The following is a 169,465-nucleotide window of genomic DNA, read 5'->3' as shown; positions in this document are numbered from 1 at the left end:
AAGTCGAGGGCGATTGCTGCCCGCTCGGCAGCCACCCACCTGCTCCGCTCCGACCCAAGGCCCGCCTCCCGGAAGAGGCGGGCCGCACCCGGCCGGTCCGGTTCCTCAGCGGACGTCGGCGGGACGTTCGCCCGGCGGGTAGCCCGTGGGCAGGTCCACGGGCACGCCGTACACGCGCATCTCGGCGGCGGCCGCGTAGGGCTGGCCGTTGAGGGCGTTGAGCGCGGTGAACCGCACGTAGGAGGCACGGACCCGGTCGAAGGAGACGCGCTGGGTCTGCGGGACGTCCTTCAGGGTGCCGCGGGCCACCGTGGTCCAGGCCTCGCCGTCGTCCGACACGGCCACCTCGTAGCCGGCGACGCGCCCGTTCTGGCCCCCGCTCTGCCGGCCCAGGTAGCCGAACCCGTCGATGTCGGCGGCGCCGCCGAGCTTCAGCGTCACCCAGTGCGGATACGGCGCCTGGGAGGCGGTGTAGTCGGTGTGCCAGATGGTGCCGGGGTCACCGTCGAGGACGTTGGCCACCGGTCCCTCGGCGGCACCCGAGGAGGCGTTCTCCGAGTCGGCGGTCGCGGTCGTCGAACCGGGGGCGATGACGGGCTCCGCGGTCACCGCGGCGCGGGCGTCGGAGGTGACGGTCCTGGTGGCCCCCGCATGCGCGTACGTGGCGGTCACCTGCCAGGCGGGGGAGGTGTCGGTCGTGCCCGCCGGCGGGGTGAGCAGCCAGGTGGTGCGCACGGTCGCGCCCGGCGCCACGCTCTCGAAGAGGTTGCCGTCCTTCTCCTTCACCTCGGCCTTCCAGCCCTCGGGCAGCCCGTGGAACGCGATGCCCACGTTGCCGGCGTCGGCCGACTCGTGGTTGGTGAACGTCGTGACGTACTCGCCGGGCACCCCGGGGCTCAGCTCGGCGCCGGACGGGGCGGTGACGGCGGCGCAGGCGGCACCGCCATCCGCCTTGCCCAGGTCGGTCACGGTGAAGTCGTCGAGGACGAGGTCGCTGCCCCGGGCGCTGCCGAGCTTGCGCAGTCCGACCCAGGTGTCCCCGCAGCCGGCGACGAACTCCCGGGAGTGGACCGCCGTGTCCAGGGCCGGTGCCAGCACCTCGCGGGTGATGTCCCGGGAGGTGGTCTTCCCGTCGGCGACCCGGTCCGCGCCGGTGACCCAGGCCCACTGGCCCTCGATGTTGGTCTGGTAGGAGAAGGAGACCCGGTACCTGTGGCCCTCTTCGAAGGGCACCGTCGCGGGCGTCGTGCGGTGGACCAGCCCGGTGTTCTCGGCGTGGGACTTCAGCGAGTGCCGGCCGGCGAGCACGTCGTCGACGGCCTTGCCCCGCAACGTGCCCGAGTCGTACGGGGAGTAGGTGTTCTTCCACTCCTTCTGGCTGTAGGGCGCGTGCAGGTCGCTGATGCTGGTGCGCGGGTCGGTGACGCCGCCGGCGTCACCTTTGACGAAGGGTCCCCAGCCGGGCTGGTTGCCCTCGAAGCCGTCGTGGGCGACGACGGTGCCGTCCTCGGCGCGGGGGAGCGGGCCGGTGGTGTCCGCCATGACGCGCACGTCGTCCAGGACGACCGCGGCGCGGCCGGGGACGGCCCCGAGTTCCACGGTGACCGTGCCCTCGCGCGGCGCGGTGAAGGAGACCGCGGCCCGCTGGGAGTAGGTGTCCCGCTTCTCGTCGGACGCCATCTGGTTCCGGGCCGGTGTGATGTCGAAGGTCTTGGCCCGCGTGTCCTGGCCGCCGCGCACCCGCAGCGTCGTGGCCCGGCGTGCCCCGGGGCCGATCTCGACGTCCGCGGCGAGCGTGTACCGCCGGCCCGGGGTCAGACCGCGCACCCGCTGCGAGATGCCCGAGGCGCCGTCGCCCAGGCGGACCACGTTGTCGCCGTTGCCGGCCCGGACGATCTCCGCGCCGCCCCGCGCGTTCCAGTCGTCGAGGTCCCCGCCGTTGAAGCCGGGGTCGGACAGTCCGGTGTACTGGCCGTAGTGGGCGTCGCGGTGCGGTGCCTTGCCGCCGTTCGGCACCAGGACGTAGGGCTGCCCCTTCTCGGCGGTGAGCGTCACCCGCCCGTCGCGGGCCTTCACCCCGGCCTTCCTCACCCGTCCCTGGTCGGTGAGTTCGTAGAGGGTGAAGTTCTTGTTGCCCGCGAACTGTTCGGTCAGCGCGAAGGTGTGCTCGCCGCCGGAGGCGCTGTAGAAGTACATCTTGTCGGCGTCACCGGGCGAGGAGGTGCCGTCGCCCTTCCTGGTGCTGCCCCAGGGCAGCAGGTAGGTGTCGCCCCGCAGGACCTCGGCGCCGCCCATGGTGATCCGCCGCTCGCCGTCGACGGACCTCACGCCCACCCCGCCGGTGAGCCTCGCGGACCTGCCGCGGTCCCAGTCCAGCACCTGGAAGTGCTGGAGGAACTTGGTCGGCAGGTTGTCGGTCCAGATGTTGCGGTAGAAGGCGTTCCAGTCGTCCTGGCCGGTCCAGCCCTCGAACTCGACGACGCTGGCGCCGCCGAGCAGCGGGTCGACGTTCCACACGTCGCGGTCGGAGTTGGCGAGGAACCGGACGATGTCCGAGTTGATGCCCTTGTTGGTGGCGCCGCCGTAGTTCTTGTCGGCCGCCCAGTGCGACCACAGCGAGGTGCCCTCGAACTTGTACGCCCACTCGGTGGCGACCTCGAATCCCATCCTGCGCAGCCCGGCGGCCAGGCCGTCGGCCAGCCAGCCGCTGGAGTAGTAGGCGTCGACGTAGACGGTCTTGATGCCCGGCGCGTTCCTCCGGAGCTGCTCGAACCGGTCGAGGACGGCGCCGGTGCCCAGGTCCTTGCGCTGGTCGATGTGGTACGCCTGGTTGAGCCAGTCCCAGCCGTTCGGCTGCCCCTCGACCATGTCCTGGCTGAAGGTCTTCGCCTGTGCGTAGGCCTCGGTGGCGTTGACGTGGACGGCGAAGTCCGCGTTGTAGTCGGCGCCGGTCCGGGTGAGGCGGTCCAGGTCCTGCCAGCCGCCCGCGCGGACGTTCTCGTTGCCGCCGTAGTCGGGGTGCGCGGAGTCGTGGCCCTCGCTCGCGTACCCCTTCTCCAGCACCCACTGGCCGAGGTCGTCGGTGGCCATGGAGATGCGCTTGGTGTTGTCCAGCGTCTTCAGGAACGGGTTGGTGGCCTGGCTCGCGAAGTTGAACGGGATGCGCTGGACCACGCGTTCGGGCACCCGGTCCGCGCCGAACGGCCGGGGCATGTGCTCCCGTTGGGCGATGGCGCCGTCCTGCCAGTCGACCGTGCCGTCCCGGTTGGCGTCGGCGGCGAGGACCACGGTCGTCCGGGGCAGCGCGTAGGTGTCGACCCGCGGATCGGTCGCGCCGCCGGGGTGGTAGGTGTACGTGCCGACCGACAGCTCCGCCCGGCGCCGCCCTTGACCCGCGTCGACGATGCGGGACTGCAGACGCGTGTTCCCGTTGGTGTTGTCGTCCTGCGGCGAGTCCTCGGTCGCGTTGGTGATGACGCCCGCGGACAACTGGGCGTTGCCGACGAACGCGTAGGGCGTGCCCACGGGCTCCTTGTCCAGGGCGGTGTCGCCGGTGACGGGGATGAAGCGGTCGGCGGTCGTGGTCGAGTCGGTGGAGATCCTGGTGCGGGCGAGGTTGGCGCCCGGGTCGGCGGAGTCGACCGAGACCAGGGACTGGCCGGGGATCGCGAGGGTGCGCACGCTCGACGCGGCCTCGCCGGAGATCTTCTCGACGGCGAAGACCACCGTCGTGTCCTCGGTGACCGTGATGGTCGAGGTGATGGTGAGACCGGGCAGGTCCGCGAAGGTGGAGGTGTAGGCCGCCCTGCCGCCCTCCGCCTTCATGCTGGTGGTGGCGCGGTGGGCCTCGCCGTTGACGGTGAAGCTGTCCAGGGCCGTGGCCTGCCCGTCGAGGGTGCGCCGACCCAGCCGGTAGGAGATGACCTGGGGGAACTCCTTCGCCACGGTGACGGTCAGTCCGCCCCGGCTCAGTTCCACCGGTGTCGCCGTCGCGGCCGCCGGGGCCGCGGCGGCCGCCCGGGGCGGGGCCGCCGCGCCCGCGGGCACGGCGCCGGTCGACAGCAGTCCGGCCGTCAGGCCCAGCGCCGCGACGACGGCACCGGGGCGCGGCAGTCGTCCGCGTCCGGGTGGGGAGGACGACGAGGATGTCGGGGTGGGTGCTCCGGCCGCTCGCTTCGGTGTGATCGCTGCCATCTCGTTGCCGCTCGCCCTTCTCGGTGCCGACAGAGGCGTCTTCGGAGAAACCTGATCCACGCGAGGTCCGCGCTGGCGGGAACTATGGCAGAGGATGTTATCGATGCCAATGGGTCGCGCCTGGCTAGACTCCGGTGCGGGACCATTACCTGCGACGGCGGCCCGGGCCGCGGTTCTTCTCGTGGAGAGGCGAGCGATGTCATCGGAAACACCGGCGGCCGACCGGACGCCCGTGAGCAGGCGGACGCCCGACGACGGTGCCGCCCGCCAGCCCGGCATGGCCGACGTGGCACGGCTCGCCGGGGTCTCCGCCCAGACGGTGTCCCGTACCCTGGCCGGTCACCCCAACGTCCAGCAGGGGACCCGCGCCAAGGTGCTCGCCGCGGTCGAGGAACTCGGCTACCGCAAGAACAACGCGGCGCGGATGCTGTCGTCGGGGCGCAGCCGGACGATCGGCGTCGTGACGCTGCGGACCACCTTCTACTCCCGCGCGAACCTGCTCTTCGGCATCGAGGCCGCGGCGCGCGAGGCCGGGTACGCGGTCAGCACCGCCGCCACGGCGTCCTTGGACACCGCGGCCATCGAGGGCGCGCTGTCCCGGCTCGCGGAGCAGGACGTGGAGGGGGTCATCCTGTCGGTGCCGCTGGTGCACGTGAGCCCGAGGATCGAGCGGCTCACCCGCTCGGTGCCGACCGTCACCGTCGACGGATCGAGGACACCGGCCACCGAGGTCGTCGCCGTCGACCAGACCCTGGCGGCCCGCCTGGCGACCCGGCACCTGATCGAGCTGGGCCACGAGGCCGTCTGGCACGTCTCCGGGCCCCGGGAATGGCTGGACGCGGCCAGTCGCTGCGCCGGCTGGCGCGACACCCTGGAGGAGGCGGGGCTGCCGGTGCCGCCGGTGCTCGAAGGGGACTGGACACCCGCCTCCGGGTACCGCAACGGGCTGGTGCTGGGCAAGATCCCCGACGTCACTGCGGTGTTCGTGGCCAGTGACGAGATGGCCTTCGGGGTGATCAGGGCCCTGCACGAGGCAGGCCGCAGGGTGCCGCGGGACATCTCCGTCGTCGGGGTGGACGACATCGCGCTCGCCGAGTACTGCTCGCCCTCGCTGACCACGGTGGCCCAGCCGTTCGCCGAGATGGGTGCCCTCGCGGTCGCCCACCTGCTGCGGCACATCGCGGATCCGGACGCGGCGCCGGAACCGGCCTCCGTCGAGCCCGTGCTGGTCGTGCGCGCCAGTACGGCGCCGGTCGGCGGCGGGGCGGGACGCCGGTCCTGACCGTCTCCCCCCGCCCCCGGCCCCGGCCTGCCGCACCCGTAAGGGCCCGCTGGTCAGGCCCGGTGGCGTCGGTCCGCGGTCGCGGGAGTCTCGGTGACGAGGGCGAGTGCCGTGAGGAAGTCGTCGAAGGCCCGGTCGGCCCGTGAGACGTCACCCGTGGTCTCGATGTCCATGATGAGACCGCGCACGACCGCCAGGACGAGGGTGGCGAGTTCAGGACGGCCCATGCTGCGCATGCCGTCCTCGAACGGCTCCAGCCAGTCCGTGGTCGACTCGCGGCGGAAGCCCGGCCACAACCGCTGCCCGGCATTCTCCCGGAGCCTGCCGAACATGGTGAGGTACGGCCGCCCGGCCGGGCCGGTCATGACCTGCCAGGCGCGCCGCAGCGTGACCGGATAGGGCTCGTCGGGCCGCGGGCAGATCAGGTCGCCGAAGAAGTCGCGCTGGCGTCGCCGTGCCCGTCGCAGCGTCTCCCGCAGCAAGGCGTCCCGCGTCCCGAAGTGGTAGATCAGCATCCGGGCCGACGTGCCGGAGGCCGTCGCGAAGGGTTCGAGGCGGTCGGGAAGCCCGTGCACGAGGGCATGGTCGACGCAGGCGTCGAGGATTCGCTCGCGGATCTCGGGCTGTTTGTGTCGACCCATCGCCGCACTTTTTCACGTAACCGGAGCTACGTCTACCGTTGATCGAGGGGCTTGGCACCCGGATTCCAGGAGGAAGAGATGCGTGTGGTGTTCGTGCACGGAGCCTGCGTCCGTGACGGAGCGTGGTGGTGGCACCCGGCGGCCGCGGAGCTGCGGAAGCACGGTGTCGACAGCGCCGCACCGGCCCTGCCGAGCTGCGGCGAGGGCGACCGGTCGGCCGGGCCGGAAGGCCCCGGGCTGGCCGAGGACGTCGCCGCGGTGCGCGCGGTCCTGACCGAGGGGGACGAGCCGGTCGTGGTCGTGGCGCACAGCTACGGCGGGATCGTCGCCGCCGAGGCGGCGGCGGGCGTCGAAGCGGTGCGCCACCTGGTGCTGGTGTCGAGCTACCTGCCCGAGCCCGGCGAGTCCCTGTCGTCGTTCGCGGCCGACGCACCCCCGCCGTTCCTGGACTTCGACCCCGACGGCGGCACGTTCGGGGTACAGCCCGAGCTGTTCGCCGAGACGTTCGTCCAGGACTGCCCGCCGGACCTCGCCCGCGACGCGGCCGCCCGCCTGGTCCGGCAGACGCTGGCCGTGACCCAGCAGCCCGTCCGGGCGGCGGCATGGCACGACGTCTCCACGACCTACGTGGTGTGCACCGAGGACCGTGGCACTCCAGCGGCCGCGCAGCGTGAGTTCTCTCGCCGTGCGGGCACGGTGGTCGAAGTGACGGCGGGCCACCATCCGTTCCTGTCGCGCCCGCAGACCGTCGCCGACCTCGTCCGGCACCTGCCGTGAACGCGACCGCGGGCACCGGACGGGGCCCGCGCCGTCTGTCAGGGAGAAGAAGCAGGTGGAGACGTTCACGGCGCTGCGGGCGAGTGACCCGCAGCAGGTCGGACCGTACCGGTTGGCGGCCAGGCTCGGTTCGGGCGGGATGGGCAGCGTGTACCTCGGGCAGTCGCCCGGTGGCCGGACGGTCGCGGTCAAGGTGGTCCGGCCGGATCTCGCCGAGGAGATCGGCTTCCAGCGCCGTTTCGCCCGCGAGGTGGCCGCCGCCCGCAGGGTGAACGGGGCCTTCACCGCCGGGGTGGTCGACGCCGACCCGACGGGAACGCCGCCGTGGCTGGCGACGGAGTTCGTGCAGGGCATGGCGCTCGGCGCGGCCGTCGAGGTCCACGGTCCGTGGCCGGTGAGCCATGTGCTGCGGCTGGGGGCGGGCCTGGCCGAGGCGCTGACGCAGATTCACGCGGCCGGTGTGGTGCACCGGGACCTGAAGCCGTCGAACATCCTCCTCGCGCAGAACGGGCCCCGCGTCATCGACTTCGGGATCTCGGCCGTCAGCGAGGCCACCGCGCTCACGCAGACCGGCACGATGGTCGGCACCCCCGGCTACACGGCCCCCGAACAGCTCACGGGCACGCGGACGGGTCCCGCCGCCGACGTGTTCGCCCTGGGGGCCGTACTGGTGTACACGGCCACCGGCACGGGACCGTTCGGGGCCGGTGCGTCGCACGCCGTCGCCTACCGGACGGTGCACGAGCCGCCCGTCCTGGAACACCTGCACCCGGTGCTGCGCGCGGTGGTGGAGTCCTGTCTGGCGAAGGACCCCGGGCGGCGCCCCACCGTGGCCCGTCTCATGACGGAACTGCTGGCCGCGGCCGCCGGGAGCGACGGCACCGCGCGGCCGTTCCGCCCCGACGGCGACTGGCTGCCGCCGGCGGTCGCCCGGGCGGTGTCAAGGGCGGCCGGTCTGCGACCCGTCGGGCCGACGGGCCAACTCCCGCCGCAGGGACCACCGACGGAGGGCACCACCGGCCCCCTGACCCCCCGTCCGGCGAGCACGGCGGAGGTCGCGCCGCTCCCGGCGCGGGCGCGGGGAACCACCCGGCGGCGCGCCCTGCTCGGCGTCGCGGGCGCCGCGGCCGTGGCGGGGATCGGGGCGGGCGGCTGGCTGTCCGGCATCGGACGGGGCGGTACCGGCACCGCCCCCGCCTCCGCCCTGTCGCGTCCGGCAGGCACCCTGCGGTGGAAGTCGTACGCCATCGCCGACGCGGACGACGAGGTGTCCGACGACGTGGCGAACCTCACCTTCGTCGACGGACTGGTCCACGCGGCCGGTCGCACCGCCCTGTACGCACTGTCCGCCGAGCGCGGCGACAAGAAGTGGACCTACGCCCCGGGCAGCAAGTGGGAGCGGGTCAACCCGGCCGTGGCCGCGGCGGGCGGCACCCTCTACCTCGGCGTCGACGGGACCGTGCACGCGCTGCGCGCCGCCACCGGCACCAAGCTGTGGGTCCAGTCAACGGCCGGCGACTTCGCCCATCCGACGGTGCACGGCGAGGCTCTCTACACCGTCAGCGTCGACGCCGAGGGCAGCGAGTTCCAGACCCGGTCCTGGCTGTACGCGGCATCCGCGAGGACCGGCACAGAGACCTGGAGCAAGGAGAGCGACCGGGACCAGACCCCCGTGACCGTGGCGGGCGACAGCCTGTACAGCGGTGTCGGCGGCGTGCTCTTCGCCCGGCACCCCGACACCGGCGGTACGCGCTGGCGGTACGACACCGGCGGCTACTCCCTGTACGCCCCGGCGGTCAGCGGCGGCACGGTCTACGTCAGCGGCCTCGGCCCCGGTCCGGACGAAAGCGCCGTGTACGCCGTGTCCGCGGCCACCGGGGAGAAGCTGTGGGAGGTGCGCGAGAGCGGCCTCTTCTTCGTCCCTCCGACGGCCAGCGGCGAAACGGTCCTGGTCGGCAACCTGCTGGGTTCGGAACAGAACATCCTGCGGGCGCTGGACGCGAGGACCGGCAGGGTGATCTGGAAACGCCACCTCGCCGACGACTCCCTCACCCGGCCCGTCACGGCGGACGGCACCGTCTACGTCGTCGGCGACGGCGTGCTGTACGCGCTGCGTGCCGACACCGGCACGACGCTGTGGCGGTACGCCACCAAGACCTCCGTCCGCGCGGCCCCGCTGGTCGTCGGTGACACCGTCTACCTCTCCACCGCCACCGGCAAGGTCTGCGCAATAGGGGCTTGACGGCCGTGTTCAGGCCCGGGGGGAGGTGCGGGAGGCCGGTGCCGGGGTCGGCAGGGGGCTGGTCGCGGCCCGGGTGACGTCGCCGACCAGTTCGACCACGTCCGGGCCGTACGCCTGCGAGTTGACGACCTTGAGCAGCAGCACGAAGAAGTTGTTGCCGTGCTTGCGGGCCAGTTTCTCGTGGTGCCGGGCGAGGTAGCGGGTGGCCTCGTGCCCTGGTGCTCTGTGGGTCGTTACGGCTGTGCAGGGTGTACCGCGCGGCGGGCAGGCGGCCAGAGCGCCGTGTGGAAGACACGACCGGCAGGTGGCGGTCGGAAGGCGACGGGCTTGGTTCAAGCGGGGTACTGGAGACATGGGTGACCTTTTGCCGCTATCAGGCAATGCCTTGACGCTTTCCATGGCTGCGCATGTAACTTCATCTCCACAGTTTGGTCACAGGTGCTTCAGAAGTGACCCTTGGGGCGGGGGCTTTCTATGCGTGTGCGGTGGCTCAGTGCTGCCCTGATCTCGGTGCTGGTGGCCGGTTCCGGGCTGACCGGCTCGACGGCGCCAGCAGAAGCGGCGGCTGCCTGCCCCTCCGGGGTGGAGTCCGATTTCAACGGCGACGGTGTGCGGGACATGGTCATCGCCGACCCCGAAGCCACGGTGGGGGCTTACGAGCGAGCCGGCGAGGTCCATGTCGTCTACGGGGGCGGCAAGGGAACGTTGAGCCTGCACCAGAACACGACCGGAGTTCCCGGCGCAGTGGAGAGCGGCGACCAGTTCGGGGCTGCGCTGGCGGTCTACGACGCCAACCTCGACGGCTGCAGCGACCTGGCGGTCGGAATCCCCTACGAGGACCTCGCGGTGACGTCGGAAACGTCGTCGAAGACGTACTCAGACGCCGGCCTCGTGCAGGTGATATACGGCTCCACGGATGGTCTGGCCGGGGCTTCGTCGCCGGTCGCGAACGAATACCTCCAAGGTGAGGGCAAGCCCTTGGGCGGTGCCCCCGAACACGAGGACTGGATCGGCTTCGCGCTGGCGGCCGGGAAGTCGTCGGGCGGAGTTCCGTTCCTGCTGATCGGCGGCCCCGGAGAGGATCTGGGGACCGTGGCCGATGCCGGGATGGCCTTCTATGTCCACGGGACGGCACGGACCGTCGCGGCCTTCCACCAGGACACGGCTGCGGGCGGTGACGTGCCGGGCATCGTGGAGCCGGATGACCGGTTCGGCGCCTCCGTCGTTGCCACGCCCACTCACTTCGCGGTCGGCGAACCAGGCGAGGCACTGGGGACGAAGACGTTTGCCGGCGGGGCGGCCGTGTTCAGCCACACGCTGGTCAGCACCCATCCGAAGCCGCTGTTCGGTCTGGCCCAGGATCAGGAGCCCATCAGCAGCGACGGCGAGGTCGGCGACGGGTTCGCCACGTCGATGGCGATGGTTCCCTACCGGCCGTCCGGGGCGACGGCCACGTCCGAATCGCTGCTGGCGGTCGGTGTGCCGGGTGAGGACCTGGAGGCCACCGTGGACGCCGGTGCGGTCCACATCTTCCGCATCACGGCTTCAGGGACGTTCACGGAGACCGCGTGGATCACCCAGGACTCTCCCGACGTGTACGGGGGCACGCAACCGGGCGACTTCTTCGGCCAGAGCCTGGCCGCAGTGAACACCGCGCCCAGCACCACCAGTTCAGCGACCACGGTGCGGCTGGCGATCGGGGTTCCCGGTGATGAGTACTCCCAGGAGTACGTCGACCGGGGCGGGGTCCACACCGTGCCCATGGTGGGTGCTCCGGGGGCCTCGGACAGCTGGGTCAACCCCGGCTATGGCATCCCGCCCGGCCCTGCCCCGCACGTTCTGGCGGGCACCAGTCTTGCGGCAACGCCGGGTGCGCTGCTGATCGGCCTGCCGTACGGCCCCCCTGAAGGCCACGCCGTGCACGGATACAAGTGGAACGGGACGACGGGCGAAGAGCCGACGGTGACGTACAAGCCGGGCGAGGGCGGACTCCCCGCGGACGGCAAGGCGTTCGGGGCGGTGGTGCGCTGATGAGCACCCGGCCGAAACGCAGCGCACCGAGAGACACCACCAACGACACAGGCCGTGCAGAAAGCTCACAGGTGACCAGGCGTATGAAACGAGCTACGGCCGGGCGCACTGTACTGGCGGCCGCGCTGACTGCTGTGGTGCTTTCCGTGGTCCTGCCCGGACAGCAACAGCACGTGCCGGCCTCTGGTGACAGCCGGGTGCCCGTGGCCTCCGACCGTCCCGCGGTAACGGAGGAGAGCGCTGTGCAGGCGGCCAAGTCCGCCGGTGAGCCGGTCGAGGTGACGTCTCAGCGATCGGAACGCCGTGAGGTGTTCGCACAGCCCGACGGTTCGTTCGTCGCGCGAGAGTACGCCGAGCCGATCCACACCGTGCGAGACGGCCGGTGGGTCGAGGTCGACGAGACGCTGGTCAAGCGCGCGGACGGCAGTTGGGGCCCCAAGGCTGCAACGGTCGACCTGTCGTTTCGGGCTGCCGAGGCAGGCGAGCCGTTCGTGACCTTGCGCCGCGCTGGGCGGGAGCTGTCGCTGTCGTGGCCGTACAGCGACCTGCAGGCCCCGACCGTCGAGGGTGACGCGGCGACGTTTCCCGAGGTGCTTCCCGGTGTCGACCTCACAGTCCGGGCAGAGGCGGACGGCTTCGGCCACCTCTTGGTGGTCAAGACGCCCGAGGCAGCAGCCAACCCGCAGCTCAAGATGATCGACCTCGGTCTGAGCACCAAGGGTCTGAACCTCGCCGAGAATGCGGCCGGGGCCCTGGTGGCCGAGGACGCTGCGGTGGGCGGAGCGGTGTTCGAGGCCGGCCGGCCAGCCATGTGGGACTCGTCTGCGCAGACGGAACTCGCGGCGAAGGGCGGGGGAGCAGCCGGCGTTGCCAGCTCCCTGGACGCCGCGGCGCGCTCCGGGGAACCGGTGGCCGAGCCCCGGCTGGAAGGGCCCGGCGGCGGTGGACGCACGGCTCCGCTGGGCGTCGAGGTCGGTGGCGACAAGCTCACCCTGACCCCGGACATGGCCTTGCTGACCGGCAAGGAAACCGTCTTCCCCGTAGTGATCGACCCGATCCAGCGCACCACCTCTCGCACCGCCTGGACGGGTGTCATGTCCGGCATCCCAGGGGAACAGGATTGGAAGTATTCGGGGAGTGCCGGTGTGGGGAAGTGCCCTACCGACTACAGCCCGGTCTCCTGTAACGGCGTCGGCGTGCGCCGGCTGCTGTTCACGATGCCGGTGTCGTTCTACCGCGGCAAGCAGATCCTGGGTGCGACGTTCTCTGCCCGGGTGGAACACATCTACAGTGCCAAGCCGACCGCTGAACCGATCCAGCTGTACAGGATCGGGGGCAAGAACTACTCGATCACCTCCTCCAGCGACTGGAACTCGACGAAGGACGACTGGTCGGACTACCTCCAGACCGTCGACAAGGCGATCTCTCCGACGTCCTGCACCAGCCAGGCCAACCTCCACTTCGAGGGCGGGGCGAGCGGTGAGCTGACCAGTGAGGTGAAGACGGCGGCAGCCGAGGGCTGGTCATCGATGACGCTGGGGCTGCGGGCGGGCGACGAGTCGCAGTTCGCCGGATGGAAGCGGATCTGCGGCAACGCGTATCTTTCGGTGAGCTACAACAACCTGCCCCGGCAGATGTCGACGAAGACGATGTCCTCCGACCCGGGAGGCTCGTGCAAGTGGGGCAGTTCGCGCCCGTACGCCGAGAAGCCTCCGAAGCTGAGCGCGGTGGCCTCGGACCCGGACCACGGAGACGGCCGCACGGACAAGGTGAAGGTCCAGTTCAAGGTGGCCTGGACCGCACCGGGTGCGTCCAGCGAAACCTCGTACACCTATGACACCTCGTACATGGCACCCGCCTCCAACACCAGATTCACCCACCAGGTGCGGGAATCCATCCCGCAGAACGTGGTCATCTACTGGAGCACTCGTGCCTACGACGGAGACGGCTGGGGACCGTGGAGCACGGACGGCGACCCGCAGCGCTGCGAATTCATCTACGACAAGACCAAACCGGGCAAGCCGAACGTGATCTCTGCCCAGTACCCGGCCGACACGGTCTGGCATGACGGCGTCGGAACGGCAGGAACCTTCACCTTTTCACCGAACCCGAATGACTCAGTCCCCGACACCGACGTCGTGAAGTACCGCTACGGCTTCAACAGCGACGCCTCACCCGCTACGACGATCGTGGCCTCGAAGGCCGGCGGACCGGCATCGGTGACCTTCACCCCGACCAGAGCCGGGCGCAACTGGGTCGACGTGGTCGCAGTGGACAAGGCGGAAAACCCCAGCACGCTGGCCCGCTACGAGTTCCTGGTCACCGAGGGCAGACCCGCCGTGGCGCAGTGGAACCTGGCGGACGAGGTGGGCGACTCCGACGCACACGACGAGAGCGGTACCTTCTCGGCCGGCACCGGGCCAGGAGTGACCTTCGGAGTGGAGGGGCCCGGAGGCAAGGCAGACGCGGCAGCTCGACTGGACGGCACTTCAGGCGCCTACCTCGACGCGGGTGAAACCGTCATCGACACGTCCCAGAGCTTCAGCGTCAGTGCCTGGGTACGGCCCACCGCGCTCGACAAGGACATGACAGTGGTCAGCCAGGACGGCACGGGAGAACCGGGCTTCACACTCGGCTACGACGCCGCCGCCGGTACCTGGGCGTTCTCCCTCCCCTCCACTGACGTCCAGGCACTGGGGAAGTGGAAGGCGGTCGCCACCGGCGTCACCCCGGTCAAGGACCAATGGATGCTGCTGACCGGCGTGTACGACGCCTATGCCAGCGGCGGCCCGCAAGCCCGCATCTACATCAACAAGGACTCCAAGGGCACCGCTCAACGCCGTTCGGTGTGGCGCTCCTACGGACCCCTGCAGATCGGACGTGCCACGGCGAAGAGCGGCTACCGGGACCACTTCACCGGTGACCTCGCCGAGGTCCGGGTCTTCGACCGCGTACTCCCGGCCTCGCAGGTAGCAGAGCTGATGACCGTCAAGCCCCAGCGCAACGGCTACTGGCAGTTGGACTCGGCCACGGGCACGGCCTCGGCGGAGACCGGCGGTGGGCAAGCGCTCAACCTGGTCGGCGACGCCTCCATCTACCGGCCGGCGGATCCGCTGTTCGACACCGCAGCCCTCGTCGGGGACGGTCATCTTGTGCTGGACGGAGCCGGCGACTACGCCTCGACATCCTCGGCGACCGTATACGGCAACAGCAGCTTCACCATCAGCGCACGGGCCCAGCTCACCTCGCTGAACCCGGAGAAGACCCAGACGGTGTTCTCGATCCCCGGCTACACCACGAACCGGCTGGCCGTGCGGTATCGGCCTGCGGCCGACGCGAGCACCCCGGCGATGTGGGAACTGGTGGTCCCGGAAACCGACTCGTCCACCGCCACGGTCCAGACGTACGTCGATGACCAGGAACTGCCCAGTGGCGAGGGATCGGGTCAGCACCTGGCCGTGGTGTACGACGCCTTCGCCAACGAGATCCGCCTCTACGTCGAAGGCCAGTTGGCGTCCACCGCACACGGGGCGAACGACACGCTGTGGGCCACCAGCAGCGGCCTTCAGGTAGGCCGATCGGTATTCAACAGCAGCCAGAACTTCGCCGGCGCCATCGACGAAGTCCGCGTCTACAACGGTGCTCTGGACCCGGCGGCGGTCAGGAAAGCAGCCCAGCTCACGGCCCTGCCCGACATGTAGACCTCCAGAACAACGGTGCCCCGGCACGCAGCCGGGGCACCTCAGGCTCTGCCAGCTCTCCTCCCGACAACGCCGACGTGTGTCGCCGCCACCTGGTCGACGCATGCCTTCCTCACCCTTGTGGAGACCGTGATGCCGTTGCATGGCCGGTTGCTCGACCGCCGCTTGCCCAGACGTGCGCTGACGGCCGTCGGCCTCGGACTGGTGATGGCGCTGTCGGCGTCGTCGGTACAGCCGGTCGCCTTTGCCGAAGACAGCCGCGTAAACCGGCCCGGCATTCACGACGCGGACGATCTCGTCAAGGGATGGGACGCCAAGGCCGCCAAACTGCGGAAGGACACCTCGCGCAGCAGCGAGGTGAACAGACTTCAAGCCAGTTCCTGGCCCAGGCAGGGGAGGGTGGAACTCGCCGTTGCCAAGGCAGGCTCCACCACCGTGGCCCAGGAGGCGGGGCGTATTCCGCTGTCCGCGGCGGCGCCGTCGGACAAGGCGCTCAAGTCCCGGCAGCCCACCAGGATTGCTGTGGACGTGCTGGCACCGGAACGGGCACGGGCCTTGGGTGCGGCCGCCGTGCTGGGTGTAGCTCGGGCTGATGGTCAGAGCACGTCCGCCAAGGTGCGCCTGAACGTCAACTACGCGGACTTCGCAGAAGGTTACGGGGGCAGCTATGCCTCGCGCCTGCGGCTGGTCCAACTGCCGGGCTGCGCGATCGTGGCCACCCCCGGCAGCAAAAGCTGCCCTGAACAGCCCAAGGAACTCCCCACACGAAACGATGTGCAGTCCGCCACCCTCTCGGCGGACGTCACCGCAGCACCGGACTCTCCCGGCACCTCCACGATGACGGCGACGGACGAGGGCCTGTCGCTGCTGGCGGTGGCAGCCGGCCCGGCCTCGGCTCAGGGCACGTACAAGGCCACCGCCCTCACCCCGTCGGCGAGCTGGACCGTCTCGCCGTCCTCGGGCGGCTTCTCCTGGAGCTATCCGCTGCGCAGTGCCCCCACTCCCGGCGGACTGTCCCCGTCCCTCGGGCTGGGCTACTCCTCGCAGGCAGCGGACGGTCGCACCTCGGCCACCAACAACCAGGGCTCGTGGATCGGCGATGGCTTCTCCTACGACCCCGGCTACGTCGAGCGTCGCTACAAGCCGTGCTCCGACGACGGCCATGAGGGTTCCGGAGAGCAGTGCTGGGCGTACGACAACGCCACCTTGATGCTCAACGGCAGCGCGAGTGAGCTGGTGAAGGACGACACCACCGGCACATGGCACCTGAACAGCGACAACGGGACAAAGGTCGAGAAGCTGACCGGCGCCCCGAACGACGACAACAACGGGGAATACTGGAAGGTCACCACCCCGGAGGGCACCGAGTACTACTTCGGCCAGAACCGCCCCCTCGACTCGGCCGCCGGAAGTGAGGAGACCAAGTCCGCCTGGACCGTCCCCGTCTTCGGCGACGACTCCGGAGAACCCTGCTACAACGCGACCTTCACCAGCGCGCACTGCAAGCAGGCATGGCGCTGGAGCCTCGACTACGTGAAGGACACCCACGGCAACGTGATGTCCTACTACTACGAGCCGGAGACCAACCACTACGCGCTCAACGGCAAGACCGACGTGAACGGAACCGCCTACCACCGAGGCGGCTACCTCAAGCGCATCGACTACGGTCAGCGCGACGGCCAGGTCTACGCTGAGAAAGCTCCGGCCCGTGTCGTCTTCACGGTCGCCGAGCGCTGTCTGCCGACCACCAGCTTCGACTGCTCCACCGGCAAGCGAACCAAGGCCAACGCCTCCTACTGGCCCGACGTCCCCGTCGACCAGGAATGCGCCTCGGGCGCCAAGTGCACGGTGGGCCAGACCTTCTTCACCACCAAGCGACTGACCGGCATCACCACCCAGATACGCAAGGACGCGACCGCCTACCAGGACGTCGATCACTGGGCATTGGAGCACCGCTTCAACGACAACGGCGACGACTCCAAGACGCTGTGGCTGGAAAGGATCAGCCACGAGGGCCGGGCCGGCACGAACACCGAACTTCCGAGCGTCGAACTGTTCGGTGAGCAGTTGGTCAACCGAGTGGACGCGGTCGGAGACAACATCGCGCCCTTCCACCGCGACCGCCTCGCCACCGTCATCAGCGAGACGGGCGCCCAGCTCGACATCAACTACGCTCCCACCGACTGCGTGAAGAGTGCCCTGCCCACTCCCGGGTCGTCGACCAAGCGCTGCTATCCGGTGAAGTGGGCGCCGCCCGGCCACATCGAGCCGATCACTGACTGGTTCCACAAGTACGCCGTCGCCGAGGTCATCGAGACCGACACGACCGGCGGCAGCGAACAGCAGGTCACCCGCTACGACTACTCCGGCGGAAAGGGCGCCTGGCGCAAGGCCGAACCTGACGGCATCACCGACACCAAGTACCTGACCTGGGGCTCCTGGCAGGGCTACGACAAGGTCAAGGTCACCAGCGGCACCGCGGACAAGCAGACCACACGCCTCGACTACACCTTCCTCCAGGGTATGAACGGCGACAAGGACGCTGCCGGCGCCGCACGCTCGGTCAAGGTGAAGGACTCCACCGGAGTCGAATACACCGACCACAAGGAGTTCACCGGCCACGAACTCGAAACCGTCACCTACGACGGAGCCAAGATCGTGGCCCGGACGATCAACGAGCCGTGGAAGCACACCACCGCCACCGAGACCCACAGCTGGAACACCACCACGGCCAGCATCGTCAAACCGCTGACCACGCGTGGCTACGAGCAGCTCTCGGGCGGCGGCTGGCGTGAGACGAAGACCAAGATCAGCGTCGACACCGCTACCGGCACCGGCCGTACCACGGCCGTCCACGAGTACGGCGACCTCGCGAACAGCAGCGACGACAAGTGCACCCGCACCTGGTACGCCGACAACACGGCCGAGAACATCCTGAGCCTGCCCAGCCGCAGCCAGTCCTTGTCCGTCGGCTGCAGCACCACCCCCGACTACAAGACACAGATCCTGGCCGACGAACGCACCTCCTACGACGGCGGCTCCTACGGCACCCAGCCGACCAAGGGCGACACCACGAAGACCGAACGCGTCACCGCCCACGACGGCACCACGGCCACCATGCAGGTCACCGGCACCACCACCTACGACACCTACGGCCGTCCGCTCACCCAGAAGGACGCCGCCAACAACGAGACCAAGACCCAGTACACCCAGACCAACGGCCTGCTCACCCAAGCCAAGGTCACCAATGCCCTCGGCCACGTCACCACCACCGACTACGCCCCGGCCTGGGGCCTGTCCACCGGCCAGACCGACCCCAACGGCAAGCGCACCGACCTGGCCCACGACGCTCTGGGCCGACTGACCTCGGTGTGGCTGCCCGACCGGCAGAAGACCCAGACACCGAGCATCAGATACGGCTACACCCTCCGCAAGGACAAACCGACGGTCATCCTGACCGAGAAGATCGAGCCGAGCGGCTCCTACGGCACCGAGTACCAACTGCTGGACAGCCTGCTGCGTCCCCGCCAGATGCAGACCGAGGGACCCGACGGCACCCGCATGGTCGGCGACACCTGGTACAACGGCACAGGCAAGATCCACAAAACCAACGCCACCTACAACGCCGCCGGAACACCCTCCACGGAACTGCTCCTGGTCCGTGAGGGCGAAACCGGCGCCCAGACCCGGCACGAGTACGACGGCCTGGGCCGCACCACCGCGGAAATCTTCGCCGTGGGCAACGTGGAGCAGTGGCGCACCACCACCACCTACGACGGGGAACGCACCCACGTCGACCCGCCCGCAGGCGGCATCGCCAGCACCTCGATCACCGATGCCGCCGGCCGCACCACCGCCCTGTGGCACTACCACGGGGACAAGCCCGACCCCGCGGCCGGCTACGACATCACCAAATACACCCACACCCCGGGCGGTCAGCTCAAGACGGTCACGGACACCAACGGCAACACCTGGTCCTACGAGTACGACCAGCTTGGCCGCAAGACCAAGGCCGTCGACCCGGACACCGGCACCTCCACCTTCGCCTACGACAGCCTCGACCGATTGGCCGCCGTCACCGACAGCCGCGGCAAGAAGGTCTCCACGCAGTACGACGCGCTCTACCGCCCGACCTTCACATGGGAGGGCGAACCGAACACCGGCGTCAAACTCACCGAAACCCGCTACGACAAGGCCGGCTGGCTCGGCCGGCCCTACGCCACCCTGCGCTACACCTCCCCGACCGAGTACTTCGCCACGGTCACCCAGTCCATGGACGAGTACTACCGTCCGCTCAAGACGGCCTACTCCGTGCCCGCATCCCAGGGCGCGCTGGCCGGCATGTACGTCTTCACCGCCAGCTACAACCGCGACGGCACCGTCCAGGGCAATGGTCTGCCCGCAGCAGGCGGTCTCCCGGCCGAGAACCTTGAATACGGCTACGACGCCTTGCAGCGGCCGGTCACCATGTCCGGCACCACTCCGTACGTCACCCACACCAACTACTCGAAGCGCAGCCTCGTGCTCGGCCTAGAGCTGTACGCGGGCAGCGGGAAGAAGGTCCAGCAGACCTTCGAGTACGAGCAGGGCACCGACCGGCTCAAGACCGCCACCGTCGACATCGTCGGCAACACCGCCCTGGCGAAGCGGACCGGCTACACCTACGACCAACAGGGCAACGTCCTGTCCACGGCCGACATACCCGGCAACGGCTCCACCGACGTCCAGTGCTTCCGCTACGACGACCGCCAGCGCCTCGCCGACGCCTGGACCCCCGCCGCCACGGCCACCGCCGCAGCCGGCACCGGAACGGTCGGCAGCACGGAGTTGGACGCAGGAAAGCCCGCTGCCTGCACGGCAGCGCCTGGCGCCGCCCCGCTGGGCGGACCGGCACCGTACTGGAAGTCCTACACGACCGACGCCATCGGCAACCGCACGTCCGACACCGTTCACGACACCACCCTCAACGCGGCGAAGGACATCACCCGCACCTACACCTACGGCGGCGCCGGAACGCTGGGTGACGGCCCCCACCAGGTCACCAAGGTCCTGGAGAAGACCCCGACCGGAGACCGCCAGTCCACCTACGAGTACGACGCCTCGGGCAACACCACCAAACGCACCATCGGCGGCAACGCCCAGAACCTGACCTGGGACGCCACCGGGAAGCCGACCAGCGTCAAGGACAGCGCCGGAGAGACCACCTTCCTCTACGACGCCGACGGCAACCGCGTCCTGCGCAAGGACCCCAAAGCCACCACCGTCTACCTGCCGGGCATGGAACTCTCCCTCGCCGCAGGCTCCTCCACGGTCAAGGCCACCCGCTACTACTCCCACGCCGGGCAGACCGTCGCCGTCCGCACCAGCGACAACAAGCTCTCGTTCCTCGCCGCCGACCACCACGGCACCGGTGAACTCGCGATCGACGCCGCAACCGGAGCCATCACCCAGCGCCGATTCGACCCCTACGGAAACGAGCGGGGCAAGGCCACCGGCACGTGGCCCGGTGAGAAGGGCTTCATCGGAGGCACCACAGACGCCTCCACCGGCCTGACCCACCTGGGCGCCCGCGAATACGACCCCCAACTGGGCCGGTTCATCTCGGTCGACCCGATCATCGAGTTCACCCGTCCCCAGCAGATCAACGGCTACGCCTACGCCAGCAACAACCCGGTCACCCTGTCCGACCCCAGCGGCATGCGCGAAGCCGAATGCGACATGGGGCTCATCGACTGCGACAGCAACGGACCCACCGGCAAACCGAAGGGGGATGAGGGCCCGCCGCTCACCAAGGAGGAGAAGGAGTACTACCAGGCCCAGGGCAGGCAATTGGCCGCCGAGGCCGAATACAGCGATGCCAAGCAGCGAACCAAGCAAGCTGCCAAACAACTCGTCAAGATCGTCCGTGACATCCTCGGCGTCGACGCGGCTCTGGACTGCCTCTCCACAGGCGACATCGGGGCCTGCGGCGAAACACTCCTCAACGTCGCCGGCAGCTTCGCCGGCGGCCTCGCGGGCAAGGTGCTGGCCAAATACGGGGCACCCTGGAACTGGGCCAAGGGCTACCGCCTCGCCAAAAAAGTCACTGGTCTCGTCGACGACCTGATCAGCGGCGCGAAGAGTATGTGGCGCGCCTCCAAAGCCCGGGAGAAGGCAAACAACGCAGTCTCCGCCGCGTACCAAAAGGCCGCCGACTTCATACGGAAGCGAAAGAACGCCAAACCGAAGTGTCACAGCTTCCTGCCCGGCACCAAGGTCCTGACCAAGGACGGCAAGACCAAACCGATCGAGGACGTCGCCCCCGGCGACAAACTGATCGTCACCGACCCTGAGTCCGGCAAGACCGTCATCCGTGACGTCGCCGGGACGATAGTCACCGAGGACGACAAGCACTTCGTCGACCTCACCATCACGACCGCGGACGGCGCCGAGCCCACCTCCCTGGTATCCACCACGACCCACCCTTTCTGGTCCCCCTCCGAGAGCGCATGGGTCGAAGCCGGCGACCTCCAGCCCGGCATGACCCTGCAAACCGCCGACGGCGACCAGGTAACCCTCACAGCCACCCGGTACTTCGAGAAGCGCCAGCGCACCCACGACCTGACGCTGACGGAGATCCACACGTACTATGTGCTGGCGGGTGCTACACCGGTTCTCGTTCACAATTGCGGCGAGGTGGCGGTCGACACGAATGCAGTGACGGATGCCCTCTCGGGCGCAAAGACCGCTGAAGTAGATGCCGCCTTGGCGGGCCGTGCCCCGGTGCTGTCGCCGACTGCTCATCGTGAACTACTCGAGGGTGGACACTCGGCAGATGCCATTGGTAGCTGGTTGTCGGAGCGGGGAGGACGCATGGGACCGGCTTCCACCAGTGAAGGCGTTTCTTCACTCCAGGGTCGCCTCAGGGGCATGTGGAAGGGCAAGTCCTTCAATCCGATGATTGCCGACGACGACGCTTCGGTCTTGCATTCGGCGATACAGGATGGATTGTCGATCATCACAAACGACAAGAGATTCTATAAAAATATCGAAAGACTCGGATATTCGAGTGAGCGATATTAGTTGATAATACTGTCCGGGGTGCCCCGTGCTTGCTGGCTTGCGGGGCACCCCAGGCCGGGTAAACAGGCTGGTAGAGGGGGCTACATGCGTGAAGATGAACTCGAGGAGATCGAGGAGCTGTGCTCTGCGGCCACTCCGGCGCCTTGGTTCGTTAGGACCTTGGACGATGACTCCGCCATGAATCTTGTGGCGGTGAGTACGGCTCCCGACACTGGTGCTGCCGAGAGGTGGCCGAACTTTGATCACCGAGACATGATTGCCGCGACTTTGGTTCAGCATCCGCGATACGTCGATTCTGGCGACGAACGCTGGGACGAGAACGCGGCCTTCATCGCAATGGCGCGGGAGGCTGTGCCGCGCCTTGTGGAAGAGGTCAGGCGTCTCCGGGCCCTGCTTGCAGGTGAGGGGGGTGGTCAATGATGGGCCCGCTTCCCCTTCTTTGTGTGCAATCAGGATAATCTTCAAGGCGGCGGACGGGCGGCCGAGTCGCTGCACCGGCTCCAGTAGTTGCCAGCGATTGCAAAAAGCAGCCCCGCCAGGTGTGTCCTGGCGGGGCTGCTGCATTGGAATGACGGCAGTAGTTGACAGCAACATCAGTGGGCGAGGGCGGCACAGGGTGGCGGTTCGGCGCCGTCGGAGCCCGCCGTCTCAGTGTTCTCTGTGCTGCCGAGCGCGGTGCTGAGGGTGTCGATGGCATCGCGCTGGAGGCGGAGTCGGACGTGGGCGTAGATGGTAGCGGTGACACCCGGCGGTCGGGGAGACGCCGACCGCCGCCGGCCTCGTCCGGCACCTGCCGTGGACGCGACCGCGGGCACGTGGCGGGGTCCGCGCCGTCTGGGGAGAAGAAAGCAGGTGGAGACGTTCACGCCGCCGCGAGCGACCGACCCGCAGCAGGTCGGGGCGTAGCAGTCGGCGGCCAGGACGGCGGCTTGGCGGCCTTTCTCGCCACTCGCGCCAGCGCGGCCCGCTGTGCGGCTCGGTATCCGCGGCCGGGCGGTCAGGCCCGGTGGGAATTTCGGGGCGCCGGTGCGGGGGTCGGCAGGGGGCTGGTCGCGGCCCGGGTGACGTCGCCGACCAGTTCGACCACGTCCGGGCCGTACGCCTGTGAGTTGACGACCTTGAGCAGCAGCACGAAGGAGTTGTTGCCGTGCTTGCGGGCCAGTTTCTCGTGGTGCCGGGCGAGGTAGCGGGTGGCGGCCTGGTTGGTGATCGCGCGCTGGCCGCAGAACAGGAAGGCGGGCCGGGCCTCGCGCCGGTCCCCGGCGGTGAGGCGGGCCAGCAGCACGTACTCCGTGACCCCCGCCTCCAGCCGGTAGCGCTCGCTGCCGATCTGGAAGGCGCCCCGGTCCGGACCGGGCTCCGGGTCGACGTTCATCCGCACCCCGGGCAGCATCGCCGCCATGTGGGCGACCATCCGCCGGTTCGAACCGGGGCCGCCCACGCAGAACTCCGTGCGCTCGCCGAAGCCCTGGCCGACCATGTCCTGCGTGACCACCTGGATGTGCGCGCCGCAGTCCTTGACCAGCGCGGCGAGCTCCAGCAGTGCGAAGACGTCGAAGCGGTGGACCGCCGGTTCGGAGGCGGCGGGGTCCCGGTTGACGACGAGCAGCGACTCGGAGCCGTCCGGCAGCCCGAAGAACGCCTGCTTCCGCCGGAGTCTGCGCCGCCACAGGTAGGTGCGGGCCAGCCACCCCAGCGTGGCGCTGATGCCCGCCGCGACCACACCCAGGACGATGTTGCGTACGTCGTCAGTCATGGGCGCGCATGCTAGCGGGCGTTCGCGTACCCGTGTTCGACGGGCGGCCCGGTGCGGGCGCACCATGCGCCCGACACGCGCTTCCCCGGCGGTCCTGACGCGGCCATGACGATCAACTAAGCTGCCCGAACGGCCTTTCCCTGGAGGTGCGGATGCGTCGCCCTGTCGCTCGGAATCTGACGGTCCTGGCGGTCTCGGCCGCCGTGGTGGTGTCGGTGGGGGCGGCCGCGCCACCCACGCCCCAGCACACGCCCACGGCCCCCAAGACCCCGGTCGCGGTCGGGTACGGCGGCGCCGTCGCCAGCGTCGACCAGGACGCCTCCGCCGCCGGTATCGAGGTGCTCCGCAAGGGCGGCAACGCCGTCGACGCCGCCGTGGCCACCGCCGCCGCGCTCGGCGTCACCGAGCCGTATTCGGCCGGAGTGGGAGGCGGCGGCTACTTCGTCTACTACGACGCCAAGTCCCGCACCGTGCGCACCATCGACGGCCGCGAGACCGCCCCGCTCACCGCCGACGAGAAGCTCTTCACCGAGGACGGCAAGCCGCTCGCCTTCGCCGACGCCGTCACCAGCGGCCTGGCCGTGGGCACCCCGGGCACCCCCGCGACCTGGCAGACCGCCCTGGACCGGTGGGGCAGCCGGAAGCTCTCGTCCGTGCTGAAGCCCGCCGAGCGGCTGGCCCGGCACGGCTTCACCGTGGACGAGACCTTCCGCTCGCAGACCGCGTCCAACGAGCAGCGCTTCCGCTACTTCCCGGACACCGCCGAACTGTTCCTGCCGGGCGGCGAACTCCCGGTCGTGGGCTCGACCTTCAAGAACCCGGACCTGGCGCGCACGTACCAGGAGCTGGCCCGCGAGGGCGTCGGCGCGATCTACCACGGCGAACTCGGCGAGGACATCGTCGACACCGTGAACAAGCCGCCCGTCGACCCGGACTCCGGCTGGAACGCCCGCCCCGGCGACCTGTCCGCCAAGGACCTCGCGGCCTACGAGGCCAAGCTCCAGGCGCCCACGAAGACCTCCTACCGCGGCCTGGACGTCTACTCCATCGCGCCCTCCTCCTCCGGCGGCACCACGGTCGGCGAGGCCCTCAACATCCTGGAGCGCACCGACCTGTCCAGCGCGGACAAGGCCGACTACCTGCACCGCTACATCGAGGCCAGCCGGATCGCGTTCGCCGACCGCGGCCGCTGGGTCGGCGACCCCGCCTTCGAGGACGTACCGACGAAAGAGCTGCTGTCGCAGCGGTACGCCGACTCGCGCGCGTGCCTGATCAAGGACGACGCGGTGCTCACCAGCCCGCTGGCGCCCGGCGACCCGAGGCACCCGGCCGACTGCGCGGGCGGCGGCACGGCGGCGCCGACGACGTACGAGGGCGAGAACACCACGCACCTCACGGTGGCCGACAAGTGGGGCAACGTCGTCGCCTACACGCTCACCATCGAGCAGACCGGCGGCAGCGGCATCACCGTGCCGGGGCGCGGCTTCCTGCTCAACAACGAGCTGACGGACTTCTCCTTCGCCCCGGCCAACCCGGCCGTCCACGACCCCAACCTGCCCGGGCCCGGCAAGCGCCCGCGCTCCTCGATCGCCCCGACGATCGTCCTGGACCGGCACCACAAGCCGGTGGTGGCCCTCGGCTCGCCCGGCGGCGCCACCATCATCACCACCGTGCTGCAGACCCTCACCGGCTTCCTCGACCGCGGACTCCCGCTCGTCGACGCGATCGCCGCCCCGCGCGCCAGCCAGCGCAACGCCGCCCAGACCGAGCTGGAGCCCGGCCTCTACGACAGCGGCGTACGGGCGGAGCTGGAGGCCCTCGGGCACTCCTTCAAGCCCAACCCCGAGATCGGCGCCGCGACCGCGGTGCAGCGGCTCGCGAACGGGAAGTGGCTGGCCGCCGCCGAGAAGGAACGGCGCGGCGGCGGCTCGGCGATGGTGGTTCGGCCGGTGCGGCAGAAGTAGTCAGAGTTCGGGGACGGGCCGCTCCGGCGTGCGGAACGCCAGCCGCCCGTCCTCGACGTCGACCGTCACCCGGCCGCCCTCCGCGACCCGCCCGTCCAGCAGCAGCCGGGACAGCTCGTTGTCCACCTCACGCTGGATGGTGCGGCGCAGCGGGCGGGCGCCGTACTCGGGCTGGTAGCCGCGCTCGGCCAGCCAGTCCACGGCCGCGTCGGTGAAGTCGACGGTGATGCCCTGCGCGTGCACCATGCGGCGGGTCTGCTCCAGGAGCAGGCTGGTGATCTGCCGCAGCTGCTCGCCGCTGAGCTGGCGGAAGACCACGATCTCGTCGACGCGGTTGAGGAACTCGGGCCGGAAGTGCTCGCGCAGCGGGCGCAGCACCTGCTCGCGCCGGGCCTCCTCGTCCGCCTCCGCGCCGCCCGCGCCGAAACCGATCCCGGCGCCGCGCCGGGTGATCACGTCGGAGCCCAGGTTGCTGGTCATCACGACGACCGTGTTGGAGAAGTCCACCGTCCGGCCCTGCGAGTCGGTCAGCCGCCCGTCGTCCAGGACCTGGAGCAGGATGTTGAAGACGTCCGGGTGGGCCTTCTCCACCTCGTCGAGCAGCAGCAGCGAGTACGGGTGCCGGCGCACCACCTCGGTGAGCTGGCCGGCCTCCTCGTGCCCGACGTAGCCGGGCGGGGCGCCGACCAGGCGGCTGACGGTGTGGCGCTCCTGGTACTCGCTCATGTCGAGGCGGACCATCCGGTCCTCGCTGCCGAACAGCGCCTCGGCCAGTGCCCGGGCCAGCTCGGTCTTGCCGACGCCGGTCGGGCCGAGGAAGAGGAAGCTGCCGATGGGGCGGTCCGGGCTGGACAGCCCGGCGCGGGAGCGCAGCACGGCGTCGGAGACGACCCGGACCGCCTCGTCCTGGCCGACCACCCGCTCGTGCAGGTGGGACTCCAGGCCGAGCAGGCGGTCCTTCTCCTCCTGGGTGAGGCTGCTGACCGGGATGCCGGTCTGCCGGGACACCACCTCGGCGATGGACTCGGTGTCCACCACCAGGTCGAGCCCCTCGTCGGCCTGCCCGTCGCCGGTGGCCTCGGCGATCCGCTGCTTCAGCTCGACGATCCGGTCCCGCAGCTGCGTGGCCTGCTCGTACTGCTCGTCCGCGACCGCCTGGTCCTTGTCCCGGACCAGCTGGTCGACCTCGCGCTCCAGGGCCCGTACGTCGGTGCCCTTGGTGCGCGACCGCAGCCGCACCCGGGCGCCCGCCTGGTCGATCAGGTCGATGGCCTTGTCGGGCAGCCGCCGGTCGGTGAGGTAGCGGTCGGACATCTCCACGGCCGCGACCAGCGCCTCGTCGGTGTAGCGGACCTGGTGGTGGGCCTCGTAGCGGTCGCGCAGGCCGCGCAGGATCTCGATCGCGTCCGCTGTGGTGGGCTCCGGCACCAGGATGGGCTGGAAGCGGCGGGCGAGGGCCGCGTCCTTCTCGATCCTGCGGTACTCCTCCAGCGTGGTGGCGCCCACGATGTGCAGCTCGCCGCGGGCCAGGGCGGGCTTGAGGATGTTCCCGGCGTCCATCGACCCGCTCTCGCCGCCCCCGCCGGCGCCGACGACGGTGTGCAGCTCGTCGATGAAGATGATCAGCTCGTCGGAGTGGGCGCGGATCTCGCCCACGATGTTGTTCATCCGCTCCTCGAAGTCGCCCCGGTAGCGGGTGCCCGCGACCACGCCGGTCAGGTCGAGCGCGACCACCCGGCGCCCGATCAGCACGTCGGGCACGTCGCCGTCGGTGATGCGCTGGGCGAGGCCTTCCACGATCGCGGTCTTGCCGACACCGGCGTCCCCGATCAGGACCGGGTTGTTCTTGCCGCGCCGGGAGAGCACCTCGACGGTCTGCTCGATCTCCTCCTCGCGCCCGATCACCGGGTCGATCCGGCCCTGCTGGGCCAGGTCGGTGAGGTCGCGGCCGTACTTGTCGAGGGTCGGCGTGTTCGTGGTCCGCGCGCTCTCGGTACGGCCCTTGGCGGCCTCCGGCGTCTCCGTGGGCAGGTTCGAGGGCGCGAAGCGGGCCGCGTTCAGGATGTGCCCGGCGGCCGAGTCCGGGTTGGCGGCCAGGGCGCTGAGCACGTGTTCCGGGCCGATGTACCCGGTGCCGGTGGAGCGGGCCAGCTCGTGCGCGTCCAGCAGGGCGCGCTTGACGGCCGGGGTGAGCGAGAGCGAGGTGGGCGGCGGGACCTCGCCCGGCGGGTGCTGCACCGGGCCGGTCCGCTCGTCGATCTGCGAGGCCAGCGAGTCGGGGTCGGCACCGGCCCGGCTGAGCAGTCCCCGGGTGGGCTCGGTGGCCAGCGCGGCCCGCAGCAGGTGCTCGGTGTCCAGGTCCCGGCTGCCGTGCTCGGCGGCGTACTGGGCGGCCCCGCGCACCAGCTCCCGGGCGGGCTGGCTGAGCAGTCGGCCGATGTCGATCTGCCGGGGCCTGGGCCCGCCGAAGAAGCGTGCCAGGAACTCCGCGAACGGATCGCCCTCCGGGCCCATGTAGCCGCTGGTCATCGTGTACGACCTCCGCTGCATCGCTGATCGACGTGCCGGGGCCGGGTAACCCGGCAGGCATGCGGTCATGCCCAACATGACACGTTCTGTTCCAGCGGGCATGCCGGGAACCCGCCCGGGCGGAGGGTCCTCCCGGTACCCGTGGCCGACCACCGGCCCACGTCACGGCCCGGACCGGCGGCCGGTCACCGGCCCGCCTCACGGCCCGGACCGGCGGCCGGTCACCGGCCCACCTCACGGCCCGGACCCGCGGCCGGTCACCGGCCCGCCTCAAGTCCCGGACCTGCGGCTGGCCACCGGCTAGCCTCACGTCCCGGGCCCGTGGTCGGGTCTCGTGGCTCGCTCCCGGGCGGGCTCACGGCCCGGACCAGCGGCTGGCCACTGGCTAGCCGCACGGCCCGGACGCGCGGCCGGGTCTCGCGACTCGAACCCGGGCGGGCTCACGGCACGATCCCCTCTCTCGAGACCGGGCGTCTGCTTGTCTCCGGGTCGGTCTCGGTACGGGGCCGACGACCGGGCCCCCGCTTGTCCCCGGGTCGGTCTCGTGACCCCGACTCCCGCTTGTCCCCGAGTCCGGGCCGGGCTCGTGACCCGGACTCCCGTTTGCCCCGGGCCCGGGCCGGCCCGCGGCTCGGGCTTCCGGGCGGGCTCATGGCCCGGACGCGCACGGTCCCCGTGACCGGCCCCGGCCGGGCTCGCGATCCGGGCCGGGGCCGGGCTCCGGTGCGGCGCGGCCGGACCCGGTCCGGGCCCGGCTCCGGTCGCGCCGTCGCTCAGAGGCCGTCCCGCGACGTCAGGACGCGCGGTCCGCCCTCCGTGATGGCCACCGTGTGCTCCACGTGCGCCGCCCGGGAGCCGTCGTTGGTGCGCAGGGTCCAGCCGTCGGGAGCCGCGTGGTAGTCGTCGCGGCCGCCGGCGGTCAGCATGGGCTCGATGGCGAGGACCATGCCGTGCCGCAGCGGGAGCCCGCGCCCCGGACGGCCCTCGTTGGGCACGCCCGGGTCCTCGTGCATGTGCCGGCCGATGCCGTGGCCGCCGAAGTCCTCCATGATCCCGTAGCCGCCCGCCCGGCACACCGTGCCGATGGCGTGGGCGATGTCGCCGATGCGGTTGCCGACGACGGCCGCCGCGATGCCCGCCTCCAGGGACCGCTCGGCGGTCTCGATCAGCGTGACGTCGGCCGGGCGCGGGGTGCCCACCACGAAGCTCAGCGCCGAGTCGCCCGCCCAGCCGTCCAGGAGGGCGCCGCAGTCGATGGAGACCAGGTCCCCGTCGCGCAGCCGGTAGCCGTCCGGGATGCCGTGCACGATCGCGTCGTTCACCGAAGCGCAGATGACGCCCGGGAAGGGGGTCGGCGCGAAGGAGGGCCGGTAGCCGAGGAAGGGCGAGCCCGCGCCCGCCGCCCGCAGCACCTCGTGCGCCACCGCGTCCAGCTCCAGCAGCGACACGCCCACGTCCGCGGCCTGCCGTACGGCGGTCAGGGCGCGCGCGACGACCTGCCCGGCCGCGTGCATGGCGTCGATCGATGAGTCCGTCTTCAGTTCCACCATGCCAATTACTATAACGGTATTTGAATTGGGGTCGTCGACTCGGAGGCGCGGCGTGCGGTACGCCCGGGGCCGGTACGGGAAACCGGTATTAGAATGACGTCATGGTACGCACCCCTCTGACCCCCGAAGAGCGCGAGCGCGGCGAGCAGCTCGGACGCCTGCTCCGCGCGGCCCGCGGCGAGCGGAGCATGACGGCGGTCGCCGCCCAGGCCGGGATCTCCGCCGAGACCCTGCGCAAGATCGAGACCGGCCGGGCGCCCACCCCGGCGTTCTTCACGGTGGCCGCGCTGGCCGGTGCGCTGGGGCTGTCCATGGACGAGCTGGTGGGCAGGTGCGCGCCCGTGCCGGCCTGAGGCACCCGCACTCACCCACCGGAGTGCGAAACACGATCGACACCGCGCCTTGACGACGATGGTCTTGGCAAGCCCCTCCGGCCAGGCTTACGTTCGTCCCTCTACGGCCTGTTCTACGGGCGTAGAGGCTCTGACGTCGTGTCGAAGGAGCAGCTCATGGCCAACGTCGTACGTGCCGCTCTGGTCCAGGCCACCTGGACCGGCGACACCGAGTCCATGGTGGCGAAGCACGAGGAGCACGCCCGCGCGGCCGCCCGGCAGGGTGCGAAGGTCATCGGGTTCCAGGAAGTCTTCAACGCCCCCTACTTCTGCCAGGTCCAGGACCCCGAGCACTACCGCTGGGCCGAGCCCGTGCCCGACGGCCCCACCGTCCGCCGCATGCAGGCGCTGGCCCGCGAGACCGGCATGGTGCTCGTCGTCCCCGTCTTCGAGGTCGAGCAGTCCGGCTTCTACTACAACACCGCGGCCGTGATCGACGCCGACGGCACCGTCCTCGGCACCTACCGCAAGCACCACATCCCGCAGGTCAAGGGCTTCTGGGAGAAGTTCTACTTCCGCCCCGGCAATCTCGGCTGGCCGGTCTTCGACACCGCCGTCGGCAAGGTCGGCGTCTACATCTGCTACGACCGGCACTTCCCCGAGGGCTGGCGCCAACTGGGCCTCGGCGGTGCCCAGCTGGTCTACAACCCGTCCGCCACCCACCGCGGCCTCTCCGCCCACCTGTGGCGGCTCGAACAGCCCGCCGCGGCCGTCGCCAACGAGTACTTCGTCGCCGCCATCAACCGGGTCGGCGTCGAGGAGTATGGGGACAACGACTTCTACGGCACCTCGTACTTCGTGGACCCGCGCGGGCAGTTCGTCGGCGACGTGGCCAGCGACAGCAAGGAGGAACTCGTCGTCCGCGACCTGGACCTCGACCTCATCGACGAGGTCCGGCAGCAGTGGGCCTTCTACCGCGACCGCCGCCCCGACGCCTACGAGGGGCTGGTGCGCCCGTGACCCGTGACCTCTTCGCCCGCCACCGCGCCGTCCTGCCCGACTGGCTCGCCCTCTACTACGAGGACCCGCTGGAGATCACCCACGGCGAGGGCCGGCACGTCTGGGACGCCGCGGGCCACAAGTACCTCGACTTCTTCGGCGGCATCCTCACCACGATGACCGCGCACGCCCTGCCCGAGGTCACCAAGGCCGTCGCCGAGCAGGCCGGGCGGATCATCCACTCCTCGACCCTCTACCTCAACCGCCCCATGGTGGAACTCGCCGAACGCGTCGCCCAGCTCTCCGGCATCCCCGACGCCCGCGTCTTCTTCACCACCTCCGGCACCGAGGCCAACGACACCGCCCTGCTGCTCGCCACCGCCCACCGGCGCAGCAACACGATCCTGGCGATGCGCAACAGCTACCACGGCCGCTCCTTCAGCTCCGTCGGCATCACCGGCAACCGCAGCTGGTCCCCGACCTCGCTCTCCCCGCTCCAGACCCTCTACGTGCACGGCGGCGTCCGCACCCGCGGCCCCTACGCGGACCTGGACGACCGGGACTTCATCGACGCCTGCGTCGCCGACCTCAAGGACCTGCTCGGCCACACCCGCGCCCCCGCCGCCCTGATCGCCGAACCGGTCCAGGGCGTCGGCGGCTTCACCTCCCCGCCGGACGGTCTGTACGCCGCCTTCCGCGAGGTGCTGCACGAGCGGGGCATCCTGTGGATCGCCGACGAGGTGCAGACCGGCTGGGGCCGCACCGGCGAGCACTTCTGGGGCTGGCAGGCGCACGGCAGGAACGGCCCGCCGGACATCGTCACCTTCGCCAAGGGCATCGGCAACGGCATGTCGATCGGCGGTGTCGTCGCCCGCGCCGAGATCATGAACTGCCTGGACGCCAACAGCATCTCCACCTTCGGCGGCACCCAGGTCACCATGGCCGCCGGCCTCGCCAACCTCTCCTACCTGCTGGAGCACGACCTCCAGGGCAACGCCCGGCGCGTCGGCGGCCTGCTCATCGAACGGTTGCGCGCCGTCGCCGCCCAGGTGCCGCACGTACGGGAGGTGCGCGGACGCGGGCTGATGATCGGCGTCGAGCTGACCCGGCCCGGCACCGACGAGGCCGCCCCCGAGGCGGCGTCCGCCGTCCTGGAGGAGGCCCGCGCCGGCGGACTGCTGGTCGGCAAGGGCGGCGGCCACAGCACCAGCGTCCTGCGCATCGCCCCGCCGATGTCCCTCACCGTCGCGGAGGCCGAGGAGGGCGCCGCGATCCTCGAACGCGCCCTGCGGAGCATCTGAGAACGCGCGCCGTGCCGCGCACCCGACCGCCGCGTCCCGCGTCCCGAGCCCAGGAGGCGCCGCCATGACCACCACCCCGGAGACCTCGGCCCAGCAGCCCCGGGAGCCCTGGGAACCGGCCCTGTCGGTCCGTCAGGTCCTCGGCCTCGAACGGGTGCGGGCCGGACAGCCCGAGGTGGTGGCCGGCGCCCACCGGCTCGACCGGCCGGTGCGCTGGGTGCACGTCGCCGAGGCCGCCGACGTCGGCGTGATGCTCAGCGGCGGCGAGATGGTCCTCACCACCGGCGTGCTGCTCGCCGGGGACGAGGACCGGCAGAGCGAGTACATCCGCTCCCTGGACCGCGCCGAGGCCGCCGCCGTCGTGCTCGGCCTGGGCCGTGCCTTCCCCGCCCCGCCCGAGGTGATGCGCAGGGCGGCCGAGCGCTGCGGGCTGCCCATGGTCGTCCTGCACCGGCCCTTCCCGTTCGCCGAACTGACCGAGGAGGTGCAGTCCCGGCTGCTGCGGCGCAAGTTCGCCGCCGTCAGCCTCTCCGAGGCGGTGCGCACCGAACTGACCGGCCTGATCACGGCCGGCGCCCCGGTGCAGCGCCTGCTCGACGAGGTGGCCCGGCACGCCGGCTGCCCGGTCGTCGTCACCAACCTCGCCCACCGGGTCCTGGCCACGGCGGGGGAGCGGGCGGCCGTCGACGACGTGCTGCGGGACTGGGAACGCATCGCCCGCCAGGCCGGTGCCGGGACCGCCGACGGCTGGATCCGCGCCGAACTGAGCTGCCGCGGGGAGCGCTGGGGCCGGCTGCTGCTGTGCGGCTACGGCGGTGACCGCGCCGCCGGACGGCTGCTCGCCGACCGCGCGGCCGAGGCCCTCGTCCTGCACCGCATGCTCGTCGGTGACGGGACCCGCACGGGCGCTTCCCCCGGCTCCCGGGACTCCTGGGACTCCTGGGAGGAACAGTCCGCGCTGAGCCTGCTCACCGACCTGGTCAGCGGCGCCGTCCCCGCACGGCAGTTGCTGCCCCGGGCGCGCGCCGCCGGGCTGCCCGTCAACCGGCGAGTCTTCGTCCCCCTCGTGGTCCGCGACCGCGAGCCGTCCCGACCGGCCCGGGTACTGCGGCGCCTCGGCCTGCCCGGCATCGCCGCCCGGCTCGCCGGCGACCGCGTCGCCGTCCTGCTCAGCCTCGCCCCCGACCAGGACGCCCGGGCGCTGACCGCCCACTTCGCGACCCGGCTGCGTGCGGAACCGGACGCCCCCCACACCGTGGTCGCGGCGGCCGACGCCCGCGCCGACTGGGCCGACGTACCCGCCGGACTGCGCGAGGCCCAGCACGTGGCCGACGCCGTCGCCGACTCCCCGGCCGCCGCCCTGGACCTGCCGCCCGTCGTACGGCTGCGCGACATCCACCTGCGCGGACTCGTGCGGCTGCTGCGCGACGACCCGCACGTGCAGTCCTTCGCCGAACGCGAGCTGGACGGACTGCTGCGCGGGCCCGACGCCGACCTGCTGCCCGTCCTGCGCACCTACCTCGCCACCGGCCGCAACAAGTCCCGCACCGCCCAGCTCCACCACGTCTCCCGGCCCGCGCTCTACCGCCGCCTGGAAGCGATACAGGGCCGCCTCGGCGTCGACCTCGACGACTTCGAGCAGGCCGCCTCCGTCCACATCGCGCTCCTCGCCCACGACGCCCAACAGGGGTGACACCGTGCAATGCCCGACCCCCGCAGACGTGACACCGTGCCACTCAAACCGGCCGGCCGCCGTCCCTAGTCTCGCCGTACACCGAGCGAGTGGAGGCCGAAGATGAGCCGTGTGATCCGAGCCGCGCTCTTCCAGACCGCCTGGACGGGCGACAAGGAATCGATGATCCAGGTCCACGAGCAGGCGGTGCGCGACGCCGCCGCCCAGGGCGCACAGGTCCTGTGCTTCCAGGAGCTGTTCTACGGACCGTACTTCTGCCAGGTCCAGGACCCCGAGTTCTACGCCTACGCCGAGAGCATCCCGGACGGCCCGATCGTGGAGCGCTTCCAGCGCCTGGCCCGCGAGCACGGCATCGTCCTGGTGCTCCCCATGTACGAGGAGGAGCAGCCCGGCGTCCTCTACAACACCGCCGCCGTCATCGACGCCGACGGCTCCTACCTCGGCAAGTACCGCAAGACGCACATCCCGCAGGTGCGCGGCTTCTGGGAGAAGTTCTACTTCCGCCCCGGCAACTCCGGCTGGCCGGTCTTCGACACCGCTGTCGGCAAGGTCGGCGTCTACATCTGCTACGACCGGCACTTCCCGGAAGGCTGGCGGGCGCTGGGCCTCGCGGGCGCCGAGATCGTCTTCAACCCGTCCGCCACCTCGCGCGGCCTGTCCGGCTACCTGTGGCAGCTGGAGCAGCCCGCGGCGGCCGTGGCCAACGAGTACTTCGTGGGGGCCATCAACCGGGTGGGCGTCGAGGAGTACGGGGACAACGACTTCTACGGCACCTCCTACTTCGTCGACCCCGAGGCGCAGTTCGTCGGCGAGGTGGCGAGCGACAAGGAGACCGAACTGGTCGTCCGGGACCTGGACATGGCCAAGCTGCGCGAGGTCCGCGACCGCTGGCAGTTCTACCGCGACCGCGCGCCGGGCGCGTACTCCCCGCTGACCGCGCCCTGACCGGCCCGCCGGGGCCCCTGACAGGAGGGAACAGCAGCATGAGCAGCCGTACCGTCATCCGCGGCGGTCTCGTCGTCACCGCGTCCGACGAACTCCACGCCGACGTCCTGATCGAGGACGGCCGCGTCGCCGCCCTCGCCGCGACCGGCACCCCGGCGGCCGAGGCGTTCACCGCCGAGCGAGTGATAGACGCGAGCGGCAAGTACGTCATCCCGGGCGGCGTCGACGGGCACACCCACATGGAGATGCCCTTCGGCGGCACCTACGCCGCCGACACCTTCGAGACCGGCACCCGCGCCGCCGCCTGGGGCGGCACCACCACCATCGTCGACTTCGCCATCCAGAGCGTCGGCCACTCCCTGCGCTCCGGCCTGGACGCCTGGCACGCCAAGGCCGAGGGCAACTGCGCGATCGACTACGCCTTCCACATGATCGTCTCCGACGTCAACGAGAAGACGCTCAAGGAGATGGATCTGCTGGTGGAGGAGGGGGTGACCTCCTTCAAGCAGTTCATGGCCTACCCCGGCGTCTTCTACTCCGACGACGGACAGATCCTGCGCGCCATGCAGCGCGCCGCCGAGAACGGCGGCCTGATCATGATGCACGCCGAGAACGGCATCGCCATCGACGTCCTGGTCGAGCAGGCCCTCGCCCGCGGCGAGACGGACCCCCGCTTCCACGGCGAGGTCCGCAAGGCCCTCCTGGAGGCCGAGGCCACCCACCGCGCCATCCGGCTCGCCCAGGTCGCCGGAGCGCCCCTGTACGTCGTGCACGTCTCCGCGACGGAGGCGGTCGCCGAGCTGACCCGCGCCCGCGACGAAGGACTCCCCGTCTTCGGCGAGACCTGCCCCCAGTACCTGTTCCTGTCCACCGACAACCTCGCCGAGCCCGGCTTCGAGGGCGCCAAGTACGTGTGCAGCACCCCGCTGCGCCCGCGCGAGCACCAGGCGTCCCTCTGGCGGGGCCTGCGCACCAACGACCTCCAGGTGGTCTCCACCGACCACTGCCCCTTCTGCTTCAGCGGACAGAAGGAGCTGGGCCGGGGCGACTTCTCCAAGATCCCCAACGGGATGCCGGGCGTCGAGAACCGCATGGACCTGCTCCACCAGGCCGTCGTCGACGGCCACATCAGCCGGCGCCGCTGGATCGAGATCGCCTGCGCCACCCCGGCCCGGATGTTCGGCCTGTACCCGAAGAAGGGCACCATCGCGCCCGGCGCGGACGCCGACATCGTCGTCTACGACCCGCACGCCGAGCAGGTCATCTCCGCCGAGACCCACCACATGAACGTCGACTACTCGGCCTACGAGGGCCGGCGAATCACCGGCCGGGTGGAGACCGTGCTCTCGCGCGGCGAACCGGTCGTCACCGAGCGGGAGTACACCGGACGCACGGGCCACGGCGTCTACACCCCGCGCGCCACCTGTCAGTACCTGAACTAGGAGTGGTGCCCATGGACTTCGGACTCGTCCTGCAGACCGACCCGCCGGCCTCCCGCGTCGTGGACCTGATGAAACGGGCCGAGCACAACGGCTTCAGCCACGGCTGGACCTTCGACTCCGCCGTGCTCTGGCAGGAACCGTTCGTGATCTACAGCCAGGTGCTGGCCAACACCAGCACCCTGAAGATCGGCCCGATGGTCACCAACCCGGGCACCCGCACCTGGGAGGTGACCGCCTCCACCTTCGCCACCCTCAACGACATGTTCGGCAACCGCACCGTCTGCGGCATCGGCCGCGGCGACTCCGCGATGCGGGTCGCGGGCCGCACCCCCAACACCCTCGCCCGGATAAGCGCAGCCATCAAGGTCATCCGCGCACTCGGCAGGGGAGAGGAGGCCGACCTCGGCGGCGGCACCGTCGTGCGCTTCCCGTGGATCAGACCCGGCGCCGAAGTCCCCGTGTGGATGGCCGCATACGGCCCCAAGGCCCTGAAGATGACCGGCGAGGAGGCCGACGGCTTCATCCTCCAGCTCGCCGACCTCTACCTGACCGAGTACATGGTCAAGGCGGTCCGGGACGCCGCCGAGGCCGCCGGACGCGACCCGTCCGAGGTGACCATCTGCGTCGCGGCACCCGCCTACGTCACCGCCGACGACTCGCCCGCCGCCCTCGCCCACGCCCGCGAGCAGTGCCGCTGGTTCGGCGGCATGGTCGGCAACCACGTCGCCGACCTGGTCGCCAAGTACGGCGCCCACACCGGGGCCGTGCCCGAGGAACTCACCGACTACATCAAGGCCCGCGAGGGCTACGACTACGCCCACCACGGACGCAGCGGCAACCCCGACACCCAGTTCGTGCCGGACGAGATCGTCGACCGGTTCTGCCTGATCGGCCCGGTCGAGAAGCACATCGAGAAGCTGACCGCCCTGCGCGCCCTCGGCGTGGACCAGTTCGCGCTGTACGACATGCACGACGCGCAGGAAGCCGTGATCGACGCCTACGGCACCAAGGTCATCCCGGCCGTCAACGCCTGAGCCACCCCCCGCCCGCCCCGCGCTCCGGGGCGGGCGGGCCCCAGGGCGCACCCGCGCACCCCCCTCGGCACCGCCCGCACGGCCTTTCCCGTCCCACCGCATGATTGGCCTGCCCATGACCGACACCGCGCCCACGGCCATACCGCCGTCCGCCCAAGTCACCCTCCCCGACGGGCGCGTGGAGCTCGCCCCGGGCTCCCCGCCGCCGAGCGGCCCCTACGCCAACGAGGACCTGCTGCCCGTCCCCGTCGAGGGGCGCACCTGGACCACGTACAACTTCTCCGCCCTGTGGGTCGGCATGGCCCACAACACGGCCTCCTGGACCCTCGCCTCCGGTCTCATCGCGGTCGGCATGGACTGGAAGCAGGCGGTGTTCACCATCGCCCTGGCCAACCTGATCGTCCTCGCCCCGATGCTGCTCACCGGGCACGCCGGACCGAAGTACGGCATCCCCTTCCCCGTCTTCGCCCGCGCCTCCTTCGGCATCCGGGGCGCCAACCTGCCCGCCGTCGTACGGGCGTTGGTGGCCTGCGGCTGGTTCGGCATCCAGACCTGGATCGGCGGCGAGGCGATCTACTTCCTGGCCGGCAAACTTATCGGCGACGGCTGGACGGACGCGGGAACGGTCGGCGGCTACGCCTGGACCATGTGGCTGTCCTTCGCCCTCTTCTGGGCGCTCCAGGTCGCCATCATCTACCGCGGCATGGAGACCATCCGCCGCTTCGAGAACTGGGCGGCGCCGTTCGTCCTGGTCGGCGCCTTCGTGATGCTGTGGTGGATGGCCGACAAGGCCGGCGGCCTCGGCCCGCTCTTCGACCAGCCCTCGAAGCTCGGCTGGGGCGGCGACTTCTGGAAGCTCTTCTGGCCGTCCCTGATGGGCATGATCGGCTTCTGGTCCACGCTGTCCCTCAACATCCCCGACTTCACCCGCTACGGGAAGAGCCAGAAGGCCCAGACCCGGGGCCAGGCCCTCGGCTTGCCGACCACGATGACCCTGTTCGCCTTCCTCTCCGTGATGGTCACCTCCGGCAGCCAGGCGGTCTACGGGGAGCCGATCTGGGACCCGGTGAAGCTCGCCGCGAAGACGGACAACGTGGTGGGGCTGCTCTTCGCCCTCGTCACCGTCCTGGTGGCGACCCTGTCCGTCAACATCGCGGCCAACCTGGTCTCACCGGCCTTCGACTTCTCCAACGTCGCGCCGCGGAAGGTGAGTTTCCGGGCGGGCGCGCTCATCACGTCCGTCCTGGCCGTGCTGATCTTCCCCTGGAAGCTGTACTCCGACCCGCAGGGCTACATCTTCACCTGGCTCGGCCTGGTCGGCGGACTGCTCGGCACGGTGGCCGGCATCCTCATCGCCGACTACTGGATCCTGCGCCGCGCCCGCCTGCACCTCGTCGACCTGTACCGCAGGGGCGGACGCTACTGGTACGGCGGCGGCTGGAACTGGCGCGCGGTGCTCGCCTTCGCCGTCGGCGGCGTCCTGGCCATCGGCGGCGCCGACTTCCACCCCCTGATCGACGGCCGCCCCGTCCCCTTCCTCGAACCCCTGGCCGACTACGGCTGGGCGGTGGGCCTGGGCACGTCCCTCGTCCTCTACCTGGCGCTGATGCTGCTGCCGGCGACGCGGCCGGGGGCCGAGCCGACCGGCCCCGCCGCTCAGCCCTGACCGTCCTGCAAGGCGGCCACCGCTTCCTTGGCCGCCTTGATGGCGCCCTTGTTGATCTCGGTCGTGCCGGGGGCCTTCTTGGACTCGAAGTCGCTGCCGTTGTACGTGATCATCACCAGGGCGTTGGCGGCGCGGACCAGTACGGTGCCCTCACGGGTCTGCTGCTTGTCCTCGGTGGTGAGGTTGACGACGGAGTAGGCGCTGTCGCCGAGGCCCGGGACGTCGCCGCCGCCGCTGCGGTCGGCGACCCGCTCCCTGTACGACTTCTGCGCGGCCTCTTCCGTCTCCATCACCTCGAAGGAGACGTCGAGCCAGCGGTAGTCGTAGCCCTTGAGCGCGTTCCACGAACAGGTGCGGCGCACCTTGGTGTCGGTGGACGGGATCTCCTTGCCGGCCGCCTTGGCGCCCGGCACCAGCGAGGTGACCGTCTTGTCGGCCAGGCTCTCGCACGGTGCCGGTGCGGTGGCGTACTTCTTCGTCGCCGACGGGCTCGCCGGTGCGGACGCCGATCTTTCGGTGGTGCCGGGCGACGGCGTTCTCTCCTTGGCGGCCGGTGACGTGTCCGGCCCGGACGACATCGCCCAGCCCGCGGTGGCGAGCACGGCGACCGGCGCCAGACGGGCGGTCAGGGCGAGCGGCAGAGGAAGAGAACGCAAGGCGCACTTCTCGTGGGGGACGGTGCGGAGGGTGCCCGCACGGCGGACGGGACGCCAGTGTCACACGACTCCCCGTGGGGCGGAAGGGCGAACTCGGTGCGTGGCCGCGCGGTGACGCAGACGTGCGGCCGAGGCCCTCTTCTTCCTCGGCCGCCCGGGCTGCTCAGGGCACCCGGGCGGTCCACTCGGCGGAGGAGAACTTCTCGCGCGCCAGCTCGGTGGCCCGGGTCAGCTCCTCGTCCGTCACCTTCCCCTGGGTCAGCCCGTACCGTCCGGCGAAGGAGGAGATCATCCGCTCGATCACGGCCCCGCGCGCCAGGCCGGTCTGCCGGCGCAGCGGGTCCACCCGCTTCTTCGCGGACTTCGTGCCCTTGTCGGACATCTTCTCCCGCCCGATCCGCAGCACCTGGAGCATCTTGTCCGCGTCGATGTCGTACGACATGGTCACGTGGTGCAGTACGGCGCCGGGGCCGCCCCCGGGGCCCACGACGCGCTTCTGCGCCGCGCCCGCGATCTTGCCCTGGTCGGTGGCGATGTCGTTCAGCGGCTGGTACCAGGCGCGGATGCCCATCTCGCCGAGCGCGCCGAGCACCCAGTCGTCGAGATAGGCGTAGCTGTCCTGGAAGGAGAGCCCCTGCACCAGGGCCTCCGGCACGGACAGGGAGTAGGTGATCGTGTTGCCGGGCTCCACGAACATCGCGCCGCCGCCGGAGATCCGGCGCACCACCTCGATGCCGTGCCGGGCGGCGCCCTCGGGGTCCACCTCGTTGCGCAGTGACTGGAAACTGCCGATGATCACCGCCGGGGCGCCCCACTCCCACACCCTGAGCGTCGGCGGACGCCGGCCCGCGGCGACCTCGGCGGTCAGCACCTCGTCCAGGGCCATGTGCAGCGCCGGGGCCTGCGGTCCCTCGTGGATGAGCTGCCAGTCGTAGTCCGTCCAGTCGGTGGCGTGCGCGAGGGCACGGCGCACGGCGATGCCGACACCCTCCGAGGTCAGCCCGTACATGACGGTGCCCTCGGGCACGGCCGCGTCGATCCGCGCGGCTAGTCCCGCCGCGTCGGTGTCCGCCGGGGCGCCCTCCAGCGCGCGGTTCACGGCGTCCAGCGCCTCGTCCGGTTCCAGGAAGAAGTCGCCCGCCACGCGCACGTGCCGCAGCACGCCCTGCTCCGCCTCCACGTCCACGACGACCAGCTTGCCGCCGGGGATCTTGTACTCACCGTGCACCGTTCCGCCTCCGTTCCGCATCCGGCGACAACAGCGCGCCCGACCGGTGTGTTCCCGTCCCGCTCCGCCCCCTGGCCCGTGCGGAAGGTCACCCGGTGCGGGCGGCCGCCCGGTCGCCGACGGGCACGGTCAGCCGCACCTCGGTGCCGCCCCCGCGCGCCGGGCCGACGACGAGGTCGGCCCCGATCAGCAGGGCGCGCTCGCGCATACCGCGGATCCCGGCGCCCTCGGCGCCCTCGTCCGAGCCGTCGAAGCCCCGGCCGTCGTCCCGCACCCGGAGCCGGACGGCGTCACCGGCCCGCTCCAGGCTGAGCCGCACCAGGCGGGCGCCGGAGTGCCGGGCCGCGTTGGTCAGGCCCTCCTGGGCGACCCGGTAGAGCACCAGGTCGGCGTTGTCGCCGAGGGCGGGCAGGCCGGGGGCGATGTCGTGGCGCACGGTCAGCGAAGGGCCGGTGAACTCGTCCGACAGCGATCTCAGGGCGCTGGCCAGACCCAGCTCCTCCAGGACCCCGGGGAGCAGGCGGCGGGCGATGCGACGGATCTCGTCCAGGCCGGCCCGGGTGGTCTCCTGCACCTGCGTCAGCTGCTCACGCACCTCGTCGGGCGCCTGGTCCGCGACCCGCCTGAGGTCCAGCAGCACGGCGGCGAGGGTCTGCCCCACCTCGTCGTACAGCTCCTGGGCGACCCGGTGCCGTTCCGACTCCTGCGCGCTCAGCGTGCGGGCGGCGCTCAGCGCGCGCTCGGCCTCCAGCCGGTCGAGCATGGTGTTGAAAGTGGTGATCAGCGCGGCGATCTCGCCGTCGCCGTCGGCCTTCGGACGGACCCGCGGCCGCAGCAGGTCGGTCGTGGTCATGGCGTGCGCGAGCCGGCGCAGCGGCCCGAGCCCGATCCGCAGCAGCAGGACGTTGGCGACCAGGATCACCACCAGGCCCGCCGTGAGGATCGCTGCCTCGGTGAGCAGGACGGGTGTCGACACGGTGACCGGTCCCAGCAGCAACGCGGTCGCGGCGATCAGCACCACCGAGTTGAACAGCGAGATTCTCCAGAACAGGGGCACCGCAGCAGCGTCCGGGACGTGCGCCGCGGGCGTCCATCGGTTCGCACACCCATTTCCGGTCCGCACCGGCACCTACCCGGCCGGAGGGCCGCCCGCGCCGGTTAGCCTGAGCCGCATGCGTGTCACCAGGGAGCTGCCGGCGCTCGCCGCCGGTGAGGTGGACGTCTCCTTCGTGATCAAGGCGTACGAGGAGGTCGTCGCCGCCGACACGGCCTGGACCGAGCACTCCCACCCGTGGCACGAGCTGCTCTGGAACGCGCACGGCGCGTCGACCGCCGTGGTCGGGTCCCAGGTCTGGTGCATCACACCGACGCTCGGCCTGTGGATGCCCGCCGGGCAACTGCACTCGGCCTCCGCCGTCGCCGGGACCTCCTACCGCGCCCACTTCTTCCGGCACGGCACGGTCTCGGCCCTGCCCGACGAGCCGGTGGCCGTGGACATCACCCCTCTGCTCAGGCTGCTCCTGGACCGGCTGGGGGAGCCGGACCTGCCGCCGCGCTCCCGGGACGTCACCGAGGCCATGGTGCTCGACGTCCTGCGGCCCTCGCCCAGGGCGCTGCTGGTCCAGCTGCCCACCTCCGCGCTGCTGCGGCCGATCGTGGACGCGGTCCGGGCCGACCCCTCCGACCAGCGCACCCTGACCGGCTGGGCCACCGCCCTCGGCTGCAGCGCGCGCACCCTGACCCGCGCCTTCCGGACCGAGACGGGCACGACCTTCGCCCGCTGGGTCGCCTCGGTACGGGCCCAGCACGCCGTGCACCTGCTGGCGCGCGGGTTCGAGGTCGACGTGGTGGCCGACGCGGTGGGCTACCGCTCGGCGAGCGCCTTCGGCGCGGCCTTCCGGCGGACGACGGGGACCACTCCCGGCCGGTTCAGGGCGCGCTGAGGTCACGGGCGCGCCGAGGGCGGGGCGCGCCGACCGCGCCGTGTCCCGATCGCTACAAGACCTGTCGAAAAGGCTCGATTGCTAGGGGTGCGCGGGCTGCCTAGTCTGGGCACGCGATTTCAGGTAAGCCTTACCTAACTGGCTCCTGTCCTGACTTCCTGTGCCCAACTCCCCGAAAGTGAATACCGGGTCGATGAGAACACCCCGCCTTCGCGTACTCGCCCTCGCGGCGGCCCTCCTGCTCGGCCTCACCGCGTGCGGTGGCCAGGACGACGACACCAAGACCGACGCCGGTGCCGCCGGTGCCGACGCCGGGCAGTTCCCCGTGACGATCGAGCACGCGCTCGGCACCACCGTCGTCCCGGACAAGCCGAAGCGCGTCGCCACCGTCAACTGGGCCAACGACGAGGTGCCGCTCGCCCTCGGCGTCGTCCCCGTCGGCATGGCCAAGGCCAACTTCGGCGACGACGACGGCGACGGCGTACTGCCCTGGACCGAGGACCGGCTGAAGGAACTCGGCGCCAAGACACCGGTGCTGTTCGACGAGACCGACGGGATCGACTTCGAGGCCGTCGCCGACACCCGGCCCGACGTCATCCTCGCCGCCTACTCCGGGCTGACCGCACAGGACTACGAGACCCTCAGCGAGATCGCCCCCGTGGTGGCCTACCCCGAGGCCGCCTGGGCGACCCCGTGGCGCGACATCATCCGGCTGAACAGCAAGGCCATCGGCCTGGCCGACGAGGGCGACGAGCTGATCGGCGACCTGGAGGGGCAGATCACCAAGACCGTCGCCAAGTACCCCCAGATCAAGGGCAAGTCGGCGATGTTCATGACCCACGTGTCCTCCAAGGACGTCAGCGAGGTCGGCTTCTACACCACCCACGACACCCGCACCCAGTTCTTCACCGACCTGGGCATGAAGATCCCCGCCAGCGTCTCGGGGCCGTCGAAGGACACCAAGAAGTTCGTGCTCACCAAGAGCGCCGAGCGCATCGACGACTTCAACGACGTCGACGTCGTCACCGGCTACGGCGACGACAAGGGCGAACTCCTGGGCGCCCTCAAGAGCGACCCGCTCACCTCCAAGCTGACCGCGGTCGAGCAGGGCTCGATCTACCTGCTGCCCGGCAGCACCCCGCTGGCGACCGCCGCCAACCCCACCCCGTTGTCCATCCCGTACGTCCTCGACGACTACGTGAAGGCGCTCGCCGCGGCCGCGGACAAGGCCGCGTGAGCGCGACCGGGACCCTGCGCGCGCCGAACGCCCTCCCGATGCGGCGTTCGGCGCGCGTGCGTGTCGTCTGGCTCCTCGTCCTCGCGGCGGTGCTGCTCGTCGTCATGACCGCCTCCCTCGCCCTCGGCTCCCGCGACGTCGCCTGGTCCGACGTGTGGGCGGCGCTCGGCGGGGCCGACCACACCCTGGAACAGGCGTCGGTCGCCAAGCGGATCCCGCGCACCCTCCTGGCCGTCGTCGTGGGCGCCGCCCTGGGACTGTCCGGCACCGTCATGCAGGGCGTCACCCGCAACCCGCTCGCCGACCCCGGCATCCTCGGCGTCAACATGGGCGCCTCGCTGGCCGTGGTCACCGGCATCGCCCACTTCCACCTCGCGTCGGCGTCCGGGTACATCTGGGTCGCGATGGGCGGGGCCGCCCTGACCGCCGGGTTCGTGTACGCGGTCGGCTCACTGGGCCGCGGCGGCGCCACCCCGCTGAAGCTGGCCCTGGCCGGCGCCGCCATCTCGGCCGCGCTCGCCTCGCTGGTCAGCGCGGTCGTGCTGCCGCGCAACGACATCTCCGACACCTTCCGGCTGTGGCAGATCGGCGGCGTCGGCGGTGCCTCCTACGGGCAGCTCGGCAGCGTGCTGCCCTTCCTCGCCGCCGGGTTCGTGCTCTGCCTCGCCAGCGCCCGTGCCCTCAACTCCCTGGCCCTGGGCGACGACCTCGCGGCCGGGCTCGGCGAACGGGTGGCCCTGGCACGGGCCGTCGCGGCGCTCGGTGCGGTCGTGCTGTGCGGCGCGTCCACCGCCGTCGCCGGACCGATCGCCTTCGTCGGCCTCCTGGTGCCGCACACCTGCCGTCTCCTGGCCGGCGTCGACCACCGCTGGCTGCTGCCGCTGTCCGCCCTGGGCGGTGCCGTGCTGCTGACCGCCGCGGACGTGGTGGGGCGGATCGTGGCACGGCCCTCCGAGATCGACGTCGGCATCCTGACCGCGATCCTCGGCGCCCCCTTCTTCATCCACATCGTCCGCCGACAGAAGGTCAGATCCCTGTGAGCGCCCCCGCCGTCGACGCCCCGTCCACGCTGCGGACCGTCACCCGCACCCGCGTCCGCGGCGCCCGGCGGCGACGGCTGATCGTGCTGACCCTGCTGGTCCTCGTCGCCGCCGCCTTCGCCACCTCCCTCATGGCCGGACACACCTTCTACCCGGCCCACGACGTGCTGCGCGTGATCCTGGGGGAGGACGTGCCGGGCGCCTCCTTCACCGTGGGCAGGCTGCGGCTGCCGCGCGCGGTACTCGCGCTGAGCGCCGGATTCGGCTTCGGCCTCGCCGGCGTCACCTTCCAGACGATGCTCCGCAACCCGCTCGCCAGCCCGGACATCATCGGCATCAGCGCGGGCGCCAGCACCGCGGCGGCCATCGCCATCGTGATCTTCTCGCTGGGCGGGACCGAGGTGTCGGCCGTGGCGATCGCCGCCGCGCTCGGGGTGGCGCTGCTGGTGTACACCCTCGCCTTCCGCGACGGGGTGGCCGGCACCCGGCTCATCCTCATCGGCATCGGCGTCTCCGCCCTGCTCGACAGCGTCACCTCCTACGTCCTGTCGCAGGCCGGCCAGTGGGACCTCCAGGAGGCGATGCGCTGGCTCACCGGCAGCCTCAACGGCACCACCTGGGAGGAGACCGTGCCCACCGTCCTCGCGGTGCTCGTGCTCGGCCCGGTACTGCTGTCCCAGGCCCGCAACCTGAGCGCCCTGAGCCTCGGCGACGACACGGCCTCCGCACTCGGCGTCCGCGTCGAACGCACCCGCGTCGTCGTGATCGTCGCCGCCGTCGGGCTGATCGCGTTCGCGACGGCCGCCGCCGGACCGATCGCCTTCGTGGCCTTCCTCTCCGGCCCGATCGCCGCCCGGCTGGTGGGCACCGGCGGATCCCTGCTGGTCCCCGCGTCACTCGTCGGCGCCCTGCTCGTCCTCGTCGCCGACTTCACCGGCCAGTACGCCTTCGACACCCGCTACCCCGTGGGCGTCGTCACCGGCGTCCTCGGCGCGCCCTACCTCGTCTACCTGATCGTCCGCACCAACCGGGCCGGAGGCTCACTGTGACCGCGTCCCACACCCTGTCCACCGAGGACCTCACCCTCGGCTACGGCGACCGCGTCGTCATCGAGGGGCTCGACCTGACCCTCGCCGCCGGGCGGATCACGGTCATCGTCGGCGCCAACGCCTGCGGCAAGTCGACACTGCTGCGCTCCATGTCCCGGCTGCTCGTCCCGCGGGCCGGCCGCGTCGTCCTGGACGGCAAGGAGGTCCACCGCACCCCGGCCAAGGAACTCGCCCGCACCCTGGGCCTGTTGCCCCAGTCGCCGGTCACCCCCGAGGGCATCACCGTCCTCGACCTGGTCGGCCGGGGCCGCCACCCGCACCAGCGCGCCTTCTCCCGCTGGACGGCGCAGGACGACGCGGCCGTCGCCGCCGCACTGGAGGCCACCCACACCACCGACCTGATGGACCGCGCCGTCGACGAACTCTCCGGCGGCCAGCGCCAGCGGGTGTGGATCGCCATGGCACTGGCTCAGCAGACCGACCTGCTGCTGCTCGACGAACCCACCACGTTCCTCGACATCAGCCACCAGATCGAGGTCCTCGACCTGCTCACCGACCTCAACCGGACCCGCGGCACCACCATCGTCATGGTCCTGCACGACCTCAACCTCGCCGCCCGCTACGCGGACCGGCTCATCGCGCTGGCGGCCGGAGGACTGCACGCCGCCGGAGACACCGAGGAGGTGATGACCGAGGACACGGTGCGGTCCGTGTACGGCATGGAGAGCCGCGTCATCGAGGACCCGGTCTCCGGCCGGCCCCTCGTCCTGCCCATCGGACGCCATCACACGACGGCCGCGGCGACCGTCCTCTCGGACAGCGAAGCAACGCCATGACGTCGAGGCTCACCGCGCTGCTGCCCGACCTCGCGCCCTGGCGGTCCTCCCGCGACTTCCGCCTGCTGTGGGTGCAGGGGCTGGTCACCTACCTCGGCAGCGTGATGGCGCTGATCGCGCTGCCGCTGCAGATCAAGGAGCTGACCGGCTCCCCGCTCGCCGTCGGCGTCATGGGCGCCGTCGAACTCGTCCCCCTGGTGGTCTTCGGGCTCTACGGCGGGGCACTCGCCGACGCCGTGGACCGGCGCAGGGTCATCGTGCTCACCGAGGCGGGCCTCGGACTCCTGGCCGCCGTCCTGCTCGTGAACGCGCTGCTGCCCCGCCCCCTGCTCTGGCCGCTGTACGTGGTCGCGGGCGGGGTGGCCGCACTCGCCGGACTGCAACGCCCCGCGCTGGACTCGCTGCTGGCCCGGATCGTGCCGCACGGGCAACTGGCCGCCGCCGCGGCGCTGAACGCCCTGCGCTGGCAGGCCGGCGCCATCGCCGGACCCGCCCTGGCCGGCCTCGTGGTCGCCTACGCGGGCAACGTCCCCGCGTACACCACCACCGTGGCCTGCTTCTGCGCCTCGGTCCTGATGTGCCGCCGGCTCTCCCCGGTGCCGCCCGTCGCGCACGCGGCCAAGCCGTCCCTGCGCGGCATCGCCGAGGGCGCCCGGTACGCCTGGTCGAGACCGGTGCTGCTGGGCACCTACGCGATCGACCTGGCGGCGATGCTCTTCGCCTTCCCGAACACCATCTTCCCCTTCCTCGCCGACGAACTCGACGCCGACTGGGCGCTGGGCCTGATGTACTCGGCGGGGGCCGTCGGCTCGCTGCTGCTCAGCCTGACCAGCGGCTGGGTGTCCCGGACCCGGCGGCACGGCCTGCTGGTGGTGTTCGGCGCCACCGGCTGGGGACTGGCCATCGCGGCGGCCGGCTGGACCGCGAACATCTGGCTGGTGCTGGCCTGTCTCGCGCTGGCCGGAGCCGGGGACATGCTCAGCGGCCTGGGCCGCTCCACCATCTGGAACCAGACCATCCCCGACCGGCTGCGCGGCCGGCTCGCGGGGATCGAGGTCCTCTCCTACAGCATCGGACCGCAGCTCGGCCAGGTCCGGGCCGGCGCGATGGCCGGCTGGACCGGCGCCCGCCCGGCGGTCTGGACCGGCGGCGTGGCCTGTGTCGCGGCCGTGGGACTGCTCACCGCCGCGCTGCCCGGGCTCGTCGGCTACGACGCCCGCACCGACGAGGACGCCCTGCGCCGCGCCGAGGAAGGCAACGGAGCCCGGGCCGAGGAAGGCACGGAGCCCCGCGCCGAAGAAGACGACGGCCCCCGCGCCGAGGCGCCGAGCCCGACGTGAGAACGGCGACCGCCGCCGTCACGGAGCATGTCGTGACGGCGGCGGTCCACTTCGCCCGGTGTCCGGGCGGCCGGGCTCACTTCAGGGCGTGCTCCCACTCCCGTGCCGGCGACCAGAGGCCGCCACCGCCGGATGCCGACCCACCGCCGGATGCCGACCCACGGCCGGCGTCCCAGCCCCAGTCCGGCCCGTGCGGATGCCGCTGCTCCGTCGGCCGGAACCCGACCGTGTAGGTGCGGGTGAACGCGCCGTTGGCCGAGGTCACCGTGATGGTGCGGGCGGAGAACCCGCGCTGGGACGACGAGACCGTGGAACTGCCCGCCGTCACCTTCACCCGCGCGCCCGGCGCGGCCGTCACCGCACCGACGGACGGGACCCGCCTGTTCTTCGGCCAGTCCACGACGTACGTGGACACCTCGGGGTCGAACCCGTCGAGCGCGACACCTCCCACGGTGATCGCGGACGCGTCCGCGACGCTCTCCTTCGTCGCGTCGGGGGAGTTGGTCACCGTGACCGACCCGTCGGCGTTCACGACCACGTCCGCCGCCATCGCCGCCGCCAGGTTGATCCGCTGCCAGGCCGGCCCGCCGGACGCGGTGAGGTCGAGCGGGTACCCGGAGTCCGTGGCGGTCTGCTCCAGGACCTGGGTGCGCTGCTCGGCGGTGAGGTCCGGGAAGGCGGTGATCAGCAGAGCCGCCGCGTCGGACGGCGCGTCGAGGGTCTGCCCCGCCTCGCCGGTCTGCGAGAACCCGTAGGTCAGGCGCCGCGTGTACAGGTCCACGTCCTGCGCGGTGCTCAGCCCGGCGTAGGGATCACCCGCGCAGGCCGTGAGGGTGTCGCCGTAGCCCTCCTGCGCGCACCGCGCGAGCAGCACGTTCTCGATCTCGGTGTGGGCCTGCCCCAGCAGCTTCGCGAACTCGGGGTCCGCCCAGCGGTGCGCCACGGTGGCCTGTGCGGTGATCCGGCCGCCCATGACGTCGAGCGGGTAGTGGAACCCGAGGACGATGCGGTTGTCCCCGTACTCCGAGGTGCGCGCGAGGATCGACGGCGCCAGGTCCGGCAGCAGCGTGGCGAGGATGGTCCCGGCCTCGTAGCCGCCGTAGGTGTGGCCGCTCGGGTACGAGCCCTGGCCCGCGAGACCGCTGTACGAGCTGTCCTGCGACTCGTAGATCGCGCCGCCGTCCCCGGCGAAGCCGAGCCGCACGTACGGGCGCAGGTACTGGTAGTGGTTCTTCGCCGCGTCGTGGGTGTCGAGCTTCTCGGTGACGCGGGAGAACAGCGCGCTGGTCTTGGGCAGCTGACCCGCCTTCAGCGCCTCGCTGTACAGCGGGCCGAGCCGGGAGCCGAGGCCGTCGGCCATGGTGACGGTGGCGCTGTTGGACGCGTCCACCTCGGCCCGGTCGACCTGCTGCTGCGTCGCCGCGTTGTTGATGCCGACGGTGATCGTGTCGTTCTCGGCCGTGGGCGCGGTGCCGTCGGTCAGCTTCTCGTTGGCGCCGAGGGTGGCGGGGCCAAGGTCGTCGAAGCCGCCGAGGAGCCGGTTGAAGTAGTCGCCGCCGTCGCCGGTCGCGGGCCACGCGTCCGACGAGTAGGCGGCGTCGAGCACGTCGGCCGGGAAGGGCGACGGTTCGTAGTCCGCCGGGTCGGCGGCAGCGGTGGCAGCGGTGGCGGACTCGGCCGTGGGCTCGGGGTCGGCCGAGCTGCCGGCCAGGGTCACCGCGGTCACGGTGGCGGTGTGGGCCTTCGCTCCGCCGTCCGAGGTGAGCAGCGCGGTGTCGGTGGTGCCGGACACGTGCGCGGTGGTTCCGTCGTCGAGGGCCACGGTGTAGCCGACGACCGGGAAGCCGCCGTCGCCGGCGGGCCGCCAGCTCACCCTGACCCGCTCGCCGTCGGTGACCACACCCGTGACGGTCGGCGCCTGGGGCTTGCCGCCGCCCGCGACGACGGGCTGCGTCGGTGCGCCCCAGGGGGAGTCGCCGAGGGCGTTCACCGCCCGGACCCGCGCCGTGTACGACGTGCCGTCCGGCAGCCGGGTGAACACCGTGCTCCGGCTGTCCGGATCGGTGATCTCGACCTGGTGGCCGCCGCTCAGGGTGATCTCGTAACCGGTGACGGGCGAACCGCCGTCGTCCTCGGGTGCGGACCAGGTGACCTTCACACTGGTGCCGGACGGGGTCGCGGACACCGCGTCGGGCGCGGCCGGCACCGTCCTGCGCTTCGTGGTGAGTGCGGACCTGGCGCGGTCGAGGGCCGTGTACCGCTCGGTGAGGGTGCGGTCCGTGGCCGCGTCGTCCGCCAGGGCCGTCTTCGCCGCGGCGAGCGCCGTGGTGAAGGCACTCCACGAGGCCTCCGTGTAGCGCTCGTCGGCGAGTGCGGAGGCGGCGTCGACCAGGTTCTCCAGCTTCAGCCTCGGCAGCGGAACCAGCTGGTTCGCGGCCAGCGTCAGGCTCCGGGTCCGCAGGTCGGCCTCGAGCTGGGTGGCGTCCTCGGCGCCGAGGAGGTCGCGGGCGGCGGCCAGTTCGCGCCGGAACACCCCGAAGTCGATCGTGCCGTACCGGTCCGCGTCCTCGACGAGGCCCTCGTACTGGTCGATCGCCGTCCGCAGGGCGGACAGGTCGGTCTCCGCGGGAGCCTCGACGTGGGAGAAGGTGACCTGGCCCAGGTTGGCGACGTAGGGGTGCGCGGAGTCCGCGTTCGTGGTCAGCCGCAGGTGCACGGAGTGCGTGCCGGTGATCCCCTTCGGCAGGGTCACACTGGTCGTCCCGCCCGACGACCAGGAGCTGCCGGTGACCGGCAGGGGCACGGTCGCCTGCGGCGTGCCGGGGGCGTCCGCGTCGAAGGAGTCCAGGTAGAGCTGGACTGCGGAACCGGTGCCGCAGCGGGCGGAGTTGTTGACGTAGGTGAGGGTGACGGTGTTCTTGGGCGAGTCGCCGAAGTCGATGTCGCCGTAGTCGAGCCAGGCGCCGTCGTAGGTGCCGCCGAGGCTGGTGGCGGAGCCCGCGTCGCTCCAGGTGGCCGGCTCGCTCTTGAGCCCGCCGCCGCTGTTGCCCTTGAACGCCGTGGCGTCGAACACCACCGGGGCGTCCGCCTGGCGCGTCAGGGCGAGCGAGTACACGTTGGCGACGTAGGGCTGCGCGTCGGTCTGGGTGCTGGAGACGAAGACGGCGAACACGTCCTGGGCCCCGCCGAAGGTGTCCGGGTCGAGCCGTACGCTCGTGCCGGCCACCGTTCCCCAGCCCGAGCCGGTGTAGTCGAGGGGGATCTCGGCGGCCGTCGGGCCGTCCTTCGCACCCAGGCGCAGTTCGATGTGCGAGTCCGACGCCGCGCGGGAGCGGGGCTTGTCGTAGGTGACGGTGACCGTGTCGGCGCCGTCACCGAGGGCGGTGTCCCGCCACTCGGCCCAGGCGCCGTTCGTCACGTTCTCGAAGAGGCCGCCGGAGAGCTTCAGCGGCAGCGAACCGTCGCCGGTCGCGGTGGTGTTCGCCGCGGTCAGCGTGGCGAGCGTGGTGGTCGGCGAGGACGACGGGGCGTCCTGCGGCGAGAACTGGTACCAGTCGAAGTTCGACACCCACTGCTGCCCCGAGGGGGCGTGGAAGACGAAGGTCGCGCTCGACGCGTCCAGCAGCGCCTTGGGGTTGGTGACGGCCGCCTGGACGGTGGTGTAGTACTGCCAGCCGCCGGTCCCCGGCAGGGAGACGGTGGCGACGACGGGTCCGTCGGCGTCCCCGGCGTGGATGTCCACACTGCTCGGCGCGGCGGTGGTGGCCTGCGAGTTGGCGTAGCGCACCGAGACGCTGCGCGGGGCGACCCCGCCGAAGTCCAGGTCCGCGTACTGTTCCCAGGCGCCCTCGGTGACGCCGCCGAGGTCGCCGTCCGAGTAGTACGCCTCCTTCACGAGGCTGGGGCCCTCCATCCGGTCGGGGTCCTCGGCCTGGAGGACGGCGTAACCGCCCTCGTCCAGGGTGAGCGCGTCGATCGCGGTCCGCAGCGCGTCGTGCGCGGCCATCAGCGTCCCGGTCGGCGAGGCGGGGTCCGCGAGGACGGTCCGCGCGCGTTCCAGGGCGGTACGGAAGATGCCGTAGGAGCCGTCGGAGTAGTTGCCCTCGCGCACCAGGGACGCCTCGTCGGCCAGGGCGGCCAGGCTCTTCCGGTGCACCGCGGCGGCCGAGACGACCAGCGGGTCGGTCACGGACACGCCGGTGCCGGTCACGGTGGAGGCCGGAATGCCGTGCGGGAAGGCCCGGTCGCGGAAGGTGATGCCGAACCGCGCGTCGGTCCTGGTGCTGCCGGTGAGCTTCAGCGAGGCCGTGCGCTTGCCGGTGACCCTGAGGTCGGCCTCGATGCCGTCCGGGAGGCCGGTCACGCTCGCCGCGCCGCTCCGGGTGAGACTGGTCCCCTTGCGCGCGGTGAACGACGCCCGGCCGGACAGCCGAAGCTCGATGCTGTCCTCGACGGTGCCGTCGGCGGCGGTGCCGACGGTCTCGGGGCGGGCGGAGACGACGGTCGTGCCCTTGCCCGGCCCGCTGCCGTCACCGTCGTCGCCCGAGTCGGTGTTCAGCGAGTACGCCGGCTCGGTGCGCGAACCCCAGGCCGACGGCTTGGAACCCATGGCGAACTTCAGGGTGCCGCCGGCGACGATCTGCGAGTAGTCGAGCCATGTGTTGGAGAACCGCTTGCCGTTGAGCGTGGCGCCCTGGACGTAGTAGCGGCTCGGCGAGACTCCGTCGGCCTCGACGGTGAACTCGGCGCCGCTCGGGTAGCGGATCGTCGTCGAGTCGAAGAACGGGCTGCCGATCTGGAACTGGCTGGAGCCCGCGGTCACCGGGAACACCCCGAGGGCGGCGGCGACGAACATGGTCGACATGGTGCCGGCGTCGTTGTCCATGGTCGGCAGGAAGCCGTCCGGGGCCAGTTCGTAGACCTTGGTCTTCACCGGCGGCCGGAACTCGCCGCCGGAGCTGGGGGCTTCGTTGGTGGAGCCGGTCGCGATGTACCGGTTCCAGGTCTCGCCGGTGTAGATGGCGCGCACCCACTTCTGCGTCAGGCTCGGCTCACCGACGTAGTTGAAGAGGTAGGGGGCCTGGAGGTCGATCTCGTTGGCGTTGGAGTGCAGCATGGTCGAGCCGTCGTCGGCGTCGGAGTCCTCGCCGAACAGGTGCCGGATCGCGGCCCGGCCGGCCTTCTGGCCGCCCATGGCCTCGATGAGGCCGCCCATGTCGTACGCGTCGTACCAGTGGTACTGCCAGAGGGTGCCCTGGTAGAGCTTGGCCTCCTCGAACTTCTCGTAGTCGACGCCCTGCCAGTCGCCCTCGCCGTCGCGCGGGGTGAGCAGGCCGACCTCGGTGCCGTCGGGCGCGGTCCAGGCGCCGGGCTTGACCAGGTTGTCGATCGCCATGGTCGCCTGCTCGCGCAGCTTCTCCGCGTCCGCGTCCTCGCCGAGCGCGTCGGCGATGACGGACAGCGCCCACTGGTCGTAGCCGCGCTGCACCGTCGTACCGGGGTCACCGGCGACATAGCCCTGCCGCAGCTGCGTCCCGGTGTAGTAGCCGGTGTACGACTTCAGCGCCGGGTACGCCTCGTCGAGCCGGTCGAAGTCCTTGAACCCCTTCGAGAGCGCGTCGGCGATCACCACCGCCGAGCGCTCCCAGCGCACCGTCGGCACCGAGTGGGTGAGGCTGCCCAGGCTCTTGCCCGAGGCGTGCGCGTCGGCGAAGAGGATGACGGCGGACTGCACCATGTCCCGGTAGGTCGCCGGGTCGATGTACGCCTCCACGGAGTACTTGCGGAAGTCGTCCCAGGTGGACCAGCCGTCGTAGTACGTGAAGCCGTTCGCCCGGTGCACCGCGCCGTCCACGCCGCGGTAGGTGCCGCTGGTGCTGGTGGCGTTCACCGGCAGCGCGTACATGCGGTACAGGTGCGTGTAGAACTGCTTGGTGAGCGTCGAGTCGGGGTCGGCCTGCTTCGAGGCCTTCACCGCGACGGCGCCGAGCGTGCTGTTCCAGTCGGCCTTCGTCCGCGCGCGCACGTCGTCGAAGCTGCGGCCCGCCACCTCGTTGTGCTGGTCGGTGGCGGCCTGCTCGGCGCTGATCGGCGACAGCGTGACGCGCAGCTCGACGTCGTCGCCGTCGGCCTCGTCGAAGCCGAGCACGGCGCCCGTGTCGGTGCCGTCCTGCGCGGTCGCGTCGCTCAGCGTGCCGTCGTCGCCCCAACTGCGCAGCGAGGTCACGGGGACGTTCGTGGTGGCGTAGTAGTACAGCCGGTACGAGGCGCCGTTGAAGGACCCGGCGACGAGCCCGCTGATCGCGGTGGTGCCGTCCTTGAGTGTGGTCGCGTCCAGGGTCGCGCGGGTACGGCTGGTGAAGTTGTTGGCCAGGTCGAGGACGAGCTGGGGCCGCGAACCGGCGGGGAAGCGGTACCGTTCGAGCGCCGTGCGGGTCGTCGCGGTCATCTCGGCGTCGATGGTCCCGGCGGGGGAGCCGAGTCCCACCCGGTAGGAGCCGGGCGACGCCGACTCGTCGTCGTGGCTGTAGGGGTGTGCGTAGGTGCTCGTGGCCGGACGCTTGTCGTACTGCTGCGAGGTCGGGACCACCAGCAGGTCGCCGCCGCCGCCCGAACCGCCCACGCCGTCCAGGTTCGTGGCGGTGAACCCGGCGATGTGGTCCTCGTTGTAGTCGTACCCCGAGTGGTTGCGGCCCGGGGTCGTCATCGGGTTGACCTTGGCCAGGCTGTGCGGTGCCTGGGCGCCGGGGAGGTCGTTGCCGTCGTCGCCCGCGGTGGAGACGAACGGGTCGACGAGCTTGGTGTAGTCCGTCCCGCCGGACGCCGCGTCGGCCGCGGCGGAGGGCTTCGCGACGGGTACGGCGACGGCGGTGCCGCCGCCCGTCAGCGCGGCCAGGCCGAGCGCCCCGGCGAGCACCGCGGCGACCGTGGTCCGCAGGGCTCGGGGGCGGGACGACGACCGTATCGGCGGTCTCTTGGATCTGTCAGGCATGACGAGCACGGACCCTCTCCCTGTGGACAACGTTGTCAATCGACATCCGGGGCACGCGCCCCGGAAAACGCCTCCCCCATCACATAGGGAGAAGTCATACAACGGGGAAACGGAGTTCGTACAGAGACTGCGCGTGTGCGGTGCGGTCAGCCGACCGGCTGGGGGCCGATGACGGACAGCAGACGCAGCTTTTCGTGGCTCTCGGACCCGGGGGTGGCGGTGTAGACGAGCAGCAGGTGCGACTGGTCGGGGTCCAGGAGGGTCTGGCAGTCCAGTTCGAGGAGTCCGACCTCGGGGTGGCACAAGCGCTTGACCCGGGCGGGGCGCACGCCCACCTCGTGCGTGTCCCACAGGGCGCGGAACTCCTCGCTGCGCTCCAGGAGGAGGTCGGCGTAGCGGGCGGCGCGGGAGCCGGGCCCGCGCAGCGTGACGACCTGGCGCAGCCCGGAGGCGAACATGCGGGAGAGCAGGGCGTGGTCCTCCGGTGCGTACAGGGCGCGGGTGGCCGGCAGGGTGAACCAGCGGAAGCCGATGCTGCGTTCCGGTCCGGTGAACGCGGTGGTGTCGCCGGTCAGGGCCACGCCCAGCGGCGTCTGGCGCAGGGTCTCGCCGAGTTCGGTGACGATCTCGGCGGGGGTGTCGGCCAGGCGGTCGAGGATGCGCAGCAGACCCGGGCCGACGTGCTCGCCGGCCGGGCCGCGCACCGGCGGGTTGTGCCCGGCCAGGCGGAACAGGTGGTCGCGCTCGTCCAGCGACAGGTGCAGGCCCTGGGCGATCGAGGCGGCCATCTGGGCCGAGGGCTGCGGGCCGCGCTCCCGCTCCAGGCGCGCGTAGTAGTCGGTCGACATGTGGCACAGCGCCGCGACCTCCTCGCGGCGCAGGCCGCTGGTCCGGCGGCGCTGTCCGCGCGGGAGCCCGACGTCCTCGGGCTGCAGCAGCTCCCGCCGGCGCCGCAGGAAGGCGGCGAGCCCGCTCCGGTCGATCTCCATGAGGCCCTCTCCTCCTGCACCGCTTTCCCCACCCCCTTTCTATCGCCGCCGCGGCGGCGCAGCCACGGATCGCCGATCCCCCTCTGCGGCCTCCCAGGCGCCCGCGGTCCGCGCCGAAACCGGCTCCGACCTGCGTGAAGGGCGGAAGGGGCCGGACCCTCGGACGCGCGATCAGGGGATCGGCAGACCCTGCATCCCGCCGCCGGATCCGGTCAAGGTGGTAACGACGACATCACGAGGAAAGCAACGACACCCCCCCCCAGGAGCGACCTCATGCCCCGCACCGACTTCGACATCACGGTCCCCGATCTGACCGGCCGGCGCGCGCTCGTCACCGGCGCGAGCGACGGCATCGGGCTCGGCATCGCCACCCGCCTGGCGGCCGCCGGGGCGGAGGTGCTCCTGCCGGTCCGCAACCCGCGCAAGGGCGAGGCCGCGCTGGACGCGATCCGGGCGCGGGTGCCCGGCGCCGAGGTGTCCCTGCGCACGCTCGACCTGTCCTCGCTCACCTCCGTGGCGGAACTGGGCGAGACCCTGCTGGCGGAGGACCGCCCGATCCACCTGCTGGTCAACAACGCCGGGGTCATGACGCCGCCCGCGCGGCAGACGACCGCGGACGGGTTCGAGCTGCAGTTCGGCACCAACCACCTCGGCCACTTCGCCCTCGTCGCCCGCCTGCTGCCGCTGCTGCGGGCCGGCCGGGCCCGCGTGACCTCGCAGATCAGCGTCGCGGCCAACCGGAACGCCATCAACTGGGACGACCTGAACTGGGAACGCTCCTACGACGGGATGCGCGCCTACAGCCAGTCCAAGATCGCGTTCGGCCTCTTCGGCCTGGAACTCGACCGCCGCAGCGCGGCCGGTGACTGGGGCATCACCAGCAACCTGTCCCACCCGGGCGTCGCCCCCACCAACCTGCTCGCCGCCCGCCCCGAGGTGGGCCGCGCCCGGGACACCCTGGGCGTACGTGTCATCCGCGTCCTGTCCGCCCGCGGCATCCTCCTGGGCACGGTCCGCACCGCGCAGCTCCCCGCGCTGTACGCCGCCACGTCGCCGCAGGCCGAACGCGGGGCGTTCTACGGCCCCGGCGGCCCGGGCCGGCTGGGGGGACCGCCCGCGCCGCAGAAGCTCTACAGCCGCCTGCGGAGCACGGACGAGGCCCGCCGGATCTGGGCACGCTCCGAGGAACTGACCGGCCTGCGCTGCGCGTGACGGCGGCGGGCGGCGCCCTGGAACGGGGCATTCCCCCGCGGCCGTCTGTGATGTTGGATGGACCGCGGCCGGAGTACCCGAACACCGAGGTCGCACATGCGGTTCACGACTCGCCCCACCCTCCAGGGCACCTTCGGCATGGTGTCCTCCACCCACTGGCTGGCCTCGCAGTCGGCCATGGCGGTGCTGGAGGAGGGGGGCAACGCCTACGACGCCGCCGTGGCCGGGGCCTTCGTGCTGCACGTCGTCGAGCCGCACCTCAACGGGCCCGCCGGGGAGGTGCCGATCCTGCTCGCGCCGGCGGGCGGTGAGGTGCGGGTGCTGTGCGGACAGGGCGTGGCACCGGCCGGGGCCACGGTCGCGCACTACAAGGGGCTCGGGCTCGACCTGGTGCCCGGCACCGGACCGCTCGCCGCGGCCGTGCCCGGGGCCTTCGACGCCTGGCTGCTCCTGCTGCGCGACCACGGCACCAGGTCACTGGCCGACGTGCTGAAGTACGCCGTCGGCTACGCCGAGCACGGGCACGCCCCGGTGGAGCGGGTCGCGGAGACCGTCGAGACCGTCCGGGAGCTGTTCGAGACCGAGTGGACCTCCTCCGCCGAGGTCTACCTGCCGGGCGGGCGCCCGCCCCGCCCCGGCGAGTTGCTGCGCAACCCGGCGCTCGCCGCCACCTGGAAGCGGCTGCTGGCCGAGGCGTCCGGCGCGGTGGGCCCGAACCCGGGCCAGGAGGGGAGCCGCGAGGCGGAGATCGACGCGGCGCGGGAGATCTGGCGCTCCGGTTTCATCGCCGAGGCCCTCGTCCGGCAGGCCGGGCGGCCCACCCTGGACACCAGCGGCGAACGCCACACCGGCACCCTGACCGCCGCCGACCTCGCCGGCTGGTCCGCCCACTACGAGGCCCCGGCGACGTACGACTGGAACGGCTGGACCCTGTGCAAGGCCGGACCCTGGAGTCAGGGCCCCGTCCTGCTCCAGCAGTTGGCGCTGCTCCCGCCCGAGCTGCCCGCCCTCGGCTCCGCCGACTACGTCCACCTGCTGGTCGAGGGCTGCAAGCTGGCCATGGCCGACCGGGAGGCCTGGTACGGCGATGCGGACGGCGCGGACCAAGTGCCGCTCGACGACCTGCTGTCGCCCGAGTACAACGCGGCCCGGCGGCAACTGGTCGGCGACAAGGCGTCCTTCGAACTGCGCCCCGGCGCCCCGGGCGGGCGCGTCCCGCGGCTCAGCGCGCACGCGCTCGTCGCGGCCGTGGAGGGGGAGGGCCTGGACGCCCTCGGGGTCGGCGAGCCGACGGTCGCCAAGAGCCCGGCCTCCCCGGTGCCGGGGGAGCCGGACGTCGCCGCCGACGGGGGCACCCGCGGCGACACCTGCCACCTCGACATCGTGGACCGCTGGGGAAACATGGTCTCGGCCACGCCCAGCGGCGGCTGGCTCCAGTCCAACCCCGTCGTGCCCGAACTGGGCTTCCCGCTCGGCACCCGGCTCCAGATGACCTGGCTGGAGGAGGGCCTGCCCAACTCGCTCACACCGGGCCGCCGCCCGCGCACCACGCTCACGCCGTCCATCGCCCTGCGCGACGGGGTGCCGGTGATGGCCTTCGGCACCCCCGGCGGCGACCAGCAGGACCAGTGGCAGACGCACTTCTTCCTCGCCGTCGCGCTGCGGGAACGGGTGCGCGGGGGCCTCGACCTCCAGGGCGCGATCGACGCCCCGAACTGGCACACCGACAGCTTCCCCGGGTCCTTCTTCCCGCGCGGCATGCGGGCGGGCTCCGTCACCGTGGAGTCCCGGATGCCGGCGGCGGTGGTCGAGGAACTGCGGCGGCGCGGGCACGACGTGACGGTGGGCGAGGCGTGGTCGGAGGGCCGGCTGTGCGCCGTCGCGCGGGACCCGGAGACGGGCGTGCTGTCGGCGGCGGCGAACCCGCGCGGCATGCAGGGGTACGCGGTCGGCCGCTGACCGGCGCGCGCCGGTGCACCTGATGTTCGTACCGTTTCCACCCGGAGTACACCGCCCGGGTGGGGGTTGTCAGTGGCGCGTGGTCTCATGGAGTCATGATCGAGAACAACGAAACCATCGACGAGTTTCTCGCCCGGCACACCGAAGACGTGACGGAGGCGGTCCGCAAGGCGGCCGCGCAGGAGATCATGCCGCGCTGGCGCCGGCTCGCGGCACACGAGGTCGACCAGAAGGCCGGCCCGCACGACCTGGTGACCGACGCCGACCGCAAGGCCGAGCTGTATCTCACCGACGCCCTGGCCGGCCTGCTGCCGGGCTCCGTGGTGGTCGGCGAGGAGGCGGTCCACGCGAACCCCGCGTCCTACGGGGCGATACGCGGCCAGGCGCCGGTGTGGATCGTCGACCCGGTCGACGGGACCCGGCAGTTCGTGCGCGGCGAGGAGGGCTTCTGCACGCTGGTCGCGCTGGCCCACCACGGCGTCGTGCACGCCTCCTGGACCTACGCCCCCGCCGACGACCGGCTCGCCACGGCGGTACGGGGCCGGGGCGCCTTCCTGGACGGCGAGCGGCTGTACGCGGGGCCGCCCGAGCCCGGCCGCGAGCTGCGGGTGGCCACGTCCCACCCGGACTACACGACGGACGAGCAGAAGCGCGACCTGCTCGCCCTGCGCACCGCGGGCGTGGCCCCGCGCCCCTGCGGCTCGGCCGGCCTGGAGTACCTGGCCGTGGCCCGGGGCGAGTCCGACGCCACCGCCTTCTCCTGGGAGGCGGCGTGGGACCACGCGGCCGGTCTCCTGCTGGTCGAGGAGGCGGGCGGCACCCACCTGACCCGCACGGGCGAGCCCTTCCGCATCACGGGGGGCAATGAACTGCCGTTCACCGCCGCCCGCGACGCGGCCACGGCCCGCCGGGTGGTGGCCCTGCTGGCGGGCGAGGCCTGATGCCCCGGCGCCGTCAGGCAGCCACCCCCTCGTCGGCCAGGAACTTCTCCACGAACTCCCGCGCCCGGCGGTCGAAGTCCGCGTACTGCGCCTCCCGCTCGGCGCCCGTGACCGCGTCCCCGACCAGCAGGTTGCCCGCGGCGTCGACGCGTTGCGGGCGGTCCTCGGCGTCGGTGAGCAGGCCGACGGTCGAGTGCGCGAAGCCGCAGTAGTAGGCGATGCCCTCGCTGAGGTTGGCCTCCAGCAGGGAGTGCATCCCCTCGGTGACGGCGTCGTCGGCGGTGGCACCGGCCAGGCCCAGCCACAGCATGCGCTTGCCCGCGAGGCGCGGCTTGCTGCGGCCGTAGGCGAAGCCGTAGTTCCACACCCGGTCGATCCAGCCCTTGAGGAGGGCGGGCACACTCTGCCAGTACACCGGGAAGACGGCGACCACCACATCGGCGTCCAGGACGCGCCCCATATGGGCGTGCACCTCGTCCGAGTACGCCTTCTCCCTGTTGCCCCAGTCCGGCTGATCCGCCGTGTTCATCCGCGGGTCGAAGCCCTCGGCGTGCAGGTCGAGCAGGTCGACGCGGTATCCGGCGGCCCGCAGCCGGTCGGCGGTGCGGCGGGCGGTGTGCGCGGTGAGGGAGTCGGCGCGGTGGTGCGCGACGACGACGAGGGCGGTCCTGGCCTTGCTGCTGTGCTGCGTCACGGGGTCTCCCGGCTGGTCTCGGTCCGTTGCGACGAGTCCAGTACAGCCATGCCCGAGTGGATGATCCATGGGAGAAACTCTGGGAAACATGCGTGATCGTCTACGATGGCGGCGTGGATCCCCTGAGTTGCCTGCTGAGCGGCATCCGGGCCGAGGGCTCGGTCGTCAGTCATGCCGTGCTCACGGCTCCCTGGTCGGTCCGCTTCTCCGACGGGGCGCCCCTCACCATGGTCAGTGTGCTGCGCGGCGGCGGCACCCTGCTGCTGCCCGACGGCACCCGCCGGACGGTCGGCGCGGGCGACACGGCCGTCGTGCGCGGCCCCGAGCCGTTCCTCCTGGTGGACCGGCCCGGCACCGTCGACCGCCCGCACGCCGAGTACGAGATCGCGTGCTTCCCGGATGCCGAGTGCACCGCCGAGGACCTCGGCGGCATCCGCTGGGGCAGCGATCCGGACGGGGCGACCGCGCTGATCGTGGGCGCCTACCGCGCCTCGGGCCACCGCCCCGAGCGCCTCCTGCGCGCCCTGCCGCACCTCCTGGTCGTCAGCGAGGACGCCGAGGTCTGCGCCTGGCTGGAGACGGCCGCCGCCGACGCCGCCCGGCTCACGGCGGGTTCCCAGGCGCTCATGGACCGGCTCCTGGACTGGGCCCTGGTGTGCACGCTGCGCACCTGGTTCGAGCGGGCGGGCGCCGACGCGCCCAGCTGGTACCGCGGACTGGCCGACCCGGTCCTCGGGCCCGCGCTGCACGCCTTCCACAGCCGGCCCGCCCAGTCCTGGACGGTGGCGTCGCTGGCCGGTCAGGCGGGCGTCTCGCGGGCGCTGTTCGCCAAACGCTTCACCGAGCTGATGGGCCGCCCGCCCCTCGCCTACCTCACCGAATGCCGGATGGCCGACGCCGAGGCGCTGCTGACCGACACCGACCTCAGCATCGCGCAGATCGCCAGGTCCGTCGGCTATGCCGACGCGTTCGGCTTCAGCGCCGCGTTCAAACGCCACAGGGGCCTCAGCCCCAGCACGTACCGCACCACGACGGCCGCCTGAACCTGCCGGTACCCCGCGCCGGGGGGCGGGTGCCGTCCCGCACCGGAGGCCGCGGGACCGCCTCGCGCCGGGGGCGAGAACCGGGTGCCGTCCCGCGCAGGGGGCCGGGGTGCCTCGCCAGGCCTCAGGCCGGGGGTTTCCCCCGAGGCGAGGGCCGGGGGACTCCCTGTGCCGTGGGCCGAGATCGGGTGCTGTTCCGTGTCGGGGGTCGGGTGCCCCCGCGCCGGGGGTTGGGTGTTGCGTCAAGGGTCGGGGACCGGGTGTTTCCCCGGGGCGAGGGCCGGGGGACTCCCTGTGCCGTGGGCCGAGGCCGGGTGCCGTCCTGTGCCGGGGGGCGGGGTGCCGCCTCCGAGCTGAGGACCGGGGCCCCGCGCCGGGGGCGAGAACCGGGTGCCGTCCCGCGCCGGGGGCCGGGGTGCCTCGCCAGGCCTCCGGCCGGGGGTTTCCCCCGAGGCGAGGGCCGGGGGACTCCCTGTGCCGTGGGCCGAGCTCGGGTGCTGTTCCGTGTCGGGGGCCGGGGTGCCCCCGCGCCCGGGGTTGGGTGCTGCGTCAAGGGTCGGGGGCCGGGGGTTTCCCCGGGGCGAGGGCCCGGGGTCTCCGTGCGCCGTGGGCCGAGGCCGGGTGCCGTCCCGCGCAGGGGGCCGGGTCGCTCCCCGCGCCGGGGGAGCGGGGGCCTGCGTCGCGGGCCGACGGGCGGCTGTCTGCCCGCGTCGCCGCGCCGCGTGCGGTGCGGCGACCGGTGCCGTCCACCCGCGGCCGCGCGCTGTCGGACCCCGGGCATATCCTGATCCCCTGTGGCCATCGGCAGACGAAGGGGTCCGAAGGTGCCGTCGATGCTCGATGCGGTCGTAGTGGGTGCGGGGCCGAACGGACTGACCGCGGCCGTGGAGCTGGCCCGCCGCGGCTTCTCGGTCGCCGTGTTCGAGGCGCGGGACACCGTGGGCGGCGGCGCGCGCACGGAGGAGCTGACCCTGCCCGGCTTCCGGCACGACCCGTGCTCGGCCGCGCACCCGCTCGGCATCAACTCCCCGGCCTTCCGCCACCTCCCCCTGGAGCGGTACGGCCTGGAGTGGCTGCATCCCCGGCTGCCCATGGCGCACCCCTTCCCCGACGGCTCGGCCGCCGTGCTGTCCCGCTCGGTCGGTGAGACGGCCGCCTCCTTCGGAGCCCGTGACGCCGGTGCGTACCGCAGGCTGGTCGAGCGATTCCTGCCCAAGTGGGACACCCTGGCCCGGGACTTCATGTCCCTGCCGCTCACCGCGCTGCCCCGCGACCCGGTCACCCTCGCCCGTTTCGGACTGGTCGGGCTGCCCCCGTCGACGTGGCTGATGCGCCGCTTCCGCGACGAGAAGGCCAAGACCCTCTTCGCCGGGCTCGTCGCGCACGTCATGGCCCCGCTCGGCGGCTTCGCGACCGGCGCCATAGGCCTGGTCTTCGCGCTGGCCGCGCACGCCCGCGGCTGGCCCGTGGCCCGCGGCGGCTCCCAGTCCATCTCCGACGCCCTGGCCGCGTACCTGAAGGACCTCGGCGGCACCGTCCACACCGACTACGAGGTCAAGCGCCTGGACGACCTGCCGCCCGCCCGGGCCTACGTCTTCGACACCTCGCCCACGGCGCTGGCCCGCATCGCGGGGCTCGGCAACCACTACGCCAACTACCGGTACGGCCCCGGCGTGTTCAAGATCGACTACGCGCTGGACGGCCCCGTCCCGTGGACGGCCGAGGCACCCCGCGACGCGGGCACCGTGCAGATCGGCGCCGACAGCGCGGAGATCGGCGCCGCCCTGGACGCCGCCTCCGGCACGGACCGCGCGCCCGAGCGGCCGTTCCTCATCACCGTGCAGCCCAGCGTCGCCGACCCCGGTCGCGCCCCGGCCGGCAAGCACGTCTTCTGGGCGTACGGGCACGTTCCCAACGGCTGGACCGGCGACCTCACCGACGCCGTCGAACGCCAACTGGAGCGCTTCGCCCCGGGTTTCCGCGACCGCGTGCTGGCCCGCGCCACCGCCGGCCCGCCCGAACTCGCCGCCCGCAACGCCAACTACGTCGGCGGCGACATCGCCTCCGGCGCCGTCTCCGGCCTGCAACTCCTGCTGCGCCCCAAACTCTCCCTGTTCCCGTACTCGACCCCGCACCCGGCGGTGTTCATCTGCTCGTCGGCCACCCCGCCCGGCCCCGGCGTCCACGGCATGTCGGGACACAACGCGGCGAAGGCCGTCTGGCGGAGACTGAGGCAGACATGACCGGCATCACCCTGGTCCAGGGCGACATCACCCGCGAGAGCGCCGACGCGATCGTCAACGCCGCCAACTCCTCCCTGCTCGGCGGAGGCGGCGTCGACGGCGCCATCCACCGGCGCGGCGGCCCCGCGATCCTGGCGGAGTGCCGCAGACTGCGCGCGGGTCACCTCGGCAAGGGCCTGCCCACCGGCCGCGCGGTCGCCACCACCGCGGGCGACCTGGACGCGCGCTGGGTGATCCACACGGTCGGCCCCGTGCACAGCAGCACCGAGGACCGCTCCGGCCTCCTCGCCTCCTGCTACCGCGAATCCCTGCGCGTGGCGGACGAGTTGGGCGCCAGCACGGTCGCCTTCCCCGCCATCTCCACCGGTGTCTACCGCTGGCCGATGGACGACGCCGCCCGCATCGCCGTCGAGACGGTACGGGCCACACCGACGTCGGTCACCGAGGTCCGGTTCGTCCTCTTCGACGCCCGGGCGTACGAGGCGTTCGCGGCGCGGGCGGGCTGACCGCCCGGCATTGTTCAGCAGGCCGCTGACTCACGCTGAACAATCCGCACCGGGGGTAGCTTCGCGGTGACCGAGAGGGGTGGCACCGTGGGGTGGATCAAGGACAGACTGCTGCGTCGCAAGCCCGGCGGTGCCGGTGCCGGCGGGCTCTGCGACTGCTGCAACGACCCGCTGAAGCGCACGCGCGCCTACTACCTCCCGACGCGCGAGATCGTCCTGTCCCAGGCCTACTGGGAATCGGCGTACTCCCTGACCAAGGGCATGATCGACGTGCTCGGCGAGCAGGAACGACAGTGGTACTTCAGCGAGAACCTGCGCCTCACCGCGAGCCAGCGCAATCCGTGGAGCATCTGCGAGAACTGCGGCGAGTACTTCGTCTTCGACCGCGACACGGCCCGGGACCACGCGGTTCACGGCTCCACGCCCGCCGGGAACGGCGAGGTGGACCCGTCCGGCTGTGTGCTGTTCGCCGCCGCGGCCTGGGAACGCGTCTTCGGGCGCTGGCCGGCCAACGTCGTGCCGCATGCCGTCGTCGGCACCTGCGACCTGTGCCGGAGGAACGTACATTCCCAGGCCCCCTCCTACACCGTGTCCCGCTCGCGCATGGCGGAATTCCTCGCCGCGGGGGTCGTCGACGGCGGTTCGCTGCCCCCGGCCGGTCCCGCCGAGGACGACTGGGAGATGTGCCAGCCCTGCACGGCCCTGCTCGCCGCCCGTTGCCACCGGACGGGCCTCGGCCAAGCGTGAAGCCCGCTCGGGCCGCGGGTCCGTGTGACGCCGCGTCGGCATGCTCTCCCACCTGGGCTTGACGCTTTATTGCGAGTGATGTGCAATAGCCACGCATCGACAACAAGCGTGGGGGAGACATGACAGCCCGTCGGACCCGTTGGACCCGTCGGACCGATCGGAGGCTTCCGATACGCAGGGGGCTCCCGCTCCGGAGTGCCGCCGCCGCGGTGGCCTTCGCCGCCGGTGCGACCGCCTGTTCCGCGCCCTCGGACGGAGGAAAGGACGGCGACGCCGAGGCGGCCGAGTCCGTCGTGATCGGGGTCGCCTCGGAGCCGGACACCCTCAGCCCGCTGCTCGGCTACGGCAAGGACGGAAACTCCAAGATCTTCGACGGGCTGCTCGCCCGCGACACCGACCTGAAGCTGAAGCCCGCGCTCGCCACCGCGCTGCCCAAGATCACCGACGGCGGCCGGACGTACACCTACACCCTGCGCGACGGCGTGAAGTTCAGCGACGGCGAACCGCTCACGGCCCAGGACGTGGTGTACACGTACCGCACCGTCCTCGACGAGAAGACCAACAACACGGCCCGCAGCGAACTCGACGCCGTCGACAGCGTCCGCGCGAGCGGCGACGACACCGTGGTCTTCACCCTCAAGTACCCCTACGCGCCCTTCGCCGCCCGCACCGTCCTGCCCGTGGTCCCCGAGCACGTCGCGGGCAAGCAGGACCCGAACACCGGCGACTTCAACACCGAGCCGGTCGGCACCGGGCCGTACGTGCTCACCAACTGGAGCAAGGGCGAGAAGCTCACCTTCAAGGCCAACCCCCACTACTGGGGCGGCAAGCCCGCGGTGAAGTCCTTCACCATGGCGATCATCGCCGACGACAACGTCCGCGCCACCCGGCTGCGCTCCGGCGACCTCGACGGCGCCGTCCTGCCGCCCAACCTCGCCGCCACCTTCGAGAAGGACGACGGCAGGCGGAGCTACCGGGCCAGGTCCTACGACTTCCGGGCCGTCACCCTGCCCACCTCCGGCAAGGTCACCGGGGACCGGGCGATCCGCCGGGCCCTGGACGCCGCCGTGGACCGGCAGGCCATGGTCGACAAGATCCTCGACGGCGCGGGCCGGCCCGCGTACGGCCCGCTGCCCGTGGACGACTCCTGGTACGAACGCGGCATCGAGCGCCCGTACGACCTCGCCGGGGCCAAGCGCATCCTGGACGAGGCCGGCTGGAAGACCGGCGCCGGCGGCGTCCGTGCCAAGGACGGCCGGCGCGCCTCCTTCACCCTCTGCTACCCCTCCGGCGACAAGGTCCGCCAGGACCACGCGCTCGCCTACGCCTCCGACGCCAAGAAGGCCGGCATCGAGGTCAAGGTGGAGGGCGCCACCTGGGAGGTCATCGAGCCGCGGATGAAGTCCGACGCGGTCCTCGCGGGCTTCGGCAGCGTCGGCGACCCCGACTTCGGTCTCTACACCCTGCTGCACTCCTCACTCGCCGGCGACGGCTTCAACAACATGGCCCACTACGACAACCCGGCCGTGGACGAGGCGCTCGACGCCGGGCGCCGCAGCCGGGACCCGAAGGCGCGCGCCGCCGCCTACCAGAAGATCCAGCAGGCCCTGGTGGCGGACCCCGGGTACACCTTCCTCACCCACATCGACCACCTATACGTCCTCGCCGACCGCTGGGAAGGGCTGACCACCCAACTGGAGCCGCATGAGCACGGCTTCGCCAGCGGGCCCTGGTGGAACATCCAGGACTGGCGGCCGAAGAAGTGATCCGATCGGCCCGACGGCTGCCGTGGGGCGCGATGGCACGGCTGGCGGGACGGCGCGCGCTGTTCGCCGTCCCCGTCGTCCTCGTCGTCACCTTCGGCGTGTTCGCGATCGCCGCCGCCTCGCCCTTCGACCCGGTCAAGGCGTACGCCGGCACCGCCGCACTCGGCGCCGACCAGGAGACCCTGGACCGGCTGCGCGAGAACCTCGGGGTGGACGAGCCCTTCGTGGTGCGCTGGTGGCACTGGCTGACCTCCGCGCTCACCGGCGACCTCGGCCACTCCAGCGTGCTGCGGCAGCCGGTGACGCAGGTGATCGGGGAACGGCTGGTGTGGTCCGCGCTGCTGTGCGCCGTCGCCTTCGCCGTCGCCGTGACCCTCGGCACGCTCCTCGGCGTGCTGGCCGCCCGCCGGCCCGGCTCGATGCTCGACCGGGCGGTCACCTCCCTGGCGTACACCCTGGAGGCGGCGCCGGTCTTCTGGATCGCTCTGCTCGCCGTGTGGCTGTTCGCCCTCCAGTGGGACGTGCTGCCGGCCGGCGGTCTGACCGACACCGCCAGCGAACAGGTCACCCCGGGGCAGGTCGCGTCCCACATCGTGCTGCCCGCCGGGGTGCTCGCCGTCTCCCAACTGCCCTGGTTCACCCTCTACGTGCGCCAGGGCGTCGCCGACGCCCTCGCCGAGGACCCGGTGCGCGGAGCCCGGGCCCGGGGACTGGCGGAGCGGACGGTGCTGGTCGGACACGCCCTGCGGGCGGGGCTGCTGCCCGTGCTCACCCTGATCGGTTCCCGCGTTCCCGAACTCATCACCGGTGCCCTGCTGGTGGAGAGCGTCTTCAGCTGGCCGGGCATCGCCGCCGCCACCGTCGAGGCCGCCACCGCCGTCGACTTCCCGCTGCTCGCCGCCCTGACCGTCCTCGCGACCGCCGCCGTACTGGCCGGCAACCTGCTGGCCGACCTGCTCTACGGACTCTTCGACCCGAGGGTGAAGCTCAGTGAGATGTGATGTCCATGGCTGACGTCGCCACCGACAAGACAGGGACGGTCTGGCGCTCCCGCGGCGGCGACCGCCGCTCCACCCGCACCCTGCGGCTGCGCACCTCCGCCGTGCTGCTGGCCGCCACCGTGCTCGCCGTGCTGCTGGTGCCACCGCTGGTGCAGCTCGACCAGCAGGCCGTCGACCTGGCCGCCAAACTGGAGCCGCCGAGCCCCGCCCACCCGTTCGGCACCGACGACGTCGGCCGCGACCTGCTGCTGCGCTGCGTGTACGGCCTGCGCGTCTCGCTGCTCGTCGGGGTGGCGGCCGCGCTGACCGCGACGGTCGTCGGCACCGCCGTGGGCGCCGCCGCCGGGGCGCTCGGCGGCTGGGTCGACCGGGGCGTGATGCGGGTCGTCGACACCATCTCCTCCGTGCCCCACCTGCTGCTGGGCATCTTCATCGTCGCGATGTTCCGGCCGGGCGTGTGGCCGGTGGTCGCCTCCGTCGCGCTCACCCACTGGCTGTCCACCGCGCGCATCGTCCGCGCCGAGGTGCTGTCGCTGCGCGCCCGTCCGCACATCGACGCGGCCGTCTCCGGCGGCGCGTCCCGGTGGCGGGTGACCGTGCGGCACCTGCTGCCGGGCGTGCTGCCGCAGGCCGCGCTGGCCGCCGTACTGATGGTGCCGCACGCCATGTGGCACGAGTCGGCCCTGTCGTTCCTCGGCCTCGGGCTGCCCACCCACACCGCGAGCCTGGGCAACCTGATCCAGGAGGCCCGGGGTTCGCTGCTGGCCGGGCAGTGGTGGCCCACGCTCTTCCCCGGCCTGTTCATCATCGTGCCCACCCTCGCCGTCGCCGGACTCGCGGGCGCCTGGCGGGAGCGGATCAACCCCCGCCGCCGATCGGAGCTGATGCTGTGACCGAGCGAGCCCCCGTGCTGTCGGTACGCGGTCTGTCGGTGCGCTTCCTGATGCCGGGCGGGCGCCGGGTCGCCGCCGTCACCGACGCCCACTTCGACGTGGCGGCCGGCGAGTGCCTGGCCCTGATCGGCGAGAGCGGCTGCGGCAAGTCCGTCCTCGCCTCCGCCCTGCTCGGGCTGCTGCCCGGCAACGCGCAGACCGCGGGCCGCGCGCTCCTGGGCGACCTGGACCTGCTCGCCGCCGACGAGCGGACCTTCGCGCGCACGGTGCGGGGCCGCCTGATCGGCCTCGTGCCGCAGAGCCCGGCGGCCCACCTCACCCCGGTCCGCACCATCCGCTCGCAACTGGAGGAGACGGTCGCCGAACTCACCGGCGTCCGCGGCGGCCGTACGGCGCTGCGCGAGGCCGCCGAGGCCGCCGCCGAGCGCGCCGCCTTCCCGGTGGACCACCTCGACCGCCACCCGCACGAACTCTCCGGCGGCCTCGCCCAGCGTGCCGCCACCGCCCTCGCCCTGGTCGGCGACGCCCCGCTGCTGCTGGCCGACGAACCGACCACCGGGCTCGACCGGGACCTGGTGGACCACACCGTCGACGAACTGCGGAGACATGTCGACAACGCCGACGGCGGGGGCGCCCGGCCCGGCGACGGCCGCGCCCTGCTGATGATCACCCACGACCTGGCCGCCGCCGAGCGCATCGCCGACCGCGTCGCCGTGATGTACGCCGGGCGCCTCGTCGAACTCGCCGACGCCACCGCGTTCTTCGGCACCCCCGGCCCGCGCCACCCCTACAGCCGCGGCCTGCTCGACGCGCTGCCCGACCGTGCCTTCGCCCCCATCCCCGGGCTGCCGCCCGAACTCGGCGCCCTCCCCGACGGCTGTGCGTTCGCCGCCCGCTGCGACCGGGCCACCGACGCCTGTGCCGCCCTGCCCCCGCTGCGCGGCCAGGTGGCCTGCCACCACCCGCACGCCGTACTCACGAAGGCCGCCGACCGTGCTTGAACTGCGCACCGTCACCGCCGGATACGGCGGCAACACGCCCGTGTTCCGGGACGTCTCCCTGTCCGTCGCGCCGGGGGAGGCCGTGGGCCTGCTCGGTCCCAGCGGCTGCGGCAAGTCCACCCTCGCCCGCGTCGCGGCCCTGCTGCACCGGCCCGACGCCGGGACACTCCTCCTGGACGGCACCCCCGTACGGCACTGGCGGCACCGCGCCCCGCGGGAACAGCGCACCGCCTTCGGCGTCGTCTTCCAGCAGGCCCGCCTCTCCGCGGACCCCCGGCTGGCGCTCGCCGACGTGATCGCCGAACCGCTGCGCGCCACCGGCCGCAGGGAAGGCGCCGCTGACCGGGTCGCCGAGCTGGCCGCCACCGTGGGACTGACCGCCGACCTGCTGAGCAGGCGCCCGCACGAGGTCAGCGACGGCCAGTTGCAGCGCGCCTGCCTCGCCCGCGCCCTGGTGCTGCGCCCGCGCTGGCTGGTGTGCGACGAGATGACGGCGATGCTCGACGCCTCGACCACGGCCGCCCTGGTCCGGGTCGTGGAGGACTACCGGGCCGAGACCGGAGCGGGGCTGCTCGCCGTCGGCCACGACCGTGTCCTGCTGGACCGCTGGTGCGAGCGCACCGTCGACTGGGCGACCCTGACGACCCCGGCACCGACCCCTCCACCAGGAACGAACAAAGTCCGACGGGGTAATTGATTCGGTTGTGTTCGGGTTCTAGGGTGACCCGTGACTCAGTAGTCGCCGCGTCACCGGCAGTTGTGATCCACCCCCACGGCAACTGCCCTCACAGCACCGTGCGTTGAGCCGCCCCCGAAGCCCACGGAAGGCCACGGTCATGCCGCACTCGCCCGTGTCACCCGCCCAGCCCCCGGCCGGTCCGGCCGGCCGCCCCCGCCCGGTGGTCAGCCGCCGCCGTCTCCTGGAGGGCGGCGCCGCCGTCTTCGGCGCCTTCGCCCTGTCCGCCTCGCCCGTCACCGCGCGGGCCGCCGGACACCGGGCGGCCGCCGACGGGACCCCGGAGTGGAACGACTTCGGAGTCTTCCGGCTCGGCACCGAACCGCCGCACGCCACGCTCACGCCCTACGCGGACGTCAAGCAGGCCCTCGCCGGCGACCGGTCCCGCTCGCCCTACCGGCTGAGCCTGGACGGCACCTGGAAGTTCGCCTACGCCGACCGCCCCGAGGACCGGGACGCCGACTTCCACCGCACCGACGTGGACGACGGCGACTGGGGGACCATCCCGGTGCCCTCCGTGTGGCAGCTGCACGGCCACGACTTCCCCATCTACCTGAACATCACCTACCCGTACTGGGGTCCCAACGGCCTCGGCGAGGAGCCCCAGCCGCCCGCCGCGCCGACCCGCTACAACCCGGTCGGCCAGTACCGGCGCACCTTCACGGTCCCGCGCGACTGGCAGGGCCGCCGCACCTTCCTGCACTTCGAGGGCGTCAAGTCGGCGCACTACGTGTGGATCAACGGCGAACCGGTCGGCTACGACGAGGACTCCTACACGCCCTCCGAGTACGACATCACCGACCACCTCAAGCCGGGCACCAACCAGATCGCCGTCGAGGTCTACCGCTACTCCGACGGCGACTGGATGGAAGACCAGGACATGATCCGGGTGAGCGGCATCTTCCGCTCGGTCCACCTCTACTCCACCCCGGCCGTGCACCTGCGCGACTTCAAGCTGGACACCCCGCTCGACGCCACCTACACCGGCGCCGAGCTGGCCGTCACCGCGAGCGTGCGCGCCTACGGCGAGGGCGGCACCGGGCGCTACACCGTCGAGACCCAGCTCTACGACGCGCGCGGCCACGCCGTCTGGTCCCGGCCGCTGGAGCAGCCCGTCGACGTGGGCACCGCCCGCGCCGGTGAGGACGTCACCGTACGGGCCGCGAAGGCCGTGCCGAAGCCCCGGCTCTGGTCGGCCGAACACCCGAACCTCTACACGGCCGTCCTGCGCCTGCGGGATCCCGCGGGCAAGGTGACCGAGACCCTGTCCCACCGGGTCGGCTTCCGTGAGTTCGCGCTCAAGGACGGCCTGATGCGGATCAACGGCGAGCCGGTGTCCCTCCGCGGCACCAACCGCCACGAGATGCACCCCTCCCGCGGCACCGCGCTCACCCGCGAGGACATGGTCGAGGACATCAGGATCATCAAGCGGATGAACATGAACAGCGTCCGCACCTCGCACTACCCCAACAACCCGTACTGGCTGGAACTGGCGGACGAGTACGGCCTCTACCTCGTCGACGAGACCAACCTGGAGACCCACGGCATCCGCGACGAGTACCCCGGCGACCATCCCGACTGGACCGCCGCCTGCGTGGCCCGCGCGCAGAACATGGTGCACCGGGACAAGAACCACGCCTCGGTCGTCATCTGGTCACTGGGCAACGAGGCGGGCGGCGGCTCCACCTTCACCGCCATGCACGACTGGATCCGCTCCTACGACGCCACCCGCGTCATCCAGTACGAGGGCGACGACCGACCCGGCGTCAGCGACATCCGCTCGGAGATGTACGACACCCCGCAGCGCGTCGAGCAGCGCGCGAAGGACACCGCCGACACCCGGCCGTACGTGATGATCGAGTACGCCCACTCGATGGGGAACTCCACCGGCAACTTCAAGAAGTACTGGGACCTAGTCCGCCGCTACGACGTCCTCCAGGGCGGCTGGATCTGGGACTTCGTCGACCAGTCCCTCTACACGCCCGTCCCCGCCCGCACCCTGCTCACCGAGGCCGGGCCGGCCGGGCTGCGCGGCGAGATCCTCGCCACCCGCGGCACCCTCGACCGCGACAAGGGCCTGTCCGGCATCACCGTCTTCGAGCGTGACGACCGCCTCGACCTCACCGGTTCACTGACCCTGGAGGCCTGGGTCACCCCGCACGTGACGGGCTACCACCAGCCGATCATCGCCAAGGGCGACACCCAGTACGCGCTGAAGCAGAACGGCCGGACCCTTGAGTTCTTCATCCACTCCGAAGGCCAGTGGATCACCGCCAACTGGACCGTGCCGGACGACTGGACCGGCCGCGAGCACCACCTCGCGGGCGTCTTCGACGCGGACGCCGGGACCCTGACCCTCTACGTCGACGGCGTCGAACGGGCCACCCGCACCACCGACCGGCGCCCCAGCAGCAACACCGCGCCGCTCGCGCTCGCCTCCGACGCCGACAACCAGGTACGGGAGTTCAGCGGCACCATCCGCCGCGCCCGCGTCTACGCCCGCGCCCTGGGCGCCGCCGAACTTGCCTCCGAGGGCCGCGGCCCCGGCGACGACGGCGTGCGGTTCTGGTTCGACGCCGCCACCGTGAAGAGCGAGCAGAAGCGCCCCGGGGACAAGACGTTCCTCGCCTACGGCGGCGACTGGGGCGACAACCCCAACGACGGCGCCTTCGTCGCGGACGGCATCGTCACCGCCGACCGCGGCCACACCGGCAAGGCCGCCGAGGTCAAGCGCATCTACCAGGCGATCAACGCCGCCCGCACCCCCGGCGGCGGCCCCGGCGCCGTCACCCTCACCAACGAGTACCTCTTCACCCGCCTGCACGAGTTCGACGGCCGCTGGGAACTCGTCGCCGACGGCGAGGTGGTACGGAGCGGGAAGCTGACCCGGGACCAGCTGGACGTGGCACCGCGCTCCAGCAAGGACATCACCGTCCCCGTACGCCTGCCGGACCGTCCCGCCCCGGGCACCGAGTACTTCCTCCACCTCTCCTTCACCACCAAGGAGCCCACCCCCTGGGCGAAGGCCGGCTTCGAGGTGGCCCGGCAGCAGCTCCCCGTCGAGGCCGGCGCCCCCGCCCCTGTCCCGGTACGCCTGGCGAGCGTCCCGGCCCTGCGCCAAGCGGACCGCGACCGGGACGTCAGGATCACCGGCAAGGACTTCTCGGTCACCGTCGACAAGCGCACCGGCACCATCACCTCCTACGAGGCGAAGGGCACCCGGCTGCTCACCTCCGGGCCGGTGCCCAACTTCTGGCGCGCGCCCACCGACAACGACAAGGGCAACGGCCAGCACACCCGCAACCAGACCTGGCGCGACGCGGGCGCCCGCCGGAAGGTCACCGGCGTCGCCGTGCGCGCGCTCGGCGACCGGGCCGTCGAGATCAAGGTCACCGGCACCTTGCCCACCTCGGTGGAGTCCGCCTACAGCACCACCTACACGGTGTTCGGCAACGGCGAGGTCAAGGTCGACAACACCCTGCACCCGGGCGCCGCGAACCTGCCCTACATCCCCGAGGTCGGCACGATGCTGTTCCTGCCGCGCCGGCTGGACCGCGTGCACTGGTACGGCCGCGGCCCCGAGGAGAACCACTGGGACCGCAACGACGGCACGGACGTCGGCCTCTACTCCGGGACCGTCGCCGAGCAGTGGACGCCGTACATCCGCCCGCAGGAGAACGGCAACAAGACCGACGTCCGCTGGATCGCCCTCACCGACCGCCACGGCATGGGTCTGCTCGCCTCCGGCGAACCCCTGCTGGAGGCCAACGCCTCCTTCTTCACCCCCGAGGACCTGTCGACCGGCGTGCGGCACGACTACCAGCTCACCCCGAGGGACGAGGTCGTCCTGCGCCTCAACCACCGGCAGATGGGCGTCGGCGGCGACAACAGCTGGGGCGCGCACACCCACGACGAGTACAAGCTCTTCGCCGACCGCGACTACGCCTACACCTACCGGCTGCGCCCGCTCACCGACGTGCGGGACGCGATGCGCGCCTCACGACGGCCGACGGCTACGGAGTAGCCGGGGGATGAACGGGGGAGCCCGGGGTACTCCGGGCTCCCATGGGTGAGGTTCTGGTCGGCGCCTGTTCGTGGACGGACCGGCAGCTCCTGGCGAGCGGCTGGTACCCGCGCGGGCGCCGGGACGCGGAGGGGCGGCTGCGGCACTACGCCTCGCGGCTGCCCGTCGTCGAAGCGGACGCCGGGTACTACGCGTTGCCGAGCCGGCGCAACAGCGAGCTGTGGGTGGAGCGCACACCGGACGGCTTCCGCTTCGACGTCAAGGCGTTCTCCCTGCTGACCGGCCACCCCACGCGCGCGGAGGCCCTCCCCGCGGACCTGCGCGGAACCGATACCGGCCCGCTCAGGCGCGGGCGGGCGAGCGAGGGCCTGCTGGACGAGGTGTGGGGGCGCTTCGCCGAGGCGGTCGAGCCGCTGCGCAAGGCCGGGCGGCTCGGCACCGTGCTGTTCCAGTTCCCGCCGTGGTTCGCGCCGGGCGACCCGGCCGACGCGACGCTCGAAGCGTGCGCCCTGCGTACCGAGGGGTGGCCGGTCGCCGTGGAGTTCCGCCATCCGGGGTGGTGGGAACCGGAGCGTGCGGAGTCCACCCACGCGCTGCTGTCCGCTCTGGGCGTGTCGGCCGTCGGCACCGACATGGCCCAGCGGCTGCCCGGTTCCCTGCCGCCCATCGCGCCGGTCACCCGGCCCGCCCTCGCCGTCGTACGGTTCCACGGCCGCAGCGCGGCCTGGGGGAGGGGCGGCAAGGAGGACCGCTTCCGGTACGACTACGACGTGACCGAACTCGCCGCCTGGGTGCCCCGGTTGCGGCGCGCCGCCCGGCAGGCGGACGAGCTGCACGTACTGTTCAACAACTGCTGTGCGGACGCCGCCGTACGCGCGGCCGAGACCATGCGGCGGCTGCTCACTCAGCCGTGTCGCTGATCCCCAGCCGCAGGTGCTCCACGTGGAAGACGGCCTGGTCGAGCAGCTCGGCGACATGGTCGTCGTGCAGGGCGTACACCACCGAACGGCCCCGGCGCTCGCCGACCACCAGACCGAGGTTGCGCAGCAGCCGCAGCTGGTGCGAGCAGGCCGACTGCTCCATGCCGACCTCGGTCGCCAGCTCGGTGGCGGGCAGCGGGCCCTCGCGCAGCCGGGCCAGGATCAGCAGCCGGGACGGGGTGGACAGGGCCTGGAGGGTCGTGGCCACCTTCGCGACGTTGTCCGCGTCCAGGCGCACCCGCTCGGCGGCGTCCTGCGCGGTGTCGGCGGCTCCGTGACCCATGCGGTCATCTTACGCACCCCCCGGAGGACTCCCAGGAGGCACATGAACAGATGAACGAATGAATGAGTCTTCATGTGTTCCTGTATGGTGTGGCGCGTGTCCACCACCGTCGCTCCCGCTCCGCAGGCCGCGCCCGCCACCGCCGCGCCGCCCCGCCGCCGCACCCGCGTCCTCGCCCTGCCCGAGGCCCGCTGGGCGCTGGTCTCCCTCGTCGCCTTCCTCCTCGCCCTGCCGCTCGACCTCGGCTCCGCCCCCGCCTGGACGTACGGCCCGCTGTACGCCGTCGCCTACGCGGCCGGCGGCTGGGAGCCCGCCCTCGAAGGGCTGCGGGCGCTGCGCGAGAAGACCCTGGACGTCGACCTGCTGATGATCGTCGCGGCGCTCGGCGCGGCTGCCATCGGGCAGGTGCTCGACGGCGCCCTGCTGATCGTCATCTTCGCCACCTCCGGCGCCCTGGAGGCCCTGGCCACCGCCCGCACCGCCGACTCCGTGCGCGGCCTGCTCGACCTCGCGCCCACCACCGCGACCCGGGTCCGCGACGGCGCCGAGGAGACCGTCCCGACCGCCGACCTCGCCGTCGGCGACCTGGTCCTGGTCCGGCCGGGGGAGCGGATCGGCGCCGACGGCGCGGTCGTCGAGGGCAGCGGGGAGGTCGACCAGGCCACCATCACCGGCGAGTCCCTGCCCGTCCTCAAGCGCCCCGGCGACGACGTCTTCGCCGGCACCCTCAACGGCACCGGCGCCCTGCGCGTCCGCGTCGGTCGCGACCCGGCCGACTCGGTCATCGCCCGGATCGTCACCCTGGTCGAGGAGGCGTCCCGCACCAAGGCGCCGACCCAGCTGTTCATCGAGAAGATCGAGCAGCGCTACTCGGTCGGCGTGGTCGCGGCCACCCTCGCGGTCTTCGGCATCCCGCTCGCCTTCGGCGCCGACCTCACGGACGCCCTGCTGCGCGCCATGACCTTCATGATCGTCGCCTCGCCGTGCGCGGTCGTGCTGGCGACCATGCCGCCGCTGCTCTCGGCCATCGCCAACGCCGGGCGGCACGGCGTCCTGGTCAAGTCGGCGGTCGCCATGGAACGCCTCGGCGAGATCGACACCGCCGCCCTCGACAAGACCGGCACCCTCACCGAGGGCACCCCCGAGGTGACCGCCGTGACCCCCGTGGCCGGCGCCGGGGCCGACGAGGACGCCCTCCTCGCCCTCGCCGCGGCCGCCGAGCATCCCAGCGAACACCCGCTGGCCCGTGCGATCGTGGCCGCCGCCCGGGCCCGGGGGCTGCGCACCGCGCCCGCGGACGACTTCACGGCGGCTCCCGGCCGCGGGGTGACGGCCGTGATCGACGGCCGCACGGTGCACGTCGGCCGCGCGGACACCCCCGAGGGCGCCGAGACCACCGTCCGCGTCACCCGCGACGGCACCCTCCTGGGCACCCTCGCCCTCACCGACCGCCTGCGCGCCGACGCCGCCGAGGCCACCACCCGGCTCACCGCCCTCACCGGCACCGCCCCCGCCCTGCTCACCGGCGACCACGCGGCGGCCGCCGCCCGCGTGGCCGACGCGACCGGCATCACCGACGTCCGGGCCGGGCTGCTGCCCGAGGACAAGGTCGAGGCCGTACGGGAGCGGGAGCGGGCCGGTCGCAAGGTGCTCTTCGTCGGCGACGGCGTCAACGACGCCCCCGCGCTGGCCGCCGCGCACGCCGGGGTCGCCATGGGCCGGGCCGGCTCCGACCTCGCCCTGGAGACCGCCGACGCGGTCGTCGTGCGCGACGAGCTGACCGCCGTACCCGCCGTCGTACGGCTCTCCCGGCGCGCGCGCCGCCTGGTCGTCCAGAACCTGGTCGTCGCCGGTGTCTTCATCACCGTCCTCGTCCTGTGGGACCTGATCGGCCACCTGCCGCTGCCGCTCGGCGTCGCGGGCCACGAGGGCTCGACCGTGCTGGTCGGTCTGAACGGCCTGCGGCTGCTGCGCGAGTCGGCCTGGCGGGCGGAGTGATCCGCAGGGCGCCCGCACGCGCCGTGATCCGCGGGATCCCAGTACGCGGCACGTCCATGTCGGATTCCCGCCAGCCCAGGCCCGGCCGATGGACCATCCTGGAGGCATGCAGACGGGAATGCACACCGACACCGAGCGCTGCGTGCGCGCCGTGCAGTCGAAGGACGCGCGGTTCGACGGCTGGTTCTTCACGGCCGTCCTGACGACCCGCATCTACTGCCGGCCCAGCTGCCCGGTGGTGCCGCCCAAGCCCGCGAACATGACCTTCTACCCGAGCGCGGCCGCCTGCCAGCAGGCCGGGTTCCGGGCGTGCAAGCGGTGCCGCCCGGACACCAGCCCCGGCTCGCCCGAGTGGAACCGGCGCGCCGATCTCACGGCCCGCGCCATGCGCCTGATCGCCGACGGCATCGTGGACCGCGAGGGCGTACCCGGCCTCGCCGGCCGCCTCGGTTACAGCACCCGCCAGGTCGAACGCCAGCTCCTGGCCGAACTCGGCGCCGGCCCCCTCGCGCTCGCCCGGGCCCAGCGCGCCCAGACCGCCCGGCTGCTGATCGAGACCACCCCGCTGCCCATGGCGGACATCGCCTTCGCGGCCGGATTCTCCTCCATCCGCACCTTCAACGACACGGTCCGCGAGGTCTACGCCCTCTCGCCGAGCGAACTGCGCACCCGCGCCCCCAGGAACCGCCCGGTCCCCACCGCCCCCGGCGCCCTGTCCCTCCGCCTCCCGTTCCGCGCCCCGCTCAACCCCGACAACCTCTTCGGCCATCTCGCCGCCACCGCCGTACCCGGCGTGGAGGAGTGGCGGGAGGGCGCGTACCGCCGCACCCTGCGCCTGCCCTACGGTCACGGGATCGTGGCCCTCACCCCGAACCCCGACCACATCGCCTGCCGCCTCACCCTCAGCGACCTGCGTGACCTGACCGTCGCCATCAGCCGCTGCCGGCGCCTGCTCGACCTGGACGCCGACCCGACGGCGATCGACGACCAGCTGCGCGCCGACCCGCTGCTCGCGCCCCTCGTCGACAAGGCCCCCGGCCGACGGGTGCCCCGCACCGTGGACGAGGCGGAGTTCGCCGTCCGGGCCGTGCTCGGCCAGCAGGTCTCCACCGCCGCCGCCCGCACCCACGCCGCCCGCCTGGTCACCGCGCACGGCGACCCGGTGGACGACCCCGAGGGCGGCCTGACCCACCTCTTCCCGTCCACCGGGGCCCTGGCGGCCGTGGACCCGGAGACCCTGGCGATGCCCAGGACCCGCCGCACCACCTTCACCACCCTGGTCTCCCACCTGGCCGACGGCTCGGTCAACCTGGGCGTCGAGAGCGACTGGGCCGAGACCCGCGCCCGGCTCCTCGACCTCCCCGGCTTCGGCCCCTGGACGGCCGACGTCATCGCCATGCGCGCCCTCGGCGACCCCGACGCCTTCCTCCCCACCGACCTCGGCATCCGCCGCGCCGCCGCCGAACTCGGCCTGCCCTCCACCCCGGCCGCGCTCACCGCCCGCGCGACGGCCTGGCGGCCCTGGCGGGCGTACGCCGTCCAGTACCTGTGGGCGACCGACGACCACCCGATCAACTTCCTGCCCGTATAGCCGGTAGGGCCCGCACAGCCCGCACAGCCCGTTCGAGCCCGTTTCAGGAACCGGAGCGAAACCCGTGAAACAGCACACCGTGATCGACAGCCCCTACGGCGCCCTCACCCTCGTCGCCGAGGACGGCACCCTGTGCGGCCTCTACATGACCGACCAGCGCCACCGCCCGCCGGAGGAGACCTTCGGCGAGCGCGACGAACGCCCCTTCGCCGAGACCGAGGAACAGCTGGAGGCCTACTTCACCGGCGAACTGAAGGACTTCACCGTCGGCCTGCGGCTGAACGGCACCCCGTTCCAGCGCACCGTCTGGGCCCAGCTCCAGCAGATCCCCTACGGCGAGACCCGCACCTACGGCGAACTCGCCGCGGCCCTCGGCAACCCGGCCGCCTCCCGCGCGGTGGGCCTCGCCAACGGCCGCAACCCGATCGGCATCATCGTCCCCTGCCACCGCGTCATCGGCGCGAGCGGCGGCCTCACCGGCTACGGCGGCGGCCTGGCGCGCAAGCAGCGGCTGCTGGACTTCGAACGGGGTGCGGCGGGACCGGAGCCGCTCTTCTAGACGCGGGCCGCAGCTCCCGGCCGCGGGTCCGGGCCGGAAACGCGTTGCCCGCCCGCCGCCGGGCCCGTTACGCTCACCGGACTTCGACGACCACGCTCTCCCGAACGATGCCGCAGATGGGGAGCAGGCCCGCGCACGGCAGCCCGGAGCCACGGAGGGGCGGCGCAGTATTCGCCATGCCCTCCGGAGGACTGCACCCATGCATCCCACGCACCCCCTGCCCGTCGGTCTCGGCCTCCCCGTCGACGACCCCGCGCTGCTGCTGAGCTGGGCCCGGCGCGCCGACGCGCTCCCCTTCAGCACACTCGGCCTGCTCGACCGGCTCGTCTACGACAACCCCGAACCACTGATCACCCTCGCGACCCTGGCGGGCGCCACCTCCCGCATCCGCCTGCAGACCGAGGTACTGATCGCCCCCGTCCACAACACCGCACTGCTCGCCAAGCAGACCGCCACCCTGGACCGGCTGTCGGGCGGCCGCTTCACCCTCGGCATCGGAGTCGGCGGGCGGGCCGACGACTGCCTCGCCGCCGGCATCGACCTGCACCGCCGGGGCCGCCGCCTCGACGAGCAGATGACCCTCCTGCGCCGTACCTGGGACGGCGAGCCCTACGGCCGCGACGTCGGCCCCATCGGGCCCCGCCCCGCGACGCCCGGCGGCCCGCGGGTGCTGTTCGGCGGCTTCGCCCCGGCCGCGCTGGAGCGGGTCGGCCGCTTCGGCGACGGGTTCCTCGGCGCTGCGCTGCCCGCCGCGCACATGAGCGGCCTGTTCCGCCAGGCCGAGGCGGTCTGGCAGCGGTACGACCGGCCCGGGCGGCCGCACCTGGTCGCCCAGGCCAGCGTGGCCCTCGGCCCCGACGCCACCGTGGAGCGGGCCCGCCGGGCGCTCGGCGACTACTACGCCTTCACCGGGCGCGCCGAGTACATGACCAAGGGCCTGCTCACCACCGCGCGGGAGATCCGCTCGGCCGTCGACGCCTTCCGCGGCATCGGCGCCGACGAGGTCGTGCTCTACTGCTGGTCCTCGGACCCCGACCAGGTCGAGCGCCTCGCCGACACCCTGTTCTGACTTCCGACCGTCCTCGTGACGACGCGGCTCAGCCCAGCCCGCGCAGCAGCTCGGGCAGGGCTGAGCCGATCGGCTCCCGGACCACCTCGTCGGCCAGCTCGTCGTAAGGCGTCGGCTCCGCGTTGACCACGACCAGCCGGGCCCCGTGCTCGACGGCGACACCGGCCAGCCCGGCGGCGGGGTGCACCTGGAGGCTGGTGCCGACGGCGACGAAGACCTGGCACGCCTCGCTGATGGCGACCGCCTCGCCCAGCACCACCGGGTCGAGGCGCTCGCCGAACATCACGGTCGCCGGCTTCAGGATGCCGCCGCAGTCCGGACACGGCGGGTCGTCCTCCCCGGCCTCGACCCGGGCGAGGACGTCCGCCATCGGTCCCCGGGCCCCGCAACCGGTGCACACGCAGGCGCGGGCGGTGCCGTGCAGTTCGAGCACCTTGCGGGCGGAGAGCCCGGCGAGCTGGTGCAGACCGTCCACGTTCTGTGTGATCACCCGGACCGGCACCCCGCGCCGCTCCAGCTCGGCCACCGCACGGTGCGCCGCGTTCGGCTCGGCGTGCAGCGCCGCACTGTCGCGGCGCATCAGCCAGGAGCGCCGCCTGATCTCCGGATCGGCCATGTAGTACTCGTAGGTGACGAGCTTCTCGGCCTCCGGGTCGCGCCGCCACAGCCCGTTCGGGCCGCGGTAGTCGGGGATGCCGGAGTCGGTCGAGACGCCGGCACCGCTGAGGATGGCGACGAGGGGCTTGCCGGTCATGCGGTCGAGGGTAGGGCGCCGGTAGGTGTCCGGCGAACGTTTTACCGGTCGACCCGTACGCCGTCCTCCAGCTCGGCCGTGCCGGAGCCGTCCGCCAGCACGTCCAGCGCGGCCAGCACCCGGCCGTGCAGGGAACCGAGCAGGTGGTCGCCGAGTTCCTCGCGCGGCACCAGCCGCCAGGACAGCAGCTCCTCCTCCTGCAGCCGGATCGCCTTGAGGTCGTCCTCCGACAGCACCCCGCCGTCGTACAGGTACGCCACGATCGGCGGCCGGCCCGCACCGCTGGACCAGTCCACCGCGAGCAGCCGGCCGATCCGCGCGTCGAGGCCGATCTCCTCCAGCGTCTCCCGCCACGCGCCCCGCCGCGGGGTCTCCCCGGCGTCGGACTCGATGGTCCCGCCCGGCAGCGTCCACCCCTCGCGGTAGTTGGGTTCGACGAGCAGCACCCGGCCCCCGGCGTCCCGGAAGACCGCGGCGGCGCCGGCCAGGACGCGGGGCAGACCGGCGATGTAGGTGGCGTAGTCAGCAGTGCTCATCCCGGAAGCCTAACGAGCCCGGCGCCGGGTCCGGCGCACTCCGCGGCCGGGCACACGGCGGGTTCCACGGTGTGGGCAGGGCATGACGGCGCGGGTGTCCTCCGGTTAGGGTCGCAGCGGCGCGACTGCCTTGACGTGCGCAAGGCTCGGAGAGCAAGGGGAGATCAAGGTGGCTGACGCTGCAGTGGACGGGGCCCGCCGGGTGCTCGTCGCCGCGGACAAGTTCAAGGGTTCGCTGACGGCCGTCGAGGTCGCCCGGCGGGTGACGGCCGGACTGCGCCGGGTCGTGCCGGACCTCGCCGTGGCGGCGCTGCCCGTCGCCGACGGCGGCGACGGCACGGTGGCCGCCGCGGTGGCGGCCGGGTTCGAGCGCCGGGAGGTGCGGGTCGCCGGGCCGCTCGGTGACGAGGTGACGGCGGCGTACGCGCTGCGCGAGGGCACCGCGGTGGTCGAGATGGCCGAGGCCAGCGGCCTCCAGCGGCTCCCGGAGGGCGTCCTCGCACCGCTGACGTCGTCGACGTACGGTTCCGGCGAGCTGCTGCGGGCCGCGCTGGACGCGGGGGCGCGCACGATCGTGTTCGGGGTCGGCGGCAGCGCCACCACGGACGGCGGCGCCGGGATGCTGGCCGCGCTGGGCGCCCGGTTCCTGGACGGGGACGGGGAGCCGGTCGCGCCGGGCGGGGGCGGTCTCGCCGGCCTGGCCTCGGCCGATCTGTCGGGCCTCGACCCCCGGCTGTCCGAGGTGGAGCTGGTGCTCGCCAGCGACGTCGACAATCCGCTGACGGGACCGAAGGGCGCCCCGGCGGTCTACGGCCCCCAGAAGGGCGCCACGCCGGACGACGTGACGGCCCTGGACGCGGCCCTCGCGCACTTCGCGAAGGTGCTGGAGGGGACGGAGGGCGTGGGCGCGCGGGCCGCCGAGTACGCCGCGTCCCCGGGCGCGGGCGCGGCGGGCGGCATCGGCTTCGGCGCGATGCTGCTGGGGGCCCGGTTCCGGCCCGGCATCGAGGTGATGCTGGACGTGCTGGGCTTCGCGCCGGCGCTGGAGCGGGCGGACCTGGTGATCACCGGGGAGGGCTCGCTGGACGAGCAGACCCTGCACGGCAAGGCACCGGCGGGGGTCGCGGCGGCGGCGCGGGCCGCGGGCAAGGAGGTCGTCGCGGTGTGCGGGCGGCTCGCGCTGGCGCCGGAGGTGCTGGGGCGGGCCGGGATCCGGCGGGCGTATCCGCTGACGGATGCGGAGCCGGATGTAGCGAAGTGCATCGCGGATGCCGGGCCCATTCTGGAGCGGGTGGCGGAGTCGATCGCGCGGGACTTCGTCGCGTAGGGGAGTTTCGCCCCCGCCGCCCCTTCCCGTTCCCGACCCTGGGGGCTCTGCCCCCAGACCCCCGTTTCGGCCCTGAACGGGCCTCGTCCTCAAACGCCGGACGGGCTGGAGAACCCCGCCGAGTCGGTGGTGGGTGGGCATAGGCCCGGGGGTCTGGGGGCGGAGCCCCCAGGGACGCCCGCACCGACACCGGGCGCCGAAAAAGCGGAGGGCCCCGAACCCAACCCGGGTCCGGGGCCCACCGACAGTCAGACGTCACGGAAGCTGCGCGGCCCGCGCCTCCCGCCGGTTGTCACGGAAATTGTTCACCCGGCGAGCCGTGGCGAACAGGGGGATCACCGCCCCCATCACCAACTGCAACGCACACCCCGTCTGCAGCAGCAGCTGCCCGCTCGGCGCGTCGAACGCCCAGCCGGCCAGCAGCCCCATCGACAGGACGATCCACGACAGCATCGCCACGGCGAGGCGCCCCCGCGGCTTCGGGTACTCGACCCGGCTCACCATCAGCCAGGCGGTGCCGAGGATCGCCAGCAGCGTCGCCACGAACGGCAGCTCCAGCAGCACGATGGAGACCACCGTCAGCGCGCCGAACGGCGACGGCATGCCCTGGAACGTGCCGTCCTTGACCGTGACGCAGGAGAACCGCGCGAGCCGCAGCACCACCGCCAGCAGCACCACGATCGCCCCCACCGCCGCCACCCGCTGGTAGGCGTCGTCCGCGACCATGCCGTAGACGAGGACGAAGTACGCGGGCGCGAGGCCGAAGCTGATCAGGTCGGAGAGGTTGTCCAGCTCCGCGCCCATGGGCGACGACCGCAGCTTGCGGGCGACCAGACCGTCGAACAGGTCGAAGATCGCCGCGCACAGCATCAGGATGACCGCGGTGGCCGCGCTGTGCCGGGCCATGCCCGACTCGTCGCTGCCCATGAGGTGCGGGATGAGGATGCCGGTGGTGGTGAAGTACACCGCCATGAAGCCGCACGTGGCGTTGCCGAGCGTGAGCGTGTCGGCTATCGACAGGCGGAGCGAGAGCGGCATCTCCTCCTCGTCGTCCACCTCGTCGGCCTCCGGCACCCATCCGGCCTGGGTCTGCGGATCAACCACGGTCAATTCGAGTCACCCCAGCCACCGTCTTCTGACCCACCTCGACATCCACCTCGACGCCCTCCGGCAGGTACAGGTCGACGCGCGAGCCGAAGCGGATCAGACCGACCCGCTCGCCCTGCTCGACCTTGGTGCCCTGCGGCACGTAGGGGACGATGCGGCGGGCCACCGCGCCGGCGATCTGGATCATCTCGATGTCGCCCAGCTCGGTGTCGAAGTGCCACACGACGCGCTCGTTGTTCTCGCTCTCCTTGTTGAAAGCGGGAACGAAGCCGCCCGGCACGTGCTCGACCGACGTCACCGTGCCCGCCAGCGGGGCGCGGTTGACGTGGACGTTGAGCGGGCTCATGAAGATCGCGACGCGGGTGCGGCCGTCCTTCCACGGCATGATGCTCTGCACCACACCGTCGGCGGGCGAGACGACCCGGCCCTGGGTGATCTCGCGCTCGGGGTCGCGGAAGAACCACAGCATCCCCGCCGCGAGCGCGGTGGCGGGGACGGCGACGGCCTTGGCGGCGCCGGAACGGCGGGCGCGCAGGAGGCTGACGGCTGCGGTGGCGACGGTCGGCAGAAGCCACGGCGATGCTCCGCGCGCGAGGCGTACGCCGGCCAGGCTGTCGCGAGGTGCAGAGGTTTGGCTGTGGGGCATGGATGACCTTCGTAGCGGATGATGCCGCGCTCTGACGGGGGACGGCGGCTTTCCGGCGATCGTAGCGGCTCCGCGCCGCAACTGGGTAAGCCAGGAAGCCGAGTCGGCGGCCGAACACTGCCTACGGGGTGTGACCTTCTTCTCCAAGAAAACACCCCGTATCCGGACATCTAACCCTGGAATCGATACTCTTCGAGCAGTCGGCGGCCGATGATCATTTTCTGGATCTCGGCGGTGCCTTCACCGATGAGCAGCATCGGCGCCTCGCGGTAGAGGCGCTCGATCTCGTACTCCTTGGAGAAGCCGTACCCGCCGTGGATCCGGAAGGCGTCCTCCACGACCTCCTTGCAGTACTCGGAGGCGAGGTACTTGGCCATCCCCGCTTCCAGGTCGTTTCGTTCGCCCGAGTCCTTTTTGCGTGCAGCGTTCACCATCATCGCATGCGCCGCCTCCACCTTGGTAGCCATCTCCGCGAGCTTGAACTGGATGGCCTGGTGCCGGGCGATCTGCTTGCCGAAAGTATGACGCTGCTGGGCGTACTGGACACCCAGCTCGAAGGCACGCTGAGCGACGCCGCAGCCACGCGCCGCCACATTGACGCGGCCGACCTCGACGCCGTCCATCATTTGGTAAAAACCTCGGCCGGTGACGCCGCCGAGCACCCGGTCGGCCGGAACGCGCAGGCCGTCCATGATCAGCTCGGTGGTGTCGACGCCCTTGTAGCCCATCTTGTCGATCTTGCCGGGGATGGTCAGACCCGGGCGGACCTCGCCGAAGCCCGGCTCCTTCTCCACCAGGAAGGTCGTCATCGACTTGTGCGGCGCGGTGCCCTCGGGGTGACCCTCGTCACTGCGGACCAGGACGGCGACCAGCGACGACGTCCCGCCGTTCGTCAGCCACATCTTCTGGCCGTTCAGGACGTACTCCTCGCCGTCCTTCACCGCCTTGGAGGAGATCGCCGAGACGTCGGAGCCCAGCGCCGGCTCGGACATCGAGAAGGCGCCCCGGACGTCGCCGGCGGCCATGCGGGGCAGGAAGTGGTCCTTCTGCTCCTGCGTGCCGTGCTGCTTGAGCATGTACGCCACGATGAAGTGCGTGTTGATGATGCCGGACACCGACATCCAGCCCCGGGCGATCTCCTCCACGCACAGGGCGTAGGTCAGCAGCGACTCGCCCAGGCCCCCGTACTCCTCGGGGATCATCAGCCCGAACAGGCCGAGTTCCTTCAGTCCGTCGACGATGTCCTGCGGGTACTCGTCGCGGTGTTCCAGCTCGGTGGCGACCGGGATGATCTCCTTGTCCACGAAGTCCCGGACGGTGGAGAGGATCTCCCGCTGGACGTCCGTGAGACCGTGGGTCTGGGCGAGACGGCTCATCTACTTCCCCTGTTCCTTCAGCTCGGGGCGGCCCGGCTGCTCGCCGCCGCGCTCCTTGACGTACGTCTCGGTCGGCACCATCACCTTGCGGCGGAAGACGCAGACCAGCGTGCCGTCCTGCTTGTAGCCCTTGGTCTCGACGTGGACGATGCCGCGGTCGTCCTTCGACTTGGACGGCCACTTGTCGAGCACGGTGGTCTGGCCGTAGATCGTGTCGCCGTGGAAGGTCGGGGCCACGTGCTTGAGCGACTCGATCTCCAGGTTGGCGATCGCCTTGCCGGAGACGTCCGGGACGGACATGCCGAGCAGGAGCGAGTAGATGTAGTTGCCGACCACCACGTTCTTGCCGAAGTCCGTCGTCCCCTCGGCGTAGTTGGCGTCCATGTGGAGCGGGTGGTGGTTCATGGTGAGGAGACAGAACAGGTGGTCGTCGTACTCCGTGACCGTCTTGCCCGGCCAGTGCTTGTACGTCGCCCCGACCTCGAACTCCTCGTAGGTGCGTCCGAACTGCATGGCGCTCAGCCCTCCGGGGTCTCGAACTTCGACGTGCGCCGCATGCCGGCCGCCCGTCCCTTGCCGGAGATGACCAGCGCCATCTTGCGGCTGGCCTCGTCGATCATCTCGTCGCCGAGCATCGCGGAGCCCTTCTTGCCGCCCGCCTCGGAGGTGTAGTAGTCGTACGCGTCCAGGATCAGCTCGGCGTGGTCGTAGTCCTCCTGGGAGGGCGAGAAGATCTCGTTGGACGCCTCGACCTGGCCCGGGTGCAGCACCCACTTGCCGTCGAAGCCGAGGGCGGCGGCGCGCCGGGCGACCTCGCGGTAGCCGTCGACGTTGCGGATCTGCAGGTAGGGGCCGTCGATCGCCTGGAGGTCGTTGGCGCGGGCGGCCATAAGGATCTTCATCAGGATGTAGTGGTAGGCGTCCGCCGGGTAGCCGGGCGGCTGCTCGCCCACGACCAGGGACTTCATGTTGATGGACGCCATGAAGTCGGCCGGGCCGAAGATGATGGTCTCCACGCGCGGGCTGGCCTGGGCGATCTCGTTGACGTTGTTCAGGCCCCGCGCGTTCTCGATCTGCGCCTCGATGCCGATCCGGCCGACCTCGAAGCCCATCGTCTTCTCGATCTGGGTGAGGAGGAGGTCGAGCGCCACGACCTGCTGGGCGTCCTGGACCTTCGGGAGCATGATGCAGTCCAGGTTCGGGCCGGCGCCCTCCACCACCGTCACGACGTCCCGGTACGTCCACTCGGTCGTCCAGTCGTTGACGCGCACGACGCGGGTCTTGCCGGTCCAGTCGCCCTCGTTGAGGAACTTGACGATGGTGTGCCGCGCCTCGGGCTTGGCGAGCGGCGCGCAGGCGTCCTCCAGGTCCAGGAAGACCTGGTCGGCGGGGAGGCCCTGGGCCTTCTCCAGGAAGCGCGGGTTGGAACCCGGTACCGCCAGGCAGGAGCGCCGGGGGCGCAGGCGGTTGACCTGGGGAGCGGGGCTGGTCATGCGGGGACCTCCAGGGGGTCGAGCTTGTTCGCGTTCCGGATCTCGTCGACGATCCGGCCGATGATGCCGGTGATGTCGAAGTCCTTCGGGGTGAAGACCGCGGCCACTCCCGCGGCCCGCAGTTCCTCGGCGTCACCGTTCGGGATGATGCCACCGGCGATCACCGGTATATCTGTGGCACCGGCCACACGGAGCCGTTCGAGCACGTCCGGCACCAGTTGGGCGTGCGAGCCGGACAGGATGGACAGGCCCACCGCGTGCACGTCCTCGGCGAGGGCGGCGTCCACGATCTGCTCCGGGGTGAGCCGGATGCCCTGGTAGACCACCTCGAACCCGGCGTCGCGGGCCCGGACGGCGATCTGCTCGGCCCCGTTGGAGTGGCCGTCCAGGCCGGGCTTGCCGACCAGGAAGCGGAGCTTGCCGACGCCCATCTCCTTGGCCGTCAGTTCCACCTTGCGGCGCACCTCGGACAGGGCCGAGCCCTCCTCGGCGGTGACCGCGACCGGCGCCGAGGACACCCCGGTCGGCGCCCGGAACTCGCCGAACACCTCGCGCAGCGCCCCGGCCCACTCGCCGGTGGTGGCGCCGGCGCGGGCGCACTCCAGGGTGGCCTCCATGAGGTTGCCGGTGCCGCGCGCCGCCTCCTTCAGCTTCTCCAGGGCCTTGCAGGGGCGCGGGTGGTTGAAGGGCGGCTGGTAGCGGGTGTCCCGCCAGTTCTGCAGCGAGGCGATGACGCGGGCCTCCACCGCCGGGTCGACCGTCTGGATCGCGGTGTCCAGGTCGGCGGTGAGCGGGTTGGGCTCGGTGCCCTCGAAGGCGTTGACACCGATGATCTTCTCCTCGCCCGATTCGATCCGGGCCCGGCGCTCGGCGTGCGAGGCGACCAGCTGGGACTTGAGGTAGCCGGACTCGACGGCGGCCATCACGCCGCCCATCTCCTGGATGCGCTCCATCTCCGCGCAGGCCGCCCCGGCCAGCTCGTCGACCTTCGCCTCGACCACCTTGGAGCCCTCGAAGAGGTCCTCGTACTCCAGCAGGTCGCTCTCGTGCGCCAGCACCTGCTGGATGCGCAGCGACCACTGCTGGTCCCAGGGGCGGGGCAGGCCCAGCGCCTCGTTCCAGGCCGGCAACTGCACGGCACGCGCGCGTGCGTCCTTGGAGAGTGTCACGGCCAGCATCTCCAGGACGATCCGCTGGACGTTGTTCTCCGGCTGCGCCTCGGTCAGACCGAGGGAGTTGACCTGGACGCCGTAGCGGAAGCGGCGGTGCTTGGGGTTCTCGATGCCGTACCGCTCGCGGGTGACGCGGTCCCAGATGAGGCCGAAGGCGCGCATCTTGCACATCTCCTCGACGAAGCGGACGCCCGCGTTGACGAAGAAGGAGATGCGGCCGACCACGTCGCCCATCCGCTCCTGCGGCACCTGACCGCTGTCGCGCACCGCGTCGAGCACGGCGATCGCGGTGGACATCGCGTACGCGATCTCCTGCACCGGCGTGGCGCCCGCCTCCTGCAGGTGGTAGCTGCAGATGTTGATCGGGTTCCACTTGGGCAGGTGGGAGACCGTGTACGCGATCATGTCGGTCGTCAGGCGGAGCGAGGGCCCCGGCGGGAAGACGTGCGTCCCCCGGGACAGGTACTCCTTGACGATGTCGTTCTGGGTCGTGCCCTGGAGCTTGGTGATATCGGCGCCCTGCTCCTCGGCGACGACCTGGTAGAGCGCCAGCAGCCACATGGCCGTGGCGTTGATGGTCATCGAGGTGTTCATCTGCTCCAGGGGGATGTCCTGGAACAGCCTGCGCATGTCACCGAGGTGCGCGACCGGCACCCCGACCCGGCCGACCTCGCCGCGGGCGAGGACGTGGTCGGAGTCGTAGCCGGTCTGGGTCGGCAGGTCGAAGGCGACCGACAGACCCGTCTGGCCCTTGGCCAGGTTGCGCCGGTACAGCTCGTTGGACGCCTCGGCCGTGGAGTGGCCGGCGTAGGTGCGCATGAGCCACGGCCGGTCCTTCTGACGCTCAGTCATGTGTGGCCTCCGTCGCCGTCAGATGTTCCGGAAGCGGTTGATGGCGTCGAGGTGCTTCGCGCGCTTGTCCTGGTCGCGCACGCCCAGGCCCTCCTCGGGGGCCAGGCACAGCACGCCGACCTTGCCCTGGTGGAGGTTGCGGTGGACGTCGTACGCCGCCTGGCCGGTGTCCTCCAGGGCGTACACCTTGGACAGCGTGGGGTGGATCTTGCCCTTGGCGATGAGGCGGTTGGCCTCCCAGGCCTCGCGGTAGTTGGCGAAGTGGGAGCCGATGATGCGCTTCAGGGACATCCACAGGTAGCGGTTGTCGTACTCGTGCATGTAGCCCGAGGTCGAGGCGCAGGTGGTGATGGTGCCGCCCTTGCGGGTGACGAAGACGGAGGCGCCGAAGGTCTCGCGGCCGGGGTGCTCGAAGACGATGTCGATGTCCTCGCCGCCGGTGAGTTCGCGGATGCGCTTGCCGAAGCGCTTCCACTCCTTCGGGTCCTGGGTCTGCTCGTCCTTCCAGAACCGGTAGCCCTCGGCGTTGCGGTCGATGATCGCGTCGGCGCCCATCGAGCGGCAGATCTCCGCCTTCTGCGGCGAGGAGACGACGCAGATCGGGTTGGCGCCGCCGGCGAGGGCGAACTGGGTGGCGTAGGAGCCGAGTCCGCCGCTGGCGCCCCAGATGAGGACGTTGTCGCCCTGCTTCATGCCGGCGCCGTTGCGGGAGACCAGCTGCCGGTACGCGGTGGAGTTGACCAGGCCGGGGGCGGCGGCCTCCTCCCAGCTGAGGTGGTCCGGCTTCGGCATCAGCTGGTTGGACTTGACCAGCGCGATCTCGGCGAGGCCGCCGAAGTTGGTCTCGAAGCCCCAGATCCGCTGCTCGGGGTCGAGCATCGTGTCGTTGTGGCCGTCGGACGACTCCAGCTCGACGGAGAGGCAGTGCGCGACGACCTCGTCGCCGGGCTGCCAGGCGTTGACGCCCGGGCCGGTGCGCAGGACGACGCCCGCGAGGTCGGAGCCGATGACGTGGTACGGCAGGTCGTGGCGCTTGGCGAGGTCGCTGACCCTGCCGTAGCGCTCCAGGAACCCGAAGGTGGACAGCGGCTCGAAGATCGAGGTCCACACCGAGTTGTAGTTGACCGAGGAGGCCATGACGGCCACCAGGGCCTCGCCCGGGCCCAGCTCGGGCACCGGCACGTCGTCCAGGTGGATCGACTTGCGGGGGTCCTTGTCGCGGGTCTCCAGGCCCGCGAACATCTCCGTCTCGTCCTTGTGCACGGTGATCGCGCGGTACGACTCGGGGAGCGGCAGTGCGGCGATGTCGGCCGGCGTGGAGTCGGGCGACTGGATCGCGTCCAGGATGTCCTTCACGGTCACGGTGTTGCCTCCGGCGGTGAGCGCCCTGAGGGAGGGGCGCTGAGGGGTACGTCGGTGCTGTTGAGGTGAGGGTGTGTGCCTGTGACGCAGGCGTTCGGACGCGCAGGGGATGAGGTGCGGGGACAGCCCGAACACCTTCAACGTATGGCACCGCGTGTCACCCCGCAAGGCACTGAGTGTCAGAAATTGATCTCAGATGAATTCTTTACCCGACAGATGAGCGATGATCGATCGAATCGCCCCCAACCGGAGGCGGAAAAGGGGCGCCGACATGCAAAAACGGCCACCCGGCGGGTGGCCGTCGTCACAGCGCGGTACGCGGGCGGAGGGGCCGGTCAGCGCTCCTTGAGGGCTTGTTCGATGGTGCGCATGACCTCGTGCAGCGGTGCGTCGGTGCGCGCCACCGTCACGAGCACCTCGCCCTGCACGGAGGCCGAGGAGGCGGCCGGGCGCCCGGTGGAGGCCGTGCCGCGCCCCGCCCCGATGCCGGTGCCGAAGGTCTTGCGCACGATCGCGAAGGCGTGGTCCAGCTCGGCCTCCACGTCGCCCTGCCCGTCGGCCCGCAGCCAGCGCCGCAGCACGTGGTTGTGCGCGGTCACCACGGCGGACGCCGCGACCTCCGCGAGCAGCGGGTCGTCGTTGGCGTCGTCGTCGTGCGCGTGCTCGTCGAAGTGGCCGAGGAGATAGCGGGTGAACAGCCGCTCGTAACGGGCCACCGACGCGATCTCCGCCTCGCGCAGGGTGGGCACCTCGCGCGTCAGCTTGTAGCGGGCGACCGAGATCTCCGGCCGGGCCGCGTACATCTTCATGACTTCCTTGATGCCCCGGCACACCGTGTCGAGCGGATGCTCGTGCGCGGGCGCCGCGTTGAGCACCGCCTCGGCGCGCACCAGGGTGTCGTCGTGGTCCGGGAAGATCGCCTCCTCCTTGGAACGGAAGTGGCGGAAGAAGGTGCGGCGGGCGACCCCGGCCTGGGCCGCGATCTCGTCGACGGTGGTCGCCTCGTACCCCTTGGTCGCGAACAGCTCCATCGCCGCCGCCGCCAGTTCCCGGCGCATTTTGAGCCGCTGGGCGGCGGCTCGGCTGCCGGCCGCGCTCTCCGGCGCGTCGGACGTGGCTGAGGTACGTGAGGACTTGGCGGGCTGGGACATGACCCGAACGTACTGCATGCGGGCGCAATCATGCGCGTGACCGGGGATTCCCCCGCCCGCCGGGGGCGGGGGAGACCCGGCCGGACCGAGCAGCCCGCCCCAGTCCTCCTCGGGCCCGAACCAGTCGCCCGGCCGGTCAGCGGCGGGCATGCTCGCGGAAACCGCGGCCCGTCTTGCGGCCGAGGCAGCCCGCGGCCACCAGGTGCTCGAGCAGCGGCGCCGGGGCGAGGCCCGGGTCGCGGAACTCCCGGTGCAGGACCTTCTCGATGGCCAGCGACACGTCGAGTCCGACCACGTCGAGCAGTTCGAACGGACCCATCGGGTAGCCGCCGCCCAGCTTCATCGCCGCGTCGATGTCGTCCAGGGTCGCGTAGTGCTCCTGCACCATCTTGACCGCGTTGTTGAGGTACGGGAACAGCAGCGCGTTCACGATGAACCCGGCCCGGTCACCGCAGTCCACGGCGTGCTTGCGCACGGTGGCGCAGACCTCGTGGACGGTGGCGTGCACGTCGTCGGCGGTCAGCACCGTGCGGACCACCTCGACCAGCTTCATCGCCGGGGCCGGGTTGAAGAAGTGCATGCCGATCACGTCCTGCGGACGCGAGGTGGCGCGGGCGCAGGCCACGACCGGCAGCGAGGACGTGGTGGTGGCCAGTACCGCGCCGGGCTTGCAGACCTTGTCCAGCGTGCCGAACAGCTGCCGCTTGACCTCCAGGTCCTCGGCGACGGCCTCCACCGCCAGGTCGACGTCGGCGAAGTCGTCGTACGTGCCCGTCGGCGTGATCAGCTCCAGGGCGTGCGCGGCGGCCTCGGCACTCATGCGCCCCTTGTCCACCGACCGGGACAGGGACTTCCCGATCCGCGCCTTGGCCGTCTGCGCCTTCTCCGCGCTGCGGGCGGCCAGCACCACCTCGTATCCGGCCTTGGCGAACACCTCCGCGATGCCGGACGCCATGGTGCCCGAACCGGCCACGCCCACCGCGCGCACCGGACGCCCGGCGACCGCGGTGCCGCCCTCGCGCGGGGTCAGCGCGTCCGGCACGGCCACCGCGCTGCCGGGCGCCTCGTAGGTGTAGAAGCCGCGCCCCGCCTTGCGTCCCGTCAGGCCCGCCTCGCTGAGCTGTCTGAGGATCGGCGCGGGGGCGTGCAGCCGGTCGTGGGAGGCGGCGTACATGGCCTCCAGGACCGTGCGCGCGGTGTCCACGCCCACCAGGTCCAGCAGGGCCAGCGGCCCCATCGGCAGTCCGCAGCCCAGCCGCATCGCGGCGTCGATGTCCTCACGGGAGGCGTAGTTCGCCTCGTACATCGCGGCCGCCTGATTGAGGTAGCCGAACAGCAGCCCGTCCGCGACGAAACCGGGCCGGTCCCCGACCGCGACCGGCTCCTTGCCGAGGTCCAGGGCGAGGTCGGTGACGGCCGCGACGGCGGCGGGCGCGGTCAGCACCGAGGAGACGACCTCCACCAGCTTCATCGCCGGCGCCGGGTTGAAGAAGTGCAGGCCGAGCACCCGCTCCGGGCGGGCCGAGTCCGCCGCGAGGCGCGTGACGGACAGCGCGTTGGTGCCGGTCGCCAGGATCGCCTCCGGGCGCACGATCCCGTCCAGCTCCCGGAAGACCCGCTGCTTGATCTCGTACGACTCCGGGGTCACCTCGATCACCAGGTCGGCGTCGGCGGCCGCGCTCAGGTCGGTGGAGGTGCGGACGCGGCCCAGGGCGGCGGTGCGCTCCTGCTCGGTCAGGCGCCCGCGCTCGACGGCACGGGCGGTGGAGGACTCCAGCGCGGCGACCGCCCTGGCGGCCTGCGCCTCGCTGACGTCGATGCCGACGACCGCGCGGCCGGCCCCGGCCAGGACCTCGGCGATGCCGGTGCCCATCGTGCCGAGGCCGACCACGGCGACCGTCTGGAGCGGGGACAGAGGAGTGTCGGACAGGGGAGTGGCCATCGCGGGACTCCAGGAATGAGGGTGACGACGGAACACGCCCGGGTGCGCCGACGCGGCGCACCGGGTGCGTGGGAAGGAAGGAAAGGAGTGCGGGTGTTGCCGGGCTCGAACGGCGCACACGCCCGGTGCCGTCGCGGAGGGCGCACACGCCCGCCCGGCGGCCGGTGACCGGCCCTGTCCCGAGGCCGGGTCCTGGTGCGGTACCCGAGGTACCGGACCGACTGCCCTCCCGGTGGTTGCGTCACCAGACCACCGTGAGGAGTTGCTGCGGGTGGGTGACCCGCTCGTCTGAGGTTAACCCGCGGGTAACGAGCGCGCCAGCCCCCGGTGTTCGTGATGTAGGTCCCACGCCCGGTGTGACGCCCCTAACCTCGGTGTCATGGACGAAGCGTTGCGAGCGCTCACGGAGCGCACACGGGCCGAGGCGGTGGCGTCCGGCGCTCCGGGGGCGCGGGCGGTGTACGACCGGCTCGTGGCGACCGGCGACCTCGACGAGCTGGCCGCCGTGCTCACCGAGCCGGGACACCCGCTGTGGGCCCGGGAGCTGGCCGCCTTCCGGCTGGGCGTGGCGGGCGACCGGCGCGCCTTCGAATCGCTCGTGCTCCTGCTCAACCACCGCGACCCGCCGCGCTGCGCCTCGGCCGCCCACGCCCTGGCCCGCCTCGGCGACCCGCGCACCGCCCGCGCCGCCGCGGCCCTCGCCACCAATGAACTGCGGGTCGCCTACGCCCTGCACCCGGTGCGGCTGCTGGCCGAGCTGCGGGCCCCGGAGTCGGTGCCCGCGCTGATCACCACCCTGGAGCGGCGGCTGCGCCCGCACGACCCGTACCGGCGGGTCGCGCTCGCCTGCGTCGAGGGCCTGGGCACCCTCGGCGACGAGCGTGCCGCTCCCGTCCTGAACGACGCCCTCGCCCACCCGGCGCTGGCCGAGGCGGCGGTGCGGGCGCTGGCGCGCATCCCGGGGCAGCGGTGAGCGGCCGGCCGGCGCCGCGGCGGTGACGGGCAGTCAGCCGCTCAGCGGCCGGGCGTAGCGCACCTCGGGCACCGGGACGCCGTCCACCTCGTACGGTTCCTCGGCGCCGTCGGGGCAAAAGCCCGCCCGCTCGTAGAAGCGCCGGGCGCGGGTGTTGCCCTTGAGCACCCACAGGAGCATGCGGGGGTGTCCCGCGGTCTCGCACCGGCGCACCGACTCGGCGAGCAGAGCCCGCCCGACGCCCGCGCCGAGCCGCGCGGGGTCGACGTAGACGGCGTACAACTCGGCGTCGGCGGTGCGCTGCTCGCCGTCCCGGTAGGGACCGTGGCAGGCCCAGCCGACTACCTCGCCGCCCTCGTCCTCGGCGACCAGGTTCACCACGCCCTCCGGGGCGCGGGCGAACAGGGCGCGACGCCGCTCGGCGTCGGCGGCGGGGTCCATCGCGTCGAGGTGCGGCTGCGGCATCAGGCCCCGGTAGGCGCTCTGCCAGCCCCGGACCCGGATCAGGGACACGCGGTCGCAGTCCGCGAGGACCATCTCCCGCACCCGCACGCCCGCCTGCGGTCCGCTCACGGCGCCACCACCGCGAGCGCCTCGATCTCCATCAGGAACTCCGGCCGGACCAGGGCACCCACCTGCACCGCCGAGGCGGCCGGCAGCCGGTCGTCCGGTATGTGCTCGGCGCGGGCCGCGCGGATCGCGTCCATGTGGGCCATGTCCGTCACGAAGAAGGTCAGCTTCACCACGTCGTCGAAGGTCGCCCCGGCCGAGGCCAGGCACCGGCGCAGGTTCTCGAAGACCTGGCGGGCCTGGGCCGCGGCGTCGCCCTCGCCGACCACCCTGCCGTCCTCGTCCAGGGCGAGCTGCCCCGAGACGGCCACGAACCGCCCGGTGCCGAGGACGACATGGGTGTACTGCGCGGCGGGCGCGACGCCCTCGGGCGCGGGGATCCTGGTCAGCTCACTCATGGGTCCATCGTGGACCACGGCACTGACAACGCCCCCGAGGGGGTGGCCGGCCCGGCTAGCCGCGGTGGCCGAGCAGCGCGTGCAGGGTGGAGCCGCGCGAGGAGGTGGACGCGGCCTTGGACTCCAGCGGCTCGGGGTCCGGCAGCGCCGGGCACACCGCGTCCGCCTCGCCGCCGTCGCCGTGCGGCACGGTGCCGTCGGTCAGATAGGCGGCCAGGTGCTCGTCCAGGCAGTCGTTCCCGCTCAGCGTGATGCCGTGGTTCCCGCCGCCCTCCTCGACGACGAGGGCGGAGCCGCGCAGCAGCCGGTGCGCGCTGACGCCGCCCTCGTACGGCGTGGCCGCGTCGCCGGTGGCCTGGAACAGCAGGACCGGGGGCAGTTCGCCGTTGGCGACGTCCACCGGCTTGCGGGGCCCGGTGGGCCAGAACGCGCACGGTGCGTTGTACCAGGCGTTGTTCCACACCATGAAGGGTGCCTTCTCGTACAGGTCCCAGCTGTCGTCGCGCCACTCGTCCCAGTCCCGCGGCCAGCCGGCGTCCCGGCACTGCACCGCGGTGTAGACGCTGTAGCCGTTGTCCCCGGCGGCGTCCGTGGCCCCGAAGTTCTCGTACGCCTCGACCAGCGGGCCGCTGTCCGCGTCGTTCACGTACGCGGCGAACGCCTCGGCCAGGTAGGGCCAGTAGCCGTTGTAGTACCCGCCGGGCAGGTAGGTGTCCTCCAGCTCGGAGGCGCCGACCTTCCCTCCGGCGGGCCGCTTCGCCAGCGCCGCACGCATGGCGTACCAGGCGGTCTCGACCCGCTCGGGGTCGGTGCCCAGGCCGTAGGCGGCGTCGTGCCCGGCGATCCAGGCCAGGAACGCCCGGTGCCGGTCGTTGAAGGCGAGGTCCTGGTTGAGGTTGGCGTCGTACCAGACGTCGTCCGGCCCGACGACGGAGTCCAGGACCAGCCGCCGCACGTGCTGCGGGTAGAGCCTGGCGTACACGGCGCCCAGGTAGGTGCCGTACGAGTAGCCGAAGTAGCTGAGCCGCTCGGCACCGAGCGCGGCGCGGATGGCGTCCACGTCCCGCGCGGCGTCGACCGTGTCGATGTACGGCAGTACGTCCGCGTACTTGTCTCCGCAGGCGTCGGCGAAGGACTCGGCCCGCGCCAGGTTGGCCCGCTCCACGTCCGGCGTGTGGGGCACCGAGTCGGGACGCACCGGGTCGAAGTGGCCCGGCCGGCAGTCCAGCGCGGGGCTGCTCCTGCCCACCCCGCGCGGGTCGAAGCCGACGACGTCGTACTGGGCGGCCACCTTCGCGGGCAGCGACGACGCCACGAACCCGGCCAGGGTCAGCCCGCTGCCGCCGGGGCCGCCGGGATTCACCAGCAGGGGGCCCTGGTACGTCTTCGCGGTGTGCGGGACGCGGGACAGCGCCAGCGTGATCCGCCGCCCGTGCGGACGCGCGTGGTCGAGCGGCACCTCCAGGGACGCGCACTGGAGCGTCGGGTAGTCCTCCGTGGCGCACTCCTCCCAGTGCAGGCCCGCCGCGGGCGCCGCGGAGGCGGGGTGCGCGGGCCGGGGTGCGCTTGCGTCGGCGGGGACGGCCGTGACGGTCCCGGCGGCGATGACGGCGGCGCCGCACAGCACGGCTGCGCGTTGTCTCATGGCGTTCTCCCAGGAGTCCCAGGACGGAGGGGCTGCGGTCCGCGCGGGTCGCGGTCCTCGCCGGATCGTCCCGGGGCGCGCCTTCGGAAGAACGAGACCGGTCCCTACTTGACCCGATCGGGTCGGAAGATGCCCTCCAATGCGCCTACTCGGACTTCTTCGAGCAGGGCGCGTAACCCCCGAATCCGGAGGCCCTCACAGGAGCGAGAGCTGCACCGGCTCGGTGGCCGCGGGCCCGGCCGGCTGCGCGGGCGCCGGTTCCGCGATCCGCCGGGGCATCCCCGCGCGCGTGGGCCCGATGCCGTACTCGCGGGCCAGGTCGTGCACCTGGCGGGTGATCCGGCGCTGGTACCACTTCGGGGCGTAGGCGCCGTCCGCGTACAGCCGCTCGTAGCGGCGGACCAGATGCGGGTGGTGACGGCCGAGCCAGTCCATGAACCACTCGCGGGCACCCGGGCGCAGATGCAGCACCAGGGGAGTCACCGAGGTGGCGCCGGCGGCGGCGATGGCCCGCACGGTGGCCCTCAGCTGGGCCGGCTCGTCGCCGAGGAAGGGGATGACCGGGGCCATCAGCACCCCGCAGCCGATGCCGCGCTCGCCGAGCGCCCTGACGACCTCCAGTCGGCGCTCCGGCGCCGGGGTGCCCGGCTCCACGGTGCGCCACAGCTCCGCGTCGGTGAAGCCGACCGAGACCGATATCCCGACGTCCGTCACCCGCGCCGCCCGGGTCAGCAGGTCCAGGTCGCGCAGGATCAGCGTGCCCTTGGTGAGGATCGAGAAGGGGTTCGCCCGCTCGGTGAGGGCCTCGATGATGCCCGGCATCAGCCGGTAGCGGCCCTCCGCGCGCTGGTAGCAGTCGACGTTGGTGCCCATCGCGACGTGCTCGCCCCGCCAGCGGCGCGAGGCCAGCTGGCGGCGCAGCAGCTCGGGCGCGTTCACCTTGACGACGATCTGGGAGTCGAAGCCGAGCCCCGTGTCGAGGTCCAGGTAGCTGTGCGTCTTGCGGGCGAAGCAGTACACGCACGCGTGCGTGCAGCCCCGGTAGGGGTTGACCGTCCACTCGAACGGCATGCGGGAGGCCCCCGGCACCCGGTTCAGGACCGAGCGGGCCCGCACCTCGTGGAAGGTGATGCCGCGGAACTCGGGCGTGTCGAAGGTACGGGTGGTGACGGCGTCCGCGCCGAACAGCGCGGGGTCCGCCGCCCGGGCGTGGTCGGAGTCCGTGAGGTTCTCCCAGCGCATTGCGGCCTCCTCGGTAGCACTGTTCGACACAATAGAACACATGTTCCCTTGATCGTGCGGCCCAGTAGCGCGGGGCTGCTTCGCGCCCCCGATTTGGTGGCCGGGCGGCGGGGTGGTTGGCTTGCCCCGACCCCGAGAACCAGGCCCTGGAGGAACCCGATGGCGCAGGTCGAGGCGACGACGGAGCGGATCGTCGCAGCCGACGCGGAGACGGTGTTCGACACCCTCGCCGACTACAGCGGCACCCGCGAGAAGCTGCTGCCCGAGCACTTCAGCGAGTACGAGGTCCGGGAGGGCGGCGACGGCGAGGGCACCCTCGTGCACTGGAAGCTCCAGGCCACCAGCAAGCGCGTCCGCGACTGCCTGCTGGAGGTCACCGAGCCGACCGACGGCGAACTGGTCGAGAAGGACCGCAACTCCTCCATGGTCACCACCTGGCGGGTCACCCCGGCGGGCGAGGGCAAGTCCCGGGTCGTCGTGGTCACCACCTGGCAGGGCGCGGGCGGCGTCGGCGGCTTCTTCGAGAAGACCTTCGCGCCCAAGGGCCTCGCCCGGATCTACGACGCGCTGCTCGCCAAGCTCGCCGCCGAGGTCGAGAAGTAGCCAAAGCGCAGACACGGGGCGGCCGTTGGCCGCCTCACCGGTTCGAGTGATCTCCGCGGGAACCCGCCGTGCGTCCGTAACTCGTCGCACTTGTTCGCAGTTGTCGCCTCAGGCGGCAAATGTGAGCAGGTGTGACGAGGGGAGCGGTACGTGGGCGGGATCACTCTGGTGCAGGACCCGGTAAGGGATTCCGCACAGGACGAACCGGTCGTCGCGGACCGGGTGCCCCCGGAGGCACCCGTCCCCGGGCCGGAGGGGGAGCAGACTGCCGGGCTGAGCCCGCGCCGGGTGCGGCTGGTCTTCGTCGGCCTGATGCTGGCGCTGCTGCTCGCCGCCCTGGAGCAGATGATCGTCGCCACGGCGCTGCCGAAGATCGTCGGTGAGCTGCACGGCCTGGACAAGATGTCCTGGGCGATCACCGCGTACCTGCTCACCTCGACCGTCGGGCTGCCCATCTACGGCAAGCTCGGCGACCTCTTCGGCCGCAAGGGCGTCTTCCAGTTCGCCATCCTGGTCTTCGTCGTCGGCTCCGCGCTCGCCGGACGGGCGCAGACCATGGACCAGCTGATCGCCTTCCGCGCGGTGCAGGGCATCGGCGCGGGCGGCCTGATGATCGGCGTGCAGGCGATCATCGCGGACATCGTGCCGCCCCGCGAACGCGGCCGGTACATGGGCCTGATCGGCGCCGCCTTCGGACTCGCCTCGGTCGCGGGCCCGCTGCTCGGCGGCTACTTCACCGACCACCTCTCCTGGCGCTGGTGCTTCTACATCAACGTGCCCTTCGGCCTGGTCACCATGGCCGTGGTCGCCGTCGTCCTCAAGCTGCCCAGGCCGCGGGTCAAGCCCCGCCTGGACATCCTCGGCGCCCTGCTGCTCGCCGCCGCCTCCACCTGCCTGGTGCTGCTCACCAGCTGGGGCGGCACCGAGTACGAGTGGGGCTCACAGGTCATCCTCGGCCTCGGCGCCGGAGCGGTCGCGGCCACCCTGCTCTTCCTGGTCGCCGAGCACTTCGCGCCCGAACCGCTGATCCCGCTGCGCCTGTTCCGGGACTCGATCTTCAACGTCACCGCCCTGGTCGGCCTCGTCATCGGCGTCGCCCTGTTCGGCGCCGCCAGCTACCTGCCGACCTTCCTGCAGATGGTCGACGGCGCCAGCGCCACCGAGTCCGGACTGCTGATGCTGCCGATGATGGGCGGCGTCGTCGGCGCCTCGATCCTCTCCGGACAGCTCATCAGCCGCACCGGTCACTACCGGAGCCACCCGATCCTCGGCAGCGCGCTGTCCGTCGTCGGCATGTGGCTGCTCTCCCGCCTCGGCACCGACACGTCCCGGCTGCACTACAGCATCTGGATGGCCGTCCTCGGCGCCGGCATCGGCATGGTGATGCCGGTCCTGGTCCTCGCCGTGCAGAACTCCGTGCGCCCCACCGACCTCGGCACCGCCACCAGCGCCAACAACTACTTCCGGCAGATCGGCGGGAGCGTCGGCGCGGCCGTCTTCGGCACCCTCTTCGCGGGCCGGCTCACCGACGCCCTGGCCGACCGGGTCCCCGCCGAGGCGGGAGTCGAGCTCCCGGACGCCGAGGCCATCACCCCCCAGCTCGTCCACTCCCTGCCCCCGGCGCTGCGCGACGCCTACATCGATGCGTACGCCGACGCCATGCCCCGGATCTTCCTCTATCTGGTGCCGGTGCTCGTCCTCGGGCTCCTCATCGCCCTCTTCCTCAAGGAGAAACCCCTGGTGTCCCACAACGCCCCCGTCACCGAGCCGGAGACCGCCCCGCACGCCCCGAAGGCACCGCAGGCGGCCCAGGTGCCGCCGGCCCGGTCGCCCTACGCCGGCGGCATCCCCGTCTGCGGCACGGTGCAGCACCCCGACGGCACCGTCGTGCCCCGCGCGGCACTCACCCTCATCGACGTCGGCGGGCAGCAGATCGGCCGGGGCGCCAGCGGCGACGACGGCCGGTACGCGCTGGCCACGCCCGGCGCCGGGGCCTACGTCCTGATCGCCGCGGCCGGCGGCCACCAGCCGCAGGCGGTCTCGGTGACCGTCGGTGAACGCCCGGTGGAGCTGGACGTGGTGCTCGGCGGCGCCGGACGCCTGGCCGGCAGCGTCATGACCGCCGACGGCAGCCCGGTGCGCGACGCGACCGTCACCCTCACCAACGTCCACGGCGAGGTCGTCGCCACCACCCGCAGCGGCCGCGAGGGCGGCTACGTCATCACGGAACTGGTGGCGGGCGAGTACACCCTCGCCGCCAGCGCCCCCGCCTTCCGTCCGGCCGCCCTGCCGGTCAGCGTCCAGGCGGCCCGGGAGACCCGGCAGGACGTGGAGCTGGCGGGCGGCGCCGTGCTGCGCGGCACGGTGCGGGCCAGTGGCGGACGGGTGGTGGAGGACGCGCGCGTGACGCTCCTCGACGCGGCGGGCAACGTGGTGGACACCCTGACCACCGGGCCCGACGGCACCTTCCGCTTCGTGGACCTCTCGTCCGGCGAGTACACCGTCATCGCGGCCGGGTATCCGCCGGTCGCGACCGTGCTCCAGGTGGCCGGTGGCGGCCGCACCGAGCGCGACCTTCAGCTCGGGCACGAGGACTGAGACCGGCTCACCGGCGCGCGGGCGCGCGCCGGTGTGTTCGCGCGCCACCAATTCCCCCGTTGCCGCACATGGTCACCGGCCACCACCGTACGGTGGTGACGGCGACACAGATCTTGCGGAGCCGTGGGCAGAGAGGGCCTGACGCCATGGACCATGGCACCGAGCGGGACGCACCTCCCGGCCACCGTGCCGGACCCGACGCCGTGCCCGGGGACCCCGTGCCGGGCGACCCCGTGGCGGGCCGGGTCCCGCTGGCCGTCGTCGTGGTGGACCGCGAGGGGCTGGTCTCCCACTGGAGCCGCGGCGCGCGGCGGTTGTTCGGCCTGCCCAAGGAAGAGGCGATCGGGCGCCCCGCCCCCGACCTGCTCCCCGTCTCGGGCGTGCTGCCCGGGGACGGGACGGGGGACGACGAGGCGGCCCACGGCCCGTACGCGGACCACGACGGCCTCGGTCCCGGCCTGGAGTCCTCCCTCGACGGGCGGCTCTCCTACCCGGCGGCGGGCCGCGCCCGGCTGACCGTGCCGGCCGACGACCGGGTGGACGTGCTCTGGTGGGCCTACCCCCTGGTCGGGCCCGGACCGGAGCGGCTGCTCGTGCTGGCCGCCGACGCGGACGCGCTGCGGCGGGACTACGCCGACGCGGGCGCCGGGGCGGGGGTCGTCGAGCGGATCGCGCCCGGATTCGCCCTGCACACCGACTTCCCCGGCGCCGACGAACTCGCCCGCCGGCTCCCCGAGATCCTGCCCAGCATGAGCGTGGGCGAGAGCGCCCGCATCGTCTCCCAGGTCCTCGAACTGGGCTATCCGGTGCTGGAGTTCAGCCAGAACGACCGGGTGCCCGTCACCCCCGACTGGGGCGTGCCCCGGCGGGCCGAGCGCCGGGCGCGGCGCGAGCGGGCCGCGCGGGCACTGGCGGCCGGTGATCCGGTGCCCCAGGAGCTGCGCGACGAGGCCGAGGACCTGGAGTACGCGGCGGTCCGCGAACGCCTGGAGTTCCTCAACGAGGTCAGCGGCGCGATCGGCACCTCGCTCGACCTCGCCCAGACCATCGTCGAGGTCAGCCGGGCGGTCGTCCCCCGCTTCACCGACGTCGCCGGCACCTATCTGCGCGAACAGGTCGTCGCGGGCGAGGGATTCCCGGACGGCGTGCCGGACACCACCACCATGTGGCACCGGGTCGCCCTGGAGCACACCGACGAACCCGGCCGCTGGGACGACGTGGTACCCGTCGGCGAGGCCATGCCCTTCCCGGCGCACACCCCCTTCTTCCAGTGCATGACCAGCGGTGAGCCGGTCCTGGTGCCCCGCATCACCGAGGAGATGGGACACGCCATCGCCTCCCAGTTCGAGAAGCGGGACATCCGGCCGCTCATCACGGCCCGCTCGATGCTGCTGGTGCCGCTGAAGGCCCGCAACGTCGTGCTCGGCTTCATGATCCTGCTCCGGCACCCGGAGCGGCCCGTCTTCAACGACATGGACCGCGTCACCGGCGCCGAACTCGCCGCCCGCGCAGGCCTCGTCCTCGACAACGCGCGCATGTACACCCACCAGGAGAACGTCGCCGAGACGCTCCAGGACAGCATGCTCCCGCACATCCCCGCGCGCATGGCCGGTTGCGACATCGCCACCCGCTACCTGCCGGGCACGCTGCTCGGGCGGGTCGGCGGCGACTGGTTCGACTCGGTCAAGCTGCCCGGCGCCCGCACCGCCCTCGTGGTCGGCGACGTCATGGGCCACGGACTCAATTCCGCCGCGATGATGGGCCAGTTGCGCACCGCCGTGCAGACCATGGCCGGCCTCGACCTGCCGCCCGCGCAGCTGCTGCGCAACCTCGACGACCTCGCCCAGCGGCTCGGCGACACCCACCTCGCGACCTGCCTGTACGCCGTGTACGACCCGGTCGCCAGGGAGCTGCAGCTCGCCAACGCCGGCCACATCCCGCCCGTGCTGGTCCGTGCCGAGGACGGCGCCAGCGAGCTGATCGACCTGCCGACCGGAGCGCCGATCGGCGTCGGAGGGGTGCCGTTCGAGTCGGTGCGCGTGCCGGTGGCACCCGGCGACCGGCTGGTGATGTGCACCGACGGCCTGGTGGAGGTGCGCGGCGAGGACATCGGCGTCGGGCTCGCCACCCTCTGCGAGTCCGCCGCCCACCCGGCCGCGTCCATGGACGACGCCTGCGACACCATCATCCGCGCCCTGGGCACCCGTGGCGGCCGCAAGGACGACGTCGCCCTGCTGATGGCCCGGCTGACCGGCATCGAGCCCGACTCCGTCGCCGAATGGAGCCTCGCCCGCGACCCGGCCGAGGTGGGCCGCGCCCGCGCGGTGGTCCGCGAGCAACTCCACGACTGGGGGCTGCCGAAGCTGGCGGCCCCCGCGGAGCTGATGGTCAGCGAGCTGGTCACCAACGCCGTACGGCACTCCCACGCCCGCCCCGTGGAGCTGCGCCTGGTGCGCGCCGACACGCTGCTGTGCGAGGTGGACGACGACGACCACGACCTGCCGGCGTTGCGGAGCGCGGGTCCCGAGGACGAGACCGGTCGCGGCCTGCGCGTGGTCAGCACCCTCGCCCGGGCATGGGGCGCCAGCCGCACCGGCGCGGGCAAGACGGTGTGGTTCGAGCTGACGCTGCCCGCGCGGCACGGGCAGGCGTCGCGGTACTAGCCGGCGTCGCGGCGGCGCTCCGCCTGGCGTTGCAGACGGGCGCGCCGGTCGCGCAGTTCCTGCTGCCGACGCCGGCTCTTCTTGCGCCGCGCCGCCCGCGCCCGCGCCCGGGGATCCCTCAGCTTCGTGTGGTCCAGCCTGGTCAGATACCAGATGAGGCCGCAGAACAGGCCCAGCAGGAGCACCCCCAGTACGGCGGCGAGCACCGGGGGCATGTCCCCGACCTCGATGTCCCGGTACCGTCCGACCCCCATGCGTTCCCCCGCCCCGTCGCCGTTCGCGTCGCCCCGCGCCCGGGGACCGCAGCAATCTACCGGAACCGGCCCGCGGACCGAATCCGCCCGGCGCGAACGGCCGGTGAAGGAATGCGCCGGGCGCTTGTGGCCGTGCCCGGAGCGCGGTACACCGTACGGACCCGTCGCAGCCGGCGGGCCGTACGTCGTCGCACCTGGGGAGACGGGCATGAGCGTGACGAGCCGGTACCGGGACGCCTGGGAGGGCTTCTGGAACGAGGCCTCCGGGGACCGGGGGGCGGTGTTCTGGGACGCGGAGCCGACGCTGACCGCCGGTCGCCACCTGGCCCACTTCGAACCGCACCTGACCGACCCCGCCCTGCCGCTGATCGACCTGGGGTGCGGCAACGGCACCCAGACCCGTTACTTCGCCGAACGCTTCCCGCACGTGGTCGGCGCCGACCTCTCCGCCGCCGCCCTCGGCCACGCCCGGCACGCCGACCCGGCGGGGCTGGCCGCCTACCGGCAGCTGGACGCCGCCGACAAGGCCGAGGCGGAGGCGCTGCACGCGGAGCTGGGCGACGCGAACGTCTACGTCCGGGGCGTCCTGCACCAGTGCGAGCCCGACGACCGGCAGCCCCTGGCCGACGCCCTCGCCGTGCTCCTCGGCGCACGCGGCCGCGCCTTCCTGGTCGAGCCCTCCCAGGCGGCGAAGACCGTCCTGATGGGCCTGGCCCAGGGGCCGGCCGGCCCGCCCGCCAAACTCGCCCCCGTCCTCCGCCATGGCCTGACGCCCGGCGCCGTCCCCGACGACGCGGTGCCGGAGCACCTCCGTGCGGCCGGACTGACCGTGCTGGCCGGCGGTGAACTCCCCCTGGTCACCACGGAGTACACGGCAGACGGCACCCGCATCGAGCTGCCGTCGGCATGGGTGGTGGCGGGCGTCGCGTAGCATCGGGCGATGGACTCGACGCACCGGCCCGCGTCCCGGGTCATCTGTCTGGACGCCTCCCGTCGCCTGCTGCTCCTGCGCTGGCGGGACCCGTCCGACGGGGCGTACCTCTGGGAGCCGCCCGGCGGGGGCATCGAGCCGGGCGAGACGCCCTTGGCCGCGGCACGACGCGAACTGGCCGAGGAGACCGGACTCGACCCGGCCGCGGTGCTCGACCGGTCGGTACCGGTCGACCGTGACCTGTGGTGGAACGGCAGGCGGTTCACCGGAACGGAGCACTTCTTCCTCGCCGAGTTCGCCGACGAGCGACCCCCGCTGGTGCGGACCGGCCTGCTCCCCGACGAGCAGGCCAGCCTGGACACGTACGCATGGACGGCGTGGCCGGACCTGGGCACGCTGACGGACCCGGTCGAGCCGCCGCGGTTGTCGGCCGTCCTCGACGCCCTGGTGCCGGGCGGCCCGTGGAGCGACCGTCACGGGGCCTGACCGCACGACCGGGTTTGTGACCGGCCGGTTTCGCGGAAAGCGCTGTTCGTAGGCCGTACGGGGGCCCTTCAGTGGTCCAGACCACCGGTGGTTATCCACAGCCCTGGCAGAGGTGGCACGGCACCGCGTACGGTTCGGGCCATGAAGATCCTCATCAGTGCCGACATGGAAGGCGCCACCGGTGTCACCTGGCCGGCCGACGTGCTGCCGGGGACGCCGCAGTGGGAGCGGTGCCGGTCGATGTTCACCTCGGACGTGAACGCGGCCGTGCTCGGCTTCTTCGACGGCGGAGCCGACGAGGTGCTGGTCAACGAGGCGCACTGGAGCATGCGCAACCTCCTCCTGGAGCGGCTCGACGAGCGCACCGAGATGCTCACCGGGCGGCACAAGGCGCTGTCCATGGTGGAGGGCGTCCAGCACGGCGACGTGGACGGCATAGCGTTCATCGGGTACCACGCGGGCGCCGGCATGGAGGGCGTCCTCGCGCACACCTACCTCGCCAACCAGCTCACCGGCGTCTGGCTGAACGACGTACGGGCCAGTGAGGGTCTGCTCAACGCACACGTGGTCGCCGAGTACGGAGTGCCCGTGGTGCTGGTCACCGGGGACGACGTGGCCTGCGAGGACGCCCTCGGGTATGCGCCCGAGGCACGCAAGGTCGCGGTCAAGGACCACGTGTCGCGGTACGCGGCCGTGTGCCGCACACCGGCCAGGACCGCCGCCGACATCCGGGCCGCGGCCAAGGAGGCCACCGCGCTCGCCGTGCGGCACGAGCCGGTGAGCGGCGGGCCCTTCACCCTCGCCCTGGAGTTCGACGCCGAGCACCTGGCGGCGGCGTCGACCGTGGTGCCCGGGGTGGCGCAGGTCGGGGAGCGGAAGGTCGCGTACACCCACGACACGATGTTCGAGGCGATCCGGACGTTCAAGGCGGTCACGACGATCGTCTCGGCGGCGGTGGAGGAGCAGTATGGCTGAGCACACGGGGACCGGGCCGGACACCGGCGAGCAGGCGCTGGACGAGGTCGTCCGGTTCACCTCCGAGCTGATCCGGATCGACACCACCAACCGGGGCGGCGGCGACTGCCAGGAGCGTCCGGCCGCCGAGTACGCCGCCGCGCGGCTCGCCGAGGCCGGGATCGAGCCCACGCTGCTGGAGCGCACCCCGGGCCGCACCAACGTGGTGGCCCGCATCGAGGGCACCGACCCGTCGGCCGACGCGCTGCTGGTCCACGGTCACCTGGACGTCGTGCCCGCCGAGGCCGCCGACTGGAGCGTGCACCCGTTCTCCGGGGAGATCCGCGACGGCGTCGTCTGGGGGCGCGGCGCCGTCGACATGAAGAACATGGACGCGATGATCCTCGCGGTCGTCCGCGACTGGGCCCGGCAGGGGGTGCGGCCCCGGCGGGACGTGGTGATCGCGTTCACCGCGGACGAGGAGGCCAGCGCCGAGGACGGCTCCGGCTTCCTCGCCGACCGGCACGCCGCGCTGTTCGAGGGCTGCACCGAGGGCGTCAGCGAGTCCGGGGCGTTCACCTTCCACGACGGGGCCGGGCGCCAGTTCTACCCCATCGCCGCCGGTGAGCGCGGCACGGGCTGGCTCAAGCTGACCGCACGCGGACGGGCCGGACACGGCTCCAAGGTGAACCGGGAGAACGCGGTCACCCGGCTCGCCGCCGCGATCACCCGCATCGGCGCCCACGAGTGGCCGCTGCGGCTGACCCCGACCGTGCGCGCGGCCCTGACCGAGATCGCCGCCGTCTACGGCATCGAGACGGACCTGAGCGACGTCGACGCCCTGCTGGACAAGCTCGGCGAGGCCGGGAAACTGGTCGAGGCCACCGTCCGCAACAGCAGCAACCCGACCATGCTGGACGCCGGGTACAAGGTCAACGTCATCCCGGGAGAGGCCGTCGCCCACGTCGACGGGCGCTTCCTGTACGGCGGCGAGGACGAGTTCCGCAGCACCCTCGACCGCCTCACCGGGCCGGACGTGGACTGGGAGTTCGCCCACCACGAGGTGGCCCTGCAGGCACCGGTGGACTCGCCGACCTACGCCCGGATGCGCGCCGCGGTGGAGGAGTTCGCGCCCGAGGGACACGTCGTGCCGTACTGCATGTCCGGCGGCACGGACGCCAAGCAGTTCTCCCGGCTCGGCATCACCGGATACGGCTTCGCGCCGCTGAAGCTGCCCGAGGGCTTCGACTACCAGGCCCTCTTCCACGGCGTGGACGAACGGGTCCCGGTCGAGGCGCTGCACTTCGGCGTCCGCGTCCTGGACCGTTTCCTGCGCACGGCGTAAAGACCCGGGCACCGCCCGGACGAGCAAGCAGCTGGAGGAGAAGTGGGGGAGTCAGTGCGGACTCTTTCGTACGGATCGTGGCCCTCGCCCGTCGACGCGGCCCTCGCCGCCGCGCACGACGGACGGCCCGACGACGTCGCCTTCGTCGGTGACGAGGTGTGGTGGACCGCGCCCCGGCCCACCGAGGGCGGGCGGCGCACCCTGGTGCGGCGGCACGCCGACGGCACCGAGGAGCCGGTGCTGCCCGCACCGTGGAACGTGCGCAGCCGCGTCATCGAGTACGGCGGCCGGCCGTGGGGCGCGGTCACCACCGACGCCGGTCCGCTGCTGGTCTTCGTGAACTTCGCCGACCAGCGGCTGTACGCCTGCACCCCCGGCGGCGGCGAGCCGCGCCCGCTGACCCCGCTCTCCCCGGTGGGCGGCGGGCTGCGCTGGATCGAGCCGGACCCGCACCCCGAGCGCGGCGAGGTGTGGTGCGTCCTGGAGGAGTTCACCGGCGAGGGGCCCACCGACGTGCGCCGCGTCCCGGTGGCGGTGCCGCTGGACGGCTCCGCGGCCGACGACCGGGGCGCGGTCCGCGAACTCACCCCCGAGCGGCACCGCTTCGTCACCGGACCCCGTCTCTCGCCCGACGGACGCCGCGCCGCCTGGCTCGCCTGGGACCACCCGCGGATGCCCTGGGACGGCACCGAGCTGATCGTCGCCGAGGTCGGCCCCGAGGGCACCTTCCGGGACGCCCGGACCGTCGCCGGAGGACCCGAGGAGTCGATCGCCCAGGCGGACTGGGCCCCCGACGGCAGCCTGCTGTACGCCTCCGACCGCACCGGCTGGTGGAACCTCTACCGCGACGGACAGCCGCTGTGCGCCCGCGAGGAGGAGTTCGGCGGACCGCTGTGGAAGCTCGGGCAGCGCTGGTTCGCGCCCCTGGACAGCGGCCTCGTCGCGGTCCTGCACGGCCGCGGCGCCGCCGTCCTCGGCATACTCGACCCCGAGACCGGCGACCTCGTCGACGCCGCGGGCCCCTGGACCGAGTTCGCGCCCGCCCTCGCCGCGCACGGCGAACGGGTCGTCGGCGTCGGCGCGAGCCCGCACAGCGGCTACGAGGTCGTCGAGCTGGACGCCCGCACCGGCCGCGCCCGGGTGATCGGCGCGCCGCACGAGGACGCCACGGACCCGGCGTACTACCCGCGGCCGCGGATCCGCACCTTCACCGGCCCGGGCGGACGCGAGATCCACGCCCACGTCTACCCGCCGCACCACCCGGACTGCCGCGCCCCGGAGGGCGAGCTGCCGCCGTACGTCATCTGGGCGCACGGCGGCCCCACCAGCCGGTCCCCGCTCGTCCTCGACCTGGAGATCGCCTACTTCACCTCCCGCGGCATCGGCGTCGCCGAGGTCAACTACGGCGGTTCCAGCGGGCACGGCCGGGAGTACCGCAACCGGCTGCGCGAACAGTGGGGCGTCGTCGACGTCGAGGACTGCGCGGCCGTCGCCCTGGCGCTGGCCGAGGAGGGCACCGCCGACCGGGAGCGGCTCGCCGTGCGCGGCGGCAGCGCGGGCGGCTGGACGTCCGCCGCGTCGCTGGCCGGCACCGACGTCTACGCCTGCGGCACGATCATCTACCCGATCCTGGACCTGACCGGCTGGGGCACCGGTGAGACCCACGACTTCGAGTCCCAGTACCTGGAGAGCCTCATCGGCCCGTACGCCGAGGTCCCGGACCGCTACACCGAGCGGTCGCCCGCCGAGCACGCCGAGCACGTCACCGTCCCGTTCCTGCTGCTCCAGGGACTGGACGACGTGATCTGCCCGCCCGTGCAGTGCGAGCGGTTCCTCGACCGCATGGCGGGCCGCGGCGTGCCGCACGCCTACCTCGCCTTCGAGGGCGAGGGACACGGGTTCCGTCGCGCGGAGACCATGGTGCGCGCCCTGGAGGCCGAGCTGTCCCTCTACGCCCAGGTCTTCGGGCTGACCCCGCCCGGCATCCCCACCCTGGAGCTGAAGCGATGAGCCGGGTGGCAGAGCTGACCCGCCCGGCCCGGCTCGCCCCGGGCGCCCGGGTGGCCGTCGTCGCCCCCAGCGGACCCGTGCCCGAGGAGCGGCTCCAGGCGGGCCTGGACGTGCTGCGCGGCTGGGACCTCGACCCGGTCGTGGCGCCCCACGTCCTGGACCGGCACGGCACCTTCGACTACCTCGCCGGCACCGACACCGACCGGGCCGCCGACCTCCAGGCCGCCTGGTGCGACCCGGCCGTGGACGCGGTGCTGTGCGCCCGCGGCGGGTACGGCGTCCAGCGCATGACCGACCTGCTCGACTGGGAGGCGATGCGCGCGGCCGGCCCCAAGGTGTTCGTCGGCTTCAGCGACATCACCGCACTGCACGAGGCGTTCGCCACCCGCCTCGGCCTGGTCACCCTGCACGGGCCGATGGCGGCCGGGATCGACTTCATCAAGAACGCCCGCGCCCAGGAGCACCTGAGGGCCACCCTGTTCGAGCCGGAGACGGTCCGGGTGATCACCGGCGGCACACCGCTGGTGCCCGGCCGGGCCCGGGGCGTCACCCTGGGCGGCTGTCTGGCCCTGCTCGCCGCCGACCTGGGCACGCCGCACGCCCGGCCCTCCGCGCGCGGCGGGCTGCTGTGCCTGGAGGACGTGGGGGAGGAGACGTATCGCATCGACCGCTACCTCACGCAGCTGCTCCGGGCCGGCTGGCTCGACGGGGTCGGCGGCGTGCTGCTCGGCTCCTGGGCGGAGTGCGATCCCTACGAGCGGCTGCGGCCCCTGCTGGCCGACCGGCTCGGCGGGCTCGGCGTGCCGGTCGTCGAGAACGCCGGATTCGGACACTGCGAGGGGGCGCTGACCGTGCCGTTCGGCATACCTGCGGAACTCGACGCGGAGGCGGGCACCCTGACGCTGGACCGGCCGGCGCTGCGCCCGCCGTCGTAGGCTGCCCCCATGCCGCACACCCCCTCCCGCCACCTCGCCGAGGGCCCGCGCGTGGGCATCCGGTACTTCACCCTCGCGGACGGCGCCGAGTTCACCGCCCGGGCCCGGCAGAGCAAGGACCTGCACCACCCCTGGCTCTTCCCGCCGGACAGCGCCCAGGCGTACGAGGCCTACGCGGGCCGGCTCATCGAGGACCCCACCAAGGCCGGGTTCCTGGTGTGCGAGAAGGACACCGAGGAGGCGGACGGGGCGGGAGGCGCGGCGTCCGGCGGCGGCTCCATCGCCGGGTTCGTCAACATCAACAACATCGTCGAGGGCGGCTTCCGCAGCGGCGCGCTCGGCTACGGCGCCTTCGCGCACGCGGCGGGCCGCGGGCTGATGCGCGAGGGGCTCGGCCTGGTGGTGCGCCACGCGTTCGGGCCGATGCGACTGCACCGGCTGGAGATCAACGTCCAGCCGGGCAACGCCGCCTCGATCGCGCTGGCCCGCGCCTGCGGCTTCCACCTGGAGGGCTTCTCGCCGCGGATGCTCTACATCGACGGCGCCTGGCGCGACCACCAGCGCTGGGCGATCACCGCCGAGACCGTGACTTCCGGTTGATCTTCATCGTGTCCAGGTCCGTCACCGTGGACCTGAGCTCGCCGAACCCGTAGCCGAGCCCGCGCAGCGTGTCCTGGGCCCGGTCCTCCGCGATCGCCCCCGCCATCTCCTCGCCGTCCGCCGCGTCCGAGACCACCACGTAGCGCATCGAGAAGTGCTTCAGCGGTGCGGGCTCGTACGACAGCGAGCCCTCCTCGGTGAACCGCATGCTCGCCATCCCGTGCTCGCCCGCCTCGGCGAGCAGCCGGGCCCGCGCCTGCTCGGTCAGCCCCTCCCAGGTGCCCCGGACGATCACCCGGTAGGTGTGCTGCTCACTCACGGCCGCTCTCCTTCGTCTTCTCCGTCTTCGTACGCGCGTCGCCGTATCGGTACCCGTACCCGTGCCCGCGCCGACCGCCCGACCCTATGCCCGCGCCCCTCCCGCGTCCCAGCGGATTAAACGTGAGGCACGTCGCTCCGGCCCGGCAGGCGGAGCCCCTGTTCACCGCGCCGGAGAGCGGCTTCCATGGGGAACCGTGACGACGATCCGACGCGAGGTACTGACCCTGCCCGCCGCGCCGCTGGGGCCGGACAACCCCCTGCCGCCGCTGCGCCCCCTGGACGAGGCCCACCGCATCGACGAGCGCGACCGGGCCGGCCTGCCGCGCGACATGGCCCGCCAGGTGGGCTACGAGCCACTGCGCAGCCTGCTGCCCGTCCAGGTCCGCGACGGCTACGACCGGGAGCGCGCACCGCGCGGGCTGGACGCGCTCGTCATCGAGAACGACCGGCTGCGGGCCACCGTCCTGCCAGCCCTCGGCGGCCGCATCGCCTCCCTCCACCACAAACCGACCGACCGCGAACTCCTCTACGTCAACCCGGTCCTGCAGCCCGCCAACTTCGCCCTCAACGGCGCCTGGTTCTCCGGCGGCATCGAATGGAACATCGGCGCCACCGGCCACACCACCCTGTCCTGCTCACCCGTGCACGCCGCCCGCGTCCCCGCCCCGGACGGCGGGGAGATGCTGCGGCTGTGGGAGTGGGAGCGGCTGCGCGACCTGCCCTTCCAGGTCGACCTGTGGCTGCCGGAGGGCTCGGACTTCCTCTACGTCGGCGCCCGCATCCGCAACCCGCACGAGCGCCCGGTGCCCACCTACTGGTGGTCCAACATCGCCGTCCCCGAGGACCGCCGCGTCCTCGCCCCGGCCGACGAGGCCTGGCACTTCGGATATGAGCGCAGGCTCCGCCTGGTCCCGGTGCCCGAGTACGACGGCGTCGACCGGACCTACCCGCTGAACAGCACCTACGCCGCCGACTACTTCTACGAGGTGCCCGAGGACCGCCGCCGCTGGATCGCCGCGCTCGACGCGGACGGCCACGGGCTGGTGCAGACCTCGACCGACACCCTGCGGGGCCGCAAGCTCTTCGTGTGGGGCACCGGGCCCGGCGGACGCCGCTGGCAGGAGTGGCTCACCGAGCCCGGCACCGGCGGCTACTGCGAGATCCAGGCGGGACTCGTCCGCACCCAGCTCGAACACGTCAGGCTGGAGGCGGAGAGCGAGGTGTCCTGGCTGGAGGCGTACGGACCGCTCGACACCCTGCCGGAGGGCGACTGGCACACCGCGCTGCGCCGTGCCGAGGACCGGCTGGCGGCCGCCCTGCCGCGGGCCGACGTCGACGCCGCGTACGACGCCTGGCTGCCGTACGCCGACACCGAGCCCGGCGAGCGCCTGGCCACCGGGTCGGGCTGGGGCGCGCTCGAGGTGCTGCGGACCGGCTGGAAGCTGCCCGGCACCCCCTTCGACGAGGACACCCTCGGCGCGCCGCAGCGGCCCTGGCTGCACCTGCTGCGCGCCGGGTCGCTGCCCGGACCGGAACACCACGAGCCGCCCGGCGGGACGCTGGTGGCCCGGCCCTGGCGGGACATGCTGGAGACCACGGCCGCCACCCCCCTCGCCGAGTACCACCTCGGGGTCGCGCAGTGGCACGGCGACGACCGGGCGCAGGCGGTGCGCAGTTGGGAGCGCGGCCTCAAGTCCGCCACGGACCGCTGGCCGTTGCTGCGCTGCCTCGCCGTCGCCGACCAGGAGGACGGCCACCGCGAGCGTGCCGCCGACCGGTACGCGGAGGCCTTCGACGACCTGTGCGCATGCCGGGCCGACGCGGCGGAAGGGGACGACGCAGCGTGGGCGGCGGCCGCCGCCGCGCTCGGCCGGGAGGCGATCGGGGCGCTGCTCGCGGTGGACCGCACCGCGGACGCCCGGGCCGTGTGGGAGCGGCTGGACCCCGCGACCCGGGCCCGCGGCCGGTTCCGCCTGACCGAGGGCGAGCTGCTGGCCGCGGAGGGCCGGACCGCGGACGCGCGGGCCGTGTTCGACGAGGGCTTCGAGGTCGCCGACCTGCGGGAGGGCGCCGACAGCATCGGCCTGCTCTGGGCGAGGCTGGACGAGTCGCCGCTCCCGGCCCGCTACGACTTCCGGATGTGGCCGGACGAGGAGTGACCCCCGCCCCGCCCGGGAGCTACTGCCGCCGGTCCACGTACTCGTAGATCGCCCCGTCCGGGTGCCGGGCGATCAGGTTGCGGCCGGCGGGAGTGGCGACCGGGCCCGCGATGATGTCCGCGCCCAGCGCGCCGAGGACGCGGTGGGTCTCCTCGACGTCCGACACGGCGATCGTCGCCGCCACCTTGCGCAGCACCTCGAGTTGGGACTCGGGCCCGCTCATCAGCAGGAAGCAGCCGATGGCGGCGACCTGGACACCGCCGCGTTCGAATCGGAGGGCCTCGCCGCCGGCCAGACCCTCGTAGAAGGGGATCGCCTTGTCCAGGTCGTCGACGTAGATGCGCAGTGTGGCTCCCAGAATGTCCATGCGGACGAGCCTAGTTGGAACGGCCGGCCGCCCACGCCCGGTCCGGCCATGGAAGCGGAGCCCGCGGGTACCCGCAACGCATGGACCGCATGGATCACTTGGAACACCTGGACAGGCAACTGGTCGACGAACTGGCGCAGGTGGCACGCGAGACCGTGCGCGACGAACTGCGCGAACAGACCCGCAGGCAGCGCCGCAAGGCCACGCTGTACGCCGCGTCCGGCACCGCCGCCCTGTACGCGGGCGCCGCCGTCGCGCTCGCCGTGGGGCTGGCGCTTGCCGTCGCCCTCCCGGGCTGGGCCGCCGCGCTGATCACGGCCGTCCTGCTGGGCGTCGTGGCGTATCTGCTGCGGGGCGCGGCCCGGCCGCATCCCTCGCGCCCGGGTACGGCACCCGGCACCGGGCACGACCACGTCCCCGGCGGCGGTGCCCCCGCCGCGCCGCCGGGCGGACTCGGCGTGCCCTACCCGCCGATGCCGCCCGTCGCGCCCGGTGGCGTCGGCGGCGCGACCGGCGCCCCCGGCGCGGGCACACCCGCACCCGGCGGCACCGGGCCCGCCGCACCGCGCCAGGACGACGTCGACCCCGAGAGCAAGCGCGGGCGCGGCTGACCCGGCCCCGCCCGTACAGGGGTGCGCCCGCCCGGACGGCATCCGGGCGGGCGCACCCCTGTACGCCGCGGACCTCAGGCGCTCTGCTGGAGCTGCGGCAGCACCTTGGTGCGGTAGAGGTCGAAGAAGCCGCGCAGGTCCGGGCCGATCTGGTTGACGTAGACCCGGTCGAAACCGGCGTCGGCGAACTGCTTCAGCTCCGCCACGTGCTCGTCCACGTCGTCGCCGCACACCCGGTTGTCGCGGACCATGTCCTCGGTGACCAGGGTCTGCGCCTGCTCGAAGTGTTTCGGCGAGGGCAGCACCTGACCCAGCTCGCCGGGCAGCTGCTCGTTGGCCCACAGCCGGTGCACGGTGCGCACCGCAGCGTCCTTGTCGGTGTCGTAGCAGACCTTGGTGCCGCCGCTGACCAGGTGGCCGCCGCCCCCGCCCTTGCGGTACTGCTCCACCATCGAGGCGTCCGGCATCATCGTGATGTAGCCGTCGCCGACCCGGGCCGCCAGCTTCGTCGCCGCCGGACCGAAGCCCGAGATGTCGATCGGGACCGGCTCGTCGGGCACCGTGTACAGGCGGGCGTTCTCCACCGTGTAGTGGGTGCCGTGGTGGTTGACCTCCTCGCCGGTGAGCAGCCGGCGGATGATCAGGATGGCCTCCTCCAGCATCTCCAGGCGTACGTGCGCGGCCGGCCAGGCGTCGCCGAAGATGTGCTCGTTCAGCGCCTCGCCGGTGCCGACGCCCAGCCGGAAGCGGCCGTCCGTCATCACCGCGCTGGTCGCCGCGGCCTGTGCCACCACCGCCGGGTGGATGCGCACGGTCGGGCAGGTGACCGCCGTCTCGATCGGCAGGGACACGGCGTCGGACAGGGCGCCGATCACCGACCACACGAACGGGCTCTGGCCCTGCTCGCCGTTCCAGGGGTGGTAGTGGTCGGAGATCCACAGTGCCTGGAAACCGGCCTGCTCGGCCATCCGGGCCTGCTCGATCAGCTCCGCGGGACCGTACTGCTCGCACGAGAGGAAATAGCCGTATTCGGGCATGAGGGGTTGCCTCCGGACAGGAGCGGGTGGGTCCGGGGCCGGGTACCCGGGCGCGGGGCCGGAAACCGGCGGCCCGGTGGCTTCCTCGCCGGTGTGCCGCGGCCCGCGCGCGGACGTTTGGGCGCCCCGGCCCAGGGGACGCGGAAGGCTCACGAGGTACGCGACAGCCCGGAGGCGAACCGTGAGCCGACCCCGCATCGTGATCGTCGGTGCCGGCTTCGCCGGGTACCGGACGGCCCGCACCCTGTCCCGGCTCACCCGGCACCAGGCCGACATCACCCTGCTCAACCCGACCGACTACTTCCTCTACCTGCCGCTGCTGCCCCAGGTCGCCGCCGGAATCCTGGAACCGCGCCGGGTCAGCGTCTCCCTGTCGGGCACCCTCCCCCGGGTACGGCTGGTGCTCGGCGAGGCCGACGGCATCGACCTCGACGGGCACACCGTGCACTACACCGGCCCCGAGGGCGAGCAGGGCACCCTGCCCTTCGACCGGCTGGTGCTCGCCGCGGGCAGCGTCAACAAGCTGCTGCCCATCCCCGGCGTCGCCGAGCACGCCCACGGCTTCCGCGGGCTGCCGGAGGCGCTCTACCTGCGCGACCACGTGACCCGGCAGGTGGAGCTGGCGGCGGCGGCCGACGGCCGGGCGGAGTGCGCCGCGCGGTGCACCTTCGTCGTGGTGGGGGCCGGATACACCGGCACCGAGGTCGCCGCGCACGGCGCGATGTACACCGACGCGCAGGTCCGCAAGCACCCGATGCGCGCCGGGATGCGGCCCCGCTGGATGCTGCTCGACGTGGCGCCCCGGGTCATGCCCGAGATGGACGAACGGCTCTCCCGCACCGCCGAGCGGGTCCTGCGGCAGCGGGGCGTCGACGTGCGGATGGGGACCTCCGTGAAGGAGGCCACGCATGACGGGGTCGTACTGACCGACGGGTCCACCGTCGACACCCGCACCCTCGTGTGGTGCGTCGGCGTGCGGCCCGACCCGCTGGTCGAGTCCCTGGGGCTGCCCATGGAGCGCGGCCGGCTGCTGGTCGATCCGCACCTCCAGGTGCCGGGGCGGCCCGAGCTGTTCGCCTGCGGTGACGTGGCCGCCGTCCCCGACCTGAACCAGCCGGGCCAGTACACGCCGATGACCGCCCAGCACGCCTGGCGGCACGGCAAGGTCTGCGCGCAGAACGTCGCCGCCTCGCTCGGCATCGGGGAGCGGCGGGCCTACCGCCACCGCGACATGGGGTTCGTCGTGGACCTCGGCGGTGCCAAGGCCGCCGCCAATCCGCTGGGCGTGCCGATGTCCGGCCCGGCGGCGGGTGCGGTCACCCGCGGCTACCACCTCGCGGCGATGCCGGGCAACCGCGTGCGGGTCGCCGCCGACTGGCTGCTCGACGCGGTGCTGCCCCGGCAGGCCGTGCAGCTGGGTCTCGTACGGTCCTGGTCCGTACCGCTGGAGTCGTCGTCCCCCGAGGTCGCGCGGGTACCGGGGGGCCCGGAACGGACCGGGAAGGACACCGGCCCCGCCGGGCGGCGCCCCGACCGCGAGGAGACGAAGAGCCACCCGGACACCGAGCCCGCGAAGGCCCGGCCGGACACCGAGCCCGCGAAGGGCCAGCCGGGCGGCGAGCCTGCGAAGGGGCAGCCGGGTGGCGAGCCCGCCAGGAATCAGCCGGGCGGTGAACCCGCGAAGGGCCAGCCGGGCGGCGCGCCCGCGAAGGGCCAGCCGGGTGGGGGGTCCGGTGGGGCGCAGGGGCACGGTGGGCGGGGGAGGACGGGGCCGTCCGGCTCGCCCCGTGCCTCCGGCAAGCCGCGCCGCGCCGTCGAGGCCGCCGGACCGCGCCCCGACCGGGGAGGTACCGGCAAGCCGGGCAGAGCACCCCGGGCCTCCGGCGCGGGCTCCGGCGGCCGACGGCCCACCGCCCCGTCCGGCCCCAGCCGGTCCGCGGGCCCGCCTGCCGACCCCGGTCCCGAACCCCCGGCGAACCAGCCGCCCCCCGGACCCGACATCGCCCCCGGCCCGGTCAAGCGCACCGACGGCCGTGCCGCGGAAGGAGACTCATGAACACCGGTGAACTCGTCGACCTCGGACAGCAGTTGCGCGTCGACAGCGTACGGGCGTCCGCCGCCGCCGGCTCCGGGCACCCGACCTCGTCGATGTCCGCCGCGGACCTGATGGCCGTACTCCTGGCCAACCACCTCCGCTACGACTTCGAACGCCCCGCCCACCCCGGCAACGACCGCTTCGTGCTCTCCAAGGGGCACGCCTCGCCCCTGCTCTACTCCGCCTTCAAGGCGGCCGGTGCCATCGACGACGAGGAACTGCTCACCTTCCGCAAGCTGGGCAGCCGCCTGGAAGGGCACCCCACGCCGCAGCGGCTGCCGTGGGTCGAGACGGCCACCGGTTCGCTCGGCCAGGGACTGCCCGTGGGCGTCGGCATCGCGCTGTCCGGCAAGCGGCTCGACCACAACGACTACCGCGTGTGGGTGCTGTGCGGCGACAGCGAGCTGGCCGAGGGATCGGTGTGGGAGGCCGCCGAGCACGCCGGGCACGAGCACCTGGACAACCTCACCGTGATCGTCGACGTCAACCGGCTCGGCCAGCGCGGCCCCACCCGGCACGGCCACGACCTCGACGCGTACGCGCGCCGTTTCCGCGCCTTCGAGTGGCACACCATCGAGATCGACGGCCACGACGTCGACGCCGTCGACCGCGCCTATGGCGAGGCCCTGTCCACCAAGGGCCAGCCCACCGCGATCATCGCCCGCACCCTCAAGGGCAAGGGCGTCGAGGCCGTGGAGGACCGCGAGGGCCAGCACGGCAAGCCGCTGCCCGAGGCCGAGGAGGCGATCGCCGAACTCGGCGGCCCCCGTGACCTCACGGTGCGGGTGCACGCGCCCGAGGACGCCCGGGCCCTGCACTCGACGGGCACCGGACAGACCGAGCTGCCCCGCTACGACAAGGGCGACGAGATCGCCACCCGCAACGCCTTCGGCGAGGCGCTCGCCGCGGTCGGCACCGCGCGCGGCGACGTCGTCGCCCTGGACGGCGAGGTCGGCGACTCCACCCGGGCCGAGTTCTTCGCCAAGGAACACCCCGAGCGGTACTTCGAGTGCTACATCGCCGAGCAGCAGATGGTCGCCGCCGCGGTGGGGATGGCGGCCCGCGGCTGGGTGCCGTTCGCCACCACCTTCGCCGCTTTCCTGACCCGCGCCTACGACTTCGTGCGGATGGCCTCGATCAGCGGCTCCGGCATCAACCTCGTCGGCTCCCACGCGGGCGTCGCCATCGGCCAGGACGGGCCCAGCCAGATGGGCCTGGAGGACCTCGCGATGATGCGGGCCATCCACGGCTCGACCGTGCTGTACCCGTGCGACGCCAACCAGGCCGCGCGCCTGGTCGCCGAGATGGCGGGGCTCGAGGGCATCCGTTACCTGCGCACCTCGCGCGGCGAGAGCAAGGTGATCTACGGTCCCGACGAGGAGTTCCCCGTCGGCGGCAGCAAGGTGCTGCGCTCCTCCGACGCCGACCGGCTCACCGTCGTCGCGGCAGGCGTCACCCTGCACGAGGCGCTCGCCGCGGCCGACGCCCTCGCGGCCGACGGCATCCCGGTCCGGGTGATCGACCTGTACTCGGTCAAGCCGGTCGACCGGGCCACCCTGCGCGCGGCCGCCGAGGAGACCGGCTGCCTGGTGACCGTGGAGGACCACCGCCGGGAGGGCGGCATCGGCGACGCCGTCCTGGACGCGTTCACGGACGGACGGCCGGTGCCCCGGCTGGTGCGGCTCGCGGTCACGACGATGCCGGGCTCCGCGACCCCGGCGGAGGAACTGCACGCCGCGGGGATCGACGCCGAGTCCATCGAGGCGACCGCGCGGATGCTCGTGGAGCAGGCGATCGTGCCGTGAGCGGGAGCAGGGGCGGGAGCGGGAACGGCGGCAGCGGGAGCGACCGCGCCCGGACCGTACGGGCCGGACGGCACACCGTGGAGGTCCACCGGCCGGGCAAGGTGCTGTTCCCGGCCGGGGACGGCGGTGCCGGGGAGTACACCAAGGGCGATCTCGTCGACTACCACCGTGCCGTCGCCCCGTTCATGCTGCCCCACCTGCGGGGCCGCCCGCTGATGCTGGAACGGCACCCGGACGGGATCGACGGACCGCGGTTCATGCAGAAGAACACCCCGGAGCACTACCCGGGGTGGATCGAACGCGTCGAGGTCGGCAAGGAGGGCGGCACCGTCTGCCACACCGTGTGCGACGACTCCGCCACCCTGGTGTACCTCGCCGACCAGGCCGCCCTCACCCTGCACCGCTGGCTGTCCCGGACGGGGCGGCTGGAGCGGCCGGACCGCCTGGTCTTCGACCTGGACCCGGCCGGCGACGACTTCGAGACGGTGCGGACGGCGGCCCGGCTGCTGGGCGAGCTGCTCGACGAGCTGCGGCTGCCCTCCGCACCGATGACCACCGGATCCCGCGGGCTGCACATCGTCGTCCCGCTCGACGGCCGCCAGGACTTCGACGAGGTACGGGAGTTCGCCCGAGCCGTGGCCGAGGTCCTGGCCGCGGCCCACCCCGACCGGCTCACCACCGCCGCACGCAAGAAGGACCGCGGCGACCGGCTCTACCTCGACATCCAGCGCAACGCCTACGCGCAGACCGCCGTCGCCCCCTTCACCGTCCGCGCCCGCCCCGGCGCCCCCGTGGCCACGCCCATCTCCTGGGACCAACTGGACGACCCCGCCCTGCACGCCCGCCGCTGGACCGTCGCGGACGCCGTGGAACAGGCCCGCACCCGGCCCTGGGCCGGGCTCACGGACCGCGTACGGGCGCTGGGCCCGGCCCGGCGGCGCCTGAACGCCTTGCACGGCTGAGCGGACTGCGCAACCCGGCGAGGTTTGGCGAACACACATGCGGCCACACGGAGGGGGAGGTGGCCATGTCGAACACGAGAAGCACATCCGACTCGCAAGACTCACAACAGAGTTCACGAAAGCCACATACATCTCGGAAATCACAAGCTTCACAGGAATCACAAGCTTCACAGCGATCGCGCCCCAAGCCGATGGAGGTCCTGCGCGAGGCGCGCGCCCAGCTCGCGGAGCTGACCGGGATGACCGCCGAGTCCGTGTCCTCCTTCGAGCAGACCGAGGAGGGATGGGCCCTGGAGGTCGAGGTCCTGGAGCTGGAGCGGGTGCCCGACACCATGAGCCTGATGGCGAGCTACCAGGTGGAGCTGGACGCCGAGGGGCAGCTCACGGGCTACCGGCGGGTACGGCGCTACGAGCGCGGCCGGGCCGACGCCCGCGGCAGCCGCTAGCCCGGCGCCCGGCACTCCCGCGGCGGCACTCGCACCGGCACCCGCGAACACACCCCACACCACCGACAAGATGGAGGAACAGCAGGCATGACTGTCGTACCGGCACAACAGACCGGCGGCGGAGGCGGCAGCAGCGGCCTTTACGACGTGCTTGAGCTTGTTCTGGACAGGGGGCTCGTCATCGACGCATTCGTGCGCGTCTCCCTGGTCGGCATCGAGATCCTGAAGATCGACGTCCGAGTCGTCGTCGCCAGCGTGGACACCTATCTGCGCTTCGCGGAGGCGTGCAACCGGCTCGACCTGGAGGCCGGGCCGCGCAAGGACCCGGGGCTGCCCGACCTGGTCGGCGAGATGACCGAGTCCGGCGCCCGCGGCAAGTCCAAGGGCGCGCTGTCCGGCGCCGCCGAGACCATCTCCGACGCGTTCAAGCAGGCCCGTGACGAGGGCGGCTCCGAGCGCGAGACGTCGTCGCGTCCGCGCGCCCGCAAGGCCGCGCCCTCGCGCCGGAAGGAGGAGCAGGAGTGAGTACGTACGTCTACGGCATCACCGCCGCCACGCATCCCTCGCTCCCCGAGGGCACGGGCGGGGTCGGTGACCCGCCGCGCGAGGTGCGGATCCTCAAGGAGGGCGAGCTGGCGGCCGTCGTCAGCGACGCGCCCGAGGGGCTGCGCCCCAAGCGCAGGGAACTGCTCGCCCACCAGAACGTGCTGAGCGAGATCGGCGCGGACGGCTGTGTGCTGCCGATGCGGTTCGGCAGCGTCGCCCCCGACGACAAGGCGGTCACCGGAGTCCTCGCCGAGCGCGCCGAGCACTACGCCGAACGCCTGGCGGCGCTGGACGGCCGGGTCGAGTACAACATCAAGGCCAACCACGTCGAAGAGGCCGTCCTGCACCACGTGATGGCCGAGAACCCCGAGATCCGCGCCCTCGCCGAGTCCAACAGGCAGGCGGGTGGCGGGACCTACGAGGCGAAGATCCGGCTCGGTGAGATGGTGGCGGCCGCGGTCAAGGGCAAGGAGGCCGAGGACGCCACCGTGCTGGAACGCACCCTGGAGGGCGCCGCCGACGCCGTGAGCGTGGGCCCGGAGTCCACCGGGTGGCTGGCCAACGTCTCGTTCCTGGTGAAGCGGGAGGCGGTCGAGGAGTTCCTCGCCGCCGTCGAGCGGGCCCGCGGCGAGATGCCGCACCTGGAGGTCCGCGTGAACGGCCCGCTGCCGCCGTACAGCTTCGTCGAGCCCGGCCCGGCCGAGCCCGCGGGCACGGCGGCCGGCGGTGCGGACGCCGGAGCGGGGTGACGACATGGGACTGATCTCGGAGGTCCTGCTGCTGCCGTTCGCACCGGTGCGCGGCAGCGCCTGGGCCATCAGACAGGTGCTGGACGAGGCCGAGCGGATCTACTACGACCCCGCCACGGTACGAGCCGAACTTGCCCGCCTGGAAGAGCAGTTGGGGGCCGGCGAGATCACGGAGGAGGAGTTCGACCGACAGGAGGACGAGCTTCTGGACCGGCTGGAGATCGCTACGCGCACGAGCGCGGGATTGGGCAACGGGACGGCACCATGAATCGAGTGGGACTGGGCCTCGCGGTAGGGGCCGGATACCTGCTGGGACGCACGAAGAAGCTGAAACTCGCCGTCGCCGTGGGCACCATGGTGGCCGGCAAGAAGATGAACCTGACCCCGAAGGGCATCGCCGAACTGGTCTCCGGGCAACTGCAGAACAACCCGCAGTTCAAGGAGATCGGGGACCAGCTGCGCACCGACCTCAGGGGCGTGGGCAAGGCGGCCTCCGGTGCCATGGTGGAGCGGCAGATCGACGCGCTCGCCGACCGGCTGCACGGGCGCACCGCCGAGGTGCGCGACCAGCTCTCCGGTGTCGCCTCCCGGGCGTCCGGCGCCGGATCCGACGACTCCCGCGACTCCGAGGCCTCGGAGGACTCGGAGTACGAGGAGCCTGCGGAGCGCGAGGAGCCGGAGGAGCGCGGGGAGCGCGAGGAGGCCGAGGAGCGGCGCGCGCCCCGGCGTGAGCGGCCCGCGAAGAAGGCACCGTCCGAAGCGCGCAAGACAGCGCGCAAGACGGCCCGGAAGGCACCCGCCAAGAAGGCCGCCGCCAAGGCCCCCGCGAAGAAGGCGGCGGCGAAGCGTGCCCAGCCCGCCGAGAAGGCGGCCGGAAAGAAGACGGCAGGGACCAGGAGCGCCGCCCGCGGTGCCGCTGCCCGGCAGCCGAAGGGCGGTGGTGAGCGATGAGCGACACCCTGGGGTCCGCGGCCTCCTCGGCGGGCAAGGCCGCCAAGAACAACCCGCTGGCCGACGTGGCGCACAGCGAGGCGGCCGACCGGCTCAAGGCCGAGGTGCAGGACTACCTCGCCGCCCAGGCCACCCGGCTGCTGACCGGCGTCGGCACCAAGCTCGGCGAGACCACCGGCAAGCTCAACGACATCGCCGAGGGCAACAGCCCCGGGTTCGCCAAGCTCGCCCTCGACGGCGGACGCAAGCTCGCCGAGGGCAAGGGCCCGGTGCGGGCCGCCTTCGAGGTCGGCGCAGGCAAGGTCAAGGACAGCGTGGTCGGCGCCTTCAAGAACCTCGCCGGGGGAAAGGGCCGCAAGAAGGGCGGCGGCGGTCAGAAACCGACCGTCATCATCGAGTACGTCGACGTCGGCGTACCGCTGCGCACCGCCTACGACCAGTGGACCCAGTACCAGGACTTCAGCACCTTCGCCAAGGGCGTCAAGAGCGCGAACCGCGCCGATGACACCACCTCGGACTGGCAGCTGAAGGTCTTCTGGTCCAACCGCAGCTGGAAGGCGACGACCACCGAGCAGGTGCCCGACGACCGGATCTCGTGGACGTCGGAAGGGGCCAAGGGCTCGACCAAGGGCGTCGTCAGCTTCCATCGGCTCGCCGACAGCCTGACCCGCGTGGTCCTGGTCATCGAGTACTACCCCAAGGGCCTGTTCGAGAAGACCGGCAACATCTGGCGCGCCCAGGGCCGCCGGGCCCGGCTCGACCTCAAGAACTACGTCCGTCACATCACCTTCAAGGGCGAGGCGGACGACGGCTGGCGCGGCGAGATCCGCGACGGCGAGGTCGTCCGCAGCCACGAGGACGCGGTCGCCGAGGAGGAAGAGGAGCGCCGGGACGAGGACCGGGAGCAGGAGCCCGAGGACGCCTACGAGGACCGGGACGAGGAGGAGCCCGGCGACGAGTACGAGGAGGAGGAAGCGGACGAGCCCGAGGCCGGGTACGAGGAGCCGGAGGGCGAGTACGAGGAGGCCGAGGCGGACAAGGAGGCCGGGGAGGACGAGTACGCGCCCGATGACGCGTACGACTACGAGTACGAGGACGCCGAGGGCGGGAGCCGTCGATGACCACCCCCAGCCGGCTGCCCGATCCCTACGGCCAGGGACAGAGCGCCAACCTCGCCGACATCCTGGAGCGGGTGCTCGACAAGGGAGTCGTGATCGCGGGCGACATCAAGATCAACCTGCTCGACATCGAGCTGCTGACCATCAAACTGCGGCTCGTCGTCGCCTCCGTCGACAAGGCAAAGGAGATGGGCATCGACTGGTGGGAGAGCGACCCCGCCCTGTCCTCGCGCGCCCGGCACGACGAACTGACCCGGGAGAACGCGGCGCTGCGTGAACGCCTGCGCGAGCTGGACCCGGGCCGCGTACCGAGGGAGGCGCCGTGACCGGACTGCGCTACGTCTACGCCGTCTGCCGGCCCTTCGACGCGGCCCTGCAGGCCCAGCTCACGGGGGTGTCGGGCGACCCGCCCCGGCTGCTGCCGCACGGCGGCCTGGTCGCCGTGGTCAGCCATGTGCCCGAGGCCGAGTTCAGCGAGGGGGCGCTGCGCGACCACCTGGAGGACCTGGACTGGCTCACCGCCACCGCCCGCGCCCACCAGCAGGTGGTCGACGCGCTCACCGCCGTCACCACCCCGCTGCCGCTCCGGCTCGCCACCGTCTTCCGCGACGACAGCGGCGTACGCGTGATGCTGCAGGAGCGCGAGGCGGACTTCCGGCGCACGCTCGACCGGCTGGAGGGCCGGGTGGAGTGGGGCGTGAAGGTGTACGTCGAGGCGGAGCCGGCCGAGCAGGCGCGCCCCGAGCGGTCCGCCGCCTCGGCACAGTCCGCGCCGAAGCCGGTCTCGGGCCGGGACTACCTGCGGCAGCGGCGCCGGCAGACCCGGGCGACCGAGGACCTGTGGAGCAGGGCCGAGGAGTTCGCCACGGGGCTGCACGCGCGGCTGTCCGGCCGGGCCGACGACGCACGGCTGCACGCGCCGCAGAACCCCCGGCTTTCCGGTGCCGCCGGACGGAACGTTCTCAATGCCGCTTATCTCGTCGCCCGCGACGCATCCGAGGAATTCGTGGAAATGGTGGACCGAACGAAGGACGACGCCCCCGGAATCCGTGTGGAACTCACCGGACCCTGGGCGGCCTATTCCTTCGCCGGAGAAGCAGAGGGGGACCGGTCGTGACCGTCGTGGAGCGCCGTGAGATCGCCCTGGTGGACCTGCTCGACCGATTGCTGGCCGGCGGGGTCGTCATCACCGGCGACCTCACACTGCGCATCGCGGACGTCGACCTGGTCCGCATCGACCTGAACGCGCTGATCAGTTCGGTCAACCGTAACGTTCCCTCACCGTTCGGGGACTGACGTGAGCGAACACCCCGAGACCCCCAGGCGCCGTATCGAACTCGAACCCGACACCGTCGAGCGCGACCTGGTCAAGCTGGTGCTCACGGTCGTCGAACTGCTGCGCCAGCTCATGGAACGCCAGGCGCTGCGCCGTGTCGACGAGGGCGATCTGAGCGAGGACCAGGAGGAGCGGATCGGGCTCACCCTGATGCTCCTCGACGACCGCATGACCGAACTGCGGGACCGTTACGGACTGCGGCCCGAGGACCTGAACCTGGACCTCGGGCCGCTGGGACCGCTGCTGCCCCGGGAGTGAGGCTCCCGGGGCAGCGGCGGTCTCATCACTCGTTCACTCGTTCACCACCGGTACCAGCGACCCCTGCCGCCACCGGCCGTCGTCCCGCGGGCCAGGAAACCGATCAGCCACAGGACCAGAACCGCCAGAGCGATCCACCAGAGAACCTTCACCGCGAATCCGACACCGAAAAGGACGATCGCGAGAAGCAGTACGAGCAGAAGCGGAACCATAATGTAGAACCTCCTGCCGTACTGGTTTCCCGGATTCCACCGAACAGGCGTCGGTCATGCTTCCTTTCGGCACAGAATTTCTCCGTGCAGGACGCTGAACCAGCCTTCCGGGCTCTTTCCCCAATCCCGCCAGGCCGCCGAGACGGCGCGCAGTCCCTCCGGTGTCGCGTGGCCGCCGCCGGTGGCGCGCTCCGCGTACGCCGACGCCACGGTGCGGTCCGCCCACAGACCGCTCCACCACTCCCGCTCCTCGGGCGTGGTGAAGGTCCAGGTGGCCGAGGTCGCCGTGATGTCGGTGAACCCGGCCTGGAGCGCCCAGGCCTTCAGCCGGCGTCCGGCGTCCGGCTCGCCCCCGTTGGCGCGGGCCACCCGGTGGTACAGGTCCAGCCAGTCGTCCATGCCCGGGGACGCGGGGTACCAGGTCATGGCGCCGTAGTCGGAATCCCGGACGGCGATGATGCCGTTGGGCTTCGCCACCCGCTTCATCTCGCGCAGCGCCCGCACCGGGTCGCCCACGTGCTGGAGCACCTGGTGGGCGTGGACCACGCAGAAGGTGTCGTCCGGGTAGTCCAGCGCGTGCACGTCCGCGACCGCGAAGTCGGTGTTGCCGAGCCCGCGCGCGGCGGCCGTGGCCCGGGCCCGCTCCACGATCTCCGGCGACCGGTCCACGCCGGTGACGTGGCCGTCGGGCACCAGCTCCGCCAGGTCGGCGGTGATGGTGCCCGGCCCGCAGCCGATGTCCAGGATCCGCATGTGCGGCAGCAGGGAGCCGAGCAGATAGGCGGCGGAGTTCTCGGCGGTGCGCCAGGTGTGCGAGCGCAGCACGGACTCGTGGTGCCCGTGCGTGTAGACGGCGGTCTCATGCGGCTTCGGCATGGTGGATCCCCTCTCCCGACAGTGTGATCACGGTACGCCCGCCAGCCGCATGGTGAGATATCCGTCTTAGGATGCGGACTGACGGGGTGTCAGGAGGGGGGAGGGTGTCAGGCCGGGGCGTTGGTCAGGAGAGCAGCCCGCCGCCGGGCAGCGGCCGGTACACCGTGAGCGCCTCGGGCAGCTTCTCCAGCGTCAGGTCGCCCTCCGTCTCGGTCAGCTCACCGTCGTACGCCATCAGCGTGCCGGGCGCGACGCCCGACAGGCGCAGCCGGGGCACCTGCACCGCCGCGTGCGCGGGCGAGCGGGTGAGCGGTCCCGCGAGGGCCGCGGACAGCAGCCGCAGGGCGGGCCGGCGCCCGCCGTGCACCACCCGCACGTCCAGCTGCCCGTCCGCCAGGTCGAGCCGGCGCCCGGAGGCGATGCCCCGGCGGTGGTACGTGCCGTTGCCCGCGAAGAGCATCCACAGCGGGCGCCTGCGGCCGCGCACCTCGGCCTCCAGCGGATGCCGGTCGGCGCGCAGCACCCGCACCGCCGCGAGCACCCCGGCCGGCCAGCCGCCGATCCGCGGCGACCAGCGCTCCCGCTCGTTGACCAGCTCCGGGTACACGCCGAGGCTGAAGGTGTTCAGGAAGACGCCGCGCCGCCCGCCCGAGGCGAACCGGCCCACGTCCACCCGCACCCCCTCGCCCCGCTCCAGCGCCCCGCACAGGTCCCGTACGTCCTCCACGCCCAGGTCGTAGGCGAAGTGGTTGAGCGTGCCGCCCGGCAGCACCGCGAGCGGCAGCCCGTGGCGCAGCGCGATCTCGGCCGCCGCGTTCACGGTGCCGTCGCCGCCGCACACGCCGAGCACCCGGGCGTGCCCGGCCGCCTTCTCCAGCTCCGCCCGCACGTCCCCCGGCTCGCACTCCACCACCTCCGCGTCGGGCAGCGCGTCGCACAGCGCCCGCACCCGCTCCGAGGTGCCCGAGCCGACGTTGGCCACCATGACCAGTCCCTCGCCCCCGGGCAGCGCGGGCACCTCGGCCCGCGGCCGGGCCGGCGGGACGTGCTGGGCGCGGGTGGGCACCATGCCCCGCACGGCGAACGCGGCCCCCACGCCGAGGGCGGCACCGGCCAGTACGTCGCTCGGGAAGTGGACGCCGGTGTAGACCCGGGACAGGGCGACCGCGGCGGCCACCGGGGCCACCGCCGCGCCCCATGCCGGGGACTCCAGCGCGACGCCGGTCGCGAAGGCGGCGGCCGAGGCCGCGTGTCCCGACGGGAAGGACGTGGTGATCGGCTGCCGCTTCAGCTGCCGGACCAGCGGCACCGGGTCCAGCACCGGGCGGGGCCGGCGCACCGAGCGCTTGCCGAGGGTGTTGATCGTCAGCGAGGCCAGGCCCAGCGAGGCGATCCCCCGGGCGGCCGCGCGACGCGCCCTCGGGGTGCGCGACGCGGCCAGGGCGGCGGCCGCGGCGAACCACAGCACCCCGTGGTTGGCGCTGCGGCTCAACCGGGGGAGCAGCGGGTCGGCGCCGGGCCAGGTGCGGGCGGCGACGGCCTCGAAGGCCCGCTGGTCCAACCGCAGGAAGCCGTCACGGAGGGGATGCGGGCCGGGCGTCGGGGCGGTGAGGTCTACGTCGGGACTCATGGATCCCGCCTACCCTGCGGACGGCGTTTCCTGCCGTGGCCCGCGCCACGTGCGCCCGGCCCGGGCGCCGGGGCGGAAATGGGTTTGCCCGGGGCGCTGCCCGAGCCGCAGAATCCGGTCCCATGGGTCACCTCGAAGCCGCGCACCTGGAGTACTACCTCCCCGACGGGAGGGCGCTCCTCGGCGACGTCTCCTTCCGCGTGGGGGAGGGGGCCGTCGTGGCCCTCGTCGGTCCCAACGGCGCGGGCAAGACCACCCTGCTGCGCCTGCTCGCCGGCGAGCTGAAGCCGCACGGCGGCTCCGTCACCGTCACCGGCGGCCTCGGCGTCATGCGCCAGTTCGTCGGCTCCGTACGGGACGAGACGACCGTGCGCGACCTGCTGGTGTCCGTGGCGCAGCCCAGGATCCGCGAGGCGGCGCGCGCCGTCGACGCCGCCGAGCACGCGATCATGACGGTGGACGACGAGGCCGCCCAGCTGGCGTACGCGCAGGCCCTCGCCGACTGGGCCGAGGCGCGCGGGTACGAGGCGGAGACCCTGTGGGACATCTGCACCACCGCCGCGCTGGGGGTGCCGTACGAGAAGGCCCAGTGGCGGCAGGTGAGCACGCTCTCCGGCGGGGAGCAGAAACGCCTGGTGCTGGAGGCGCTGCTGCGCGGCACCGACGAGGTGCTGCTGCTCGACGAGCCGGACAACTACCTGGACGTGCCCGGCAAGCGCTGGCTGGAGGAGCGGCTCGCCGAGACCCGCAAGACCGTGCTGTTCGTCTCCCACGACCGGGAGCTGCTCGCCCGCGCCGCACAGAAGATCGTCTCCGTCGAGCCGGGACCCGCGGGCGCCGACGCCTGGGTGCACGGCGGCGGCTTCACCACCTTCCACGAGGCCCGCCGGGAGCGCTTCGCCCGCTTCGAGGAGCTGCGCCGCCGCTGGGACGAGAAGCACGCCCAGCTGAAGAAGCTGGTCCTGACGCTGCGTCAGGCCGCGGAGAACAGCGCGGACCTGGCGTCCCGCTACCGCGCCGCCCAGACCAGGCTGCGCAAGTTCGAGGAGGCCGGGCCGCCGCCCGAGCCGCCGCGCGAGCAGGACATCAGGATGCGCCTGAAGGGCGGCCGCACCGGCGTGCGCGCCGTCACCTGCGAACACCTCGAACTCACCGGCCTCATGAAACCCTTCGACCTGGAGGTCTTCTACGGCGAACGGGTCGCCGTCCTCGGCTCCAACGGCTCCGGCAAGTCGCACTTCCTGCGGCTGCTGGCCGGCGACGACGTGGCCCACACCGGGGACTGGAAGCTCGGGGCGCGCGTGGTGCCGGGACACTTCGCGCAGACCCACGCCCATCCCGAGCTGCTGGGCCGCACCCTGCTGGACATCCTGTGGACCGAGCACGCCCAGGACCGGGGCGCCGCCATGTCCCGGCTGCGCCGCTACGAGCTGACCCAGCAGGCCGAACGGTCCTTCGACCGGCTCTCCGGCGGCCAGCAGGCCCGCTTCCAGATCCTGCTGCTGGAACTCCAGGGCGTCACCGCGCTGCTGCTCGACGAGCCCACCGACAACCTCGACCTGGAATCGGCCGAAGCCCTCCAGGAGGGCCTGGAGGGCTTCGAGGGCACGGTCCTCGCGGTCACCCACGACCGCTGGTTCGCCCGCTCCTTCGACCGGTACCTGGTCTTCGGCAGCGACGGACGGGTGCGCGAGACGACGGAGCCGGTCTGGGACGAACGACGGGTGGAGCGGGCCCGCTAGCGCCGCTGCCGCGGTGCCGGGGCCCGTCGTCCGGTCACTTCCAGCGCAGCAGCGCCCCCAGGCCGCCCACCGGCGCCTTCTCGGAGGTCTCCGGCGGCAGCACCGGCGTCACCGAGATCGCGGGGGCGCCGGTCATCACCGCCGAGCGCAGCAGGGCGTCGTCCGCACGGGCCGACCAGGAGTTCTGCTCGCCCAGCGTCTTCAGCTCGGTGCGGCGCACCGCCACCTGGTCGGCGTCCTCGCCGATCCACACCTCGCGGTGCGTGTCGGGGGCGTCCGGGATGACCAGCAGCTCGTCGATGCGGTGCTCCCGGGCGGCCTCGACCAGCGCGGGCACGCCCTCCGCCGCGCCGGCCCGGCCCTCGTCGTCCGGCGACCGGGCGGCCAGGAACCGGTCCAGGTCCTCCCGGGCCCGGGCCCGGACGTGGTCCTCGCGCAGCCCTTCCACCTCGTCGTCCAGCAGCCTGCTGCCGGCGCCGCGCGAGGCCTCGGCGACGCGCTCCTGCAGCCGCGAGGGCAGCCGCTCGTGCACCGAACGCCGCTCCCGGTCGTCACCCACCAGGATCAGCAGGTCGGCGCCGGTCTCCTCCTGGCACACGGCCAGCGCGTCCGCGATCTCCGCCGCGTTGTGCTCCCAGGTGTTCTCCACCCGCAGCTGGAAGTGCCGCTCCGACCAGTCCGCGCTGCTCGTGCGGTGCACCGGCCACTGCCTGCCGGTCACCCCGCCCGCGTCCGAGCTGCCCAGCGCGCTGCGCAGCTCGAAGTCGGCGCCCTTGCGGTCGATGTACGCCACCACGCACACCGGGTCCTCGCCCGCCAGGTCGAGCAGCGGCGTGACGTGCGGCAGCGGGGCCCAGTCGGCGGTCGTCCCGCCGTACGGGGGCCGGGCCAGCTGCGGATCGAGGATCACCTGTCCGGCACACGCGAACAGGGCCCGACCGTGCGGATCGGTGGCGTGCCGCAGCTCGTCCACCGCCTCCCGCACCGCCCGGCAGGTGGCGTCGTCCGCGCCCTGCTCCGCCAGCTCCCGGGCCACCGCGGCGGCCGTCAGCTCACGCTCGTGGGCGGTGTCCTCCGCGTTCCGGGAGAGGTCGACGTAGACGGAGGCCCAGGGTCCCTGGTGTTCGTAGAGGGGGTGCAGAAACGCGAGATCCATGTGGCTGCCCTCCCGGGTGCCGCTCGGGGGTGGTAGTGCTCCGGGGCGGGTACCCGGGACGCATGAACGAACACGACACGCGGGACGGCACCATGACCGGAGTGGACCCGGGCCGTCTGGACGACCAGCAGCTGATGAAAGAACTGGAGACCATCCACCGCACGCGCCACGACACCCTGCTGTACGGGTCGAACGACGCGCTGCGGGCCCACAACGACCGCATGGCGCGGCTGGAGGGCGAGTGGCTGCGCCGCAACCCCCGGCGCCCGGTGGCCGCGGGCCGCACCCGCGAGGGCGCCCGGGAACGCGGCTGCGGCCAGGCCGCCGCCCCCGGTGGCTGACCGGTGACGGCGGTGGCCGGGCACCGGCGGTGGCCGAGCGTGACGACGGGCCACCGGTGATCCGCCACCGGTGGCCCGTCTCGCGTGTGCCCGGCCTCGCGTGGGCCTAGCCGCCCACTGTGCCTAGCCGCCCGCCTTGGCGAACTCCGCGAGGTAGGTCTCGCAGAATGCCTTGAGGTCGTCCGGCTTGCGGCTGGTGATCAGGACGTTGTCGCCGCCCTCGCAGACCTTGACCTGTTCGTCCACCCAGGTGGCACCCGCGTTGCGCAGGTCCGTCCGCAGACTGGGCCACGAGGTCATGGTGCGGCCGCGCACGACGTCCGCCTCGACGAGCGTCCACGGCGCGTGGCAGATGGCGGCCACCGGCCGGCCCTGCTCGAAGAAGTCCCGGACGAAAGCCACGGCCTTCTCGTCGGTCCGCAGGAAGTCCGGGTTGGCCACCCCGCCCGGCAGCACGAGACCGCCGAACGCGTCGGCGGAGGTGTCGCCCACCACCTCGTCGACCGGGAACGTGTCCGCCTTGTCGAGGTGGTTGAAGCCCTGGATCTCGCCGGACTGCGTGGAGACGAGCACCGGCTCGTGTCCCGCGTCCTTCGCCGCCTGCCACGGCTCGGTCAGTTCCACCTGCTCCACGCCCTCGGGCGCGGTCAGAAATGCGATGCGCATGGAGTCTTGGATCCCTTCCGGGCGCCTACGCGCCCTGCGGTCCGGACCGGCCACTCTCGGTGAGGGCCACCGCCAGTTCCTGGACGTTGTCGTAGCGCGCCTTGTGCGGCAGCCGGTCCAGGCCCTCGACGAGGGCGTCCGGCGCGTTGCCGCGGCGCAGTGCCCGGGTCAGTTCCCGCGGCCCCGCGGGGAAGCTGCCCCGGGTCAGGTTCCGGGCCAGTTCGAGCCGCAGGGCCTCCAGGTACGTCGGTCCGCGGCCCGGTGTCACGGGTCCGTAGGCGACGTCCGGATCGTCCTCGGCGGCCGGTTCCGGGTCGTTCCACTCCTCACTGCGGGTGGGGTGCCCGGACCTGAGCAGGCCCTGCAGTTCGTGCTTCATCTCGTCGTCGCGGTGGACGCTCATCCGGTCGCTGCCTCGCTGCATGTCTCCCTCCAGATCCTTAAGGGGGTGCCGACCGCGTACCCGGACACCGCGGGCCGACACGGATTCGACCGGACGGGTCCGCTCCGATTTCCGCGGCCCGGGAGAGGGATCAGTAATCGAGAAGCGCGGGCGGCGGTGCCCGCTCTAGCGTGTGACCACCGAGGCACTGAGGGCGTCACCTTCACCGAGCCCCCGACAGATGGAGACACGATGAGCAGCGCCAAGAGGCCGGGCACGCGGCAACCCGGGTCGCACGTCGCCGACAGCCACGACCTGATCCGTGTGCACGGCGCCCGCGAGAACAACCTCAAGGACGTCAGCATCGACATCCCCAAGCGCCGGCTGACGGTCTTCACCGGCGTCTCCGGCTCGGGCAAGAGCTCACTGGTGTTCAACACCATCGCCGCCGAGTCCCAGCGGCTGATCAACGAGACCTACAGCGCGTTCGTCCAGGGCTTCATGCCCACGCTTGCCCGGCCCGAGGTGGACGTCCTGGACGGCCTGACCACCGCGATCATCGTGGACCAGCAGCGGATGGGCGCCGACCCCCGCTCCACCGTCGGCACCGCCACGGACGTCAACGCGATGCTGCGCATCCTCTTCAGCCGCCTCGGCGAGCCGCACATCGGCCCGCCCAGCGCCTACTCCTTCAACACCGCCTCGGTGCGGGCCAGCGGCGCGATCACCGTCGAGCGGGGCAGCAAGAAGGCGGTGAAGGCGACCTTCCAGCGCACCGGCGGCATGTGCACGCACTGCGAGGGCCGCGGCACCGTCTCCGACATCGACCTCACCCAGCTCTACGACGACTCCAAGTCGCTGGCCGAGGGCGCCTTCACGATCCCCGGCTGGAAGTCGGACAGCCAGTGGACCGTGCAGGTGTACGCCCAGTCCGGCTTCGTCGACCCGGACAAGCCGATCCGCGACTACACCGAGCAGGAGCTGCGGGACTTCCTGTACGGCGAGCCGGTCAAGGTGAAGGTCAACGGCGTCAACCTCACCTACGAAGGGCTCATCCCGAAGATCCAGAAGTCCTTCCTGGCCAAGGACAAGGAGGCGATGCAGCCGCACATCAGGGCCTTCGTGGAGCGGGCCGTCACCTTCACCACCTGTCCCGAGTGCGAGGGCACCCGGCTCAGCGAGGGCGCCCGCTCGTCGAAGATCGGCAAGATCTCCATCGCCGACGCCTGCGCGATGGAGATCCGGGACCTGGCCGACTGGGTCCGGAAGCTGGCCGAGCCCTCGGTGGCGCCGCTGCTCACCGCGCTGCGGGACACCCTCGACTCCTTCGTCGAGATCGGCCTCGGCTACCTCTCCCTCGACCGGCCCGCGGGCACCCTGTCCGGCGGCGAGGCGCAGCGCGTCAAGATGATCCGCCACCTCGGCTCCTCGCTCACCGACACCACGTACGTCTTCGACGAGCCCACCGTCGGACTGCACCCGCACGACATCCAGCGCATGAACGACCTGCTGCTGCGCCTGCGGGACAAGGGCAACACGGTCCTCGTCGTCGAGCACAAGCCGGAGGCGATCGCGATCGCCGACCACGTGGTCGACCTCGGCCCCGGCGCCGGCACCGCGGGCGGCACCGTCTGCTTCGAGGGCACCGTGGCCCAGCTGCGCGGCTCCGACACCGTCACCGGCCGCCACCTCGACGACCGGGCCGCGCTCAAGGAGTCGGTCCGCAAGCCCACCGGGGCCCTGGAGATCCGCGACGCGCGCACGCACAACCTCCAGGGCGTCGACGTCGACGTCCCGCTCGGCGTGCTCTGCGTGGTCACCGGCGTGGCGGGCTCCGGCAAGAGCTCCCTGATCCACGGCTCGGTCCCGGCCGGCGCCGACGTCGTCTCCGTCGACCAGAGCCCCATCAAGGGCTCCCGGCGCAGCAACCCGGCGACCTACACCGGACTGCTCGACCCGATCCGCAAGGCCTTCGCCAAGGCCAACGGCGTGAAGCCGGCCCTGTTCAGCGCCAACTCCGAGGGCGCCTGCCCCACCTGCAACGGTGCCGGTGTCATCTACACCGACCTGGCGATGATGGCCGGCGTCGCCACCCCCTGCGAGGACTGCGAGGGCAAGCGGTTCCAGCCCGCCGTGCTGGAGTACCGCTTCGGCGGCCGGGACATCAGCGAGGTGCTCGCGATGTCGGTGGACCGGGCCGAGGAGTTCTTCGGCGCCGGCGAGGCGCGCACCCCGGCCGCGCACAAGATCCTCCAGCGGCTCTCCGACGTCGGCCTCGGCTACCTCACCCTCGGCCAGCCGCTGACCACCCTGTCCGGCGGCGAGCGGCAGCGGCTCAAGCTGGCCACCCACATGGGGGACAAGGGCGGCGTGTACGTCCTCGACGAGCCCACCACGGGGCTCCACCTCGCCGACGTCGAGCAGCTGCTCGGTCTGCTCGACCGCCTCGTCGACGCCGGCAAGTCGGTCATCGTCATCGAGCACCACCAGGCCGTCATGGCGCACGCCGACTGGATCATCGACCTCGGCCCCGGCGCCGGGCACGACGGCGGCCGGATCGTCTTCGAGGGCACCCCCGCCGACCTCGTCGCCGACCGCTCCACCCTCACCGGCGAGCACCTCGCCGCCTACGTCGGCGCCTGACGGTGGCGGCGGCCCACGGCGCCGGAACCGCTACCGGCGGGGTCCGGCGCTGTGGGATCGTGGTCAGGTGACGACGCTGGAGGACCTGGCCCGGCTGCGCCGGGCCCGCGACCTGATGGACCGCGAGTACGCCGAGCCGCTCGACGTGCCGGCACTGGCCCGCGTCGCCCTGATGTCGGCGGGCCACTTCTCCCGCAGCTTCCGCGCCGCCTACGGGGAGACGCCCTACAGCTACCTGATGACCCGCCGCATCGAGCGTGCCATGGCGCTGCTGCGGCGCGGCGACCTGAGCGTCACCGAGGTCTGCTTCGCCGTCGGCTGTACCTCGCTGGGGTCCTTCAGCTCGCGGTTCACCGAACTGGTCGGCGAGAGCCCGAGCGCCTACCGCGAGCGCGACCACACCGACGGCGCCGCCCTCCCGGCCTGCGTCGCCAAGGTCTACACCCGGCCGGTCAGGAACGGCGAGCAGCCGAGGAGCGCCGAAGCGGTCGGGCGCGGCGAGCCGGTCAGGAACGGAGAAGCGACGCCCGCGCCGCCGCCCGTAGCGTGACGCGCATGGACATCAACCTCTCGCAGTGCTTCATCGCCGTCGACGACCACGACCGGGCACTCGCCTTCTACCGGGACCTGCTCGGCATGGAGGTCCGCGGCGACGTCGGGTACGCGGACATGCGCTGGGTGACCGTCGGCTCTCCGGCCCAGCCCGACGTGGACATCGTCCTCGAACCCCCGCTCGCGGACCCCAACGCCCCGGCCGCCGACCGGCAGGCGATGGCCGACCTGCTGGCCAAGGGGCACCTGCGCGGCGTCATCCTCGCCACCGACGACGTCGACACCGTCTTCGAGCGCCTCCGCGCCGCCGGCGCCGAGGTCCTCCAGGAACCGGTCGACCAGCCCTACGGCGTCCGCGACTGCGCCTTCCGCGACCCGGCCGGCAACATGGTGCGTTTCAAGCAGCCGCGCAAGGGCTGAGTTCCGGGTGTTTGCCACGGGGGACAGGGGGCAGGCGCAAGGTCAGTGCTTCGGACAGGAGGCACGTCCGTGGGAGCGGCGCCAGGCCGCGACGGACGCGTCCGTACGGGGCCCGGACGTCCTCCCACGGTGACCGCCCGACCCAAGGGCCGTGTCGTCGCACCGGCTGCGTCCGCCCCCGTCGGCCGGAGGTTGCCCCAACCCCGGCCGCGCCCGGCGGGCCGCGCCGACCGGACTGCCGTCCGGCGCGACGACGGGACCCCGCGCTCCGAGGGAGTTGCGACGCACCATGCCGATCCACGCCAGTGTGAAGCACCCGCACGACGACGCCCCCGACACCGCCGACGCCTTCCGCCGACTCGTCACCCTTCCCGACGGTCCCGAGCGCGACGCGCTCCGCGACCGCATCGTCGAGGCATGGCTGCCCATGGCCGAACGGCTGGCGGGACGCTTCCGCAGCCGCGGCGAGAGCTTCGAGGACCTGCGCCAGGTCGCCGCCCTCGGCCTGGTCAAGGCCGTCGACCGCTACGACCCCGAGCGCGGCAACGCCTTCGAGAGCTACGCCGTGCCGACCATCACCGGCGAGATCAAGCGCCACTTCCGCGACCACATGTGGACCCTGCACGTGCCGCGCCGGGTCCAGGAACTGCGCAACCGCGTGCGCTTCGCCGGCCAGGACCTGTCCCAGACCATCCCCGGCCGCAGGCCCACCGTCGCCGAGATCGCCGAGCGCGCCGACCTGAGCGAGGAGGACGTCCGGGTGGGCCTCGAGGCCCTGGAGAGCTTCACGGCCCTGTCCCTGGACGCCGAACTCCCCGGCAGCGAGGACGGCTACTCGCTGGGCGACGCGCTCGGCGCCCCCGACCCGGCGCTCGACACGGTCGTCGACCGCGAGGCGGTCAAGGACCGGCTGGCCGCCCTGCCGCCGCGCGAACGCGCCATCCTCTACATGCGCTTCTTCGACGACATGACGCAGAGCCGCATCGCCGAACAGCTCGGCATCTCCCAGATGCACGTCTCCCGGCTCATCACCCGCTGCTGCGACCGGGTGCGGGAGCAGGTGCTGCGGGATCCGGGGCCCGGAGCGTGAAACCCCGGGCTCACCCGGCCGGACGCCCCGTTCGCGCGAACGGAGCACGGTGACGGGCGTCCCCCCGGTGGGCGGGCTGTGATGGCCGAGGGGCGCGAGTGCAGTGCCCCCGCAAGCCGTCGCTCGAAGGAGCCCGCCCCATGCGCCGCACCGCCCGCGCCCTGTCCGTCGCCGTGCTGGCCAGTGCCGCCCTCGGCCTCCCCGCGGCCGCCGGCGCGGCCGACCCGGGTGTCCCGCCGCCCGCCACCGACGTGGGGGAGCCCGTCGTCCCGCCGCCCGGCGACGACCCGGCAGCGGTGCCGGTGCCTCCGCCTTCCGCGGGGGAGTCCGCGGGGGAGGCCGTCCCGCCGCCCGCCGGGCGGGTCGCCGCCCAGGTCAGCCCGGCGGAGGCCGCCCCCGGGGACACGGTCACCGTCTCGGTCTCGTGCGGCCCGACCGGCGGGGCCGCCGCGCCCCCGAGCCTCGACGCCACCTCCGCGGCCTTCGAGGAGGGCACCGTCGAGCTGCGCAAGGTGGCGGACGACGGCGGGACGGCCACCGGACCGGCCTACCGGGGCACCGCGCGCATAGCCGCCGCCGGGGACCTGGCAGCCGAGCCGGGCGCGGAGAGTCCGCAGGACGCGACGGGCACCGGGGGCGCCGCGGCGGCCGAGGGTTCGGCGGAGACCGAGGACTGGGCGGGGGCGGAGGGCACCGCCGGGGAGGCGGAGGACTGGACCGTGGACGGCGCCTGCCCGGACGCCTCCGGCGGCGAGGGCGGCGACCCCTGGAGCGCGACCATGAGCGTGCCGGAGGAGAGCGGGGCCGGTGCTGGTGCCGGTGCCGCCCAGCCGGCGTGCCGGGAAACCGCCGCACCGCGCGCGGGGACCTCGACGCACGGCACCCCCTGCGCCCCGACCAAGCCCGCGTGCCCCGAGACCACCGCCCCGCGCGGTGAGGCCGCCACGCGGTCCGCGCCCTGCACCGGTGCCACGGCGGAACACGGGGTCCAGGCCGGTGCCGGCGGAAGCTTCGGCGACTCGGTGCCCGCACTGGTCGCCGGTGGCGTCCTGATCGCGGGCGCGTGCGGCGCGGCGGCGCACCGGCTGCGGTTGCGCCTGCGCGGGGAGGACGGCGAGCGCTGACCGCGCGCGGGCGCAGGTCCATCTGTGACACGCGCAACCGGAGTCACAGCCATGACGGGGCGGCACGGTGGGTACTGGGATCAACGAACGGCGAGCGAACACGGCAGGGACGAACCGGAGGACGAGAAACCGGGCCCCCGACGGCCCGGGCCCACGAACGAAGCACACCCGGCTCAGGCCCGACGCGCCGAGGCCCGACGGACCGGGTCGGCGGACCGGTCCCCTCACGGGACGAACACGAGAGGGGCCCAGACCCCGCCGGGACCGGGCCCCACTGGCGGGACCCCGGCGGGACCGAGGCCGGGGCGGGACGGAGGTGCGACGGGACCGTGGCCGGTGGGACCGAGGGGCTGCGGATCGGCGCCCTCACGGGCGAAGGCGAGAGAGGGCCAGGCTCCGCCGGGACCGGGTCCTACGGACGGAGGCCGGTGGGACCGGGGCCTGGCGGGACGGAGGTGCGGCGGGACGGAGGGCCCGGCTGGGCCGTGGTCCGGTGGGACCGAGGTCCGGTGGGACCGAGGGTCTGCGGGTCGGGGCCCTCACGGGGCCAGGGCGAGACGGGGCCAGGTTTCTGCCGGGGCCGATTCCTGCGGACGGAGCCCCGGTGGGGCCGAGGTCCCATGGAGATGGAGGCGCGACGGATCGAGGCGCGACGGGATCGAGGTGCGACGGGGATGTAGTCCGACGGGGACCGGGCGCCGATGGGCCGGAGCCCCTTCGGGACGGAGCCCCTTCGGGACGGAGCCCCTTCGGGACGGAGCGCGGCGGGACCGCGGCCCGGCGGGGTCCCGGGCCGACGGAGTGGGGCCCGGGGCGCCGGGGGCAGGGCCGGCCCCGCCCGGCGGAGGCACGGAACGGTACGGACAGGGAACGGCACGGAGCGCGCGGAGGTACGGATGCGGCGTACGGACCCGGAGGGCCCGGCCACGGGACCCGCAGGACAGGCCGCTGTGGGCCGTACCGGCGCGGGTCACGACCCCGTGGGCCACGGCCCCGTCCGTTACGGTCCGCCCTTCCCCGACGACGGGCTGCCGGTGCTGCCCGAACTGTCCGCCGTACTCGCCGCCGCCGCGGGACGCCCGCGCGGGGAACCGGCCGGTGGCGGCCCCGCCCTCCTGGACTCCGCGAGCGGGTACTGGGACCGGCGCGGCCTGGCCACCGAGCCCGCTCACCTGGCCGCGGCCCCGGGCGCGGGTGCCCTCCTGCTCGCGCTGACCGCCGCGCTCGACGGCGACGTGCTGGTGCCCCGGCCCTGCGCCGCCTGGTGGGCACCGTACGCCCGGCTGCTGGGCCGCCCCGTCTTCCACGTCCCGACGCCGGCCGAGTCCGGCGGCGTGCCCGACCCGTACGCCCTGCTGGAGACCGTTCGCCGGGTCCGCGCCGAGGGCGGCGATCCCCGCCTGCTCGTCCTGTCGGTCGCCGACGACCCGACCGGCACCGTCGCGCCGCCCGAGCTGCTGCACGAGACCGTCGAGGCGGCCGCGGGCGAGGGGCTGCACCTGGTCAGCGACGAGACCTGGCGCGACACCCTGCACGACCCGCACGCGACCGTGCTCCTCAGCCCCGCCGAGATGCTGCCCGAGCGGGTCACCGTCGTCACCGACCTGGCGGGCGCGCTGCTGCCGCCGGCCTGGCCGGCCGCCGTCGCCCGCTTCCCCGCCTCCGCCGCCGGGAACGGCCTGCACGCGCGCGTGCTCGACGTGCTCACCGCGCTGGGCGCCCGCGTCGCGGCCCCGGTGGCCGCCGCGGCCGGGTACGCGCTGGACGAACCCGAGCCGGTCACCGCCCGCCGGGAGGCGGCCGTACGCCTGCACGCGCGCGTGGCCGCCGCCGCGCACGCGGCCGTCGTCGCCGCGGGCGCCACCGCCCGGCCCCCGCAGGCCGGCCGCCACCTGTACGCCGACCTCGGCCCACTGCGCGACGCGCTCGGCGCCGAGGGCTTCGGCGACGCCCAGGAGCTGGAGGACTTCCTCACCGCCCGGCTCGGCATGCCCGCTCCCGGCGGGCACCGCTTCGGCGACGAGCTGTCCGCCCTGCGCGTGCGGCTCGCCACCGGCCCCCTGCTCGACGCGGGCACCGACGAGCGGCGGGCGGAATGCCTCACCTCACCGGACCCGTTGGAACTGGCACACGTGCAACGCGCGTTGACCGGTCTGAAGTCGGTCTTCGACGGTCTCCGCGACGCTCAGCGATGGGAGCCCCCTCGATGACGCAGCAGCCCCGGTCGACCACGAGCACCGCCGCCTCCGCCAAGGACACCGCCGCGGCCCACCCGCCGCTCGCCGGGCCCCGGCCACCGGCCGAGCACCGGGTGTGGCCGCGGACCTTCCACGACCGGCTGACCGCGCCGCTGCCCGGTCTCAAGGCCCTCGCCAGATTCGCCCGCGAAGGGGCGGTCAGACCCGGCCCCGCCGGACTCGCCGACATCCCCCGGCTGCCCTACGCGCCCGGCCCGCTGCCCCGCGTGGACGCGCGCACCGTCGCCGTCACCTGGGCCGGACACGCCAGCTGGGTGGTGCGGATCGGCGGCCTCACCGTGCTCACCGACCCGGTCTGGTCCCGCCGGATCCTCGGCACCCCGCCCCGGATCACCCCCGTCGGAGTCGCCTGGAGCGCCCTGCCCCGCGTCGACGCCGTCGTCATCAGCCACAACCACTACGACCACCTGGACGCGCCCACGCTGCGCAGGCTCCCGCGCGACACCCCCGTCCTGGTGCCCGCCGGGCTCGGCCGCTGGTTCCACCGCCGCCGCTTCACCCGGGTCACCGAACTGGACTGGTGGGAGGCGACCGAGGTGGGCGGGGTCCGCTTCGACTTCGTCCCGGCCCACCACTGGTCCAAGCGCACGCTGACCGACACCTGCCGCACCCTGTGGGGCGGCTGGGTCCTCACCGACCCCGACGGCCGGCGCGTCTACTTCGCCGGCGACACGGGGTACGGCCACTGGTTCGCCCGGATCGGCCGCCGCTACCCCGGCATCGACCTCGCCCTGCTCCCCATCGGCGCCTACGACCCCCGCTGGTGGCTCAGCGACGTGCACTGCGACCCGGAGGAGGCGGTGCAGGCGGCCCAGGACGTCGGCGCGCGCCACATGGCGCCGATGCACTGGGGGACGTTCGTCCTGTCCGCGGAACCGGTACTGGAACCCCTCACCCGCGTGCGTGCCGCCTGGCAGCGGGCGGGCCTGCCCCGCGAACGCCTGTGGGACCTGCCGGTCGGCGCCTCCCGCGTACTGAAGTGACCCCACCCCCCACCGGACACGCCCCCGACCGGGCCCGGGGCCGTGTCCCCGCCCGGCCGCCGGAGGCCTACGCCTTCGCCGGTCCCCGGAAGCGGCGCCACACGCCCGGGGCGACGCTGACCAGTACGGTGAGGACGATCGCCGCGACCACGCCCTCCCAGGGCTTGCTGAACAGGGCGCCGCTGAGGATGCCGATCAGCTGGTACGTCACCGCCCAGGCCAGACAGGCCGGCAGATTGCCCCGGGCGAAGCGGCGCAGCGGCCACTTCGCCAGCAGACAGGCCAGCATCACCGGGATCCGGCCGGCCGGCACCAGCCGGGAGAGCACCAGCACCGCGACGTCGTGCTCGGCGAGTTTCTCCTGCGCCTGCTCCAGCCGGTCCTCGGGCGCCCGGGACCGGATCGCCTCCAGCCAGCGCGAGCCGTTCTTCGAGCCCACCCCGCGCCGCCCCAGCCAGTACAGCGCCATGTCCCCGCAGAACGCGGCCAGCGACGCCGTCGCGAACACCATCAGCATCGCGAACGGCAGCGTCTGGTGCATCGCCACCACCGCCGCCGAACTCACCAGCGCACCCGTCGGCACCACCGGCACCAGCGCCCCGATCAGCACCAGCAGGAACAGCGACGGGTAGCCGAGCGCCTGCTGCGTCGGCTCCGTCGGTATGTCCAGCGTCGCGGCCCCCAGCCAGCTCACCGCGCGACCTCCACCCGCACACTCTCGCCGTGCCCCAGCCGGTGCACCGCCACGCCCGGCGCGCGCAGCGCCGACAGGCGCACGAACTCCTCACCCGGCGTGTGGAACTCGTGGGGGCGCACGGCGTCCATCCCGATCGGCCAGTACGTGCCGTAGTGCACCGGTACCGCCGTGCGCGGCGCCAGCCGGGCCAGCGCCTCGGCCGCCCGGCCCGCGTCCAGGTGCTCCGCCCCCAGGTAGGGCCCCCAGCCGCCCACCGGCAGCAGCGCCACGTCGACCGGCCCGACCTCCTCCTCCATGCCGTCGAACAGACCGGTGTCCCCGGCGAAGTACGTCCGCGCCTCGCCCTCGACGACGTAGCCGAGCGCGGGGGCGCGGTGCCGTCCGACCGGCAGCCGCCGCCCGTCGTGCCGCGCGGGGACCGCCCGTATGCGCAGGTCGCCGACGGTCGCCTCGTCGCCCGGCGCCACCTCGGTCAGCGCCAGGTGCCCGAGCCGGCGCAGCCCCGGCACGGCCCGGCGTGCGCCCCGGGGCACGAGCAGGCGCGTGCCCGGCGCGAGCCGCGCGAGCGACGGCACATGCAGGTGGTCGGCGTGCAGATGGGAGACGAGCGCCACGTCCGCGCGCCACGCCTCGGGCGGCGGCACCGCGCCCCGCCTGCGGCGCAGGTGGGCCAGCCGGCGGACGAACAAGGGGTCGGTGAGCACGCGGATGCCCGAATCCTCGACCGTGCAGGTGGCGTGACCCCACCACGTGAGCTCCACCGGCACCTCTTTGCCTCCTTCGCGCGACTCCCCGAAGCCTACGTCCAGGAGTAGGGTCGGCGGCGAAAACGGGAGGTGACGGGAGGTGAGGGGGGACACCATGGGGCCGGTGCGGGTGACGGCGATCGCGAGTCTGACGCCACTGGAGCAGCTGGACGACGACCCCTTCCTGGTCGACTCCCGCAGCCAGCACGCCATGTGCGCCCGCTGGGCCGCGGAGCACGGCTACGTCGTCGCCAGGCAGCTGCTGGTGCGCGGTCTGCGGCCCGACCACGACGCCCTGTGGGACGGAGTGCGCCCCGGCCAGGACCTGTTCGTCGCGCCCAGCCGCCGGGTGCTGGAGAGCGCGCTGTCCTCCGTCGACGACTTCACCGCGGAGTGCGCGCGGCGCGGCGTCCGGGTCGAGACCGTCGGCCATGCCGAACCGTCCTACGACGCCCGGATGAAGGCCTGCGTGCACCGCAGACTGTCGATGCCGACCGCCGGTTACGACGGCCGCTGACCGCCACCGCGGGGTGTGAACCGGACCCGGGGGGACAAACGGGCTCTCCGGAGCGTTGTGGCAGGGTGGGGAAGGCCCGCACGGACGACGGGCCGGGACGTGAGGTGTGCGGAGCGTGGGTGGAGGGCGTTGGCGCCGGGTCGCCAGTCAGATCGGGCGGAGTGTCACGGTGTGGGCCGTCTCCACCGTCACCATGCTCGTGCTCGCCGGGATCCTGCCCGACTTCCGGCTCCAGTCGCCCGACGGGGACAGCGCGACCGACATCGCCATGACCGCCGCGGTCGGCGCCGGTGCCTTCGGCCTGCTCTCCGCGCTGGTCTGGCCGCTCCTGGTGCGCCTGCTGCTCCTGGTGCCGGCCCTCGTCCTCGGCCTGCTGGTCTTCTTCCTCAACGGTGGGCTGCTGCTCCTCGCCATCGACGTCAACCCGGCCGGACGCGGCGGCGTCGCCCCGGAGACGGCGGTCGTGGTGGCCGCCGTCATGTCCGCCGTCGCCTCCGCCACCGGCGGTGCCCTGGCCGTGCGCGACGACGACGCCTACCGCCGCCGCCTCTACCGCCTCGCCGACCGCCGCCGCAGATCGGGGCCGCCCTGCCCGGCCGGTCCCGGCACCGTCTTCCTGCAGCTGGACGGCGTCGGTCACGACGTCCTGCTCGACGCCGTCGACCGCGGCACCATGCCCACCGTCGCCCGCTGGCTCGGCCGCGACGGCGGCTCCGCGACCCACCGGCTCGCCGAGTGGCGCACCGACTGGTCCAGCCAGACCGGCGCCAGCCAGCTCGGCATCCTGCACGGCAGCAACCACGACGTCCCCGCCTTCCGCTGGTACGAGAAGGACAGCGGCGAGGTCATGGTCTGCAACCGCCCGACCAGCGCCGCCGAACTGCAGTACCGCGCCGTCAAGCGCACCGGCGACGGCGGACTGCTCAGCCTCGACGGCGCCAGCCGGGGCAACCTGTTCGGCGGCGGCGCCGACGAACAGGCCCTCGTGCTGTCCATAGCCACCCGCCGCCGCAGCCGCGAGACCCGCTCCAGATCCGGGTACTTCGCCTACTTCTCCGACCCCGCCAACGCCGTGCGCACCGCGATGTCCTTCGTCGCCGAGGTGTGCCGGGAGATCGGCCAGTCCACCCGCGCCCGGGTCCACAAGGTCCGCCCGCGGGTCTCCCGCGGCGGTCTCTACCCCTTCGTGCGCGCCTTCGCGACCGTCGTCGAACGCGACGTCGTCGTTGCCGCGGTCATGGGCGACATGCTGGCCGGCCGCACCGCCGTCTACGCCGACCTGGTCGCCTACGACGAGGTCGCCCACCACTCCGGGCCGCACGGCCGGGACGCCGCCAAGGTCCTCGCACGGCTCGACCGGGCCCTCGCGCTGATCGAGAAGGTCGCCGAGCACGCCCCACGCTCGTACCGGATCGTGCTCCTGTCCGACCACGGCCAGAGCCCCGGCGAGACCTTCCGCGCCCGCTACGGCCTGACCCTCGGCGACCTGGTGCGGGCCGGCTGCGGGCTGCCCGTGCCGCGCAGCGCCCGGCGCACCCGCAGCGGCGCCGAGGCGCGCAACACGGTACGGGCCGCCCTGCACCGGCCGGTGGAGGAGGGCGCCGAGCAGCAGCGGCCCGCCGACACCCCCGCCGGGCGCCGCTCCGAGCCGATCGTGCTGGCCTCCGGCAACCTGGGCCTGGTCTCGTTCCCGGACGTGCCGCACCGGATGACCCGGGAGGAGATCGACGCCCGCCACCCCGCCCTGCTGCCGACCCTCGCCAACCACCCCGGCATCGGCTTCCTGCTGGTGCGCAGCGAGGCACACGGCGGTGTCGTGCTCGGCGCGCGCGGCGCCGAGGTGCCCCTGGACCGGCTCGACGCGGACCCCGGACCGCTCGCCCCCTTCGGTCCCGGCGCCGCCGACGCCGTACGCCGTACGCACTCCTTCCCGCACACCGCCGACATCATGGTCAACTCCTTCCACGAACCGGCCGACGGCGAGGTCCTCGCGTTCGAGGAGCAGATCGGCTCGCACGGCGGGCTCGGCGGCGCCCAGTCGCGCGCCTTCCTGCTGTCGCCCGTCGTCCTGTCCGCGCCGGTCGAGGAGGGCGCGCAGATCGTCGGCGCCGAACAGGTCCACCGGGTGCTGCGCCGCTGGCTGCGCGAGTCGAACGGCCCGCAGGTGCCCGTGGAGCCCGTGGACGATTCACGGCCGAACGCCGCGGACGGCGCACCATTTCCCGTCGCGGACGGGTTCGTACAGGACAAAAGCGCCTGATTTGGAGCGGTGCCGGGCCGTGCCCGACCATGGGCGCGTCCGGCGATCCCGGGCCCCGTTCCATGAGAGGCGCACCACCCCATGCACGTCACCGGGACCGTCCCCCCACCGGCTCCGGAACCGCAGGCGACCCCCGCGGCCCCCGACCACACCGCCCCCACCGACCCCGCACCCGGCAACGGCCGGCACGCCCGCCGCTTCGGGCTCCCCGTCGCCACCGCCCTGGTCATGGGCAACATCATCGGCGGCGGCATCTTCCTGCTCCCGGCCTCCGTCGCCCCCTTCGGCACCGTCAGCCTGCTCGCCTTCGGCGTCCTGACCGTCGGCGCCATCGCGCTCGCCCTGGTCTTCGGCCGCCTCGCCGCCCGCGACCCGCGCACCGGCGGCCCCTACGTCTACGCCCGCGGCGCCTTCGGCGACTTCGCCGGGTTCCTCGCCGCCTGGGCGTACTGGATCACCACCTGGGTGTCCAACGCGGCCCTCGCCGTCGCCGCCGTCGGGTACCTCGACGTCCTGGTCCCGGTGAACGACCACCGCTGGACCGCCTGCCTGGCCGCCCTCGTCATCCAGTGGCTGCCCGCGCTCGCCAACCTCGCCGGGACCCGCTACGTGGGCGCCGTCCAGCTGGTCTCCACCGTGCTGAAGTTCGCGCCGCTGCTGCTCGTCGCCGTCGGCGGCCTGTTCTTCTTCGACCCCGGCAACCTGGGCCCCTTCAACGCCACCGGCTCCAGCGGCATCGGCGCGGTCTCCGCCGCCGCCGCGATCCTGCTCTTCTCCTACCTCGGCGTGGAGTCCGCGGCCGTCAGCGCCGGCGAGGTCAAGGACCCCCGCCGCACGGTCGGCCGGGCCACGGTCATCGGCACCGCGGGCGCCGCCCTCGTCTACCTGCTGGGCACCCTCTCCGTCTTCGGCACCGTCGCCCACGACCGCCTGGTCACCTCGGACGCCCCCTTCTCGGACGCCGTGAACGCCATGTTCGGCGGCTCCTGGGGCGGCTGGGCCGTCGCGCTGGCCGCCCTGGTCTCGATGACCGGCTGCCTCAACGGCTGGACCCTGCTCAGCGCCCAGACCCCGTACGCGGCGGCCAAGGACGGCCTCTTCCCGGCCGCCTTCGCCCGCAAGCGGCGCGGGGTGCCCACCGTCGGCGTCGGCGTCACCGTGGTCCTCGCCTCGCTGCTCACCGTCTACAACTACACGTCCGGCTCGGCCAAGGTCTTCGAGGTCCTGGTCCTCGTCACCACCTTCACCGCCACCGTGCCCTACCTGCTGGCCACCGCCGCCCAGCTCTTCCACCTGGTCTCCGGGCAGGGCGAGCAGGTCGACCGGGCGCGCCTGGTCCGGGACGGAGTGATCGCGGCGGTCGCGGCGGCCTTCTCCCTGTGGCTCGTCGCGGGCGCCGGCTACGCGGCCGTCTACCAGGGCGTGCTGTTCCTCTTCGCGGGCGTGCTCGTGTACGCGGTGATGGCGGCCCGCAGGCGCCGCGCCGAGGGGACCACCGCTCCGTAATTCGGCTGCACGAGGGCACCGCGGGCACGCACACTGGGCCGGTCATCTCCCGACCCCCTCTCCCGCCAAGGAGCCCCTGCGTGCAGGCAGCCGTCACCGTCACTCCCGCCCGCCTCCCGGAACTGCTGCTCGGCCTCGCCACCGTGCGGCCGGTCTTCCTGTGGGGCGCACCCGGCATCGGCAAGTCCTCCCTGGTGCGGAACTTCGCCGACTCGCTGGGCCTGGAGTGTGTGAGCCTGCTCGGCACCCAGCTCGCGCCGGAAGACCTGATCGGCGTCCCGCAGATCCGGGACGGCCGGTCGGTGTTCTGCCCGCCCGAGTCCATCGCCCGCGACGAGCCGTACTGCCTCTTCCTGGACGAGCTGAACGCGGCCACCCCGGACGTGCAGAAGGCGTTCTACTCGCTGATCCTCGACCGCCGCATCGGGAACTACGAACTCCCCAAGGGCTCCATCGTCATCGGCGCCGGGAACCGGGCCACCGACAACGCGCTCGCCCGCCCCATCGCCTCCGCGCTGGTCAACCGCCTCACCCACGTCCACCTGGACGCCTCCGCCAAGGACTGGCTGGTCTGGGCCGGCGAGCACGGCATCCACCCGTGGATCACCGACCACCTCACCGACCGCCCCGACCACCTGTGGTCCAAGCCGCCCAAGACCGAGGAGCCGTTCTCCACCCCGCGCTCCTGGCACATGCTCTCCGACGCCCTGCACTCCTTCGGCCAGGATCTCGACGAGGAGACCCTGAAGGTCCTCGCCCACGGCACCCTCACCCCGGCCCACGCGACCGCCTTCTGCGGCTACGTCAAGATCGTCCGCAGCCGGTTCGGCATCGAGGCGATCCTCAAGGGCGAGGCCCGCTGGCCCAGCCGCCTCCAGGACCGCGACCTGCTCTACTACCTCGCCGAGTCCTTCCGCGGCCGCCTGGTCAAGGAACTGCCCGCGAGCAAGGAGCACATGTCGGCCAACGGCCGCCAGACCGCCTACCGCGCCAAGTCGCTGCTGGTGCAGCTCGCCGAGATCTCCGTCGAGGTCGCCCAGAGCGTCATCGCCTCCGACGCCGACGGCAACCCGGTGCTGCCCGCCTGGTTCCTGGTCGAGGCCGCCCGCGACATGCCCCGGCTGGTGGAGGCCCGCCGGTGAGCCGCACCCGCAAGCAGAAGCAGCAGAAGAAGAAGGACCCGGCCGCCGAGGACTGCGCCAAGGGCGTACAGCTGGTGTGGGCCAACCCGGCGCTCGCGGCCATGGAGGTCAAGCTGTGCCGGGAGGAGGAGTGCGGGGTGGCGCCCCGGCAGGGCCTGGCCCGGGTCGACTCCGACGGCCGGGTCCATCTGCACCCCACCCGCCACGCCGAACCCGCCGACTGGGCCTGGGCCATCGCCCACGCCCTGATCCACCTCGGCTTCGGCCACGTACCCGCCGCAGGCGGCGAGCGCGTCCAGCCCGACCGCTACGACCTGGCCGCCCGCTGCACCGTCGTCAACCGCTTCCTGCTGACCTTCCCGATCGGCCGCACCCCGGACCACCTGCCGCCGACGTACCCCGACGGCGACGAGGAGCGCATCGCCGCCGCCTGGCGCCGCGCGGGCGGCATCCCCGCCGCCTACGAGCGCTGCGGCACCGCGGGCGGCGACCCCGACCAGCTGCTCGTCCCCTGGGACGGCTGGAACCTCCAGGTCCCCGACTGGCAACTGGCCTTCGCCCACGCCCTGACCCGCACCATGTCCACCGCCCTGGACCTCGCGGGCGGCCGGCGCGACGACATGCTCGGCGGCCCCACCCGGCTGCGGCCCTGGCAGCAGGCCCTGAGCTGGTTCGTCTCCTCCTACCCGCTGCTCGGCGGCATCGCCTCCGGCATCACCCTGGTCGCCGACGCAGAACTGGCCCGCGCCCACGGCATCTCCGTCGCCGCCGTCAACGCCGAGGCGGGGGAGATCTACGTCAACCCGCTGCGCCGGTACGACGACGAGGAATGGCGCTTCATCCTCGCCCACGAGATGCTGCACGCCGCCCTGCGCCACGGCGACCGCTGCGGCACCCGCGACCCGTACCTGTTCAACGTGGCCTGCGACTACGTCATCAACGGCTGGCTCGTCGAGATGCAGGTCGGCACCATGCCCGAGGGCCTGCTGCACGACCCGGAGCTGGCCGGGCTGTCCGCCGAGGAGGTGTACGACCGCATCGCCGTCGACCTGCGCCGCATGCGCCGCCTGTCCACCCCGCGCGGCAAGGGCGTCGGCGACGTGCTCGGCGGCCCGCTCGGCCCGCCCCGCGACCACGTCGACCTCGACGGCTTCTACCGCCGCGGCCTGGCCCAGGGGCTCGACCTGCACCAGCAGCAGGGGCGCGGCTTCCTGCCCGGCGGCCTGGTCCAGGAGATCCGCGCCCTCAGCCACCCGCCGCTGCCCTGGGACGCCCGGCTCGCCCGCTGGTTCGACGAGTACGTGCCCCGCCCCGAGCCGGTCCGGTCGTACGCCCGTCCCTCCCGGCGGCAGGCCGCCACCCCCGACATCCCGCGCGCCGGACGGTACTTCCCGCCCGAGGAGATCGCCCGGTGCACCTTCGGCGTCGTCCTGGACACCTCCGGCTCCATGGACCGCACCCTGCTCGGCAAGGCGCTCGGCGCCATCGCCTCCTACGCCGAGGCACGCGACGTGCCCGCCGCCCGCGTCGTGTTCTGCGACGCCGCGCCGCACGACGCCGGGTACCTGCCCGTGACGGACATCGCCGGCCGGGTCCGGGTGCACGGCCGCGGCGGCACCGTCCTGCAGCCCGGCGTGGACCTGCTGCTGCGCGCCGACGACTTCCCGCCCACCGCACCGGTCCTCGTCATCACCGACGGCTGGTGCGACGTCCTGCGGGTGCGGCGCGAGCACGCCTACCTGATTCCGCAGGGTGCGCGGCTGCCGTTCACCGCCCGAGGGCCGGTCTTCCGGGTGAGCTGAGCCGGAGTGTGATCGGATGGGGGGTGGGAGCCCGGCCGCCGGGCTCCCACCGCCCAGGTACAGCAAGAGAATTCGAGAGGAACCGCCGTGGCAACCACGCGCTCCGCACACACCGTCTGGGAAGGCAACCTGCTCGAGGGCAACGGTGTCGTCACCTTCGACTCGTCCGGCATCGGCGAGCAGCCGGTGTCGTGGCCGTCGCGCGCCGAGCAGGCGAACGGCAAGACCAGCCCGGAGGAGCTGATCGCCGCCGCCCACTCCAGCTGCTTCTCCATGGCGCTGTCGCACGGCCTGGCCGGCGCCGGCACCCCGCCCACCAAGCTCACCACCTCCGCCGACGTCACCTTCCAGCCCGGCGAGGGCATCAAGGGCATCCACCTCACCGTGGAGGGCACCGTCCCCGGCCTCGACAACGACGCGTTCGTCGCCGCCGCCGAGGACGCCAAGAAGAACTGCCCGGTCAGCCAGGCACTGACCGGCACGACCATCACCCTGTCGGCCAAGCTGGCCTGACTCGGCGCCCTGCGCCCTCCAGCACGGTCACGTCCCGTGCCGGAGGGTGCGGGCGGCCCGGCGCGGCCGGGAGTCAGCGTCCGCCGGTCAGCAGCGACGGGCTGGGCAGGCCCGTCGCCCCCTCCTCGTAGCCGACGGCGGTGACGCCCCGCGGGGTCCAGGCCACCGAGGTCAGGTACCGGCTGCCGTCCGTACCGCCCGGCGGCACCGACGGCCGTGACCACCCGCCGTGGCGCAGCCGCATCACGTACGGTGTGCCGTCCGGCTGTTCCCCGGCGACCACCACACCGGCGGGTGCCAGGGTCAGGTCGTTCACGCGGCCGGCGTCGGCGGGCGTCGGCACCTGCCTCCAGGTACGGCCGTCCCAGTGCGCGAGCAGCGCGTGCCCCGGGTCCTCGTCGTCCACCAGCTTCCGGCCCGCCGCCCACACGTCGTTCGGCCCGCGGGCCTCCAGGTCCGTCAGTTCGCCGTTGACCCCGTCGTAGGGGACCGGTACCCGGGACCAGGAAGAGCCGTCGTAGTGCAGCATCGCGGGCCGGTCGTCCAAGGTGTAGCCGGAGACCCACACGTCGTCGTCGGCGAGGGCGGTGACGGAGTACGTCCACAGCGAGGCGGCGTCCGGTACGGGCACGAGGTGCCACGCCTCGCCGTCCCAGTGCTGGAGCATCGCCTCCGCGTGCGTCTCCTGGATCGTCCCCCCGGGCTTGTCCGGGTTGGGCACCTCGCTGTCGACGACGATGAGCCAGCCGACCGCCCACACGTCGTCGGCGGTCCGTGCCGACACGTCCAGCAGTCCCGCACCGGCGAGTTCGATCCCGTCCGGCGCCGGCGCGTCGACCACCCGCCACTGAGTGCCGTCCCAGTGCTGGGTCAGGAAGGCCCCGCGCGACTCCTCGTACAGACCGACCGCCCAGGCGTCCTGCTGGGACACGGCGTCGATCGCGCTGATCTGGTTGGAGCGGTCGGCGAACGCCGGCATCGGGATCTCCCGCCAGGACCGCTCGTCGTCGTCGCGGGCCAGCAGCAGCGGTGTCCTGGGCTGGACCTTGCCCTCCTGGCGGACCTTGACCCCGTAGGCCCAGGTGGTGTCGCCGTCCACCCTGGTGACGCCGGTCAGCGCCGCGTGGCCCACGCCCGTCAGGTCCGCGGCGGACCACCGGGCACCGGCGTGCGCGGTGGCGGCCGGTACGGTGACCGCGGCCAGGGCCAGGACCGTGACGGCGGTTCTCGTGCGTACGCGTATTGCACTCATGGTGGGCTCTCCCGCTGTGTTCTCGTGTCGGACGTCCGTACTCCTTCTCAATGCGGTGGACGGAGCAGGACGTTGCGGCGGCCGCCGTCTTTTCCGACCCCGGATTCGGCCGGGCGGGCCGCAACCGGGAGGGCGGGCCACCGCACTTGAACGGTGAGACCGTCCGCGCGGGCGGGTGGGGAAAGGGGGGTGGGGTGGATCACGGTGAGGACGCGCTGCACGACTTCGTCCGGGACAGACGCCTGGCGCTCTTCAGGAGCGCCTACCTGATGTGCGGCAACCGCCACGAGGCGGAGGACCTGGTGCAGACGACCTTGGTCAAGGTGGTGCTCGGCTGGCGGCGCCTGCAGAAGCTGGACAACGTCGAGGCGTACGCCCGCAAGACGCTGTTCAACACCTTCATCGAGGGCAGACGCCGGTTCTGGCGGCGTGAGCACGCGTACGGGGAGATGCCCGAACGGGCCGCTCCCGAGAACGACTCGGAGACCGGGATGGTGGTGCGGGAGGCACTGGCCCGCATCACACCGCGGCAGCGGGCCGTGCTGGTGCTGCGCTACTGGGAGGACCAGAGCGTCGAGGCGACCGCCGCGGTGCTCGGAATGCGGGCGAACACGGTGAAGAGCCACACGGCCCGCGGGCTGGCCGCTCTCCGCGCCCAGGTGGGGAAGGAGTTCGTATGAGCGACGCCAGGGACGACGAGGTGCGCGACCTGCTCGCCCGGGCCGCCGAGGGGGTCGCAGGCCCCTCGTTCGACGCGGCGGCGGTGTTCGCCGCGGCGGCCAGGGTGCGCCGCAGGCGCCGCGCGGTGGTGGCCGGCGGGGCGCTGGCCGTCATGGCCGGCGCGCTGTTCACCGTGTCCGCCGTGCCCTCGGGCGGGGCGGACCGGGCGTCCGCCCCCGCATCCCCTTCCGCCGCCGCTCCGGCGCACCCCGAGCTGACCGGCGGCTCGGGGCGGGAGCAGCGGCTCGCGGGGCTGCTGCCGGCCGGTGCCGGGGAGGCCGAGGAGATCTCCCTGGCCGTGCTGCTGAAGGACGCGGACCTGGACGCCGCCACCAGCGCGGAGTCCCACGGCGCTCTGGACGGCTGGTACGCCGTCCGCCGGGGAGACGGCGTCGGTTACCTCGGGGTCGCCCTGCACGACCGGAAGTACCTGGAGGCCAAGTTCCCCGACGGGTTGGACCCCGCCCACGACCTCTGCGCGCCGAAGGGGAACGAGCCCCCGCGCACCGACTGCGTGCGCGAGGAACTGACCGGCGGCCGGGTGCTCACCATCTGGCGGCAGCCGCGGGAGCGGAGCGAGGGCGGCCCGGAGTGGGGCGAGGAACTCACCGGCCGGCTCGTACTCCCCGACGGCCGGGCCCTGTTCGTCCGCGACAGCGCCGGTTACCGCGGCCACGGACAGCTCGGTCCCCTGCTGCGGACCCCGCCCCTGAGCCGTGCCCAGCTCCGCGCCCTGATGCTGCGACCGGAACTGGTGGCGGAACGGCAACCGTCGGCGGGCGGGTAGCCGGGCGGGGTCAGGAGCCCGCGCGCTCCCAGCCCCGCCGGTCCGGGCGCGGCCCCAGCTGCCTGGGGTCGCGCGACCGGTAGACCACGTACGGGCGGGTCAGGTACTGCAGGGGCGCGCTGAACATGTGCACCAGGCGGGTGTAGGGCACCAGGGCGATCAGCACCATCCCGACCACCGCGTGCACGTGGTACAGCACCGGCACGCCCTCCATCAGCTCCGTCTTCGGGTTCAGCGTGAACAGGCTGCGCGCCCACGGGGCGATGGTGCTCCGGTAGTCGTAGCCGTTGCCGGAGGTGTCGGACAGCTTGGCGATCATGCCCAGGAGCAGGGCGCCGAGCAGGAAGACGTACATGACCTTGTCGTTGGCCGTGGTGGCCCGGAACACCGGCGCGTTGGTGCGGCGCCGGTAGATCAGGATGCCGATCCCGGCGACCGCGAGGACCCCGGCGAGGGTGCCGCCGTAGAGCGAGAACAGGTGGTAGGCGTGCTCGCTGACGCCGATCGCCTGCGTCCACGACGCCGGGACGAACAGGCCGATCAGATGGCCGGCCAGCACGAACAGGATGCCGTAGTGGAAGACCGGCGAGGCGATGTTCAGCAGCTTGGACTCGTAGACCTGCGAGGAGCGGGTCGTCCAGCCGAAGCGGTCGTAGCGGTGCCGCCAGATGAGGCCCGCGATCAGCAGCGCGAAGGCGGCGTAGGGCAGCACGCCCCACAGGAAGACGTTCATCGGCGGGCTCCGGTGGGTGCGGGCGGCAGGGTGGCGCACACCGCGTCCAGGACGCAGGCGTAGGGCGTGCCGAAGGCGGTGAGCCGGGAGCGCAGCTGGTCGAGGGCGTCGCGGTGCTCGGTGAGCATGGTCATGTCCCCGGTGCGGGAGACGAACTCCAGGACCGCCGGCAGGAAGTCCGGCAGCTCCTCGCCGGTGAACTCCAGGCCGTGCGCGCGGTACAGCTCCTTGAAGCGGACCAGGGACATGCCGCGGTTGCGGGTGTCGCCGTCGGTCCACCAGCTCAGGTACAGGCTGTGCCGGTTCCTGAAGTCGAAGACCTCGACGTAGTGCGCCTGGAGAGCGCACTGCTCGGTCGCGGCCGCGTGGTCGGTGAACGCGCGCAGCTGCGGGGCCGCCTCGCGCAGCAGCGGCAGCCGGGCGCGGAAGTCGTCGTCGGGATACGTCAGACAGAGCGCCGCCGCCTGGTACAGCACCTCGAAGCCGGGCATCGGATCAGACCTCCCTCTCGTCGTCCGCGGTCTGCCGCCTGCGCAGGATGTGGAAGTTCTCCACCGGCACCAGCGGCAGCCGCCTGCGCCCCGAGTCCTGGCCGAAGGGCCCGTCGCCGCCCATGCCCGGGCCGCCGTCGGTGTCCAGGCTGCACGTGTCCGGCAGGGCCGACGCCTCCAGCCGGTGCGCGTCCCCGACGGCCGCCGTCGGGATCACGTACCGCTCCTCGTACTTGGCGATCGCCAGCAGCCGGTACATCTCCTCGACCTCCTCGGGGCGCATGCCGACGCCCGCGCACACGGCCGGGTCCGGGTCCTCGCCGAGGTTCACCGACCGCATGTGGGCGCGCATCGCCGCCAGCTTCTCCAGCGACGCCCGCACCGGGCCGGTGTCACCGGCCGTGAACAGCTCGGCCAGGTACTCCAGCGGGATGCGCAGCGTGTCGATCGCGCCGAACAGGTTGTCCGCGTCCTCGCCGTCGTGCCCGGTCTCGGTCAGCGCGTCCACGACCGGCGACAGCGGCGGGATGTACCAGACCATCGGCATCGTGCGGTACTCCGGGTGCAGGGGCAGCGCCACCCGGTACTTGCTGACCAGGGCGTGCACGGGGGAGCGCCGGGCCGCCTCGATCCAGTCGAACGGGATCCCGGCCTCCTCGGCGGCCCGCCGCACCTCCGCGTCCTCCGGGTCGAGGAAGACACCCAACTGCGCCTCGTACAGGTCGCGTTCGTCCGGCGTCTCGGCGGCCTCGGTCACCTTGTCGGCGTCGTAGAGGACGACCCCCAGGTACCTGAGCCGCCCGACGCAGGTCTCCGAGCAGACGGTGGGCTGGCCCACCTCGATGCGCGGGTAGCAGAAGGTGCACTTCTCGGCCTTGCCGGTGCGGTGGTTGAAGTACACCTTCTTGTACGGGCAGCCGGTCACGCACATCCGCCAGCCCCGGCAGCGGTCCTGGTCGACCAGGACGATGCCGTCCTCCGCGCGCTTGTACATCGCCCCCGACGGGCACGAGGCCACGCACGACGGGTTCAGGCAGTGCTCGCAGATGCGCGGCAGGTAGAACATGAACGTTTCCTCGTAGGCGAACCGCACCTTCTCCGAGGCCTGTTGCCGGGTGCGTTCCACCATCGGGTCCAGGTCGCCGTAGGCGGGGGCGCCGCCGAGGCTGTCGTCCCAGTTGGAGGACCAGCCGATCTTCATCGGTTTGCCGTCGAGCTGCGAGACCGGGCGTGCGACGGGGTAGTCGGTGCCGAGCGGGGCGTCGGTGAGGTTCTTGTAGTCGTACGTCCAGGGCTCGTAGTAGTCCTTGATCTCCGGGAGCCGCGGGTTGGAGAAGATCCCGGCGAGCTTCCTGAACCGGCCGCCGGCCTTCAGCTTCAGTGCGCCGCGCCGGTTCAGCTCCCAGCCGCCCCGCCACCTCTCCTGGTCCTCGTAGCGGCGGGGGTAGCCCTGTCCGGGGCGGGTCTCGACGTTGTTGAACCAGACGTACTCCATGCCCCGCCGGTTGGTCCACGCCTGCTTGCAGGTGACCGAACAGGTGTGGCAGCCGATGCACTTGTCGAGGTTCATGACCATCGCGACCTGGGCCATCGGGCGCATCAGTACTCGACCTCCTGGGAGCGGCGCCGGATCACCGTCACCTCGTCGCGCTGGTTGCCCGTCGGGCCCAGGTAGTTGAACGCCCAGGACAACTGGGCGTAGCCGCCGATGAGATGGGTCGGTTTGAGCAGCAGACGGGTGAGCGAGTTGTGGACGCCGCCGCGTTTTCCGGTGGTCTCGGTGAGCGGGACGTTGACCGTGCGTTCCTGGGCGTGGTGCATGTAGACCGTGCCGGGCGGCATGCGGTGCGAGACGATCGCGCGGGCCACCACCACGCCGTTGCGGTTGACCGCCTCGATCCAGTCGTCGTCCGCGACCCCGATCGCCGCCGCGTCCTCGGCCGACATCCAGATGGTCTGGCCGCCCCGGGACAGCGCCAGCATGAACAGGTTGTCCTGGTACTCGGAGTGAATGGACCACTTGTTGTGCGGGGTCAGGTAGCGGACCGTCACCTCGCGGTGCCCGTCGGGGCCGAGCCGCGGCTCGCCGAACAGCCGGTGCATGTCCAGCGGCGGCCGGTACACGGGCAGCGCCTCGCCCAGCTCGTGCATCCAGTCGTGGTCGACGAAGAAGTGCTGCCGGCCGGTGAGGGTGTGCCAGGGCTTGAGGTGCTCGGTGTTGAGCGTGAACGCCGTGTAGCGCCGCCCGCCCGCCTCGCTGCCCGACCACTCCGGCGAGGTGATCACCGGCACGGGCGCCGCCTGGGTGTCGGCGTAGGTGATCCGCTTGCCCTCGTGCTCGGCGGCCAGGTGGGCCATCTCCTGCCCGGTCTTCGCCTCCAGGGTGTGGAAACCCTGGGTGGCCAGGCGGCCGTTGGTGGTGCCGGACAGCGCCAGGACGGTGTTGGCCGCCTTCACCGCCGTGTCCAGCGCCGGACGCCCGTCGGCCGGGCCGCCCCGCACCGTGCCGTTGAGGTCCCGCAGCCGCGCCACCTCCTCGTCCGGCTTCAGGGTGATGCCCTTGGCGGGCAGGCCCTTGGCCTCCACCAGCGGTCCCAGCGCCGCGAACTTCGCCCCGATCGCCGTGTAGTCGCGCTCCACGACCACCAGGTTCGGCATGGTCTTCCCTGGCTCCGGATCGCACTCACCGCGCCGCCAGTCCCGTACGACACCGCCGGGCTGGGCGATCTCGCCCGGGGTGTCGTGCTGGAGCGGTGCCGCCACCAGGTCCCTGCGGACCCCGAGGTGGTCCTCGGCCAGCTCGCTCAGCTTCTCCGCGAGGAGCTTGAAGGTGTCGAAGTCGGTGCGCGCCTGCCACGGCGGGTTCACGGCCGGGGAGAAGGCGTGCACGTAGGGGTGCATGTCCGTGCTGGACAGGTCGTGCTTCTCGTACCAGGTCGCGGCGGGCAGCACCACGTCGGACAGCAGCGTGGACGAGGTGTGCCGGAAGTCCAGCGAGAGCAGCAGGTCGAGCTTTCCCTCCGGAGCCTGCTCGTGCCAGACCACGTCCCGGGGCCGCTCGCCGGGCGCCGCCTCCTCGGCGCGCAGCGAGGACTGGGTGCCCAGCAGATGCTTGGTGAAGTACTCGGCGCCCTTGCCCGACGAGCCGAGCAGGTTGGCCCGCCACAGGGTCACGATCCGCGGCCAGTTCCGCGGCGCGTCCGGGTCCTCGCCCGCGAACTTCAGGGTGCCCGCGCGCAGTTCGGCCACCGCGTTCGCCACCGGGTCGCCGAAGGTCTCGCCCAGCTCCAGCGGGTTGCGGTCGAAGGTCGGGTACGAGGGCATCCAGCCGGTGCGCGCCGACAGGGCGAGGCAGTCCGCGCCCGCCATCCCGGCCAGCCGCCCCTCGCCCAGCGGCGAGGCGAGCACGTCGGCGCGGAACCGGTCGTAGCGCCACTGGTCGGTGTGCAGGTACCAGTACCCGGTGCCGATCGCCTGGCGCGGCGGGCGCGACCAGTCCGAGGCGGCGGCCAGCGACGCCCAGCCGGTCACCGGACGGCACTTCTCCTGGCCCACGTAGTGCGCCCAGCCGCCGCCGTTGCGGCCCTGGCAGCCGGTGAGCTGGAGCAGGGCCAGGAAGCCGCGGTAGATGGTCTCGGAGTGGAACCAGTGGTTGGTGCCCGCGCCCATCAGGATCATGCAGCGGCCCTTGGAGCGTTCGGCGGTCCGCGCGAACTCGCGGGCGATGCGGACACAGGCCGCCGCCGGGACCGAGGTGTGCGTCTCCTGCCAGGCCGGGGTGGCGGGCGCGTCGGCGTCCTCGTACGACTCCGGCCAGTCGCCCGGCAGGTCCGGCCGGGCCACTCCGTACTGGGCCAGCAGCAGGTCGAAGACCGTCGTCACCAGCGGACCGGTCGCCCCGCCGAGCCGCGTCGCCGGCACCCCGCGGCGCAGCACGTCCCCGCGCCCCTGCCCGTGCGGGCCGCCCTCGGTGTCGAAGCGGGGCAGCAGCACCTCCACGCCCGAGGCCATCTCGTGTCCGTGCAGGCTGAGCCGGGGCCGCACGTCGCCCAGGTCCAGGTTCCACTTGCCCTGGTCGGCCTCGTTCCAGCGGAAGCCCAGCGAGCCGTTCGGGACCACCGCGCGGCCCGTGGCCTCGTCCAGGACCACCGTCTTCCAGCGGGCGTCGTCGCCGCCCTGCCCCAGGTCGGCGGCGCGCAGGAACTTGTCCGGGACGTACGCCCCGTCCCGTTCGGTCAGCGTCACCAGGAACGGCAGGTCGGTGAAGCGGCGCACGTAGTCGTCGAAGAAGGGGGTCGTCCGGTCGACGAAGAACTCCTTGAGCACCACGTGCCCCATCGCCAGCGCCAGCGCGGCGTCCGTGCCGGGGTGCGGGTGCAGCCACTGGTCGGCGAACTTGGTGTTGTCGGCGTAGTCGGGCGAGACCACGACGACCTTCTGGCCCCGGTAGCGGGCCTCCGCCATCCAGTGCGCGTCGGGCGTGCGGGTCACCGGCACGTTGGTGCCCCACATGATCAGGTACGCGGCGTCCCACCAGTCGCCCGACTCCGGCACGTCCGTCTGGTCGCCGAAGACCTGCGGGGAGGCCACCGGCAGGTCGGCGTACCAGTCGTAGAACGACAGCATCGGGGCGCCGATCAGCGAGTGGAAGCGGGCGCCCGCCGCGTGCGACACCATCGACATGGCGGGGATGGGGGAGAAGCCCGCGATGCGGTCGGGGCCGTGGGTGCGGATGGTGTGCACATGCGCGGCGGCGACCAGCTCGACCGCCTCGTCCCAGCTCGCCCGGACCAGGCCGCCCTTGCCGCGCGCCCGCTGGTAGCGCCCGCGCCGCTCCGGGTCGCCCTGGATGTCGGCCCACGCCAGCACCGGGTCCTTCAGCCGTGCCTTCGCCTCCCGGTACATCTCCAGGAGCACGCCGCGCACATAGGGGTAGCGCACGCGGGTGGGCGAGTAGGTGTACCAGGAGAAGGCCGCGCCCCGGGGGCAGCCGCGCGGCTCGTACTCGGGGCGGTCCGGGCCGACCGACGGATAGTCCGTGGCCTGGGTCTCCCAGGTGATGATGCCGTCCTTGACGAACACGTTCCACCGGCACGAACCCGTGCAGTTCACGCCGTGCGTCGACGTCACGACCTTGTCGTGGCTCCAGCGGTCCCGGTAGAAGGCGTCCGACTCCCGCCCGCCGACCAGGCCGATGCTGTGCAGGTCGGGTGCGGCGGTGCCCGGCCGGAAGAACCGTCCCGCGCGCAGCAGCGCCGCGCCCGGCTCGGTGGGCGGTGTCCGCGTGTCGGTCACGTGCGCTCCCTTGCTCGCCCTGGTTCCCGAACCTAGGGCCGGGCACGGGAGCGCACCCGTTCGCGGCGCCCGTACGGGTCAGGACGGGGGCCTCGGACCTCCTCGTCAGGGCTTGCGGGCCACCCCCGCGTACACCGGCACGATGCCCTCGGTCTGGGCCGCCACGTCCTCCGGTTCGGGCCGCCAGCCGGTGACCGGGATGATGCCGGGGCCCAGCAGCTCCAGGCCGTCGAAGAAGCGCGCGAAGTCGGGGAGGGAGCGCGGGTGGAACGGTGTGCCGCCGCGGGCGAACAGCTCCGCGGCCTTGCCCACCGCCTCCGGGTTCAGGTCGGGGGTGACCTGCGTCAGGACCAGGAAGCTGCCGGGTGCGAGCACGTCGGCGTACCGCTTGAGCAGGCCGTACACGTCGTCGCCGTCGGCCGCGTCGTCGAGGTAGTGGGTCAGGGCCACCAGCGACAGGGCGACCGGCCGGCCGAAGTCCAGGGACTCGCCCGCCAGCCGCAGGATCCGGTCCGGGTCCCGGACGTCGGCGTCGACGTAGGCGGTGGTGCCCTCCGCCGAGCCGTGCAGCAGCGCCTCGGCGTGCCTGAGGACGATCGGGTCGTTGTCGGCGTAGACGATCCGCGAATCGGGCGCCACCGCCTGGGCCACCTGGTGCAGGTTCGGCTCGGTGGGGATGCCGGTGCCGATGTCCAGGAACTGGCGGATCCCGGCCTCGGCGAGGGTGCGGACCGCCCGGTGCATGAACCGCCGGTTCGCGCGCGCCCCGCGCACCGCCGTGCTGTCCGCCGCGAGGATCTTGCGGGCCAGCTCCTCGTCCACCGGGTAGTTGTCCTTGCCGCCCAGCCACCAGTCGTAGACCCGGGCCGGGTGCGGCCGGCTGGTGTCGAGGGGCGCGGTCTCGGATCCGGTCATGCGGTGTCGTCTCCTCGGTGCTCCGTGGGCTGCTGCCTGGACTGCGTGAACTGCGTGGAGTGCGTGAACTGCCTGGGCTGCGTGCGGGTCGTCGCCGGTCAGAAGGTCTCGCGGTACTCGCGCAGGATCTTCTCGGTGCGCTGGGTCGAGGCGGCGCGCGCCGTCATGTGGTCCAGGACCTCCAGGTGCGCCGAGACCTCGGCACGGGAGTCCAGGTACAGGGCGCCCGTCAGGTACTCGGTGAAGACCATGTCGGGCAGCTCCGGCTCCGCGAACCGGAACAGGGTGAACGGCGCGTACGTCCCGGGGTGCGGCCCGTCCTCGAACTCGGCGACCTGGAGCGTCACCCGGTCCCGGCCGGCGAACTCCAGCAGCTTGTCGAGCTGCTCGCGCATCACCCGGCCGTGGATGCTCACCGGCCGCTTCAGCACCGTCTCGTCCATCACCACCCACAGGTGGGGCGGGTCCTGGCGGTCGAGGAGGCGCTGCCGCTCCATGCGCAGGGACACGTGCCGCTCCACCGCGTCCGAGCCCGCGCTGCCGATGGTCCCGGCCTCCAGGACCGAGCGCGCGTAGTCCTCGGTCTGCAGCAGCCCCGGGACGAAGTGCGGCTCGTAGGAGCGGACGATCCGCGCCGCGCCCTCCAGGCTCACGTACAGGCTGAACCAGTCCGGCAGCACGTCGTGGTACCGCTGCCACCAGCCCGGCTGGTTCGCCTCCTCGGCGAGCGCGACGAACGCCGCGACCTCGTCGCCGGCGACCCCGTACGCCGTCAGCAGTATCTGGACGTACGGTATTTTCAGCGCGACCTCGGCCATCTCCATGCGCCGTACCGTCGCCGGGGCCACCCGGAGCACCTTGGCGGCCTCCTCGCGCTTGAGGCCCGCCGTCTCCCGCAGTTCCTGCAGCCGCCTGCCCAGGACCACCTGGCCCACGGTGGGTGCGGCCCGCCGCTCACTCACGCCACGCCTCCCCAACGCGCCCAAGTCTCACCGCAGTCTGTCATGTTCCTCTGTCAGTCTCACAGGGGTGTTCGTGGATCATTCATGTACCGGACGCATTACCCGCCGGGTAATCGACCCCGCCCGTGCGGGGCGGGATCGTGGAGCCACCGGGCCCCGGACCGGCGCACCCCGGCCCGGGGCCCGGCCCACCCCAGCATCTCCGATCCGACGGAGGGTGACTCGTCATGTCCACGCACCAGCTCGCCGCACTCGCCCGTACGGCCGAACCGCGGCTGATGCTCCGCCGCTTCCTCGCCCTCGACGCGGTGGTGACCGGCACCAACGCGTTCGCCTACCTCGTGCTCTCCGGCCCGCTCGGCCGCTGGTTCGGCGCCGGCTCCGGGCTGCTCCTCGTCCTCGGCGCCTTCCTCGCGGTCTACGCCGGGTGCGTGGGCCTGCTGGCCGCCCGCCCCCGGCCCCCGGCGCTCGCCGTCCGGGCCGTCGTCGAGGCCAACCTGGCCTGGGCGGCCGTCAGCTTCGTCGCGCTCGCCCTCTGGCTCACGCCCACCACGGCCGGAGCGGTGTGGACGGTGCTCCAGGCACTCGTCGTCGCCGGCTTCGCCCTGCTCCAGTACGGCGCCCTGCGCCAGGGTCAGGGCAGCAGCGAGTGAAGGTACTTGACCGTCGCCGGGTCGGCCGGGAGCAGCGTCTCGACGGCCAGCTCGGCGACCGTCACGTCCATCGGGGTGTTGAAGGTGGAGATGGACGAGATGAACGACAGCACCTGGCCCTCGTGCTCGATCCGCATCGGCAGCGCGAAGTACGGCACCGGCTCCTCCGGCTCACGGCCCGGCCCGGTGTCCGGCACCGGGTACGCCACCACCTCGTCGTACAGCTGCCGCAGCGGCTGCGAGCGGTGCAGGGCGATCTGCCGCTCCATCTGCGCCAGCAGGTGCCCGCGCCACTCGCGCAGATTGCGGATGCGCGGCGCCAGGCCCTGCGGGTGCAGCGTCAGCCGGATCGCGTTCACCGGCGGTGCGAGCAGGTGCTCGGCGACGCCGTCCGTGAGCATCGCGATCCCCCGGTTGGCCGCCAGCACCCGGTACGTCGCGTCGACGACCAGCGCGGGATACGGCTCGTAGCCCCGGATCAGCCGCTCCACGCCCTCGCGCAGGGCGCCGAGCGCGGGGTCGTCCAGGGGGGTCTCCGGGTAGTGCGGGGCGTAACCGGCGGCGAGCAGCAGCGCGTTGCGCTCACGCACGGGCACGTCCAGGTGCTCGGCGAGGCGCAGCACCATCTCCTCGCTCGGCCGGGAACGGCCCGTCTCGACGAAGGAGATGTGCCGGGCCGAGGAGCCGGCCCGCAGCGCCAGCTCCAGCTGGCTGACCCGCCGCCGCTCCCGCCAGGCACGCAGCATCGGTCCCACACCCCGGTCGGTGGCGGGGGTACCGGGCACGAGTGCGGTCATACCCGGAACGGTAGTCGACGCCGGGCCGCGCCGGTGGGGTCGCGGTGTGGCACGCTGAAACGGATCCGTCCCTCCAGCACCACCAGCGAAGGAGCGCAGCACATGCCCGTCGAACCGCTGTCGCCGCAGGAGATCGAGGAGCGGCTGGCCGCTCTGCCCGGCTGGTCCCTCGACGCCGGCCGGCTCACCCGCTCCTACCGGCTCGGCTCCCACTTCGCGGCGACCGCGATGGTCGTCCACATCGCCCAGGTGCAGGAGGAGCTGGACCACCACTCCGACCTGACGCTCGGCTACAACACGGTGGCCCTGGCCGTGCACACCCACAGCGCGGGCGGCGCCGTCACCGAGAAGGACGTCGAGCTCGCCCGCAGGGTGGAGGACCTGGCCGCCGGTCACGGGGCACACTGACGGTGTGCTCGACTATGACAAGGAAGCGGAGCGGTACGACGCCTCCCGCGGCGGCGAGCCCCGGGCCGCGGCGGCCGCGCAGGCCGTACTGAACCTGGTGCCGCGCCAGGCCCGCCGGCTGCTCGACGTGGCCTGCGGCACCGGCATCGTCACCCGCCGGATCGCCGCCGGACGCGACGGCCTGCGGGTGGTGGGCGCCGACCTCGCCCCCGCCATGGCCCACCGCGCCGCCGCCCGGCTGCCCGGGGCCGTCCTGCTCGCCGACAGCCGCCGACTGCCCTTCGGCGCGGGGGCGTTCGACGCCGTGACCAGCGTGTGGCTGCTGCACCTGGCGGGCGGCGCCGAGAACGTGCGGGCCATCGTCGGTGAGTGCGCCCGCGTGCTGCGGCCCGGCGGAACGTACGTGACCACGGTCGACAAGGGCGCCTCGCACAACGTGGGCAGCGACATCGACGCCGTGCTCGCCGACCGCCCGCCCAGCACCGCGCACGACGCCGCCCACCTGGTCGAGGGGTACGCCCGCGAGCACGGCCTGGTCCCGGCGGGCAGCGCCCGCTTCACCGGCCACGGCCAGGGCCGCAGCCCCCGCCGGACGGTGGCCGACCTGCGGCGCGGCTGGTTCGTCACGCTGCCCCCCGGCGAACCGCTCGCGGAGGACTTCGCCGCGCGGCTGGCCGCCCTCCCGGACCAGGACCGGCCCCGGCCCGACCCCGTCTTCACGCTCGCGGCGTTCACCAAGTCGTGAGGGAGGGGCGGCAACCCGGCCGCCCCGGGCGGCGACTGAGAGGCGGAACCCGTCCGTCCCTCAGGAGGTTCGTCCCGTGCGGCACCCCCACACTCGCCCCCACGTCCCCCGCACCCACCGCAGACGCCCACGCACCCTGGCCGTGGCCCTCGCCGCCGGGCTGGCGGGCGCGGGCCTGACCACGCCGGCCCCCGACACCGCCGTGGCCGCCGCCACCGCACGCCAGGTCGAGGCCCTGGACCGGGGCGTCGTCAGCGTCCACACCGGCGACGGCAACCTGGTCGGCTGGCGCTGGCTGGGCACCGACCCGGACGACGTCGCCTTCAACGTGTACCGGGCCGGCACGAAGGTCAACTCCGCCCCGATCACCGGCTCCACCACCTTCTTTCACGCCGGCGCCCCTTCCCACGCCGACTACACGGTCCGCGCGGTCGTGAACGGCACGGAGCAGGGCGACTCCGGCCACGCGATCCAGTTCCGCGCCGGCTACAAGGACGTGCCGATCAGCCCGCCGGCCGGCGGCACCACCCCCGACGGCGTCTCCTACACCTACGAGGCCAACGACGCCTCCGTCGGTGACCTCGACGGCGACGGCGCGCTCGACCTCGTCCTGAAGTGGCAGCCGACCAACGCCAAGGACAACTCCCAGTCCGGCCACACAGGAAACACGGTCGTCGACGGCATCAGGCTCGACGGCACCCGCCTGTGGCGCATCGACCTGGGCCGCAACATCCGCTCCGGCGCCCACTACACCCAGTTCCAGGTGTACGACTACGACGGCGACGGCCGGGCGGAAGTCGCCATGAAGACCGCCGACGGCACCAAGGACGGCACCGGCGCGGTCATCGGCAGTTCCTCGGCCGACCACCGCAACTCCAGCGGCTACGTCCTGTCGGGCCCCGAATACCTCACCATGTTCGACGGCGCGACCGGCAAGGCCATGGGCACCGTCGACTACGTCCCCGCCCGCGGCTCGGTCTCGTCCTGGGGCGACTCGTACGGCAACCGCGTCGACCGCTTCCTCGCGGGCACGGCGTACCTGGACGGCTCCCGCCCCTCCCTGATCATGGCGCGCGGCTACTACACGCGCACGGTGATCGCGGCCTGGGACTGGCGGGACGGCCGCTTCACCCGCCGCTGGACCTTCGACACCAACTCCTCGACCAACAGCGGCAAGGGCTACGACGGCCAGGGCAACCACCAGCTCTCCGTCGCGGACGTCGACGGCGACGGCCGGGACGAGATCGTGTACGGGGCGATGGCCGTCGACGACAACGGCTACGCCCTGTGGACCACGAGGAACGGCCACGGCGACGCCATGCACGTCGGCGACCTCGACCCCTCCCGCGCGGGCCTGGAGGAGTTCAAGGTCGACGAGGACGGATCAAAGCCCTCGTCGTGGATGGCGGACGCGCGCACCGGACAGATCCTGTGGTCCACCGGCGCGAGCGGCGACAACGGCCGCGGCGTGTCCGGCGACATCTGGCCGGGCAGCGCGGGCGCCGAGTCCTGGTCGTCGGCCGAGAGCGGCATCCGCAACCCGAAGGGCACGGTGGTGAACAGCCGCAAGCCCTCCAGCGCCAACTTCCTGACCTGGTGGGACGGGGACACCGTCCGCGAACTCCTCGACGGCACCCACGTCGACAAGTACGGCACCTCCGGCGACACCCGCCTCCTCACCGGCTCCGGAGTCGCCTCCAACAACGGCACGAAGGCCACCCCGGTCCTGGCCGGGGACATCCTCGGCGACTGGCGCGAGGAGGTCGTCTGGCGCACGTCGGACAACACGGCCCTGCGCATCTACTCCACTCCCTACGCCACCGACACCCGCATTACCACCCTCCTCCACGACACCCAGTACCGCACCGCCCTGGCCTGGCAGAACACCGCCTACAACCAGCCCCCGCACCCGAGTTACTTCATCGGCGCGGACATGCCCACCGCCCCGCCATCCCCTCGGTGTCGGCGAGGGAGACGGCCGTGCCGGCCAAGGGGTGCCCGGCGGCACTTGTGGACCCGGCCTGGGTGGTCCAGTAGTGCCGGCGCTGGAAGGCGTAGGTGGGCAGC

General features: G+C 72.7%; 135 protein-coding genes and 1 pseudogene. 88 read left to right on the top strand and 48 right to left on the bottom strand.

The genetic code is table 11. The features are described 5' to 3' along the window. Positions 1 to 105: 105 nt before the first annotated feature. A complete protein-coding gene (locus K7854_RS10105; protein ID WP_226026063.1) occupies positions 106 to 4,194 on the bottom strand; it encodes an endo-alpha-N-acetylgalactosaminidase family protein in 4,089 nt (1,362 codons plus the stop codon). Between the two features lie 196 nt (positions 4,195 to 4,390). Between K7854_RS10105 and K7854_RS10100 the strand changes: the two genes are divergently transcribed. Then, entirely contained in the window at positions 4,391 to 5,476 is a 1,086-nt protein-coding gene (locus tag K7854_RS10100; RefSeq protein WP_226026062.1) for a LacI family DNA-binding transcriptional regulator, read from the top strand. A gap of 53 nt (positions 5,477 to 5,529) precedes the next feature. Here the strand turns inward: K7854_RS10100 and K7854_RS10095 are convergent, their stop codons facing one another. After that, entirely contained in the window at positions 5,530 to 6,117 is a 588-nt protein-coding gene (locus K7854_RS10095) for a TetR/AcrR family transcriptional regulator (protein WP_226026061.1), read from the bottom strand. Between the two features lie 78 nt (positions 6,118 to 6,195). On the opposite strand from K7854_RS10095, the gene K7854_RS10090 reads away from it, so the two are divergent. Then, complete coding sequence (locus K7854_RS10090) at positions 6,196 to 6,894, top strand: alpha/beta hydrolase (RefSeq protein ID WP_226026060.1); 699 nt, start codon at positions 6,196 to 6,198, stop codon at positions 6,892 to 6,894. A gap of 55 nt (positions 6,895 to 6,949) precedes the next feature. Next, complete coding sequence (locus tag K7854_RS10085; protein WP_226026059.1) at positions 6,950 to 9,136, top strand: serine/threonine-protein kinase; 2,187 nt, start codon at positions 6,950 to 6,952, stop codon at positions 9,134 to 9,136. Positions 9,137 to 9,145: 9 nt separating this feature from the next. Here the strand turns inward: K7854_RS10085 and K7854_RS10080 are convergent. After that, positions 9,146 to 9,343 (bottom strand): annotated as a pseudogene (locus tag K7854_RS10080) (hypothetical protein); the annotation flags it as partial. Positions 9,344 to 9,616: 273 nt separating this feature from the next. Here K7854_RS10080 and K7854_RS10075 point away from each other — a divergent pair. The 4 genes from K7854_RS10075 (at position 9,617) to K7854_RS10060 (ending at position 22,350) form a co-directional block, all read left to right on the top strand. Continuing rightward, positions 9,617 to 11,167 (top strand): FG-GAP repeat domain-containing protein, encoded by a 1,551-nt coding sequence (locus K7854_RS10075; RefSeq protein WP_226026058.1) that lies wholly within the window; start codon positions 9,617 to 9,619, stop codon positions 11,165 to 11,167. Positions 11,168 to 11,250: 83 nt separating this feature from the next. Then, positions 11,251 to 14,868, top strand: a complete 3,618-nt coding sequence (locus K7854_RS10070; protein ID WP_226026057.1) for a LamG domain-containing protein — start codon at positions 11,251 to 11,253, stop codon at positions 14,866 to 14,868. Positions 14,869 to 15,267: 399 nt separating this feature from the next. Continuing rightward, entirely contained in the window at positions 15,268 to 21,930 is a 6,663-nt protein-coding gene (locus K7854_RS10065; protein WP_226026056.1) for an RHS repeat-associated core domain-containing protein, read from the top strand. 84 nt (positions 21,931 to 22,014) lie between these two features. Further along, entirely contained in the window at positions 22,015 to 22,350 is a 336-nt protein-coding gene (locus K7854_RS10060; protein WP_226026055.1) for a hypothetical protein, read from the top strand. Between the two features lie 577 nt (positions 22,351 to 22,927). Here K7854_RS10060 and K7854_RS10055 read toward each other — a convergent pair. Continuing rightward, positions 22,928 to 23,686: a hypothetical protein gene (locus K7854_RS10055; protein WP_226026054.1), complete on the bottom strand. Its 759-nt coding sequence runs from the start codon at positions 23,684 to 23,686 to the stop codon at positions 22,928 to 22,930. A 152-nt stretch (positions 23,687 to 23,838) separates the two neighbouring features. Between K7854_RS10055 and ggt the strand changes: the two genes are divergently transcribed. Continuing rightward, a complete protein-coding gene (gene ggt / locus K7854_RS10050; protein ID WP_226026053.1) occupies positions 23,839 to 25,650 on the top strand; it encodes a gamma-glutamyltransferase in 1,812 nt (603 codons plus the stop codon). Here ggt and K7854_RS10045 read toward each other — a convergent pair whose 3' ends face one another. Together K7854_RS10045 and map are read right to left on the bottom strand one after the other, a co-directional pair. Beyond that, entirely contained in the window at positions 25,651 to 28,179 is a 2,529-nt protein-coding gene (locus tag K7854_RS10045; RefSeq protein WP_226026052.1) for an ATP-dependent Clp protease ATP-binding subunit, read from the bottom strand. Between the two features lie 773 nt (positions 28,180 to 28,952). Next, entirely contained in the window at positions 28,953 to 29,729 is a 777-nt protein-coding gene (gene map, locus K7854_RS10040; RefSeq protein ID WP_226026051.1) for a type I methionyl aminopeptidase, read from the bottom strand. A 101-nt stretch (positions 29,730 to 29,830) separates the two neighbouring features. On the opposite strand from map, the gene K7854_RS10035 reads away from it, so the two are divergent. From K7854_RS10035 to K7854_RS10000, 8 genes are all read left to right on the top strand, one after another. Continuing rightward, positions 29,831 to 30,082 carry a helix-turn-helix domain-containing protein gene (locus K7854_RS10035; protein ID WP_007445836.1) on the top strand — a complete coding sequence of 84 codons (252 nt, stop codon included), beginning with the start codon at positions 29,831 to 29,833 and terminating at the stop codon, positions 30,080 to 30,082. Positions 30,083 to 30,238: 156 nt separating this feature from the next. Beyond that, complete coding sequence (locus K7854_RS10030; RefSeq protein ID WP_226026050.1) at positions 30,239 to 31,081, top strand: nitrilase-related carbon-nitrogen hydrolase; 843 nt, start codon at positions 30,239 to 30,241, stop codon at positions 31,079 to 31,081. Further along, complete coding sequence (locus K7854_RS10025) at positions 31,078 to 32,361, top strand: aspartate aminotransferase family protein (protein WP_226026049.1); 1,284 nt, start codon at positions 31,078 to 31,080, stop codon at positions 32,359 to 32,361. Before K7854_RS10030 ends, K7854_RS10025 begins: the two co-directional genes overlap by 4 nt. Positions 32,362 to 32,425: 64 nt before the next feature. Then, the gene (locus K7854_RS10020; protein WP_226026048.1) at positions 32,426 to 34,054 is read left to right on the top strand and encodes a PucR family transcriptional regulator; all 1,629 of its coding nucleotides are present in this window, start codon (positions 32,426 to 32,428) and stop codon (positions 34,052 to 34,054) included. 102 nt (positions 34,055 to 34,156) lie between these two features. Continuing rightward, positions 34,157 to 34,999, top strand: coding sequence for a nitrilase-related carbon-nitrogen hydrolase (locus K7854_RS10015; protein WP_226026047.1), 843 nt, complete (start codon positions 34,157 to 34,159; stop codon positions 34,997 to 34,999). A 38-nt stretch (positions 35,000 to 35,037) separates the two neighbouring features. Then, positions 35,038 to 36,441 (top strand): dihydropyrimidinase, encoded by a 1,404-nt coding sequence (gene hydA / locus K7854_RS10010; protein WP_226026046.1) that lies wholly within the window; start codon positions 35,038 to 35,040, stop codon positions 36,439 to 36,441. 11 nt (positions 36,442 to 36,452) lie between these two features. After that, a complete protein-coding gene (locus K7854_RS10005; protein WP_226026045.1) occupies positions 36,453 to 37,475 on the top strand; it encodes a TIGR03842 family LLM class F420-dependent oxidoreductase in 1,023 nt (340 codons plus the stop codon). A 115-nt stretch (positions 37,476 to 37,590) separates the two neighbouring features. Beyond that, complete coding sequence (locus K7854_RS10000; RefSeq protein ID WP_226026044.1) at positions 37,591 to 39,141, top strand: NCS1 family nucleobase:cation symporter-1; 1,551 nt, start codon at positions 37,591 to 37,593, stop codon at positions 39,139 to 39,141. Here K7854_RS10000 and K7854_RS09995 read toward each other — a convergent pair. From K7854_RS09995 to K7854_RS09985, 3 genes are all read right to left on the bottom strand, one after another. After that, on the bottom strand, positions 39,132 to 39,797 hold the full coding sequence (locus tag K7854_RS09995; protein WP_226026043.1) for a hypothetical protein: 666 nt from the start codon (positions 39,795 to 39,797) through the stop codon (positions 39,132 to 39,134). The two genes, K7854_RS10000 and K7854_RS09995, sit on opposite strands and share 10 nt — an antisense overlap. Positions 39,798 to 39,960: 163 nt before the next feature. Then, positions 39,961 to 41,025, bottom strand: coding sequence for a lipoate-protein ligase LplAB (gene lplAB, locus K7854_RS09990; protein ID WP_226026042.1), 1,065 nt, complete (start codon positions 41,023 to 41,025; stop codon positions 39,961 to 39,963). An 88-nt stretch (positions 41,026 to 41,113) separates the two neighbouring features. Next, positions 41,114 to 42,082, bottom strand: coding sequence for a HAMP domain-containing sensor histidine kinase (locus K7854_RS09985; protein WP_226026041.1), 969 nt, complete (start codon positions 42,080 to 42,082; stop codon positions 41,114 to 41,116). Between the two features lie 115 nt (positions 42,083 to 42,197). Here K7854_RS09985 and K7854_RS37465 point away from each other — a divergent pair, with 115 nt between their 5' ends. The 6 genes from K7854_RS37465 (at position 42,198) to K7854_RS09950 (ending at position 48,470) form a co-directional block, all read left to right on the top strand. Then, a complete protein-coding gene (locus K7854_RS37465) occupies positions 42,198 to 42,968 on the top strand; it encodes an AraC family transcriptional regulator (RefSeq protein WP_264087124.1) in 771 nt (256 codons plus the stop codon). 193 nt (positions 42,969 to 43,161) lie between these two features. Next, on the top strand, positions 43,162 to 44,205 hold the full coding sequence (locus tag K7854_RS09970) for an iron-siderophore ABC transporter substrate-binding protein (protein ID WP_226026040.1): 1,044 nt from the start codon (positions 43,162 to 43,164) through the stop codon (positions 44,203 to 44,205). Between the two features lie 38 nt (positions 44,206 to 44,243). Next, complete coding sequence (locus tag K7854_RS09965; RefSeq protein ID WP_264087147.1) at positions 44,244 to 45,245, top strand: FecCD family ABC transporter permease; 1,002 nt, start codon at positions 44,244 to 44,246, stop codon at positions 45,243 to 45,245. Then, positions 45,242 to 46,294, top strand: coding sequence for a FecCD family ABC transporter permease (locus K7854_RS09960; RefSeq protein WP_226026038.1), 1,053 nt, complete (start codon positions 45,242 to 45,244; stop codon positions 46,292 to 46,294). Before K7854_RS09965 ends, K7854_RS09960 begins: the two co-directional genes overlap by 4 nt. After that, positions 46,291 to 47,130: an ABC transporter ATP-binding protein gene (locus K7854_RS09955; protein WP_226026037.1), complete on the top strand. Its 840-nt coding sequence runs from the start codon at positions 46,291 to 46,293 to the stop codon at positions 47,128 to 47,130. Before K7854_RS09960 ends, K7854_RS09955 begins: the two co-directional genes overlap by 4 nt. Next, positions 47,127 to 48,470, top strand: coding sequence for an MFS transporter (locus K7854_RS09950; RefSeq protein WP_226026036.1), 1,344 nt, complete (start codon positions 47,127 to 47,129; stop codon positions 48,468 to 48,470). Before K7854_RS09955 ends, K7854_RS09950 begins: the two co-directional genes overlap by 4 nt. A 76-nt stretch (positions 48,471 to 48,546) precedes the next feature. Here the strand turns inward: K7854_RS09950 and K7854_RS09945 are convergent, their stop codons facing one another. Together K7854_RS09945 and K7854_RS09940 are read right to left on the bottom strand one after the other, a co-directional pair. Beyond that, the gene (locus K7854_RS09945) at positions 48,547 to 55,461 is read right to left on the bottom strand and encodes a glycoside hydrolase domain-containing protein (protein ID WP_226026035.1); all 6,915 of its coding nucleotides are present in this window, start codon (positions 55,459 to 55,461) and stop codon (positions 48,547 to 48,549) included. A gap of 146 nt (positions 55,462 to 55,607) precedes the next feature. Beyond that, positions 55,608 to 56,450: a helix-turn-helix transcriptional regulator gene (locus K7854_RS09940; protein ID WP_226026034.1), complete on the bottom strand. Its 843-nt coding sequence runs from the start codon at positions 56,448 to 56,450 to the stop codon at positions 55,608 to 55,610. Between the two features lie 273 nt (positions 56,451 to 56,723). Here K7854_RS09940 and K7854_RS09935 point away from each other — a divergent pair, with 273 nt between their 5' ends. The 3 genes from K7854_RS09935 (at position 56,724) to K7854_RS09925 (ending at position 60,562) form a co-directional block, all read left to right on the top strand. Continuing rightward, positions 56,724 to 57,662 (top strand): SDR family oxidoreductase, encoded by a 939-nt coding sequence (locus tag K7854_RS09935; protein ID WP_226026033.1) that lies wholly within the window; start codon positions 56,724 to 56,726, stop codon positions 57,660 to 57,662. 96 nt (positions 57,663 to 57,758) lie between these two features. Next, complete coding sequence (locus K7854_RS09930) at positions 57,759 to 59,621, top strand: gamma-glutamyltransferase family protein (protein WP_226026032.1); 1,863 nt, start codon at positions 57,759 to 57,761, stop codon at positions 59,619 to 59,621. Between the two features lie 95 nt (positions 59,622 to 59,716). Continuing rightward, complete coding sequence (locus K7854_RS09925) at positions 59,717 to 60,562, top strand: inositol monophosphatase family protein (RefSeq protein WP_226026031.1); 846 nt, start codon at positions 59,717 to 59,719, stop codon at positions 60,560 to 60,562. Positions 60,563 to 60,575: 13 nt separating this feature from the next. On the opposite strand, the gene K7854_RS09920 is transcribed toward K7854_RS09925, so the two are convergent. Continuing rightward, the gene (locus tag K7854_RS09920; RefSeq protein ID WP_226026030.1) at positions 60,576 to 61,256 is read right to left on the bottom strand and encodes an NAD(P)H oxidoreductase; all 681 of its coding nucleotides are present in this window, start codon (positions 61,254 to 61,256) and stop codon (positions 60,576 to 60,578) included. Between the two features lie 113 nt (positions 61,257 to 61,369). Here K7854_RS09920 and K7854_RS09915 point away from each other — a divergent pair, with 113 nt between their 5' ends. The 11 genes from K7854_RS09915 (at position 61,370) to K7854_RS09865 (ending at position 76,136) form a co-directional block, all read left to right on the top strand. After that, complete coding sequence (locus tag K7854_RS09915; RefSeq protein WP_226026029.1) at positions 61,370 to 62,299, top strand: AraC family transcriptional regulator; 930 nt, start codon at positions 61,370 to 61,372, stop codon at positions 62,297 to 62,299. A gap of 833 nt (positions 62,300 to 63,132) precedes the next feature. Further along, positions 63,133 to 64,542 (top strand): phytoene desaturase family protein, encoded by a 1,410-nt coding sequence (locus K7854_RS09910; RefSeq protein ID WP_226026028.1) that lies wholly within the window; start codon positions 63,133 to 63,135, stop codon positions 64,540 to 64,542. Further along, positions 64,539 to 65,048, top strand: coding sequence for an O-acetyl-ADP-ribose deacetylase (locus tag K7854_RS09905; protein ID WP_226026027.1), 510 nt, complete (start codon positions 64,539 to 64,541; stop codon positions 65,046 to 65,048). Before K7854_RS09910 ends, K7854_RS09905 begins: the two co-directional genes overlap by 4 nt. A 66-nt stretch (positions 65,049 to 65,114) precedes the next feature. Next, positions 65,115 to 65,795: a hypothetical protein gene (locus K7854_RS09900; protein ID WP_226026026.1), complete on the top strand. Its 681-nt coding sequence runs from the start codon at positions 65,115 to 65,117 to the stop codon at positions 65,793 to 65,795. 119 nt (positions 65,796 to 65,914) lie between these two features. Further along, the gene (locus K7854_RS09895; protein ID WP_226026025.1) at positions 65,915 to 67,561 is read left to right on the top strand and encodes an ABC transporter substrate-binding protein; all 1,647 of its coding nucleotides are present in this window, start codon (positions 65,915 to 65,917) and stop codon (positions 67,559 to 67,561) included. Positions 67,562 to 67,593: 32 nt separating this feature from the next. After that, positions 67,594 to 68,562 (top strand): ABC transporter permease, encoded by a 969-nt coding sequence (locus K7854_RS09890; RefSeq protein WP_226026024.1) that lies wholly within the window; start codon positions 67,594 to 67,596, stop codon positions 68,560 to 68,562. Between the two features lie 5 nt (positions 68,563 to 68,567). Continuing rightward, complete coding sequence (locus K7854_RS09885; protein WP_226026023.1) at positions 68,568 to 69,455, top strand: ABC transporter permease; 888 nt, start codon at positions 68,568 to 68,570, stop codon at positions 69,453 to 69,455. Next, entirely contained in the window at positions 69,452 to 70,456 is a 1,005-nt protein-coding gene (locus K7854_RS09880) for an ABC transporter ATP-binding protein (RefSeq protein WP_226026022.1), read from the top strand. Before K7854_RS09885 ends, K7854_RS09880 begins: the two co-directional genes overlap by 4 nt. Continuing rightward, positions 70,449 to 71,153, top strand: a complete 705-nt coding sequence (locus tag K7854_RS09875) for an ABC transporter ATP-binding protein (protein WP_226026021.1) — start codon at positions 70,449 to 70,451, stop codon at positions 71,151 to 71,153. Before K7854_RS09880 ends, K7854_RS09875 begins: the two co-directional genes overlap by 8 nt. A gap of 139 nt (positions 71,154 to 71,292) precedes the next feature. After that, the gene (locus K7854_RS09870) at positions 71,293 to 75,216 is read left to right on the top strand and encodes a glycoside hydrolase family 2 TIM barrel-domain containing protein (protein WP_226026020.1); all 3,924 of its coding nucleotides are present in this window, start codon (positions 71,293 to 71,295) and stop codon (positions 75,214 to 75,216) included. 41 nt (positions 75,217 to 75,257) lie between these two features. Next, positions 75,258 to 76,136 carry a DUF72 domain-containing protein gene (locus K7854_RS09865; RefSeq protein ID WP_226026019.1) on the top strand — a complete coding sequence of 293 codons (879 nt, stop codon included), beginning with the start codon at positions 75,258 to 75,260 and terminating at the stop codon, positions 76,134 to 76,136. Here the strand turns inward: K7854_RS09865 and K7854_RS09860 are convergent. After that, positions 76,117 to 76,479 (bottom strand): ArsR/SmtB family transcription factor, encoded by a 363-nt coding sequence (locus K7854_RS09860; protein ID WP_226026018.1) that lies wholly within the window; start codon positions 76,477 to 76,479, stop codon positions 76,117 to 76,119. The two genes, K7854_RS09865 and K7854_RS09860, sit on opposite strands and share 20 nt — an antisense overlap. A gap of 84 nt (positions 76,480 to 76,563) precedes the next feature. On the opposite strand from K7854_RS09860, the gene K7854_RS09855 reads away from it, so the two are divergent. From K7854_RS09855 to K7854_RS09840, 4 genes are all read left to right on the top strand, one after another. Continuing rightward, positions 76,564 to 78,477, top strand: coding sequence for a heavy metal translocating P-type ATPase (locus tag K7854_RS09855; RefSeq protein ID WP_226026068.1), 1,914 nt, complete (start codon positions 76,564 to 76,566; stop codon positions 78,475 to 78,477). Between the two features lie 106 nt (positions 78,478 to 78,583). Then, on the top strand, positions 78,584 to 80,068 hold the full coding sequence (locus tag K7854_RS09850) for an AlkA N-terminal domain-containing protein (RefSeq protein WP_308112532.1): 1,485 nt from the start codon (positions 78,584 to 78,586) through the stop codon (positions 80,066 to 80,068). Positions 80,069 to 80,132: 64 nt separating this feature from the next. Then, entirely contained in the window at positions 80,133 to 80,627 is a 495-nt protein-coding gene (locus K7854_RS09845; RefSeq protein ID WP_226026017.1) for a methylated-DNA--[protein]-cysteine S-methyltransferase, read from the top strand. 199 nt (positions 80,628 to 80,826) lie between these two features. After that, entirely contained in the window at positions 80,827 to 81,696 is an 870-nt protein-coding gene (locus K7854_RS09840) for an LLM class flavin-dependent oxidoreductase (protein WP_226026016.1), read from the top strand. 28 nt (positions 81,697 to 81,724) lie between these two features. On the opposite strand, the gene K7854_RS09835 is transcribed toward K7854_RS09840, so the two are convergent. Next, positions 81,725 to 82,450 (bottom strand): SIR2 family NAD-dependent protein deacylase, encoded by a 726-nt coding sequence (locus tag K7854_RS09835; RefSeq protein ID WP_226026015.1) that lies wholly within the window; start codon positions 82,448 to 82,450, stop codon positions 81,725 to 81,727. Positions 82,451 to 82,491: 41 nt separating this feature from the next. Further along, the gene (locus K7854_RS09830) at positions 82,492 to 82,986 is read right to left on the bottom strand and encodes an NUDIX domain-containing protein (RefSeq protein ID WP_226026014.1); all 495 of its coding nucleotides are present in this window, start codon (positions 82,984 to 82,986) and stop codon (positions 82,492 to 82,494) included. 202 nt (positions 82,987 to 83,188) lie between these two features. Between K7854_RS09830 and K7854_RS09825 the strand changes: the two genes are divergently transcribed. Continuing rightward, positions 83,189 to 84,313, top strand: coding sequence for a glycerate kinase (locus K7854_RS09825; RefSeq protein ID WP_226026066.1), 1,125 nt, complete (start codon positions 83,189 to 83,191; stop codon positions 84,311 to 84,313). Between the two features lie 255 nt (positions 84,314 to 84,568). On the opposite strand, the gene pssA is transcribed toward K7854_RS09825, so the two are convergent. The 9 genes from pssA to K7854_RS09780 form a co-directional block, all read right to left on the bottom strand. Next, positions 84,569 to 85,387 carry a CDP-diacylglycerol--serine O-phosphatidyltransferase gene (gene pssA / locus K7854_RS09820; protein WP_030178550.1) on the bottom strand — a complete coding sequence of 273 codons (819 nt, stop codon included), beginning with the start codon at positions 85,385 to 85,387 and terminating at the stop codon, positions 84,569 to 84,571. 22 nt (positions 85,388 to 85,409) lie between these two features. Continuing rightward, on the bottom strand, positions 85,410 to 86,066 hold the full coding sequence (locus K7854_RS09815; protein ID WP_059302681.1) for a phosphatidylserine decarboxylase: 657 nt from the start codon (positions 86,064 to 86,066) through the stop codon (positions 85,410 to 85,412). Between the two features lie 170 nt (positions 86,067 to 86,236). Continuing rightward, positions 86,237 to 87,442, bottom strand: a complete 1,206-nt coding sequence (locus tag K7854_RS09810; protein WP_226026013.1) for an acyl-CoA dehydrogenase family protein — start codon at positions 87,440 to 87,442, stop codon at positions 86,237 to 86,239. After that, on the bottom strand, positions 87,443 to 87,955 hold the full coding sequence (locus tag K7854_RS09805; RefSeq protein WP_226026012.1) for a MaoC family dehydratase: 513 nt from the start codon (positions 87,953 to 87,955) through the stop codon (positions 87,443 to 87,445). It lies immediately after the preceding gene. A 5-nt stretch (positions 87,956 to 87,960) separates the two neighbouring features. Further along, entirely contained in the window at positions 87,961 to 88,935 is a 975-nt protein-coding gene (locus K7854_RS09800; RefSeq protein ID WP_226026011.1) for an HpcH/HpaI aldolase/citrate lyase family protein, read from the bottom strand. Continuing rightward, positions 88,932 to 90,959, bottom strand: coding sequence for an ethylmalonyl-CoA mutase (locus K7854_RS09795; protein ID WP_226026010.1), 2,028 nt, complete (start codon positions 90,957 to 90,959; stop codon positions 88,932 to 88,934). The genes K7854_RS09800 and K7854_RS09795 overlap by 4 nt, the downstream gene beginning before the upstream one ends. Before the next feature lie 18 nt (positions 90,960 to 90,977). Further along, entirely contained in the window at positions 90,978 to 92,321 is a 1,344-nt protein-coding gene (gene ccrA, locus K7854_RS09790) for a crotonyl-CoA carboxylase/reductase (RefSeq protein ID WP_226026009.1), read from the bottom strand. A gap of 335 nt (positions 92,322 to 92,656) precedes the next feature. Further along, complete coding sequence (locus K7854_RS09785; RefSeq protein ID WP_142201185.1) at positions 92,657 to 93,472, bottom strand: TetR family transcriptional regulator; 816 nt, start codon at positions 93,470 to 93,472, stop codon at positions 92,657 to 92,659. Between the two features lie 136 nt (positions 93,473 to 93,608). Beyond that, positions 93,609 to 95,414 carry a 3-hydroxyacyl-CoA dehydrogenase family protein gene (locus K7854_RS09780; RefSeq protein ID WP_226026008.1) on the bottom strand — a complete coding sequence of 602 codons (1,806 nt, stop codon included), beginning with the start codon at positions 95,412 to 95,414 and terminating at the stop codon, positions 93,609 to 93,611. Positions 95,415 to 95,793: 379 nt separating this feature from the next. On the opposite strand from K7854_RS09780, the gene K7854_RS09775 reads away from it, so the two are divergent. Then, positions 95,794 to 96,387, top strand: a complete 594-nt coding sequence (locus tag K7854_RS09775) for an adenylosuccinate lyase (RefSeq protein WP_226026007.1) — start codon at positions 95,794 to 95,796, stop codon at positions 96,385 to 96,387. Between the two features lie 33 nt (positions 96,388 to 96,420). Here the strand turns inward: K7854_RS09775 and K7854_RS09770 are convergent, their stop codons facing one another. From K7854_RS09770 to K7854_RS09755, 4 genes are all read right to left on the bottom strand, one after another. Continuing rightward, positions 96,421 to 96,960, bottom strand: coding sequence for a GNAT family N-acetyltransferase (locus tag K7854_RS09770; RefSeq protein ID WP_226026006.1), 540 nt, complete (start codon positions 96,958 to 96,960; stop codon positions 96,421 to 96,423). Further along, on the bottom strand, positions 96,957 to 97,355 hold the full coding sequence (locus K7854_RS09765) for a RidA family protein (RefSeq protein ID WP_226026005.1): 399 nt from the start codon (positions 97,353 to 97,355) through the stop codon (positions 96,957 to 96,959). The genes K7854_RS09770 and K7854_RS09765 overlap by 4 nt, the downstream gene beginning before the upstream one ends. A gap of 55 nt (positions 97,356 to 97,410) precedes the next feature. Continuing rightward, entirely contained in the window at positions 97,411 to 99,000 is a 1,590-nt protein-coding gene (locus tag K7854_RS09760; protein ID WP_226026004.1) for an alpha/beta hydrolase, read from the bottom strand. 195 nt (positions 99,001 to 99,195) lie between these two features. Then, a complete protein-coding gene (locus tag K7854_RS09755; RefSeq protein WP_226026003.1) occupies positions 99,196 to 100,242 on the bottom strand; it encodes an Rv2578c family radical SAM protein in 1,047 nt (348 codons plus the stop codon). Between the two features lie 159 nt (positions 100,243 to 100,401). Here K7854_RS09755 and K7854_RS09750 point away from each other — a divergent pair, with 159 nt between their 5' ends. From K7854_RS09750 to K7854_RS09740, 3 genes are all read left to right on the top strand, one after another. Then, a complete protein-coding gene (locus K7854_RS09750; protein ID WP_127892813.1) occupies positions 100,402 to 100,845 on the top strand; it encodes an SRPBCC family protein in 444 nt (147 codons plus the stop codon). A gap of 150 nt (positions 100,846 to 100,995) precedes the next feature. Continuing rightward, the gene (locus K7854_RS09745) at positions 100,996 to 103,443 is read left to right on the top strand and encodes an MFS transporter (protein WP_372481020.1); all 2,448 of its coding nucleotides are present in this window, start codon (positions 100,996 to 100,998) and stop codon (positions 103,441 to 103,443) included. 146 nt (positions 103,444 to 103,589) lie between these two features. Then, complete coding sequence (locus K7854_RS09740; RefSeq protein WP_226026002.1) at positions 103,590 to 106,106, top strand: ATP-binding SpoIIE family protein phosphatase; 2,517 nt, start codon at positions 103,590 to 103,592, stop codon at positions 106,104 to 106,106. On the opposite strand, the gene K7854_RS09735 is transcribed toward K7854_RS09740, so the two are convergent. Further along, positions 106,103 to 106,360 carry a hypothetical protein gene (locus K7854_RS09735; RefSeq protein ID WP_226026001.1) on the bottom strand — a complete coding sequence of 86 codons (258 nt, stop codon included), beginning with the start codon at positions 106,358 to 106,360 and terminating at the stop codon, positions 106,103 to 106,105. The genes K7854_RS09740 and K7854_RS09735 overlap by 4 nt on opposite strands. A 208-nt stretch (positions 106,361 to 106,568) precedes the next feature. Between K7854_RS09735 and K7854_RS09730 the strand changes: the two genes are divergently transcribed. The 7 genes from K7854_RS09730 (at position 106,569) to K7854_RS09700 (ending at position 113,621) form a co-directional block, all read left to right on the top strand. Then, positions 106,569 to 107,291: a class I SAM-dependent methyltransferase gene (locus tag K7854_RS09730; protein WP_226026000.1), complete on the top strand. Its 723-nt coding sequence runs from the start codon at positions 106,569 to 106,571 to the stop codon at positions 107,289 to 107,291. A gap of 9 nt (positions 107,292 to 107,300) precedes the next feature. Continuing rightward, positions 107,301 to 107,777: an NUDIX domain-containing protein gene (locus K7854_RS09725; RefSeq protein WP_226025999.1), complete on the top strand. Its 477-nt coding sequence runs from the start codon at positions 107,301 to 107,303 to the stop codon at positions 107,775 to 107,777. A gap of 141 nt (positions 107,778 to 107,918) precedes the next feature. After that, positions 107,919 to 108,752, top strand: coding sequence for a M55 family metallopeptidase (locus K7854_RS09720; RefSeq protein ID WP_226025998.1), 834 nt, complete (start codon positions 107,919 to 107,921; stop codon positions 108,750 to 108,752). Further along, positions 108,745 to 110,076 carry a M20/M25/M40 family metallo-hydrolase gene (locus K7854_RS09715; protein WP_226025997.1) on the top strand — a complete coding sequence of 444 codons (1,332 nt, stop codon included), beginning with the start codon at positions 108,745 to 108,747 and terminating at the stop codon, positions 110,074 to 110,076. The genes K7854_RS09720 and K7854_RS09715 overlap by 8 nt, the downstream gene beginning before the upstream one ends. A 42-nt stretch (positions 110,077 to 110,118) precedes the next feature. Further along, on the top strand, positions 110,119 to 112,086 hold the full coding sequence (locus K7854_RS09710; RefSeq protein ID WP_226025996.1) for a dipeptidyl-peptidase 5: 1,968 nt from the start codon (positions 110,119 to 110,121) through the stop codon (positions 112,084 to 112,086). After that, positions 112,083 to 113,021, top strand: coding sequence for a S66 peptidase family protein (locus K7854_RS09705; protein WP_226025995.1), 939 nt, complete (start codon positions 112,083 to 112,085; stop codon positions 113,019 to 113,021). The genes K7854_RS09710 and K7854_RS09705 overlap by 4 nt, the downstream gene beginning before the upstream one ends. 9 nt (positions 113,022 to 113,030) lie before the next feature. Then, on the top strand, positions 113,031 to 113,621 hold the full coding sequence (locus K7854_RS09700) for a GNAT family N-acetyltransferase (RefSeq protein ID WP_226025994.1): 591 nt from the start codon (positions 113,031 to 113,033) through the stop codon (positions 113,619 to 113,621). On the opposite strand, the gene K7854_RS09695 is transcribed toward K7854_RS09700, so the two are convergent. Further along, the gene (locus K7854_RS09695; RefSeq protein ID WP_226025993.1) at positions 113,593 to 113,940 is read right to left on the bottom strand and encodes a DUF6204 family protein; all 348 of its coding nucleotides are present in this window, start codon (positions 113,938 to 113,940) and stop codon (positions 113,593 to 113,595) included. The genes K7854_RS09700 and K7854_RS09695 overlap by 29 nt on opposite strands. A 196-nt stretch (positions 113,941 to 114,136) precedes the next feature. Between K7854_RS09695 and K7854_RS09690 the strand changes: the two genes are divergently transcribed. Continuing rightward, a complete protein-coding gene (locus K7854_RS09690) occupies positions 114,137 to 116,101 on the top strand; it encodes a DUF5107 domain-containing protein (RefSeq protein ID WP_226025992.1) in 1,965 nt (654 codons plus the stop codon). 19 nt (positions 116,102 to 116,120) lie between these two features. Here K7854_RS09690 and K7854_RS09685 read toward each other — a convergent pair whose 3' ends face one another. Continuing rightward, positions 116,121 to 116,468: a VOC family protein gene (locus K7854_RS09685; RefSeq protein WP_226025991.1), complete on the bottom strand. Its 348-nt coding sequence runs from the start codon at positions 116,466 to 116,468 to the stop codon at positions 116,121 to 116,123. An 80-nt stretch (positions 116,469 to 116,548) separates the two neighbouring features. On the opposite strand from K7854_RS09685, the gene K7854_RS09680 reads away from it, so the two are divergent. Continuing rightward, a complete protein-coding gene (locus K7854_RS09680) occupies positions 116,549 to 117,079 on the top strand; it encodes a phage holin family protein (RefSeq protein ID WP_226025990.1) in 531 nt (176 codons plus the stop codon). 74 nt (positions 117,080 to 117,153) lie between these two features. Here K7854_RS09680 and K7854_RS09675 read toward each other — a convergent pair whose 3' ends face one another. Next, positions 117,154 to 118,116 (bottom strand): LLM class F420-dependent oxidoreductase, encoded by a 963-nt coding sequence (locus tag K7854_RS09675; protein ID WP_226025989.1) that lies wholly within the window; start codon positions 118,114 to 118,116, stop codon positions 117,154 to 117,156. 181 nt (positions 118,117 to 118,297) lie between these two features. On the opposite strand from K7854_RS09675, the gene K7854_RS09670 reads away from it, so the two are divergent. From K7854_RS09670 to K7854_RS09610, 13 genes are all read left to right on the top strand, one after another. Next, entirely contained in the window at positions 118,298 to 120,172 is a 1,875-nt protein-coding gene (locus K7854_RS09670) for an FAD-dependent oxidoreductase (protein WP_226025988.1), read from the top strand. After that, a complete protein-coding gene (locus K7854_RS09665; protein WP_226025987.1) occupies positions 120,169 to 122,016 on the top strand; it encodes a transketolase in 1,848 nt (615 codons plus the stop codon). The genes K7854_RS09670 and K7854_RS09665 overlap by 4 nt, the downstream gene beginning before the upstream one ends. Next, on the top strand, positions 122,013 to 122,978 hold the full coding sequence (gene ligD, locus K7854_RS09660; RefSeq protein WP_226025986.1) for a non-homologous end-joining DNA ligase: 966 nt from the start codon (positions 122,013 to 122,015) through the stop codon (positions 122,976 to 122,978). Before K7854_RS09665 ends, ligD begins: the two co-directional genes overlap by 4 nt. A gap of 65 nt (positions 122,979 to 123,043) precedes the next feature. Then, complete coding sequence (locus K7854_RS09655) at positions 123,044 to 123,424, top strand: gas vesicle protein GvpO (RefSeq protein WP_226025985.1); 381 nt, start codon at positions 123,044 to 123,046, stop codon at positions 123,422 to 123,424. Positions 123,425 to 123,511: 87 nt separating this feature from the next. Beyond that, the gene (locus tag K7854_RS09650) at positions 123,512 to 123,949 is read left to right on the top strand and encodes a gas vesicle structural protein GvpA (protein ID WP_030178468.1); all 438 of its coding nucleotides are present in this window, start codon (positions 123,512 to 123,514) and stop codon (positions 123,947 to 123,949) included. Beyond that, positions 123,946 to 124,719 (top strand): GvpL/GvpF family gas vesicle protein, encoded by a 774-nt coding sequence (locus K7854_RS09645; RefSeq protein ID WP_226025984.1) that lies wholly within the window; start codon positions 123,946 to 123,948, stop codon positions 124,717 to 124,719. The genes K7854_RS09650 and K7854_RS09645 overlap by 4 nt, the downstream gene beginning before the upstream one ends. Before the next feature lie 4 nt (positions 124,720 to 124,723). Then, entirely contained in the window at positions 124,724 to 124,987 is a 264-nt protein-coding gene (locus K7854_RS09640; protein ID WP_226025983.1) for a gas vesicle protein GvpG, read from the top strand. Further along, positions 124,984 to 125,670, top strand: a complete 687-nt coding sequence (locus K7854_RS09635) for a DNA primase (protein ID WP_226025982.1) — start codon at positions 124,984 to 124,986, stop codon at positions 125,668 to 125,670. The genes K7854_RS09640 and K7854_RS09635 overlap by 4 nt, the downstream gene beginning before the upstream one ends. Then, positions 125,667 to 126,791 carry an SRPBCC family protein gene (locus K7854_RS09630; RefSeq protein ID WP_226025981.1) on the top strand — a complete coding sequence of 375 codons (1,125 nt, stop codon included), beginning with the start codon at positions 125,667 to 125,669 and terminating at the stop codon, positions 126,789 to 126,791. Before K7854_RS09635 ends, K7854_RS09630 begins: the two co-directional genes overlap by 4 nt. Next, the gene (locus tag K7854_RS09625; protein WP_073730590.1) at positions 126,788 to 127,114 is read left to right on the top strand and encodes a gas vesicle protein; all 327 of its coding nucleotides are present in this window, start codon (positions 126,788 to 126,790) and stop codon (positions 127,112 to 127,114) included. The genes K7854_RS09630 and K7854_RS09625 overlap by 4 nt, the downstream gene beginning before the upstream one ends. Further along, positions 127,111 to 127,905 carry a GvpL/GvpF family gas vesicle protein gene (locus K7854_RS09620; RefSeq protein WP_226025980.1) on the top strand — a complete coding sequence of 265 codons (795 nt, stop codon included), beginning with the start codon at positions 127,111 to 127,113 and terminating at the stop codon, positions 127,903 to 127,905. Before K7854_RS09625 ends, K7854_RS09620 begins: the two co-directional genes overlap by 4 nt. Then, positions 127,902 to 128,084 carry a gas vesicle protein gene (locus K7854_RS09615; protein ID WP_226025979.1) on the top strand — a complete coding sequence of 61 codons (183 nt, stop codon included), beginning with the start codon at positions 127,902 to 127,904 and terminating at the stop codon, positions 128,082 to 128,084. Before K7854_RS09620 ends, K7854_RS09615 begins: the two co-directional genes overlap by 4 nt. A 1-nt stretch (position 128,085) precedes the next feature. Then, the gene (locus K7854_RS09610) at positions 128,086 to 128,382 is read left to right on the top strand and encodes a gas vesicle protein K (RefSeq protein ID WP_226025978.1); all 297 of its coding nucleotides are present in this window, start codon (positions 128,086 to 128,088) and stop codon (positions 128,380 to 128,382) included. Positions 128,383 to 128,423: 41 nt separating this feature from the next. Here K7854_RS09610 and K7854_RS09605 read toward each other — a convergent pair whose 3' ends face one another. The 3 genes from K7854_RS09605 to K7854_RS09595 all read right to left on the bottom strand — a co-directional run bounded on the left by K7854_RS09605 (position 128,424) and on the right by K7854_RS09595 (position 131,100). Beyond that, on the bottom strand, positions 128,424 to 128,594 hold the full coding sequence (locus tag K7854_RS09605) for a hydrophobic protein (protein ID WP_030178442.1): 171 nt from the start codon (positions 128,592 to 128,594) through the stop codon (positions 128,424 to 128,426). A gap of 54 nt (positions 128,595 to 128,648) precedes the next feature. Then, entirely contained in the window at positions 128,649 to 129,470 is an 822-nt protein-coding gene (locus tag K7854_RS09600; protein ID WP_226025977.1) for a methyltransferase domain-containing protein, read from the bottom strand. 124 nt (positions 129,471 to 129,594) lie between these two features. Further along, positions 129,595 to 131,100 carry a bifunctional phosphatase PAP2/diacylglycerol kinase family protein gene (locus tag K7854_RS09595; protein ID WP_226025976.1) on the bottom strand — a complete coding sequence of 502 codons (1,506 nt, stop codon included), beginning with the start codon at positions 131,098 to 131,100 and terminating at the stop codon, positions 129,595 to 129,597. Between the two features lie 122 nt (positions 131,101 to 131,222). Between K7854_RS09595 and K7854_RS09590 the strand changes: the two genes are divergently transcribed. Next, positions 131,223 to 132,842, top strand: a complete 1,620-nt coding sequence (locus K7854_RS09590; RefSeq protein WP_226025975.1) for an ABC-F family ATP-binding cassette domain-containing protein — start codon at positions 131,223 to 131,225, stop codon at positions 132,840 to 132,842. 34 nt (positions 132,843 to 132,876) lie between these two features. On the opposite strand, the gene K7854_RS09585 is transcribed toward K7854_RS09590, so the two are convergent. Then, positions 132,877 to 133,998, bottom strand: a complete 1,122-nt coding sequence (locus tag K7854_RS09585; RefSeq protein ID WP_226025974.1) for a baeRF2 domain-containing protein — start codon at positions 133,996 to 133,998, stop codon at positions 132,877 to 132,879. Between the two features lie 62 nt (positions 133,999 to 134,060). Here K7854_RS09585 and K7854_RS09580 point away from each other — a divergent pair, with 62 nt between their 5' ends. Next, positions 134,061 to 134,339: a DUF6158 family protein gene (locus K7854_RS09580; RefSeq protein WP_226025973.1), complete on the top strand. Its 279-nt coding sequence runs from the start codon at positions 134,061 to 134,063 to the stop codon at positions 134,337 to 134,339. Between the two features lie 123 nt (positions 134,340 to 134,462). Here K7854_RS09580 and K7854_RS09575 read toward each other — a convergent pair whose 3' ends face one another. Beyond that, positions 134,463 to 135,005, bottom strand: coding sequence for a type 1 glutamine amidotransferase domain-containing protein (locus tag K7854_RS09575; protein WP_226025972.1), 543 nt, complete (start codon positions 135,003 to 135,005; stop codon positions 134,463 to 134,465). 25 nt (positions 135,006 to 135,030) lie between these two features. Further along, positions 135,031 to 135,429: a DUF2795 domain-containing protein gene (locus K7854_RS09570; RefSeq protein WP_087806052.1), complete on the bottom strand. Its 399-nt coding sequence runs from the start codon at positions 135,427 to 135,429 to the stop codon at positions 135,031 to 135,033. 210 nt (positions 135,430 to 135,639) lie between these two features. On the opposite strand from K7854_RS09570, the gene K7854_RS09565 reads away from it, so the two are divergent. The 7 genes from K7854_RS09565 (at position 135,640) to K7854_RS09535 (ending at position 144,457) form a co-directional block, all read left to right on the top strand. Further along, positions 135,640 to 138,030 (top strand): ATP-binding cassette domain-containing protein, encoded by a 2,391-nt coding sequence (locus K7854_RS09565; protein WP_226025971.1) that lies wholly within the window; start codon positions 135,640 to 135,642, stop codon positions 138,028 to 138,030. Positions 138,031 to 138,097: 67 nt separating this feature from the next. Beyond that, the gene (locus tag K7854_RS09560; RefSeq protein ID WP_226025970.1) at positions 138,098 to 138,580 is read left to right on the top strand and encodes a helix-turn-helix transcriptional regulator; all 483 of its coding nucleotides are present in this window, start codon (positions 138,098 to 138,100) and stop codon (positions 138,578 to 138,580) included. Between the two features lie 5 nt (positions 138,581 to 138,585). Further along, a complete protein-coding gene (locus K7854_RS09555; RefSeq protein ID WP_226025969.1) occupies positions 138,586 to 139,002 on the top strand; it encodes a VOC family protein in 417 nt (138 codons plus the stop codon). A 289-nt stretch (positions 139,003 to 139,291) separates the two neighbouring features. Continuing rightward, positions 139,292 to 140,092, top strand: coding sequence for an RNA polymerase sigma factor SigF (locus K7854_RS09550; protein WP_226025968.1), 801 nt, complete (start codon positions 139,292 to 139,294; stop codon positions 140,090 to 140,092). Positions 140,093 to 140,232: 140 nt separating this feature from the next. After that, complete coding sequence (locus K7854_RS09545; protein ID WP_226025967.1) at positions 140,233 to 141,216, top strand: hypothetical protein; 984 nt, start codon at positions 140,233 to 140,235, stop codon at positions 141,214 to 141,216. An 896-nt stretch (positions 141,217 to 142,112) separates the two neighbouring features. After that, positions 142,113 to 143,426 carry an aminotransferase class I/II-fold pyridoxal phosphate-dependent enzyme gene (locus tag K7854_RS09540; RefSeq protein ID WP_226025966.1) on the top strand — a complete coding sequence of 438 codons (1,314 nt, stop codon included), beginning with the start codon at positions 142,113 to 142,115 and terminating at the stop codon, positions 143,424 to 143,426. Further along, on the top strand, positions 143,423 to 144,457 hold the full coding sequence (locus K7854_RS09535; RefSeq protein ID WP_226025965.1) for an MBL fold metallo-hydrolase: 1,035 nt from the start codon (positions 143,423 to 143,425) through the stop codon (positions 144,455 to 144,457). Before K7854_RS09540 ends, K7854_RS09535 begins: the two co-directional genes overlap by 4 nt. Before the next feature lie 67 nt (positions 144,458 to 144,524). On the opposite strand, the gene K7854_RS09530 is transcribed toward K7854_RS09535, so the two are convergent. Then, positions 144,525 to 145,151: a DedA family protein gene (locus K7854_RS09530; protein WP_226025964.1), complete on the bottom strand. Its 627-nt coding sequence runs from the start codon at positions 145,149 to 145,151 to the stop codon at positions 144,525 to 144,527. Next, entirely contained in the window at positions 145,148 to 145,921 is a 774-nt protein-coding gene (locus K7854_RS09525; RefSeq protein WP_226025963.1) for an MBL fold metallo-hydrolase, read from the bottom strand. The genes K7854_RS09530 and K7854_RS09525 overlap by 4 nt, the downstream gene beginning before the upstream one ends. A gap of 94 nt (positions 145,922 to 146,015) precedes the next feature. On the opposite strand from K7854_RS09525, the gene K7854_RS09520 reads away from it, so the two are divergent. The 6 genes from K7854_RS09520 (at position 146,016) to K7854_RS09495 (ending at position 153,640) form a co-directional block, all read left to right on the top strand. Beyond that, positions 146,016 to 146,417 carry a hypothetical protein gene (locus K7854_RS09520; protein ID WP_226026064.1) on the top strand — a complete coding sequence of 134 codons (402 nt, stop codon included), beginning with the start codon at positions 146,016 to 146,018 and terminating at the stop codon, positions 146,415 to 146,417. A 106-nt stretch (positions 146,418 to 146,523) separates the two neighbouring features. Then, positions 146,524 to 148,677 carry a phage holin family protein gene (locus K7854_RS09515; protein ID WP_226025962.1) on the top strand — a complete coding sequence of 718 codons (2,154 nt, stop codon included), beginning with the start codon at positions 146,524 to 146,526 and terminating at the stop codon, positions 148,675 to 148,677. Between the two features lie 81 nt (positions 148,678 to 148,758). Continuing rightward, positions 148,759 to 150,183: an amino acid permease gene (locus tag K7854_RS09510; RefSeq protein ID WP_226025961.1), complete on the top strand. Its 1,425-nt coding sequence runs from the start codon at positions 148,759 to 148,761 to the stop codon at positions 150,181 to 150,183. An 80-nt stretch (positions 150,184 to 150,263) separates the two neighbouring features. Continuing rightward, complete coding sequence (locus tag K7854_RS09505; protein WP_226025960.1) at positions 150,264 to 151,325, top strand: ATP-binding protein; 1,062 nt, start codon at positions 150,264 to 150,266, stop codon at positions 151,323 to 151,325. After that, the gene (locus K7854_RS09500) at positions 151,322 to 153,127 is read left to right on the top strand and encodes a vWA domain-containing protein (protein ID WP_226025959.1); all 1,806 of its coding nucleotides are present in this window, start codon (positions 151,322 to 151,324) and stop codon (positions 153,125 to 153,127) included. Before K7854_RS09505 ends, K7854_RS09500 begins: the two co-directional genes overlap by 4 nt. 87 nt (positions 153,128 to 153,214) lie before the next feature. Next, the gene (locus tag K7854_RS09495) at positions 153,215 to 153,640 is read left to right on the top strand and encodes an OsmC family protein (RefSeq protein ID WP_003972448.1); all 426 of its coding nucleotides are present in this window, start codon (positions 153,215 to 153,217) and stop codon (positions 153,638 to 153,640) included. A gap of 73 nt (positions 153,641 to 153,713) precedes the next feature. Here the strand turns inward: K7854_RS09495 and K7854_RS09490 are convergent, their stop codons facing one another. Beyond that, positions 153,714 to 154,892 carry a hypothetical protein gene (locus K7854_RS09490; protein ID WP_226025958.1) on the bottom strand — a complete coding sequence of 393 codons (1,179 nt, stop codon included), beginning with the start codon at positions 154,890 to 154,892 and terminating at the stop codon, positions 153,714 to 153,716. Positions 154,893 to 155,086: 194 nt separating this feature from the next. Between K7854_RS09490 and K7854_RS09485 the strand changes: the two genes are divergently transcribed. Together K7854_RS09485 and K7854_RS09480 are read left to right on the top strand one after the other, a co-directional pair. After that, the gene (locus tag K7854_RS09485) at positions 155,087 to 155,572 is read left to right on the top strand and encodes a SigE family RNA polymerase sigma factor (protein WP_226025957.1); all 486 of its coding nucleotides are present in this window, start codon (positions 155,087 to 155,089) and stop codon (positions 155,570 to 155,572) included. Continuing rightward, positions 155,569 to 156,399, top strand: coding sequence for a hypothetical protein (locus K7854_RS09480; RefSeq protein ID WP_226025956.1), 831 nt, complete (start codon positions 155,569 to 155,571; stop codon positions 156,397 to 156,399). Before K7854_RS09485 ends, K7854_RS09480 begins: the two co-directional genes overlap by 4 nt. Before the next feature lie 10 nt (positions 156,400 to 156,409). Here K7854_RS09480 and narI read toward each other — a convergent pair whose 3' ends face one another. The 6 genes from narI to K7854_RS09450 all read right to left on the bottom strand — a co-directional run bounded on the left by narI (position 156,410) and on the right by K7854_RS09450 (position 164,795). Continuing rightward, positions 156,410 to 157,132, bottom strand: a complete 723-nt coding sequence (gene narI, locus K7854_RS09475) for a respiratory nitrate reductase subunit gamma (RefSeq protein ID WP_226025955.1) — start codon at positions 157,130 to 157,132, stop codon at positions 156,410 to 156,412. After that, complete coding sequence (narJ, locus tag K7854_RS09470; RefSeq protein ID WP_226025954.1) at positions 157,129 to 157,623, bottom strand: nitrate reductase molybdenum cofactor assembly chaperone; 495 nt, start codon at positions 157,621 to 157,623, stop codon at positions 157,129 to 157,131. Before narJ ends, narI begins: the two co-directional genes overlap by 4 nt. A gap of 4 nt (positions 157,624 to 157,627) precedes the next feature. Beyond that, positions 157,628 to 159,223: a nitrate reductase subunit beta gene (narH, locus tag K7854_RS09465; RefSeq protein ID WP_226025953.1), complete on the bottom strand. Its 1,596-nt coding sequence runs from the start codon at positions 159,221 to 159,223 to the stop codon at positions 157,628 to 157,630. After that, complete coding sequence (locus K7854_RS09460; RefSeq protein WP_226025952.1) at positions 159,223 to 162,918, bottom strand: nitrate reductase subunit alpha; 3,696 nt, start codon at positions 162,916 to 162,918, stop codon at positions 159,223 to 159,225. Before K7854_RS09460 ends, narH begins: the two co-directional genes overlap by 1 nt. Positions 162,919 to 163,023: 105 nt before the next feature. After that, positions 163,024 to 163,833, bottom strand: a complete 810-nt coding sequence (locus K7854_RS09455) for an SAM-dependent methyltransferase (RefSeq protein WP_226025951.1) — start codon at positions 163,831 to 163,833, stop codon at positions 163,024 to 163,026. A gap of 98 nt (positions 163,834 to 163,931) precedes the next feature. Then, positions 163,932 to 164,795, bottom strand: coding sequence for a Sco1979 family transcriptional regulator (locus K7854_RS09450; protein ID WP_226025950.1), 864 nt, complete (start codon positions 164,793 to 164,795; stop codon positions 163,932 to 163,934). A 227-nt stretch (positions 164,796 to 165,022) separates the two neighbouring features. Here K7854_RS09450 and K7854_RS09445 point away from each other — a divergent pair, with 227 nt between their 5' ends. Further along, positions 165,023 to 165,448: a hypothetical protein gene (locus K7854_RS09445; RefSeq protein ID WP_226025949.1), complete on the top strand. Its 426-nt coding sequence runs from the start codon at positions 165,023 to 165,025 to the stop codon at positions 165,446 to 165,448. Here the strand turns inward: K7854_RS09445 and K7854_RS09440 are convergent. Beyond that, entirely contained in the window at positions 165,430 to 166,245 is an 816-nt protein-coding gene (locus K7854_RS09440; RefSeq protein ID WP_226025948.1) for a helix-turn-helix domain-containing protein, read from the bottom strand. The two genes, K7854_RS09445 and K7854_RS09440, sit on opposite strands and share 19 nt — an antisense overlap. 102 nt (positions 166,246 to 166,347) lie before the next feature. Between K7854_RS09440 and K7854_RS09435 the strand changes: the two genes are divergently transcribed. From K7854_RS09435 to K7854_RS09425, 3 genes are all read left to right on the top strand, one after another. After that, entirely contained in the window at positions 166,348 to 166,653 is a 306-nt protein-coding gene (locus K7854_RS09435; RefSeq protein ID WP_161379476.1) for a 4a-hydroxytetrahydrobiopterin dehydratase, read from the top strand. 4 nt (positions 166,654 to 166,657) lie between these two features. Next, a complete protein-coding gene (locus tag K7854_RS09430) occupies positions 166,658 to 167,398 on the top strand; it encodes a class I SAM-dependent methyltransferase (RefSeq protein WP_226025947.1) in 741 nt (246 codons plus the stop codon). 76 nt (positions 167,399 to 167,474) lie between these two features. Continuing rightward, positions 167,475 to 169,465: rhamnogalacturonan lyase (locus K7854_RS09425; RefSeq protein WP_226025946.1), on the top strand; the 1,991-nt coding region annotated here is incomplete at its 3' end.

The sequence above is a fragment of the Streptomyces hyderabadensis genome (assembly GCF_020404845.1).
Lineage (GTDB): Bacteria > Actinomycetota > Actinomycetes > Streptomycetales > Streptomycetaceae > Streptomyces > Streptomyces hyderabadensis.
Note: the sequence above shows the minus strand (reverse complement) of the source record. Positions and strands in the feature narration are given on the sequence as shown.

Coding starts and splice junctions, on each gene's coding strand:
- K7854_RS10105 (WP_226026063.1), bottom strand. CDS start 4,194: ATGGCAGCGATCACACCGAAGCGAGCGGCCGGAGCACCCACCCCGACA.
- K7854_RS10100 (WP_226026062.1), top strand. CDS start 4,391: ATGTCATCGGAAACACCGGCGGCCGACCGGACGCCCGTGAGCAGGCGG.
- K7854_RS10095 (WP_226026061.1), bottom strand. CDS start 6,117: ATGGGTCGACACAAACAGCCCGAGATCCGCGAGCGAATCCTCGACGCC.
- K7854_RS10090 (WP_226026060.1), top strand. CDS start 6,196: ATGCGTGTGGTGTTCGTGCACGGAGCCTGCGTCCGTGACGGAGCGTGG.
- K7854_RS10070 (WP_226026057.1), top strand. CDS start 11,251: ATGAAACGAGCTACGGCCGGGCGCACTGTACTGGCGGCCGCGCTGACT.
- K7854_RS10060 (WP_226026055.1), top strand. CDS start 22,015: ATGCGTGAAGATGAACTCGAGGAGATCGAGGAGCTGTGCTCTGCGGCC.
- K7854_RS10055 (WP_226026054.1), bottom strand. CDS start 23,686: ATGACTGACGACGTACGCAACATCGTCCTGGGTGTGGTCGCGGCGGGC.
- ggt (WP_226026053.1), top strand. CDS start 23,839: ATGCGTCGCCCTGTCGCTCGGAATCTGACGGTCCTGGCGGTCTCGGCC.
- K7854_RS10045 (WP_226026052.1), bottom strand. CDS start 28,179: ATGACCAGCGGCTACATGGGCCCGGAGGGCGATCCGTTCGCGGAGTTC.
- map (WP_226026051.1), bottom strand. CDS start 29,729: ATGGTGGAACTGAAGACGGACTCATCGATCGACGCCATGCACGCGGCC.
- K7854_RS10035 (WP_007445836.1), top strand. CDS start 29,831: ATGGTACGCACCCCTCTGACCCCCGAAGAGCGCGAGCGCGGCGAGCAG.
- K7854_RS10030 (WP_226026050.1), top strand. CDS start 30,239: ATGGCCAACGTCGTACGTGCCGCTCTGGTCCAGGCCACCTGGACCGGC.
- K7854_RS10020 (WP_226026048.1), top strand. CDS start 32,426: ATGACCACCACCCCGGAGACCTCGGCCCAGCAGCCCCGGGAGCCCTGG.
- K7854_RS10015 (WP_226026047.1), top strand. CDS start 34,157: ATGAGCCGTGTGATCCGAGCCGCGCTCTTCCAGACCGCCTGGACGGGC.
- hydA (WP_226026046.1), top strand. CDS start 35,038: ATGAGCAGCCGTACCGTCATCCGCGGCGGTCTCGTCGTCACCGCGTCC.
- K7854_RS10005 (WP_226026045.1), top strand. CDS start 36,453: ATGGACTTCGGACTCGTCCTGCAGACCGACCCGCCGGCCTCCCGCGTC.
- K7854_RS10000 (WP_226026044.1), top strand. CDS start 37,591: ATGACCGACACCGCGCCCACGGCCATACCGCCGTCCGCCCAAGTCACC.
- K7854_RS37465 (WP_264087124.1), top strand. CDS start 42,198: ATGCGTGTCACCAGGGAGCTGCCGGCGCTCGCCGCCGGTGAGGTGGAC.
- K7854_RS09970 (WP_226026040.1), top strand. CDS start 43,162: ATGAGAACACCCCGCCTTCGCGTACTCGCCCTCGCGGCGGCCCTCCTG.
- K7854_RS09965 (WP_264087147.1), top strand. CDS start 44,244: ATGCGGCGTTCGGCGCGCGTGCGTGTCGTCTGGCTCCTCGTCCTCGCG.
- K7854_RS09950 (WP_226026036.1), top strand. CDS start 47,127: ATGACGTCGAGGCTCACCGCGCTGCTGCCCGACCTCGCGCCCTGGCGG.
- K7854_RS09945 (WP_226026035.1), bottom strand. CDS start 55,461: ATGCCTGACAGATCCAAGAGACCGCCGATACGGTCGTCGTCCCGCCCC.
- K7854_RS09940 (WP_226026034.1), bottom strand. CDS start 56,450: ATGGAGATCGACCGGAGCGGGCTCGCCGCCTTCCTGCGGCGCCGGCGG.
- K7854_RS09935 (WP_226026033.1), top strand. CDS start 56,724: ATGCCCCGCACCGACTTCGACATCACGGTCCCCGATCTGACCGGCCGG.
- K7854_RS09930 (WP_226026032.1), top strand. CDS start 57,759: ATGCGGTTCACGACTCGCCCCACCCTCCAGGGCACCTTCGGCATGGTG.
- K7854_RS09925 (WP_226026031.1), top strand. CDS start 59,717: ATGATCGAGAACAACGAAACCATCGACGAGTTTCTCGCCCGGCACACC.
- K7854_RS09910 (WP_226026028.1), top strand. CDS start 63,133: ATGCTCGATGCGGTCGTAGTGGGTGCGGGGCCGAACGGACTGACCGCG.
- K7854_RS09905 (WP_226026027.1), top strand. CDS start 64,539: ATGACCGGCATCACCCTGGTCCAGGGCGACATCACCCGCGAGAGCGCC.
- K7854_RS09895 (WP_226026025.1), top strand. CDS start 65,915: ATGACAGCCCGTCGGACCCGTTGGACCCGTCGGACCGATCGGAGGCTT.
- K7854_RS09890 (WP_226026024.1), top strand. CDS start 67,594: ATGGCACGGCTGGCGGGACGGCGCGCGCTGTTCGCCGTCCCCGTCGTC.
- K7854_RS09885 (WP_226026023.1), top strand. CDS start 68,568: ATGGCTGACGTCGCCACCGACAAGACAGGGACGGTCTGGCGCTCCCGC.
- K7854_RS09870 (WP_226026020.1), top strand. CDS start 71,293: ATGCCGCACTCGCCCGTGTCACCCGCCCAGCCCCCGGCCGGTCCGGCC.
- K7854_RS09865 (WP_226026019.1), top strand. CDS start 75,258: ATGGGTGAGGTTCTGGTCGGCGCCTGTTCGTGGACGGACCGGCAGCTC.
- K7854_RS09860 (WP_226026018.1), bottom strand. CDS start 76,479: ATGGGTCACGGAGCCGCCGACACCGCGCAGGACGCCGCCGAGCGGGTG.
- K7854_RS09855 (WP_226026068.1), top strand. CDS start 76,564: ATGGTGTGGCGCGTGTCCACCACCGTCGCTCCCGCTCCGCAGGCCGCG.
- K7854_RS09850 (WP_308112532.1), top strand. CDS start 78,584: ATGCAGACGGGAATGCACACCGACACCGAGCGCTGCGTGCGCGCCGTG.
- K7854_RS09840 (WP_226026016.1), top strand. CDS start 80,827: ATGCATCCCACGCACCCCCTGCCCGTCGGTCTCGGCCTCCCCGTCGAC.
- K7854_RS09835 (WP_226026015.1), bottom strand. CDS start 82,450: ATGACCGGCAAGCCCCTCGTCGCCATCCTCAGCGGTGCCGGCGTCTCG.
- K7854_RS09830 (WP_226026014.1), bottom strand. CDS start 82,986: ATGAGCACTGCTGACTACGCCACCTACATCGCCGGTCTGCCCCGCGTC.
- K7854_RS09815 (WP_059302681.1), bottom strand. CDS start 86,066: ATGCCCCACAGCCAAACCTCTGCACCTCGCGACAGCCTGGCCGGCGTA.
- K7854_RS09810 (WP_226026013.1), bottom strand. CDS start 87,442: ATGAGCCGTCTCGCCCAGACCCACGGTCTCACGGACGTCCAGCGGGAG.
- K7854_RS09805 (WP_226026012.1), bottom strand. CDS start 87,955: ATGCAGTTCGGACGCACCTACGAGGAGTTCGAGGTCGGGGCGACGTAC.
- K7854_RS09800 (WP_226026011.1), bottom strand. CDS start 88,935: ATGACCAGCCCCGCTCCCCAGGTCAACCGCCTGCGCCCCCGGCGCTCC.
- K7854_RS09795 (WP_226026010.1), bottom strand. CDS start 90,959: ATGACTGAGCGTCAGAAGGACCGGCCGTGGCTCATGCGCACCTACGCC.
- K7854_RS09785 (WP_142201185.1), bottom strand. CDS start 93,472: ATGTCCCAGCCCGCCAAGTCCTCACGTACCTCAGCCACGTCCGACGCG.
- K7854_RS09780 (WP_226026008.1), bottom strand. CDS start 95,414: ATGGCCACTCCCCTGTCCGACACTCCTCTGTCCCCGCTCCAGACGGTC.
- K7854_RS09775 (WP_226026007.1), top strand. CDS start 95,794: ATGGACGAAGCGTTGCGAGCGCTCACGGAGCGCACACGGGCCGAGGCG.
- K7854_RS09765 (WP_226026005.1), bottom strand. CDS start 97,355: ATGAGTGAGCTGACCAGGATCCCCGCGCCCGAGGGCGTCGCGCCCGCC.
- K7854_RS09760 (WP_226026004.1), bottom strand. CDS start 99,000: ATGAGACAACGCGCAGCCGTGCTGTGCGGCGCCGCCGTCATCGCCGCC.
- K7854_RS09755 (WP_226026003.1), bottom strand. CDS start 100,242: ATGCGCTGGGAGAACCTCACGGACTCCGACCACGCCCGGGCGGCGGAC.
- K7854_RS09750 (WP_127892813.1), top strand. CDS start 100,402: ATGGCGCAGGTCGAGGCGACGACGGAGCGGATCGTCGCAGCCGACGCG.
- K7854_RS09740 (WP_226026002.1), top strand. CDS start 103,590: ATGGACCATGGCACCGAGCGGGACGCACCTCCCGGCCACCGTGCCGGA.
- K7854_RS09735 (WP_226026001.1), bottom strand. CDS start 106,360: ATGGGGGTCGGACGGTACCGGGACATCGAGGTCGGGGACATGCCCCCG.
- K7854_RS09730 (WP_226026000.1), top strand. CDS start 106,569: ATGAGCGTGACGAGCCGGTACCGGGACGCCTGGGAGGGCTTCTGGAAC.
- K7854_RS09725 (WP_226025999.1), top strand. CDS start 107,301: ATGGACTCGACGCACCGGCCCGCGTCCCGGGTCATCTGTCTGGACGCC.
- K7854_RS09720 (WP_226025998.1), top strand. CDS start 107,919: ATGAAGATCCTCATCAGTGCCGACATGGAAGGCGCCACCGGTGTCACC.
- K7854_RS09715 (WP_226025997.1), top strand. CDS start 108,745: ATGGCTGAGCACACGGGGACCGGGCCGGACACCGGCGAGCAGGCGCTG.
- K7854_RS09705 (WP_226025995.1), top strand. CDS start 112,083: ATGAGCCGGGTGGCAGAGCTGACCCGCCCGGCCCGGCTCGCCCCGGGC.
- K7854_RS09700 (WP_226025994.1), top strand. CDS start 113,031: ATGCCGCACACCCCCTCCCGCCACCTCGCCGAGGGCCCGCGCGTGGGC.
- K7854_RS09685 (WP_226025991.1), bottom strand. CDS start 116,468: ATGGACATTCTGGGAGCCACACTGCGCATCTACGTCGACGACCTGGAC.
- K7854_RS09680 (WP_226025990.1), top strand. CDS start 116,549: ATGGACCGCATGGATCACTTGGAACACCTGGACAGGCAACTGGTCGAC.
- K7854_RS09675 (WP_226025989.1), bottom strand. CDS start 118,116: ATGCCCGAATACGGCTATTTCCTCTCGTGCGAGCAGTACGGTCCCGCG.
- K7854_RS09665 (WP_226025987.1), top strand. CDS start 120,169: ATGAACACCGGTGAACTCGTCGACCTCGGACAGCAGTTGCGCGTCGAC.
- K7854_RS09655 (WP_226025985.1), top strand. CDS start 123,044: ATGTCGAACACGAGAAGCACATCCGACTCGCAAGACTCACAACAGAGT.
- K7854_RS09650 (WP_030178468.1), top strand. CDS start 123,512: ATGACTGTCGTACCGGCACAACAGACCGGCGGCGGAGGCGGCAGCAGC.
- K7854_RS09640 (WP_226025983.1), top strand. CDS start 124,724: ATGGGACTGATCTCGGAGGTCCTGCTGCTGCCGTTCGCACCGGTGCGC.
- K7854_RS09635 (WP_226025982.1), top strand. CDS start 124,984: ATGAATCGAGTGGGACTGGGCCTCGCGGTAGGGGCCGGATACCTGCTG.
- K7854_RS09630 (WP_226025981.1), top strand. CDS start 125,667: ATGAGCGACACCCTGGGGTCCGCGGCCTCCTCGGCGGGCAAGGCCGCC.
- K7854_RS09625 (WP_073730590.1), top strand. CDS start 126,788: ATGACCACCCCCAGCCGGCTGCCCGATCCCTACGGCCAGGGACAGAGC.
- K7854_RS09605 (WP_030178442.1), bottom strand. CDS start 128,594: ATGGTTCCGCTTCTGCTCGTACTGCTTCTCGCGATCGTCCTTTTCGGT.
- K7854_RS09600 (WP_226025977.1), bottom strand. CDS start 129,470: ATGCCGAAGCCGCATGAGACCGCCGTCTACACGCACGGGCACCACGAG.
- K7854_RS09595 (WP_226025976.1), bottom strand. CDS start 131,100: ATGAGTCCCGACGTAGACCTCACCGCCCCGACGCCCGGCCCGCATCCC.
- K7854_RS09590 (WP_226025975.1), top strand. CDS start 131,223: ATGGGTCACCTCGAAGCCGCGCACCTGGAGTACTACCTCCCCGACGGG.
- K7854_RS09585 (WP_226025974.1), bottom strand. CDS start 133,998: ATGGATCTCGCGTTTCTGCACCCCCTCTACGAACACCAGGGACCCTGG.
- K7854_RS09580 (WP_226025973.1), top strand. CDS start 134,061: ATGAACGAACACGACACGCGGGACGGCACCATGACCGGAGTGGACCCG.
- K7854_RS09575 (WP_226025972.1), bottom strand. CDS start 135,005: ATGCGCATCGCATTTCTGACCGCGCCCGAGGGCGTGGAGCAGGTGGAA.
- K7854_RS09570 (WP_087806052.1), bottom strand. CDS start 135,429: ATGCAGCGAGGCAGCGACCGGATGAGCGTCCACCGCGACGACGAGATG.
- K7854_RS09565 (WP_226025971.1), top strand. CDS start 135,640: ATGAGCAGCGCCAAGAGGCCGGGCACGCGGCAACCCGGGTCGCACGTC.
- K7854_RS09555 (WP_226025969.1), top strand. CDS start 138,586: ATGGACATCAACCTCTCGCAGTGCTTCATCGCCGTCGACGACCACGAC.
- K7854_RS09550 (WP_226025968.1), top strand. CDS start 139,292: ATGCCGATCCACGCCAGTGTGAAGCACCCGCACGACGACGCCCCCGAC.
- K7854_RS09545 (WP_226025967.1), top strand. CDS start 140,233: ATGCGCCGCACCGCCCGCGCCCTGTCCGTCGCCGTGCTGGCCAGTGCC.
- K7854_RS09540 (WP_226025966.1), top strand. CDS start 142,113: ATGCGGCGTACGGACCCGGAGGGCCCGGCCACGGGACCCGCAGGACAG.
- K7854_RS09535 (WP_226025965.1), top strand. CDS start 143,423: ATGACGCAGCAGCCCCGGTCGACCACGAGCACCGCCGCCTCCGCCAAG.
- K7854_RS09520 (WP_226026064.1), top strand. CDS start 146,016: ATGGGGCCGGTGCGGGTGACGGCGATCGCGAGTCTGACGCCACTGGAG.
- K7854_RS09510 (WP_226025961.1), top strand. CDS start 148,759: ATGCACGTCACCGGGACCGTCCCCCCACCGGCTCCGGAACCGCAGGCG.
- K7854_RS09490 (WP_226025958.1), bottom strand. CDS start 154,892: ATGAGTGCAATACGCGTACGCACGAGAACCGCCGTCACGGTCCTGGCC.
- K7854_RS09480 (WP_226025956.1), top strand. CDS start 155,569: ATGAGCGACGCCAGGGACGACGAGGTGCGCGACCTGCTCGCCCGGGCC.
- narI (WP_226025955.1), bottom strand. CDS start 157,132: ATGAACGTCTTCCTGTGGGGCGTGCTGCCCTACGCCGCCTTCGCGCTG.
- narJ (WP_226025954.1), bottom strand. CDS start 157,623: ATGCCCGGCTTCGAGGTGCTGTACCAGGCGGCGGCGCTCTGTCTGACG.
- narH (WP_226025953.1), bottom strand. CDS start 159,223: ATGCGCCCGATGGCCCAGGTCGCGATGGTCATGAACCTCGACAAGTGC.
- K7854_RS09455 (WP_226025951.1), bottom strand. CDS start 163,833: ATGACCGGATCCGAGACCGCGCCCCTCGACACCAGCCGGCCGCACCCG.
- K7854_RS09445 (WP_226025949.1), top strand. CDS start 165,023: ATGTCCACGCACCAGCTCGCCGCACTCGCCCGTACGGCCGAACCGCGG.
- K7854_RS09440 (WP_226025948.1), bottom strand. CDS start 166,245: ATGACCGCACTCGTGCCCGGTACCCCCGCCACCGACCGGGGTGTGGGA.
- K7854_RS09435 (WP_161379476.1), top strand. CDS start 166,348: ATGCCCGTCGAACCGCTGTCGCCGCAGGAGATCGAGGAGCGGCTGGCC.